Raw genomic sequence first — 216,610 nt, forward strand, 5'->3', positions numbered from 1 at the left:
CTCCTGACCAGTCCTTCGAGCCCACTGCTTGAACTGGTTTAATGCGCTGGCCCTGGGTCTTTCAGCGGGGCTTGAAACAGACTCTGAAACAGCTCTCCGGAGCCTCGCCGGAGGCCTATCTGTCCCCGCTGACCATCACCCTGGGGGATGAGTTTCAGGCGGTCTATGGGGACTTCTCTGCGGTTTTTCCCCATATGCTGGAGATCCTTCAGTTTCTTTCCCCCCACAAGCTTCGTGTGGCCCTGGCCTACGGGGAATTGACCACCGATATCAACCCGAAAGCTGCGTTGGAGATGGACGGTCCCGCCTTCAACCTGGCCCGGGGCTGCATGGAAGGCCTTAAAAAACGGCAAAGCACCGCTCTCCTGATTGACGGCCTGCCGGAGGATCGTCTCCCGCTGATAAACGCCGCGTGCACCCTGCTGGCGAATGCCCTGAACGACTGGAAACCCGCTACCCTTCGGATCGCCCGGGGACTGCAGAAGGGGGAGTCGGCGCAGAGCCTCTCCGAAATGCTCGGGATAACCCCCAGGGCGGTTCACAAGAACATCGCCACCAATTACGTTCGGGACATCCTCGCGGCCATGGACGCCATAAACCGGGAAGTCCGGGGCCTGACGGAAGAGAAGGGCGGAAGATTTACATGACAGCGCCTTATCTCTCCTATGCGCTGCTTGTGACGATTCCCCTTCCGCGCATTCTTATGCATCTTCGCCGGTATCCGGGGCCGGGCCTTAAGGCGCTTGCGGCTGCTCTGGTTTATCCAGTTGTGCTCCTGTTGCCCCTGAAGATTGAGTCTCATACCGGATTGCTGATCATCCTGTCCGCTGCAGTTCCCATATACCATATCCTGCTGATCAGGATGATTCGCAACCAGCATCTGGCGGCCTCCCTGCTCCTGCTGCTGAATCTCGTAACAATACCTGCGGTGTTCGGCAGGCCGGAGCTGGTCTCCGGCTTCTCGGATTTCCTGCTGTCCCGGCTGGACAATCTGGCGGCAGCGAACCTGGCAGTTGCGGCTGTCAGCCCCGGGGAGATAGAAGCCTTTCTGTTCTACGGGATGGGAATAATGCTGGTTTCCGTGGGCCTGAACGATCCCATCGCTCTCTTTCTGAAGCGTTCCCACCTGATGCCAGGGTTCGCGGGGGATTCTTCATCTCCGAATCCTGCTCCCGCTGATCCGGAGCCTGCCAGGGGGCGGATAATCGGCTATCTGGAGCGGGGGATTATTCTCGTCCTCATGCTCAGCGGCAACATCGGCGCCATCGGTTTTGTCCTGGCTGCAAAGGGGATAACCCGCTTCAGGCAGCTGGACGACCGGGATTTCGCGGAATATGTGCTCATCGGCACCCTTCTGTCGGTGGGGGCGACCATGCTGACCGGAGTTGTTCTGTCGGCGTTTGTATGACCGGGAGCAGGGGATCGGCGCTTTGTCCTGTGGCACGTTTAAATGTTTACTGCCAGCCATGAGCAGGAGTCCACTGCATTGAAAAAAGGGATTCATGGGAAAGTGCTGTAACTACCGGTATCAGAAAATCTAATACTACCTGTGCAATTTGTTCGAACGATGCCGGTATATACTCCAGCTTCATTCGCCGTCTAAATGCTGACCACTGGATTTGCTTTTCTGTGATGAACCTATCCTCGGTAACAGGAAGATCTGCTGATACTGTGGTTCCTCGCTGCTTGAATGTTCTTGAAAGTGCTTCAGCAAGAACCGGGCCTTCAAAACTGAATTGCCGCGACAGGAGCCAGATATCGAAAAAATCCTTCATTCTGCTATTCAGGTAGCCATGCTTAACCATTGCTTCCAGTTTTTCCGCAATTGCACTTTCCCGGCTGTAACAGAACATGCTAGGCGCCGGGTGCTCTAACAATGTTGGGAAAGAGGACTTCCGGGGTGCCGGATATACACTATCACCAAAACCAATATCCAGCTGGAAATTGATTCGGGCAGTATCGAGAGTTCCCCTGAAGAAGACACGTACCCCTGAATACTCAGCTTCCTGAGTTATCTCTTCGCTGGAGATTGTCTCTGGATAGAAAAGAACTCCGTCGGAGTCTACCTCTACAGCAAGGATTTCGCGAACCTGTGCTTCGATTTTTTCGGGTGAGTTCTCGGCATGACCCAACAGATCAATATCCATGGTCGGACGATGTTGTGGAGACTGCCATACCCGGAGCATCAGAGCACCTTTGAGAATAAAACGATCTGCATATCTTGACTGTGAAAGACGATACAAAAATCGCTCCATGCCGTAATACTGTAAAACCTCAGTGAAAGGTCTATTCTCTGCTTTTGAGAGGTTTAATAGACGCTGTCGGACCGAGGCTGCTACGTTTTTTGCTTCTTTCACAGGAGAGCCTCCAGATATGGCTGTATACCACGATCTACCCGGCATAGTTCTGCATAGTGCATAATTGCAGTGAAATTGCTATTTTTCTGAGATGTATAGAGTTTGAGTGCTTCAAGGAAAATATCGAGTCCAAGTTTATTGCGAAACTTGAAGCAGTCGACCAGGGTTTTTTCCTTATCATAGATATTCACCAGTACCCCATCAATCAGATGTTCTTCGACTCCGGATTTATATGCCAGATCAGAAAACTTATGCACACTTATTGGCGGAAAATCGATTCGAGGTGCTCTGACGGTATGGGGTAGTGCAATAAACACAGAATGGGGGATTTGCGTTGTCAGGTTGTGATAAGCGAGGGCTGAGACAAGGCAGATTACCGCATTAGGGGTTCGAAGGGCAACTGTTACCAGATCGGGGTTGCTTATGTCTGGCAGGGAGGCAAGCCGGTAGACTCCACGGCTTACCTGTTCAATAATCCCCCTATCGCGAAGCGAATACAGGGTATACCGATTGATACCTAGTTTGATAGCTTGAGACATGCGGAGTTGACCGCCATGTTGAAGAAAGATCTCTTCCGGTGTTTTTTTCATGTATTACTACCCAGACAAAATGATAATATTTGTCTTCAAAATATAGCATTATGTCTGGAGAGTGTATAGGATTACATGCTATTCCTTTGGCAGGCTGGCTGCCCAAGAAGATTCTTTCTCCTCCGCCTGGGGCGTCGGACTGGCACTTTGTCCTGTGGCCAAAGTGATTGGCTACGGCTCGAATCCTCTCGGGTCCCCGAGAAATGTCAGAGGCCCCCAAAAGGGGGCCTCAGCCGTTGCACGCCCAAGAGGATTCGAACCTCTGACCCACGGCTTAGAAGGCCGTTGCTCTATCCAACTGAGCTATGGGCGCATGGTATACATCGGGATGAGAGGATTCTTATCCTTGCCCATGTTCCATGAGCTGCGGACTGGCGTTTCCGATAAACGGAAACACTACGCCGAGGTTTGAATCCTCAGGTTAATCCGTTAATAACAGATCACCCTCTATCTCGAAGTTCATCGGGATGAGAGGATTCGAACCTCCGATCCCCTGGTCCCAAACCAGGTGCCCTAGCCACTGGGCCACATCCCGTACAGGTGGATCAGTATATCGATTCGCCGCTTCAGGGTCAATATTCCCTGAAATCCGATTGACACTGAGGGCGGCATCGGGTTTAGTCATTTCATGGAGTATCCCCGTTCCAGAATTCTGAAGATCTACGATATACTCAACAAACGTTACCCCGATCCCCGTACCCTGCTGCACTTTCGAAATCCCTTTGAGCTGCTCATTTCGGTAATCCTCTCCGCCCAGACAACGGACCGGCAGGTCAACGAGGTCACCCCTGGGCTTTTTGAAGCCTATCCTGACGCCGCATCTTTGAGCAGGGCGGAGCAGGAAAGCGTGGAGAATCTGGTCCGCAGCACAGGGTTTTACCGGCAGAAGGCAAAGAATATTATTGCAACGGCCAGACAGCTGGAGGATGTTCACGGAGGCGCAGTCCCGGCCGGCATGGACGAACTGACCCGTCTGCCGGGGGTGGGCAGAAAAAGCGCCAACGTTGTGCTGGGACATATTTATAATCGTCCTGCCGTAATCGTGGACACCCATTTTTCCCGGGTGGTACGAAGGCTGGGTTTAACCCAGGCAGAACAGCCGGAGAAAATAGAAAAAGAGATTGCCCTGCTGCTGGCCCCGGAGTTTCATACCCGCTTTTCCATGGTGATAAATTATCATGGCAGGGATCTGTGTCTGGCCAGGAGGCCGAAGTGCGGCGAATGTCCCTTGAATACACTGTGTCCCTGGTATTCCGAAAAACCTGCTGTTGTGCTCCGCGAATAATTTAGGGTTTAAGGTAAATTGATTTCCTGCCCTTCATATACGGCAAAACTGTGGGTCGTACCCTGCTTCCTGCTGATTATCTCCCGGCTTACTGCTTCGATTCTCTCTATATCACCGTCACAGTGGTCGGGATCGTGGTGAAAAATACCGTAATTTTTAACCCCGGAATGAAGAGCGAAAAGGGCTGCATCGACGAAAGTGGAGTGGCCCCATCCTTTGGTATGTTTATACTCTTCGGGAGTGTACTGGGCGTCATGCAGCAGCAGGTCCGCATTCTTTGCGAAGTTGATGTATTCGGTATAGGAACGTCTTCCCTCATGATCATGACCCAGTTCGTTGTCCGTCAGGAAGACAAAGGATGCATCCTTGTCCTGTAATCGGAAACCGAAGCCTCCGTTGGGATGGCTGAGGGGAATGGGAATTAATTCAGCCGTTCCTATCCTGCGTACAATGGGCATTCCGTGACTGAAATCGAAGTTTGCCTTGAGGGAACTGAAGCGGGCGGGAAAGTAGGGTGCTTCCATCTGATGTTCCAGATACTTTTTCACTGATTCCTTCGCGATGGGGCCGCCCCGGACGTTTATGGTATAGTTTTCCCTGTAGGCGGGTAAAAAGAAGGGAAAGCCCATCAGGTGGTCCCAGTGGGAGTGGGTAAGAACCAGATACAACTCCCTGCAGCTGTCGTCCCGGACAATCCTTTTTCCCAGCTTTCGCAATCCGGATCCGGCGTCGAAGATTACAACGCTGCCGTCTCTCAGGCTGACCTCGATACAGCTGGTATTGCCGCCGAATTTGATGGTGGATTTACCGGGCGTTGGAATGGATCCGCGGCATCCCCATATCCTGATTTTCATAATACCAGTATAGCATACCTTCCGGGATCCATGACCCGTCGGAGCGATCTGCAAGGCTGATCAGGGTATGTACCGATGAAAATCCTTAAGCGATTCAAGTCCTTCCTCTTTCATATAGGCCTTGATTCCCGCAAGGACCTTTACCGGTGCTGCAGGATCGACGAAGGTGGCCGTACCGATCTGAACGGCCGAGGCCCCCGCCAGCAGGTACTCGATGGCGTCCTCAGCGTTCTGTATGCCTCCGATTCCTATAACGGGAATACCTACTGCCCGTTTAACCCTGTATACGGCGGCTACCCCGACGGGTTTGATCGCCGGGCCGGAGAGCCCGCCTGTTCCAGCCGGGAGGACCGGCTTTTTTTTGTGTATATCGATAACCATACCCACCAGGGTGTTTATGCAGCTTACGGCGTCGGCGCCTCCGGCCTCGGCGGCCTTTGCGATGGAGGCAATGTCCGTCACGTTGGGGGTGAGCTTTATTATCATCGGTTTGGGGCTTAAACCCCGCAGTTTACGGGTCAGGCCCTCCACATACGCGGGGTTGCTTCCAAAGGCCAGACAGCCTTCCTTTACATTGGGACAGCTCAAGTTTATTTCGTAGCCCCAGACCTCATCGAATTCGTCAAGTTCCTCCACAACCCTGCAGTAGTCCTCATCGTTTTTACCCGCCACGTTGACGACTACCGGACAGGGAAAGCGGCGGAAGAGGGGAAGCTTTTCCGAGATAAAGCGCTCGAGTCCCACGTTGGCAAGGCCGATGGAGTTCAGCAGTCCCGCGGGGGTTTCTATTATGCGGGGTATGTCGTTCCCCGGACGCGCTTCCGGGGTTACCGCCTTTGAATAGATTGCGCCTAAACTGGAGAGGTCCACCAGCTCCTCGTATTCACTGCCGTAGCCGAAGGTTCCGGAGGCGACCCCGGTGGGATTGGGGAGCTTTTTAGTTCCGATCTGTACTGTCAGTTCCATTGGATGTCCCTGCTGTCAAAGATTGGTCCGTCGGCGCAGACGCGGGCATAGCGCTCATGCCCTGTGAGCCGGATTACGCAGCCCATACAGGCCCCGACTCCGCAGGCCATGGTCTGTTCCATGGAGACGCTGCAGGGGGCATCGAGTTCAAGAGCCTTCCGGTGGATCGCCATCATCATCGGGTTCGGGCCGCAGGCGTAGAACCGGGGATGTGCGGGATACTGTGAGGGCAGGGCATCCACGACGGTCCCGTGAATACCGATGCTGCCGTCATCCGTGGCAAAAAGGGGTACCAGGTCCTCTGTTATTGAGGAGTCCGGCAGATACTCTCCGCTGCGGGCGCCGATGATCAGGGTAAAATCCCTGCCTGCCTGTTTCAGCCCCCGGGCAAAGTATAGAATCGGCCCCATACCGATTCCGCCGGCAACAAGTACGGGGTGTTCGTTCTTCTCCGGTTCCGGCCAGGAGTTCCCCAGGGGAGCGATTATGTCCAGGGCGTCTCCTTCGCGCATTCCTGCCAGCATATCCGTCCCCGGACCGCGGCGCTGGTAGATCATGCGCGCCTTTCCGTCCCCGTGGCCTGCAAAGGCAAAGGGCCGTCTTAAAAGCGGAGCCGGTCCTTCCCCGATTTTCACTGTAAGGAACTGTCCGGGAAGAGGGATGTTTTTGTCCGAAAAATCACAGGAGAACTCGAGCTCAAAATAGTCCCTGGCTATCTCCCGGTTGTGCGTCAGGTGAACCTTTTCCTGGACCACAGTGCCCTCCGTCTTGATCAGGGGAATTCTGGTACAAATCGGTCCATAGTGCTACTATAGGGCAATATGCTGTCCCATGCAGCGTACGGATACCGTTTCCAGCTGCTTTCAGTATAGACCGGGTTTCCCCTGCTGATAAAGTGCCCGGTTATTTCATTCCGTCTGAAGGGAGGAATATCGGAGAGCCCCCGGCGTTTTTTCTAAGCCCGGCAGGCGGCATGTCGATATTATGGATATATGGCTAATCTCGCGCTAATAAATTGTACGTCCCTTTCTCAGGAGGCCTTTATGCCTCTCTGCGACGGGAAATCGGCTTTCGATCTGGTCATCGAGCTGGCCGGGAAACTGCCGGATATTTCCGGACTCGTCTGCCTTTGCTCCCGGGAAAACGATCTCCATGGAAAGATGGACGGCGTTTCCTGTATTTCCGGAATAGACAGCCCCGGGACACTCTTCGCCGCCCTGCAGAGCCTGTGCGAAAAGCAGCCGGAGTTGAACTCATTATTCTATCTGTACGGGGATACCCCCTTTGTTGATCCCGCTCTTTCGGAGCGGATGTGGAACAACCACCGCCGTTACCATGCAGACTATACCTTTGCCGACGCCTATCCTGCGGGAATAGCCCCGGAGATCATCCGTGCATCCGCCGTCTCCGCCCTGGCACAACTGGCGGAGGGAATGAAGGGGCCGCTAAAACGGGATACGGTGTTCGAGGTGCTTCGCAGGGATATTAATGCCTTCGAGATCGAGACGGAAATTCCACCCCTGGACCTCAGGATGCTCCGGATATGCCTGGCCGCGGAAGACAGGGCCGGGTACATGCTGGTTAAGCGGGTTTGTGAGGCGGGAGTCCGGGGCGCCGAGGCGCTGCTTCGTTATCTTGATGAAAACCAGAGGATCCTCCGGACGCTTCCCGCCTACCTTTCTGTTCAGATCAGTGCCGGATGTCCCCAGGTCTGTACATACTGTCCCTATCCCGGCGTGGCGGGGGATGTGGAAAAGCTTACGGATACCATGCCTGTGGGACGTTTCAGGGAACTTTTGCAGGGCTATTCTGATTTTGCCGGACGGGGATACGTCAATCTTTCGCCCTGGGGCGAGCCGGCACTGCACCCGGAGATATACGATATTCTGGATACGCTGCTGGATTACCCGAATCTGACGGGTGTGCTGGAGACCGCCGGTATCGGTTGGGATCGGGAAGCCCTTAAAAAACTGGCAGACCGAGCCGGGGAACAGCTTATCTGGATCGTCTCCCTCGATGCCCTGACTGAAGAAACCTACCGAAGGCTCAGGGGAAAAGGCTTTCAGGAGGCGGTTGATACCGCTGTGTATCTGCTGGAACTCTTTCCTTCCAGCGCCTGGGTCCAGGCTGTCCGCATGGACAGCAACGAGGAGGAGCTGGAGAAGTTCTATCGCTTCTGGAAGGAGCGTACGGAGAATATTATCATCCAGAAGTACGACCATTTTTCCGGCAGACTTCCCCAGCGCCGGGTGGCGGATATATCTCCCCTCAAGCGGAATCCCTGCTGGCATCTGAAGCGGGACCTGGTGGTGCTGATCAACGGCGATGTTCCCATGTGCCGTGAGGACCTGGACGGTCAATATTCTCTGGGAAACATTTTCAGAGACGGTTTCGAAGCAGTCTGGAAGAGAGGGGAGGAATACTATCTTCAGCATCTTGAGCAGAAATATCCCTCCCTGTGCAGTGAGTGCGATGAGTACTACACCTTCAACTACTGATAATAAAACCAGGGTGCCCTATACCGTTCTCGGCGGTGACAGGGAACGGGAAGGGAATCCTGATCTGCCCCTTACGGTCCTGCTTCTGAACCGGGGTACCCGGGTATACCGCAGCGAGGTTCTGCAGGAGATTGAACGGCTGCGGCCTGCGGAGATCATCTCTCTGGAGGGCTCCCGCAACACCTATGACCTCGAACCCCTGGCACGGAAGTTTCCCCGGGTTCGCTTTATCCGGCTTCACAGGCAGGTCAGCCTGGGCGAGTACCTGAATATCGGAATGGACGAGGCCCGGGGAACCTATGTTCTGGTCATCTGGAACGAGATGCGGATAAGCCAGGTCACGCCCAGGGCCCTGGAGCGGGTGGCTGAACAGCCCGGCGTCTGTACTGTTCCAGTTCTTTTGAATCAGCGGAATGAGACAATTCCCACCATGATGGCCCCGGGCTTTCATAGAAAACGGCTCAAGGTTCTGCCCTTTATCTCCAGGAGCGACGGCATGCTGAGCCTTTTTCCCTATGATCATTGCGGTCTTTATCGTCGCAGTCAGTTCAATCTTCTCGGGGGCTTTGATCCGGAAATCGAGAACCCCTACTGGCAGCTCCTGGATTTCGGTTTCCGGGCTTATCTGTGGGGCGAGCGGATAAGCTCTTCAAACCAGTTTCGTATCGTCATGACCAGTGATCCGCCGACCCAGGATACTACCCCCGATGCCGGGTACCGCCGCTTTTTTCTAAAGAACCTGGCAATCCGTTTTGACAAGGACCGGGGAGTGCTTCCCCGTTCGCGTTTTCTCCCCTTTTATCTGCGTTCAGGCGCAACCTTTGTCGAGGCCCTCAGGGAATTCAGGGAAGCCGCAGCCTGGGTGGGCCTGCATCAGTACCGCTTTGTGCAGGATGCACGGACTATCGCCGATTTGTGGGAGGTCCCCGAAACGTGACAGGGGTTATTCTTCAGGCACGTCTGGATTCCTCCAGACTGCCGGCAAAGGCTCTGCTGGATCTTCAGGGTAAAACCGTTGTAGAGCACGCCATGGCGGCACTCAGGAAGCTTAGCTCCGCCGAGGTTTTTATCCTGGCAACGGACCCGGAGAGTGCGGATTTTTTCCGCCGAAAGGCGGAAGCAGAGGGATTTGAATTATTCATCGGCCCCAAGGAGGATGTCCTCCGGCGTTTTGCCGATGCCGCCCGTCACTACGGTCTCGATCTGATCGTCCGGGCTACCGGGGACAATCCTCTTGTTTCCTGGGAGATTGCCGGGGAGTCCCTTGATCTGCAGAGAGAAGCGGCAGCCGATTATGCCGCATGTACGGATGCTCCCCTGGGAACAGGGGTGGAGGTCATCGCCGCCCGGGCCCTTCTTGAGGCGGACAGGCTGGCCAGGGATCCCTACGAACGGGAACATGTCTGCCCTTATCTCTACCGCAGGCCCGAGGAATATAAAATCAGCGTCTCTCCTGTAAGGGAATCCCGCCGCCTTCCTGAAGCCCGGGTTACGGTGGATACCCTGGAGGATTACCGGCATATTTCCGCTCTCTTCAGAAGTCTGTATAGGGGTACTCCAATAGCCCTGGAGGATGTTCTCGACTACCTGAAAACAGAAGCTTCAGGAAAAGCGGATACCTCCGGGTAAATGGCAGGACTATGGGTAAAGAAGGAAGTAAAAAGATACTGGCTGTTCCGTCGGTACGCAGGGGAAACGGAAGCGGCCATCTTCATCGCATGCTGCACCTTGCCGCCGAGCATCCCCGCAGGGTTTCTCTTTTTCTCGACAGAACCGGAAAACTGACTCCGGGACCGACGATCAATCTGAAACCCTACGAGGAGTTTATCCGGTCCGAGATCGACTTTCGGCAGCTGCAGAAAGAATCCTGGAGTTATATTCTGCTGGACCAGCGGGAGACCCCGGTTTCTCTTCTTGCCGGTCTGAAGGAACTGATTCCCGGCACCCCTGTTGCGGCAGTCGATGAGGGCGGCAAACACCGCAAGTCTCTTGAATACCTTATCGATACCCTGCCGAGTCTTCGCCGGCAGGAATGCAACCTCTTCAAGCCTGACCTGAATCCGCGGCCGCTTCGGCGCAGCTTATACTACAACTGTCCTTTAAAATTCGAGAAGGTACTGATCAGTTTCGGTGGAGAAGATCCCAGGGGACTTACCCTGCCCACCCTCATAGCTCTGGGGAAGATACCTTTTCTGTCCCGAACCTCCATTACCGTGGCCGCCGGCCCTGCCTTTCGGGAGCTCAGCCTGCCGTCGGATATCGAGATCCTGAGGGCTCCGGGGAACCTTCGGGAGTACCTGTCCGACTACGATTGCCTGATCACCTCCTACGGATTGACGGCCCTGGAAGCCCTTGCTGCGGGTATTCCTGTAGTCACGGTGAATCCCTCCCGGTACCACAGCCGTCTGGCAAAAAAGACGGGCCTTTTGGTCTGCGGCACGGGAAAGCCCGATGCAGGAAGACTGAAAAGAGCCCTGGAAAACCCTCGAAAGCTCATCGGCCGCTGCGCCCTGGCGGAGGAAAACCTGAGGGACACTGCTGACGCTGATCCGTCCCCGGCGGAGCTTTCCCCCTCAGCCTCAGTCTGTCCCGGATGCGGTGCGGCTCCCGGGAGGGTTCTGGGACGCTTTCCTGAGCGGACCTTTTATCGATGCGCCTCATGCACCCTGGTTTATCAACAGCGCTGGATTCCGGATTCAACCGTTTACAACCACGCCTATTTTTTCGATGAGTACAAACGACAGTACGGAAAGAGTTACCTCGACGATTTTGCACATATCCGCAGCATGGGAAGGGAGCGGCTCAGGAATATTCGTATCGAAAATTCCGACCCGTCGCTTCTGGATGTGGGCTGTGCCTATGGACCTTTCCTGGAAGCTGCTCGGGAGGCCGGTTTCCGGATCGAAGGCCTCGAACCGTCCAAAGAAGCGGCCCGCTGGGCGGAGGAGCACCTTGGATGCAGGGTTTCCCCCATGGGTCTTGAGGAGTTTGTCCGGAAGAATCCTCAGAAAAAATGGGACGTCGTAACTCTCTGGTATGTAATCGAGCATTTTCCCGATCTGGAGAGTGCCCTGCAACAACTTTCCGGCATGGTAAAACCCGGGGGTATGCTGGCTCTGGGGACCCCCAACGGCGCCGGTATAAGTGCCAGAAGGAATCTGAAGAAATTTCTCGCCGCGAGTCCCGCGGATCACTATACAATTCTCAGTCCGAAATCGGTAAAACGGCTCCTGAAACAAAAGGGTTTCAGGGTGGAAAAAATGAGGATTCCCGGAATGCACAGGGAGCGCTTCCCGGTACTGTTCCGTATACTCTGGCCCTTCACTGCCGGGATAGCCCGCTTGCTGCGTCTGGGAGACACCTTCGAGGTGTACGCCCGCCGTATGGACAGGGAAAGAAAGGATAACTCCCGTGAAGGATAAAATTCGACGCATTTATATTCTGGGAGCGGGGACCATGCAGCTTCCGGCCATCCGTATAGCCAGGGGATTCGGATGGGAGGTAATCTGCGCCGACGGCAATCCTGATGCGCCCGGGAGGGCCGAGGCCCATTATTTTGAGCATATCGATCTGAAGGACAGAGAGGGAATAGCGGAATCCGTAGTCGACTGGAGAAACCGGAGGGGCCTTGACGGGGTATTTACCGCAGGAACGGATTTTTCCGCCGCTGTAGCCTGGGCCGCGGAGAAGGCGGGTCTCCCCGGTATCCCGTATCAGAGCGCTCTGAAGGCCAGTGACAAATTCCTTATGCGCACAGCCTTCGCCGAAGCCGGAGTGCCGTCTCCCCGTTTTGCAGGGATAGAGAATCCCGACCAGTGGCGGGATGCTTTCGAAAAAGCAGGACTCCCCGCGGTGGTGAAGCCGGTGGACAATATGGGCTCCCGGGGAATCCGGCGGGTGGACACCCTCGAGGATGCCCGTTCCGCCGTTGAAGCCGCCTTTGTCTGCTCCGCCTCCGGCAGGGTCATAGTGGAAGAGTATATCGAAGGCCCGGAGTTTTCCCTGGATGCCCTGATTTATCGCGGTGTGTTCAGCCTCTGCGGTATTGCGGACCGGCACATACGCTTTGCCCCCTATTTTATCGAAGTAGGACACACCATGCCGTCAATCTTTCCCGAAGGGGACCGGCAAAGAATTATCGACACCTTCAGGAATGCCGCTTTTGCCCTGGGTATCGACAACGGGGCGGCCAAGGGGGATATCAAGCTGGGCAGATCCGGTCCTGTGGTGGGCGAAGTCGCCGCACGGCTTTCCGGGGGATATATGTCGGGGTGGACCTATCCTCTTTCCTCGGGAGTCGAGGTGACCGCGGGGGCCTTGAGAATTGCCGTGGGAGAGCCTCCCGGAGATCTTGCTCCTGTACAACAGAAAACCTGCGCGGAACGGGCATTTTATTCCATCCCGGGCATTATCGACAGCATCGACGGTTTTTCCGACAGTATGGGAAGCGCCGCCTTTCTTCTGACCTCTCCGGGCAGCAGGGTGGAGTTTCCCCGGAACAATGTGGAAAAATGCGGTAATATAATCTGTGCTGCGGAAACCCGGGAGGATGCCTGCAGCAGGGCGGAAGATCTCTGCCGAAGGGTCATCCTGCGCCTTGCCGCGGGAGGACGGGAGACCCTGGATTTTCTTCGCCGTCGCAGCCATGAATGGGTTCCCGATGCTTTTACCCTGGAGGACCCGGAAAACCGGGATTGGCTGCGGGAACTTGAATATCTCCCGGATTTTGCCAGTCTGCGCAGCACGGGGCCGGTAATCCCCCTGCCGCCGCATCCCGAAAAGGAGACCGCCTGTGACTGGCTGGGCCGCAGTCTGACGGATGCCCTTGAACTGATACAGGCAAAGACCGGTGTACATGCAGCATCTGAACGGGGTAATGTGGGAAGACAGTTCTGGCTCGCTCTTCTTCGGGGAGGCTATCAGGGAGGTCTCTGGTTTCTCGATACCCTCAACGGTTCAGCGGACCAGACCGGATACGGAGAAATTGAGGAGTTTCCTGCAGGATGGTAAGGCCTTTCAGAGCATTTGTGCTTATTTTATCCGGACTGCTCCTGTGCTCAGCGGTATCCTTCGGGGATACCAATATTACGACCCTTATTCAGCGGGTAGGGGGAGAACTCCTGTGGGATCCGGTCCTGGAGCGGGGCATTGTCAACCGGGGCCGGCGGAGCGTTGTCTTCCAGGTGGGGATTCCTTTTCTGCTGAAGGATTTTAACGAAGTTACCGACATCGAAGCCCCCCGTCGAAGGCAGGATGGGAGCGTTGTTGTGAGCGATGAAAGCGCCAAAGCCTTCGTCTCCCTCTTCGCTGTCGACCAGCCTCAGGACTCCTTTACCATCTCCACCATTATTATCGATCCCGGCCACGGCGGAAAGGATCCGGGAACCATCGGGACCCACAACATCGATGGAGAACGGCTCGTCCTGGAAGAAAAGGATCTGGTGCTGAAGGTTTCACAGTCGGTGGTTAATCAGCTGAAAGAGAACTTTCCCGACAAAAATATCATCCTGACCCGCAGTGACGACCGTTACCTTGCCCTGGAAGAACGGACGGCCATAGCCAACGCCGTTGAACTTGCGGAGCAGGAGGCCATGATCTTCATGTCGATTCATGCCAATGCCTCCCTGAACCGGAAGGCCTCTGGTTTCGAGGTCTGGTACCTTCCGCCTGAATACCGGCGGGAAATCGTCGATCCCGAAGATCTGGACCAGGAGCAGAAGACAATCGCGCCCATTCTGAACTCGATTCTGGAAGAGGAATTTACCGTGGAGAGTATTCTGCTGGCAAAGGAGATTCTCGATGGCATGGAAACGACAATCGGAACCGTCAGCGGCAGCAGGGGGCTCAAGGAGGAGTCCTGGTTTGTGGTCAGAAATGCCAAAATGCCTTCGGTCCTGGTGGAAATCGGTTTTGTAACCAATCCCGAAGAGGCGAAGCTTCTGAATACGGAGACACACTTGCAGAAGATCTCTTCGGGCATCTATAATGGGCTTGCCGCCTACATACGGAATTTTGAGAAGAGCGGCGAATAATTCTCTCTTTTGCAAGGATGAGTCTGTGACACTATCAAAAAAGCCGGACACCCTGACCCTTGTCACCGGTCTGGTGCTTCTGATCCTCTTCGTCCTGTCCCTGGTCCTCTATATCATGGATCCCTATAAACAGATACAGCGAAAATTTCTCTTTGTCAGCGAAGCCACCATGTCTCTCGCCGGGGAAGTACGGTCGGTGCCTTTCTCAAACGACAGAGAAAGAAACATTGCAGCATATATAGAAGAGCTTCTTCTGGGACCTGCGGCCCTGAGGCTGCAGAGCATTTTTCCTGAAAATACCAGGCTGAACCAGCTGAAACTGGAAGATAAAGTGCTGTATATTGATTTCTCCCGGGAAATGGTCTTCAATCTCGACAATCATCCCCTTACTCCGGTTGAGATTAAGGACCTGGTGGTCGACAATCTATCTGTAAACTTTCCCGGATTAGAGAAAGTGATCATCACTGTAAACGGTCTCGAGCCTGATTTCGAGATCAAGGAGTAGGGAAAAGGATGGAGGTTTGTTTCGAAAAAGAGAGAAAAAAAGAAAAATCGTTGACAAAAATGTATGGGTACGTATAATTTTAATTGGCTAATGCAATTAATGTGAGAAAGGAGCAATAAATGAAACGGTTTGCAATCCTTCTTTGTCTTCTCATGGTTGTTTCCGGAATGACGATCTCTGCGGAGGAATCTGTATTAATAGATTTTGCATCTCTGACAGCAGACACCGAAACCGGTGAAAACGAAGCGACAATGGTTGATTTCAGTGACAAAGCCGGTACCAGTTTCTCCGATGAAGAGAAGGAGAGGATGAAGACCTCTCTTGCGATCGACAACTGGGATGTCCAGCTTTCCAGTTCCTCCCGGACTGTCGCCAACCAGCGTTATTCCATGACCCGGGAAGCCCCGGTAAAGGATACCGCTCGTCGTTATGCCGGCGAAACAATCATGGGCATAAGGGTTCACTTTCCCCTGGAGTCCTACAACTCCTATGCGGTTGTTAAACCTCCCTTCGAGATTCCGGCGTATTATACCCCGGAAGAACCGGACAAGTTTAACAACTTCGGCGTTCTGAAGAATGTTGGTGTTATCAAGAGTATCTCCATGAACGTTCTCGGAAAGAACTATCCTCACCGGATAGGTCTGATTCTGAAGGACCAGAACAACATGGAACAGACCATCATCATGAACAATCTTGAGTTTGACGGATGGAAGACTCTTACCTGGAATAACCCCAACTACATCGAAGAAGTTCGAAACAGGGAAATCCAGAAATTCCCCCTCTATCCGAAGACCGCCCCTAACTTCAAGCTGATCGGTATCCTCGTATTCCGTGATGCCATGCATGAAGGCGGAGACTTCGTGACCTACGTCAAGGACGTGAGCATGACTTACGACCTCGCGGTTCTCTCTCTGGAATCCGATGTCAACGACGAGGAAATCTGGGGTATTCTCGAGCAGCGTGAAGAAGCCCGGCGTACTGCCGAGTTCGAGCGCCTTGGCAACATTCAGGTTCTGCGTTATCTGGAAGCCCAGAAGATGCACCAGGAACCTGCTGAAGCTGAAGAGTAAGATCCTCTCCCTGCAACAAATCAGTAGCTATCAGAGACCGACCCCTCGGGAAACCGGGGGGGTCTTTTTATACAGGCTGTGTTCATCAGTGTCAGGAGCGTGGACGGACAACGGAGCTTATCCGCTGCTTGGGGCAACGCAGTAATGGCCGTCTTTTTTCTGATTCGGATGATCCATCTGTCGCAAGTGCGCTACTCCCCCACGCTTGATGTCCGATCTGAGCTTCGCGGCCCGGGGGGATCTCTGCAGATCAATCGAGGGAAAACCGGAAACCAGCGGTAAGGGAGAAGAGGTAAACCCCGATTCCCGATTCTGCAAGATCGATGAAGGTATCATTCGCCTCGCCGAAGGAGTAGATATTGCTTTCCAGGTCGAAGAATACATCGAGCCTGTCTGAGCTGCGTACATCGAGGCGTGTTCCGAGGACAAGAGAATTAAGGACATGTTCAACGGTTGCGGCTTCTATAAAGGACAGTGTGCGTGTCTGGTAGGCAAAGGTGAGCTTTACCCGGTAGGGCCTGTTTTTCTGATAGACATCCGTACTGAAGGCGTACTGACGAAAGTGGTTCTCCTTTTCTCCGGAGGAGGTTTTCTCGGTATAGGTTTTATTTTCGAGGGAAACCTCACAGATTGCGTTGGGAATATAGAATCCGACCCCTAGAACACTTTTTTCCTGCAGATAATCCCCGTCCCGTACAATTCTACCGCCTATGCTCGAGTCAGCCCTGAGCCGCGCAAATATGGTTCCCGGAACATCCACCAGGACTTCAGTGGAGATTCCCGGTTTCAGGATTGTATCCCAGTCATTGAGAAATCCAAAAAAGGGACCCGCCTTAAGCTGAAAATAGTCGCTGCGATAATTCAGAAGGGCAGAGACGGAATAACGAAGAACAGGATCATAATAGAGGCCTGTCTCCAGGCTCAGGTTGTCAGCAACCGGGGCGTTCGCAAATACTGATACGCCATACAGGTAATCGGTTCCGCTTATATCGCTGTCATCCTTTTTTCTGTCCGGAGAAAGGTTGAGGCTGCCGGCGTTAAAGGAAGCTCCGATCTCTAAAGCAGAGAGGGATAGTGCAAGGATAAGCAGAAGGCTAATACAGATTCTCTTTTTCATTCAGAACTCCGCGCGTACGCCCAGAAAGGCATAGAACATTTGAGATATATCATTCATCTCCGTCGCAACCCAGCTGAACTTGAGGTTCCATACTGCTCCGGAGGTTATAAAGCTCAGGTAAGGACTGACGACCCCGTCGATATCCGAATCGTCGTTGTAATGGATGGTCCCTTCGATGCCGCCGGCCAGGGGACTGACTTCCGGTTTTCCAAACTGCAGGTTGATATTGGTGTGCATCTCGCCGGTTTCGTCGGTTCCTGAGATCACATATTCCTTATAATAGCTGGGATGGGAAAAGAAGGTGAAGATGAGGCTGCCGCTGCCGAAATGAATCCGGGGCTCGAAGAGAAAATAGAAGAGGCCTATATCCATATCCTCTTCCCCCGGGATGAGCCTGGGGATTCCCACCTGGACAAAGAACTCACCCCTTTCGCTGGCGAAAAGCCCCGCCATAAGGCCCCCATGGTACAATCCGTAATCCCCGTAGGGGTAACTGCCGCCGGCAAAGGCGTCGAGCTTAAAGAACTCCCTGTCCACCGACCATCGCAGATCGCTGGTAAAATGTCCCCGGCCAAGATAGTTGTCCTGATAGGTGTAGACGGACAGCAGCTGCCAGGGGCGGCCGAAATCGGTCTGCAGCTGCAGGCCCGTACCATCCACGGTGTACAGACCATCGTAGACCACGGAGTCGGGAAAGTAGAAGCGTCCCCGGAAGAGAGAAGCCACAGGGTTAGAGCCAAAATAGGAGGGAAAGATTTCACCGTCGCTGAAGGTATCGATTTCACCGGTAAAATAGGAGATATCAAGGGGACCGTAAAAAGCCTCCCGCACAGTTACCTTCGCCGATTTAAGGAACACATAGGAGCTGCTGTTCAAATAACTGATAATTTCCTGGTCTGTATCCCCCGCCTCCAGACTCTCCCTGGGAGGACCGATACTGTCGCTCTCAATTCCGAGGCTCAAGGCTCCGCCGAGCTTATAGCCTCCCTGGATATTGATGTCTATTTCTCCAAAGGTATCCAGCACAAAGCTGTCATCCTCAACTGAACCTGTGGTTGTCAATTCCATTTTAGAGACGGTAAGGTCCGCCGAAATCAGTTTTACCTGCGGAATGAGCAGCAACATGAATACGACGAATCGGAACACATAGCGTTTTTGCATCGGATTACCCCGTTACTTACAATTGTACACCCCATTCGCAGGGTAACTCAATTGCGGCCTTCTTATATTATCGTTGATACCGGGGGAAGACTGTATAGCGGGTATACGAAAGATTTGCCGGCCCCTTTCAGTAAGTCAAATATCTCAAAATCGTGCTTGACTTAACGCTATATATATATAAAGATTAATTCCAAGATGAGCGACTACCTTGATCCAAATAACGAAGAGCTTCTGAAGGATTTCTTCATGGAAGCCAACATGCAGGTAGAGGTTCTCGAGCAGAATATTCTGGTCCTCGAGAACGACCCCACGAACAAGGAGGCGGTGGACGAGATCTTCCGTGCTGCCCATACCCTCAAAGGGGGAGCGGCGACGGTACAGATGAATGATCTGTCCAGCTTTACCCATCTTCTGGAGGACCTGCTTGACGAGATACGGAATGGCTCTGTTCGGGTTAGTGAAGACCTGATCGATGTTCTTCTGGCCTCCATCGATATCATCAAGGGTATTATCGATGCCCGATCCTCCGGCGAGACGTTCACAGGAGATACGGAAGAGACCCGCAGGCGGCTAAAAAGCTTCAGTACTGAGGAATCAGGTGCAAAGACTAAAGAAACAGTGGTTGAGGAAGCCGCTCAACCTTCGACGGTCAGAGATGTATCCGCCGAGGGACCCGGAGGTTCAGATCTTTCCGAGTATGAGATCCTTGAATTGAAGGATGCGGCCAGGGCCGGGGAAAAGATCTACGAAATCGCCGTGGATTTTGACGAAGACAATCCCATGAATACCGTGGGGGGAATACAGCTTTATGCCGCCATCAAGGCAGCAGGTACGGTACTGAAAACAGTACCCGACTTTGAGGAGCTGTATGAGGATCAGTTCCATCCCCGGGTGGTTTACTTTGTCGCCACAGAAGAAACCCTTGACTCCCTGCGTACGCGGGTTGACATCCCGGATGTCGTAAATTCGGTCTCCCTGGCGGAGCTGAGCGGTGAAGCCGCAAAAGAAAAGCCGAAGGCAGAAAAGAAAAAGACAGCGGCTGCTCCTGCTGCTCAATCCAAAAAACCTTCTGCTGCTCCTGCCAGGGAAAAAGTGGAAACTGCCGGTGAAATAGAGTCCCTCTCCGGAGATTTGTCCGGGTCTGCGGAGCCCCAGGCGGCGGCAAAAAAAGGTAAAAAGCTCGGTTCTGTCCTCAGGGTGGACAGTTCCAGAATCGACAACCTTCTGAACCTTGTTTCCGAGGCCGTCATCAATAAGGCGACCTTCAATCAGATCAGCACCCAGTTCTCCGAGACCCAGGAAGAACTTTCCGCAGCTGAAAATCTTTTTCGTGAAAGAATGAAGGAAATCCTGGACCTGGTTCCGAACCTGGCGGAGGAGATGCAGAATGGTTCCTCCGAAAAGGATGTACGGAACCAGCTCAATGAACGCTTCGGCGATCTGATAAATATCTTTGAGCCTTTTGAAAATAAACTTAAAACCGCTGTGAACAAATTCCGCGGTACATCCCAGAACCTGGGAAGGCTGACCAGTGACCTTCATGAGAGGGTTCTTCAGATCCGGATGGTACCGATATCCCAGATTTTTTCCCGCTTTCCCCGGCTCGTACGGGATATTTCAAAATCCCTGAACAAGAAGATCCAGCTTGTGATAGAAGGTGAAGACACGGAGCTCGACAAATCGGTTATCGAGGATCTCCTGGATCCTCTTATCCACTGCGTACGAAATTCCGTGGACCATGGGATTGAGAGCATAGATGACCGCAAGGCCGCCGGAAAAGAAGAAGAGGGTCATATTCTGCTGAGCGCCCGGAACGAAGGCAACATGATTGTCATTGAAATCCAGGACGACGGCAGGGGCATCGACGTCGAATCTGTCCGTTCCAAGGCCATAGAACGGGGTATTATCCATCCCAGTAAAAACCTGTCGGATATTGAAGCCTTCAACCTGATCTTTGAGCCCGGTTTTTCCACCGCGAAATCCGTTACCAGTATCTCGGGCCGGGGAGTCGGACTCGATGTTGTCAGAAAGCAGATCGAGAAGTTGAACGGCAATGTGAGTGTCTGGTCAGAAAAAGGGACCGGTACACGGTTCACTATCAAACTCCCCCTGACTCTTGCCATCATACAGGGACTCCTGGTCCAGGTTGGCGAGGAAATCTATGCCATTCCCATTACATCGGTAATTGACAGTCATCGAATCAGGCCCGAAGAGATCAAGATGATCGACAACTACGAGGTCTTTAATGTCAGGGAGGATGTAATCTCTCTGCTGCGTCTTAACCGGCTTTTCAAGATTCAGACCAGTGAGCAGAGGGAGTATCAGTTCGTTGTCATTGTCGGCAGCGGTGATAAGAAAATGGGATTGATGGTAGATACCCTCATCGGGGAAGAGGACGTGGTTATCAAACCCCTGCGGGATTCTTATACCAATGCTCCCGGAATTGCCGGGGCAACGATACTCGGAGATGGCACAGTCTCGCTGATAATTGACGTAAGCCAGCTGCTTGAACTCGGATTCAGACAGGAGTTGGCGGACCGTCAAAAAAGGGAAGCAACCATTGGCTAGAAATATTGGGGATACAATGGAAACCTTACAGGAACAGCAGCAAGGAACTGAACAGAAAGGCGTAACGGAACAGATCGACTTCAAGATGGTCACCTTCTCTCTGGCGGGCAAGGAATACGGCATCGACATCATGAAGGTAAAGGAGATCTCAAAGGCTGATCGTTTTACCTATGTGCCCAATACAGCACCCTATGTCCGGGGAGTCTACAACCTTCGGGGAGATATTATATCCATAATTGATCTTCGGGTTATGTTTCATCTTCCTGCTCCCAGCAAAGCCGACGGACTGATGGAGGACATGATTATTCTGCGTCTGGATAACTACTTTATCGGGGTTATCGTGGACAGCATCGATAAGGTCGTCGGTATATCCTCCTCGTCCATTCAGCCTCCGCATCCGCTCTTTGGTGATATCAACATCAAGTTCATCAAGGGAATTGTCGAGAACGAAAAAAAGCTCTACATCATTCTGGATGTCGAGAAAATTCTCGGGGATGCTGATGATGAAGAGGATGAAAGCCGGGTAGAGGTCATGGGGATTCCCATGGCCAGCGAAACGGAAGCTGAAGCAGAGTCGGCCTACGGAGGCGACGGAAAAAGTGGTGATCTGGGGCTTGATTTTCTCCAGGATACCCTGAAAACCTTCAGTCGCTTTACCGTAAGCTCTGTGAACCGCGAATGGATCCGGGAGCGATATGCTGAATGGAAGTCTCAGCATGGAGGAAGCGACGAAAAGGCCCAGTTGAAATCCCCCGAGGATGCCCAGAAATTCCTTGAGGATTTTTATTCTCCCTGTACAGGGCGTTTATGGAACAAGGATTACGCCGACGCGATGGCTTCGATTCTCCCGGACGGTAGAAAAGGGAATCTGACTGCCTGGAATCCCGGCTGTGGCAAGGGTTATGAAACCTATTCACTGGCTGCCGCTTTAAGGGCAAAGAATCCGGAAGCGGTTATTAAAATCTGGGCCAACGACAGCGACCTCCTGAGTATTTCAACCGCCCCGAATCTTGTATTTAATGATAACGAAATTCCTGAATATCTCGATGCATATATGCAGGAAACCAAAAACGGCAAGCAGTTAAACGAGGGAATACGAAAGCAGATTCTCTTTGAGTATCATGACGTACTTCATTCCAATCCTTTTCCCGAGGTCGATCTGATAATGGCCCGGGATCTGATCTCTTTTATGTCAAAAAATGATCAGAACCGCCTGATGAGTGAATTCCTGGAAAAACTGAAACCCGGCGGCCTGCTGTTCCTTGGAGCTCATGAGCGGATTAATGATCCTGAATGGGACATGGTTGAAGCTTCAGGACTAGTTGCGTACAGAAAGAAAAATGGATAATATTGTGCCGGGCTTTGATAACAGCCTGGCGGCCAAGGAGAGTATGTATGAGAGTTGAATATATCAATCCCTTTGTTGAATCTGCCTTCAATATCCTTCGCGAGGTACTGAATGCGGAAATAACAAGGGGTGAACTTTATCTTAAATCTGCATCCCAGCCGGTACTCGGTGTCGCAGCCATAGTAGGTCTTGCCGGAGATGTTGAGGGACGCGTTCTTTTCGACATGAGTCGCCCCACCGCTATCGCTATTGCCTCCGCAATGAATGGAGAAGAATTGAGCGAACTGGATGACCTCGGGAAAGCAACAATTACAGAGCTTGCAAACATGATTACTGCCCAGGCGGTAACGAAACTTCATGATCTCGGGTTTAAATTCGACCTGACGCCTCCGGCCATATTCACCGGTGATAATATGGAGGTTACCGATACCGAGGTGGAAGCCCTGATTGTACCTGTTAACCTGGAACAGGGTAAAATCGAAATTAACGTCGCCGTCCGTGAAAGAGCATAAGAGGAGGGGATACAATGAAGACTAAGATGGACTTTCCGAATATAAATGAACGAAAAGCTGAAGGTGTAGGCCCCGATGGAAATGCCTACAGGGTGCTTGTAGTCGATGATTCCATGTTCGTTACAAAACAGATAAGCCAGATTCTTACCTCCGAAGGCTTTGATGTTGTGGGAACTGCAAAGGACGGGCAGGAGGGGCTCGAGAAATACAAGGAACTTTACCCGAACGTTGATCTTGTTACCATGGATATCACCATGCCCAAGATGGATGGTGTAACCAGTCTTGAAAAGATTATTGAATTTGACAAAGATGCACGGGTTATCATGATAAGCGCTCTTGGAAAACAGGACCTTGTTAAAAAATCACTGCTTTTGGGGGCGAAGAATTACATTGTGAAACCCCTGGACCGGAAAAAAGTTCTGGAAAGGGTATTGATGAGCCTGAAATAATATGGTAAAAGTACCCCTGTCATTTCGGGCGGCTAGCTCAGTTGGTTAGAGCACTTGCTCGACACGCAAGGGGTCGTTGGTTCGAATCCAATGCCGCCCAGAAAACAACCGGAGGGGTTAACCTTTCGGTTGTTTTTTTTTGTCTATTATTTGCGCATGTCCGTTTTTTTTACCATACTAGGATTGTTTCCGGGGGAATAATGGTATTGATAATTGTTCATCTTGCTATGTTGCTGACAGGCGTATTTTTTGTAATCAGATATTCAGATCCGGTAATTCTGATAATTCCTTTCCTTTCTCTTGTAACCCTTGGTACTGTGCTTATTCGCCGGCGGGGAGTTAATAAAAACGCTGAGGGAGCAGGGAAGACTCTTCTGAAACAGGAAGTATCTGATTTGAAGGATATGCTTTCTGCGGCTTCTGAAAAAATAAATTCCCTGGAAACTGAACGCGCGAAAAACGAAGATGCACAACAGACAAAAAATATTGTTCTGGCATCCCTTGCCGACTCCCTGCAACTGCTGAATGCCGCAGCCCCCATACTCGAAGCCCTGTCTAAACGGGTTATAGAAAAAACAGAAGCCTCGAATATGTCGGTATCGGACCGTATCTTTTCCATTGCGGAACATTCGAAATATCTGGGCGGCGAGATCCAGAATGTTCTTACAGAGCTCATGGATGGAAGTGGAGGTCTGGAAAGCAGTCTTGCCAGACTCGAGCATGAGACCGGCGGTTACAGGACGCTGATATCCGGTCTGAAAGAGATCAGCGGCACCTACCTCAAGGATATGGATCTGCTGAAACAGGCTGTTCAGAATATCGGTTCCTATACTCAGGGGCTGACGGACCTTGCGGATCAGACCAATCTGCTGTCTATAAATGCATCCATTGAGGCGGCCCGGGCTGGAAGTGCCGGCGGCGGTTTTCGGATTATCGCCTCGGAGGTGCAGGCCCTGGCCCGGCGTTCCAAGGCAATTGCGGATGAGATCAACACCCAGATTGTAGCCGCGGCCAGTAATGTGGAAAGCTCCTTTTCTCACCAGGAGCTTATTCTTGGAGACAGTATATCCCGGATCGAGGAATCCCAGAGCAATCTGGACAAGCTTGTAACGGAACTGCGGCCGCAGCTCGAAAGTATCGGCAATACTGTGGAGGAATCAAAGAAGATTTCCACGGGAGTAACCGCTGATCTGAATCAAATTATTGTATCCATGCAGTATCACGATATGATTCGTCAGATTCTTGAACACTGTAATTCTATATTGAACGAGGTAAGGTCCTCCTGTAACGAACAGACGCTCCTTTCACGGTATGCCGAACAGGACGATGAGCTGGTTAAAAAGCGGGTGCGGGACCTTGCAACGAAATATTTTACCGTGGATGATGAGTGGGAGGTCCTGGGGATTTCAGTTCGGGACTCTACCCGGCATAAAGAGCGGGAGAAAATAAAAAAGGAACACAAGCTCGAAGGGGACATAACCCTCTTTTAAGAGAGAGGAAGAGGAATGAAAATTTTATGTGTAGATGACAGCCCGACCATCAGGATGCTGGTAAAACGTGCGCTGGAGCCGGAAGGATATACGATTGTCGAAGCTGAGAATGGAAAAAAAGCTCTTGATGTGGCTGTCTCCACTTCTGTCGATGCCTGTATTGTTGATGTGAATATGCCTGAACTCGACGGTTTCGGCTTTGTGGAACAGGTACGCCAAAATCCGGAATACAGGGATACCCCGATCATTTTTCTTACCACCGAAAGCTCCCAGGAAAAAAAGAGCAGGGGTGCGGCCCTCGGCGTAAAGGGCTGGATTGTAAAACCCTTTGATCCCCCGTCCCTGGTAAAAGTCATGAATATCCTGATTCCCCGCTAGGAGCAGTGCCAGATGTCTCAACTTGATGATCTGATTGACCGAATCTCTGATTTTATCCCCGGCGACCTGGTGGAAGGAATAGAGATAGAGGAGCACCTGAAAAAGCTCATTCAGGAGTACCCTGAGGACCAGGAGAAAGCAACCCTGCTGAAAGCGCTGACAGATGAGTTTTCGTCGATTATACAGCAGACATCCGCGGGTGACGAAGAGACAATCAAGTCCGGTATTCTGAAGGGATTAAAGAAACTGCAGGCTCCAGGAAAAAACTCCGACGATACCGGTCCCGTCAGGACAGATATTCCGGAAGGAAAGGAGATAGAGGATCTTGACCTGCTGACTTCCTTTATTTCTGAAGCTCAGGAACACCTGGAGAGTATTGAAAAAAAGATCCTGAGCCTTGAAAATCAGAGTGATCATGATACGGTGAACGATATTTTTCGTTCCATGCACACCATAAAGGGGGTTTCCTCTTTTCTGGGTCTTACGGGTGTCAAAACCCTGAGTCATCATATGGAGACTGTTCTGGATTCTGTGAGAAAAGGCTCCGTTGCGGCGAATGCGGAAATGATCGACACCCTTCTTGAAGGGGTGGATCTGCTTGTACGCCTGGTGGATGACCTGGCTAAAAAAACAGAGCAGAAGATCCAATCTCCGGAAACACGAATATTCGAACTCGAGATGGATATACATCCCTACGTTGAGAAGCTGGTTGTCTTTTCCGATGAAACAAAAAGTGTAAAAGAATCGACCGAAACTGGCGGATTCGCAACGGAAGATCTGTTCACCCGGGAGATGGTCGAAAAGTATGTGGCTGAGTCCATGGATCTTCTGGATACGGCGGAAAAGGCCATTCTCGACCTGGAAGACAATTCCCACAAGGCTTCGCTGATTGATGAAGCCTTTCGGGCAGTTCACACGATTAAGGGAAATGCGGGGTTTTTCTGGTACGGATATATAGAAAAGCTCTGCATGGACGTGGAGTCTGTTCTGGATGTTATGCGCAAGGACCCCAGGGCCATTCGAAATACTGTTATCTCCTCACTCCTGACTGCCATTGACGAAATACGATTCGGTCTCCAGAGGATACAGTCCGGAGAGCTCAAGCCCGGTGCCTTCTCTGATGAAGACGGGGCAGAGTATAGTGATGAACGCCTTAAAAGAGGGGAAGCCAAACCTCTCGGAGAGTTGCTGGTCGAAATGGGTGCCGTATCCAGAGAGGCAGTGGAGGAGGCCCTGGATAAACAGGGAATGCGTCTGGGAGAACTCCTGATCCGGGAGGGGATCACCGATTCAGAGAGCATCGAGAAAGCCCTGAAACAGCAGGGTCGACCGTCGGAGCCCGGGGGAGATGCAGGTTCGGGATACAGCTTTAAACGCAAGGATATCCGTGTCGATACCGAAAGGCTGGACCGTCTTTTCGATCTGATGGGAGAACTTATTACCGCAGAAGCCATGGTTTTACACAACCCGGATCTGGTCTCTCTGGACCTTCCGGATTTTCAGAAGGCCGGGACCTATCTCTCCAAGATCACCAGGGAGATGCAGGAAATCACCATGTCCATCCGGATGATTCCCCTGGACGGTCTTTTCAGCAAGATGCGGCGTCTCGTACGGGATCTTTCCCGCAAGTTTTCAAAAGACGTCAATTTTCATGTCAGCGGCGAAGAGACTGAAATGGATCGCAATGTAATGGAAGAGATATCCGATCCTCTGGTCCATATCATTAGAAATGCCATCGACCACGGAATCGAACCTGCCCAAGTGCGTAAGAAAGCCGGTAAACCGACGGCGGGAAATGTATACCTCGATGCAAAGTATGAGGGAAACGAGATCTGGATAAGCATACAGGACGATGGAGGGGGACTCAATACCGAAAGAATTCTGCAGAAATCCAGGGAACGGGGAATAATTGCTGCAGATGTCGAACCGTCGGAAGATGAGATTTATCAGTTGATCTTCGAACCCGGATTCTCAACTGCCCAGCAGGTATCGGAAATTTCCGGCCGCGGGGTGGGTATGGATGTAGTAAAACGGAACCTGGAAAAGCTGCGGGGAAAAATAGACATTCGAAGCGATGCCGGAAAAGGCACGGAATTTATCCTGAGAATACCCCTTACCCTGGCGATTATTGACGGGGTTACCGCAAGGGTCGGAAGCATGCTCTACTCGGTCCCCGTCAACGATGTAACCTCCTTTCAGAAGGTGGAAGCCGGACAGATAACCGAGACAAACCGGTTCCAGGAGGTCTTCAGGTTGCGGGACGATCTTATTCCAGTTGTACGGCTTGCCGATTTTTTCAAGGTCATGGGAGGCGTACGCCACGTGGAGGATGGAATCCTGGTGGTTTCTCAGGCTGGCCGACGCAGCGTCGCTCTTCTTGTGGATGAGATCATCGGATACAGCCAGCTTGTGGTTAAGGCCCTGCCGGAATACATGGGAGAGATGCGGGCCATTTCCGGATGCAGTATAATGGGCGATGGCGAAGTAAGTTTGATTCTGGATATCGGGGCAATCGTCAACGAGGAACTTGATTGAGCACTATGTACGGTCTCCTTGATATCAGCGATAAAGAGTTTCAGGATATTTCCCGGCTCGTGCACAGCCGTTTTGGTATTAATCTGACGGATAAAAAGGTCACCCTGGTCAAGGGTCGCCTTAACAAGCTTATCCGGGAAAGAGGGTATACTTCCTTCAGCCAGTATTACAAGGCTGTCATGGAGGATACCACAGGGGCCGAGCTCCTGGGACTTGTAGATAAAATCTCTACCAATCATACCTATTTTTTTCGTGAGAACGATCATTTTCAGGTGCTCCGGGAGAGGATCCTGCCGGAAACCCTTGCAGGTATACCCGGTGGAGATTTAAAGGAGCTGAAAATCTGGTGCGCCGGCTGTTCCTCCGGCGAGGAGGCCTATACATTAGCTATTGAGCTGCTGGATTTCGCCCGGTCTGTAAACTCCGGCCTGGACAGCAGAATAATCCTGGCTACGGATATTTCCCTTACAGCCCTGGAAGCCGCAGCAAAGGGGGAATATGTTGCTGAGCGGGTGCGCGGTGTTTCCCGGGAACACCTGGCACGGCATTTTGTTCTTACACCCGCCGGTACCTACCGGGTGAAAGACAACCTGCGGTCTCTGATTCTTTTCAAACGTTTGAATCTCATACGGGACAGTTTTCCCTTCAAGGGAAAGTTCCATATGATCTTCTGCAGAAATGTAATGATCTATTTTGATAAACCGACGAAAGACCGTCTGGTTGAACATTTTTCCGACCTGCTTTATCCCGGAGGACACCTGTTTATCGGACATTCTGAGTCCCTGGGGCGTGATCTGTCGACATTTGAGTACAGGCAGCCGGCTCTGTACAGAAAACGGGGGATATGATTTTTTGGCTAAGATTAAGGTATTGATTATTGATGATTCCGCCCTGGCCCGGGAACTTTTAAGCAAGGGTCTGTCCAGAGACCCGGCTATCGAGGTTATCGGGACTGCTCAGGATGTATATGTCGCCCGGGACAAGATAGTCTATTTAAAGCCGGATGTTCTGACCCTGGATGTAGAAATGCCGAAGATGGATGGCGTGGAATTCCTTCGCAAGCTGATGCCCCAGTATCCCCTTCCTGTGGTTATGGTTTCCGCCCTGACGGCTCCGGGAGCACAGGTTACCCTGGAAGCCCTGGAACTCGGCGCCGTGGATTTTGTCCTTAAGCCCTCTTCGAGTTTCGGAAACCGTCTGGATGAGATGTTTCAGGAACTTGCCCAGAAAATCAAGGTCGCGGCCTTCGTGGATGTATCCGAATACAGGAATAACAGAATTGTACAGACCCATGAGAGCCGCAGACATCTGGTTGGCGGAACCGACAAGATTATCGCCATCGGAGCTTCAACGGGCGGTACCGTAGCCTTGCGGAAAATGATCGAGGAGTTTCCGCCGAATTTTCCCGCTACCCTGATTGTTCAGCACATGCCGCCCAAATTTACGAAGATGTTTGCCGATCGTCTGAATGACCATGCCAGGGTGAGTGTTTCCGAGGCAAAAGACGGAGACAGACTGGTAACCGGGCAGGTCCTTATTGCTCCGGGGGGATTTCACATGCGTCTTAAACGGTCCGGAGGTATCTACACAGTGAAATGTGCAGAGGGTCCCCCGGTAAACGGGCACTGTCCCTCGGTGGACGTACTCTTCGAATCCGTAGCTGCAGAGGCTGGGGGAAACGCACTGGGGGTGATTCTGACGGGTATGGGCCGTGACGGTGCCAGGGGACTTCTGCAGATGCGTGAAAGCGGTGCGAAGACCTTCGCACAGGATGAAGCAAGTTCGGTAGTCTTTGGTATGCCGAAGGAAGCCTTCGAAATGGGGGCGGTTGATTCCCTTACACCTCTTTCGTCGATGACTGATGCAGTTTTGCGTCAGCTTGAGGGAGCGAAGGTATAGGAACGGAATATGAGAACAGATGTTGGCATCGGAGATTTTCACGCCAGTGGAAACCCCGGAGAACTGATTAAAACCTACGCTCTCGGCTCCTGTGTAGCGGTTCTGATGTACGATAAAGTGCGCAGAATCGCAGGGATGATTCACGTGGCCCTGCCGGAATCCAGGGTAAACGCCGAAAAAGCTGAGACCCGGCCGGGATACTTTGCCGACACTGGAATCCCCGCACTCCTGAAGGCCTTCTCAGCTGCCGGGGGGGATCAGCGGAAGGCACAGATAAAGATTGCCGGGGGAGCATCTATTCTTGACGAGAACAGGACCTTCGATATCGGCCGACGGAATGTAATCGCGATCAAAAGGGCCCTGTGGAAGTACGGACTTGGAGTGATTGCCGAGGATGTGGGAGGAAAAATAAGCCGTACTGTTTCGATAGAAGTGGATACGGGTACTATTGTTATTCATAATGCAAAAAACAGCTGGACAATCTGATTGTAAGGGAGTGTAAATACTATGGAGTGCAGTAGAATCCTGATAGTCGACGACTCTGCTACTTCCAGAATGATAATCAGACGCTGCTTCCAGATCGCCGGGTACGGAGAAATTCAGTACCTGGAGGCCGAGGATGGACTGGCGGCGCTGTCGTTACTGCAGAAGGAGAGGGTGGATCTTATTGTCAGTGATATTAAGATGCCCAAAATGGACGGAACGACCCTGGTACGGAAGCTCCGTTTAAACAGGGATATCGGCGATATACCCGTGGTTATTATTTCCAGTGTGGGAAACGAAGCTCTGGAAGATCAGTTGCGGGAATCCGCGGTAAAAGCGATTATCAAGAAACCGGTTTCACCGGCAAAAATCCTCTCGTTTATGGAGGAGTGAATGTCCAGGGAAGAGAAGCTTAAACAGAGCATGGATGAAGCAGTTATGCAGACCTTTGCGGAAATGGCCTTTGTAGATGTACTGCCCGCGGATATTCCGAAGGTGGAGCACAGCCAGATCATGATCATCGAGATTACCAGACCATGTCGGGGTGTCATGTATCTGCTGATGCCCAGGGAGTGCAAGCAGTGTGTTGTCGAGAACATCCACGGTGACTCCTGGGACAGTCTTTCGGTCGAGCAGATCGATGACTGTCTGCTGGAACTCCTGAATGTTCTGGGGGGTAATTTCCTCAGCAGATATTACGGAGAAGCGGTGAGCTACAGCGTGAGTTTTCCTCAGGTTATTTTTGATGAGTCCGAGTTACCCGACCTTGAAAAATTTTCGTATTATAGTTACGACGCTGAGGGGATTCCTTTTGCCGTCGCCATTAAGCTGGAGAATCAAGGAGATGCTCCATGAAGATTCTGATTGTTGAAGATGACTTTGCCAGCAGAAAATTGATGCAGAAGTACCTGAGCCCCTATGGTATCTGCGAAGTGGTCGTTGACGGAGAAGAGGCGGTACTGGCTTTTTCCGAATCCCTGGAGAACGACGACCCCTTCGACCTGGTATGTCTAGATATCATGCTGCCGAAAAAAGACGGCCAGCAGGTTCTCAAGTCAATTCGCAACCTGGAGGCCTCGCGGGGTATAGAGGGGAGCGAGGGGGTCAAGGTTATAATGACAACAGCCCTGGGAGATGCGGAGAATATAATGTCTGCATTCCGGTCTCAATGCGAAGGGTATCTTACCAAGCCTGTTACCCGCCAGCGTCTTCTGGAAGAGATCAAAGAGCTGGGTCTGCTTGCGGACGAAGCCTAGATTTTCAGAACATTCAATGAATATCTTCCCAGAGAACTCCCTCGCCGTCGGGAATATGTCTGCAGGCTGTCCGCCCGGGGATGACTTTCATGTACCGCGGATGCAGTCCCGGACGCAGTTTTTTTTCCGTCCGGAGAACGGCGATGTTGGAGGTGTCGAGTACATCGCCGGGCTTTATATCGGCAGTGGCGTGAATGGAACGGTTGGTGCGTCCATAGTTGGCCCTTTCTGACGGTGCCAGAACCTTTTTTCCGTCCCCGAATACCCTTTCCATGCGTTCGGTGCCGTATGTATCCACCAGGAAGGCATAAAGCTCCTCCCGCGGCCGCACTGCCCAATGTCGTACCGCCCGGCTCATAGCGGTGAACTCTCCAGGAGGAAGGGCCACCGGATCGTCCAGACCTCCTCCCTGCCTGTCCAGGGTAAAATGCTTCTCGATACAGGCTCCGCCGAAATAGATGCTTGCCAGGGGCACCAGAAGGGGATCGAGGCTGTGGTCGGAGATTCCGACAGGAACGCCAAAGAGGGCAGACATATGGGGCAGCAGAAAAAGGTTGTACTCTTCCTCCGGAGCCGGATAACTTGTAACACAGTGGAGCAGGGCTGTCCTGTTTTTCTGCACTATAGTCAGGGCCTCTTCAATGTCCGCAAGCCTGCTTACCCCGGTGGAAAGAACAGCCGAGACTTCGTTCTGCGCAATCTTTTCAAGCAGGGGAATATGATTCAGCTCCGGAGAAGCGATCTTGATTATTCTGCATCCCAGCTGGACAAGTTCCCTGAGGCTCCGTTCCCCAAAAGGGGTGCAGAGAAAGCCTATTCCCCGTCCTTCGGCATGACTCTTTGCAGCTTCCAGAAAGGAACTCCCCGTCTCCAGGGAGCGAAAGACCTCATACAGGGGGGTATCTCCCCCGGGGAGGGGAACCATGCCTGTTTCCGGGTGGATGATTTCATCGGCATAGACGTGCTGAAATTTGACACATTCCGCACCGCTCTCCACCGCCGCATCGATCAGTTCCCTGGCCCTTTCGATGCTTCCCCGATGGGAGGTTCCAATCTCTGCAATAATCAGCGGACCCGGTGCGTCTGCATCGGAAGTCCAGATCTTTTCTATCCTTGAATCAGCCACGGTTATATTCGTCAATCATTCTGAACTTTAGGTCTCGCAATGCCCGGGAAAGGGAAATCTTGTATTCGTGGGGATTAATCTGTCGCAGGAAGGTCTCATCCATCCGCTGCAGCTGCGTAATTACACGATCCCGAATTATCTTCAGATCTTCCTGCGGATTCAGTCGTTTCCCTTCCCGCATGACTGGCAGGAGCTGTTCTTCGGCGGAGTGAAAGGCACTGAACATGGTACGCTTGTAGTGAAGGGTCGGGTGATGGAGTTCCATGGGACCCTCCGGTATGGGTTCATCGGCCAACTGGATTACATCCCGCAGGGGTGTTCTGTCTTTATCGTAGAACCGGAAAACCTGTTTAATCCCGGGATTGGTCATTTTGGCAGGATTGTTGGAAACCTTCATGGTGGGAATTATCTGCCTTCCCTGGTAGCGGGCTGAGAGTTTGTAGACCCCCGAAACCGCAGCATCCGGATGTCCCGTGGCCAGCTGGGTACCTACACCCCAGACATCCACCGGGGCCCCTTCCGCGAGAAGCTGGGCTGCGATCTGCTCATTAAGGTCTCCGGAAACGGCGATAAAGGCATACCGGAGTCCTGCGGCATCAAGCCTGGCTCGTACCTGCTTGCTCAGGTACGAGAGGTCTCCGGAATCCAGGCGAACACCTATACGCTTCCCCTGTTTCCGGAGCTTTTTTCCAATGATGATGGCGTTCTCGATCCCCTGGTTCAGGGTGTCGAAGGTGTCGATTAAAAGGATCGAGGTGTCCGGATACAGTTCGGAGTAACGCTCAAAGGATTCGGCTTCAGAATCAAAGGCCATTACCCAGGAGTGGGCCATGGTTCCACTCACGGGAATATTGTACAGTCTGCCCGCCAGTGTGTTGGAGGTGCCGCTGGCACCACCGATATAGGCCGCCCGGGATGCCATAAGGGCCCCGTTGTACCCCTGGGCTCGACGCATGCCGAATTCAAGAATGCTGCCGAACTCTGTTGCCACTAAAACCCTGGCGGCCTTGGTTGCAATAAGGGTCTGGAAATTTACAATGTTCAGCAGCAGGCTTTCAATTATCTGCGCCTCGATAAGGGGGGCTTCGACCCGGATCAGGGGCTCCTCCGGAAAGACAAGGCTTCCTTCGCGAAAAGAGAGGACCGAACCACTGAAACGGAACTCCGAAAGATACTCGAGAAACTCGTCGCCGAAGTATCCAAGGGATCCCAGATAGCTGATGTCGTCGCAGCTGAACTTGAGCCCCTCAAGATCGTCCAGGAGGGTATCAATCCCCGCGAAGATCGCGAAACCGCCTCCATAGGGCTGCCTGCGGAAGAACATGTCAAAGACCACATGGGGATTATGATGATTCAACAGGTATCCCTGGGCCATGGTCAGTTCGTACAGGTCGGTGAACAGGGGAGAGATCGTCATGCCGGATCTTCCGATGCTACTATGCGTGCTCCCGCTTTTTGCATCTCTTCCAGGCGCTCTTGTACGTTTCCCGGGGGAAAATCCACGCCCCGGACGCAGTCGCTGACAAGGTCTACCTTGTAGCCGAGCTTGATGGCATCCATTACGGTATAGAATACGCAGTAATCCGTAGCCAGTCCGCAGACCGCCAGATCATTGATTCCCAGGTTTTTCAGGTAGCCGTCGAGTCCCGTGGGGGTAAGATGGTCGTTTTCGAAGAATCCCGAATAGGAATCGAGTTTCGGGGAGGTCCCCTTGCTGATTATCAGATCAAGCGTGCGCTGGTCCAGGTCGGGATGAAACTCTGCTCCCGGTGTGCCGGGCACGCAATGGTCCGGCCACAGAACCTGTTCAATATCTCCGGTCTTCAGTATCTCCTGAACCTTTTTACCGGGATGGTTAGAGGCAAAGGAGATGTGATTCTTCGGGTGCCAGTCCCGGGTGGCCACAACCTTGTCGAAAGATTTTGCCAGGGAGTTCACTGCAGGTACAATGCTGTCTCCATCCTTTACCGCCAATGCTCCGCCGGGACAGAAATCGCGCTGCAGATCAACAATAATGAGTGCCTTTTTCATGATTCTCCTCCAGCTGTTTATATGTTAAGTATAACCACTAGAAGCCTTTATGTTAAATACCTTTTTCCCGGAGAGGAAAAAACTCTCGACATGGACGCTGAATCCCGCTACTATTATTTTATATTCATGACGCTGCTGAAAACTCAGCCCAGGGCAGAAAGAGTAGTTTTTCGCGGTGTCCTGATATAAATTCCCTGATATAAAGTTTACGAGGAGGCCGTATGACCACTGTTGTGTGCGACGTAACGAAAAAAGCAATTCCCAATGCCCAGCGGGATGTTAATTATGTAACCATGCTGGATAAAACTCTATCTATGCCTGCTGTGGAAGAGTTCGAGAAAAGGGTACGGGAGAAGATGAGGAGCAACAAACAATACTCCTTTGCCGTATACAAGAAGGTGTACCGGGACGTATTGAACCAGATGTGCAAATAGTCCCGGACAGAGTTGATTCAGGCCGGATTATTTCGGCCTGATCGTATCAAAACCAGTATAGGGCACCAGCGCCGACGGAATGCGCACCGATCCGTCGGCCTGCTGGAAGTTCTCCAGTATGGCGATAATGGCCCTGGAGACGGCAACTGCCGTTCCGTTCAGCATATGAACGTAGGAATTCCTGCCCTCGTCCTTGAAGCGTACGCCAAGTCTTCTGGACTGGTAATCCGTACAGTTGGAAGTACTGGTAACCTCGCCCCAGTCTCCCGCCTCTCCCCGGCCCGGCATCCAGGCTTCAAGATCATATTTCCGGTATGCAGGACTCCCAAGATCGCCGGTACAGGTATCAACCACCCGGAAAGGAACTTCGAGGCCTTTAAAGATCTCCTCTTCTATTGCAAGCAGTTCCTGATGTATCTCCTCCGACTGGTCGGGTGTACAGTAGACGAACATCTCCACCTTGGAGAACTGGTGGACCCTGTAGAGTCCCTTGGAAAACTGTCCCGCCGCGCCTGCCTCCCTGCGGAAACAATGGCTGAAACCGGCCATTTTCAAGGGAAGATCTGCGGCATCCAGGATTGAATCGGAATGATATCCCCCCAGGGTTATCTCTGCGGTTCCCACCAGGCAGGTGCCGGTTCCTTCTAGGGAATAGATATTGCTTTCGGATCCCCTGGGGTTGAAACCGATGCCTTCGAGGATTTCCTCCTTGGCAATGTCAGGGGTTATTGTGGGGGTAAAACCCTTTTTCTGCAGGATATCCATGGCATAGCGGATAAGGGCCAGTTCGAGAAAGACGGCTTCATTCTTCAGGTAATAGAACTTGGTTCCCGACACCTTCGCCGCGGTATCGAAATCCACCAGGTCGAGCTCCTGGGCAAGCTGTACGTGGTCCTTTGCCGGAAAGTCAAAGCTGACCGGTTCTCCGAATCTGCGGATTTCCAGGTTGTCCTTATCCTCTTTGCCCACGGGGGCGTCAGGATGCGCCATGTTGGGGATTTTCTCTGCAGCTTCCTTGAGCTCCGCCGAGACAGTTTTGAGCCTCTCCTCAAGACCTGCAATATCCTCCTTGAGGCGTTTCCCCTCTTCCACAAGGGGGGCACGTTCGTCCGGAGGGAGTTTACCCTTCATTTTTGCGGCATTCTCGTTCCGCTGCCGTCGCAGATCGTCCACTTCGTTCAGAAGACGATTGCGTTCCTCGTAGAGGGCAATAACCTTGTCGAGGTCAGCGGTCATGAAGCGGTTGGCAATATTCCGGCGAACCGCATCGGCATTATCCCGGATAAATTTAAGATCAAGCATGTGTGTATCCTTCGCTGATTATGTTGTGGGCACCTTTAAAACTGCCTTGTATTATTCAAGTTCTCTGGCCCGCGACGCGGCCCTTCCGACGGCATCCATCACCGAGGCGGTAAAGCCGCCTTCTTCGAGGGCGGCGACTCCCTGTATAGTGGTTCCTCCGGGGCTGATAACCGTGCTTAACAGGCTGACCGGATGTTCGTTCCCTTCCCGGACAAGGCCGACAGCACCTTCCAGGGTACCGAGGGCAATTTCCAGGGATGTGGAGTAGGGAATGCCTTCGCCGGTCCCTCCCAGTGCGAGGGCGTGGAGAAAGGCAAAGACATAGGCGATCCCTGATCCGCAGAGGCCGGTAAAGGCGGCCATGGATGATTCCGGCAGTTCCACCGTATTTCCAGCGCAGCCGGCAAGGTAGAGTGCTTCCCCGCGAAATTCCGCTGTAACCTTTTCTGCACAGCTCAGGGCCGTAAGGGCCTTTCCCACACGTGCTGCGATATTCGGCATGAAGCGAATTACCTGGTCTGTGGAAAGAAGTTCGGTAAACAGTGATATCGGGGTACCGGCGGCGATGGAGATAATCTTTTTACCTTTGGTATATGGAGCATACGCGCCAAGGACCTTGCGCAGAAGCTGAGGCTTCAGCGCCACAAGTATAATATCCGAGGCTTCGCAGAACTCAGGTACAGGAAGGTTCACCCTGGCTCCGCAGTCATTGACGGCGCACTCCGCTTTCGCCGTATCAGGTTCCTGCACAATAAGCGCGGTTTCAGGGCTCTCCTTATGAAGCCCTGTGGCCAGGGCAGAACCCATGTTACCGTAACCAATAAATCCTATCGATCTGATCACCCGTTCCTCCGGGACTTACCGTACCATGTACGGGAAAAATGTGTCTACTGAAAAGTTGTCAGTCTTTTCCTGATACCTCAGCTCCAGCTGAAGGTCCGCGGGCTTCCTTCCCGCAGAAGCCCCGGAAAATTGTTCTGACGCATCACTTCGAAGGCTGCAATTGCAACTGAATTGGCAAGGTTCATGGATCTGGCTTCTTCCCGCATGGGTATTCGTATGCAGCGCTCAGGATGGGCCTGCAGGAGCTCCTCCGGCAACCCCGCGCTCTCCCGTCCGAATACCAGGGCACAGTCCGCAGGGTAGCTGAGCTCGGTGTATACCTTCGCTCCCTTGGTGCTGAGAAAAAAGAGGGGCGTCCCGGGATTCGCCTCCAGAAAAGCTGAAAAACTCGGATACCGTGCGTAATCAATGAGGTGCCAGTAATCGAGGCCGGCACGTTTGACCATCTTTTCCTCCAGGGAGAATCCTAAAGGTTCTATAAGGTTGAGTTGTGCCCCCAGGGCGGCGCAGGTCCGGCCTATGTTTCCGGTGTTCTGGGGTATTTCCGGTTCCACAAGTACAATTTTCACGGTAGTACCTCAAGCAGACATCCGTTCCCCTTCAATATTTTGAAACGGACCAGATATCCCGGTGGGGGAGATATACGGAACGTTCCCTCATGCATTCCAGGGGATCGATGGAATAGTAATATGCGGAGTCCCGCAAAATGTGCCCGGGGATTTCTTCCCACGTATCGAAGGACGCAGGTCCGTAGCCGGCGTAATGGATATACCCCCAGGGACCGAATTCCTCCTTCCGATAGACGGTAACAAAGTCGCAGGGAAGATCCCCTTCGTAATCCCCTTCGGCTTCCAGGGCAAGAATCTTTGTCTCGCAGCCCAGACGGCGAAGGATATCGTAATAGAAGAGAGCGAACTCCAGGCAGTCCCCTTCGCCTTTCTCGATAAGTTCTTCAGGCAGCAGGAGTGTTTCGTCCTTTTCAAACTGGATAAGACTGCCGACAACGCTGTGAACAGCACTGGAGAGTTCGGTTCCGCTCTGGAGAAGCCGCAGAACAAGTTCCCGCATTTTCCTGCTGTTGGTCAGGTACTCTCTGTAGTTATGTGTTTCGTGGGCGCGTTCGTTTTCTGCCTCCGTCAGGGCATACCCAAGGCCATCCAGGAGGCCCAGGCCGTCGTGAATCCCCCACAGGGGCTGTTCTCTGGAGGCCACCAGGGCGGCGGCAAGAAGCACTTCGGTGTAATCGATCGTTCCCCGGGGATTCAGGAGATCAACTGCCTGGATTACCGTTACAGTGTAATTGTTGGCATACTCTCCGCTGACAATCTCCCGCCAGTAGACGTTTGAATAATAATCACGAATAACCGATTCCAGCTCCGGACCGGGGGGATCAAAACGGTAGACGTTCTCGATATTCCAGTGGGGAAATTCTACACGATAGGTCAGGTGACCAAGACGTTCGACTTTCAGCCCCTGGGTTTCGCCTTTGCCGCTGTTTTTCGTCATATCCTCGAGGTTCCTGATAATCCCGGCTTCCACCAGATACGCCGTCGGTTCAGGGCTTTGCAGGCCTGCAGGCATTCCCCGGGTAAAATCGGCAAGATCAACGGATATGATACTGCTGCGGTCCGGGGCACGGCCAAGCATTTCGGGATCGGCATGGCGGTAAATTCTTACGGACTGTTCCTCTCCGCTGAGAAGAGCTCCGGAACACAAGGCAAGTATGAATAAAACAGATGCAAGAGGTCTCATCAGGAAAGTCCCTCCATAATCGGCCGCATACCGCTGATGAAAAAATAGATTCCAAAGACGGCTATAAAACCGCCGCACAGACCGATCAGGCCACGATACAGACGGTCGCTCAGGAGACGTTTTCCCCGCCAGATGGTGACAGAAACAGCCGTATACCATACCAGGTCTCCCAGTACGTGGCCGCCGAAAAAGCTTGCCACCCCAAAAAATCCGGCATTCCCGGCCCGTAAAAGAAGGCCGAGGCCGATTGTTCCCCACCAGATTGTCCAGTAGGGATTGGAAACCGAAAGCAGCGCGCCGGTGCCTACCAGGGAGCGGTAATCCCGGGCATCCGTCGTATGCTGCGTCAGGGAGAGTTTCGGCAGACTGCGGAACATGGAGAAGGCCATATAGAACATGATACATGAACCTGTCAGCGAGATTGTCACAAATGTCCAGGTTCCGGTCAAAAAAGGACCGAGGCCAAGGAATATCAGGACGACAAGTCCGAGTTCGAGGATTCCGTGGCCCAGGATAAAAAGCGGACCTGCAGAGGGCCCCTTCCTGGCTGCGGCGCCGATGGTCGCGGTCAAAAGAGGTCCCGGCATCATGGCGCCGGAGAAAGCCAGAAAAAATGAACCTGCAAAAAGACGTAGGTACATGCTTAGCTCACTATACTCAGGCTCCGCCCGGGCTTCAATACCCTCAGAATCCAGGGACCGCATATTCCCAGGGCGAGGGGGAGTAAAAATGCAATCGCCTGCCCGACATCCTGGGAAGGCAGTCCAAAGAATCGGGTTACGATCATGATCAATGATGCATCGATACTGACAAGCCATGGAAGAAAAAGAAGAAAATCCCGAATTCGTATCTGCTCCGGGGAATTCTTCTTCCCGGGACGGTAGGGCACGAAGATACTGATCCAGTGCAGGGGATTGAGCAGGAGAAGATTCCAGTTTCCATGGGTAACCGCGTGGTCGGTGAAAAAAGAGAGGAAGAAGAGGACGCTTCCCAGGAGTGCCCCTGATACGAGGATCAGACGGAAGATGACTTCCACCAGTATGCCGGCCTTTCCCCGTAAGAACCTGCCTGCTATCAGAAATCCTGCGGCGAGAATCCCCGCACCAAGGGGGACGGGAAGCGGGTTTCCCGGCACCTCCGGTATGTTCCGTTCATGTTCCGGGAGGTGGACAATCCGGTCGGAGACGACTGCCTGCGTATCGGCATCCTTTCCGTCAGAGAAGCTGATCTTCTCCATATACCCGGGGATCTCGGAGGGAAGAAACATGGCCTCCCAGCCGCTTATTTCCTGATCGATATTACCGCTCATCAGAAACATGAGAAGCCACTCTATGAACCTGTTACGACCGGTAAAACGGCGGGTCTGAAGACGCAGGGTCATGGCGTCCCGGGCCGATGAGACCCTGCGGAGTTCTCCGTCGTAGGCATCATCCAGCAGGTCCCGTATACGGGTCGCGCAGTTGTCGCGGTAGTATTCGTAGAGATACTCACGGTTTTCAGGTAATACCCGCCGTTCCAGTTCCCGTATGAGCTTGAGCTTGTTTCCCGGGGGGAAGCGGAGAACCTGAATGCGGATTCGGCGGTCTTCCTGTATCGTGCGCCGTATGCCCGCTTCTCCGGAACTTCGGTAGCTCATGTACCAGAGCCTGCCGAGGATGAAGTTGCTAAGGAAGTTTTCCGTTTCAAAGGAAAAGACCCCGAAGTCATAGAGGTAATCTCTGCCCAGTGAATGGTCCTCCACAAGCAGGGTAATATGGCCCCACCAGAGGTAGACCTCGCTTCCGGGGCCGCTGGTTACCAGGGAAACGGTATAATCCTCTTCAGCCTCGGCCTGAATAAATGTACCGGAACAGATAACAAGGAGCAGAACAGCCGGGACGGCAAATCTACTCATGCTTCGGCTCCTTCCTGTTCAGGACCGAAAGGATGTGGGAGAAGGTCATGCTCTTGAAAGGTTCCGCCTCCTTCAGGAGTTCGTGCCGGCCTCCCGGGATGCTGTATATCTGCAGCGTATCAAGCTGATCCTGGTAGAATTTCAGGTTGTAGCTGTAATCCACAACCTTGTCCTGGTCTCCCTGAATGATTGTCAGACCCATGGGTGGAAGCCTGGTCTCTTCTATTCTGCTGTTCCAGGAGAACAGGGCCCGGACCCAGTCCGGCTGAATGGCGTCATGCTGCAGGGGATCCCGGTTTTCCTGAAAATCAAGATACTCCAGGTCGGAACTCGTTTTCTGATACATCCGCGGAAGGGTTTTTATTACAGGATTGAAAATGGCAAAACCGAACTGGGAGAGTCCGTACATGGTGGAGCGCACAAGGGGTGCGACAAAGATGTAGTCCCGGATCATCTCTCCTCCCTTCAATCTGTATTCCAGAAGGGCCGCGCAGCCCATGGAGTGGCCGATGCCGATAAACGGGCCGGGCGCTTCCGGGGCGACAGTATCCGCAAGAGCGGCCACGGCGCTTCCGTATTCCGAAAAATCGTCTATGTGGGTGGGAGTACCTGTCGAGAGGCCATGGCCGGGAAGATCGATGCCGGCGACAGCCCAGCCGTCATCGAGGAGCAGGGGAATCAGGTCCTGAAAAAAACCGAAGTGGGAGAGAAATCCGTGAATCAGCAGCACGGTTCCTTTTGCCTGCCCCTCGGGAAGGCTCAGGTGAGAGGCACAGCGGTACTCTCCGACTTTGATGTATCCGAACCAGTACCGGTTCCGGTTGAAAGCCAGTCTGTAGTAATCGAGGTATTCATCGAGTTCCGGAGAAGGTTCCTGCTGCCTGGAAAAAGCGGGTCTGCTCTTACGCAGCCTGATGAAACCTGTTATGTCACGGGATTTTTGCTGACCCATTGAAGCACAGCCTCCAAAAACAAATAAAGGATAGACACAAAGAATCAGAGCCAAAAGGGCCGCAGGAATACCCGTACTCTTTTTCACAGGGGGTATTGTAGATATGTAGCGGGGGAGCATCAAGATCAGGGCCTGGCTGATCCCCCTCTTTTTCTTGACAAGGGGAAAAAGCAGCTTTAGCCTGAAAACAGAGAGGATGGAGGAACCAGTAAATGAGCAGAGACTACATCGGAGCAATAGACCAGGGAACCACGAGCAGCCGTTTTATCCTTTTCGACCGACACGGCAAGGAGGTCGCCTCCAGCCAGAAGGAGCATACCCAGATATATCCGCGGCCCGGCTGGGTAGAGCATGATCCAGGGGAAATATGGACCCGCACCGATGAGGTTATCCGGGATACTCTGAAGAAAAGCGGGATCTCCGGTTCACAAATCGCCGCTGTTGGAATAACGAATCAGCGGGAGACCAGCCTGTTCTGGGACGCTGAGACCGGTAAACCCCTGAACAATGCCATTGTCTGGCAGGATACCCGTACGGCCGGGATTGTGGAGTCCATGAAGGATCATCATCCTTTTCTGACCAGGAAAACCGGTCTTCCCCCGGCCACCTACTTCTCTGCGCCGAAGCTTGTCTGGATGAGGGACAATGTGGCCGCCGCCGCTTCCGCCATCTCCCGGGGCAGCGCCCGCTTCGGTACCATCGATTCCTGGCTGGTCTGGAAGCTCACCGGCGGAAAGTCCCATGTAACGGATCTTACCAATGCGAGCAGAACCATGCTGATGGATATTCAAAGCTGCACCTGGGACCGGGAACTCCTTTCCCTCTGGGGTCTGCCTGAAGAGATCCTGCCGGAGATCCGGTCCTCCATTGCCGCAGAGCCCTACGGTACAACCGAGGCCGACGGTCCCTTCGGGGATGAAATTCCCATTGGCGGTATTCTCGGGGACCAGCAGGCGGCCCTTTTCGGACAGGCCTGCTTTTCAAAGGGAAGTTCGAAGAATACCTATGGAACCGGCTGTTTCCTTCTTCTTAATACGGCGGACGAACTGATCCGTTCAAGCCACGGGCTTCTGTCCACCGTGGCCTACCGCTGGAAGGACGAACCGGTGCAGTACGCCCTGGAGGGCTCTGTCGCAGTAAGCGGGGCCCTTGTTCAGTGGCTCCGGGACAACCTGGGCCTGATAAAGAGCAGCGCCGAGGTGGAGGAACTTGCCCGGAGCGTCGACGACAGCGGCGGGGTCTATTTTGTTCCCGCCTTCTCCGGTCTCTTTGCCCCCCACTGGCGCTCGGATGCCAGGGGAATTGTCGCCGGCCTTACAGGCTATGCACGGAGCGGTCACCTGGCCCGGGCGGTACTGGAGGCTACGGCCTTCCAGACCCGGGAGATGATGGAGGCCATGGAGGGTGATTCGGGAATCAGCATAGGATCCCTACGGGTGGACGGAGGCATGGTCCGCAACGAACTATTAATGCAGTTCCAGGCCGATATTCTCGGCAGGCCGGTTATTCGGCCGGAGATTACCGAAACCACCGCCCTGGGCGCGGCCTATGCTGCAGGGCTTTCCGTCGGTTTCTGGAGATCCCAGGAGGAGATCGGGAAACACTGGCGGGAAGACAAGCGCTGGCTTCCGGTCATGAAACCGGCGGAGCGGGAAGATCGCTTTCATTTCTGGAAAAAGGCCGTGGAGCGAAGCAAGGGCTGGCTGGACTGATTCCCCGGGGCCTCTGTATGTCCCCGGCATCCGTCGGGCATGCCGTTGATCGAAGCAGGTTCCCATGATAAGCTGACTCCGCCTATGAACACAAGAATCAGAGAGGGCGTGTATGCTTAGAAGCCGGAGTATTTTTCCCGCGGCAGTTTTTCTTGCCCTGTTTTTTTTCGTTTTTTCAACTGATGTGAATGCCGAGAAGGGCGGATATGTCGAGCGGGGGGTTCCTGCCGGTGATTCAGGCTGGTACACCCTTATCCGGGAGGGGGGACTCAATTTTTTCGATACCCTCAGCGGCGATATGAGCCCTCTGAGCCAGGGGCTTCCCCGCCGGGTTGTCTATCCTTTTTCCGACGACAAACCCAAAGATCTCAGTGCCGTAAGCATAGATCCGGTAAATTCCAGGCGGCTGGCGGTAACTACCAATGCCCGGCTTTTCTTATCTGACGACAGGGGGAAGTCCTTCAGGGAAATCCCCCTGAATGAGCCCATTGCCTCTACAAATTACCTCACTTCCGTCGCCCTCGGGCGGGATAAGCTTATCTACCTGGGAACATCCTTCAACGGCTTTTTCAGAAGTACCGACGAGGGAAAATCCTGGACGAAGCTCTCTGAAACCCTCCCGGAAATCTACAGGGGGGCGGGTTTTTATGAAGAGATCAGCGGTATTGCCGTGGACAAAGAGGGCCGCATTGCTGTCGGTACGAGCTTCAGCTCCCGGATTTATCTCGCGGAAAGTGATTTAAAAGCCTGGGAAAGCGTCAGGTTCCCCTTCAGTGACGAGATAAAGGGGCTCTGGTTTTCTTCTCCCGCCGTCAAGCAGGATTCCGGAGGTGAATCCACGGACCAGGTACTGCAGGTATGGGGGACAAAAGCCATCTATTCATTCACTGCCGGAAGGTGGACAAAAACTCCTCTGCCGGTGGAGAATACTCTGCCTGAACCGGACCCCGATGCAGAGACCCGCCGGAACAGGGCCGCAGATAAATACGGTATCTATATCAATCCCGCCAACGCCTCGGGAGATAAGCTGACGGCCCTGCTGGATTTCCTCGTTCAGAACGGAATGAACGCGGTGACCGTGGACGTAAAGGATGACTTCGGCTGGATCAGTTACGATTCAAATCTGGAGACTGTCAGAAATGCCGGCGCCCTGCGTCCCCGTTTCAAGCTGGATGAACTGATAGCAGCCTGCCACGCCCGGGATGTGTACGTGGTCGGACGTATGGTGGTATTCAAGGATAAACAGCTCTACGATTACAGGGAGAATCGCTACGCTATATGGGACTCCTCCCGCAACGCTCCCTGGGGCCATTTTGTTCCGGAAAAAAATGAAGAGGATGAAACTGTCTATCGTCAGCGGGAGTTCTGGGTCGATCCGTTCAGTCAGGATGTCTGGGAGTACAACCTGGCCATAGCAGAGGAGCTTCAGGCCAGGGGGGTTGACGAAATTCAGTTCGACTATATCCGTTTCCCCTCCGACGGGAACCTCTCCACAGCCCGGTATCGTCATCGACATGACGGCATGAGCCGCATAGAGGCTCTGGAATCCTTCCTGATCATGGTCCGGGAAAAAATCAGCGTTCCCATAAGCACGGACCTCTACGGTTTTAACTCCTGGTACCGCATGGGCAACTGGATCGGGCAGAACATAGAGCTTGTATCCCATTATGTGGATGTTATCTGTCCCATGTATTACCCCTCCCATTTTCCCCGGAGTTTCATGAAGGATCTGCCCTATCTGGAAAGAGCGGAACGAATCTATCAGGAGGGTTCATCCCGTTCGGCCAGAATCGCCGACGGCAGGAGCATTATCCGTCCCTACGTACAGGCCTTTCTGCTCCCCTTCGAATATTACATGGAGGAACCGGAATATTCGGAGTACCTGGAGCGGCAGCTCAGGGGAACCAAAAATTCTCCCGCTTCGGGGTTTACCCTGTGGAACAACTCAAACCGTTACTACATGGTTACCCGGCCGCTCTATCCTTTTCTCAGCCTTCAGGGGGAGGCTGTCCTTGGAGACAGAGAACAGGCAGAGGTCCCGGAGATCCTGGAATAGATCAGCTCCGCTTTTTCGGATGCAGCAGCCGTGCTTTGACCAGGGCGTCCTCGGTGTGCCTGTCCCGGATCATGACCACCGCCTCTTCCACCCGTTTCTTCCTGTTCTGGGGGTCCTCGAAGAGGTCCCCCTGCCTGGCGGCATGTACGGGTTCTATATTAGAGAGGCCCACACCTATAAGCCGTACCTCCCGGCCCTTTGACCAGCGTTTGGCGAAGAGTTTCAGGACCTCTCCATAGAGCTCCTCCGCCGAAACCACGGGAGATACAAGGGTCGTCTGGGCTGTGGTGGTTGAAAAGTCGGCAAAGCGCAGCTTAAGGACAACCGTTTTACCCGTAAAGCCTTCCCGCATCATCCTGAACATTACCTGGTGACTCAAATCCAAAAGGCCGGCCTTGAGCCCCTCTTCGTCGGCGGTATCCCGGCCGAAGGTCGTTTCGGTACTGAGGGAGCGGGATTTCGGCTCCTGCGAAAAGATACCCGGATCCCTGCCGTGTACCGCGTCCCACAGGAATTCCGCGGCTCCGGCACCAAGCTGACGTTTAAGGATTCCCAGGGGATACATCCTCAGAGAGGGAATGTCCCGGATATTCAGTTCTTCCAGACGCTGACGCCCCTTGGCGCCCAGCCCCCAGAGGTCCTTCAGCGGGAGCTGATCGAGGAAGGCCTCTTCTTCTCCTTTAACAACCTGGTACATTCCGTCGGGTTTCCGGAAATCACTGGCCAGCTTTGCCAGGTATTTGTTCCAGGCAATACCGATGGAGACGCTGAGCCCGGTCTGCCGCCGGACCTCCGCCTTGAGTTTCTCCGCAGCCTGAATGGGAGTGCCGTAGAGCCGACGTGTACCGCTCATGTCAAGGAAGGCTTCGTCCACGGAGATTTGCTGAACAATGGGAGAGAAGTCGGCGAAAATTTCCATTATCCGCAGCGAAACCTCGTGATATCGTTCCATGCGGGGCCGCAGATAGACTCCGTCGGGGCAGCGCCGGTAGGCCTCCGAAATGGGCATGGCGGAGCGCACGCCAAAACGCCGGGCCGCATAGGAGCAGGCGGAGACAACTCCCCGATGACCGGGGAGCGCCCCGATAATAACCGCTTTGTCCTTCAGTTCCGGATTATCATGCTCTTCCACCGAGGCGTAGAAGGCATCGAGATCGACGTGGAAAATAACCGGTTCCATACCGCCTGTCTGTAGTGTCCTATAAACCCCGGGAATAACTCATAAGGAGAGCCTCCAGGACCGTACGTATCTGCTGGTTCTCTTCCCGTTTCAGTCTCCGGTTGATCAGGGGTTCCAGAGTGTCCGGGTCTCCCTCCTCCAAAAAGGGAATCAGGAGTTCGTTGATATCTTCATCCGCTGACAGGTCGAAAAGGACCTCCCAGGCATCGTCGCTGTCGCTTTTTACCAGGGCATAGACAATGTCCCGTTTCAGCTCCCGGCCGGGTTCCTCCTCCAGCAGCGACCTGGCAGCTGATCCGGTTTCCGGGGAAGACATGTCTCCCAGGGCCTTGAGAGCGGCGATACGCACCGGAAGGGAGGCTCCTTCGCCGTTACCGGCGATTTCCGCCAGGGTGTTTTCCACTCCCGGGGATGAAGCCCCGATGCTGTGAAGGGCCTTCACTGCCTCCTCCTTCAGGCTCTGGTCCTGTTCGCCCCTGGCGACAAGAAAAAGAACGGAACGTACCTCGTCGTTGATGGTTCCCAGGGCACCAAGTCCCCGGAGGGCATACAGACGCAGTATTGAGTATTTTGTTCCCCGCATTTTAGCCACAGTAGAGAAGGTCTGCCACAGCAGCATGCTGGGGTGGTCTTCTCCGGCTTTTACCAGTGCCCTGAGGGCATTGATGCGCACCTCAAGGGGTTCAGTCTCGCTGGTAACGAGCTTCTGCAGGGCTGTCTGGACACGGAGGTTTCCGGAGACCCCTATCCGGTAGAGTCCCCAGGTGGCGTTCTTGCGTACCTGAGGAGAAGACGAGGTCAGCAGGCTGAAGAAGGTATTCACCGCCGAAGGGTCGGCGAGCTCAGCGAGCAGCGAGGAGGCCTCCTTCAGGTAGAGTTCATCCTTGGATGCAGCAATTCCCCGGGCCAGTGAGCTTGCGACCACCTGGGCATTCTGCGCGTACAGGACTTTCATTGCATCCCTGGCGCTTTCCCGGGTCTCCCGCTCAGGATCTCCCAGATATTCCTGGATATTTACCGCCCCCCGGACCCCGTCGGGATGCTGCCCCAGGGCCTTGATGACCTCACCGGTCATATCGGGACTGAGGTTCCCTTCCCGAAGCAGTCCCACCATCGTGGGGACCGTGGAGGGATGATTTATATGGTGGGCGGAACGCACGGCAGCCAATACCACCTTCGTATCTCTGTCGTTCTTCATGGCATTGAGTACCTGTACCGAGGATGCCTGATCGGCATAGAAAGAGAGCCCCCGGATGGCAATGGTCCTGAAGGAGGGATCAGGATTTTCCAGATACTCCGTCAACAGGGTTGAAATTCTACGGTCAGTGTATCCTCCGGCGGCCATATCGCTGAGACTTCCCAGGATTTCCTGTTCTTTTTCCGTACTGATTTCAGACTCTTCACTCTTGAGAATATCGAGCAGGGTATCCGCGCTCTCTTTTCCGCCGATCTTTCCCAGTGCCCGTATGCACTCAAGGGCCTCGGCATCGCCGGTCTCTTCACTTTTCAGCTTTTCCAGCAGGATCTGCTGGGCGTCGGGGGTCCCGATATTGCCCAGGGCACGGATCGCTTCCCTGGAAAAGGTGTCCCGCTGCAGCAGGTCGATCAGGTAGGGAACGGCGGCGTCGGATTTCAGTTTTCCCAGGGTCAGGACAGCAATGAGGGAGCGTTCGGGATTATCCGCCCTCTGCGGCATGGTTGCGTTTATCAGGGTGCTTTCGAAAATTGCGTAGTCCTCGGGTAAAAGGTTTTCCGGGAGAGGATAGCCCCTGTCGAGCAGGGTAAAGAGCTCGTCCCTGGCTTCGACAAAATCGGATTCCGCCTGACGCCACTCCTTCTGGTAGGCAAGGTTCAGCCGGGATATAAGGTCTTCCATGGTGTCCAGGGCCTTGCGGCGGGCAGAGGGAGAAAGGTACAGCCCGTCCTCTCCCATGGCTTCCCGCTCCCTGATAAGGGCGCTGATTCGGGTGCGATAGTTTATTGTAAGGATTTCCGGAATCGCGCCCTGGGGATCATCAAGGGCGTCCCGTACAGAGCTCAGTTTAGCAAGAGGGAGATAACGGTAATTCTCAATCAGAAAATCGAAAATCTCCTGGACCTGAAGAATTTCATCCCGCAGCCGGGATTCCGGAACCAGTTCATCCATGTCTTCCAGACGATCCAGACTTCCGTTCTGATTCAGATCGATATAACCCTGGCGCAGTTCCGGAAAAATGGTACCCAGCCGGGAACCCAGGGTATTGTCCACTATTCGGGGAGCTGCAAAGGCGTTCTGGAGTCCCGGAACAAGGATAAAAAGAAAGATTATCTGGAGTATCTTCAGGGTATTTCTCATAGGCTCAATCCTAATTCAGAGATTACGGGGGTGTCAATTCAAATAAATTTATATCCTCCGAGTATTCCCGGGTGTGATGGACGCTGTAATCGCTTCCCATTACCCTGCGGTCTTCGAAGGGGCCGGAAAAAACAGCCCGTACGCGCATGGTCCGGACCGTTCCTGCAAGAAAGATTGTATCCAGTTCAAGGGGGACCGGCGGGTTCCGTCCAATATAAACACGGGCTCGTGTTCCGTCATCCGAGAGGGTATAGGGATACTGGATATCGTATATCAGGAAATCATCGGTACCGTGGAAGGTGATTTCGAGACTGTCCGGTTGTTTTTCGCTGGAAAAGGAGATCCTGAAGCGGTCCCGGTCCAGGAAACGCTCCAGGTTTATGGATGTGGTAAGCAGGGGAGTGTCGTAGCTGCTCTCAAAAACAGCTTTCCGGGTATTGAATACCAGATCCTGACTGCCATCTTCTTCAAAGAGCAGCAGGGAACGGATGGGTGCCGGACTTGAAACGCTGGTTACCCGCAGCATGCTTTCGGCTGAAATCTTTTCCGTTACCCGTACCGGCTGGGGGCTTGAACCGGAGTAGGGGTCGTACCCCAGGATGTAGAGAAAGCTGATAAAGCTTATGGAGAGAGTGATAATGCCGGCGTTAATGAGGATCCTTTTCTGTGTGCTCATGGAAGGATGACGAAAAAGAAAATCCAGACGAATAAGCATCAGGAGATAGGGCAGTATCAGCAGGGAGAGAAACAGGTTTCCCCACAGAGGTGAAAGAAGCAGATATTCAATCACCCTGGTCGCCTGTTCCGCGAAGACGTTATGGAAAACCAGCAGCACCGGAACGGTGGAGAGAACAAGCATCAGGGTCTTAATCAGCCGTGAAGGGACAATGCTGAAGAGAAAGGAGAACCCGAAGGCCCACAGCAGGGGAGCCGTCATGGAGATGTCGAGACTGGTCAGAATCATAATCGAGAACATGAAAAACAGCAGGGCAGAGGATGTATAGAAGGATGAGCTGTGAGAAAAGGGCAGCCGGCGCAGGAGTCCGAAGAGAAGAAAAAAAAGCACCATGGCTACACCGCTTTTGATGAGGAAGGCGGTAAAAGGTGTGTATTGCCATATGGTCGGAAAATCCCGCACAATAAGGAGCCCCTTGAGGGCATAGGTCCCGATGAGCAGAAACAGGAAAATCAGGGACAGCAGAACCGGGATCGCCCATATATTTCGGCGAATTGTCCGTAAATAGCGCTGGAACCGGCGGGTCCGGAAAAACGGGTATCCCAGGGGCAGAATTATTACCCCCAGCAGAAAGGTTATATACTCACCTTCACCAATGGAAAAAGGGGCCCCCAGTACATCAAAGTAGAGGTAGTGCCGATCCCAGACCTGCGAAAATCCTCCGGAGTTTTCCTCCATAAAAAAGAAGAAAAATGAAAAAAAACTGGTGATCCACCGGATGGTATTCTTTGCTTCCGGAGCAGCCTCTCCCTGCAGGGTGATGCCGGGATACCCGGCCTGCAGGTACGGATTGATCCGGGTCGGACTGTGCCACATTCCAAGTCGATGAATCTGGTTTTCATTGTTCTCAAAATGATAGGCTAGCCCGGACCCCTCCAGGGATGCGATAGTCCTCCCGACAAGCCAGTAGGGGGCGACAATGCCCTCTCCTCCCGCCTGGATCAGGATCTCATCGGGAATACCCTTCAGATCCAGATAGAGAAAAGCCTGCGGTTCTTCGGGAAAAAAATCCGAAAGAAAATTTTCGGAACCGAGCTGAACTTCCTTTTCTCCGCTGAACTCGGCCCCCAGAAAGATAATTCTCAAACCGATGGGAAGCTCCCTGTTATAAAATTCCCGCGTCAGGGCAAGTCCCAGGGCCAGGTTGATTGAGCCATCCGCTCCGGGTGTACTGCTTCGAGACTGGTCCACGGGGACCAGGATGTTCAGGGTGTCCGGTTTTTCTCCCGGAATCTCGACAAGCAGGGAAGATGAGAAGGAGTGAGCGTTGTGAAGGTGCGTCAGGGGATTCCGGGTATAGTCGATCCTGTTGTCGTCAAGTACCGACTCTATATAGAAAAAAGCCGCATTTTCGCCTTTGGCCCCTTCCAGTCTTGGGTAGAGGCTGTTAAAATAGGTGAGATCGTTGAGGATCTCCCCCATGGGGGTTCGAATAATGCTTTGACCTGGTAAGGTATATGCCAGTAACAGGAGAAAAACGATCGTTGAAAGAGAACGTTTCATCTGCGAAGTAGCATACGGAAAATTGATTTCAATGGTCAAGAGAGAGGATCCGATATGACCCTGCTTCCCCATATAGAACACCGCGTTACCATCCGGAATTTTACCGGCGAGCCGGTGGTCCAGAAAAGTCTAGACGCAATTCTGGAAGCCGCCCGCCTTTCTCCTTCAGCCAAAAATCGCCAGCCCTGGCGCTTCGTAGTAATACAGGACAGCGAGGTTCTCAGGCAGATTCAGGATGCCGCCTACAATGAACCCCATGTCTCCTCCGCGCCTGTTCTTATAGCGGCCTGTACCACTAACGTAGATTACCGCATGCCCAACGGGCAGGTTTCCTATCCCATAGACATAGCCACTGCTGTGGCCTTCATGATGATCCAGGCGGAGGAGGAGAAGCTGGGAAGTTCAATTGTAACTACCTTCGACGAGACCCTGGTCAAGGAGATCCTTTCGGTACCCCATTCAATGCGGGTCGTGATGCTTCTTGCCCTGGGGCATCCAGAACATCGGCCGCTGCGTCCTCCCAGAAGAGCAGCGGATCAGATAGTCTCCTATAACCACTGGTAGCCCTAGACTGATCCGCCCGGGTTCATGATGGAATAGACGCATCGGCTTCTCTTTTCGAAGCGCTCCCTGCCCAGTTCAATCATTTCCCGAATCAGCTCTGAATAGGGGAGACCTCCGGCCTCGCACATTCGGGGGAACATGCTGATGCTGGTAAATCCCGGTATGGTATTGATCTCGTTCAGGAATATTCCGCCCCTGTCACGATCCACAAAAAAATCGACCCGTGCCATGCCTTCGACTCCGGCGGTCCTGTAGGCTTCCTCGGCAATCCGGCGCACTTCGGCAGCCGTTTCATCGTCAATGTCCGCCGGGAGCAGGAGGGCAGCGCCGTCGGGATCGATGTACTTCGCCTCGTAGTCGTAAAAACTGTGGCTGGGGAGGATCTCCCCCGGCGGAAAGCTGCGGGTATGAAAATTGCCGATTACCGAACACTCGATCTCCCGGCCGTTGACTGCGGGCTCCACCAGGGCGGCGGTGTCATACCGGAGGGCATCCTCGAGGGCCGTATTCAAAGCATCCCAGCCTTCCACCCTGGAAACTCCAACGGAGGAGCCGGCCCGTACAGGTTTTATAAAGAGGGGCGGGGTAAAGCTGTCCTTAAGCTGTTTCAGTTTTTCATCCCAGAGATCGGAGGAGGAGAACGCATCCCCATCAACCCTGATAAAGGGGACAACCGGCAGTCCCCGGGCAGCCCAGATTTCCTTGGCAGCAGCCTTGTCCATGGATAGGGAACTGCCAAGGATCCCGGCACCCACATAGGGCAGATTGCAGATTTCCAGGAGCCCCTGGACGGTGCCGTCTTCTCCGTTTGTACCATGGAGGACCGGAAAGACGACATCTATATCCAGCTGCCGTCCTTTGCAGATGAGGCCGGTTCCGGGAAGGGCGGATACCAGGGCTTCCTCATCTTCTGCAAGGGGCAGAATCTCGGTATCCCCGGGGATGTCTGTTTCAGGCTGCAGGTACCAGCGGCCGTCCCTGCTTATACCAATTAAAAGAGGTACATAGATGCTGCGGTCGATATGATGGTACACCGAACAGGCGGAGCGGAGGGAAACCTCGTGCTCACCGGATTTACCACCGTACAGAATAGCAATAACCTCTTTTTTTGACATTCCAAGTACCTCCTGATGTATGAGAACCTGTAATAAAATGATACATGATCCCGTGAATAAATCCTACCACGGAAGAGAAAGCCGGGTAAACACGGTTTCAGCTGTTCTGCATTTTTCGGGGGTTCCATCGATACGTGAGCATATCTACCCGGCCGGCTGGGGCCGGGACGCCTTCGGCTTCCAGCAGGGAGATCTGTTCCTCCCGGCCATCCCCGGATCTGAGGGCTATGCACCCGTCAACCCTGAGAACCCGGTGCCAGGGAAGGTCGTACTTTCGGCTGGATGAACGCAGAATCCACACAACTCCCCGGGCTCCCCGGGGATTCCCCGCCATTATGGCGATCTGCCCGTAGCTCGCGACACTGCCCCGGGGAATGGAGCGGACAATATCGATGACCGCGGAGCTGAAACTCATCTATAACCCAAACCTTCGAGGGCATCGATCAGGGCCTGTTCTTCGTCCCAGGGGCGGGGACCATCGGCATAGATAATGGAACCTTCGTGACCCTTGCCAAGGCAGACCAGGAGGTCCCCGGACTTCGCCATGGTACAGGCCCGGGAGATCGCCTCCCTGCGGTCGGGAATGAGGAAGAGGTTCTCCCCCCGGGCTTTTCCCTCGCAGCCTGCGGCGATCTCTTCAAGAATGGAGACCGGGTCTTCCCCCCGGGGATCTTCGTCGCAGAGAAAGACCATGTCGCAGTACTGCGAGGCGATGCGTCCCTGAATCGCTCGCTTTTCACGGTCCCGCTCTCCCGCTGAGCCGAAGAGGGCGATCAGGCGTCCCCGGCAGCGTTCCCTGAGCAGGGGAAGGAGCTTTTCAAAGGCTCCGGGACTGTGGGCGTAATCGACCAGAGCGCTAAAGGGCTGACCCCTGCGGACCGCCTGCATCCTACCCCGGACCGCCTGAAGCCCGGGAAGGAGGGGAATGAGCTCTTCCAGGGGTTTTCTCAGCATCTCTCCAGCCGCGATGAGGGCGGCAAGGGCGTTGTCCACGTTAAAGAGTCCCTGGAGCCTGAGAAAGCAGGGCCGGCTTTCTCCCTGATGGTGCAGGCTGAAGCGTATACCTTCTTCGTCTTCATGAATGTCCGCGGCCCTGTAGTCGGCTTCCGGAGTATTGCTTCCATAGAGTACGACCCGGCTTCCTTCGGCGGCTTCCACAAACCTGGGCAGATAGTGTTCCGCCGCGGGAAGTACCGCCGTGGGTCCGACGGAATGACTTTCCGACAGGGAGGCCATAAGCCGGGACTTGTCCTTTACATACTGCTCCATGGTTCCGTGGAACTCCAGGTGTTCGTGACTGATGTTTGTCAGAATCCCCAGGTTGAAATCAACATCCCCCAGGCGGTTATTCCGGGGAGAGAGTCCATGGGACGTGGCTTCCACGACCGCGTAGTCGCAGCCCCGGTCAGCCATTTCCCGGAGCAGACGATGGACCTCCGGCGGTTCCGGGGTGGACTGACGAAAAGCGTTCTTGCTCAGTTCCTCGCCGTTGTGAAACTCAACGGTGGAAAGGAAACCGCAGCGGAAACCGGCGGCGGCAATAAGCTGGCGAAGATACGATACGGTGGAACTTTTGCCGTCCGTCCCGGTAACCCCTGCGACTATCATCTGTCGTGACGGGTGTTCGTAAAAAGCCGCTGCCATGGAGGACATGCTGGTTCTGGAATTCTCCACCCGGAGATAGCAGATTTCCGGGTCATATGAATCAAGGGGGCTGCTGTGAACTATAACCCGGGCACCCATTTCTATGGCCCTGGGAATGTAGCTGTGGCCGTCGGTATGAACCCCGGGGAGGGCGAAAAAGAGGAAGTCCTCTTCCACTTCCCGGGAATCATAGGCCATCCCCCGGACCTCAGGATTTTCCGGGCCCCGGCTGTCGAGGATGTTGTCAGGAGATACGAAGTCTGATACTCTTTTTTTGGCTCTTGCAGTGGGATTTTTCACGACTTTACAGACTCCTTTTTACACGAATCCGACCAGGGAATTTTGTACAGTCTAACCCGGAGATGCGTCGACGGACAAGCGGCGCGAATTAAGAAGCACAGGTGCCACAAATAGAGTTCAGAGGCCAGAAACAGGATGTATCAGTTACGAATCAACGGAGACTTCGCCGCCGCTCATTTCCTGAAAAATTATCACGGAAAATGCGAGAACCTTCACGGCCACAACTACAAGGTCCGGGTATATCTTTCCGGGAGCCGGCTCGATGCCGGTGGAATGCTCATCGACTTCGGTATAGTAAAAGGCCACTTAAAGGAAGTCCTTGCCGGTCTGGACCACAGCAATCTGAACGAGCACCCCTTTTTCAGTTCCGGGAACCCCAGCGCCGAACTTATTGCCCGCTACATCTATGAAGAGATGGCCCCCAGAATACCCTCTGTTCATCTGGACAGGGTGGAAGTATTTGAAACCGAGAACAATGTAGCCTCCTATCTGCCGGACTGATCTGATGCCCGCGGCGGACCTTTCTTCGGACTATCTTAAACGACAGCTGATCGCCTATATAGGAAACAAGAGGCGGCTTCTGCCCTCTCTGCACCGGCTCTTTCTGCGTCTGGAGGACCGGCACCCCATACACGACATGCTGGACCCCTTTGCCGGAAGCGGCGCCGTGTCGCGTCTCGGCCGCGCCATGGGGTACCGGGTTCATGCAAACGACTGGGAGGAGTACAGCAGGATAATAAACCGGGTGTATCTGAGACTCACACCCGCAGGGTCTGCCGGTCTCTTTTCCCGTTACGGAGGTCTCGAGAAGCTCCTTGCCCGGCTGAATACCGATACAGCGGAAGCCGGGGAGACCTGTTTTTCCCTGTACTACGCCCCCCGGTCTACGGAAAACGCGGATTATCGCACCGAGCGGCTCTTCTATACCCGGGAAAATGCCCTGTTCATTGACCGGGTACGGAGCTGGATTGAACGGGAGTATCCGATCGAGGAGATGGATGACGGGAAGAGTCTGGATGAACGGGAACTTCTGATCGCTCTGCTCCTTTACGAGGCGGCAACCCACGCCAATACCTCCGGGGTATTCAAAGCCTTCCACAAGGGCTTCGGCGGTCATGGCTCCGATGCCCTCAAACGTATCATGGCCCCCATGAAACTTGAGTGTCCTGTGCTCATCGAGGGGCCCGAAGGAGAGGTCGGTTCCAGCGATGCGGCCGAATGGGTCCGCGGCAAAAGCGCAGATCTCTGTTACCTGGATCCGCCATATACCATTCACCAGTACGGAAGTAATTATCATATTCTGAATACCCTTGCCCGCTGGGACCGGCCGGAGGTTCCCCTGGAACTGGGAAAAGACGGGCGTCTGAAACGAAAGGCGGGCATCCGTGAAGACTGGGTACGGACCCGGAGCGCCTACTGCATAAAAAAAACAGCTGCGGCTGCTCTCAAGAATCTGCTCGCCGGAACCGACTCCCGCTACATTGTTCTGAGCTATAACAGCGACGGCATAATCTCCTTCGACGAGCTTTGTGATCTTCTATCCGAGAGAGGCCGCCTCTCTGTTTTTGCCGATGATTACGTTCAGTACCGGGGAGGCAGGCAGGGGCTGAACAGAAGGAACCTCACAACCGAGTTTCAGCTCGTGGTGGAGAGTACCGGGAGACACTCTTCCCGGGACACGGAAAAGATCCGCCGGTTTATCAGAATGCAGGAGCTTGGACAGCTGCTGCAGGGAGGATTTCATCCCGGACGACTTGAAGAGACGGGACTCGTAAAGGGGGGAGTACTTCTTCTTGGAAGCGTCGGAAAAGTTGCAGTTCCTGTCAGGGGCGGATTCAAACCGGATTTGTCTGCCCTTGGCCGGAAGGATTTTCATTACCTCGACGATGATGAGCTGGAAACATGCCTGGGGCTCCTTAAATCTGCTTCTTTTACGGACAACCTGGAGGAGGCTGAGGTACTGCTTTCCCTGGTTGACGGATCAGGGGAGAATAACGGAGAACTCCGCTTCCTGGAGGAGCGCTTTTTTCTGCTTCTTAAAAAGCTGGCCCATAAAAAATATCGTGATATTTACAAAGATATTTATTCCCGGGCTTTAAAAATCATGTCAGGCGAAAGGGCTCTTGAAAAACTTCGAGCCCTTAACGAGGTAGCCCTGCGGCGTTTCAGCGGTTGAGCCCATAAGGCCAGCGGTTTATCCCGCCGAAGTCGACGACATTCGTGTACCCCTCTTTATGAAGCAGCCTCGCTGCCTGGGACGATCTGTTGCCGGATCGGCAGTAGAGGATTATCAGGGAATCCCGGGACGTCTCGGGAAGGTTTTCTCCGAGAATCTGAAGCGGCAGGTTTTGTGCTGTGGGGATATATCCGGAAGAATATTCCGATGGGGTACGTACATCCAGCAGCAGATAGGAAGAATCCTGGTCATCGACGAGCTGCTTAAGGTTTTCAGGATCCCTGTAGGGAGAATCCCTGGAACCTTCCCGGGGATATAAGGACAGCAACGTAAAAGAGACGAGTATCGCGAGAGCGATATAAAGTATTATCCGCTTTTTTTCCAGTCTGTATTCCATGGGATAAATATAATAAAAACACTAATATATGTGGAGAAAAAAATACCCGGCAGCCTGACGGCATACCGGGTATCCTTCAATTCAGGGGTTCTATTCTCCGTCCTGATCGTAGAGGTACCTGAAGTATTCCATATCGGTTGTCAGGGTCTTGTTGAACTTGTTCATGGTATTCCGGTAACTCTCCAGGGATCGCCAGAATATGGCGAACTCCTCGTCGGCGCTGTAGGCGTCGGCGTAGATCTGGGCGGCCTGACGGTCGGCGTTACCTTTAACTGTCTCCGCCTCGGTGTAGGCCCGGGAGAGGATTGTACGCTTTTCGTTGTCCAGCTTACCGAGCCAGAAGGCCTTCTGACCTTCTCCCCGGGAGCGGAATTCCTGGGCCTTCTGGTTCCGTTCAGCGATCATTCTGTTGTAGACGCTTTCGGTAAGGTCGTCGGAGTAGCGGATCTGCCGGATAACGATATCGATCAGCTCGATTCCGTACTGGGGGGTTACCTGGGCGGCGGCGTCAAGCATCTCCTCGGAGAGCATGTTTCGTCCCTTGTTTACCGCGGGATAGGTCTTGTTGGCGTCGATGATAGCCGGGCTGTCCTCGTCGGGCAGTTCCTCGGTTTTTTCTCCTTCCGTTTCCGCCGTCACACGGACGACCTCGCTGCGGTCGATCTCGTTGATCACGTTGCTGTTCCGTACCGCTTCAAAAAGGGGATTATCGGCGATAACCGTCCGAATCGAAGAGTCGATAACCTCGTCCAGACGGGCGAAGGCCTGGTTCATGGAGGTTACGGATTCGTAGAAGAGGGTCGGATCAGAGATCTCCCACCTGGCGGTGGCGTCTACCCAGATAAACTGGTTTTCCGCCGTCGGCAGGCGCTGGGCGTCTCCGTCCCAGGAGAGAATCTTCTTGGGGTATTTGACCACCGTATCGATAAGGGGCATCTTGAACTTCAGCCCCGCATCCCTGGCAGTGGAAACAATGGCACCAAAACGGGTTACCACCGCCTGCTCTCCCTCGGTGAGTATATAGAAGGGGCCCAGGGCCACGAAGACCACCAGAAGTACAGCTACTACTATCAGTACAGTTGCAAGTCGTTTCATATCAAAGTCCTCCCTGTCCCTGGAGGTTCTTCAGGGGTAGAAAGTTCTCCAGATTGCGGTCGATAAGATCGGATCCCGGGTCGTTGCCGAAGACGTCCTCGATCATCTCGATGTAGAGCCTGGAACGGGTTACGTCCGGGTTCCGGCGGTACTCCTGCAGTACCGAGCTGAAGCGGGCCACATCTCCCTGGGCCCGGTTGACCTTCTCCGCAGCGTATCCCTGGGCTTCCTGTACGAGCTGCTGTGCCTGTCCCTTGGCCTTGGGGATCTCCTTGTTGTACTGCTCCCGGCCTTCGTTTATAAGACGCTCCATGTCCTGGATGGCCTTGTTGACATCCTCGAAGGCGTCCTGAACCGAACCGGCGGGGGGAACGATGTTCCGCAGCTTGACGGTGGTTATGTTGATGCCGAGGCCGTAGCTTTCCAGTATACTGTTCATGGTTTCCTGGGCCCGGATCTCGATGTTGGTTCGCTCCGATCCGATTACGTCAAAGATGGTCCGGTCTCCCACCAGACGGTTGACGATGGACTGGGAGATGTCCCGAATTGTCCGTTTTGGTTCCTGAACATTAAAGAGCCATGCCCGGGGATCGACAATCCTGTACTGAATAGTCCATTCCACATCCACGATATTGAGGTCCCCGGTGAGCATGATGGACTCCTCGGGAAAATCCGCTTTGGAATAAACTGAGGCGACTCCGGCCCTTTCTGTACGGAAACCGAACTGCTCGGTCTGGATTACCTGGGTGGGAACATTGTAGTTGCGTTCGATGCCGAAGGGCAGCTTGAACTGCAGCCCCGGCCCGGTGATTGTTTTGAAATTTCCCAGAAAGAGAGTCACCGCCTGCTCTGTCTGGTCGACAACGTAGAAACTCGACATGACGGTACCGGCGATTATTAGTACCACAATCGCCAGTATTATCATTTTCGGCCGCACCGGAAAGGGAAAGCCCTTCGGTGTCTGGTCACGGTCCGACATAAGACCTCCTGTTAATCTTACTGAACGCATCGATCCCTGTGTGGATGCGCCGTATCTGGTTAAGGGTACTTCCCTGTGCATCGAGCGTCAAGGGAGATCACCCGGAAGCTTCGGATATCCCCTTTCTCTTGCAACAGCGGCAATTATTCCATATAGTGATGAGCTATGAAGAAGAGACTGATCACCTCGGCACTGCCCTATGTTAACAATATTCCCCATCTCGGCAACCTTATACAGGTTCTGTCGGCGGACGTTTTTGCCCGTTTCTGCCGGCTCAAGGGCTACGAAACCCTCTATGTCTGCGGAACCGATGAGTACGGAACCGCCACCGAGACCAGGGCACTGGAGGAAGGAGTCTCTCCCAAGGAGCTGTGCGACCGCTATTTTGTTATCCACGACGATATCTACAAATGGTTCAACATCGCCTTTGACAAGTTCGGCCGCACTTCCACCCCGGAACAGACCGATATTGTCCAGTCCATCTTCAGGGGCTGCGACCGGCAGGGCTACATAAAAGAAGGCAGCATCGAACAGCTCTACTGTACGAGCTGTCAGCGCTTTCTGGCGGATCGCTTTGTCCGGGGAACCTGTCCCCACTGCGGCTATGATGATGCCCGGGGAGATCAGTGCGAAAACTGCGGCAAACTGCTTGACCCGACGGACCTGGTAAAACCCCGCTGCGGTACCTGCGGCGCGGAACCCGAGGTGAGGGTGACCCATCACCTCTATCTCGATCTTCCCGCCATACTTCCGAAACTCCAGAACTGGATGACCGAGGCTTCGGTCCAGGGTTTCTGGGCCCGCAATGCTGTTCAGATGACCAACTCCTGGATCCGGGACGGCCTCAAGGAACGGGCCATAACCCGGGACCTGAAGTGGGGAATCCCGGTCCCTAAAAAGGGCTATGAAGACAAGGTCTTCTATGTCTGGTTCGACGCCCCCATCGGCTACATATCCATAACCGCGACCCTGACGGCGGAGTGGGAAACGTGGTGGAAAAACCCGGAAAACGTGGAGCTTTTCCAGTTCATCGGCAAGGACAACATCCCCTTTCATACGGTTATTTTTCCTTCATCCCTGCTGGGAAGCGGTGAAAACTGGACCCTCCTGCACCACATGTCATCCACCGAGTATCTGAACTACGAGAGCGGTAAGTTCTCCAAGAGCAAGGGGATCGGCGTTTTCGGTACCGACGCCAAGGAAACGGGAATCCCCGCGGATGTATGGCGCTTCTATATATACTATAATCGCCCCGAAAAGGCGGATGCCCTCTTTACCTGGAAGGATTTTCAGGAGAAGGTGAATGGAGAGTTGATCGGCAACCTGGGCAACCTGGTAAACCGGACCCTCACCTTTGTGAACCGTTTCTATGACGGAAAACTTCCGGAGGCCGAACCGGACGCAGAGTTCTGGAAACAGGTGGCAGTGCATGAAGAGAAGATTACCGCCCATCTTGAGCGGGCGGAGCTGCGGGATGCTTTCCGGGAAATTTTCGCCCTCTCCTCCATGGGAAACAAGGCCTTCCAGGACGGAGAGCCCTGGCGGACCCGCAAGGAGGCTCCGGAAGAGGCTGCCCGGCTTCTCAGGGACCTGACTTTCCTTATCCGCGATCTGGCGGTACTGATTTCCCCCTATATTCCGGAAACCTCGGATAGAATTGCCGGCTGGCTTGGAATGGACGCGATAAGCTGGGATACCCTGGGCCGGGCCGACGGTATAACGGCCATCGCGAAGCCGGAAATCCTTTTTCAGCGTCTTGAGGATGATTTCATCGAAGGCTTACGGGAACGCTTCGCCGGCAGCCAGGCAGAGAGGGAAGCCGCCAGAAAGGAAAATCAGGAGAAGTCCGAAGCTTCGCCGGAGGATTTTTTCCGGGAACGTCTTGACCTGCGGGTTGCACGGATCGAAACAGTCGAGCAGCACCCCGACGCCGACAAGCTCTACGTTCTTCAGCTGAAGCTGGGGGAGGAGGAGCGGCAGATAGTCTCCGGTCTTGTGGACCATTACAGTATCGAGGATCTGACAGGCCGACACATCGTACTTGTCTACAACCTGAAACCTGCAAAACTCCGGGGGATAAAGAGCGAAGGAATGCTCCTGGCCGCCTCTACGGAGGGGGAAAAGGAGCTGGAGGTCCTCTTTCTGCCGGAGGTCGCACCGGGGACCCGTCTTTCCCTGGATGGAGAGGCTGCCGCGGCGGAGGGAGCAAAGCGGATCAGCATCGACGACTTTTTCTCCACCCCCATGCGGGTTGAAGATAACACGGTAATGATCGGTTCCACCGCGGTGGCAGCCGACGGAACACCTGTCCGCACAAAAAATCTCGCCAGGGGGAGCGTAGGCTGATTATGCCCGGGGCGATGATGGAAACGGTTTCTCTTGACGAACTCGACGGGTACGACAACCTGCTGCAGTCAGGCTACTGGGGAAGGGTAAAGGAGAGCTTCGGCTGGACACCCTTTGCCTTCAGTTTTAACGATCAGCCCCTGCTGGTTCTCGTGCGGCGCCTGCCCTTTGGGCAGGGTATAGCCTACGTACCCCATGGTCCCGTCAACGAGGTGGAGCCCCATTTTTTCGCCCTCTTTGCACGGAACATGATTCCCTCCCTGCCGGACTATGTAAGCTTTATCCGTTTTGATCTCCCCTGGCAGATATCTGCTGCAGAGGAGAGAAAAGGCTACCTCAAATCCCCTTTTAAAAAAGCCCCCGTTGATGTGCAGCCTCCCGACACAGTGGTCCTCTCTCTGAAGGAGAGCGAGGAGGATATTCTTGCGGGAATGAAAAAGAAGACCCGCTACAATATACGGCTGGCGGGCAAAAAAGGGGTTTCCGTTCGCAGCGGCAGCATAAAGGACCTGGAAACCTGGTACGACATCTATCGGGAGACCGCCGGGCGGGACGGCATCAGCATCCACTCCCTGGACTATTACCGCAGGGTTTTCCAGGAAGGACTGAAACGCAAGAACCCCTCTGTTCGTCTTCTTCTAGCGGAGCTTGAGGGGGAGGTTATCGCCGGGAACATCGTTGTTCTCCATGGAAAATCATCCACCTACCTCTACGGCGCCTCCCGGTCGGTACACAGGAACTGCATGCCCACCTATCTGCTGCAGTGGGAAGCGATCCGCCTTGCAAAACAGCACGGCTGTGAAAGCTACGATCTCTATGGAATCCCGCCCTATGAAGACGAGGACCATCCCATGAGCGGGCTCTACCGGTTTAAAACGGGATTCGGCGGCCGGATAATAAACCGTGCGGGCTGCTGGGATTTTCCCGTTCGCCCGGGCGCCTATACACTCTACCGAGCAGCGGAGAAGGCCAGAAACTTCTACTATAAACGTCTTCGCCGCTGATCAGAGTCCGCCCGTCCCGGCAAGACTGCGGACATAGTCCCTGAAAAGGTCTCCCCGGTGAAACTCGTTTCTGAACATCCCGAAGGAAGCGCATCCCGGCGAAAGCAGTACCACATCCCCCGGACGGGCCTCTGCCCGCACCTGCATAAGGGCTTCCTCCAGGGATTCAAAGGGTCCCCGATGCCTGATACCGGCTTCTTCCGCCGCAGCTTCAAAACGGGGCGTTGCGTTTCCTTTCAATAAATAAAGCCCCGCCACCCTGCGCAGGGCATCGGAAAAGCCGGTAAAATCCAGTTCCTTGTCCGTACCTCCGGCAATCAGCCGTACGGGAGCATCAAAGCTGGCAATTGCAGCAGCCGCAGCCTCAGGGATTGTGGCGGCGCTGTCGTTTACATACAGTACGCCGTCGATTCGGGCCACCTCTTCCAGACGGTGGGGAATGCCGTGAAAATCCGCAAGTCCGGACTTGATGGTTTCCACCGGAACCCCGGAGGATGCGAGCATTACCGCTGCGGCCAGCAGGTTGAGCCGGTTGTGAGCGCCGGGAACTGCAAGAGTTTCCGGCAGGATTTCCACTTCCTTGCCCTCCCTGCGCAGGAATCCCCTGGTCCCTTTAAGAAAACCACCCTCCAGCGCTGCGGGAAGTTGATTATTGGAAAAGTAGAGGACCCTGGCTCGGGACTCCCCGGCATATTTCCGTCCGTAAGGGTCGTCATAGTTGAAAACCGATACATCGTTACTGTCCTGATTGGAAAATATCAGGGCCTTGTCGGCAACATAATCCTCGAAGCTGTCATAACGGTTCTGGTGATCATGCATTATGTTGGTGATCATGCTGTACCGGGGCTTCAATACCTCCCGGGGAAGACAGTCCGCCAGCTGCCAGGAAGAGAGCTCCAGAACCACCGGTGCATCCTTCTCTTTGAGGCTGCCGTTTATCATATCCCTGAGCAGGAAATTCAGGGGACTGATGGTGATGTTTCCTCCCAGGTCGGTTTCGCTTTTGATTGTCGACAGAACATGGTGCACCGCGCTGGCCGTAGTAGACTTACCCTTGGTCCCGGTTATGGCGAAGACTTCGCGGCCGCTGAGGCCCAGGAAAACAGCGATATCGCTGCTCACGTGGTGTGCGGCCTTCAGGTATTCCGAACCCGAGGGTACCGCCGGGTTCTTTATGACCAGATCGGCTCCGGAAAAGTCCTCCAGGCGATGTTCTCCCAGGCGATATTCGATTTCCAGGTTCTTCAGGTCGCTCAGGGAAGCGGAAAGTTCCTCGGAACTTCTCAGGTCGGTGACCAGCACCCGCGCTCCAAGGCTGGCGAAAAAACGGGCGGCTGCGGCACCGCCGCCGTGGAGTCCCAGACCCATAACGGTTATCCTCATGCCGGGAATATCTTCAAGTTGCAGATTCAAGCACAAACTCCTTCATGTCGTGTTCATTCAGATAGCGTTTAAAACGGATCTCCTTCCATAGGCCGTTCCAGACAGGCGGTATCCGTTCTTTCAGGGAGGTGAAAATCGGAAGCTCCGGACTGAAGGACTCTTTTTTCAGATGATTCTGTATCTCTTCTATCTCCGGCTCTATAAACTCGAGAGCCCTCTTCAGGCGGGGGACCCCCCGGCGTCGTCCTTCAGGATCGGGATCCAGAAGGGCATGACAGAGGGAACGGTATTTACAGGTAAAAGGGTAGTAGGGGTAAAGGCTGGTCTCCCGGGGAATGAACAGACGGGAAAAGAACTTCGTCAATTCATGATCGATCCATATGCCCTGGACAAAATAGCCCCTGCCGGTTTCTCCTATCCAGGTCTGGGAGATAATCTGTCTGACAATAAAACCGGTGACCCTTCGTTCGTCCAGGAGTATTTCATCCAGGGGGATCAGATCACAGTCCAGATAGATATTCCGGGTACGGTAACGAGGGGTACGGTCATTGCCGCCATGATCGATCATTTCGCCGTCATGAGTCCGAAAGCTCAGGTCCAGTCGTCCAAGATACAGAAATGAGAGCTTGTTGAGGCGGAAAACCTGAAAAAAACAGGGACGAAGGACTTCTGAGGCATCAAAATAGTAGCTGGTCTCATGGAAAAACCCGGGAATAAGGGGAAGCAATGCTTCAATTACCTGCCGTACAGGCGCAAGGTACTCCTCTTTCGGGGTGCTGCGGCGAATGTCATGATGGATGGGAATTCCTGGAACCTCGATTTCTTCGGGCAATTTAAGAAAAAATTCCTCGTTCTGGTTGAAATGCTGAGGCAGCACAAGGCTTTCGGATGATAAGGAACGGATCATTTCGTTGATCCGGGAATCAGTATACCGGACCGGTATTGTATTGACGGTGGTATCCACTGTGCACATCATACTGACATCCCGGGCGAAATTCAACAACAATAACAATTCCGGTAAAGCCTTCGGGGGGCCTTGACTTTGGCGTCGAATACCCTGCATACTCCTCATAACTTGTTTAGTATCTTAGGATTATGTATTGCATGATTCTCGAATGAGCGGGAATCCGGATACAAACCCAAACTAAAAGAGAAAGGAGCCGGTTGCTGTGCCTTGCGGACGAAAAAGAAAGCGACATAAGATTGCGACCCATAAGCGGAAAAAAAAGCTTCGGAAGAACCGACACAAGAAGAAATAACAAGGTTGACAAGGGATTGGCCGTCCGCAGGGATGCCAATCCCCGAACCTTGATGGTTCTCCCATATGAGACGTTTGACAGCCCTTCTATCAGCATTAATCCTTTGTACTGCCTTACTTGGTGCTGATAGTCTTGTACCCCCCGATTTCCCCGGCTATCTGAGCGCCGCCGGATCTCTGCAGGTTGGAGATCTGGTGGGGGTAAGAATAGATTCTGAAACTTCCATGACCTATACCTCATCTTTCAGCACCGCCGGAAGCGTTTCTCTTACCTTTACAGGAGGCGAGGGAGATGGACTTTTCAATTTTCTTCCTTCCGGCTCCAGTCAAAACCAGTCCACCGCAGACGGCGAAGAGGAAAGCATTCTGTCTACCCGGCTGGGGGCGCGTATTGTGCAGACCGGACCTTCCGGTGCCGTTTTCCTGCGGGGCAGCAGAGAAACGCGGATAGACCGGGCAGTTCAGCGTGTGGAAATAGAGGGCTGGGCAAATATTCGTGACCTGGACGAGGATGCTACAGTCGACTTCGATAAGCTGGCCGATTCGGTTCTGGTTTTCTCCAGTTTTATCCGCGGAGATGAACAGGTTATTACTGATACAGACCTTCAACGCCCGGAAGAGGCACAGGCTCCACCGGAAGAAGAAGCGGCGGCAGGGCAGGAGCTTCCACTGCTGCCGGAAGGCGAAGAGGTGCCGGAAGCCCTGAACGAAATACCTGCAGAAAATTTACCTGTGGAGACGCAGCAGACAGGAAGTGCGTATACCTTGTCCGAAGATACCCGCCGGAGACTGCTTCTTGAATATATAAATAATATGATATATCTGTTGTTTTCTCCTGCAGAATAGCAGTATCTTACAAAGTATGACTGGAGAAGCTGTATGGATGATTCCCTGTTAAATACAATAAACGGTCCTGAAGATCTTCGTAAGCTGGAAAAGAACAGTCTCCCCCGGCTTGCCCAGGAGATACGGGAACGCATTATAAGCGTTGTAAGCAGAAACGGCGGACATCTGGCCAGTAACCTTGGGGCTGTTGAGTTGAGCATGGCCCTGCACCTGGTTTTTGAATCACCGAAGGACAAGCTGATCTGGGATGTGGGACACCAGTGTTATACACACAAGCTCCTGACCGGCCGAAACAAAAGTTTTGACGGTATCCGTAAAAAAGACGGTATAAGCGGATTTCCAAAAAACAGCGAGAGTCGCCACGATATCGTGGAAACCGGGCATGCATCGACTTCCATCTCCGAGGCCCTGGGGGTTCTGACCGGTCAGGAAGTGGCAGGAGCTGACGGGGCAGTGGTCGCGGTAATAGGCGATGGTGCAATGACCGGAGGCATGGCCTTCGAGGCTTTGAATCATGCCGGCCATCTGAAAAAACAGCTGATAGTCGTACTGAACGACAACACCATGTCCATCAGCAAGAACGTCGGCGCCCTTACGGTCAGCGGTAAATGGCTTTTATCCAGTTATTTGAGCCGGCTCTTCGCTTCCAAGAGGTATCAGAGGCTGCGAGAAAAGTTTGACCAGGGAATAAAGGGACTTCCCCTTATCGGTATGAAGCTCTTTGATCTCAGTGTACGCATACGGAAGGGTTTCAAGGCGGTTCTCTATAAAGAGAGTATTTTTTCGGATCTCGGTTTTGAATACGTCGGACCCATCGACGGTCACAGCATAACAAAGCTGAAAGAGGTTTTTGAAGAGGTCAAAAAGATCGGCCGGCCGACGGTTGTCCATGTGGTAACCCAGAAGGGCAGAGGATACGAGCATGCCGAGGGTAACCCGACGCTTTTCCACGGGATTGCCCCCTTTACCGTCGAAGACGGAAAGCTGACCGAGAGGGCTTCCTACTCCTTCACAGCGGCTTTTTCCGACAGCATCCTGCGGAACGCCGAATCCGACAAGCGAATCACGGCTATAACTGCAGCCATGTCCAAGGGAACAGGTCTGCATGCCTTCCAGGAGCGCTTTCCTGATCGATTCTTTGATGTGGGAATTGCAGAGGAGCACGCAGTAGCTTTCGCGGCTGGACAGGCACGCTCCGGATGCCGTCCGGTTGTGGCCATCTATTCCACCTTTATGCAGCGCACCGTGGACCAGGTTATTCACGACATCGCCCTTCCCGGCCTTCCGGTCGTCATTGCCATGGACAGGGCAGGACTGGTCGGAGATGACGGTGAAACCCATCAGGGTATTTACGATATCGCCCTCTTCAAGGCTGTTCCCAATATGACGATCCTCGCTCCAGGCTGCAGGCAGGAGATGGCAGCCGCCATGGATTATGCTTTCAGACTGAACAGCCCCTGCATGCTCCGCTATCCCAAGGGAAGCGCCCTGGGATGGGAGGATCTTGCCGATCCCTGGGAGACCGGCAGAGGGAAGCTCATAAGTGAAGGACCATCCAATACTCTGCTGATAAGTCCCGGCAGTCTTCTGAAGGAGGCCCGTTCCGCCACGGCAGGACTTCGGGAAGAGGGAATCTACTGTGACATATACAATCTTCGCTTTATCAAGCCCCTGGACGAGGATTATCTTGCAGAGCTGCTTGATTCCTATTCCAACGTAATATGTATCGAAGATGCAGCCCGCATCGGCGGTATCGGTGAGACCCTGGCTTCCATCGTTCAGCAGCGCCAGCTGAACTGCGGTTTCGCATATTACGGTCTTCCGGATACCTTCTATGCCCAGGGGACCCGGGAGGAGCTGCTCGCGGAGTTCGGACTCGACGCGGCCGGGATAATCGGCCATATAAGAAAATCAGAAGAGTCAGAGCTCGCCCTCTACAGTTATAACCGCAAACAGAAAGCCGAGGGAGCCTGAAACGAAAAAAGGGGGCCGTAAGCGGCCCCCTTTGCACATTCCGTCCTCCAGGTACTAATATCGCAGACTCTTCATGGAAGTCATGAATCCCCGCAGTCTGGCGCCCACGGTTTCGACGGGGTGGTTTCTGATTTCCCTGTTTACCCTGATCAGTTCTACATTGTCCACGTCGTTACTGCCGCCTTTAAAACTCTTTCCCGCAACATCGGTATCGATTTTTTTCATGAAGTCCTGCAGCAAAGGAACGCAGTCGTTTGCAAAGAGGTAACAGCCGTACTCAGCGGTGTCGGAGATTACCTTGTTCATTTCATACAGCTTCTTACGGCCGATAAGATTCGCGATCAGCGGTACCTCATGAAGGGATTCATAATAGGCCGATTCCGCCTTTATTCCGGAAGAGGTCATGGTTTCGAAGGCCAGCTCGACTCCGGCTTTTACCATGGCTACCATGAGGACTCCGTGGTCGAAATACTCCTGCTCGCTGATCTCCATGGTCCCGGTAGGGGCTTTTTCAAAACCCGTACTGTTGGTTTCTTCCCTCCAGCGTAGAAGGTCTTTGTCGTCGTTTTTCCAGTCCTCCATCATGGTGGAGCTGAACTTTCCGGACATTATGTCGTCCATATGCTTCTGATAGAGAGGAGTCATAAGCTCCTTCAGCTCCTCGGAAAGTTCGAAGGCCCTGATCTTGGCGGGATTGGAGAGGCGGTCCATCATGTTGGTTATGCCACCGTGCTTCATGGCTTCGGAAACAGTCTCCCATCCGAACTGTACAAGTTTACAGGCGTAATCTTCCTTGATGCCTTTTTCGACCATCTTGTCAAATATAAGAATGGAACCGGTCTGGAGCATGCCGCAGAGAATGGTCTGTTCTCCCATGAGGTCGGATTTTACCTCCGCAATAAAGGAGGACTTGAGTACCCCCGCCCGGTGTCCACCTGTACCGGCGGCATAGGCCTTGGCCAGTTCAAGCCCTTCGCCCTTCGGATCGTTTTCCGGATGAACCGCGATCAGGGTGGGAACGCCGAAACCTCGTTTGTACTCTTCCCTGACTTCTGAACCCGGGGATTTGGGGGCGACCATTATGACCGTGATATCCTCACGGATCTGTTTTCCCTCTTCCACGATATTAAAACCGTGGGAATAGAGGAGGGCAGCTCCCTTTTTCATGAGGGGCATGATGGTGTCTATAACGGCTGAGTGTTGTTTGTCAGGGGTAAGATTGGCCACAAGATCAGCCTGGGGAATCATTTCGTCATGGGTGCCTACGGCAAAACCGTTCTCCGTGGCATTGATAAAAGACTGACGTTTCCGGCTGATTGCCTCCGCCCTCAGGGCGTAGGAGACGTCAAGGCCGGAGTCGCGGAGATTGAGTCCCTGATTCAGCCCCTGGGCACCGCAGCCCACAATCACGATCTTTTTTCCCTTCAGCTTTTCAACTCCGGAAAATTCCGCGGAGTCCATGAAGTCGCAGGTGCCCAGCTGTTCGAGCTGTCTGCGCAGGGGAAGTGAATTAAAATAGTTCATATTTACTACCTTTTTCCGTTCAGAGTTTATATACGTAAACTAGCATAAGCGTATGCAGAGACCCTGTCAATATTGAAAATATTGCAAAAATAACAACGCAACGATGCGTAATATGCAACTAAAACTATTGCAGTATCTTGGCCACATGTGTTCTACTTTTCCCGATGGAAAAGGACGATTTTCTGGTACGGGTGAGGAATGTTTCATTCATTACTCAGGAGCGGGGCGGACAGAACTTTCCCGACTGCGATATTCGCTTCGGCAGATGTACTGTGCTGTACGGACCCAACGGCAGCGGAAAAACCTGGTTCAGCAGGGTACTGGCCGGCGAGATCGAGCCGGCGGTGGGCATACGTACAGAGGCGCCGGAACTGAAGGGCAGGGTGGAGCTCGTCTCCTTTGAAACGGGCTTACGCCTCATAGAGGCTGAGAAACACCGGGATGAGAGCGATCTCAACGGCGGCGCCGCGGATCTGGGACGTCCGGTTAAGGAGTACCTTGGAACAGAAGATAGGATCCCATCCCGGTTCATGGGACTTATTCAGCGTTTTCGTATTGATACCCTGCTCAATCGGGGGCTGCGGGCCCTCTCCTCCGGGGAGCTGAGGAAGGTCCTTATTCTGCATGCTCTCATCGACGAGCCGCTGCTTCTGATTCTCGATGATCCCTTCGACGGCCTGGATATTGACGCCAGGCAGGAACTTACCGATTTTCTTGAGCACCTTCTCGACCAGTGCTCCCTTGTTATTGTAAGCGGACGGCGCCGGGAGGCTCCGGAATATACCGACCAGTTTCTGGAACTCTCCGCACCGTCCGGGGCTGCCTGTTCCTCGTCCCCGGACTTCCGGAGGAACGAGAACAGGAAGCTCTGGGACAAGATTCGCTCCCGCAGTGGCGATAATGGGAATGAAAATAAAAACGCTACCTCCCTTCTGGAAATGAAACAGGTCAGCGTCTCCTACAGGGAAGAAGTCATACTCCGGGATATTAACTGGCGGGTACTCTCCGGCGAAGCTTGGAAGATCTCCGGTCCCAACGGAGCCGGTAAAACCACCCTTATGGAACTGGTCAATGGTGATAATCCCAAGGCCTACGGCCAGGAGATATACCTTTTCGGCAGGCGAAAAGGCTCCGGTGAGAGCGTCTGGGAGATCAAGAAAAGGATCGGGCATGTATCTCCCGCCCTCCATATGCGGCAGCTCATGGGGATCCCGCTTATGGACGTGGTACTCTCAGGTTTTTTCGATACCCTGGGCCTTTACGACAAAGCGAAGGATATTCAGATTGATGAGGCCCGGGAATGGTCCAGGCTGTTCGGCCTGGAGGGCTATCTGAATGCGACGATGCGGCAGGTCTCTTTCGGAATTCAGCGGGTGGCCCTGATTGTACGGGCCCTGATCAAACGACCGGAACTTCTGCTTCTGGACGAACCCTGCCACGGTCTCGACGATCATAATACCGGAATGGTACTGAATGCGGCGCAACTGATTGCCGAGCACAGGATTGCAACCCTTTTATACGTGAGCCATGATCCTGATCATCAGGTCCCCGCAATTACCCATAACCTGGTGCTGAAGACCCATGGAGAGGGCGGCTACACCGCCGAGGTCCGGGAACTCTAGAAACGGAAACCGGCACCGATCATGATGCTGGTGATATCCAGATCCTCCGGTTCCGGAAAGATTTCGTCCGTGGAGAGTTCCGGGACATAGGTATAGTTCATGCGGGCGGAAAGGCACAGATCGCTGAGGTAAAAATCGAGGCCTCCTTCGAAGCTGATGCCGAAGCCCTCCTCCATCCATCCTTCACCGGGGTCCCAGTTGTCTCCCAGGGTAAAAATGACGTAGTTCAACCCGCCGCCGAAAAAGAGGGACGAAAAGCCTCCCACAGGAAGCAGCATGCCGAAGCTCAGTCGCAGATCAAGAACAGAAAAGTCTTCCGCCTCGTAGCCGTCATCTCCCTCAAAATCCTGCCATCCGTAGCCCATACTCGTGGCGAAATAGAAGTTGTTGGTCATGTCGAGAAGGAGATGCATGTCGAATCCGTTGGTCGGCAGATCATAGGAAAATGGATAGGAATAATTATCCTCCACCATATCGATGGCAGTACCGGCAAAGCGGGGCAGCATCCATGAGAATGTCAGGTGGGACCGCCTCGGTTTTTTTACGACTGGCTGCTGAACCGACGGAGAAGCTTGAACCTCCTGCCGCGACTCCTGGGGCTCGGGTTGTTCCTGTCGGGGGGGGGTGGTTTCGCGCCGGGGGCTCTCTTCGGCAAAGACAGTGCCGGTAATTTCTGTCTCCGGCTGATCCCCCCGAAGACTCTGCACCAGCTGTTTGCCCACCCGGCTGGAAAGCTCGAAGATTACGGCCGTTGAGCCCTCCGCTTCGGCGGAGGTCTGGGCGATTATGCGTCCGGTTTCCACGCTGATAATTTTGGCGCTGATGACATAGAACAATTCGATGCGGGTTACCCTGGAAACACAGACATAATCGGCACCCAGAAAATCCCCCGCTTTTTTTACGTCCGCTTCACTAACCAGCCCGGACAACTGGAACTCCTGCTCGTTGAGAATCTGCTCCACGTAGGTACGGTCGAGTATTTCGTAGAGATTCGAGGACACAAGTTCTTCCGCGATTTTGTCGGCTATCGTCACACTGAGGGCGGAATATACGCCTTCACCGGTAACGGCGTTGGGAATTGCCATGGTTTCAGACCAGCCGGCAAGACATACAAACAGAAAAAGGAATGGGGTAAAAAGAAGTTTTCTGAGACCCATCGGCCACCTACCTTACGCCATGATCTAATATATAGAATAGGCCATGAAGGGGGCCAGCACAAGAAATTACTGAAAATAATACTGCATAACTGAGATATCTTTTTACGCGGTGCCCCGTTTTATGAGTTCCGGGTAGAGAAGGGTATGGGAGGGCAAATCCCGGCCAAGAAGAATGTCCGCAATGGCCCTGGCAAGCATGATGCCGGTCATCTCCTCTTTATTATCGATTACCGTCATTGGCGGGTTGGATATCCGGGAGAAGATGGTGTTGTTGAATCCGATTACCTGAACGTCCCGGGGAATTACTCTGCCCATCCGCTCGAGCTCCTGCATTGCCCCAAGGCAGGTAATGTCGTCACAGCCGATAAGGGCCGAATAGTCCACGTTGCGCCGGGAAAGTTCCCTGATTGCAGCGATGCCGCCGTCCAGTCCGCTTTCTGTCTTTACAACCAGGTTTCTGTCATAGCTGATACCGTATTCCTTGAGCTTTTTACGGTATTCGCTGCGTTTCTGTTTTCCAACCAGGGTATCGTAGTCCTGGATATAGGCAATACGGCGGATTTCCTTATCCTGAACAAGGTAATCCATCGCAAGGTCTATGCCATGGGACTCTTCCGACGATATATTGTAGATGTTCGGCCCGGTGAGTATTGTGTTGTGCATAACTATGGGAGTGTCGGATAAATATCGCTTAATGCTTTCCGCCGTTTCATCGGAGGATAAGACAGAACCGACCATTATGACCCCGTCAACCTGCTTTTCCGCAAGAACACGAATGTAATCGAACATCTTTTTTTTGTCGTAGCCGGTGTTGCAGAGAATGGTATTATAGCCGCTGGCGCTCAGTTTCTGTTCGATTGTAAAGGCAATATTCGCATAGTGCAGATGCCGTACATCCACCGCCAGAACAGCGATCACGTTGGTCGATTTGTTGACAAGGCTCTTTGCGACCGCACTGGGAACATAATTGTGTTTCTTTAATACCCCGAGGACCCGTTCCTTGGTGGCCTTTCGTACATTCGGATGATTGTTCAATACCCGGGAAACGGTAGAAATTGAAACTCCCGCTTCCTTTGCCATGTCGTAAATATTCACGTTGCTCCCACAATGATAGACTATTCCACTCTTCAGGACAGCGTACAGTTTTGTGCGACCATGATAAACCTAAGGCGTATGCTTTGACAACCAAAAGGTTCGGCGAAAGGGAATGCCTTACCGGTGACCTTACATGAATCGGGGCAGATCTTTCGTCTGCCCCGATTCCTTAGTCTCAATTACGGGAGATCCTATTTTGCAGCGGAAAGAACCGCATCAATAAGACCGTTCTTGTACTTATCTTCGTACTCGTTCCACAGGGAGCTGGTGGCTTTGCGGAATGCATCAAGGTCCGCAACGTCGTTGAACTCAACGCCTTCCGCCTTGAGGGCATCTATCGCCTTCTGAGTATTTTCCGCCCAGATGCTTCGTTCGTAGGCTACTGCTTTCTGGGCTTCTTCGGTAATGATCTTTTTCTGATCATCAGAAAGCTTTCCCCAGGTTTTTGCGGAAATGGCAAAAAGGTCGGGGGTCATGAAGTGGCGTGTCCAGGAGACGTAATCGGTAACCTCATACAGTTTGAGGGTGTAGAGGGTGATGGGGCTGTTTTCCCATCCGTCGAGAACTCCCTGCTCGAGGGCAGAGTAAACATCAGCCTGACTCATGGGAGTTGCAATGGCTCCCATGCGATTGATTCCTTCCAGGGTGATGTTGGTGGGAATGGTCCTGATCTTGAGTCCGTTCAGGTCAGAGGGCCTGTTAATGGGGCGGACGTTGTTCATCAGACTTCGGGACCCGCCATAGAAGTATCCGAGGGGGACAAATCCTTTTTTCAGCAGGGCCTCTGCAAGAATGTCTCCGGCTTTGCCGTTCAGGGACGCATAGAGGTGGTCTTCGCTCTGAAAGAGAAATGCCAGGGCGAGTACTTCCATTTCAGGAACATAGTTGGCAAAGGCACCGGCAAACTGATTACACATATCGATGGTTCCAAGCTGCACACCTTCAACCATCTCTTCGTTGCCGCCGAGCTGGCTGTTGGGGAAAAGCTCTACTTTTACCTGACCGGCGGTCCGTTCGGCAACACCCTTGGCAAACTGCTGGAGAGCCATGTTCATGGGGTGATCCAGGGGAAGGGTATTTGTTACCCTGAGGGTCATAGCCTTCTGACCGGCGTCCTCTCCCTGTCCGTTGGCGAACACGAATGCTCCGATAAGAAGCACGACAAGAACAATACCTAGTTTCTTCATATATCCTCCGAAGAAAATTTATTTAATATACCCGGTTAATTCGGGTATCCAGAGCGAGAGTGCAGGTATGAAGGTGACAAAAAGAAGGACCAGTACCATGGCGCCCAGATAACGCAGATAGGTACCCATCATGTCGCTTAACTTTGCCCCTGAAATACCTGAGGCTACGAACAGCGCTACTCCGACGGGGGGAGTACACTGTCCTACCGCCATGTTAACGATGGCCATTACGCCGAAATGAATGGGATGGACTCCCAGTTCCTGAACCACGGGCCAGATAATGGGAACAACAATTATGATAATCGCTGAAGGATCCAGAAAGGTTCCCAGAACAAGAAAGAGAATGTTAATCAGAATCAGCAGAATCCAGCGGTTGTCCGTCAGGGATACCAGAAAGTTTGCAATCTGGGATGGAATCTGTTCCGCTGCAAGCACCCAGCCGAAGCTGGCGGCAGCTGCAATGGTAAGAACAACGACACCGGTGGTGAGAGCCGATTTTACCAGAACATGGGGCAGATCCTTGAAGCTGAGCTCCTTGTAGACAAAAAAGCCGATGATGAAAGCATACAGCGCGGCAATTACCGAAGCTTCGGTGGCGGTAAAGATTCCCGCTGTGATTCCTCCGACGATTATTACCACTGTAAAGAGGGCCAGGAATGAATCTGCGAAGGATCTGAGCATCTCCCTGAAACTGGCCCGGGGTTCGGGATCTATCTTGCGGATCTTGGTATAGATAATATTTACAGCCATGAGGGACACACCGATCAGTATTCCGGGAATGATTCCACCCATGAACATTCCGCCGATGGAGATACTGGCGGTTACGCCGAGGATGATCATGGGAATACTGGGAGGAATGACTATTCCGATGGACCCGGCGGTGGCCATAACGCTGGTGGCAATATCCTTTCCGTAGCCCTTGCGCTTCATCGCGGGAATAAGGAGACTTCCAACAGCCGCGGTATCCGCCGCTGCAGCACCGGAAAGTCCTGCAAAAAACATGGCGGCCATTACGCTCGCATTGGCAAGACCTCCACGGATATGACCGATTATATTTGAGGCAAAGGTTACCAGACGTCTGGATATTCCGCCGCTGTCCATGAATCCCCCGGCAAGAATAAAGAAGGGAACGGCTATCAGGCTGAAATTACTGCTGGCTCTGAACATTTTTACCACAATGGCAAAAAGGTCGATGTCGCTGAAAAAGAACATTGATACGACCGTGGAAATGAGCAGTGAAAAGGAAACCGGGGCCTCGAGAATCAACAGAATAATGAAGGTCAGAAACAGTGTTGCAATCATTCCAGGTCCTCCAGTGCTTCAGATTCGATGTTCAGATACACCTCGGTGGTCTTCTCTACACCGTGAATCAGAATAAAAGCCCCGCTGATGGGCATAGACAGGTAGGCCCAGAACATCGAAATGGGAAGAATATTCATGCGCTGAATATGATTCGCGATGGCAAGACGGGTTCCCATGTACAGAAGAAAAACGGCGAACAGGCATATGAGAACCCATATTACAAGACGAACCGTTTTTAACAATTTCTGAGAAAAATGTTTTGTTACAAGATCAACGGAAAAGTGGGAATTGGTATAGATGGCCATACTCGCTCCCATAAAACTTGCCCAGGTAAAGGAGTAGGTGAGCAGTTCCTCTGACCAGCCTATGGGGGCTTTCAGAATAAAACGGGAAAATACCTGGAGAAATCCGAAAATGAGCATTCCCACCATCAGGATTATCAGGCTTGTCTTTTCAATCAGCAGAATTATATGGTTTACCCGTCCCATGATTCGTAAAACGGGGCCATTATCGCCGGATGACATGGGCACCTCCTTATTTTTTTCCTTTAAGGTAGTTGTATATGCCTGAGGGTATGTCGATACCATCAGAGAGGCTGCGTTTCATTGCAGCGGCTTCCAGTTCGCCAGGAACCATTACCTTCTCATGACCGGGAGCTGGGGGCTGAGAATGGAGTTCGTCTATCATAGCCTGCGCTGTAGAGAAGACGGCGGGACCGGTAAAGATGGAAGGATCTATAACAAGGTGAAATCCGGAAAGGTTACGGAAGGATTCAAGGTCACTGTACATCGGCTTCACATGGGGGCCGAAAACCCCGCCGACCAGCAGGCCCGTCAAAGCTTCCACCATCATGTTGATGCCGTAACCCTTGTATCCTCCGAAGGGAAAAAGTGAATAAGCCGCATTGGCGTCGGTAGTGAACTCGCCGTCTTCGGTTACCGCCCATCCTTCCGGTATTTTTATTCCTTTTTCCCGGGCATAGAAGATCTTGCCGAAGGCCACTTCGCTGGTTGCCATGTCAAGAAGAATGGAACCGCTTTCACCCGGAAAACCAAAAGCGAAGGGGTTTGTACCAAAGAAACGTTTTTTCCCGCCGAAGGGAACGACCGCGGAATCGGTGTTCGCTGAAACCATGGAAGCCATCTTTTCTTCCAGCGCCATATTGACGTAATAGGCAAGGGCGCCGCAGTGGCTGCTGTTCTTTACGCCGATGAGGGCGATTCCCTGATCCCTGGCGATTTCAATGGCTTTTTCAGTGGCCATTTTTGCAGCGATATGGCCCATACCCCCGTCTGCATCGATGAGACCAACAACCGGCCTGATCTCTTTCACGGATAAATCGGGTTCAAGGTTGATTCCGCCCTTGATAATTCTTTCGACGTAATGTTCGACCCGCAGAACTCCGTGGGAGTGGGTGCCCCGTAAATCTGCAAAAACAAGGATTCCGGCAACTGTTTCTGCATCGGGGACTGTCATTCCCGCCTCACATAGACGCATAACGGCAAGATTTTTCAGCTCTTCTGCCTGCACTCTGATCATTTCATCTGACATCCTGTACTCCGGTTGAAAATAACTTGGAAGCGCTTTCAATTAAAACTTCGTAGATGTATCATAATACGAGTTCTCTGGTTTTGCAAGGAAAAAGTTGAAATTCGAAAAGAAGCCTTCATAACGAGTTTCCAGGCGTACAAACCTCCGAACATCGGTGGATTATCCATAAAAAACCCGGTTTCATCATTCGGCAGGGAAGGGAAAGCTGTATCGACAACTGTATTTTTCTCTGGTATAGTATAGATGTAAAGCACATCAAGGGCGTAAAATTTGTTACTGTAAAAGCGCTTTCATTTAAGGAGAAGGGTTATGGATGCATATGTTCTTCATGGACCGGGAGATTTACGCAGAGAACAGCGGCAGGAGCGAAAACCCGCCGCCGACGAGGTTCTAATCGATGTAAAACGGGTAGGAATCTGCGGTTCTGATATTCACTATTACCAGCATTTTAAAATAGGGCAGTTTATTCCCCGGGCACCACTGGTCCTTGGCCATGAGTTCGCAGGACTCGTGGTCGAAGTCGGACCGGACGTAAAAAACATCAAGGTCGGAGATCGGGTGACGGCGGAACCTTCCATCGAGTGTGGAAAGTGCAGGTACTGCAGAGCAGGACGATACAACCTATGTACAAATCTTCGATTTTTAGGTACCGCCGCCACTGTGCCGCATATTGATGGAGGATTTGCCGAGAAGGTCCTGGTCCCCGAAAGTCACTGCTATATTCTGGACGATTCACTGGATTATGGTGCAGGAGCAATGATCGAGCCTTTGGCGGTGGGAGCGAATGGAGTTATGCGTGCGGGCACGGTTGCCGGATATCGCGTTCTTATTGTCGGAGGCGGAACAATAGGACAGATGGTCCTGGGGGTTGCAAGTGCCCTTGGCGCCACCGACATTACCCTGGCCGATCCGGCGGAATATCCCCGGGAATTTGCCTTGTCCCATGGCGCCAGCGCGGCAATTGATCCCACCGAAAAGGGGATCGGGGAGAAACTTTTTGCCCAGGGGGGATTCGATGTGGTCTTTGAGGCCTCCGGCGCACCTGCGGGACTCAGTTTCGCATATCAGACAGCAGCCCGGGGAGGCAGGATAGTCCAGATAGGAACCCAGCCTGACAGCGTAGCCTTGCCTGTTAATCTCGTGATGTCCAGGGAGCTTACGGTTTTTGGTTCCATGCGCTACGCCCATGTGTATCCCATGGTGCTGGATCTGATCCGTTCGGGAAAAATCGCAGTTAATGATCTGATCTCCGCGGTTTATCCCTACGATAAGATGCAGGAAGCGATGGACCGGGCGATTTCAAAGGATAAAGTCGTTAAAGTCCAGGTCGAAAGAGCATAGAAGCTATCAGGGAGCATTATTCCAATAATGCTCCCTGCATTCGAAATCACACCGTAAACTCAAGCGTGTAGCGGGTACCTCCGGTGGAATCAACACGTATGGTTCCGTCGATCTGCTTCGTGAGCAGTTTGATCAGTTCAAGACCAAACCCTGATACAAGCTCCAGGTCGTCAGGTGCAGGCAGACCGATTCCGTCATCGGCATAGACGATATTAATTGTTCCATCCTTGCGGAAAGCCTTCAGGGAGATTCTTCCGTCGGTTTTTTCTGTGAAGGCGTATTTCATGGAGTTGGTAAACATTTCACTGATCATAATTCCGATGGAAGAGAGGATTTTCGTGTCCAGTACGATATCTTCAATATCTATCTCCGTTTCAATCGCTTTTCCGGAGGAATATTGTGTTCGAAGGTCATCGATAAGGGAGGGTAGAAAAACCTTGATACTGAGCCTGGTAAAGCTGTCCGAACGGTACAGCTTATCGTAGAGAACCATCATACCCTGAATCCGGTTTGCGGCATCCTGCAGGATTTCCGGGCATGATTTGTCGCTTTTCAGTTTACTTTGAATTGATAATAAACTCCGAATAACACCCATATTGTTCTTTATACGATGATGGGCCTCTTTAAGCAGGATTTCTTTTTCATGGAGAAGAGAAGCTATCTGCTCTTCCGCCTTCTTGCGTTCCGTAATGTCCCGGGCGATACTGAGTATTGCCCGGCGTCCGCCGTAGGTTATAAGGGTGGAACAAATTTCCACCGGAATTGTGTGTCCATGTTTTGATTTATGGCTTGTCTCAAACACCTGAATTTTGTCTTCCGGGGCAGTACGAATGAGCTCGCTTATACTATCTCTGGTCATGGATGCATCAATATCAACGGGACCCATGGCACTCAGCTCTTTGCGGCTATACCCCAATTGACGCACAGCCGTTTCGTTGAAATCAATAAAATTTTCATCAAAGCCGATTACCCATACCGATTCATTCATGGCGTTTATTATGGAACGGTAATTGATCGAATCCTTGCATTCGTCCCTGTCCGCTTTTCGCTGGCTGTGTAAACGAAGAGCAGTCTCAATTGAGACGCTTAAGAGATCTGCTGTGCTGTCTGTCCCGACATAGCCGTAGGTTTGTATATTCCTGGACATGGGAATCAGCGCTGCAGCCTCGGGAGGTACCATAAGGATCAGCGGTGCATCATAATGCCTGGTAAACCGGGATGCAGCGCGGATTCCATCCTTTCCGCCGCCCATGTACAGGTTCAGCAGAATAATATCTATTTTCTTATGCTTTGCGAGGTAGTCTTCAGCCTGGGGCAAGGTATCGGAGGAAAGTACACTGAAGCCGGTACCAAGGAGGGCCTCTCTTGTCATTTCGGCAGAGTGTGCCAGGTCGTCAACCAGGAGAATTGTTATTTTTTCGGCGGGTATCATTCTCATTGGCCCTGTATTAGGATGAATAATGACAGCTTTATCATTATTGAAGTATTCGAAGAATTATAGCATTATTTCGGAAGAAATGTACACAAAAGGTGATAAACTGCACAAAGGAGATAGATGCATCTGACATGCTGCAGCCTAAACAGATTTTTCCGGATGATACTTCCTATTTTCTCCACAGACTGGAGAGTAATGTTTTTCTCTACACCCGTATTTTGTTTATCCTCGGTATCAGCAGTTTCGGGTTTCTCCTGAGAAATGCCCTTTTTTACCTTCCATATTATTATATCGCGAGATTCTATTTTTATATTTATCTGCTCGGATGCATAACATTGCTTCCGATATGGGCTGTTGTCTCCTCTCTGTTTAAAAAACGAAAATATACGGCAGTAAATAATTTGATTGTTATTTCCGCTTGTGCAGTTTATATACTGCTTGTGCTGCTCTCGGTATTGGATTCGGTTCGGATTGTAGTCAATGAACCGTCTAATGATTTCAACTTTACCGGGTATCTTTTAGGTCTTTTTATTATAGGTTTTGTTCTGCGCCTGGACTGGAAGCTTTCCTTTGCCGTCTATACAGCAGGTATCGGTCTTTTTCTGACGCTCTACTATTTCTATTCTCCCCGTGTTCTTTCCATACCATCGGTGTTACCCTTTATTGCAGTGAACATTCTCGTCCTCTATTTTTCCTATTCCCGGGAAAAGTTCTATAAAATTCTCCATGAGGACAAGACTGATTTGTTGAATCAGACATTCAGGGACAGTCTTACACAGAGTTTCAACCGCAGATATATGAAACGGGCTGTACATCAGAGCTTTGCCCATAAGATAGGAGCAAGCGTTCCGTTCTGCTGTATTTTCACAGATATCGATTTATTCAAAGATATAAACGATAAGTATGGACATGATACAGGTGACATGATTCTCATTGAATTCTCAAAGATATTGCAGACCGAAACCAGGAGTATGGACTCAGTGATACGATATGGGGGTGAGGAATTTCTGATTCTTCTTTCGAACACCCGGCTGGAAGAGGCCAGGGGAATTGCTGATCGCATGCGGCGCGGTATCGAGGAAACCAGTTTCTGTGAAAACAGAGTCAATGTAACCGCAAGCTTTGGTGTTACAGAGGCAGATGACAGGGATACGGAAGAAAGCATCATTCAGAGAGCGGATTCCCTGCTTTACAAGGCGAAACGGGAAGGGAGAAACAGGGTCTGTGCAGGATAAGAAAAGAATTTCGATTATTCTGTCGAGGTGGGTCCATATCTGGGTCCACTTTTTTTCTAATAAAAAAACCGGATCGAATGATCCGGATTAATTCTTTATCCTGTAAGGATTTCTCCTTGCGGCGAACTGGACTTGAACCAGCACGGCATTGCTGCCACTAGCCCCTCAAGCTAGCGTGTCTACCAATTTCACCACCGCCGCAAAATGTACGCAGATAGTACCGATTTTGCGGCAGGGTGTCAAGCATATTCAGGCAGGAAATTTCCTTAATCTCCGGTCTTTACTGCAGTTCTCCCAGCTTGTCGACCAGCCCTTCAAAACGCTTCATGGCGTTTCTGACGGGATCCGGCGAGGACATATCCACACCGGCAAGCTGCAGGGATTCCAGAGGATACCGGGAACCTCCGGACTTCAGGAATGACAGGTAGTCCTCCCGTTCACGGTCGCCTCCGGACAGGACCCTGTCGGCGAGGGCGATGGCAGCGGAAAGTCCGGTGGCGTATTTATATACATAGAAAGCACGGTAAAAATGGGGAATCCTCAATCCTTCGATGTCGGAAACCTCTTCCAGCTTCATCTCGGGACCGAAGTATTCTTCCATAAGCCTGCGATAGGTACTTCGCAGAGATTCCAGGGTAAGGGGAGTGCCCTCTTCTCCCATTTTGTGGACCAGATGCTCGAACTCCGCAAACATGGTCTGCCGGAAGATTGTTGCGACTATCTCGTCTATCTGTTTACCCACAAGATAGGACTTCATCTCTTCGCTTTCAGCTCTGTCCATCAGGTATTTGCCCAGAAGCTGTTCGTTGAAGGTGGAGGCAACCTCGGCTTCAAAAATGGTGTAGTCGTAATGCTGAAAAGGGTTGTTCCGTACGCTGTACCAGGAGTGCATTGAGTGGCCGCCCTCATGGGCCAGGGTAAAGACGTCCCTGAATACATCATCCTTGTAATTCATGAGGATGTATGGTTCTCCGTGGTAACTGCCTGCAGAGAAGGCGCCGGAACGTTTTCCCTTGTTTTCGTAACGGTCGACCCAGCGCCCGAGGAGTCCCTGTTTCAGGGTGTCGCAGTACTCATCTCCCAGGGGAGCAAGGGCCGGGATGATGGTATCAACAGCCTCTTCATAGCTGTGCCGGACACGTATTTTCGGCGTAAGGGGAACGTAGACGTCCCAGTGACGCAGCGTATCGATTCCCAGTTTCTCCCTGCGAAGGGAGTAGTACCGGTGCAGTACCGGCAGGTTTTCATGAATCACCGCAATAAGGTTATCGTAGACCTCCTCGTCAACCTTATCGGGAAACAGAGCGGCAGCCCGGGCAGAGGGATAATTCCTTACCTTCGCCCTGTAGATATCCAGATGCACGCTGCCGGAATAAAGGGCTGCCAGGGTGTTTTTATGGGCCTGGTAATGCCCGTAGAACTGACGGTAGGCCTTTTCCCGCAGGTTGCGGTCAGGATCCATCAGAAAAGCCGAAAAGGTGCTCTGGGTAAGAGGTTTCGGTCCCTCCTCCGTTTCAATTTCTCCAAAATCAAGATCCACGTCGGTAAGGGCCTTGAAGCTTTTGGATGCAGTCTGGTTGGCCTCGGACTGCATGGAAAGAAGGCGCTCCTCTTTTTCACCCAGGGTGTGGGGTTTGAAACGGAGCATCTTGCCCAGCATAATGCTATATTCAGCGACCCCGGGATCTTGCAGAAAACCTTCCATGACAGTGTCGGGAAGGGCGAGAATCTCGGGACGGAAATAACTCATGGCACTGTTCGATTCCGTTGCAGCCCGCATAAAGCGGGCAAAACGTGCCTGGTGTTCATCACTGCCTCCGTCCTCCGAAGTCCGCAGATAGGCATAGGAGCCGAGGCGTTCCCCGAGCTCCTCGTGTTGAATCAGTGTTTCCAGGACCCTGGAGAGGTGTTCCGCCGAGTTCCCGAGGCTTCCTTTGAAGGATTCAATTTTTTTTATCTGTCCGGTAAACTCTTCAAGGGATTCTTCCCAGTCCCGGGAAGACGGAAAAAGTCCGCCCAGGTCCCAGGTATATGCTTCATTGATCTCTTCGCGCTTTGGTATGGTATGCGACATACAATTCTCCTTATTTTCTGGCAATGCTTATCAGCCTTTGTGCGTTATGATCATAGGGACGTCCGTCAAATCCCCCTTTAATGCAGACACTTTCAAAACCGCAGTTCAACAGGAGTTCCTTCAGTTCCAGTGCCGAGTAGATACGGTGGGAGAACCGGAAATTGTAATTTTCCTTCGGGCCCTTCAGGCTCCATATATTATTGAGGGTGGAAAAATCATCTTCGATTGTATATTCTCCCCGCACCGTGTAGCCGTCCATTTCATACTCTTCGGCGGCTACAAAGTCCCTGGACAGGATTTCCTTCCCGTTAACATCGATTACAAAAGCTCCTCCGGGCTTTAGAGATTCCCTTATATTCTCTATATAACGAAGCTCTTCCTGCTGATCGGAAAAGAACCCGAAGGATGTAAACAGGTTAAGGGCCAGGTCGTAGTAATCCGGTCTCCGGAAAAACCGTACATCCTGCAGCATAAACTCTATATCCAGCTCTTCTGCAGCCGCGGTTTCCCGGGCTGCTTCAATGTAGCCCCTGGTCCGGTCTATAGCGGTTACCTGGTAACCGCGGCGGGCGAATTCCAGGGAGTGGCGACCCACACCGCAGCAGGAATCGAGGACCCTGCTGCCGGCTTCTGTACAGGTCATGCTTATAATCGATGCAACCTCTCCGGGGGTTTCCGCCCAGCGCTGGGGATCAAACATGACGGGAGCAAAGCGCAGCCAGAATTGATCGTCCTCAAACCACTCCAAGATCATCTCCATAGGACTGCAGGAATTTTCGCAGTGCAGAACCCGCTTTTCCCCGGTGGGAGATCCTGTTCTTCTCCTCTTCAGAAAGCTCCGCCATGGTCCTTCCTGTTTCAGGTATGAAAAAAACGGGATCATAGCCAAAACCGCCGCTGCCCCGGGGAGCCTCGGCGATTATACCCCGGCAGGTTTCCTGAAAAATAAAATACCGTAAATCATCGATGTAAAAAACGAGGGAGCAGACAAAAGCTGCATTTCGGTTTGTCTTTCCCTGAAGATTGCGCAGGAGTAATTCGTACTTTTCCTGTGAAGAGAGGCTCGTTCCCTCATCTTCTCCGTAGCGGGCGGAGCGGATGCCGGGAGCACCGTCCAGGGCTTCCACGCAGAGGCCTGAATCATCGGCAATAACCGGACGACCCTCTGCCCGGGCGTGCAGAAAAGCAGCCTTGATAAGACTGTTTTCACAGAAGCTCGCACCCGTCTCTTCACATTCAAAAGAGGTCCCCAGATCCTCGGGTATCACTATACGGTGCTCAGGCAGGATAGCCTGGAATTCATCCCGTTTGTGCCTGTTGCCTGTTGCCAGTAATAATTCCATGGACCTACTGTACAAAAAAAACAGCGTATCGTGAAGCTTTATTGTGAGGATACCTCTTTATCTCCGGCTTTAATCAAGGCTGTTCGAAGATAATGGAGACCGGAATCAACTGATCCCTTCGGTATGGAAAGTACCCTGGCTATCTCGGAATGGGTCGGGGCCATGGGTACATTGTGCAGTTCCTTCGTTAAGGCTCTCATTCGTCTGCGGGCAGCATGGTAACGCCGGTGGTACTGCTGACGTTCCTCGGTGACAAAGCAGTTGTCGCCGGCATTCTGATACATATGGGCCCGGGCCATATTTTCTTTTCGTAAAAGACTGAGCCGTAAATGACGCCTGCTTCTGGCATGCATACTGTCGCGCAGATGTTCAATCTTTTCATAGAGCCAGTTGTAGCTGACCCCTGTCGCTTCCGCGGTCTTTCTGATGTGGGCTGGAGAACAGAACCAGGCGTTTTTACAGACAAGACAGAGGAGTCTTCGGCGGAGATATTCAAGCTGTATTTTCCGCTTGTCATCGACGGAAAAATACTCTCGGTACTCAGGATCTATTGCTGTATCGCTGTCCGATGGCAGCTTATCGACAGCTTCCGGTTCAAGACCATCGAAGTACATCTTTTCGCTGTAATTCCTCAAGGTCTGTTGTCGTTTACTGTTGTAAAAATAGGTACATGTGGCCCGGCGTATGGACATATGGAGATATACCTCAAAAGGACTGCCGCGGTATACGAAGGAATCGATCATTTTCGGAATGCGTCGATAGATTTCGCAGAAGATCTCGGAGGCGGTGTCCGCTTCCTCCTTGAATTTATTATGCAGAAAATTATAGGAGAAGATGGAGATTTGGTTGATTACATGGGTTCTTGAAACCCGTCCTTCCTGGTACGCGAGAATGATCGGGGTCAATTTTTCTTTCATACACTTTCCTCATTGGATACTGCCCTCCCGGACCAACATAAAAGCAAAGTGCGTGCCAAAGGTTTTAAATGTGGTGTTTAGATTAAAAAAAGGCAGTCTCCCCCCAGAAACGGAAACTGCCTGTTACAATCAGTTACAAAAGAGTGAAGAATTCCCCGGATGAAGCGTTTACATACAGACCGGAGAACCTAAAAATTCTTTATTGCCGTTAATTTATGCTCCCTGAAAATCTTGTTTCCATGTTCAGTATCGTCAACCTTGAAAATTACCACCGCCTTGTTGTTCTTGTTTTCCAGGGATGAATACAAATATTCAATATTGACGCCGGTCTTGTGGAAGAGCTCCATAATCTCGGCAAGTCCTCCCGGCCGGTCCTCCAGTTCAATGGCAAATACGTCGGTAACCTTTGCGGTGAATCCCTTTTTATCCAGGGCGTCCAGGGCTTTGTGGGGATTGTCTACCACTATCCGTAAAATACCGAAGTCAGCGGTATCGGCAATTGTTGCGGCCCTCATATTCACGCCGGCATCACCCAGGGTCTTGGTTACCTCCGCGAGACGGCCGGATTTATTTTCCAGAAATACGGAAATCTGCTGTATTGTCATTTCTTCCTCCTGCAGGCTTATATCTGCCGTTTATCTATTACACGGGTTGCTTTGCCGATGCTTCTCTCCAGGGATTTTGGTTCCACCAGTCTGATAATCGCACCGATTCCCAGACTTGAGCGGATCTCTTCGGAAATCTTGCTGCGGATTCTCTCGAGTCCCTTTGTTTCGTCGCTGAAGAAGCTCTCTTCCACTTCAACACGGATCTCTACCTCATCAAGATGAGTACTCCCGCGGTCGACGACGATCTGATAATGGGGCTGGGTTTCTTCAATCCGGATGAGTACTTCCTCAATCTGGGAGGGGAATATATTGACCCCACGGATTATCAGCATGTCGTCGGTCCGTCCCAGAAGGCGGTGCATCTTTATTGTTGTTCTGCCGCAGGAACAGGTCTCCCGGTACAGATAGGTGATATCCCGGGTGCGGTAGCGCAGTATGGGGGTACCTTCCTTGGTAAGGGTTGTAAAAACCAGCTCTCCCTTTTCTCCCGGGGGAAGGACCTCTCCGGTTTCAGGATTTATTATCTCGGGATAGAAAAAATCTTCATTGATGTGGAGCCCGTCCTGGACTTCGCATTCCGCTGCAACCCCCGGGCCGATAATCTCGGTAAGCCCGTAGATATCATGGGCTGTAAGGCTGAGCTTGTTTTCGATCTCCCGCCGCATGTTGTCGCTCCATGGTTCCGCCCCGAAGCAGCCGGCCTTCAGGGGCAGGGACCTGAAGTCTATGCCTTCCTCTGCCGCGGTCTCTGCAAGAAAAAGCGAATAGGAGGGGGTACAGGTCAGAAGGGTGGTGCCGAAGTCCCGCATGATCATGAGCTGACGCTTGGTATTGCCGGCGGATATGGGAATAACGTTTGCTCCCAGCATCCTGGCCCCATAGTGGACGCCCAGTCCTCCGGTGAAAAGGCCGTAGCCGTAGGCGTTCTGTATAACGTCCCCGGGGCCTGCTCCGGCCATGGCGAGGGTTCTGGCCATGGCGTGGGACCAGGTTTCTATGTCCCGCCGGGTATAGGCTCCGACTACCGGGGTTCCCGTTGTTCCCGAAGAGGTATGAACCTCGACTATTTCCGATTCGTCCACCGCAAGCAGGCCGTAGGGATAGGTTTCCCTGAGCTCCTGCTTGGTGGTAAAGGGTATTTTGCTAATATCCTCGAGACTGTTGATGTCCGAAGGCCGAATCCCCGCCTCGTCAAACTTTCGCCGGTAAAAGGGCACCCGGATATAGAGCCGGGTAACCAGTTCCTGCAGTCGCTGGAGCTGCAGTGCCCGAAGCGATTCCGGATCGCGGTATTCAGCGGATCTGTCCCAAACCATTTTTCCTCCTCTTTGTTACATTCTGGGGCGTTGGTCCAGTACCCGTACTGCCTTGCCCTCGGCAACAGGCAGGAAACCGGGTTCATGAAGCTCCACCGTGGGATTGATACTGATGGAGACCTTCAGGTTTTCTGCAATTCTGGAACTCAGGGCCTTCAGGTCTCTGGTGTCGTCGGTAAAAATGTTTTTTCCGACCTCGGTTTTTACAATCAGTTTGTCCAGAGCGCCCATCTTCTGAACAACAATCTGGTAGTTTGTGCCTATCTCGGGCATGGCCATGATTACCTCCTCGATCTGGGAGGGAAAAACATTCACGCCGTTGATGATCAGCATATCGTCGGTGCGCCCGGTAAAACGCTGAATCCTGCGATGGGTCCGTCCGCAGGGACACTTATCCGGATATACTGCGGTGATGTCCCGGGTGCGGTAGCGGAGGAGGGGGGTGGCCTGACGGCACAGGGTCGTAAGCACCAGTTCGCCGTATTCTCCGTCCTCGACCTGATCGAGGCTCTCGCGGTCGATGATCTCCATGATGTAGTTGTCTTCCCACACGTGCATCCCCTGCTTGAAAACACATTCGAAGGCGACCCCGGGACCGTTCATCTCGCTGAGGCCGTAGGAATTGTACACGTCTATGGAAAAGAGCTCTTCGATCTTCCGGCGGATATCCTCACTGTGGGGTTCCGCACCCACCAGCGCCTTTTTCAGGGCCAGATCCTCAAGCCTGATGCCTTCCGCCTCCATCCGTGAGGCAAGATGCAGCATATAACTGGGGGTTGCATGGACGACGGTTGTGCCGAAGTCCTTCATGAGTTTGAACTGTCGTTTGGTGTTGCCGGAACTGGCGGGAATTACCAGGAGACCTGCAGCCTCCGCGCCGTAATGGAGTCCCAGGCCTCCGGTAAAGAGGCCGTAGGTCATCATGTTCTGAAAAACATCCCTGCGCTGTGCACCGGTACAGAGAATGGAACGGGCCGAAAGGGCGGTCCAGGCATCGAGGTCATGCTGATTATGATAGATGACCGTCGGCGTTCCGGTGGTTCCGGAGGATGCATGCAGACGCACAACATCGTCCAGGGGTATGGAGAGCATCCCGTAGGGAAAGGCGCTTCTGAGGTCATCCTTGCTCGTGTAAGGTATTTTCTTCAGGTCTTCCAGGGATTCGATGTCTTCGGGCCTGCTTATGCCGATTCCACCGAGACGCCGGGAGTAAAAAGGAGTCTTGAGGGCATGTCCCACGGTTTCCCGCAGTCGTGCAAGTTGAAGTTTTTCCAACTCCTCCCTGGGAACGGTTTCGACGGCCGTCATGATCCGGCTCCGCAGGCCTCCGCCAGGCTGAGTTCAAAGGCCCTGCGGTTCGCCTCCTGCACCTTTTCTCCCTTGGATCGGAAGCGTTCGTCGATGGCGGCAATGAAGTTCTCCCTGCTTATGGGTATTGATTCGGAAGCAGCTCCGATCATGACGATGTTAACCGCCTTGAGGCTTCCGGACTCCCGGGCAATGCTGCGGGCATCGACAATCCGTGCCCCGGGCTGGGAAAGTATTTCTTCCCGGATTTTATCCATACCGGGATAGACCGGAATATTCTCCACCCCCTCAGCGGCGCTGATGAGACTCCCCGAAGGGGAGAGGTAACTGATGTGCCGCAGGGCCTCCAGGGGTTCCATGCTCAGGAGCAGATCTCCTCCCGCAAGAGGGATAAGGTCCGAATCTATGGGTCCGTCGGACAGGCGCAGGTGCGAAACCACCGCTCCTCCGCGCTGGGACATCCCGTGAATTTCCGACTGGCGGACCGTCAGCCCCTGCTTCAGGGCGGCGGAAGCTATGATGGCGGCGACGCTCAGGGTTCCCTGTCCGCCGACGCCTGCAAGAATTATGTCGTATTTCATTACGCCTGTCCCTCCTGGGCAGCCTTCTTTTTATCCCGCTTTGCAGTTTCGATGCATTCCCGGATGGATACAATCACCGAAAGTCCGGGGTGATCGATCTCTTCTGCAATTATGCGTCGGTTCTCTTCGGCGTTCTTCTTCAATGGGGTTATGCTGCGAATGTGTGCAGGATCGATCTCCAGTCCCTCTATCATGCGGTGTACCCGCGAGGTGGGAAGAATCGTCTCCTGGCCCCCGGTCATTCCGACGGTTCCGTTGTCAAGAATAACGACCGTCATGGGGGTATCCGCCGCTGCGGCGTCGACAAGGGAGGTTATCCCAGAATGTAAAAAGGTACTGTCTCCGATGGTAGCTACTACCCGTTGTACTCCGGCTTCAGCGGCTCCCTTGGCCATACCTATGGAGGCTCCCATACAGACAATGGTTTCAATGGCCCGATAGGGCGGCAGGGCCCCCAGGGCATAACAGCCGATATCGGAGGTAACAACCGCATGGGAATCATCCCCGATTGCCTCGTTTATAGCCTGGTAGGTATCGATATGGGGGCAGCCCTGGCATAACTGGGGAGGCCGTCCGGGAAGCTCCATTCCGGGCTCGGAACGAAGCTGACGAGCCTCGAGGCCCAGGGCCCTGCGAACCGCATCAGGGGTAAGCTCTCCCGTCCGGGGAAGGGTTCCGTCGAGTTTACCGCTGATTGTTATATCCTGCTCCAGAATCCCCTTGAGCTTCTCTTCTATGAGGGGGTAACCCTCTTCGATTACGATTATCCGTTCACAAGCGGCGGCAAGGGTCCTGATTTTATTCCGGGGAAGGGGGTAAGCACTTATATGCAGCCTGGGAATCTCAGAACTCAGTTCGGGGAGGTTTTCATCGTAGTAATTTCTCCCCAGACCGCTGGTTATGATTCCCAGGGGATATTTTTTCCCTCCCCGGGCATTTTCCAGCGGATTTCTGGCGGAATCCCCGGCCCAGGCGAGCATCTCCTTCTCTTTTTCCAGCAGATCCAGGTAGTTCTGCCTGGCTGTGGCGGGAAGCAGCATCCAGCCCCGTTTTTCCTCCGGTTTGCTCAAGGAGTTTTCATCCCGTTTTGCCCCCACCTTGACAATCGCCCGGGAATGGGCGAGACGGGTAACGAGGCGCAGCATGACGGGAATGTGAAACTTCTCGGAAAGCTCGAAAGCCTCAAGGGTCATTTCGTAGGTTTCCTGCTGGTTTCTCGGCTCGAGGCATATAATCTTGGCGAATTCTGCAAAAAACCGGGAGTCCTGCTCATTCTGGGAACTGTGCATCCCGGGATCATCGGCAACGGCAAGTACGAGACCTCCCCGTATATTCAGCAGTCCTGAATTTACAAAAGGGTCTGCGGCCACATTCAGGCCCACATGTTTCATGGTTACCAGTACACGTTTTCCCACGAAGGAGACCCCCAGGGCGTCCTCATAGGCGGTCTTTTCGTTGGAACACCAGGCAGCATGGGGTGCTCCGTGACGTGTTTTGTAATCAATAAGGAATTCTAAAATTTCGGTGGATGGTGTGCCCGGATACCCGTAGGCGGCGCTGATGCCGGCATGAACGGCACCTAAAGCAACCGCCTCGTCCCCTAAAAGGACGATGTCGCTCATGGTTGACTCCTTCAAGTAAATCCTGTCTGGATAGCTGATCGCCGACCATTGTATGACACATCCTTCCGGGGGGTCAAGAATAGATTTTAACCATGACTGAAGTTACATTACTTTTACTTAAACTGGCGAAGCACCTTTTTGAACCCCTCCGCCGAACCTTCTATCGTGGCATCATCGACGCAGAAGGCGATGCGGAAGAAACCTTCCCGTCCGAAACCGCGGCCCGGTACGGTAAGAATGCGTTCCTGCTGCAGTGCCTGGACAAGCCTTAGATCATCGCCTCCCGGTGCCTTGGGAAAGAGGTAAAAGGTCCCGGCGGGTCTGGTGAACTCGTAACCCGCATCTGCGAGAACATCGCAGATCATGTCGCGTTTTCGTCGGTATACCTCTATGTCGGCACTGACCCCCTGGAGTTCTCCCACGATACGCTGCATAAAGGCCGGGGCATTGACGTAGCCCAGTATCCTGTTGCAGAGGATTGCCGCATTTACCAGGTTTTTCATATCCTCGGCTTCAGGATGTATAGCAAGCCAGCCGATACGTTCCCCGGGTATCGAAAGGTCCTTGGAGTAGGATGTCGCTATCAGGCTGTGGGGATAGGCCTTGAAAACGCTGCCGGGTTCGACCTCCCCGTAGACAATCTTGCGGTAGGGTTCATCGGATATAAGATAGATGGTCCTGTTTATCTCCCGGCTCCTGGCGGTAAGCATTTCGCCCAGGCGGTCCAGATACTCCTGGGTATAGACCGTACCGGTGGGGTTATTGGGAAAATTTATGATAAGTGCCGCAGTTCGGGGACCGATCTCTTCGGCCAGACGTTCGATGTTGGGTAGAAAATCGGGACCCGTGGGGACGGTATTGAGGATTCCCCCATGGTTGTCGCAGTAAAACTGGTACTCCATAAAGTAGGGGCTGGGGCAGAGAATGTAATCCCCATGGTTTATAAGGGATTTGAGGGCGACATTCAGGGCTCCGCCGGCTCCCACGGTCATGATCACGTTACCTGCATCCAGGGGAATTCCGTATTCACCGCTTATATAAGCCGCAACCTTCTCCCGTACAGCAGGGTATCCCGCATTGGGCATATAGGAGTGGAGTCCTGAGGAGGTTTCCGCTGCCTGACGAGACAGGGCTTCCTGAAATTCCCGTGGCGGCTCAAGATTGGGATTGCCGAGACTGAAATCAAAGACATTGTCATTACCATGTTCTGCTTTCAATTTTGCCCCGGCTTCGAACATGCGTCGAATCCAGGATGATTTCTCCATTGTGGACAGGATCTTGCGGGAAATCGCCATATATACTCCTTCTTATCTCCGCTAAAAATACCCGGATAACAGTCATTGAATCAAGCGGGGAAGATGCCAGTTTCTGGAGAAAAAAGAGAAATATTCATTATTTTGTTAATAAATAATCTTGCCCTCCCTGTACAGGCTGGGTAATTTTAAATCGAAATAAAAACTGCTGCAAGGAGAGGTTATGGTCGAAGAAGGCACGATAATGGAGGATTTCAGCCTGCAGGACAGCGAAGGCAAGGATGTATCCCTCTCTGATTTTTCCGGTAAAAAAGTTGTGGTTTATTTTTATCCGAAGGACAACACCCCGGGCTGCACCAGGGAGGCCTGCAGTTTCCGGGACAACTACGACGCCATCCTTGACAGGGGGGCGGTGGTTCTGGGGATCAGCACAGATTCGGTAAAGTCCCATGGAAACTTTAAAAAGAAGTACGATCTTCCTTTCATTCTTCTCAGCGATCCTGATAAAACGGTTCTGAAGCGTTTCGGCGCCTGGGGAGAGAAAAAGATGTACGGAAAGAGCTACGAGGGTATACTCCGGTCGACCTTCATTCTCGATGAGAACCGGAAAGTCCTGAAGGTCTTTCCGAAGGTCAGTCCTGCAGATCACGGCACCGAGATTCTCGAGTACCTGTAGCTCCTATTCCAGGTACTCCTCGGCCATGCGTTCTCCCTCCTGCTGGTCGACCCGGGCAAAGAGGATGCCCCCGGCCAGAAAGAGAAGAATGATGGAAAGAATCCCCAGACGGTTGCTCCCGGTAAGGATGGTAACGCTTCCCATCATGAAGGGGCCCAGGACGGCGGCAAATTTTCCAAGCATGTTAAAGAAACCGTAGAACTCTCCGGCCCTTTTTTCCGGAATAATGCGGGAGTAGAAGCTTCTGCTCAGGGCCTGAATACCGCCCTGAAAAAGTCCCACCAGAGCGGCCAGCATGAAGAAGTGGGCCTCCGTCTTCATGAAATATCCGAGCACCGCGATCATGCAGTAGGCAAAGATGGCTGTTATTATGGCCCGTTTTATTCCCACCTTGCGGGCAAAAAGATTGTAGAGCAGGGCCCCGGGAAAGGCGATAAACTGGACCATAAGGAGGGCGGTTATCAATGCCCCGCCGCTGAAGCCCAGGGAGCTCCCGTAATCCACGGACATGCGGATTATTGTGTCCACTCCGTCTATATAGAACCAGTAGGCCAGCAGGAACAGTCCCACCACCTTCAGGTGGCGTATGTGGTTGATAGTCTCCCTGATCTGCCTCCAGCCTCTGACCACAGCGGATGAAAAACCCTCCCGTTTTCCGGTACGAGGCTCGGGAACAAATAGAAAAAGCGGAAGGGAAAAGAGTGCCCACCAGAGGGCAACGGAGAGAAAGGCGAGGCGTATGGCGGTGTTCCCATCGGGAATACCGAAGAGCTCGGGTCTCTGGAACATGATTACATTTACGAGAAAAAGCAGCCCGCCTCCGATGTAACCCAGGGCAAATCCCAGGGAGGATACGTAATCCACCTTTTTGCGGGATGCCACGCTTACAAGGAGAGCATCGTAAAAAATATTACCCCCGGAAAATCCTACGGTACCCAGAATATAAAGAACAGCGGCAAGCTGCCAGTTGCCCTGCCTGACAAACCAGAGGGCTCCGGTGGACAGAATACCGAGATACGCAAAAGCAAAGAGCATACGTTTTTTCAGGGAACCTTTGTCAGCTATGGCTCCGAGGATCGGAGCCGAGAGGGCCACAATAATGGATGCGATTGACACCGATGAGCCGAGATAAAAGGTGCTGGCCTGGGGATTCGCGGGGTCCGACCAGTAAGCCTTGAAAAAGAGAGGAAAGAATCCTCCCATAACCGTGGTTGCAAAGGCGCTGTTTCCCCAATCATAGAGGGACCAGCTTATAATGCCTTTACGGCTGTCCTGCCCGGCGGGCATACCGGAATTTTTCAATGTCGTCTCCTTCTCTGTCATTATTATAACAGAGAGGGCTAAATACAGGGAGATAAATAAAATAAAGGGCGCCTCTGAAAATTTGAGGATGCCCGACAGTATTTTCCCCCTCCCTTGATTGAAAAAGAATCGCCTCTATGGTAATCAGAAAGGTGGAGGGTCTATGAGCTATTATCAACGCTATCTCGAGGTACATCCCCTCGATGTGTGCCCTGAAATCCTGATTTCTTCCGATGCCGTGTTGCATCTGCAGCGGAAACTTTCCGAAAGTGCCGGGCCTTCCCTTATACTGCTGGATCCCGATACGGAAAAAGCCGTATCCGCCTATCTGAACCCGGGAGACCTGGAAACCCGGGGAGATCCTCTTTACCGGTTGCCGGCAAATCCTCTTCCCAGCCTCGAACTGGTAAAGGAGATTGCCCGGGAAGCTGAGGAAAGAAAGGTAAAGCGTATAGTGGGTATCGGCAGCGGCGTTATCAGCGATTGTGCGAAGCAGGCCGCCTTCGAGGCCGGAATCGACAACTGGTGCCTGATGACAGCCGCCTCCGTGGATGCCTTTACCTCGGGTACTGCCGCCATCCGGGTGGAGGGGTATCATGAGTCCCTTCCCACCAGACCGACGGAGGCCGTATTCTGCGATCTGCGGATTCTTGCGGAGGCGCCCCGGCGTTTGACCCTCTCCGGGCTTGGAGACATGGCGGGAAAGTTCATTGCCGTCCCCGACTGGCGCATGAGTTCCATGGTTACGGGAGAGTTTTTTAACGAAGATGCGGCGAATTTTGCCTCAGGATCCGCCAGTCTGGCCCTCAGGGATATCGACAGCATTCTCTCCGGATCAGAAAGGGGATGTACGAATGCCGCAGATGCCCTGCTGACATCCGGTCTCATAATGCAGAGTCTGAAAAGCTCACGCCCCGCTTCGTCGACGGAACATATTCTGGCACACTTCTGGGAGATGGAGCATCTGGTGAAGAACCGGGAATGGGACCTGCACGGCGTTCTGGTAGCCGCGGCCTCCCGTTTTGTTATTTCCGCCTACCGCGAAATTCTTGCCCTGATTACCGGTTCTGATCCGAACCTGGAACGGGCTCGGCAGCTCTTTGCCGGTGCTGCAGCTCTTCCTGATGCTCCCTGGCTTTCCGAAAAAACCAGGATAAAACTGGCAAGGGAGCTGAAAGAACGGGACAACAGTCCGCAGGGGCATGCAAACAGGGTGGAGAAGCTTGTGCCCCTGAGATATGAGCTGAAGAATATATATACATCCTTCCTCGATACCGCAGAAGAGGGTCTTGAAGGTCTGTATAAAGCCGGACTTCCCCTGGATCTGGGGTCCCTTGGAATCGACAGGGAACGCGGGCGCTTCGGACTCAATAATGTCCGCTTCCTTCGCAACCGCTATACCCTTCTGGACGTCGCCCGGGACCTGGGTTTTGACAGGGAAGCCGAAGAAATTATCAACCGGGCCTACGACTCATCCTTTTAGTCGGCTGTATCCGGATCCTAGGTGAAGGAGTAGTGCAGGGAGCCTTCCACCTTCTCAATCTCGTCCTTTGCCTGAAGAAGCAGCGAGGTCGAATCCCAGCTTCCGTCCAGCATCGCCCTGCGATAGGTTTCCGGCATTGAGGCTTCGACCTGATAGTCCCCTGCTCTGATTGTCATGTTTTCGAGGTCGATCTGTATTTCGATTCCCGGATCTGCGGCCACCAGTTTTTGAAGCTGAAGCGCAGCCTCTTCGGATACCGTGACTGTCGGCATTCCCAGGGCGCTGCAGTTTCCGGCAAATATCTCTGCAAAGGATTCCCCCACAAGAGCGCCGATACCGAAATCCCTCAGGGCCTGGGGGGCGTGTTCCCGGGAAGATCCGCAGCCGAAGTTTTTGTTTACCACCATGATTGATGCACCCGTGTAGCGGGGGCTGTTCATGGGATGATCCTTCGGTTTTCCCTCTTCGTCGTAGCGTTCGTCGTAGAAGGCGTAGGCCCCCAGGCCCGAGAAGGTCACACTCTTCATGTAGCGTGCCGGAATAACACGGTCCGTATCTATATCGTTGCCCTGGATCGGCAGGGCTTTGCCGGAAATGGATGTAATCTTCTTCATCTGTTCAGCTCCCTTGATTAAAGACTCTCACGGATATCTACCACCTGCCCGGCCAGGGCTGCGGCGGCTACCATTGCCGGGCTCATCAGCAGGGTGCGCCCGCTGGGAGATCCCTGGCGGCCGATGAAATTGCGGTTCGAAGAGCTGGCGGAAATCTCCGGACCCCGGAGTTTGTCAGGATTCATGGCAAGACACATCGAACAGCCGGCTCCCCGCCACTCGAATCCAGCCTGGGTAAAAATCCTGTCCAGACCCTCGGCTTCAGCCTGTCGGGCGATGCTCATGGAACCCGGGACAACCATGCCCCGCACCTTTGATGCAATCCTCCTGCCCTTGACAATGGCCGCGGCCTCCCGCAGGTCGCTTATTCGGCCGTTGGTGCAGGAGCCGAGAAATGCCACATCTATGGGGGTACCCTTTATGGCGTTTCCGGGACGAAACCCCATATGCTCATAGGCCCGTGCGGCGACCTCCCGCTCATCCCGGCTCATCCCATCGGGATCGGGAAGGGGGCGGTCAACTTCGAGGGCCTGCCCGGGGTTTATTCCCCAGGTCACCATGGGCGCAATGCTTCCGCCGTCTATCAGGTACTCATCGTCATAGGTGGCATCGGCATCCGAGGCGTAGCTCTGCCAGCGTTGTACAGCTTCGGAGAAATCTTTGGGGGCGTAGGGACGTCCCTTTATATAATCGAAGGTAGTGGCGTCGGGATTCACGTAACCGAAGCGTGCTCCGCCTTCTATGCTCATGTTGCAGATTGTCATCCGCTCTTCCATGCTGAGGGCTTCGATGGCCTCGCCGGCATACTCGTAGGCGTAGCCCAGACCTCCCTTGACGCCCAGGTCACGGATAATGCGGAGGATTATATCCTTGGCATAGACTCCCGGACCGAGTTTTCCGTCGATCCTGATTCGACGGATCTTGGGCTTCGATATGGCCATGGTTCCTGAGGCAAGGATGTCCCGGATCTGGGATGTGCCGATTCCGAAGGCGATGGAACCGAAGGCCCCGTGGGTGGAGGTATGGGAATCACCGCAGGCGATGGTCATCCCCGGCTGGGTCAGTCCCATTTCGGGCCCGACAATGTGAACGATTCCCTGGCGGCCGGATTTGAGGTTGAAAAAGGTGATACCGAACTCATCTGTGTTCTTTTCCAGCTCGGCCATCATCTTCTCGGCCAGTTCATCCTGGAAGGGGCGCTGCTGGTCCCTGGTCGGTACAATATGATCGACGGTTGCAAAGGTTCTTCCGGGAAACTTGACACCCAGCCCCATGGTCCGAAGCATGTCGAAGGCCTGGGGAGATGTTACCTCGTGAATAAGGTGCAGCCCGATCAGCAGCTGATCCTGTCCTGAAGGCAGGGTACGTACAAGATGATGTTCCCAGACCTTGTCCAGCAGGGTTTTTGCCATAGTGCCTCCTTGAATGGTGCATATGTGATGGTTAAAGATTATAAATATTATCAGAAAAGTCCAGAAGATTTTGCCCTTCAGCCGGAGGATTTCATCGCCTTATCCAGAAGTGGAAGAAGTCTGAGTTCAAGCTCTTCCCGTTTCCCGGTAAAGCTGAAGCCTGCTGCTTTCTGATGCCCCCCGCCGCCGAAACCGGAGGCAATTGCCCCGACATCGAGATCGTAAAGCGACCTGAGCCCCGCACTGCAGCGGCCCGGCCCTTCTTCACGTATTACAGCTGCCGCTTCGCAGCCTCTGGTGCCAAGAAGGAGCTGATACAGCATATCGGAATCCCTGGCTGCCGGACCCAGTTCCTCCAGATCCTTCAGGGATTCCCAGGTATAGATAAGCCTTCCTTCCGACAGCGGACGGGCCCGTTCAAGCATCCTTCCCAGGAGTACTCTGGATGAGAATGGACGGTTACCGTACATTCTTGCGAAGGTCTTTTTTGGAGAAGCCCCCGCTTCAATGAGTCTTGATGCGCTCCTGAAGGCGGGTGCGCCGTTTTCGCTGAGGTGGCGGAAAAACCCGGTATCCGTTGCAAGACCGAAAAAGAGCTGTCCTGCGGCACCGGACTCGATGGGTGTTTCAAAGCTTTCTATCAGTCCCTGAATCATCAGGGTGACGGCGGGGCACGAGGAATCCACCCATCGGAGATCGCCGAAGAGAGTCCCCGAGGCATGATGATCGATAACGCAAAGCGGCAGGCCTTCTATGTCATCTTTCAGATCCCCAAGTCTGTCCGGGGTCGAGCAGTCCAGAACAACAACTGCAGTATCTCCCCGGGGATTGTTTTTCTCAGGATCCGGTATTCGTTTCTGGAAGCGCGGAGCCAGGTCTTCAATCTCAGGCCTGGAAAAAGGTCCCGGGGAGTAGAGCTGAGCGGACCAGCCCCTGGAAATAAGAAATTCCGCCAGGGCCAGCTGAGAGCCGAGGCAGTCTCCGTCGGGTTCGGTATGTCCCAGGATCAGGAAATTCCGGTGGCTGCGGAAAAAATCGAGAATCTCTCCTGGGGGTACATAGCCTTTATTATCTGAAGGGTTGATCATAGCTGTCCTTGTGGCTTCTTAAAATAGAACCGTTAGGTTCTGCTGAACCGGACCGCCGGATATTACGGGAACCCCGTTTTTTATGTATACGTTTATCTCGGTCCGCAGCCCGAACTCCTCCAGGTATAATCCAGGCTCCACGGAGAAGCAGGATCCTTCCATAAAGGGCCGTGTATCGGGGAACTCGACGCTGTCAAGGTTGACGCCGTATCCGTGGGGCTCGGTGTCTATTCCATGTCCGGTACGATGACGTATGCCCCTCTGGAAACCCGATTCTATAAGAATCTTTCGCGCGGTCTCGTCCGCCTCCGCGCCGGAAACCCTGCGGCGGGGAAGCTCATTCTTAAGAAAATCGACAACTCCGTCCCTGGCGTTTTTTATTGCGGAAAAAGCGGAAGATATTCCTTCAGGAACTTCCTTCCCGGTAAATAGTACCCAGGAGATGTCCGCGTACACGGCGCCGGGGGTCTTCTCCTTAGCCCAGAGGTCCAGCTGAACAGGCATATCCTTTTCTATTCCGGCCCCGCCGTTTTGCGGCATGTAATGGGGGTCCCTGGAGTTTTTCCCGGCGGCTACAATAGGCGGATGGTTGTATACGAGTCCCCGCTTATTGAACTCCTCCAGAATCCAGCTCTGAATATCCCCTTCGCTGCACCTGTTTCCGCCGGCGAGGGCGGTGGAAAGACGTTCCCGGCAGACGGATACAATTTTGTACAGATGAGCTGCACTCCGCTCGTGGGAGGCTATGTCAGCGTCCTTCAGGAGCCCTTTGACCTTCTGAATGAGGGTTCCCGACGAGGAGATGCTTATACCGGCCTCCTTCAGGAGCAGGGCCGTTCCATGATCAAGAAAGGAGAAAATGGACAGCTCCGGAGAGAACTGGGCTGCCAGGTAGAGGCCATCGTACTTCTTCAGGAGACTCTTCAGTTCGGAAAGGGAAGTATAGACGTGCTCAGTGCCGGGAAGGCCTGAAAGGTAGTTTTTCTCCACGGCATGGGTGATTTTTATGCATCGCTCAGGGTCGGAAAAAAGAATATAAAACCAGCGCCGCGTGTTGACCGCATCCTTCGGGAGTCCGAGAAGGTCCTCCGCCAGGGGGTCGCGGTGCTGGAAACCGTAAAACAGCCAGCCGTCAACATCCTCCGCGCCGACGGCTTCGCGCATTCCTGCCAGGTTGTCAGTCAAAACGGATCAGAATTGCAGGTCGTCAAGAGTCTCAACATCAAAGCGGTCGGCATAGGCTTCCGGATTCCGCATTATCCCCCAGCTCAGATGATTTTTATCTTCCCGCAGATACAGCCGGACATGGCTGAACTCGCCGTTTTTCCAGAAAATGGAAAAATAGGGAAAAGCCGGATTTTCGTCCATGACGAGTTCTCCTTTCCCTCTGTTTCCTGCTCCCGGTTCGTACTGAAACCAATCTACCGGAACATACATATCAGCAAGTTCCATGTTGGTACGCCGATAGATAATTCTGTAACCGTCACGGTGGGCGTATACCCTGGTGATGGGAAGGGATTTAAAGAAGAATTCTGATTCATCCGCCACCGCAGAGACGGCAAACAGCGTCAGGAGTAACACGGCGATAACAAGGACGAGTTGTTTTTTCACAATAGAACCTCCTGTTCTCTCAGTATTATACATAGCCGATATCGTGAAAATCAAGCAATAAAACCGGCTCTTACTCACTGTACTCGGTAAAAAGGATACCCAGGGCCTCCCGGATGGAAGATGCGTACCTCAGTTTCAGTTTACCCGTTACTTCCCGGGGAAGATCCAGGGCATCCTTCCGGTTCCGTTCCGGCAGAAGCACCTCGTTAAGGTCGTTGCGGTAGGCGGCCAGGACTTTTTCCTTGACCCCTCCAATGGGAAGCATGAGTCCGGTAAGGGTTATCTCTCCGGTCATGGCGATCCCTTCCCGTATCAGATGGCCGGTGAAGGCACTCAGCATTGCCGAGGTAAGGGTTATACCGGCGGAAGGACCATCCTTGGGTATGGCCCCTTCGGGCACGTGGATATGAATGTCCCGTTCCTTCGCGAAAGCGGTGTCGAGACCAAGTTCTTCAGCATGGGTCCTCAGGAAGGAGAGGGCAGCACGGGCTGACTCCTTCATGACGTCTCCCAGACTGCCGGTCAGAATCAGTTCCCCCGAGCCTTCAAAAACGCCGACCTCCACGGGAAGCAGGGTGCCGCCCATCTCAGTCCAGGCCAGGCCCAGGGCTATACCGGCCCGCCGCTCCTTGTGAAGGTCATTCCGCTGGTACCTGGGCTGGCCAAGGTAGGAACGTACTTTTTTTGGAGTGATCTGGACGGTAAAATGCTCCTGTTCCCGTTTTTCTTCCCGGGTATAACCGCCTTTTACGGCTTCCCTGGCGGTTTTCCGTATTACCGTGGCGATTTCCCGCTCAAGGTTTCGCACCCCGGATTCCATGGTGTAGGAGTTGATAATCTCCATAAGCGCCTTGTCCTGAAACTTCACATCCGCCCAGGAGAGGCCGTTCTCTTCCAGCTGCTTGGGAACAATGAAACGCTTGGCGATTTCCGCCTTTTCGTAATCCGAATACCCCGGAACCTCGATGATTTCCATGCGGTCAAGCAGGGGATAGGGAATCGAGTGGGTGGAGTTGGCCGTCGTTATGAACATGACCTCCGAAAGGTCATAGGGGACCTCGAGATAATGGTCGACAAAGGAGTTGTTCTGTTCCGGATCAAGAACCTCCAGCATGGCGGAAGCGGGGTCGCCCCGGAAGTCGGAATTGAGCTTGTCAATCTCATCGAGCAGGAAAACCGGGTTTATGTTCTCCGCCCGTTTCATCCCCTGGATGATTTTCCCCGGCAGTGCGCCGACATAGGTTTTGCGGTGGCCCCGGATTTCCGCCTCGTCCCGCACGCCCCCCAGGGATATGCGGATAAACTCACGGTTCAGAGCCCGGGCGACGGATTTGCCAAGAGAGGTTTTACCCGTACCCGGCGGACCGACAAAGCAGAGGATGGGCCCTTTGAGCCGGGGATTCAGCTGCCGGACGGCGATAAAGTCAAGGATACGTTCCTTGGGTTTTTTCATGTTGAAATGATCTTCATCGAGGATTCGCGCAGCCGCTTCTATATCGCGGTTATCCTCCGAACGGGAGCTCCAGGGAAGATCGGCGATCCATTCAAGATATGTACGGAGCACACCGGATTCCGGAGACATGGGCTGCAGCTTGCCAAGGCGGGCTGACTCTTTTTTGGCCTTGTCCAGAACCTCCTGGGGAGGTTGACGTTCTTCGATGCGGGTAAGCAGCTCATTGGTGCCGCTGGAATCCTGGTCGTCCCGCCCGAGTTCGCGGTTGATCTCCTTGAGCTGTTCATTGAGAAAGTATTCGCGCTGGTTTCGTTCAAGCTTTTTCTTGACCTTGGAGGTAATCCTGCTCTGAATCTGAAGAACCTGGTTCTCTCCCTCCAGCGCTACAGCGAGGATTTCCAGGCGCTCCTCCGGATCCGAAGATGAAAGCAGCTCGATCTTCTTTTCAACCCTGAAGGGAACATGGGCGCACACAAGATCCACCAGCTTGTCCGGATGCTCGGCCTTGCGGATGTCTTCCTGGGAGTCCTTGGGAATTTTCTTGTTTATGGTGCCGTAGGCGCCGAAGGCATCCTGAACGGTATTCATCAGGGCCGCGATGGTGGGATTCAGCTCCACAGAGGACTCGATAAGCGAAAAAGAGGCGGTGGGGTAGCCCTTTCTGTCGAAGGTCCGGGTAAGCCGGGCCCGATGTTTGCCCTCGGCAAGGACCCTGACAGTCCCGTCGGGAAGCTTGAGCATCTGAAGGATTTTCGCCACCGTACCGGTTTCGTGATAATCAGTCTCCTCCGGCGGTTCGTTCAGGTTTTTCTGATAGGCGAAAAAGACCATCCTGTCCGAAGCCATCGCGGCCTCAAGGGCCTTGTTTTTGGGGCCCTTTTCGGCAAAGAAGGGAATGACCATGTAGGGAAAAACAACAAGCTCCCTCATGGGTATGAGAGGGAGCTCCTGTTTCGGAGAAAAAATCGGCAGTTTGTTCAGCTTCATGCGCTTTTTCTGTTAAGCAGTATTTCCGGCTTTTCTTCGCCCCTGATTACGTCTCCGGTGATTACGACCTTCTTCTCTCCGCTTATGGAGGGAATATCGTACATGATATCCATCATGATATTCTCGACTATGGAACGAAGTCCCCGGGCACCGGTCTTGCGGTCCAGGGCCTGCTGGGCGATAGCGTCGATTGCTTCGTCGGTAAAAATAAGGTCGACCTCGTCAAGCTTCATGAGGGACTTATACTGCTTGACGATGGAGTTCCTGGGTTCGGTTATGATACGCCGGAGGTCCTCTTTCTCAAGGTTGGTCAGGTTCACGGTTATGGGGAGCCGTCCGATAAACTCGGGGATCAGACCGAACTTTATCAGATCGTCGGGATGCAACTTGGAGTAGAGGTCCGCCAGGTCTTTATCTTCCGATGAACGGACATTGGCACCGAAACCCATGGGATGCTCCAGGGTCCGGGATTCGATTATCTTGTCCAGACCGACGAAGGCGCCTCCGCAGATAAAGAGGATGTTGCTGGTATCGATCTTGAGCATCTCCTGGTTAGGATGCTTTCTGCCTCCCTGAGGGGGCACGGAGGCAACCGTTCCCTCGATAATCTTGAGGAGGGCCTGCTGAACCCCTTCGCCGGAGACGTCCCGGGTAATGGAGGCGTTTTCGCCCTTGCGGGAGATCTTGTCGATTTCGTCGATGTAGATAATACCCCGCTCAGCGGCGGCGATATTGTTCCCGGCGTTCTGGATCAGCTTGAGAAGAATATTTTCGACATCTTCTCCCACATAACCCGCCTCGGTAAGGGTCGTGGCGTCGGCGATGGCAAAGGGCACCTTGAGTTTCTTGGCCAGAGTCTTGGCCAGCAGGGTCTTGCCGGTACCCGTGGGTCCGGTCATGAGGACATTGGCTTTTTCCAGCTCAACCTCGTCGTCAATAATGCCCTTGTGGGTAATGCGGCGGTAGTGGTTGTAGACGGCCACGGAGAGAACCTTTTTCGCCGTTTCCTGACCGATCACATAGTTATCCAGGTAGCTTTTTATATCCTGGGGGGTAGGTACATCATCGATAAACTCGGAGGTAAGGACGTCTTCCTCTTCGTCGAGGATTTTTTTGCATACATTGACGCATTCGTCACATATAAAAACCCCCGGCCCGGCAATGAGCCGTCGGGCGATATCGGCGCTCTTACCGCAGAAGGAGCATACCTTCAGTCCGTCGTTACGTGTTTTTGCCATTTCCACCCCTTATAAGAACGCTGTCCACAAGACCGTAGTCAACAGCTTCCTGAGCTGAGAGAAAATAGTCCCGCTCCAGATCCTTCTCTATTACGGAAACAGGTTTTCCTGTGTGCTGACTGAAGTATTCGATGAGCATACGCTTGAGCCGTACAATCTCCCGGGCCTGAATACCGATATCGGAGGCCTGTCCCTGTACACCGCCCCAGGGCTGGTGAATAAGGATACGGGAGGAGGGCAGGGCAAAACGCTTGCCGGCGGTACCGCAGGTCAGGAGCATTGCCCCCATGGAGGCTGCCTGGCCAAGACAGATGGTCTGAACATCCGCTTTTATATGCTGAATAGTGTCATAGATCGCCAGGCCGGCGGTAACCGATCCGCCTGGAGAGTTGATGTAGAGACTGATATCCCGTTCAGGATCCTGGGATTCGAGGAACAGAAGCTGTGCCACGACGAGGTCGGCGCTGATATCGTTAATCTCTCCATCTATAAAGACAATCCGGTCCTTTAAGAGCCGGGAGAAAATGTCGTAGGAGCGCTCCCCGACGCCCGTCTGTTCAACAACAATCGGAACCAGGGTATTCATCTGTTCATTCATATATCTCATGTATCCTTGACGTTTCGTGTCTTATCAATTTACTTATTTCTGTTCATTACGTCCACATAGGACTCTTTTTTCCCTTTCTTGACCTCAGAGATTTCCAGAAGCCGGTCGAAGAGTTTGCGGTTCAGAAGGTCGGACCTCAGATACTCTTCCATGTTGTTGTTATCAACATACTCCCTGGTCTGTTCAAGGGTCATATCGCTCCGTTCAGCCTGTTCAGCGAGTTCCTTCTCGTAATCCTCGTCGTTTACCTTAATATCTTCGGCTTCAATGAGTTTTCCTATAACTAGTTGTGCCTTCAAAGATTTCTCAGCATCATCCCGCCATTCGGCAAGAAGGGCAGCTTTGTCCTTCCCCTGAATCGAAAGGAGCTGCAGAAGCTGATCCTCGGACATTCGGGACTGCATCTGGAAATTTCTCCAGGAGTTTTCCAGCTCTGCGGCGACCATGGATTCGGGTACATCGATCTCCGATTTTTCAACGATCTGTTCAAGGAGGGAGTCTATTTTGATGGATCTCAGGCGCTGCTCGAGACTGCTCTCGAGTCGTTTCTTTATGTCGTCCTTCAGGTCTTTCAGGGTTTCGAACTTCTCGTTCACGTCCTGGGCCAGTTCATCGTCCAGAGCGGGGAGCTGCTTCTCCTTGACAACCTTGAGGCTGACCTTGATGGTCTTCTCGCTGCCCGCAAGCTCCTGGTACTCGAAATCTTCGGGGAAGCTCTTCTTTATCTCTTTTTCTTCCCCGGTTTTCATGCCGACAAGATCGTCGTCGATCTTGTACATGTTGTAGCCGGAACCCACGGTAAAGACAAAATCCTCCCGCCGGGTACCTTCCACCTCCTGGCCGTTTTCATCCAGTTCGACGTAATCGACGGTAACAATATCGTCCTTCTCGACGGGCTTTTCCTTTTCCATGACAACAGAGTTCTGGTCGCGGATCTTTTCAAGCTCCTCGTCGATCTCCTTCTTTCCGACCTTGACCTCCGGCTCTTCCACGGTCAGGCCCTTGTATTCTCCCAGTGTGATATCGGGAAAAACGTCATATTTAACGGAGAAGGTAAAGTCCTCATCCTCGTTGACGAGAGCCTCGTCCTGAAGTTCCGGGGTGGAGTAGGCAATGGGACGCTCCTCGATTTCTTCAAAAAGCTCCTTGAGGCTCTCTTCAATGACCTTCATGGAGGTTTCATAGCGTATACTTTCACCGTATTTCTGCAGAAGAATGCCTGCAGGGACCTTTCCTTTACGGAATCCCTTGACGTGGGCTGTTTTGCAGTATTTATCCACAAGCCCGTCGAACTCTTTGCGCACGTCTTCTTTGGCCACTGTAACCGTAAGTTTTACAGCGGACTTTTCCAGTTTTTCAATTTCCTTATTCGCAACCATCTTAACCTCACAAACAAGCAGTCATTGTATTCCCGACTTTAACGGGGAATACCCTATTGAGTATAATTAGGGAGTACAAAAAAAGCGATCTGGAGACAACCAGATCGCTTTATCAAATAGAGCGAGAGACGGGACTTGAACCCGCGACATCCACCTTGGCAAGGTGGAGCTCTACCACTGAGCTACTCTCGCGCGAATTGCAGGATCTATTGCGAGAGAAGGGACTTGAACCCTTACACCTTTCGGCACTAGATCCTAAGTCTAGCGTGTCTGCCAATTCCACCACTCTCGCGATGGAGCCCCATTATACACACTAAACTGTTTTCGTCAACCCGGGCTATTTTTGTTTTTTACCCCGGGTTTCCGATATTGAGCCGTGAAGGGATCGAACCTTCGACCCGCAGATTAAGAGTCTGCTGCTCTGCCAGCTGAGCTAACGGCCCAATTGATTACGCCCGGCAGGATTCGAACCTGCGACCTACGGATTCGAAGTCCGGCGCTCTATCCAGCTGAGCTACGGACGCATTCAAAGGCTCCTTCCGGTGCAAAATTCCAACAGGAATAAAGCAAAGGGTGGGCAACGGGATTTGAACCCGCGACACCCAGAACCACAATCTGGTGCTCTACCACTGAACTATGCCCACCGTGAACGTGGTGCAAAGATGCCTAAAAAAGGAAAAAATGTCAATAGAGGCGCTTTCAAAAATCCTCTATTTTTATCTTGCCCGTACCTGCCGGCATGCGGCAGGCAAGCAGCAGGTAGGTCCTCTTCCACGGGACCTTTTTCTCCGCCAGTTGTCTCGATGCAGTCTCCTTGAGGGTTCTCAGTTCCCCGGGAAGGAGGAACTCCCCCAGCCGGGCGCCGAATCCCCCGGATCCCGGATCGAACCAGGAGTGTATCAGCTTTTCCGTCAGGGTCTGTTCGAAGCGGTGTTCCCGTTTTTCCAGAAGATCTGGAACGAATCCGTATTTTTTCAGCTGCTTCCCGATGTCCTCACTGCTCCAGTTGACCAGAGGATTGTCAGGATCCGCGTATATGGCCTCTTCCGCCTGACGGAATTTCGCAAGGATCTCCGGATCCGCCACCCCGCCGGATAGAAGTTCCGAAAGCCTGGATCCTTCCCGGGGCATAATCTCTGCAAGAATCAATCGTCCCCCGGGCTGCAGGCAGGAGGCGCTGTGCCGGAAGAGAAGCTCCCGGTCAGGACTCCTTATGAGGCTGTCCCGTCCCATCAGAACCTCAAAGCGTCTTTCCCCTGGCTTCAGCATGTCCAGGGCATCAGGGAAGGGGGCAGCAAGAAAAAGAGGACGCTCCGGGGCCGGCAGTTCCGACGCCAGGTGTTCAAGGACTTCGCGCCTGGATGTATCCGCGGCGCATACAACGATGCCCCCCTCGGGACATCTGCGCAGGGCTTCGGTCATGAAAAGTCCGTTTCCAGGGGCGATGTCCAGGACCCGCCAGTGGCGCTGCCACTCAAAGAGATCGAAGAGGCCGTCCCTCAAGGCTTTCTGCATGGCCGCGGCTCCGCTTACCGTACGGTTTGCCCAGCGCTCGCGCCGCCGGTCCCCGGGACTGTAGGTAAGAACCTCCGGAGAGTCCTCCAGGGAGGCGGCAATCTGCTCCTCCCTGCGCTGCTGCAGGAGAGGCTTCAGGGCCCCTTCATGGCCCAGGTCTCCCGGCATGTAAAAGACCCTCCCTGTCAGGGCCGCGGGCAGATACTGCTGGGCCACCCAGTGGTCCCGGTAGGCGTGGGGATACTGATAGCCCTGGCCATGACCGAAGGCTTTGGCATCCCGGCCGGGGTCTTTCAGGTGTCTGGGGATATCCCCGATATTCTCCTCTTCCAGGGAATTCAGGGCATCAAAGTAGCCCAGGCAGGAGTTGGATTTCGGCGCGGTCGCCAGGTAGAGTACCGCCTGGGCCAGGTGGTACTGTCCTTCCGGAAGCCCGACCCGGTCAAAGGCCGCTGCGGCGGACTGAACGAAAACAAGGGCCCGGGGATCCGCCAGGCCGATATCCTCTGATGCGGAGATGAGCATTCGCCGGAATATGAATCGGGGATCCTCCCCGGCCTTGACCATTCTGGCCAGCCAGTAGAGGGCCGCATCGGGGTCCGATCCCCGGACCGATTTGATAAAGGCGGATATGGTATCAAAGTGATAATCCCCCTCCTTATCGTAGAGCACCGCCTTGCGCTGGATGCTCTCCTCGGCAACCTCGAGATTTACACGGATTTCCGTCCCTTCCGGGGGAGGAAAGGATTCCGGTGTGGTCTCCACCGCCAGCTCCAGGGCGTTCAGCAGGGTGCGGGCATCGCCGTTGGCCACCTGCACCAGATGATCCAGGGCATCCCGGTCAATGCTGACGCGGAAGCGGCCGTATCCCCGTTCCGGATCCTCAAGAGCCATCTCCGCCACCCGATAGAGGTCCTGATCGCTCAGGGGTTTAAGCTGGAAAATCCGGCTCCGGCTGACCAGGGCGGAATTGACTTCAAAGTAGGGATTCTCCGTGGTCGCACCGATCAGAATCACTGTTCCGTTCTCCACCCAGGGAAGCAGGGCATCCTGCTGGGCCTTGTTCCAGCGGTGGACTTCATCGATAAAGAGGGTTGTCCGGCGACCGTAGTATTCCCGCTTTTCCCTGGCCTCGTCTATGGACTCCCGCAGCTGTTTGACCCCGGAGAGTACGGCGTTCAGGGTAATAAAGTGGCTTTTTGTGGAACCCGCGATCACTCTGGCCAGGGTTGTCTTTCCGGTTCCCGGGGGGCCGTAGAATATGAGGGAGGAGAGCTGGTCCGCCTGGATTACCCTTCGCAGCAGACGCCCGGGGCCGACAATGTGGTCCTGGCCGGCAAACTCGTCCAGGGTCCTCGGGCGCATGCGATCAGCCAGGGGGGCGCTTGATGTATTATCTGAAGAAAAGAGCTCCACAGCCTGAGCCCCCGTATCAGGATACCAGGGACGGGACGGTAACCCCGCCTTCGGGCATTATCCGTATCGCGGCATTCTTCCCGTGACGGCGGAGGGCCCTTTCCAGGGCTTCCCGGGGGCTTTCCGCCTTTTCCGCGAAGAGGCTGGAGGTGACCTGCTCCGATGCCGACGATACCAGGATAACCTGTTTTTCCGCCGCCACCTTGGCGAAACAGTAGGCCTTGTGCCCCCCCATGACAAAGTTCTCTCTGACCTCCTGCATGATGCCTTCGGGGGAGAGTCCCTTCTTCATGAAGTTCTCGAAAACCTCATCCCCGTAGGCTCCGCTGCATTCGGCAAGAAGAATGATGGTTCCCCCCCGCCGGGTGGCCTTGTCTGCATGATCCAGAGCCTTCTGGGCCTGGTAGATATTGATGTCCCGGGGAAAACCGCTTGCCGAAACGACAGTGATGTCCGCAAGTTCCGGGATCTTCGTAATGTAGAGCTCCTCGGATTTTTCCACCGCAGCATACCAGGCTTCCTCCAGGTCACCTGCGTAGACATTGATGACTTCGCCGTCATCGTTGCTTACAGCGTTGAGGATAAAATCAACCTTTGCCATACGGGCGGCCTGAATCATCTCCAGACTGATGGGATTCTCGCGTATGGGGGGAAGGTCGTCCATAAGTTCAACCATCCGGGCATGGTTCAGCTGCACCGTGGATTTGCCTGAAACCCCCGGGAGGATCGATTTTCGTCCCCCGGAATAGCCGGCAAAAAAGTGGGGCATAACCACCCCGATGGTAATAAGAAAGTCCGCCTCGTCGACCGTGCGGTTCAAAAGGAAATCGTATCCCGAGGGGAGCCGTCCTTTGTGCACCAGGTTTGCCTCGTCCTCGGCGTCATGGCAGATTATCCGGTAATTCTCCACCAGATCCTTTCCGTAGGCCTGAAGGTTCTCTTCCGGCGTGTGGGGGCTGTGGATGCCCGTGGCGGTAATCAGGGTAATATTTTCCCGGGGCGTACCGGCATCCTCGATAGTCCGCAGGAGGGGCGGCATAAGAACGGAGTAGGGGGTCGGGCGGGTTATATCGTTGACGACAATAACCAGCCGTTCCGGACTTCTTTTCCGGATCAGGGTTTCCAGGGCTGCGGTACCCAGAGGGTTTCTCAGCACTCTTTCCACCGCTGACGAGGTATCTTCCAGGGGCGGCTGATTTCCAGGATGGATAACATCGAGTATCTGCGTGTCATCTATCTCCAGGGGCAGGGTGCTTTTACCGTATTTGAGGTCAAAGTGCACAGGTTCCTCCTTACTCTCCTCCTGTGTATCTGATCTGATACTAAACGATTCTGCGCCGCCTTTCCATACTATCATGGCAATGCATCGGTCTGCCGATAATCGAAGGGTGATAAGCGCCATCCTCAAGAAAGCTGTGGTCCCCGTTCTTCTTCTCCTGGCATGCATGCAGCTCAGTGCCCAGGAGGATTCGGCTCCGGAGCCTCTTCCCCGGGGATTCGATACCCTTGAACTTGGAATGTCCATGGCGGACATAAAGAATGAACTTCTTTCCAGCGATGATTTTCTCTACCGGGGTGATCCGGATGTGTCCCTGCTGGAGCGGGAAAACCTCAGTCTCATGGAGGTGGAGGGTTTCGGTTTCTTCGCCTCGGCCCAGTTTCAGTTCAGCCAGGATGACCGCCTCTATGCGATGCTGCTGGTTATGGATCCTGAGAATATCGATTATTACTCCGTTTATTCGACCCTGACGGAGAAATACGGAAATCCCGCTGATCTTTCTCCCCAGAGGGCCTACTGGGAAAACGAGAATGTAAGAATCTCCCTTGAGCGGCCGGTAATGCTGCGCTATATTGACAGGGCACTTTTTGACGCCATCAGGCAGGAGGGAGAGACCCTTGAGTCATACGAAAGAATCAGCCGGGAAGAGTTCCTTTCCCGGTTTTAGAAGCCGGGCTGCTCAGGGCTTCACCATGATCATATTTCTGCTGTTTGCCGCCATGGGCAGTTCCTGCGCTGCAGGAGAAGAGACCCTGGAAATCCGAATAAAGGGAAAGACCTTTTACGTCGAAGTGGCTGACTCACGGGAGGAACGAAGCCGGGGTCTGATGTTCCGGGAAACCCTGCCGGATGACAGGGGTATGCTGTTTGTCTTTCCCCATGACCAGACCTTGAGTTTCTGGATGAAAAATACGGAAATCCCCCTCTCCCTGGCCTATATCTCCAAGGACGGCACCATAAAGGAGATCCACAATCTGGTTCCCCACAACGAACAGCCGGTCCAGTCAAGCCACTCCGTACGCTACGCCCTGGAGCTTAAGCGCGGGGCCTTTTCGGAAGCGGGAATAGTTGTGGGCGACAGGATTGAAGGGCTTCCCTGACGAAGGGTCAGGCTTTTATTCCTGATCCTTTCCTGAATTCAGTTCGGGAAACAGCTCCAGTACGGGTTTTTCTTCCTCGGAATCCGCCTGGTTTACAAGGATTTCGATCTTCCTTTCGACCTTTGCCAGGTCAGTCTCCAGAGCCCGGGCCAGTTTTATTCCCTCTTCAAAAAAGGCCATGGCCTCGTCAAGATCGACCTCTTCGTCGTGGATTTTTTCGCTCAGCTCTTCAAGCCTTTTCAGTCGTTCTTCAAATCCCTTCATTCTTTTCCTCTTTGTCCGGGGAAATAAGTGTATCTATGGTTGCCTCCAGACTGCCTCTGAAAAGGCGAACCGAAATTCCGTCTCCCGGTGCCGCCTCTGTACTGTCTGTCAAAATTCTGCCCCCGTGTTTTACCATGGCGTAGCCCTTTTGCATTATGAGTCCGGGAGAGCCTGAACGGAGACGTTCGCTGCTCAGGGCAATCCGATGGGAGTAATCCTTCAGACGCTGCCGCAGGGCGTCGATGATCTCCTCTTTGTCGTCATCCAGGCGCTGAAGTATGGGTTGAATCTTCTGCCTCAGGGTTCTTTCCATGTACTCCGGCGAGAAGCGCTGAACAAGCATGCCGGCCCGGCCTGTCCTTGCCCTGATGCCGCTGAGAAGATGACGCAGGGATGATCGTGCCCGGTTCAGAAGTTCATCCCTGGAGGCTGAGACAATTTCCGCAGCCGCCGAGGGCGTCGGGGCCCGCAGGTCCGCGGCGAAATCGCTCAGGGCCCAGTCAATCTCGTGCCCCACCGCGGAGATTACCGGTATTCCTGACTCGGCGACGGCTCTGACGACGCTCTCCTCGGAAAAGGGCAGCAGGTCTTCCAGGGAACCGCCGCCCCGGCCGATGATCAGCACATCTCCCAGTTCGTGAATATTCGCCGTCCTGATCCCCCTGACAATCTGCTCAGCAGCCCCTTCGCCCTGGACGGCGGCGGGCAGAATGGTAACGGATACCCCGGAATGTCTCCGGCGGAGGACCTGCAGGATGTCCCGGACAGCCGCCCCCGTGGGGGATGTAACCACGGCGATGCGGGCGGGAAAGAGGGGCAGGGGACGTTTTCGCTCCTGGTCGAACAATCCCTCCACGGCAAGGCGTCGCTTGCGTTCCTCCAGCATTGCAAGGATCTCGCCCTCGCCGGCCAGGACCATGCGGCTCACAACGATCTGGTAATTTCCCCGTCTGGCATAGACGGATAGGTCGCCGTTGATCCGTACTTTCTGGCCGTCTCTGGGAGAAAAGGAGAGCCGGGCAGCGGCATTGCGGAACAGAACGCAGGCTATCATGGCATCCTGATCCTTCAGGTTGAAATACACGTGACCGCTGGAGGCGGGCCGATAGTTCGATACCTCACCTTCCACCGAGAGGCCCCGGAAGCCCCCCTCCAGGGTCTCCTTGATGAGTCCGGTAATCTGGCTGACCGAGAGTACCGGAAGCTCCCGGGTGTTCATATCCATCATGCTGTTCCCCTGTTCATCTTTCAGCGTCCCTTTACGGCAGGTTTTCTGACCCGCAGTTCCCAGTGAATCCGCTCCTCAATACTGTCCCACCAGCCGTCCCGGGGCCGGGAACAGCGATACTCCACCAGGACGGCGGAAAATGAGGCCGACCGCAGCTGCCCGTCGGGGGGATAAATATCCGAAAGAAGGGTATCGGATAAAGGAAAAGCCGCACCTCCCCGGCAGAGAAAGAGCCCCGGGAAAAGCGGAAAAAGCAGTTTTTCGTCATCCCGGTACTGAGCATACCCGAGGGGAAGTTTCTCTGTCAAAGTGTTCAGGGCCCTCCTGTTCCCCAGGGGGAGATACCAGTTTTCCCGATACTCCAGGGGGTGCAGAAAGCTCAGAGCCTCATCCAGGCGCAGTTCTTCAGGCGGATCCACAGGCTCGCTGCAGCTGCAGAGGGGAAGAATGGGCAGAACTCCGGAGGCCGAGGGGTTTCCGGTTTCTCTGAAGATACGATCCTGATACTTCTGAACAGAGGCGAGCATGCTTCCCGGCGGGAGGAGCCCCAGTACAATACTTCTGAGCTGCTTCATTACAGGGATTGTGCCACAGCATCTTTCAAGGGTAAAGCCAGTTGTGATACTATACCCCCATGAAAAGACGAGTAGAAAAAATTGCCCGGGACCTGAGCGACCGGCTTGCAGCCTGGGAAGGGGTGGATACCATTACCCTTGCCGAGTTTGCCGAAATGGATCCGACGGACCCTTATTTCTTCATGAGTTTTGACGTTTTTTATCGCGGGTCCCTGCCGGATCTTAACCAGAGAATTCAGACCTTTTCCGATGCCGGGGCCTTTGAATCATCCAATGTTTCGAGCAAGGACAGGTTCATTATCGATTCTGTTCCCGTCAGGGTGGAATACAAGGATATCGACCGTATCGATTCAGACCTTCGGCATGCCGACGAACGGCTCTGGATCTTCCGTCAGTCGGGAACCTACATTTTCTACCGTCTGTCCACCTACCGGGTACTCCATGCAAAAAGCGACTGGATTGAAAAAACCCGGGAAAAACTCAAAAACCTGCCGAAGGAGTTCTGGAAGGCTCTGGAGGAGAGCAGTTTCGCCGCCGCTGAGCATTACCTGTCGGATCTGCAGGCGGCGGTAATCCGGGATGACTGGCTCTTCTATAGTATTTCCATGGCAGGGTACCTGAAAAACCTTTCCTCCGTCATGTTCGTCCTGAACAGACGCTTTGAACCTTCCGGAAGAGATCTTTACCGGCGGGTCCTGGAACTCCCTGATTTACCTGAAAACTTCCGCGGACGTTTTTACAGTATCGTTCACGAAAGTGATGAGTTTCCGCCGTCCCGAAAACAGGAGTTGGCGGAACTCCTTCTGAAGAGTATCTTACCCATGATGTCGGAATGAGTACGAAAGCGAACACCGGTTTCATTATATTTTCCTCTCTCCTGGGCATACTTTTTTTAAGCCTGGTTTTCCCCGGTTGTGTTCACAACAGGGTGGAAGGCTTTTACTTTATCGAGTATTCGGGTCTGAAGCGGGAGCTCGTGGCCGATTCCAAAGCCCCGGATCAGAACGGCAACGATCTGATTTCAGTGAACGGCAGGCTCTCGACCCCGTTTTACAGTCTCAGGCAGGGGCTGGAGATCCGTGAACCCGGTCGTTCCTTTTTTATTGTCTACTGGGCCGATTGTCCCCTGGACCTCCGTTTGAAGATCGACGGAGAGTACGTGCTGGTGGATCTGCCGAATCTCGACGCCCGGGAGGTGGAGTTCCGCTATCCCCTGGACAGGAATGCCCTTTTTGAAGGCTTTCAGCTGGAAACCGATGCACCCCGGGGCTCCCTGAAAATTATCGGAAGCGGCGTCGAGGACAGCTTTACCGGTGCCGATTTTACCGGCAACCCTGCACTCATAGGTCACGGAATCAAGGTCCTCTCCCATACCGGTACCGATCGTGCTGAAGTTCTGGTTTCCACTGAACTTGCGGGTCCCTCCGGGGCGGATATCCTGCAGATTGGAATGAGAACGGATTCTACCGGTCCCCTGCTGCTGGAGCTGAAGGACGGGGATGGAATGACCCGGGAAATGGAGCTTCGCCGGCCTGAAAACTACAGGCAGCTGAGTCTGTATATTCCTGCCCTCGGCTTCATGCCCGGCAGCATTACCCTTCACGGACAAAATACCCGCATCGAGACCTTCGGTCTGCATAAGACACCCTCTGTACCGGATCCCGTTTCCATGGATTTCGCTTCGATTCTGCGTTATCCCCGGGAAAAATGGCGCCGAAGCGAGTTCGAACTTTTCAGGTGGACCGTGGAGCCGAAGGTCCTGGTATTTGATTTTTCCGACTACAGTACCCAGGCTGCTTTTCTCAAGCGGCTGGCCTTTTTCGTGGAAAAAGACGGCTTCCAGGGAAGGCTGCTGACGGACTCCGAGCTTCATGAACTCCACGGATGGAATGCCCACGACTATCGGGCAGAGGACCTGGCACGCTTCTTTACCGCGGCGGAGGAGTCAGGCTTTGTCCTCAACGCCGAGGAACTCGAACTGAGGGAGATACTCCTCTCCGAAGGCATCCTTTCAGGGGATGGCGGCGGAGGGTATCGCTTTCATACAGGTGCCGTAATATCCATAAGCAGGGAATCCGTGGATTACCTGCGGCGCCTTTTTCTGACCCATGAGGGGTTTCACGGCCTCTTTTTTACCGACCCCGGCTACAGGGAACATACCGCCCGACTGTGGGAAGGTTTTTCCCCGGTGGAGAAGGAGTTCTGGCGGGTTTTCCTTCGCTGGCGGGGTTACGATCCGGAAGACAGCTACCTGGTTCAGAACGAGCTGCAGGCATATCTTCTTCAACAGCCGGTCTTCCGGGCAAACACCTATTTTATCGATCACACCCTGCCGCGTATGGCCAGGCTGTACCCTCAGTCTGCCGGGCTGATTGATGAACTGACTGCGAATTTTCCAAATCACTTTGAGAATTCCGCAGCCTTCCTGGAGGAATATGTTTACTCCTCTCTGGGTTTGCGGGGCGGCGATCTGGAAAACCTGAAATATCTCTATTAATACACCCTATATAGCGTCATCTTGTAAAAAAATGCGCCACATATAGCGCATTAACCCTTGCCAGGGGAATGTTTTTTTCGTATCTTGTGAGTTCGCGAGAAAAAAGCGGAGGGGATATGAAGATTACACGACTGTTTACCGGCACGTCCGGTGATCCCTACGAGGGAATAGAATGGAGCTCCCGGGAATCTGAAATCAGGAATCCCGACGGCGGTCTGATTTTTCAGCAGAAGGATGTGGTAGTTCCTTCCGGCTGGTCCCAGATAGCCACGGACATCATGGCCCAGAAATACTTTCGCAGGGCCGGAGTTCCCGATGGCCGGGGCGCAACGGGAGGAGAGAACGACGCCCGGCAGGTCTTCCATCGCCTGGCCGAAGCCTGGCGTAACTGGGGAGAGAAGGCCGGGTATTTCGACACCCCGGAGGACGGTAAAGCCTTCTACGACGAGGTCCGCTACATGCTCGCCCGTCAGATGGGAGCCCCCAATTCACCCCAGTGGTTCAATACAGGGCTTTACGACGCCTACGGAATCGAAGGTCCTCCCCAGGGGCACTACTACGTTGATCCCGATTCGGGTAAGCTGAAAAAATCCTCCAGTGCATATAAACGCCCTCAGCCCCATGCCTGTTTTATTATGGATGTGGAGGACAACCTTGTAAGCGACGAAGGCATTCTTGACCTGGTCACCAGGGAAGCCCGGCTCTTCAAGTACGGATCCGGGACCGGTTCGAACTTTTCGAAAATCCGCGCCGAAGGAGAACCCTTAAGCGGCGGCGGGGTATCCTCCGGACTGCTCTCCTTTCTCAAGATAGCCGATCGTTCCGCCGCGGCAATAAAAAGCGGCGGTACGACCCGCCGGGCGGCAAAAATGGTCATCCTTGATTCGGACCATCCGGATATCGAAAAATTCATCGACTGGAAGATGAAGGAGGAGTACAAGGTCGCCTGCATGACCGCCGGCAGCAGAAAGATTTCCTCCCATGCCGCAGCTCTTTTGAGTGCTGTACGGGACTACAGGGGAAACGAAGCCGACCGGACCGATCCGGACCTCAACCCTGCCCTGAAAACGGCGATAAAGGCCGCCCTTGAAGACGAGATCCCCCAGCCCTTCATCTACCCCCTGGTCAGGATGGCCGATGAAGAGGGGGAACTCCCGGAGTTTGAGCTCTTCGATACCGACTGGCAGGGTGAGGCATATACGACCGTCAGCGGACAGGCATCGAATAATTCGGTCAGAATTACCCAGGAGTTCATGGAGGCGGTTCTTGAGGACCGGGATTATGCCCTTACTGCCCGTACCGGCGGGGAGGCGGTTAAAAACGTTCGGGCACGGATCCTCTGGGACCAGATCGCCAGGGCTGCCTGGAAATGCGCCGATCCGGGACTGCAGTTTCATTCCACCATAAACGAGTGGCACACCTGTCCGGCGGGAGGAGAAATACGGGGCTCCAATCCCTGCAGCGAGTACATGTTTCTGGATAACACCGCCTGCAATCTTGCATCCCTGAACCTGATGCGCTTTTATGATCCCGATTTCGGAACCTTCATGGTGGATGAGTTCCGGCATGCCGTTCGCCTCTGGACCCTGATCCTGGAAATTTCCGTCTACATGGCCCAGTTTCCATCGGAAGAGGTGGCACGCCTGAGCTACGAGTACCGTACCCTCGGTCTGGGCTTTGCCAATCTGGGAACCCTCCTGATGGTAATGGGAAAGGCCTACGACAGCGACGAGGGACGCGCCATCGGCGCCGCCATATCCGCGATCCTCTCCGGCGAGGCCTACGCCTTTTCCGCGGAACTCGCCGCCCAGGCGGGGCCCTTTCCCCGTTTCAAGGATAACCGGGAGGCCATGCTCAGGGTAATCCGCAACCACAGAAGGGCGGCCCTTGACAGTGAGGAAGGGGAATACGAAGGGCTGTCGGTCTATCCCGCGGGAATCGATGAAGAAAAATGCCCGAGCTATCTGCGGGATGCCGCAGTATCCGCCTGGGACCGGGCGCTGGAGCTCGGAGAGGCCCACGGATACCGAAACGCCCAGGTCTCAGCCATTGCTCCCACGGGTACAATCGGACTTCTGATGGACTGCGACACAACCGGTATTGAGCCGGATTTTGCCCTGGTCAAGTTCAAGAAGCTGGCCGGAGGGGGCTATTTCAAGATCATAAACCAGTCCATACGGCCGGCCCTGGCCGCTCTGGGCTACGAGGATGACCGGCAGGAGGATATCATAGACTATTGCCTGGGTCACGGAACGCTTACGGGAGCTCCGGTGATCAACCGGGAGAGTCTGGCGGAAAAGGGCTTCGGCCCGGACGAGCTGGATACGATTGACGGGGCGCTGAAATCCGCGGTCTCTTTAGGCGGCTGTTTTCAGCCCTATCTTCTGGGGGAGGATTTTTACCGGAATGTTCTGAAGATCCCCGCCGCCACCTACAATCTGCCGGGATTTGACCTGCTGGCCCATCTTGGTTTCTCACCCCTTGAGATAGAGGCCGCCGAGGATTATGCCTGCGGAACCATGACCCTCGAGGGAGCCCCCCATCTCCGGGAAGAAGACCTTTCCGTTTTCGATACCGCCTCGCCGGGAGGACGCAGGGGCCGAAGAAGTATTCCCTGGCAGGCTCATGTGGAGATGATGGCGGCAGTTCAGCCCTTTATCTCCGGCGCCATATCCAAAACCATTAATATGCCTGCAGGGGCGACCATCGAGGATGTAAAGGGTGCTCATTTTATGGCCTGGAAGCGGATGCTGAAATCCATCGCCCTGTATCGGGACGGGTCGAAACTCAGTCAGCCCCTCTCATCCCTGAGCCCCGGTGCCGACAAGGTGGCGGATGCAATCCTGAGGATAAGCCGTGAGAAGGGATCGGAACAATCCCGGCATGCCGAGGCACCCGTCAACAGCCAGATCGCACGAGGTCGGAAACTGCTTCCAAATCGAAGGGACGGCTATACCCAGAAGGCCAAGATCGGCGGTCACAGCCTGTTTTTACGCACCGGCAATTACAGTGACGGAAGCCTGGGGGAGATTTTTCTCGACATGCACAAGGAGGGGGCAGCCTTCCGCTCCCTGCTGAACAGCTTTGCCATTGCCGTCTCTCTGGGGCTTCAGTACGGGGTTCCCCTGAAGGAGTATGTGGATGCCTTTACCTTTACCCGCTTCGAGCCCAACGGTATTGTCCAGGGACATGACAACATTAAAATGGCCACCTCGGTTCTGGATTTCATTTTCAGGGACCTGGCCCTGACCTATCTTCATCGGACGGACCTGGCCCAGGTAAAACCTGCGGACCTTGATTCCACCGAAACCACCGACAGCCACATCAGCAATAACGGGGGACACAGCTCGGCGGAAGTTGTTTCTGATTCCGGAAGATTTGCCCGGGAGGCGCGTTTCCGCGGTTACGAGGGGGATCCCTGTCCGTCCTGCGGGCATTTTACCCTGGTACGGAACGGAACCTGCCTGAAATGTGAAACCTGCGGAGGAACAACCGGCTGCAGCTGAGTACTTTACAAAAAAATGCCAATCTGATAGATTGCATTGCACTATTTTTAACTGAATCGAGGTGGAGACAATGGCCCGAAGATGTGATATCTGCGGAAAAGGAACTGTTGCGGGCAACAACGTGAGCCATGCGCACAACAAAACCCGCCGCGTATGGAAGCCGAATATCGTCAAGGTAAAGGCCCTTGTCGGAACAGGTAAGAAGACCCTGCGGGTTTGCACCAGCTGCCTGCGTTCCGGTAAGGTCGTTAAGGCTTAATCGGCAGGCGTCGCCCTGGGACCGTTTCCGGTGCGGGGCGGCTCGCCGCGGGTTTCCTTACTGAACCGCACGACAAGCTAAAACGAGATAGAGAGTCCGTCCCAGGCGGGCTCTATTTTTTTGGGCAGCATTTCAAGAAGTTCCATGTGACTGTGATCATGGCACAAATGAGTCAGCCAGGTCTGTTCAGCGCCGATTTTTTCGGCCTCCGCCACAGCTTCGTCTATCGAGAAATGGGTCGGGTGGGGACGTTTGCGGAGCGCTCCGATAATCAGTTTCCTGAGTCCCTTCAACAGAGGATACGACTCCTCCGGTATTCGTGAACAGTCGGTAATATACGCAAGCTCCCCGATCCTGAAACCATAGATCAGCAGCTCTCCGTGAAAAACCGGCACAGGTACAATCCTGATACCTTTGATTGTGATGCCGTCGGCTGGAAGGGGGTGCAGTTCGATTTTCGGACGTCCTCCGCCTTTCTGTCCCGGCGAGGTGGAGAATATATAATCAAAGCGCTTTTCAATATCCCTTTGTGTGGATTCTCCCGCATATACCGGCATGGGCCTGTCCTTCGTCAAGGGCCGGATATCATCAAGTCCGTGAAGATGGTCCGCATGGGAGTGAGTGTACAGGATCGCATCAAGACATGTGATTCCTTCGCGTATCGCCTGTATCCGGAATTCCGTACTTGTGTCTATCAGTATGTTGACTTCCTTGTCTCGTATAAAAAGAGAGGCCCTGCTGCGTTTGTCCCGGGAGTCATCGGATCGGCAGACCCGACAGGAACATCCAACGACAGGAATCCCGTGGGATGTCCCGGATCCCATAATAATCGCTTCCATGGATCAGGATAGTACCAGAGAAAAGCTTCAAGGCTCAACTCATCTCTTTCAGAATGTTCTTTCGTGACGGTCCCGCGGATAAACGACGGGACAAGCGTTTTCTGTACAGCGCTCCGCAGGACAAAAGACTGCCGACAGCCTCCTGACACCAGTTGTAGTCCCAGGTTCCGAGGATTCCGAAGGAGCTGCTCCTTCCGGCGGCTCCGCCAAGATGTTCCGGCCTGTAGCCTTTGACGATATCCGAAACCTCCTTGCAGCTGAGCATGGAACTGTATTCCCTTACGAGTCCGACTATCTCATCAGATCCCCTGGGGATGAACTCTATCGAACCGGTACAGACATCGCAGATGCCGCAGGCTGCATGCTCTTCATGGGGTGAAAAGAGACTCATCAGGGATTTCCGTCTGCAGCGCTTGTTTGAGAGAAAAGCCTTGACGAGGGTTCCGTACCGCGTATCCCTGGATGATTCAAACTTCATGGCCAGATCGGAGGGTTCGAAAAGGACAACGGCCCGGCAGGGTTTTCCATCCCGCCCGGCACGTCCGGATTCCTGTACATAGGCTTCCACCGAGGGGGGCAGCCCCCTGTGAACGACACTGCGGATCCCCGCGCAGTCAACGCCGAGCCCAAAGGCGCAGGTGGCGCAGAGGATCAGATCTCCCCCCTGCATGAACCAGTTTTCTACCTGCTGTTTCTCCTCCTTCGAAAGTCCGGCATGATAAAATTTAACCCTTTCTGCCGCATCTGAGGAACGGCTTGCCAGGAGCCGTGCGGTATCTTCCGCATCCCTGCGCCGGCGGCAGAAGATTATCATGGGAGTCTTCAGGCAGGATTCTGCAAGATATACAAGGTCGGCCTCCGGGCTGATGCTCGGTATGGCGCTGAAGGCTATGTTCTCCTTCGCCGGAGATCTGGAGTACAGGCTGTAACCCTGGTTTCCAAAAATGAGTCCGGCCATCTGGGGGAGCAGTTCGGGAGAAGCCGTGGCGGTAAAGGCGCTGACCCGCCGGGGATCAAGCTCCCTGACGAAGCTGCAGACCTCAACATAGGCGGGACGGAAGCTCAGGCCCCATTCAGCGCTGGTGTGGGCCTCATCAAAGACAAGGTGCCGGGGAGGACTTTTCCGTAAGGCCTTTTGGATATCCAGGTCCAGAATACTTTCCGGGTTTGCCAGAAGTACCCGGACCTCCCCGTCGGCAGCCTCTGATATGGCGGCCAGCTTCTCCCGTTTTGACGTCCCCCCGACAAGGGGAAAAACGCGGACGCCGGCCTTCCTGAAACGCTGCAGCTGGTCGCTGATAAGGGCGTTCAGCGGATAAATGATAAGGCTGTAGCCGGGTATGACAAGGGCCGGAAGCATGTAACATATACTCTTTCCGGCACCGGTTGGAAGCAGAATAAGACCTCTGGACGGTGCTTCGGAGCCCGCCCCCGTGACGGGTACACCGCAGGCAACACAGATCTCCTCGATTATGGCCCGCTGATAGGAAAAAAGACTCGTAAGGCCGAAATTCTGCAGATAATCTTCAGGATTCGTCGTTTCCGAAAGGCTGTCTTGTTTTATTGAGTCGATCATGCTGTATAAAACTGCAGTAACCGTCGTCTGATTTTTGAACAGGGTAAGGGATAAAATGCTGATACAGGTGAGTATCTTACAAATAATTCAAGAAATCGATGTATGATTAAAAATAATCTTCCTGCTTACTTGAAAAAATTATAATATTTACCTAATCTGAGGCAGAAACTTCTACAAGGAGGGCGCATGGCGGCGGGCCACGAAATTGATGAACTGGACCTGAATATTATTCGCATTCTGCAGCAGGACGCGCGTCGTCCATTTCAGGAGATTGCCAGGGACCTTTCGGTTTCCGGAGGAACAGTCCATGTGCGATACAACAAGTTACGGGAACTTGGCATTATAAAGGGTTCCCGGATTATCGTGGACATGCAGATGCTCGGTTTCGAGGTATGCGCCTTCGTCGGTATCAACCTCCACAACGCCCGGGACTACAATATCGTTGTTCAGAAACTCAAGGACTTTGATGAAATAATCGAGGTTCATTCCACCACCGGGGCGTATAACTTTTTTATTAAAGTCGTTGCCAAGAACACCCGGGGACTTCACAATTTTCTTACCGACCGGCTTCAGGAAATGCCGGAAATCCAGTCCACCGAAACCTTTATCTCCCTCGACCTGCCGGTTGACCGCGAGATACCTATAGACAAGAATCAAATAATAGGGTACGCCTAGAACGGACAGGTTATCCCGAAATCTATCTGACAGGTATCTTATATGAATAATCCGAAGATGTACGAAGCTGCCCGAAATGCACGAAAAGCAGCTGTTGATATGGCTGTTCTGACGGGCGAGCAGAAGAACAGGGCCCTTGCCGGCATCATAGCGGTTCTGCAGGAAAATGCACAGACAATCTTTGACGCCAATACCAGGGATATCGCTCAGGCTCAAAAGGACGGCGTTCCCGCGCCTCTACTGAAACGCCTGGTCTTCGATGCGAAAAAGCTGGATGGGGCGATCCATGGCATCAGGGCACTCATCGGCCTCGATGAACCCGTAGGCCGGCTGCAGCTGGCAACCGAGCTCGATGAAGGGCTCGAGTTGCACCGGATAAGCTGCCCCATCGGTGTCATCGGAATGATTTTTGAGTCCCGCCCCGACGCCCTGGTACAGATTTCCACTCTCTGTCTCAAGAGCGGAAACTCCGTGCTCCTGAAGGGAGGCAGGGAAGCCCTTGAAACCAACCGTGTTCTTGCCTCATGTATTGCCGAAGGGGCCGCCAGGGAAGGACTGCCTGAAGGGTGGATTTACAATATTGAATCCAGGGAGGAGGTTGCCCAGATGCTTTCCATGGACAACGAGATTGACCTCCTTGTCCCCCGGGGATCCAACGAGTTCGTCCGTTATATAATGGATAACAGCCGAATACCCGTCATGGGCCACGCCGACGGAATCTGTCATACCTATATTCATGCCTCTGCGGATCCGGGAATCGCGGTACGGGTTGCGGTGGATGGAAAGGCCCAGTACGTTGCTGTCTGCAATGCCACGGAAACCATCCTAATCGACAGATCCGTTGTAAAAATCATTCTGCCTCTGCTTGTTAACGCCCTGGAGGCGGCGGGCGTCAGGATAAAGGCCTGTGCAGTATGCAGAGAGCTTATACCCGGCCTTGAAGAAGCGGTGGAGGAAGACTGGAGCACCGAGTATCTTGATCTGATCGTATCCGTAAAGGCGGTGGAGGGTCTGGAAGAGGCGGTTGATCATATCAACCGCTACGGTTCCGGGCATACCGATGCAATTGTGGCCAGCGATACGACGGCATCGGATTTTTTTACCTCCCGGGTGGATTCGGCCAATGTCTTTGTAAACTGCAGCACCAGGTTCTCCGACGGTTTTCGCTACGGTTTCGGCGCCGAGGTGGGAATCAGCACCGGAAAGCTCCATGCCCGGGGCCCGGTGGGACTGGAAGGCCTGTTGACCTACAAGTACAAGCTGACAGGCACGGGCCAGATTGTTGCAGATTACGCTTCGGGTAAAAAGCATTTTACCCATCGAAAGCTGGATATTAACTGATGCGTGATTTTTCTTACTGTAAACGGGTTGTCGTCAAGATAGGGACCAATCTGCTCTCATCCCCTGAGGGAGTACGGGAAGACTTTCTCGAAAGAGTTGCCAGGGATATCTGCGTCCTCCGGGAAAAAGGGCTGCAGGTGGTCGTTGTAACCTCCGGAGCCGTAGGAATGGGGGCCAGGGAACTCGGATTAAGCGGCAAGGTCACCAGGATAAATATGCGCCAGGCCTGTGCAGCCATCGGTCAACCCCTTCTGATGCAGTCATACCGCTCGGTATTCGGCAGGCTCGGGGTCAATATCGCCCAGTTGCTTCTTACTCCGGAGGTCCTCAATAACAGGAAAAGCTATCTTACCCTGCGGGATTCCCTGGAAACCCTGTTTTCCCTTCGGGTGCTTCCTGTTGTGAATGAGAACGACAGTGTCTCCACCAGTGAAATAGGCAATGCCTTTGGAGAGAACGATCGCCTGAGTGCTCTTGTGGCCAGTAAGATCGACGCCGATCTTCTGATTCTTATGACCGATATCGACGCTTTATACGATGCCGACCCTCGAAGCAACAGCGAGGCAAAGCCGCTGAGTATAGTGGAGGAGCTTACTCCGGAAATTCTGGCAGCCGCCGGCAGTGCCGGCAGCGCACATTCCACCGGGGGCATGCGCACAAAACTTGATGCTGTCAAGATCGCCCGCCGGGCCGGCTGCAGGGTTGTGCTTGCCCACGGAAACACCGAAAACATGCTGGAAAGAATCATCGCGGGAGAGGCAATCGGAACGCTGTTTCTCGCCCGGCCCAGAATAAAGAACCGCAAACGCTGGATCCTCTACAGCTGGCCGGAAGGTTTCCTGCGGATCGACGAAGGTGCAGCCAGTGCTCTTCGGGAGCACAAGAGCCTGCTGCCCAGGGGACTTACCGCCGTTGAGGGTAATTTTCCAGCCGGCGCCGTGGTCCAGATAAATGATATTGCCAAAATCATTTCAAATTTCTCGTCCACTGAACTGCAGAAGCTTATTGGGCTTCACTCCTCCAGGATCACCGAAATCCTCGGTAAAGAAGCGCCGGTGGTAATAGCCCGCCCGGAGGAGACGGTATTCCTGGATGAAAAGGATGACTGAAGGAGACCCGCAGGTGCCTTGAGGAAGGTCGCCTTTAATAACTACTCTTTTTTCCATATCCTGAGTCGTCAGGATTTTCCGCGATCCTCAACTCTTGTTACGACAAGCGTATGCGGGCACTATAAAAATTTTCCTTCCTGACTATGGAAAAAATACCACGCTTTTAGAGGTGCCCGGATGTTATCCGAGGGAGAGAAGGGCGAGGCTTTCGAGGTGATAGGTCTGGGGGAACATGTCAAAGGCTTCCAGAAGTTCAATCCTGTAACCCGCTCTTTCAAAGGCCTTCAGGTCGCGCATGAGGCTTGCGGGATTGCATGATACGTAGGCTACCAGCGGTATATGAAGTTCCGCCAGCAGGGGAGCCTCTTTTTTCACTCCCTTGCGGGGCGGGTCGAGGATCAGAACATCGGTTGCAGCAGCCTCCCTTCTGAGAGCTCCGTAGACAGACGCGACCTTCCCCCTGGAGTAGTGCAGACGTCTGTTATTTCCTGCCGCTTCCCGGGCGGCTGCGACAGCTTCGGCGGATACGTCCCAGCCGCTGATCGATTCGGCTGCGTCTGACAGAGGCAGGGAGAGGTTACCGTCTCCGCAGAACAGATCAAAAACCCTCGGTTCCGGGTAATACTTGAGAATATGTCCTCGCAGCCGCTTTTTCAGCAGCCTGTTTCCCCCGGTGTTGGTCTGCCTGAAGGCTTCGTCCGTTCCGGCGGTGAGAATGCGGACCCCGCCGTCTTCGTTTCTCAGTTCAAAACGTTCCGGCAGCTTCCCGATCTCCTGTTGTCCCAGGGGAGGGTCCCTCAGCCAGTCCCTTAAGGGCGCTTCGGCAATAAGACAGTCTTTCACCTGAATCAGATCCCTGCTTCCTGCGGCGTAATACCCGATCTTTTGATCCCTGCGGTGCAGGCTTATGCGGCAGCGATACTCCAGTTCAGAGGGGGAAGGAAAGACAGATATTTCCCGGGGAGAATTCGAAAGATCTTTTTCTGCCATGGATGCAAGAATCTCTTTTTTGGCAGTGACCTGGGCCGGATATGTAATATGCTGCCACTGGCATCCGCCGCAGCTGCCGAACCAGGGGCAGGGAGCTTCGCTGCGAAAGGGCGATGCTTCCAGAATGCTGGTTATTTTTCCTCTGCGGTAGGAGGGTTTAAGCTCGATCTCTTCGATTTCCACGAGATCCTGCGGTGCGCTGAAGGGTATGAACCAGACCAGCCCGTCTTCCCGTGCCAGACCGTCCCCGCCGTAGACCAGTTTTTCTATGCGTAGAGGCATTCCTGAATCATGCCTCGTCTTCGTCGGATGGAAAGAGGAACTGATATTCCTCCTGGGAAATAACTTCCCTGGGAGTGGACTGCATATCCGAGGAGAGCAGGGATTTCTGCAGTTCCTCCACGTCTCTCCGGTGGGAATCCGTCATTTCGCTGAATTTCTCCAGGAAGGGAGTAAATGCTTCTCCCATGCCCGAGGAGTTGGATATGATAATGGACAGGAAGTCCGTAAAGCGCTGTTTTACCGTAATGATTCCACGGGTGACGCTTTCTGCCTGAACTATGCGGTAGCTTTCACCCAGGGCTGAATACAGGCGTCCTATGGTGGTGTCGATGAAAAATATGTCTTCGATAATCTTGTCGAAAAAAAAGAGCCGGTCCAGGTTCAGGGCGACGCCGCCGTCGAGGGTGTTCAGAAGTTCATTCAGGAAATATAAATCCTCTTCAAAGTGAATTGTCTGTCCCATGGCTCCTCCTGCCTGTCAGTACAAATATCGTCTGAGTAAGGAGTTGACTTGACAGTTATATTGTCTTGTGGTAGTCTGCCCCGACCTCTTTATCCGGAGATAATATTACTCCGGATCGAATTATTAGTCCATGAGGAGGGACAATTTGAGAGAGTACGAATTTACGGTCATTTTCCGTCCGGAAGATGACGCCTACAAGAACGGCTATGAAAACCTGAAAAAGCTTATGGAAAAATACGGGTTTACCTCGTCCAGGGATGAGGACATGGGCGTTCGTGATCTTGCCTATCCCATTAAAAAAACCGAACGCGGCCACTACCGCTACATGGAGATTTCTGCATCCCCCGAAAAGGTCGCGGATATCGACAAGGAGCTTAAACTCGTCCAGGACGTCCTGAAGTTCCTCTTTGTCAGAAAAGAATCCTAAAATACGGGGAGGACTTCCATGGCGAATTTGAATCATGTAACTTTGATAGGTCGGCTGACCCGGGATTCAGAATTGAAGTACACCAATTCCGGTATGGCTGTTGCCCGTCTGTCCATAGCTGTAAACCGCAGAAAGAGGTCCGGTGATCAGTGGACGGAGGAGGCAAATTTCTTCGATATTACGGTTTTTGGCAAAACCGCGGAGAGCTTGTCTCAATACCTGGTAAAAGGCAAAGAGATTGCCGTGGAAGGAGAGCTGCGGCAGAGCCGATGGGAACAGGATGGTCAGCCGAGAAGCAAGGTTGAGGTTGTTGCAAACAATGTTCAGCTCCTCGGCGGTCCCAGGGGAGGAGAATCCCGGGGATCTTCCCAGTCCTATGGAAATGACCAGGTAGAACGATATACCCCCGGTGGCGGGGACGACGGTTTTGAAGACGATATTCCATTTTAGTCGAAAAACCGGTAAAAAAGCAGAAGATCAAGGAGAATCAAGATATGAGTTCTGAAGATACTCAGGATAGAGAACGAGAAGACGACGGCCGGCAGAATGACGGCCGCGACGACGGCCGGGATGATGGTCGTGACGGAGGCCGCGGTTTTCGCCGGGGCGGTGGAAAGCCTTTTTTCAGGCGGAAGGTCTGCAAATTCTGTACCCAGAATACGCTGCCGGATTACAAGAATCCCGATGCCCTGCGAAGATTCGTAACGGAGCGGGGGAAAATTCTTCCCCGGAGAATTACCGGCACCTGTGCAAAACATCAGCGCGCTCTTTCCCTGGAGATTAAAAAGGCCCGCGTGCTTGCCTATCTTCCCTTTGTGAAGAAATAGGCCCTGGAAAGTCGAGAGGAGAAATAGCAGTATGAAGATTATTCTCAAAGAAGATGTGTATAACCTCGGAGAGGAAGGCGATATTCGCGTGGTAAAACCCGGATATGCCAGGAACTATCTTATCCCCCAGGGGCTGGCAGTTCCTTTTAACAAGGGAAACGCCGCAATGTTCGAGCAGCGCCGGGAGGCGATTGAAAAGCGGAAAGAAGAGAAACGCAACGCCGCCATGGGACTCAAGGAGAGGATTGAAACCCTCGAGCTTACCATCCCCATGCCCGCCGGCGATACGGGTAAACTCTTTGGCTCAGTTACAAATGCTACAGTTTCCGATGCTCTGGCAAAGGAAGGCATCCATGTTGAGCGCAAAAAGATCGACCTTGTTGAACACACCATAAAAATGATTGGCAAACACAAGGCCCGGATAAAGCTCTATGAGAGCAACGTCGCTGAGCTCCAGTTTCTGGTTGTGGACGAGAAAACCGGTGCGGTGGAACCCAAGGGAACCGTAAAAGCTGAAAAGGAGGCCCCTGTACAACAGGATGCCCCCGAGGAAGAGACCTCCTCCGAAGAGGAAGCTCTGGACGAGGCTGCGGCTGAAGAAAGTGAAGACAGCGTAAAGGAAGAAGTCGGCGAGGAAGAGTAGGCAAGCGATGCCTGAACGCCTTAAAGATTCAGTTCCGCCCCATAATGTGGATGCCGAAAAGGCCGTCCTCGGGGCGGTATTTTTAAATCCAGATACCTTCGGTACCGTTCTGGAACAGCTCCGGGGAAAGGACTTTTTTAAAACAGGTCACCGCAAGATTTTTGAAGCCATGGTTTCTCTTTTTAACAAGGGAGAAACCATGGATCTCATTACCGTAACGGACGAACTCCGCAACCAGGGCGACCTGGAATCCGCAGGGGGGCTTGGCTATGTGTCAGGCCTCACCGATGCTACTCCCACCAGCGCCAACGTGAGTTATTATACAGGTATAGTCCGGTCCTTAAGTCTCCGGCGTAATCTGCTCAACGTTGCTCACGAAATGATCTCCGACGCTCAGAATGACACGATCCAGACCCGCCAGATTATTGAAGAGGCGGAGCGACGGATTTTCGATATCGCCGAAGAGAACCCCACGGGTCACTATAAAACCGCAGGGGAGGTAATTGCCAGAACAATAGAGGCAATAGAAAAGCTGTATCATACCAAGGACAGCTTTACCGGGATTCCCTCGGGCTTTGCCGATCTGGACAAAATGACCTCCGGTTTTCAGAAGTCGGAGTTCATTGTAATAGGTGCCCGTCCCTCGGTGGGTAAAACAGCCTTTGCCCTGACCATGGCTTCGAATATGGCTATCCGATATAAGCGTCCCATCGGGTTCTTTACCCTGGAAATGTCCGACATGGCCCTTATGCAGCGTCTTGTGGCTGCGGAAGCCCGCATAGCCTCGGACATTTTGCGGACCGGAATGCTGAAGCCCTCGGACTTTCATAAGCTGACCGAGGCTGCAGGCCGGATCTATGAGGCTCCCCTGTTTATTGATGATTCCCCCAATATCAAGCTCCTGGACCTCCGGGCCCAGGCCAGACGTATGCGTCAGCAGGAGAAGGTGGAGGCAATCTTTGTGGACTATATAGGTCTGGTGGAACCGGAAAACAAATACAACGTTCCTCGCCACGAGCAGGTTGCGGAAACCTCCCGTTCCCTGAAATCCCTGGCCCGGGAACTGGATATTCCGATTATCTGCCTCTCCCAGGTCGGACGGCAGTCGGAGGGAAAAGCCCCGAGCCTCGCGGACCTCCGGGAATCGGGGTCTATTGAACAGGATGCCGACGTGGTAATGTTCCTTCATCGCGACCGGGGCGAGAAGGAGGGGACCCAGGATGTAAACAACGTGGAAACCGAACTAATTGTCGCCAAGCAGAGAAACGGTCCCGTGGGGACCATCAAGGTGGCCTTTATTCCCAAGTATACGAAGTTTGAGGCCTTCAGCTACGAAAAGGTTTAGCGCGCCGGTTTTTCTGAAAATCCGGATGCATAGCTGCTCCGGAATTACAATTGACGGAGCTTGACTGCAATCTGGCGCGGTTATAGTATCTACGTAAAATCAAAAGAGACTTTCCCCGGTTCATCTTTTGTAAGTGCATATCAGGAGGACAGCAATGGCAAAAAAGAGCATGCCCGAGACCAGACCCGCTCCGACGAATAATGAAGAAAAGCAGAAGGCCCTGGAAGCCGCCCGGCTGCAGATAGAAAAGCAGTTTGGAAAAGGCTCCCTCATGCAGCTGGGGAAGGAACGTCAGGACCTGCATATAGAATCGATACCCTCCGGATCCATCCTGCTGGACGCGGCCCTGGGGGTCGGCGGGTATCCCAAGGGCAGGGTTATAGAGATATACGGTCCCGAATCTTCGGGAAAAACCACCCTGGCGCTGCATGCAATCGCGGAGGCTCAGAAAAGGGGTGGAATAGCGGCATTCATCGACGCCGAACATGCCCTGGATCCGGGGTACGCCCGGAATCTCGGGGTAAACATCGACGAGCTGTGGGTATCCCAGCCCGATACGGGAGAACAGGCTCTGGAGATTGCAGAGTCTCTGGTTCGTTCCGGAGCGGTAGATATTATCGTAGTCGACTCTGTAGCTGCTCTTACTCCCCAGGCGGAAATAGAGGGAGATATGGGAGATTCCCACATGGGTCTGCAGGCCCGGCTTATGAGCCAGGCCCTTCGCAAGCTTACCGCCACCATCGCCAAATCTCATTCCTGCCTGATATTTATCAACCAGATCCGCATGAAGATCGGAGTAATGTTCGGCAACCCTGAAACTACAACAGGAGGAAAGGCTCTCAAGTTCTATTCCTCCGTACGGGTGGAGGTTCGAAAGATCGAAACCATCGCCAAGGGAACTGATGACGCCATCGGAAACAGGGTTCGCGTAAAGGTGGTGAAAAACAAGGTGGCTCCGCCATTCAGAAAAGTGGAGCTGGAGATAATGTTCGGAAAGGGGATATCCTCCTCCGGAAGCCTGCTGGATGCTGCGCTGAAATTTGAGCTGATCGAAAAGAGCGGCAGCTGGTACTCCTTCGGCGAGGAACGGATCGGCCAGGGCAGGGAGAATGCCAAACTCTTTCTTGAAAGCAATCCCGACATTGCCGAGGAAATTGAGAAAAAACTCCGAATACTCCTCTTTCCCGCCGCTGCGGTTGAAAAAGAGGATAAAGCAAAGAAGACCGGGGAAACAAAGAAAGCCGATTCTACTGCCGGGACAGTGGAAGATCCGAAGTCGGAACTCTTTTGACGGAACAAAAGGGATCTTTCGAGGGACATCGGGTCTATCTCGGCCTTGGTTCGAATACCGGTGATTCCGAAGGCATCCTTCAGGGGGCTGTCCGGGAACTAAGAGCACACTTCAGGGACCCCCGGGTTTCCCCGTTTTTCCGGACCCGCCCCCGGGACGATTTGCACCAGCCCGATTTTATTAACGCAGTTTTCTCCGGGCTGACGGATATACATCCGTATGAGATTCTGCAGATCACACAGGACCTGGAAAACAGGCATGGACGCCTGAGAGATCCCGATCGACCCAAGGGGCCGAGAACGCTTGATATTGATATCCTTCTCTATGGAAACCTGCAGATTCATGGACCTGATCTTGAAATTCCGCACCCCCGCATGAAGGAACGCAAGTTTGTCCTTGTTCCCCTGCTGGAGCTCGATCCGCTGTTGCGGGAGCCGGAAACCGGCATCTATTACGGGGAGTATGCTGCCGGACTCGAAGATCAGGGTATTTACTACATCTCCCTGAACCACTATAGTACTACCTTGTCGTGGGAGGATCGCGCGGAAGGGTATGGAAGCAAGTACGGTAACCAACGAAAGCAGTAACGATAATTACCGTTTCAAGCTGAATCAGTTTGAGGGGCCTCTGGACCTTCTGCTTTTTCTGATAAAAAAATCAGAGATTAATATATACGATATCCCCATTGCGCAGATTACCGAGCAGTACCTGGAGTATCTGAATATCGTCGAAGCGGTCAATCTGGACAACATTACCGAGTTCTATGTAATGGCGGCAACCCTGCTCTATATTAAATCCCGTATGCTGCTTCCGGTGGAAGTTGATTTCGATGATGAGCTTGAGGACCCCCGTCAGGAGCTTGTGGATCGTCTTATCGAGTACCAGAAGTACAAGAAGATTTCCGAACTGATGATGGACAAGGAAAATGAGAGCGAATGGGCCATCGAAAGGAAAAAAAAGCAGAGGGTGCTGCCCTTCGACGATAAGGATGATTTGTGGGATAAAATAGATGTCTGGGAGCTGTTAAAGACCTTTTCGTCCCTTATTTCCAATATCTCTTCGGAACGGATCCTCAATCTCTACGAAGAGGTTTCCATAAACGAAAAGATCAGCCTGGTGAACGAGCTTCTTGAAGAACGGGAATACTGTCTGTTTACCGATCTGGTGATTAAAGAAAACTCCATCATGGAGATAATCTGCGCCTTTCTCGCGATTCTTGAGCTGGTAAAACTCAAGCGTATATCAATTTATCAGAACCGGATGTTCGGTGATATCCGCATATACAGCCATCCCGACGCGGGAAAAGAAGATGAATATCCGGAGCCTGAGCCGGAATTCCCGGATATGTCAGATGCACCGGAAAACATTGAAGAGGAGCAGGGAGGAGATGACCCTGGAACGTGAAGCTGCAATAATCGAAGCCATATTGTTTCTGGAATCCGAGCCCATAGACGTAAAGACCATCGCAAAGATCAGCCGCCTGGATAAGGATATAGTGGAAGGAGGGCTGAAATTCCTGGAGGAACACTATGCCGAACAGGGGCATGGTCTTGATCTTCGGGAAATCGGTGGAGGTTTTCTCCTGAGCCCCAAGGAAGAGCTCTGGGATGATCTCAAGGAGCGCTATGGAAAGAAAAACGATGCGAAACTCTCCCGGGCAGCCATGGAAACCCTGTCTATTATCGCCTATTCCCAGCCCATAACCAGGGGAGAAATCGAGGGCATTCGGGGCGTAAGCGCCGATGGTATGATCAAACTGCTGTTAGGCAGAAACCTCATAAAAGAGGTCGGTAAAAAAGAGGCCCCCGGAAGGCCGGTACAGTACGGTACGACAAAGGAGTTTCTGAAGGTCTTCCGGCTGCGCAGTATCGCTGATCTTCCGAAGCTTGACGAATTGAATCAGGACAGGTTTGAACTTGATGGCAGATAATAAGGATAACGAAATCCGGCTGCAGGTATTTCTTGCGCGATCGGGTATCGCATCACGAAGGGGTTCCGAGGATCTTATTCGTCAGGGACGGGTACGGGTCAATGGCAGGGTGATAACCCGCATGGGCGAGAAGGTTTCCCTTGGCGATACAGTAGAGGTCGACCATAAGAAAATTTATCCTGACCGCAGATTTGTTTATGTTGCATTATATAAGCCGAAATTTGTCGTCTCTTCCCTGAATGATCCGGAGGGACGGACAACAGTAGCGGATATTATCAAGGGGAAATTCCCGTTCCGGCTTTTTCACGTCGGCAGGCTGGATTACCTCTCGTCGGGACTCATGTTCCTGACAAACGACGGGGAGTTCAGTCGGTTTATCACAAGCCCTGCTGTGGGAATTGAAAAGGAGTACCTGGTGGAGGTGTCCAGGCCCATCAGCAAGGAGCTTCTGGACAGCTTTGTCCGGGGAATCACGATTGATGATGAAGTGCTCTCTGTCAGTTCATACAGGCTTGCGGGGGAAAAGGTTGCCTATCTGATCCTCAAAGAGGGCAAGAATCGCGAGATTCGACGGCTCTTTCATCACAATAAAATACGGGTAAAGAAGCTGCATCGCGTCAGAATCGGCTCCGTAAACATCAAAGGAATGGTTCCCGGGGAATATCGTCTTCTTGCGGCGAGGGATCTGAAGGAACTGGGTTACAGACACGGAGGGGCCTTATGGTCGTAGCAATAGACGGACCGGCGGGGGTTGGGAAGAGCAGTATTTCCGTTGAACTCGCTGGAAAAACGGGATTTCATTATCTGAATTCCGGGAATTTTTATCGAGCCGTGACCTACGCTGCCCTGCGGGAGAACCTCGATCTGGAAACACAGAGTATCGTTGAATCCTTCGCGGCCACCATTCAGTTTGAGTACCGGGACGGAGATATCTATCTGGCGGGAGACAATATAACCGCGGAGCTTCACAGCGACCAGGTTGACGCTCAGGTTGCTCAGGTCTCCTCCTTTCGTGGTGTCCGGGAGTGGGTTAATCAGCGTTTGCGAGAAATTTCCAGCCGACGGGATATTATCGTTGAAGGCCGGGATATAAGCACGGTGGTTTTTCCCGACGCCGAGCTGAAGGTTTTTCTTGACGCCAGTCCGGAGGTTCGCGCCAGACGCCGCTTCGACCAGGGTGTCAGCGGGCTGAGTCTTGATGAGATAGCCGAAGGAATACGAAAGCGGGATGAAATTGACCGGTCCAAGGAGTGGGGACGTCTTGTCCGGGCTGAAGATGCCCTTTATGTTGATACTTCGGGCTTGACCATAGAAGAAGTTTGTGCCAAAGTAGTACGGAAAATTCACGAGATAACGCGTAAAAATATCGAGGAGACCGAGTCGAAGCATGAGTGATCGAGAGCCTAACAACGGAGAGATGATACAATCCGAACTCCAGGAAGAATACCTCAAGAGCCTCGATGAACTGGAAGAGGGCCAGCTTGTTGAAGGTACGGTAATCGAGATTGGTCCGGAACAAGTATTTGTCGATGTAGGATACAAATCAGAAGGAAAAATCCCAACCGAAGAGTTCGAAACGGAACCCTCAATCGGTGACACCGTTTCGGTCGTCCTTGTAAGCAAAGAAGGGAAAGGCGGTCAGGTCGTTGTATCCAAAAAACGTGCCGACATGATCTCCTTCTGGCGGACCCTCAAGGAGGCCTCGGAGACGCAGGAACCAGTGGAGGGTACCTTTTCCAAGGTTATCAAGGGCGGCTTCGAAGTCGATCTCGGTTGCGGTATTACGGCCTTCAACCCCATGAGTCAGACCGATGTGCGCCGTGTGGAAGATCCGGAAACCTTTGTCGGAACAAAATCAAAATTTTTGATTGAGCGTTTTCAGAAAGAAAAACGAGCAAGAATAGTACTTTCCCGCCGTTCATGGCTGGAGCGTGAGATAGAGAACAAGAGGGAAGAATTCTTCAACACCATTAAAGAAGGCGACGAAGTCGAGGGAAGGGTAAAATCCTTTACCTCCTTCGGAGCTTTTATCGACCTTGGCGGGTTTGACGGCCTGCTTCATATAAACGACATGAGCTGGGGACACGCTTCCCGTCCCAAGGATTACGTCAAAAAGGACGAGGATCTGCGGGTCAAGGTCATAAAAATAGACCCGGAATCGAAAAAAATAAATCTTTCCCTCAAACACCTTACGCCGGATCCCTGGACGGTATTCGAATCTAAATACCATGTCGACGATGTCGTTAAGGGTAAGGTAACCAAACTTGCAGATTTCGGTGCTTTCATCGAACTGGAAGATGGAATCGAGGGGCTGGCCCACGTGTCGGAGCTTTCCTGGGTGAGGAGAATCAAACACCCGAAAGAGGTGCTTGCCATCGGCGACGAAGTGGAAGTAAAGATCCTCGATTACGATCTGGAAGCCGGCAGGGTGTCTCTGGGACTCAAACAGGTCCTGCCGAATCCCTGGGACTCAATTGAAGAACAGTATCCGGTGGGCAAACGTATGACCCTGGAGGTCAAAAAGCTTACCAATGCCGGCGCTTTTCTCGAGATAGAGGAAGGTATCGACGGGTTTCTGCATGTCGACGATCTCTCCTGGACCAAGAAAATCCGGCATCCCTCTGCAATGCTGAAGGAAGGCGAAAAGGTTGAGGTTGTCGTAATTGAGCTGGACAAGGAAGCCCGGAGAATTCGTCTTGGCGTAAAACAGCTCTCGGATGACCCCTGGCAGGCCCTGAAATCCGCTTTCCCCAAGGGAAGCAGAATCGAGGGGACGGTCAGCGGAATAACGGATTTTGGTGTCTTTGTCCGGGTGCAGGGCGATATAGAAGGACTCATTCCCAGGGCTCACTGTTTTGGCCCCGGCGAGGAACCCGTGGAAGATCTCGGCACAGTCTTCAAGGAAGGTGAGCCGGTTACTGCGGCTGTAATTGAGATCAATACCAACACCCAGCGTCTTGGGCTCTCCATCCGGGATCTCAAGAAGAAGCAGCAGCGGAAGGAGATGGCAAAGTACATTCATGATGAAGAGGAAGAATCGACCTTTACTCTCGGTGATTTTCTCAAAGACAAAGGTATCGATTCTTAGTTAAATTATGGTATGCTCAGCCAAAATATTGATGCGGGTAAATTCGAAACACTAATTGAGATTAACACCCTCATAAACTCCGATTATTCGGATCCGAAAGCACTGTTAACGCGGATCCTTGAATCGGCGACACGCCTCACCGCTGGTGAGGCGTCTTCGTTATTACTGCTGAACTCTGAAAACAATAAACTGTACTTTGAGATTTCCCTGGGTTCCAAAGGGCCGGATGTGCAGCAGTTCTCGCTGAACCTGGGCGAGGGCATAGCCGGCTGGGTAGCCCAGAACAACCGCAGTCTCATTGTGAATGACGTGGAAAAGGATAAGCGCTTTTTCGCGGATATAAGCGAACAGATCGGTTTTTCAACAAAATCCATACTTGCAGTACCCATGCGCATCAAAGAACAGTGTGTCGGCGTTATTGAGATTATCAACAAGACAGATGGAGCCCTCTTTGAACAGGAGGACCTGGAATGGCTCGAGGTCTTCGCCAACCAGGCCGCCCTTGCCATAGTAAACGCCCGAAGTTTCCAGAAGGTTCAGAACGAGGTCTCCTTTCTGCGCGGACAGATTGATGAAAGGCAGTATTCCACCTTTGTGGGCAGGAGCGAGGCCATACGCAGCTGTCTTTCCATAGCCCATAAAGCGGCCGTCACCGACAGTTCTGTCCTGATAACCGGTGAAAGCGGTGCGGGCAAGGAGCTCGTGGCGGAACAGATCCACATGAACTCCCATCGCAGGGGAGGCCCCTTTATCCGGGTCAACTGTGCGGCATTGCCGGAGAGTCTCATAGAGAGTGAGCTGTTCGGACACGTCAAGGGAGCTTTTACCGATGCAGCCCAGGACAGGCGGGGGCGTTTCGAACTTGCCGACGGGGGCACCATTTTTCTCGACGAAATCGGAGAGGTCCCCCTTAACGTTCAGGCAAAACTGCTCCGGGTTATCCAGAGCAGAGTATTCGAGAGGGTCGGGTCTTCCGAGCCAATGAGTTCAGATGTGCGTATTATTGCAGCCACAAACAGGAACCTGGCGAAGTCAATTGAAAACAACAGTTTTAGAAGGGATTTATATTACCGATTAAACGTGCTCCCCATTACGGTTCCGGCTCTCAGGGAACGCCAGGAGGATGTTCCTTTACTTGCTGAGCATTTTTTAAAACTCTACAGCGCAGAGATGAACAAGAAGATAACCGGCTTTTCCTCTGAAGCCATGGAAATATTAATGCGCTACGAGTGGCCCGGAAATGTTCGGGAACTGCAGAACGTAATTGAACGGGCTGTTGTGCTTGCGGGGAACGAAAAATTGCAGGCAGAGGATCTTATGCTGATGCAGGATGCCACGGAAAGCTCGTCCATTTATCAAGGACGGACCCTGAAGGAAGCCATCAATTTGTTTAAACGTCATTTTGTTACGGACACCCTTAAAAAAAACGGGGGAGTCCAGAAACACGCTGCCCGGGAACTGGGCATACAGAGAACATATTTATCAAGACTCATAAAAGAGCTTAATATTAGTTTGACCAACGAAAACGAGGAGTACTGAAATGGAAAATCAGGAAAAGCTGGGTCTGGGCACACACATTGCCCAATGGATTCAGAAACGGAAAAAGATTCTGCTCTCAACTTTTGCAATTCTTATTGTTGTTCTGGCCGTGCTGGGGATACTCAGCAGTCTTGCTTCGGCGAAAAGCAGGAAGGCGGCAGAAAGTCTGGTGGAGTTTGAAGAACTCTATACCCAGTGGAATAATGCAACAACGGAGGAACGGGAAGGTTTTATCGAAAAGATCGTAACAGCTTTTGATGAAATTGAGACAGAGTATTCCGGCACCTATGCCCATCAAAGAGGTTTATTCATGATGGGAGACTTTTACTTTACCAATGAGGACTGGGAGAATTCACTGGACAAGTACCTGGCCCTTGCCGGGAGCTACAGTGAAAGTTACCTGGCCCCTGTTGCCTTGTACAATGCCGCTGCGGCCTGCGAAGAGCTCGGGGATAATGAAAGGGCCCTTGAAAACTATCGCCGCATATCCGACGAGTATTCTGAATCGGCTCTTGCGCCCCGATCTCTCTTTTCTGTCGGTCGCCTGGAGGAACAGATCTCAGCTGATCAGGCGCTGTCGGCATACAATGAGCTTATTGAAAGCTACCCTCAGAGCAATTGGACAAAGCTGGCACGAAGCCGTATAATTGAGTTGAATATTTCAAAATAACGTATCCCGCAACAAAGGGGCAGAGGGGTGAAGAAAAACACAAAACGAAGACGTAAGATACTGGAGACTAAATACTTTGGTTTTCTTATAGGTCTTTTTCTATTTGGATTCATCCTTCTGCTTAATGAAAACACCAGCATTTTCAGCAACATCGAGGAGCAGATGCTGGATGTTCATTTCGGATTTAAAACAGTTACCGGGAGGGAGAGCATCCAGGAAGGGGTTCTTCAGGAAGAGTTTGATCCGAAAATTTCCGATGATATTCTTATTGTCGCCATTGATTTCAATTCCCTCAGTCAGTTTGGAAAATGGCCTTTTCCAAGGTACCGGGAGGCGGACCTTCTGAACTCCTTTTCCCGCATCCAGAATCAGGATGAGCGGGAACGTTCGGTCTTTCTCGATATATTCTTTATTGAGCCGGATGAAAAAGGCTATGACGATGTCCTGCTCCTGGAAGCCATAGATGACAACGAAAGGGTTTTTCTGGAGACAGTACTGGATGAATTCCCGCCGTCCTCCAGGGAATACGATGAATTTTTCAGCCGGCAGGATGTTTTGATTGAACGCTGGGGAAAAATTACGAATATCCAGGGAGACTGGCATGAGATCCCTGCCTTCTATGGACTCCAGCCGCCCTTGATACCCTTCGCAGAGAAGAGCCGCGGGTATGGGCATGCCAATTTCAACACGGATTCAGACAAGGTGTACCGACGACAGCAGCTGGTTGCAAAATCATCCCGTCTTGTCGAAAGCTTTCGACTCGATGATCTGATTTCAATGAGTTCTGCTCTTCCCGTGGACAGTTCCCGTTTTGAGCGTCTTGAATGGGTCGATAAAAAGGAACGGCCCCATACCATACCCCCCGGTACAACACCGGAGGATTTTGCGCAGATTGTGGAAGAGATAAAAGAAAATGCACCCCTTCGCACCGTGGATACCGACAATGACGGTACTATAGATGAGTCCTACCATGTAATCCGAAAATATCAGGACATCTTTGTCCCTGCCATTACACTGTCTCTTGCTCTGGATTACTTCAATAAAAGCTGCGACGACCTGGAGGTCGTTCTCGGTGAGTATATTCGTATACCCGAACCCATGAAATTCGATGTGGAAAACTCCACCTGGCTGCCCTATGAGATCACTGTGCGGGATGCGGTATACAATGCTGACGAGGTGCTGGAAAAGCCTGCAGAAACCAGAATACTGGAAGAGATAAAGATTCCCATCGATGAATATGGAAATATGCTGATCAATTACATGGGCCCCAAATCCTTCGCCGATCCTCAAGGGAGAAAAACCTTTCCAGTCAGGTCCTTTGCCGGGTATGCTGCGAATCCCCCTGGAACGGATCCTGAAACCTGGCCCCGGACAAAGGCGCTGGGGAATAAAATCATCATGGTAGGTGCCTTTGCCAGAGGCATAGCGGATGACGAAAAACCGACCCCCTTTGGACTGATGTACGGGGTGGAAATTCATGCCAATGCCCTGAATACAATCCTTATGGACAACTTTCTCCACCACGTCCCTGCATGGGTAAACTACCTGGTTCTCTTTGCGGCTGTTATGCTTGTGGCCTTGATCAGTTCACGCATGCCGACTCTCTGGGCTCTGGTATTGCTGCTTGCAGGTCTTCTGGCTCTTTTTCTGACCGTATCTATTGTTTTTGAATCCCGGAACCTGATCATTGATTACAGTCCCTCGGCAATTGCAGCCGTTCTTACCTTTCTCTCCATTATCGCCTACAGGGTCATGACGGAAGAACGGGACAAGCGGATGATCCGCAATATGTTTGGAAAGTACGTATCCCCGGGTGTGGTAGACCATCTTATTGACAATCCCCCTGAACTGGGCGGGGTAGACAAACAGTTGACTGTTTTCTTTTCCGATGTGCGCGGTTTTACAACCCTGTCCGAAAGCATGACTCCCCAGGAACTTCTGAACCATCTCAATGTCTATTTCACGCTTATGACAGATATTATCCTGGATTACAAAGGTACCCTGGACAAGTATGTCGGGGACGAGATAATGTGCTTCTGGGGTGCCCCGCTGCCACAGGAAGAACACGCCCTGCTTGCCTGTCAATGTGCGCTTAAACAGAAGAAGGCCCTGGAAGAGCTTAACGCCTCCTGGCCGCCGGAAAAGCGTATCAATATAGGAATCGGAATCAACTCTGGTATCATGACCGTTGGAAACGTGGGTTCAGAAGGCCGAATGAACTACACCCTGATGGGAGACCCCGTTAACCTGGGGGCACGCCTGGAGGGCACCAATAAACAGTATGGTACGACCATTATCATAAGTGAGTTTACCTACGGTTTTGTAAAAGATAAGGTCACGGCGCGGGAACTCGATAACATCCGTGTAAAGGGAAAGAACAAACCGGTACTGATCTATGAACTTGTGGACTGTCTTGACGACGGGGCATCTGGACCGGCAGCCGGTTAGGGCAGGGGAAGTGTCAAAGTTCCTGGTACCTCTGATTACCTTGATCGTAATGTCCATGGTAATCTCATCATGCGGTATGCCAACCGAGGCATATCTGTATGCGCCTGTCAGAAGGACTGTAGATTTTGACAGCGGAATAATGAATTTCGAGAATTCCACGGAGAACGACGCCGATATTTTTTTAGGATACATGCTTTTCTATCGATTTTATCTTTCGGGTAATTTACCCGCCGGTACAGGTGATACTGATGCCTGGGATGATCTGGGGGAAGCTTTTTTTACCACATCGGTATTGAATACCTACGACAAGGAAAACGAACGGGGTTATTACAGTACGGCAAATAATTATTCTCTTTTCAAGATTCTGGAGATTCCAATGGGGAACAGGGGCGATGCTTTTATTGTTACCCTTGATTTCAGTGATCTTGGGGGAGTAAATACCTTCGGTAATCTTCTGGGCAGCGATTTTGATTTAAGGCGATCCTTCCAACGGGAAGAACTGGGGGATGATAAATGGATCGAAGAAATAACTGTTGGCGGCGAAAGGATATTTTTCTCTGAAATTCTTCAGGACTACGATATAACTGATTCTGACCTTCCTCCCGGTATTACAGAACCCCTGGCAGAAAAAGAGCTGGTCTGCGCGGTGTGGACAGTGGCCTATGGTTTTGATATTTACGATACTTTTCAAAACGTGTACAGTAAGCCCGTCTATCTGGGTAATTTTATGTTTACCATAAATTAATTAAAGGCAGGCATCATATGTTCAGCTACTATTTTAACATTGCCCTGGTGTATATCCTTCTAGGTTTTATTACAGCGGTGTTCTTTTATTTTATACTGAAAAGGGACATCTTCGGCCGTTTCTGGGGCGCCTTGATCGTTGCTCTCATAGGCTCCTTTGCCGGGGGAGTCTTCGGCTATATCCTGGATGATCTTATTACGCGTCTGACGAGGGTCAACGGGACGGTAAATATTTTCCCGCCCCTTATTACGGCATTTATCTGTATCTGGGTATTCTCGAACCTGAGCGAAAAACAGAAAAAGGATGACTGACATTACTTCCGATAATTTATATTCTGTCTACCTGAGTGTTGCCTGGAATAAGAAGGATTTACGGTGTGACCGATAGAAAAGAAACCTTTAATGATCTTTACGCTATAATCTCCCGCTTGAGAGCACCCGACGGATGTCCCTGGGACAGAAAGCAGACCATGGAGGATATGAAAAAATATCTTCTTGAAGAGAGCTATGAAACTGTAACAGCTGTTCAGGAAAATGACAAGGAATCAATAAAAGAAGAAATTGGTGATGTTTTCCTGATACTCTCCATGATGATGCGAATTGCTGAGGAGAACGGTGATTTTTACCCCGGCGATGTATTCAATGAAATATGCCGGAAACTCGTACGCCGTCATCCCCATGTCTTTGGAGAAGAAGAAATTGATGATCCCGAAAAAGTAAAGGAAAAATGGGACGAGATAAAAACCACGCTGGAAGGCAGAAAAAAGAAGAAAGGGGTACATGCCGTCTCTCCAGGCTTCCCTCCCCTGGAACGCTCCTACAAGATTCAAAAAAGAGCGGCTAAAGAAGGATTCGACTGGGAAGATCACAATGGCCCTTTCAGGAAGATCGAAGAAGAACTTGAAGAACTGAAGAATGCCATCGAAAAGAGAAAAAACAGCGATACGGAAGAAGAACTGGGTGATCTGCTTTTCTCCGTAGTCAACATAGCGCGCAAATTGAATGTTGATCCCATGACTGCCCTGCACCGGACAAACCAAAAGTTCCTTGCACGATATTCGGAAGTAGAGCGTCTCATGAAGGAAAATTCATTGGAGATGAAACAGGAGAATCTGGAAATTATGGACCGCTACTGGAACCAGGCAAAGAAACTGGAACAGAATCCGGATGTTCAGACCTGAAATAGGTTTTTATCCGGGTAAGCTCAAATTCTTCAAGATTATCCGTAAAGCTGCTGCGTAAAAGACGGCTGATTCCTTTTACATCCGCTTTTCCGTCGGGGTAAAAAAATCGAAACACATAATTCTCCTCCTGTTCAAGGGGAGTATCTAAATGTGGAGAAAAGAGGTTTTGAATCTCCTGTTCATGTGTTTCTGCAAAATTTCTTCGCACTTTCAATTCGTAATCTGAACCATGGTAATAAGACATTACAGATTTAACACCCTGGGGAAAATCGAAAAAGGTTCCGGAAATAATTCTCATTCCCTCCGGCATCGAGGTGTTACATAAACGGGAGAATTCACGGGGTTCGAAATCTTCATCAAGGAAAATCATGGCAACCTCATGGTATGACGAAACTCCAAGAGACAGGGGATGTGCAAACTCCAGTTTAGGCTTGGGATTGAAACCCTGGGTATACTGAACCGGGATCTCCTGCCGGGTGAAAAGCCGTTGGAAAACAGTAACAAGGTTTTTATGTGAAAGAAACCTGGAGGGACCTTCCTTCGTAAAACTGAAAAGAAACCGTTTGAATTTTCGCGCATTTTCTATAGGCTGCACTTTATTTTCCGGTTTATCATTCAACGCAGGTTGTGCCAGATCAATTCCTTTTTCGTCATCGCAGGCACCGCAGTTGTGGCGGCAGAGCTGCTTACAGGGGTCGGTAAGCTCACCCTTTTCTGCCCGTCTGTATTCAGCCTCGAGGTATGATTTACGTACACCTATATCAATGGAATCCCAGGGGAGAACTTCATCTGCGCTCCGGGGACGGGAGACTTCACTGATGGGATCCCAGCTTTCTTCCTGCAGTATCTTTCGCCACAGGTCACGATTGAGATATTCTTCCCAGGCGTCCAGGCGGGCTCCCGCGTAATAGGCTTTTTCTATAATGCCCCCTACCCGTTCATCCCCCCGCGAGATGAGGCCCTCGAGGATCGAGGCAAAAGGAGAATGGTATCCGAATTTATACAGCTTTCTGTTCAGGCCGTTCCGAATAGAGTGAATTGTATTGAGTGCCTTTTCCTCGCTCAGCTGATAGGATCTCTGAAAAGGAGTATGCGGTTTGGGAATAAAGGTGTTAACCGTAAGATGTATGCGTACTCCGGTCTTTTTACGTATCTCCTCGAGGTAATCGATGATGGCCTGGGGAGTGCTCTCGGAATCCTGGGGAAGCCCGATCATAAAATAGAACTTGGCGCTTCTCCAACCGAATTTCTTCGCGGCATTGAGTATTTCAATGATTCTTTCCGCCGGTACTTCCTTGTTGATGCTCAGTTGTCCTGCAAGTTCCGGAGTCTCAACGGCAAAGGTCAAGCCACTCTTACGGACTTCAGATATTCGATTCAGGATAGGCAGGGTGAAACTGTTGACCCTGAGAGAGGGCAGACTGAAAGAAACCTGACGATCAGAAAATCTTGCTGTAAGCAGGTCTACAAGAGACTGTAATTGTGAATAGTCCCCGGTCGAAAGACTCGACAAGGTTATCTCCCTGTAACCGTATTTATGGAAAAGATACTCCGCTTCTTCCATAATGATATCGATTTCTTTTTCCCTGTGAGGCCTGTAGACGACGCCGGCATGGCAAAATCTGCAGCCGTTTGGGCATCCGCGCATTATCTCGACAACACCATGATCCTGTACCGCGCTCATACCGGGCAAAGGAAATTTTTGAAAGAACGGATTGCAGCCGAAGCCCTGCCATACAGCACGAGAGGTTTTTTCCGATTTTCCCGGGTACCAGATGTTCGGATGCTGATGAACCAGCTCGAGCAGTTCCCTTCGTCCAGCCCCTTTGGTTTTTGCGTCCCGCAGTTGTTCTATCAATTCGCTCCAGACCTGCTCTGCTTCACCTATGAATACGGCATCCAGAAAATTCGATAAAGGAGCAGGATTTGTCAAGGCACTTCCACCGGCAACCACTATGGGATCCCCGGGACCTCTATCGGCGCTGCGGAGGGGCACTCCGCCCATATCGAGAACCGAAAGAATCGACGTAGCGGAGAGCTCATAACCAACGGTAAAGGCCAGAATATCAAAATCCCGGACGGGACGGGCGTTTTCAAGGCTGTATAAGGGAAGGTTTTTTCTGTTCAACAGCTCTTCAAAATCGGGAGCCGGAACAAAGACACGTTCGCAGGCGACATCTTCCAGAGCATTCAGCATGCTATAAAGAATCCTGATGGAATAATTGGACATGCCTATTTCATACAGATCAGGAAATGAAAGAGCTATCCGAAACTTCGTATCCTCGGGCTTTCTGATGATGGCATATTCACCGCCCACATAGCGTGCCGGTTTTTCAACCGACAACAGGCTGTTGCCGAGAGCGTCAAGAATATTGGTACGCATGCTACATCCTTGTACTAGAAATGATATCGCCGTTGATGTATATTCAACAGGATTCCTATGGAAATAAGGGAGTTGAGTATCGATGAGCCGCCGTATGAAACGAACGGCAAAGGTATCCCGGTTATCGGCATAATTCCCATGGTCATACCGATATTAACGACCATATGAAAAAAAAGCATTCCTACTATACCAGCGCCAACGATCTTTCCATATCGGTCTTTCGCTGTCCAAATTATATAAATTCCACGAAGCAGAACAACAGTAAAAAGAAGAAGAATCAGAAAACTCCCGATGAATCCCCACTCTTCGGCAATAATTGAAAAGATAAAGTCAGTACTCTGCATGGGCAGAAATCGATACTGGCTCTGAGTCCCCTGCAAAAAACCCTTGCCGTAGAGTCCTCCGGATCCTACAGCTGTAATCGATTGTATAATATGCCAGCCGGTCCCGCGGGGATCAATTTCCGGATCAAGAAATACAATAAGCCGCATTATCTGATAATCCTTAAGCACTTTTTGCATTAAAAATGCGCCGATAAAGGATAATGCAGAAGAAAAAGCAAAGAAACCGGTCCAGTAAAAATATTTTCTGTGATACGAAATAAAGCCTATAAGCGATAGTATGGTGATCAGTACTGCCACCAGAATCAGGTACGGCCAGAAGGAAGCCTCGGTAAGAATACGAATCAAGAACCCTTCATTGTGAAGGATTGCGCTGTTCCATTCGGGGAGAATTCCGAGAATGATTGTGAGGAACCCGCTGAGGACAAGGAAAAAAAGATACCGTAACGGTACGAGTGCAATAAAGGCCGAAAAAAGATAAATCGGTACAAATACCAGTGCTGTTCCCATATCAGGCTGGAGGAGGATAAGGCCCATGGGAAGGGCAACGATTCCCAGGCTCATGAAAAGGGTGCTGAGCTTCCTGATGGAGTTGCGGTGCTGATCGAAAAAGTATCCGAGGTAGAGTATTGTAAGAATTTTCATTAATTCAGACGGTTGACCCACATGGAATGAACCCAGGGTTATCCATGCTCTGGCTCCGTTGACGACTTTGCCAAAGACAAGGGTATAGACCAGAACCAGAATACCGGCAAGATAAAAATAGAGAGACCATTCGCCAAGGCGTGAATAATTACCAAAACTGAACAGGAGACACAGTACCAGTCCGATTGATATGGAGATTATCTGCTTTATATATTCGTTGGAGTAAACAATACCGCTGGATGAAACACCTGATGAGTATATAAAAAGAACGCCGATAAGCATAAGGGCTATCACGGATAGGAAAATGAAAATATCAAAGCCGAGAAATGATCGAAGTTTCATCAGGGCTTATCCCTGAAAAGATCGGGAAACATCCACTGCCAGCGTAAGGACTTTACTGCCTGTTTGAAATCCTCGTCTGCAAATATCCCCTGGAAAATAATATTTGCCGCCTTTGGTGCCCACCATTCCCAATCATTTACTGCTTCAACATTAATTGCCACTACCACTTGATCTTCAGGAGGTCCGTTGAAGGGTGCGTAGGCTACAAACCATGAACTCCACTGGTCCTCGAATCCCGCCTCTCCGGTTCCGGTCTTGCCGGCCACCTCCACTGCCTGTGTTGTCAACACCACCTTGGCAGTTCCATCGACGATTACACCGCGAAGATATTCCTGAACCTTTTTAAAGACCTCCGGATTAATCGTTGACTGTTGTAGTATTTCCGGTTCCTGTTCTTCAACAACTGATCCTGAAACAGGATCCCGTATTTCCTTTAGAAAATGCGGCCGGTAAATAATACCTTCGTTGACTACCATGGCCATCATGTTCGCCATCTGTACAGGAGTAACAAGCAGGTCGCCCTGCCCTATTGATATATTGGCTGTATCTCCACCCACCCATTTTACATTAAATGTCTCTTCTTTCCATTGCGGGCTCGGCACCCTCCCTGCGGTTTCTCCCGGAAGGTCGACATTCGTCGTCTGTCCAAAACCAAACTGCTGGGAGAAGTTTATTATACGATCAACGCCAAGGTAGCGGAGTCCAACGGTCCAGAAGTAGACATTACAGGATTCAGCGAGTCCTCCTTTCAGATCAAGGGGGCCATGACCTGTCTTTTTGTGACAGTTGAAAACCCGATTTCCGATACGCAGATAGCCGGGGCAATCTATTTTCTGTTCAGGAGGAAACACCTTCTCTTCCAGAATTGCCGTTGTCATAACGGTCTTGAAGGCCGACGCTGGGGCATAGGAGGCCTGGATAGCCCTGTTGAGAAAGGGAAAACGGGGGTCGAGGCTTGTTTTTCTGTACTCGGAAGGATCCCTCTCCGTTCCGAACATGTTTGGATTGAACCAGGGATACGATACCATTGCAAGGATCTCCCCGGTGGATGGTTTTAAAACAACGACAGACCCGACTCTGGGGCCAAGGGCTTCTTCCACCAGTTTCTGAATCCTGCGGTCTATTGTAAGAACGAGGTTGTTGCCGGAAACGGGGGCCTGCACATCCACGCCGGGCTGAAAAACCCTTCTGCCCCTGACATCCACGGTGGAATATCGAATTCCGTCAGTTCCCCTAAGCAGCTTGTCGTATACTTTTTCAATTCCGCTCTTTCCAAGAGTTGAAGACTGGGAGTATCCCTGGTTATACAGAACCTGAAGCTCTTCCCTGGTAATATCACCTACATAGCCGATGATGTGCGACAAAGAACCCGGCACGGTGTAGGAACGAATTGATTTGTTGTTCCAGGTAATACCGGGAAAATCATCTATGTGTTCTGCAAGATAACTGATGGTCCTCAGATCGACACCCGACGCGACCTCTACGGGCTGATACAGGTGATCATAGGAAGGCAGAATTCTTCCTTCAATCTGTTCGACCGTCAGATCAAGGACCTCGGCCAGCCTTGGAAAAATCAGTTTGCGATCCGCCCTGGAAAGCTCCGCAGGTATGACGTTCACCGCGAAGGATGGGATATTAATGGCCAGGGGAAGGTCAAAGTTACGGTCGTAAATCTCCCCCCGCTGGGCAGAGATTATCGAACTCCTTCGGGCGACCTGTTGAGCCCGGCGCTGGAATTCATTAGCCCTGATCACCTGTAAACTGAACAGATACAGAACGAAAATCAGGATGCTTACCACAAAGATACCGCCAATAGTCAAAAGGCGCAGTTTGTTTGATGGGTTATCCCGCTCGCCAAAACCGATACTCATCGGTCCTCACTCCGAATATTGAAAGGCACTATTCCGGTAAGACGTAAAAGTCCAAAACAGATAGGAGAAATAAGGGCGTGAAACAACAGCATCAAAGGAAAGGAACCGGAGAAAGGATGGCTCGATACTGCAATGGAAAAAATGGTAATGAGCAGGGTTCCGGTAAGCAGGTTGATCAGGCCGGCAAAAAACATGAGTACCATGGGCATGAAAATGGGATCAAGAAAGATTTTCCCCCGCAAGGAACCCGCCAGATAACCGACCAGGCTGAAGGAAAAGCTGTGCAGGCCCAGAGGAGCTGCGGACAGAAAATCCACAGCAAGGCCCAGGCAAAAACCAATAAGCACTGCGCGCATCGAACCTTGCGCATGGGCAATGAAAATAAAGAACACCAGATAAATCCCCGGTTCAAGTCCAATTATTCCCAGTTCGCGGACGATTATGGTCTCCAGAAGGAGTAAACCCGTCAGCATAAGTATCTGTACAGCAGGATGGCGAATCATTTGGATGTTTCTCCGGAAGTTGGGGACTGAATATCAAGAACAACGACATACTCCAGACGGGAAAAATCTATAATAGGTTCTATGGAAAGTTCCAGATCCGGTTCCCACTCCTTGGAACCGATTGAGCGTACCCTTCCGATAAAAATATCCGGTGGATATATGGAATCGAGACCCGAGGTCTCAACCAGATCCCCGAACTGGATTTCTTCTCTGGCTGCCTTAACGACATAGCGCATGATTATTGGATGATGTATTCCGCCTCCTCCCTGAACAAGCCCTTCAAAGCGGGAGTTCTGCAGTCTGCTGCTGACATAGCAGTTTGCGGAGATCAGAGGGAGGACTCTGGATGTAAAGGGTCCGGTTTCCAGAATTTTACCTACGACACCCTGGAATCCCTGCTGATAGGCAATAACCGGCATGTCTCTGGAAATCCCGTCCCGGCTCCCTTTATTAATAGTAAAGGAATGGAAGTATGCCGAGGGGTCCTTTGCAATTATTCTTGAAGGAATATGTCGATAATCCAGTTCTTCCGTTAATTCCAGCAGGGTTCTGAGACGTTCATTCTCGCTCCGCAGATTAACCAGATCTCTCTGGATCAGCTGATAATCCTCCATTTTTTCCCGGAGAGCTTCATATTCGCTTTTCAGCATCTTCAATTCCGTGATGGAGTTTGCAGTTTCGCGGAAAAAGTTCTTGACCCCTGCAAATCCGATCTGGAAGGTGGAAAGTACGGAATACCCGAATTGTGCGGGATTTATTGAAAAGGACTTTGTGTCCACCACGAGAATCACCAGGCTTAAAAATAAGGCCGCAAGGAGTGTTAAACCCCTTCGGCGCTTGAAGAGAAAACCATTTTCGTTCATAAGGCTTACGAATTCAGATTATTATAGATTGTCTGGTTGCTCGCCATATCCTTTGTATGCTGAAAATACATCCCCGCTCCGTTGGCCACGCACAGAAGAGGGTCCTCCGCCAGTATAACGGGCACGCCGGTTTCTTTGCTGATGAGCTTGGGCAGACCCTTGAGGAGCGAGCCTCCTCCGGTCATGACGATCCCGCGTTCAACGATATCCGCTGCGAGTTCCGGAGGGGTTTGTCCCAGAGTTCTCTTTATCTCTTCGATTACGGCGTTGATCGGTTCCTGAAGGGCTTCCCGTACCTCTACCGAGTCTATCTCAAGCCGGCGGGGCAGGCCCGTTATTGCATCCGTACCTTTAATCTCCATCTTCTCTATGGTTTTATCAGCAATTGCATTTCCAATCTTGATCTTCAGGTTTTCTGCGGTCTGCTCACCCACAATCAGGTTGTGAACGTTTCTGACGTGTTTGATTATAGCTTCATCAAACTCATCTCCCCCAATACGGATGGCCTTGCTTACGACCATTCCGCCCAGGGAGATAACAGAAATTTCTGTTGTCCCGCCCCCAATATCGCAGATCATGTGCCCTGCGGGTTCAAATATGGGAATCTTGGCTCCAATGGCAGCGGCAAGGGATTCCTCGATGACCTTTACCTCTCTGGCGCCTGCCTTATATGCCGCTTCTTCGACTGCCCGGCGCTCAACTTCGGTGATACAGGTGGGAACACCTATGACCATTCTCGGTTTGACGAACCAACGCCGGGGCAGTACTTTACTGATAAAGTAGCGGATCATTTTTTCGGTGGTCTCAAGGTCCGCGATGACTCCGTCCCGGAGCGGCCGGATCGCAATAATATCCCCGGGAGTCTTCCAGAGCATTCTTTTTGCTTCAACACCGACGGCTACGACTTTTTTTGTTCCCCGTTCAACGGCGACTACGGAGGGTTCACTGATTACAATACCTTTACCCCTGACATAGATAAGGGTATTGCAGGTACCAAGATCTATACCAATTTCAGTGGAAAACGCGTCGGCGATATTAAAAGCTCCCATTAGGAATCCTCCAGCATTAGTTGTAAAGTTTCTGACGCGCTCCATGGTGCGTCGGGTCAATCTCAAGCGCCTTCCGCCACTCAGCGCGCGCTTTGATAGTATCATTCAATTCATCATAAATCGAGCCCAAATAAAAATATGAATCCGCTGAATTCCTGTTGATCGCCAGTATCTCTCGATACTGCTTTTCAGCCTTCAGATATTCCTCACGATTCATGTATATCCTGCCCAGCAGAAACCGGGCCTTTTGCTGCGTAGCCACATCAGTCGTTGCATTCAGGCAGCGCAGGAGGGTTTCTTCAGCCCGGGAAAACTCTTCCATCGAGAAATAGGTCTGTCCAAGAACAAGATATAAAGTATCGGATGGATTTTGATCAAGGGATTTCTCAAAATATTCTACACTCTTGCCGTACTCCCCGAGTTCAGAGTACGCAAGACCAAGGTACTCGTAACTGTCTGCCCCCTGGTACCCCAATTCAAGGGAACTCAGCATATAATCTATCGCAAGATCAGAGTAATAACGACCTTTGTGGTAATATGTTTTTGCCAGAATATAATGGACGCTTCCCTTCAGGGGGTAGTCTTCCGCGAGGTCTGCAAGCCTGAGGTGTTTTATTGCCTGATCAAAAAGGGGGATTTTGTCTTCCAGGGTAAACTTTGCAACCCCGCGGTAAAAAAAGGAAAAACCATTATAGATAAGAGCTTCCGGATTAAGCGGAGATGAATCCAGGATTTCCTCGCAGCGAAGATTTATCTGTTCATAATTCATCTGTTCCCAGAGGAGTTTCAGTTCCTCCCGCATGCTCAGCTCGTTTCCATTGACCTGCATAATCTTGTTTATGGAAAGCGCACCGACAGTTATGGAAAGAACAACAACAATGCCGGAAACAAGCATCTTAAGACCGCTTTTACGCCTTCCGTACCCCTGGGATGCACGCGAAAAGTTGAACCGATCCTTTGGTAGTTGCATCGTTGCCTCGTATATAAAATAAAGAAGCAGACCTGTAAGCCGGATTCTGTCGTGGATAGCCATCTATCTGTGACTGCCGTTACCGGCAGCCTGATGCAGCCTACCCGCAGACTCTGGGCGAACCACCCGTCTGCTGTATGGCTTTGCTCCGGATGAGGTTTACCATGCCCTCCAGGTTACCCTGGAAGCGGTGGGCTCTTACCCCGCCTTTTCACCCTTACCTGACAACCAAACCAAAGGTTCAGTAGTCAGGCGGTATATTTTCTGCGGCACTTTCTGTCTGCATTGTACTTCATCAGAAACACTATGCAGCCCGGGAGTTACCCGGCATCCTGTTCTGCGGAGCCCGGACTTTCCTCCGCAGTTAAAAAACTGCGGCGACTATCTGGTCTGCTTCAGCTATGTAGTTTACCCCTACTCCTCGGAATCGACAAGGTCTGCCAGACTGCCAGTGTCCTCATCCTGGAAATAGTATGCGTCCTCAGCGATTTCTGATTCGCTGTAAAAAAGAATCCTGCTGCAGTAAGGACAAAAAAGAATCTTCTCCCCGTTGCGAACATCATTCACAAATTGCGAAGGAAGCTGCATGTGACATCCGGTACAAACGGATGCTTTTACCGGAACAATACCGACACCGGATTTTGACCGAATAATTCTCTCGAATTTGAAGAGAATGTCCTCGTCCAATCCGGGAATAACATCCTTCTCTTCAGATTCAAGCTGCTTGAGGACCTCTTCCTTCTGGGCGCTCTCATTTTTTATCTTTTCCTGCTCCGCCGAGAGTTCCTCTTCCTGGAGCTGTATCATGCTCTCTTCCCGCTCGAGGGTTGCATTGATCTCTTCAAGTTCCTTCTCTTCCCGCAGAATGTCCTTGCGCAGCTGCTGTTCCTTTTCTGTCGCGTCACGGATTTCTTTATCGAGGGCTTCGTATTCACGCTGAGTGGTAATCTGGTCCATCTGCTTCTCATAGGTCTCACGCTGGGTTTCAGCGTCGGAGAGCTTGATACGCAGAGACTTGATTTTTTCGTTAATCCGCTCTCGTTTGGCATTTTTCTCGATATACGATTTCTTGAGACGGTTCAACAGTTCGGTTTTGGTGGTCAGCGCCTTGGGAATATCATGGATTTCCCGTTCAATTTCGTACTTCTGCGAAAGAATATCCTGCAGGGTACGTAATTTGTCAAAAACCTCGGTCATCATAATGCTTATTGCCCTCGTATAGTAATTTATTTAGTTATCGATATAGTCTTTGAGCCGCCGGCTACGCTTTGGATGGCGTAATCGACGGAGTGCTTTTGCTTCGATCTGGCGTATTCTTTCTCTGGTTACATTAAAGTAGAGACCGACCTCTTCAAGGGTCAGGGAGTATCCGTCCTCAAGGCCGAATCTCATCTTCAGAACCTCCTGTTCCCGGGGAGGAAGGGTGTACAGCACGTCCTGAAGCTGTTCCTGCAGCAGTTTAAAAGCTGTCTGGCTCGCCGGATTCTCTATATCCTTGTCCTCGATGAAATCACCAAGCAGGGAGTCCTCCTCCTCACCAATGGGTGTCTCGAGAGATATAGGTTCCCGGGCAACGTTCTTGACGGATTTTACCCTGGCCACGGACCACCCCAGACGCTCAGCTACTTCTTCGTCGGAGGGTTCCCGGCCAAGAACCTGCATGAGTTGTCTGGATTCCCGTACCACCTTGTTTATCTGTTCAATCATGTGAACAGGAACCCTGATCGTCCTTGCCTGGTCTGAGATCGAACGGGTTATTGCCTGCCTGATCCACCAGGTGGCATAGGTGGAAAACTTGTAGCCCTTGCGGTATTCAAATTTTTCAACCGCCTTTATAAGCCCTATATTGCCTTCCTGAACAAGATCGAAGAAATGCAGTCCCCGGTTGGTGTATTTCTTTGCAATACTTACAACCAGTCGCAGGTTAGCCTGAATCAGCTTATCCTTGGCTCCCTTCATCATATGCTGACCCTTCGATATACGTTCAGCATGTTCGAGGATGGACTCTATATTCTCTTCGAACTCAATCTCAAGGTTCCTCAGTTTCTTTTCGGTAATCTGAATCTGACGGATCTTTTCTTTTATTTCATCGGCGCTGAGCTCGAGATCCGATTCAATTCTCCTGCGTTCATCAGGAATCGCCAGACCGCGGCCCATGGTTCTCAGTTCTCTGGTACTGCTGACCCTCAGGCGCCTCTCGATTCTCTGCTGCTCCTTACGATAGCGTTTTATCTTTTTTTCCGCATTGGAAAATTTATCCGATAAAAGCAGGATCTCTTCCTGGTGGAGGTCGATACCGGCAATCTTCTTTATCAGGCCTGACCGTTTTGCCGCCAGCTCCGAGCTGGTCAGAATGTCTTCTCCAAGAGATACAAGCTTGTTCTTCTGGTCGATGTACTGCCGGATACCGGGAGCAAGAACCCGAAGGGGTTCACGGTAAAACTGGTTCAGCCTCCTCCGCTCAGCCAGCAGTTCGGAAATCTCCTTCTTTGAAAGATCCATCTCTCTGGGATCAACCTTGGAGAAGGTTTTCTGGATAAGGTGAAAAATCTCGGGGATTATAAGCCCGGAGGCTTTTACCACCTGTTTGATGATATTCTCACCATCCTCCATGCGCTTGGAAAGCTCGACTTCCTGCTCGGCGGTCAGAAGGTTTTCCTTTCCTATTTCCCGCAGATAGAGGCGGATGGGATCATCTATGGCGGAATCCTTGTCACCGAGAACAACGCGTTTTTTTGAAGCGGCGACTTTTGTCTTTTCCATATCCTCTTCATGTTCTTCGGTTTCTTCGATGTCCTCTGACTCTTCGTAGTCATCGGATAATTCTTCGGAATCATCCTCAAGGGTGACATCTTCCACTTCGTCTTCTTCAGCGATGGAAGGCATATTCAAATCCAGATTATCCTCCTCAATTTCGACATGATACTGTTCCAGCAGACTGAACACATCCTCGATTTTTTCTGAGTTGACAATCTCTTCGGGTAGAAAGTCGTTAACCTCATCATAGGTGATCTTCTTTTTCTTTTTTGCGTATTCCAAAAGCTTGGTAATAGCTGGATCATTGATCAGCTCTGTCATGCCTGTCTCACCCTTAGTTTCTGCAATTCATCGGTCAGGTACATTTTCTCTGTCAGTAAACTCTTCAGCTCTTCACGGGAGACGCCATTGCGTTCGGCCCTGTCCAGCGCCCGAATAACATCCTTCTGTCTTCGGGCAAGCGCTCCGTACCTGACCCTGCGCAGTGCTTCCTGAAGAACCAGTTTTGGATCGGGTCCAAGTTCGCCCGAAAAAGCTTTATCAAAAATCAAGCCTCGAACTTCTTCATTATCGACATTTTGGGCAATAGCATTCATATCCAGTTCGTCCCGCCTGAAGGCATCTTCCAGAATAATAAACAGCTGTCGTGCGCGGGCATCCTTCAGGTCGTCTGCGTTAACATACTGCCGGATAAAGGGGAAATGCTCGGGGTAAGCAGCTGCACCTAACATGAGGAAAAGATCCGAACCAATTCGCTCCGGATCTTTCTGCTCCCGCGGAACCTCTCGAGACGGCGTAGTTTTTTGCGAAAGATCAGCAGTTAGTGCAGTAACGTTGACCTCCAACATATCGGACAGGCGTCCAAGGTACCCGTCCCGTTTAACAGCTGAGTCCTGCGCCTCTATAAAGGGTGCAAGATCGGAAAGAATGCGGTGCTTTCCTTCCGGGGTGCCTGCGGAAAAACGGGCCATGGCCTTTTCCACAAGATAATCAAGGCTATTTATAGTATATTGTAATAATTTTTGCAACGCCTGACCACCCTCTTTTTCAAGGATATCCGCGGGATCTTTTCCTCCGGCGACAGCGGCTATGGATGTCTCGATACCGGACTTTGCACAGAGAACAATCGATTTGGCTGCGGCGGCCTGACCGGCGTCATCATTGTCGAAAAGAAGGATGCCCCTGTCTGCATAGCGTTTTAAAAGATTCGCCTGGTCCTGGGTGAAGGAAGTACCCAGGGGTGCCAGGGACTCAGGGATTCCGGCCTGGTAAAGGGCCATCACATCCATATACCCTTCGCAGAGAAAGAAACGACCTGAACTGCGAACAGCCTTTACTGCTTTATCAAGACCGAAGAGGGTTCTGCTCTTCCTGAAGATCGGGGTCTCCGGGCTGTTCAGGTATTTGGGTCCCTCCCCCTCCAGCAGTCGTCCTCCGAAGGCTATTACTCTGCCCTGGGTCGAGGCTATGGGGATTATAAGGCGGTTGCGAAAAAGAGGATACCGGGAATCGTTGCGGGAGAAGAGTCCGGATTCCGCCAGAAAGTCAGAGGAGTATCCCTTTTTTTTCAGGAAATCATACAGCCAGTTGGGGTCCTGAGGAGCGTATCCCAGCTGAAAGGTATCGATTATATCATCAGAAAAACCCCGGGCATACAGATAGTCCAGGGCTTTTTTCCCCGTTCCTGTTTCCTTCAGAAGATAGTGAAAACTCCGGGTTACTCCGGCGTAAAGATCAAAGAGCGCTCCCACCCTGCTCTGGTTTTGCCTGTCCTTTTCCTCCAGGATCTCGACCCCTGCCCGCTGTCCGAGGTAATGCACAGCCTCGGAAAAATTCAGGCTCTCCATCTCCATGACGAACTGAAAAAGGTTTCCTCCCTTGTGGCAGCCGAAGCAGTAGAAGAGCTTCTTTTCTTCATTCACCGAAAAGGAGGGGGTTTTTTCCGAATGGAAGGGACATAAACCGCTGTACTGACCGCCGGAAAACCTGAGGCTTGTATACTCGGATACAAGATCCACCATGGAGGTTTTGTCGCTTATCTCATTGATTACCGCGTGGGAAATAGCCATGCCGATTTATCTGCCCTTTATATAAAGCTGCTTGGCCTGGTTGTGTTCCGACAGGGTAGTTGTAAAGCGATGGCGTCCGATCTCGGGGTCCTCCACGAGAAAGTAGAGATAATCCGTATCCGCAGGAGAAAAGGCGGATTGCAGCGCTGTTCTTCCGGGATTACATATGGGCGCGGGAGGCAGTCCGTAGTGCCGGTAGGTATTGAAGTCCGAGGATACTTCAAGGTCCCGGTAGGTCAGGAATTCCGGATGCGGCCTGTCCATTTCCTCTGTCAGGACATACACGACAGTAGCGCATGACTGCAGGGGCATACGGATCTCGAGCCTGTTTTTGAATACCGAAGCTATCAGAGGCGCTTCTTCCGGAAGGCGATATTCCCGTTCCACAATGGAGGCCAGTATGACGGTCTCATGCAGCTCTTCCGGAGCATAGTCTTCGCGCCGGATTCCCGATTCCTCCAGCTTTCCGAAGAAGGTTCCTGCCATGTGGCGCAGAACGGATTCGGGGGCTGTATCAAGGGGCATTCGATAGGTATCCGGATAAAGGTAGCCCTGAAGAGAGTTCCCGGGTATTCCAAGTTCGTCGAGGAGAGACCGGGATTGTGCGGCGGCGATGAAATCATCAGCTTTAACTATACCTTTTTCCTCCAGGATCTGAGCGATCCTCCGCAGAGTCAGGCCCTCGGGAATTGTAACCTGAACAAGAAACTGTTTACCCGTAAGCAGGATATCGTGGACTTCAAACATCGATGCACCTGGTGGCAGACTGTAGTAACCGGTCTGAAGATCATCGTCGGTTTTCATTATCCTGGCATATAATCTCAGAGCAAGAGCTGATCGGATAAATCCGCGGTTCTCCAGCTGTTCGGCGATTATGCCGAGGGAATCGCCGGGACGTACCCGGAAAAAGGCATCCCCCGGCGATGTATCCGGGGCCTTTGTATAGTAAAGCGCGGCTCCGCCGGCTGCCGCCCCTGAAACAGTCAGGACCAGCAGAGCCGCAATCAGAACACGAAGTAGATATCTCATTTCTCGAGTACAAACTCCACTCGCCGGTTTTTCCAGTTGACGCTTCGGTCTCCCGGGTCAGCTATGGTCCTGGTTCCCCCCATACCTGCCACATTCATTCTGGCGGGGTGAATGCCCCGTTCAACGAGAGACTCCCGTACAGTTTTTGCCCGTTCCTCTGATAGGGGTTTCAGCTCCTGTTCTTCCTCCACAGGACCCCGGACGGGATCATTGAAGTAGATCGGGTTGGCGTGTCCCTCGATGGTTATCCGATAATTCCTGTACTTGTTGAGTATCTCGGCAATGCGATCGAGGACAAACATGTTTTTGGCTGCCGTCTCCTCATCCCGTTCGGAATACTGTGCACTGTTCGGCTCAAAAACGATTGAGGCAATCTGTATTTTGAGCTTGTTTCCGTCACGGATAACCAGAACATCCACAGGTATTTTCCCGTTTACCACACTTGTGTTTGCAAGATCATCGTGAATGGTAAAGCGGAAAGGATAATCCTCGGCCGATATGACCAGTTCTCCGCTGTTCGATCGGCCGTCCCAGATCAGTTCCTCCGCGGGCATTCCGGTTCCGGAAAAGCTTGTAAAGAGGTTCATCTCCCGATCGAATATTTCAAATTTCCAGGTTTCGATGGGGCTCAGGTCCTCTACATCGATGCTGAAATGTATTTCGTCATCCACGCCGTCATTATCCGGCGAAAAGGGCAGCGGATCTGCCTGGATGCTCACCACAGGTGATGTAGCATCGACCCGCAGGGCCTTAAGTTCTGCCTGAGGCTGATCCCCTTTCAGATAGTTGACAATAAGCCGCGGTCGGTACAATCCGTCCCGCACTCGCTTCGAATCGCCGGTGCCGTTCCAGAGTATCCTGTCGGGAACCTCGGAACGTCCCTGGAAGCTCGCATAGGACTCTCCCGTAGTTTCATCGACAATTTCGAGTTTCCAGTCAGTAATCCCGTCCCGCAGGTTGACGATGGGGAAGAAGGTGATGGTATCGAATCTGCCATCGTTGTTGGGCGAAACCCTGGACGCGTCGGCGGTAAGATAGGCGCTGGTTTTTCGGGTGTCCATCTCTATTCCATCCAGCTCCACCAGAACCGAGTTTCCGGCGGGATCCGTGGAGCTGAGCCGATACCGGTATTCACCGTCGGGAAGCTGGTTGCCCATCTCATCCCGTCCGTACCATGTCAGGCTGCCGGGCATCTCTTTCCAGCGGTAGCTGCGTACCACGTCTCCCGCCTCGTTGATAATGCTCCCCTGCCACATCTCCTCGGAACTGCCGCTTTGTCGCAGCACAATCTGGTCCCTGCGTCCGTCGCCGTTGGGAGAAAAGAGGGTGTAGGCAGCGCTGAGCTCTGCCCGGGGAGCGATCCGGTCCATAACAAAGCCGGTGGAAACCGATTCGGCGATACTTCCGTTTCTGTCAATCACCCGGATCGCGGCTTTGTAGTTTCCGTCGGGAATTCGGGCCCCGGAGTCTCCGATTCCGTCCCAGCGGTACTGGGCGGCAAGAGAACCGCTTCCGGTATAGGTTTTTACTGTCTGGTTCCCGCTATTGAGAATTGTAATGGTGTAGGATTCAACCCCCTCGGCGACTCTTACATTTGGTTTAATCAGGATTTCATCCTTGATTCCGTCGCCATTGGGCGAGAAGGCATCCGTATCGGTGAAGATGGCGACCACAGTCTCCTTTGTGCTGAGTCGTATGCTGCGGCTCTCTGCGGAAAAGGAGTTGCCAGCTCTGTCTGTGGAGCTCAGAATGTAGCGGTAATCGCCGTCTTCGGTAATTGAACCCTCTTCCGAGGTTCCGTTCCAGATAATCTCCGATTCGGGTTGGTCAATCCACCGGTACTCCCGGATCACCCGGTTGTCAGTGTCGACGATCTGACCGAGCCATTCATGTTCGACACTCGCATCCTGGGTAATGGTAAGGGTGTCCCGATTGCCGTCTCCGTCCGGAGAGAATATCTGGGGCGACGCCGCCACCGTTGCAGCCGGAGCCGTTATATCCAGGGTAAAGACCGGCGAAATTTTGCTCGGTGAATTTCCGTTGCGATATACACCGGATATCCTGGCGGTATAACTTCCCTCCGGCAGAAGAGCACCATTGTTGTTCCGACCGTTAAAACTGTAAGTGGACGGCGGGTCGCTGGTCCCGGATCTGCTCCACTCCACCCTGCCGGCACCGTTAAGGACTTCAAGCTGCCAGCTGACAAGGGATTCCGGGGTCGGGATGTCCAGACCGAAAAGAACAGTATCCTTTACGCCGTCTCCGTTGGGGGAAAACCAGGCGGAATCGATGGAAATGGAAACCGGCCGGGGCTGGGTATCCACTATGATATTTTCAACCGAACGGGAAACCGAGTTACCGGCCCGGTCGGTACTGCTGATGGTATATGTATAGACCCCGTCGGCCACAAGGTTTCCGGAATCATTCGTTCCGCCCCAGACAAGGTCCCCGGGTTCCTGGTCGCGGTATTTTGTTGTGAACACGTTTCTGCCATCGCTTCCGGTTATCTCGATGTCCCACAGCTCTTCCAGGGTCCCGCTCTGGTTGATTCGAATGGTATCCTTGAGCCCGTCGTCGTTGGGAGAAAAAATCAGGTCCAGGGGGGGGATCCCCTGGATATCAACTTCCGGATTCCTGGTATCGATTACCAGGGGATACGGTTCTGTCCGGGACCGGTTGTTATTGTCGTCCCAGGCCTGGAGGGAAAAATAATATACCCCGTCCGGAGCGACGGAACCGTCTTCCGTTGTTCCGTCCCAGCGCAGGGTTTCCGGGATGGGTATTCCGCTCTTTTTTTGAAAGAAGCGGCGGAGAATATCCTTGAAGGTGATTTCCTGGGGTCTCTCTTCCTTGTTTCCGATACTCCTGACAATAGTGCCCTCTTCGTCCCTGATTTCCAGAGCATAACCCTTGATATACCGGGTGTCACGGATAGTAAACGGAAAGGAGAGATCATCCTGCACTCCGTCGTTGTTGGGGGACAGATATACAGCGTCGGGAATTTTATGCAGGACATTTTTTTCTGCAGACTTGTCTTCCTTGGTGTTTTCCTGCTGGACCAGCTGTCGAGACTTGTGGTTCTTGGTTGTATTCTCTTTTCCGCTCAGGCCCTTTATCGACTGCGGGGTCTTCAGGAGACTTATTATGGAGTCCCCGTAGGGCTGCTCGATCAGGGATACGGAATCCTCGGTGTTCTCTTCCGGGCTTTCATCCCGGGATTCCCTGTAGGGAAGATCACCAAGATCGATATCAATTTTCGGGGCTTCCTCATCTATTATACCCAATGGAAGGGTAACGCCCACCCCCGCGCCCCAGGCACCGTTGGAAAGGGGTGCGATTCCAAAATGAGGCTGAATATCTCCACGATCCCATCCGCGCCCGGAGAGATCTATCAGGTCTCCTCCGGAGAGGCTGGTCTGGAAGGAGAACCGCAGTCCGAAGGAGGGAATAAAACGGTACGCTTCAAAATCGCCGTCAAAAATGGAACGGGCATCAAGAGCGGAGGAGACTCCAACCTGCAGGAAATTATCGACATGCGCAAGAAGTCCGAGATTCCAGCGAAGGTTCTGTACGCTGGGCAGAATAAAGTCAGAACTGAGATCCAGGGCAAATCCGTCTTTTTCTACCGGAGTAAAGGCCGCACCGGCTATCAGCGTAAAGGGGGATGGAACGGCAGTATAGTCGTCGGAAGGGTTATACCATATACCGACATCCTTGGCTGTCAGTCCCCAGCGAAAATTGTTGAGTCCTCTGTAGCTGGCGGGAAAATGGATAAAACCGACATCCAGGGTGGTACCCCAGTCAAAGGAATCGCTGGAACCCAGGTATACATTGAGTCCGGTTCCGACATAGAGATCTTCATAGACATCCTTGGCAAAACCAAGATTGAGGGCACCCATGGTTCCGAGATCGATGCCTTCATATTCACTGCTGACAAGGTGTCCCGACCAGCTGAATACTCCCAGCTTGCTGGGAATAGAGTTCCCCAGGTTGACGGCATGGCCGGCTATGCCTTCGTCATATTCAGTATCATAGATGGCAACGTACCCGATATCGAAGGTCATCCTTTGAACGGCGGCTGCAGACGCGGGGTTCCACGTTGCTGCGGCGGGAGCTTCCGTGGAAACCAGGGAGGGGCCTGTCCCCAGGGTCCATGGGGAGAGCATGCGGAAATAACTCTCTTCTCCGGGAGGAGGATTAAAATCACCATACAGCGGACTAAGAGCGGTAACTGCCGCCACTATCATTACAAAGAGATAAAATTTGTACCTGCGCATGTATCCCTCCGATATTGTTGGACCTGTGTAAATTTAGCCTTTTTGTTCCAGAACATCAATCTTTTGGGCGTAGAGTTCCTTCAGGTTCTCCATTTCGTCGATTGACAATCTGTCGTACAGATAATCCGATAGACGCTCATGAAACGAGGAGAGGGCCGGATCAAGTTCCGACTCCCGTGCCCTCAGAAACAGGAAAAGAGAGACAATTTCTCGAGAACTCATGGTAAACGGGAGTTCCGTCATATTTCAAACTCCATACCTTCCACAGCAGAATGGATTTCAAGGCTGCTGTTTTTCTGGTGATCCAGGTACCATCGGGCGGACTGCTCGATGGAATAGATCTTCTTATCGTCGTACTGGGGTTCATGATGAAAAAGGTACAGTCTGCGGATTTTCCAGGCAACCGCAAAATCCACCGCCAGGCTGTAGGATGAGTGTCCCCAGTCGTATTTTTCTATTGCTTCGTCCAGGGTATACTGACTGTCCATTATCAGGGTATCCACATCCGAGTAGAATGAACTGTTTTCCGGATTTACCTTGAAATCTTCTTCAACTAGTTCCGTATCGGATGAAAAAATGAAGGAGGATCCGCCTTCTTGAATCTTGTAGGAATACGAACTTCCGGGGTGTTTCATTTTTCTCCAGGAAACAGACGACTGTCCCAGATCCATGGTGTTTCCCTTCAGATGGTGAAAAAAGAGTACAGCCTTCATGCTCTCCATGCTGACAGGAAAATAGGGTTCCCGCATCTGATTCCCGAGGATTTCCCGCAGATTCGGAAAGGGACTGTAAAAATGGATCTCGCATCGGGGGTCATAAACCTGGGGGGCAAAAAAGGGAAGTCCCTGCAGATGGTCCCAGTGAAAATGGGTAAAGAAAACATGGTATACCCGAATGTGTTCTCCCCTCTTTTTAAGGAATGCGCCGAGCTCCCGGATACCGGAGCCGGCGTCGATGATGATCATGGTATCATCGCTGAGACGTACTTCAAGACAGGTTGTATTTCCGCCCGCGGTTCCCATTATGTAAGGGGGCAGATCGTGGAGAAACCTCTCTCGGCTCTCCTGGCTTTCAAGATGGTGGGCTTCTATCCGCTGGACTACCGCGGCAATGCGGCTTTGTATCTGCTGGTAGCTCAGAGGGGTCGGAATGGAACCCCGGACTCCCCAGAAGCGTACCTTCATGCATCATCTCCAGAGAGCAGAGCTTCGGAACGCCGGGCTTCCAGAAGACGATCTATCTCTTTTTGAGAATAGAGTCGCCCCCGGTTCACTCCCGGACATTCTCCTGACATGGCCTCCCAGTCTTCTCTGCTGTTTAAAAAGGGTTCCCAGAAAGGATAGGTTCTGCACTGAAGCGGACGTGACTCATAAACACTGCAGCCTCCGTCTTTCCAGAAGATGCAGTCATAGTTATCTTTTTCCCGGAGACTGAGGCGGGAAAAACCGTGGATATTTACACTTCGGCAGTATTTTTCCAGGAATTCCGCGCGGCTGAGTTCTTTAGCGGCACAGAGGCGGGAAAGATCATTGTCTGAAAGAAACACATACCCCGGTTCATGGCGGCAGCAGCGGGAACAGCCGGTACATTCAAAGCGGAGCCCCCTGGAATAAAATGGTGTATTCATTATTAATCGTCCTTTTTTACCGGGATACTAGCCACATCTAAAGGATATACCATTTAACGCAAAAAATAAAAAAGGCTCTCTTGATCGTCAAGAGAGCCTTTCAGGCTGATGGGGAGAGAAGGATTCGAACCTTCGAAGGCTGAGCCAACAGATTTACAGTCTGCCCCCTTTGACCGCTCGGGAACCTCCCCAGGCAGGCAGCAACATACCATAGAGAAAAAAACGTGTCAATAGATTCCACAAAAAACGGCATGTTACGAAAAAGATCCGGAGGCTTCGGCGTTGCTGATTTTGATGAAATCCAGGGGCGACATTTCTATCTGGAGTCCCCGTTTTCCTCCGCTGAAAAGTATGGTTTCATAGTCGAGTGCCCGGGAATCGACAAAAACCGGAATCCTTCGTTTTTGTCCAAGAGGGCTTATTCCTCCCAGAATATATCCTGTTACCCGTTCCGCTTCACCCGGATCGGCAAGTTCCATCTTTTTTTCCCCCGCGAGCCTGGCGGCTTTTTTCAGATCGAGCTGCCGGTCCACCGGGAGCATCCAGGAGGAGTATTCCCCTCCGGCGGATCGGAGAACCAGGGTTTTGAAAACCCTGCCGGGTTCGACCTTCAGTTTTTCTGCGGCCTCCGGACCAAAGGCGGAAGCCCGGGGATCATGGTCGTATTCCCGGATTGTGAAGATGACACCTGTTTTCTTCAGGCCTTGCAGAGCGGGCGTCATTGTTCGAGTTCTCCCAGGTCGGGAAGATTGAGTTCTTCTTTGAACTCTCCTTCGATGGGAAGAATACTCTCTGCCTGACTCTTATTCTCAAAAAAATCAGTATCCACCGGAACATAGGTGTCCACCGGCGTAATCTTACGTGTTTTTTTGTCGAACTCCCAGATTTCCATGATTATTTCGTTTCCGGCAATATGCTTTATTCTGTACAGAGGAACCTTTCGACCGCTGTAGCGTGGAGCATACCATCTTCCTGTTCCAATTTTCATACTGTTTATACTATACTCCATAGCCATGATTAAAGCAGTTCCTTTTTTGCTCATATTTCTTGGTACCCTGTTTTCCTGTCTGGGAGACGACCCGGTGACAGTATCCTTTGACGGAACGGAAATTGATCCGGAACTGTTTACCCTTCCGGAGGGCTTTGTTTTTCACAGAAACAACAGCCCTTCATACCCCGATCTTCGGTTGTCGGTGCGGGAGACTGTCGGCTCCGAACAGCCGAGATTCTCCCTCTCCAAAGAATACCTTGTACCCCTGAAGGACAGAAATGATTACCGGGAATCGATGAATCCTGATGAAATTCACAAGGAGGGGCTTCCTCTTGTTCCGCTTTCCAGTTGGGAATATGCGGGAAGGGGCGTCATGGTAAAGGGACTCAGTCCGGCGGACAGGGAATATCCTCTCGTAAAATGGAGGCATCTTGTTCTTGACTGGAATAATCCCCCTGATCCTGTCCTCAGCGATAGAATCGAAAAAGCTTTAACCGAGTACCTTGGAGCCGCCGGACCGGATACTTCCCCCGCAATCGTCTGGCTTGGAGCCGTTGGGGACATGATGCTCCAGCGGGGTATAGAGGATATGCTCATCAATCGACCCGACGGGAAGGAGAAGACTTTTTCAGACCTTCTGCCCCAGCTGTCCGCTTTTGATCTCCTCATGGGTAACCTGGAGGGAGCTGTAACCCGCAGGGGCAGCAAAACTCCCAAGAGTTATAACTTCCGGTTTCGTCCCGAGGTTCTGGCGCCTTTAGGTCAGGCTGGATTTGATTACCTTTCCCTTACCAACAATCACTGTTATGACTACGGTGAGGAAGGCTTTCTCGATACCCTTGAGTATCTGGAGGAGTATGGGATCAGAACTTCCGGCGCGGCGGAATCCCCTGAGGAAGCCCTTGAGCCGGCGCTTTTTACCCTGCGGGGCCTGACAGTCCGCATTCTCTCCGTTGGTGCCTATCCGCGGGAGAGAAACGGATTTAACGGCGAAAGCGAGGCCCGGGTTACAGCCGACCGTGCCGGAATACTCTGGTACGGTAAAGAGGCGCTGTCGGCAATATCCGGATTTTCCGATGATGAGGGAATAGATATTGTCATGGTGCATGGAGGTCATGAGTGGCAGCGCGTTCCCGATGACGAACAGCGGAGCCGCTACAGATCCATCATCGATGCCGGAGCTGACATTGTGTTCGGATCCCACCCGCACGTACTTCAGGGGGCCGAGTCGTACAAGGGAGGAGTCATCTATTACTCCCTGGGGAACTTCCTGTTTAACGGAATGGAAGAGATGCCCTATGCGGAGGACTCTCTTGTCGCTTCCCTGGGAGTCTGTGGCGGAAAAATACTGTATCGGCGGGATATCCCTGTCCGGATAAACGGACCCTCTGTACGGATCGACAAAAGCGGTCGTATAACAGCTCAGTTCCGGGACCTTTCTGAAGGACTCAGTCTTCCCTAGTTACTTTACTCTTCCCTGGCCCGGCGATTACGCATCGCTGCAATCCGTTCGGTTATCGTGGGATGGCTGTAGTGAAAAAAACTGTACAGCCGATGGGGAACGGGGTTCGATTTATTGTTCCAGTGCAGCTTCATCAATCCTTCCGCCAGGGGATGATAATCTCCGCAGTACTTCTGGGCAAAGGCATCAGCGGCATACTCTCTGCGGCGGGAAAACACGGAAATAACAGGAGACAACCAGAACGTAAGGGGTGAGCTGAAAAAGAGTGCAATCACCAGCAGGGCGTGAACCGATGAGCTTTGAAAACCAAAAGTCATAAAGAGTTCATTCCAGTTCAGCAGGCAGGCAAACAGTAAGAAGGTGCAGAACAGAAAAAAAACTGAACCGAGAAGCTGTCGCAGCGTATGGCCCAGTCTGGCATGTCCCAGCTCATGGGCAACTACGGCTTCGATCTGTTCGTCCGAGAGGCTATCCATAAGGGTATCGAACAGGGCTATACGTTTTGAGGAACCAAATCCGGTAAAGAAGGCATTGGAGTGGGCACTTCGTCGGCTCCCGTCAATGACCTGGATAGATCTGAAGGTAAAGCCCGTTTTTTCCGCCATGGTCTGTAAACGTTCCTTCAAGGGCCCTTCCTCCAGCGGGCTGAAACGGAAAAAAAGGGGTGCGATAAGCACGGGAAAGAGAAATGCGATCAGCAGCTGAAAAAAGGCGACAAGAAGAAAACTGTAAACCCACCAGGCTGAACCAAGATTCTGCACCAGCCAGATCAGGGACAGAGCGAGGGGCAATCCCAGGACAGCAGAGAGGAGAAGGCCTTTCAGGATATCCTGCAAAAAAATCCCCGCCGTCATCCTGTTGAAACCGTGCCGTTCTTCGATGATAAAATGTGAACAGGCGCTGACTACCGTGGCGGGAATAGAAAAAACGAGGGCCGTTCCGAACAGTGTTCCAATACCCCTCAGATACAGGTTTCCGCTGATGCCGATGAAGATGGATTCGATTTTCCCGGGGATTTTCAGGAAAACCAGAAGAAGGATCAGAAGGAAATCCAAGGTCAGGGTCGAGATTGCGAAGCGTGTGCGATCTTTCGTATATACGAGGGCCTGAGACAGGGCTTCCGGATTCTGCCCTTCCGGTAAGGGTCCTTTTTCAGGGCCGGAGCTTTCCGCCATGCGTAGATTTCGGAGATTCAGGAATTCAAGAAATACAGAAAAAAGAAACTCAGCAGAAAGAAGACAGAGGTATATACTCAGGATTGTATGGGTTTGCATCATTTCAGGATAAAAAAACAGCATCCCGAAAATCAGGATGCCGCAGTTTTGACGGGTTGAAAATCAGAGAGCCGCTACAGCGTCCTGAAGCTTATCATGAGCCAGAGCCGCCTTGCACTGTTTGCAGACCATATATTTTTTCTCTTTAAGTTCGACTTCGCTGGTTACCTTGATTCCGGTCCGCTTACACAGAGGGCAGGTACCCCTACCGCTTTTTACCTTGTCACGAATACCGCTTCCTCTATTAGCCTTAGACATAATCGCTCCTCTTGCCTTGTTTCCTTATTTGAAGTATCCCGTTCCCGGGGCTTTATCCAGATATCAGTGTCCGAATACAGCTGTAGAGTATAGTTTTCCCCGGGAAAAAAGTCAATCTGCGGCATCCTCGGCCGTGTCGAGTTTGAAGACCTTGTAGATCCACGTATTATGTTCGTTTATTGCCTCATACAGGCCGTCTCTGTCGCGGTTTTTCAGGGCTGTAAGCATCTTGTCGTGAAAATAGTAGGTGTCCTGGGTATAATCTCTGGACTGCAGATAACTGCCGGGAATATTCTTGATGATCTGACTGACAAGATCATGAATATGGTAGATGACCGTATTATGAACCGATTCGTACAGAATTTTGTGGAACAGGTGATCCGCCGCCAGAGCCTTTTCCGGATTATCGACGTTCTCCTTGAGTTCCTGCACCGCCGCCTCCGCTTCGCGGATTTCTTCATCAGTAATTCTTTGAATAATTTTATCCACCAGGGCTGACTCGAATATGGTTCTGGCCTCGATTATTTCAAACAGGGGTTGAGTGTCGTGGGACAGTACAAGTTCGATGGGTCCCCGTATAAGGTTTCCTGCTTTCTTTGTTACGTAGTAGCCCGAGCCCCGGTGAACCTCCAGGAGTCCCATGGCTTCGATAGATCGAAGGGCTTCCCGTATTGAGCTTCTCCCAACCTGCAGCTGGTCGGAAAGTTCCTTTTCGGTTGGTAATTTATCACCGTCCTCAAGATCGTTCCAGATATACCGGGTAAGCTGTTTCATCAGAGCCTTTTTTAAAGGCTCCTTGGCAATTGGTTCAAGACCATTTTTTTTCATCATAAAATACAATCCTGGTTTGTCGCGATAATCCTACTACTATTACTATATGTAATCTTATTTTGCAAGAAACAAATATTGACATTCAACATTATCCATATTAGTCTGATAGCAGACATCAAGCAAGCTTTTTTTCATAATATATGGAGTTATATATGCCTCGAACAGTAATTATCAGCGGAGCATCCAAGGGAATAGGAAAAGAGACAGCCAGGGTGTTCGCCGCTGCGGGAGACCAGGTAGTAGTCTTCGATGTAGACAGGGAAAAGGGCGAAGGGTTCTGCCGGGAAGAAAAAGCCGCCGGCAGGAAGGTCGATTTTTCTGCCGTCGACATTACCAACACCGAGAATGTCCGCAGTGCTGTAGAAAAAGCGGCAAATCAGTACGGAGGGGTCGATGTACTGGTCAACTGTGCCGGTATTCTTGATCTCCACTCCTTTTCCGAGACCACCGAGGAGGTCTGGGACAGGGTGATGGGTATAAACCTTAAGGGGGCCTTCCTTCTGAGTCAGGCTGTTTTACCCTTTATGTCAAAGAACAAATCAGGAAGAATTATCAATATTGCTTCTTCTGCGGGAAGAACCGGAGGGGTCAAGACGGGGGTCTCCTACTCTGTTTCAAAAGCAGGTATTATAGGACTGACAAAAACCCTGGCACGCATGGCTGCACCGGACAAGGTTACAGTGAACTGTATAGCCCCCGGAACAACCAACACCGATATGGCAAGACAGTTCTCCAGCGAAGATACCGAGGCTATTCTCAGGCAGGTACCCCTGCATAGCCTGGTGGAGCCGGAGGATATTGCCCGGGCGGTCTACTTTCTGGCTTCTGATTCTGCAAAGATGATTACCGGTATCTGTCTGGATATTAATGGCGGCATTTACATGGGCTGAGCCCCGTATAAGAATAAATACTTTTATTTTCAGGAGTTTTTATGGCAAATAATCCCTATCTTAAATGGATGGCAGACAACACCCCTACCCAGTGGTGTAATGACTCTGCAATACTGTCGGATCTTCAATCCGCCCTCGAAGACGGTGCCGTCGGCTGCACCACAAATCCGCCCCTCTCCTTTGAAACCCTGAGTACCCGTCCCGGGGACTTTGAAAAAGAGTACAAAAATCTCGATGAATCGGCGAAGTGCAATGACCGGGCTGTCGAAATGATTGGCGTGGTAGTGCGAACCATCGGTTCTATACTCAAGGATAAGGGTCCCTGGAAGGACGAACAGTTCGGATATGTGAGGGCGCAGGTTCAGCCTGCCCTGGGTAGAGACAAGGACGCCATGCTGGAGATGGGAAAGAAACTTCGCTCCTTCGGCGACAACGTCATGGTCAAGATACCCTGCACCACTGCCGGAATCTGGACCCTGGAGGAGCTGGCGGCTCTTGGTATTCCCACAACGCCGACAGTCTGCCTGACGGTTTCCCAGTTTATCGCTGTTGGCGAGGCCCATGATCGTGGACGGGCCCGGGCTGAAAAGGCGGGAATCAAACCTGCACCCTCCACGGCTGCCCTGGTTATGGGGCGGCTTCAGGACTATCTAACTGCGCTGAACGAAATTCGCGGAACCGGGCTCTCCTTCTATGATCTTGAATGTGCAGCACTGGCTGTCACCAAACGCTGCTACCAGGAGAACGTAAAACGGGGGTTCAATCAGAAACTCATGCCTGCAGCTTTCAGAAGCCCCCGCCAGGTTGAACAGATGGTTGGCAGTGATGTTGTCATGACCATCCATCCCAAGGTTCAGAAAGCCCTTCTGGAGGCCGAAGGCAAGGGAGAGATAAAACGGGGCAACTTCATTGATGACCCGGTTGATCAGGCTGCCCTGGACAGGGTTGCAAAGGCACTGCCTGAGTTTACTCTGGCATTAGAACCCGGTGCAATTCCTGTCGGTGAGTTCGATTTCCACGGAGGGACTGTAATGACCCTGCAGGGATTCGATCTGACGGGCTGGCAGAAGCTCCTTACGCTGTAGTAATGGGTATTCCGTATTTGAGTCTTGCCGTCTCCGAGGAAAAACTCGGAGACAGTGCTCCCGTTCTGTTTCAGGACGGCATAGTGAATGGTATGCGCTCAGCAAAGGATCTCGGATTCACGGGGGTGGAGATACATATACGCAACCCCGGAAGCCTGGATGTCGATGCACTGCTTGAGGCGGAAAAGGAGCTTGGAATCAAAATATGCGCGGTAGGAACCGGCCTTGAATATTCCCTGAACAAGCTGTGCTTTACCTCCGAAGATGCAGGGGTACGCCGGAAAACCGCAGAGCGCTTCAAAGAGCATATCGACCTGGCCCGGAAGTTGAAAGCATCGGTGTTCATGGGTCTTTGCCGGGGCACCGCGCCGGATTATGGATCGAGACAGACATATCTGGAACGATTCGCAGAGGAAATTCTCCCGGTTCAGAAATATGCGGATGAGAAACAGGTTATCCTTACACTGGAACCGATCGCTTACTACATGACGAACCTGCTGAATACGGTGGACGAGTGTCTCGAGTTTATGGACCGCCCGGGATTCGAGAATCTTGAACTCCTGCTGGACTCCCACCATATGTATCTGGAAGACAAGGATATGTACGGCGAGGCCTTTGACAAGTGCGCAGGAAAAATCGGGCATTTTCATGTATCCGACAGTAATCGCCGTCATCCCGGCGCAGGGAATGTCGATTTCGACCGGATAGCTGTCAAGCTGAAGGAGATGGGCTATGACCGCCCCGTATCCCTTGAAGTGCTGCCCCAGCCCTCCGGAACAGAGGCTTCACAACGCTGCATGGATTGGATGAAGCGACACTGGTAAAACAGACCTATGAAAAAAAGGGGCTGCCCGAGAGAAATCTCCCGGCAGCCCTTTTTTATCAGGTCGAGGCCTTGTCGATAGGCCATGGGGTGCAGGCGGATAATCCGCCGTCGATGTAAACAGTCTGTCCGGTAATGAAGGAAGAGGCCTCGGAAGCGAGGAACACCACGGTTCCAATCATATCTTCCACCTCGCCGAACCGCCGTAAAGGAGTATGTTCCATGGCCCAGTCCTTCATGACCGGTTGTGACCAGAGGGAGCGGTTGAAATCGGTAAGGATGAAACCGGGCCCGATTCCGTTTACCCGTATCCCGTATTCACCCCATTCCGATGCAAGGGCTTTGATCATTCCGTGCATCCCGAATTTGCTGATCACATAGGGCATTACCCTGGTCAGGGGCGCAAAGGTGTTGTAGGACTCCACGTGAACCTGGGACCCGCTCTTCTGGGCTATCATCACCTTGCCGACCTCCTGGGCCATGAAAAAGGCACCGCGGATGTCGACATTCGTGACATAATCGAACTCATCCGGAGTGTAATCTTCCGCCGGCTTTCTGATTGTCAATCCGGCCACATTCAGGAGAATATCAATTCTGCCATATTTTTCTTTTATTGCAGCTACAGTTTCCCGTATGTTTTCAACATTGGCCACATCGCACACATAGGTATCCGCCCGGGCTCCTGTTTCCCCGGTTATTTTGTCCGCGGCTTCCTTGAGGGTATCCCCTTTCCGACCGGTGATAATCACCTTTGCCCCTCGTTGCGCGAATCCTTTTGCCAGCTCGAAGCCGATGCCGCGGCTGGCACCGGAAACAAGGGTTACCTTCCCGTCCACGGAAAAAAGCTTGTCCTTCATTGCCTGAATCTCCTTGAAAGAATGCACTGAAATGCATAATGGATTATTTGTTTTTACTTCGGCTATCTGCGATAGATCAGCTCGGTATAATCTTCCGGTATCCTCTCCAGAATCTCAGAATCGATAACGAAGAGTCCGTCCCGGGCATCGGACGAGGCATATACCATTCCCCCGCCTTCATCGATCCACACATCAAGGCTGCCCTGGTTCTTCCCCTCGGAGTCACGCACTTTTATGCGGTAATCCGGTTTTTCAGAAGAAAGGCCTCTTGTGGCGGATTCATCTGCTGAGAGCTTCCGGGTGTAAACCAGTTTTTCCAGGGCAAAAACAAGGCCCCATGACTTCGGCGAATCTGCGGCGCTGCGCTCAGGTTCCGTGAGCAGCCAGTCGGAACCGGATTTTTCAAGGATTATGGTTTCGTTCTTCCCCAGAATCTCTAAGGAACCGACAGTTCGGGATTCAAAGGAGAGCAGGTGCCGGTCTTCGAAGTAATCCGCATCGATCTGAAAACCCTCGAGAAAATCAGCGGAAACCGCAAAAGGTCTGTTCCTGAAGGAGGAAAACCCGGGAAGAACTTCGCCTTTCACAGCTTTTTTGCCGAGTTCTACCCAGTGCTGAGTTCCATCATCCTCTGTAAGAGTTACCTGCAGCTGTATTGCTGTATTGTTCTTCTGTACATCAAGGTCTGCCGGAAGCTCTTCAACATCAGTCAGGGTAAGCAGATTGATAAGCTGCCTGACAGCTGCATCATCCGCAGGAATGTCCTGTTCATTCGAAAGGTACCAGCCGCTTTGCTCTTTTTTCAGCCCGATGTCCCCGGACTCTGTGCTGATAATAATTTCCTGAATAGCATCGGGGTCAAACCTCAGGACTGCCCTTGAACGGAGCTGATCATAGCTGATGGGCAGATTGCTCACTAGCCCCCGGGGAATACCCAGGGCGTAGGGTATGCGGTCGGTTGTAATATACTGAAGGTCCTCTCCGTAGGAGTCGAAAAAGGATACGGCCTCTGTGCTGCCGTCGCTGATGGTAAACTCAACTCTGAGTTGGGGCTCTGCCTGTAGCGCAGCTTCCCGGGAATCGGGAAAATCGCTGGCCCGAAGAGAGAGAATCCCCTCAAGCAGTTTCCTGACTTCTCCGTTGTTGCCGGGTGCCGCTTTCGGGGAGCTAAGCTCCCACCAGGGGGGCTGTTTTTCTACGATTACGGGACTCGTATTTCCGGTTAAAGCACCGCTCAGTCTGATTTTCTCGATACTACTGATGGAAAGGTCCAGAACTGTCCTGTCCCGGTACTCTTCCAGGGGAAGGGTAAATACTTCTCTGGCGTCTCTATAGGCTTTATAGTAATTGCCGCTGGACGGTACGTAGGTATATACATACCCCACATCCAGGGGAATCTGTCTTCCCAGGGAGAAGCTCTCTGTCTGACCGTCCCGGGACGACACCGTAACGCTGATAACTTCGCTGCCTTCGAGACCGAACTCTTCAAGAGGCAGACTTGTGTCAATCTCCATGGGGACGCCCACCAGTTTGTCCACGGTTTCGATAACGGACTGCATGGTTTCGGCCGAGGCCAGGCTGTAGAGGGGCTCTTCCATGACCCACCCGTCCTCTGTTCTGGAGAACTTCAGAGCCGGTCGATCTGCGGTTTCGATACTCAGCGTACTGATTGAATCCGCCTCCATGGTAACGAGGGGATCGACCCTGCGCTCCTCCTCCCCGTCCGCGCCACCGGTAACAAGGAGGAGAATCAGCAAAAGCGCAAATATAGCGCTCAAGATCAGTACAGGCTTTATTTTTTCCATCGGGATACCAGCCATACACCTGCTCCGGCGATCAGCGCCATGGCGGGAAGCAGAACAATAAGCAGCCAGAAGACGGCCCGGGTTTGTCCCTCCGTAAGAATTATGGGGGTGTGGCTTGGATCCCTGGACCTGATGCCAATAAGACTCGGATCGCTGGTCAACCAGGCAAAGGTATTCATGATGAGGTCTTTATTTCCGGAGACATCAATGTAATCGTCGTCCGCAAAATCCGAATCTCCGTAGATGACCATTCTGCCGCCGCCTTTCCCGTCGGAATCCTCCCTGCTCAGGGCTACACCGAGGGTCAGGGGTCCGGGTACATCAAGCTCCGGGTCAAAGCGCGTCTGGCCCTCTCCCAGGGCCTCATAATCCATCTCTGCCCAGGTATCGGCGCCGGTCCTTGCAAGAACACTTATTTCCGTCCCTTCCGGTTTTTCTTCGGCCACAGTAATCGAGCGGGCTATGGGAAAAAAGGTAATCAGATCAATGGATTCGGTTATACTGTGACGACCGTAGTCGGAGACGATGGGGAACAGATAATCCCCGCCCATCACCTGGCTTCTCTCGTCCACGATCGTGTCGATTCCCAGAAGGATCCCGTTTTCTGCGAGGTACTCCTCAAGACCTGTACGCCTGTAGGGATCGGCCATGAAAAGTATGTTTCCCCCGGTTTCAAAATATTCTGTAATCAGTCCGATTTCGTGGTCCGAGAGGGCCTCCCGAAGTCCGGCTATGACAATAGCGTCTGCATCATCGGGTATGCTGTCTTCCCTCAGCAGAAGAAGTTCCCGTGTCTCGTAGTGCTCGTCCTGAAGTGCGCCTGCGAGTTCTCTGAAACCTTCTTCCGGAGTCTTCTCACCGTGACCGGATAAAAAGTAGAGAACGCTTGTGGAGTCAACGGCAAGACGGTGTATTGCGTTGGTGATGGATTCTTCTTCCTGACTTACCACCTTGGTTTCCCGTCCCTGATACTCCAGTACAATGGTACCGTTACTGCCGACCTCGTATTTTTCAACAAGACGGGGATTCTTGGACGGATCGACCAGCTCGAACTCGAAGCCGGTATAACTCTGTCGGTACTGATCCAGGAGGTCCCGGGTGCTTTCCCGGTTGTAGTCATCGGTCAGAAAAAAGGCCGTTGCCTTCAGGGGGGAGCCGTCAAGCTCCCTGAGCACATTGAGGCTCTTCTCCGACAGACTGTAAAGCTTTCGATCAGTCAGATCTGAGCGCAGGGTAAAGCGATACGAAAGGACCTGGACAATGACCAGAATCGCCAATAATAGAAGGGGAATAACCAGTAAAGAATAATCAAAAGAACGTTTAGTCGCCATAATTCAACTCTTCCATGTACGTCGCTGCAGATTTATCAGGGTTAATCCGGCGAAGAAAACTGTAATGTTCAGAAAGAAAATCGCATCATTGGAGTTGATTACTCCGCGATTAAAGTCACGAAAGTGGTTATAGACGGACATCTCTGAAAGGACTCTTCCGAAAACGCCGGGAACAAACGAGGCGGTCCATTCAATTGCCCACAGGAGCAGGATTATTCCGAAGGACAACACCGCTGCGATTATCTGGTTTTCCGTGAGGGAGGAAAAGAAGGTACCTATGGAAATAAACGCAAGTCCGACAAAGAAGAGTCCCAGGTACGAGGTCAGTACCGGAATTATCTCGATCCGTCCGAAAAACGATACAACCAGAGGAAACAGAAGCGTGAGCCCCAGGGTGATGGCCAGTACGGCAAAGGCGGAAAAAACCTTCGCCAGGACCACGTCCATATATCGCACCGGAAAGCTGATGAGGAGCTCAAGGGTTCCGGTCTTTTTTTCCTCGGAAAAAACCCTCATGGTAATCAGGGGTACCAGGATCAGCATGACAAAGAGGTAATTTGAATGCACGGGGGCAAAGACCGCTTCGGTAATATTGAGGACCATGGATCCGGAGGAACCGTAGGATCCCTGCATGCTCAGCATGGAAAAATAGATAAAATTACGATAGAAAAAATACCCGCAAACCAGGGTGAACATGGCTATGTAGACATAGACAACGGGTGAGCTGAAATAGGATTTGAGTTCGCGCTTTGTAATTGCCAGAAAACCGTTCATACAGCGCCGCCCTCCTCTGTAACAAGGTTCAGGAATACATCTTCCAGACCCGCAGTCACCACCGACAACTCCAGAAGGCGGTGATTCTTTTCCAGGATCTTTCGGACCATCCGATCCCGGGGATCGTTTTCCAGATCCGCGACCACGCGGAACTGTACTCCGCCGGAGACCGGATGATGCACTGTTCTTATGTCCCGTATTCCCTGAAGGGATTCGAGGTCAGCGGTAATCTCCTGTTCAGGTCCGTCGACGGTGAGGAGGAACTCCGAGTGGGACTGAAGCCGCTGAGCCAGGGCTTCAGGTGAGTCCTGGGCCAGGATTTTTCCCTTTGAAATGATCACAACCCTGTCACAGATCATACTGACCTCCGGCAGGATGTGGCTGCTGAGAATGACGGTGCGGTTTCCCTTCAGACCCTGAATGAGTTTACGGAACTCGAAGGTCTGGGTCGGATCGAGACCGACAGTCGGTTCATCGAGAATGATAACGGGAGGATCCCCCACAAGGGCCTGGGCAAGACCGAGACGCTGTCGATAACCCTTCGACAGTTTTCGTGCCGTCCGGGTTCTGACAGATTCCAGGCCGCATTCTGCAACGACCTTGTCGATCTGCTCTGATCGCTGCCGGGGAGGAACCTTTTTTATTTCACAGACGAAACGAAGGTATCCCTCTACGGTCATATCCAGATAAACCGGAGCACTTTCCGGCAGATAGCCGATACGCTGCTTTACCTCCAGGGGATTACTGAGAATGGAATATCCATCCACCTTGATGTCCCCTGAACTCGGCGTAAACAGACCGGTCATAATCCGCATGGTTGTGGTTTTCCCAGCGCCGTTGGGACCGAGGAAACCGACTGTCTCCCCTGCCTGGACGCTGAAGCTTGCATTATCTACGGCCCTTACCGGGCCGTAGTTTTTCGTTAATTCTTCTACTGAGATCATATGTGGTATCAATTAATAACCAAAAATGCTGTATCTTACAAGTAACCGAAAACCTTCGGAGCAAAAAGTACCAGGTCCGGCATAAAGGATATCATTCCGATAACCAGAAGGTGGATAACAAAGAAGGGAAACACCGCCTTTGCCACCCGTTCCATACTGATTTTTGCGATATCCGCACTGATGAACAGGCACAAACCCACGGGAGGTGTAATCAGCCCCAGGGCGAGGGCGGTAATCATCAGCATACCGAACTGGATTTCATGCAGGCCCGCCTGAGCTGCCAGAGGTGCAAGTGCCGGTGCAAGCATGATGATTGCAGCGCCGGGGTCCATTACCGTACCGACTAAAAGGAGGATAAGGTCGATGAGCAGAATAATTACCACGGGACTTTCGCTTATGGAAAGAATCGTGCGGGTAATCATGGCCGGAACCTGGTAGGTACTGAGAACCCAGGAGAAGAGGTTCGCCGCTGCCAGGAGCAGGAAAACCGAACCCGTGCTCAATGCAGAGTTAAGGATTATCTTCGGAAGGTCCCGGTACTTGACAGTCTTGAGAACGTACAGGGATATAAAGAAGGCATAACCTACAGCGACGCCCGCTGCTTCGGTGGGTGTAAAGACGCCGCTCAGGATTCCTCCAAGGATAATCAGCGGCATTATGAGGGCCACTATGGCCTGTCCGATTATGGAAAGTTTCTCCTTTGTGGTAAGGTTCAGCACTTTCTTGGGGAAGTTCAGTTTCTTCGCAAGAAAGATAACCACCGCCATGTCGGATAAACCGAAGAGGACACCCAGGGGGATACCGGCAGCAAAGAGGGCTCCGATGGACTGCCCCATGGTGGCCCCGTAGATTACCGCCAGGATACTTGGAGGAATGATCGGCCCCTGCAGGGATGACGATGCGGTTACCGCCGCACTGAAATCAGGGGTATAACCGTCTTTCTCCATGGCCGGGATGAGCATGGACCCAAGGGCCGAAACGTCAGCTGCTGCCGAACCGGTTATACCGCCGAAGAACATGCTGGCTATGATATTTGCGTGGGCGAGAGCACCCCTCATTCTTCCGACAAGCATATCCGCGAACTTGATCAGGCGTTCGGTGATCCTGCCGCTGTTCATCAGGTCCCCCGCCAGGATAAAGAAGGGAATACACATCAGCGGAAAGGAATCAAGTCCGGTAAATATGCGCTGGGCGACTACTTCCATGGGCACCGTTCCCATGAAAGCGACCCCCACGAGTCCCATGAGGCCGAGAGACACCCCGACGGGAACACCCACGAAGAGGGTGAAAACAAATGTTAATACTGCTAAAAAGAGTCCCATTTAACAATGACCTCCGATCCTAAAGCTATAAGAATGTACGACCACCCCGGTTTGCATTAAGACCGGACCAGTTTGCGCAACATGAGAATAAAAGATTCCAGAGAAAGAAAAACTCCTCCCACTGGAATTGAGAGATAGGGAATCCACATCGGCCAGTTCATGCTCGGCGAACGCTGATTGACAACAAAAATTGCCATCTTGAAGCCTGTATAGCTTATGGTGGCAAAGAAAGCGAACATGAACACATCGGCAATAAAAAATGCGACGGGGGTGTATTTACCCCACACCCTTTCAACCAGCGATGAAAGGCCTATGTGGCGTCCCTCCCTGAGAGCGATGGCCATGGAAAGGAGGGCTGTCCAGACCATGATGTACCTGGACATCTCTTCGGACCATGAGGGAGCGGAATTCAGGACGTAGCGCATAAAAACCGCGTATAGAATGATGACAGTCAGTATGCTGTAAAAAAAGACCAGCACAGGTCTCATGATCTTCTGATACAGCTCACTGAATTTGTCTAATCCTGCAAGCAATGATTTAACCATATATACCCACTCACGTAAAATTAGAATAATGAAGGATGCCCCGTTTTCGCGGGGCATCCATTGATGTTTGAACTTTGTGTAAAAGACTACTGCTGGATTACAAAACCGTTTCCGGGTTCTGTTCCAGAAGGAGCTACGAGGCCTTTCTTGACGGTGTCGATGGTTTTCATGAAGTCATTAACCCACTTGGGGTCGATTTCGTTCTTGATCCACTCCATAACCGGGCCCTGGGTCGCCTGCTGGAACTGAGCGATCTCTTCGGCAGAGGGGGTATAAACTTCCATACCCTCTTCGATCAGAGCGCCAACGGCGGTTACGTTGGAAACATAGGTTTCCAGAGACTTGTGAATGGTACCGGAGATATCAGCGCCTTCGTAAACGATCTGACGCAGATCTGCGGGCAGACTGTTGTAGAATTTGTTGTTGATGAAGGTGAAGTCGATACTGTAGATGTGTCCGTCCAGGGTGTAGTACTTCTGTACTTCATAGAACTTCATGGCCTGTACGAGGCTCGGGGGATTCTCCTGTCCGTCTACAACCTTCTGCTGCAGAGCGCTGTAGAGCTCGCCCCAGGCGATGGGTACTGCGTTGGCGCCGAGTTCATTGACCATTGCCATGTGTCCGCGGTGTTCCATGGTCCGGATCTTGAGACCCTTCATGTCAGCGGGAGTACGAACGGGGCGTACGTTGTTGGAGAAGTTACGGAAACCGTTCTGGTTAACGTCCAGATTGCGGATACCGGTATCCTTCACCATTTTGCCCATCAGGTTCTTCATGTAGGGGCTGTCGGCAACTGCCCAGGCTTCAGTGTAGGTGCGGAATGCATAGGGAACGGAAAGAGCCAGAATCTCCGGGAAGAAGATACCTACGGTTCCTTCACTTACGTTACACATCTGAATACTGCCGAGCTGAACGCCTTCCAGCTGTTCCCGTTCGGAACCAAGTTCGTTGGCGGGATAGATCTCTACCTTGATCCGTCCGCCGGACCGGGCTTCAACGTAATTCTTGAACATTACGGCATCCGCATGGGCGGAAGCGGTCAGTACATCAGGCGGATCTCCGGTGGCATACTTGATGGTGTACTGGGCCTTGCTGGTGTCCGCAGCTTCTCCTTCGCCGGCGGCAAAGAGAGAGAGGGAGAAGAGGGCGACCAGTAGAACAACTAACAATTTTCGCATACAAAACCTCCTTAGGTTACTGTGAATCGTACACAATTTACCGTATCATAGGTCTGATATCATGTCAAATAAAAAGATCTGGGGTTCAAAAAAATCATTAAAATATTTGACAATGTCTATTCAGCCCCCTAGGATTCATGGTAGTAGATTCGAAGGTACATCGCAAGGAGATTTCGAATATGGCGGAGCAGCAGGAAATTCTGGTTACCATGGCAACAAATTTACGGGACATCCTGTATGATCATATGGAAAAAAGGATTTCCTCCGCAGGTTTCAAATTGAATGCTGTTTTCAGCGATACCCCCCTTGAAGACGCAAAGCTCAAAGAGAAGATAAAAAATGCCGCCGGGTTCATTGTAAGCCTGGAAAAGGTCAATGACGATCTGCTGAAGGGGGCAAAAAATCTGAAGGTCGTCTCGAAATACGGTGTAGGTACTGACAACATCGATCTTGCAGCCGCCGAAAGTCACGGCGTAGAAATAGCCAACTGTCCGGGTTCCAACAGTAATGCCGTAGCGGAACTCGTGATCGGACTGATGATTACCATGTCCCGGAACACTCAGAATCTCTGTGACAGACTCAGGGAAGGCAGGTGGACCACGGAAGTAGGATTTGAACTTGCCGGCAAACGGGTGGGCATCCTGGGATTCGGTAATATCGGACGCAGGGTCGCAAAATATCTGAAGCCCTTTACAGGGGATATTCTTGTCTACGATGTCTTTGTGGACAGAAAAGCTGAAGGTGAGTACGGAGTGCGGTACACGTCCGTGGATGAGATCATCGAAACATCCGACTACATTACGCTGCATCTGCCCCTGCTTCCTGAAACACGGCACCTGATTGACAAGGACAGCCTTGCAAGGATGAAAAAAGGTGTATATCTGATCAACGCGGCCCGCGGAGGAGTGGTCGATGAGGATGCCCTCTTCGACGCCGTAGTCAGCGGAAGGGTTGCCGGCGCGGGAGTCGATGCCTTTGAGTTTGAACCGCCCACAGCTTCCAGAATGCTGAAGGATGAGCGTTTTATTGTATTACCCCACATCGGGGCCGCCACCGTTGAAGCCAGTTTCAATATGGTGAACATGGCGATAGACAATGTTCTCTCCGTTCTCGCAGGAAAAGGGAATCCCCATCCGGTCAGGATGGTTTAAATTGACATGACATCAGACCCATGATAGGCTTGAATGTCACGTATTCGTACTTAGGAGGTACATGAATGAAAAAATTTTTAGCGGTGTTACTGATCCTCGGGCTCTCCCTGGTGGTGTTTGCCGAAGGACAGGGAGAAGCCAAGAAGATCGACTACCCGACTAAACCGATCCATATGGTTGTTCCATGGGCAGCGGGTGGCGGAACTGACGCTGTAGCCCGGGTGCTCGCAAAAGAGGCAGAACCCTTCCTCGGAACCACCATCGTTGTGGAAAACCGGACAGGCGGCGGCGGAGCTGTCGGCCACAGTGCTGTTTCTCAGGCAAAACCCGATGGATACCTTATCGGTCTCACAACGGTAGAGCTGATTATTCAGCCCCATATTCAGGAAGTTCCCTACAGCCATGAAGAGATGGCTCCCATCATTCAGGTTAACTCTGATCCTGCGGCAATTACTGTTCCCGCTGACTCCGAATGGGACACCCTGGAAGAGTTTCTGGATTACGCCAGGGCACATCCCGGCGAACTGCAGTGCAGCGGTACCGGTTATGCCGGTATCTGGCATATCGCCCTGCTCGATCTCTCCCAGAAAAGCGGAACCGAGTTTACCTTTGTTCCTTCCCAGGGAGCAGCTCCTGCAGTTACCGAGCTTCTCGGCGGTCATATCGACTTTGTAAGCTGCAGTCCTCCCGAAGTAGCAGCCCAGGTAGAGGCCGGACAGCTGAAGATGCTGGCGGTTTCCGGCAATGAACGCCACCCCAACTTCCCCGATGTCCCCACCATGGCGGAACTCGGCTACGACGTACAGACGACTGTATGGCGGGGTGTTCAGGCTCCCAAGGGTACTCCCCAGGAAATCATCGACATTCTCCACGACGCCTTCAAAAAGGCTTATGAATCCGAAAACTTCAAAAAGACCATGAATAACGTGGGGCTTGGTATGGTTTATCGGAACGGCGAGGATTTCAAAAAAATGATTGCCGAAAGTTACGACACCTTCGGCGAGATTGTTTCCGCCTTCGATCTTTAGGTTTTTCTAAAAACTGAATCCCGGCACATAGGTGCCGGGATTTTATTGTATGGGAAATTCTAAAAACGTGGTATTTTTTCCATAGTCAAGGATGCAGGATTTGTTAGCCCCCGGAAACCCTTGTGATAACAAGAGTCGGGGGCCGTGGAAAATCTTGACGAAGCAGAATATGTGGAAAAGAGCAGATTTTAGAAATGCCCTATAATGACACCAGCTCAAACAGAAAAGAGGGAGCAGTACAGTGTTCAAGAAAGCTGAAATAGTATTTGGAGGAGCTGCCATCCTGTTCGCCCTCCTGTTTTTCATTCTGGCAGGCGATTTCCCTGGCGCCAGAGGCCATGATGTAGGTATGGCCTTTTATCCCAGGGTACTCAGTGTCCTCATTATCGTTCTCTCCTTTATTGTAATTTTTCAGGGAATAACAAGAAAGGAGACAGAAACAGAAAGCACGGGGACTCTTTTTTATACGGAGGACAATGGTGTACGGCGGGTTGTACTGCTGATACTGGCAACCTTGATTTATCCGTTCCTTCTTCAATATGCCGGGTTCCTTATCCTTACACCGGTGTATCTCGGATTCCTGATGTGGGTTATCGGCGCCGGCAAAATACCCAGGATATTGCTGCTTTCCGTTCTTACCACTGTCTTAATCTATGTCATTTTTCAGCGTATGTTGAAAATCCCCCTGCCTACGGGTCTCTTCTACAACTGACCTGTGAGCGGAGAGTGAGGAAAATATGGAAGCTATACTAAGCGGTCTGGAACTACTCTTACAGCCCCTTCCTTTGCTGATGCTCTTTTCCGGTGTAATAGGCGGTATTGTCGTGGGAGCACTCCCCGGGCTGACCGCCACCATGGGGGTTGCCATTCTTGTCCCCTTTTCCTTTGGAATGGAACCGGTTCCGGGGCTTTTGATGCTCCTTGGACTCTACGCAGGAGCCATATACGGCGGTTCTGTGGCAGCCATTCTGATAAACACACCGGGAACCCCCTCGGCGGCTGCTACAATTCTGGACGGAACTCCTCTGTTTAACAAGGGCGAGGCCGGACGGGCAATCGGCATGGCGACCTTTGCATCGGTTTTCGGCGGTATAGGAAGCGCGATTTTTCTGGTAACCCTGGCTCCCCTTCTTTCGAGGTTCGCCCTTGCCTTCAGCGCACCGGAATATTTTGCCCTGGCGGTACTGGGAATAACGATCATCGGCAGTATATCCAGCGGTTCCCTTGCAAAAGGACTCCTGAGCGGGTGTATCGGTCTTATAATAGCCACCATCGGTATGGATCCTATTCAGGGATACACCCGATACACCTTCGGCACCGTCAACCTTATGGGAGGAGTTCCCTTCATACCCGCCCTGATCGGGCTCTTTGCCGTTTCCGAGGCCATAACGCAGTTTGAACGGCTCATTGAACCGATAAAGGAAGAAGTCAACCTGAAGAAACTTATTCCGAGTTTTTCCGATATAAAACGGGTTATGCGGACCATGCTGAAGAGTACGGTTATCGGGACCTTCGTAGGGGCACTGCCCGGAGCAGGCGGCGATATCGCCTCCTTCGTCTGCTACAACGAAGCCCAGAGAAGCTCCAAACATCCGGAAACCTTCGGTACCGGAGAGATCGAAGGTGTCGCCGCGGCGGAAACGGGAAACAACGCATCCACCGGCGGAGCGCTTATTCCGACCCTGAGCCTTGGAGTTCCCGGAGACTCGGTTACAGCCATCATTATCGGCGCCCTGATGGTTCAGGGACTGCGGCCGGGTCCCCTGCTTTTCAGGGATCACCTGGATATCGTAAACGCCCTATTTATCGGCTTTATTGCGGCGAATGTATTTTTCGGCATCTTCGGCCTGATGATGGCAGGATTTCTCTCAAAACTGATTATGATTTCCAAAAGGTCCCTGATCCCGATCATCATGGTCCTGGCGATAGTCGGTTCCTTTGCCATGCAGAACAACATTTTCGACATCTTTCTGATGCTGCTCCTGGGAATCTTCGGTTATCTTGTACGCAAGATAAATGTCCCCCTGGGCCCGATCGTACTGGCCCTGATCCTCGGTCCCATGGTGGAGGAAAACTTCCGCAAGTCTCTGGTGATGTCCTACGGGGATTACTCGGTCTTTTTCGTACGCCCCATTTCTGCGGTGCTCCTTCTTCTCGCCCTGATTTCGGTGATCACCACCATCGTCAGGGAACGAAAGGGAAAACACCTGCCCGGAACAGAATAGGGCCTTTCCCATCTTTCAGGGAATTCGCCTGAGGAGATGGGAAAGAACACCGACCAGGTGAGTTGACGCGACGGCAAGGAACTCCTGAAAATTTTTGGGAGCCCTGCCGTCCGCTGCGTCGGAAACAAAGCGAAGCACAAGAACCGGTACATTGTAGACCCTGGCTGTAAGGGCAACGGAAGCGCCTTCCATTTCCACAACAGCGCCATCCAGTTCACTGAAGAGTTTCTGCCTCAGGGGCGAGTCCCTGTCGGTCACGAAGGTGTCACCCGTGAGGACCCGTCCGAAGTGGACAGCATAATCCTCTCCCCGGTAGGACTCCATGATTCTCAGGAGCTCCGGGTCTCCCGGAATCTCCCTGTAGGGAGTAAACGGGATGGCCCCCACGGGATACCCGAGACCTCTGACATCCATGTCGTACTGCAGGCAGTCGGTGCCGACCACAAGATCACCGATATTCAGCCCCTCCTTTATGCCCCCGGCAATGCCGGCAAAAATCAGACGTTCCGGTCTGTAGCGCATGATCAGTTCCGCAGCGCTGAGGGCGGAAAGGACCTTTCCTACCCCTGATTTGGCGATCACTACATCCTTTCCTTCAATCCGTCCCAGATGGTACTCCGTCAGGCTCCCCTTCTCTCTCCTGTCGCCCCCTGACGCTTCAACGAGGGCTTCAACTTCTTCGCGCATTGCACCGAGTATACCTGTCATGGAAATATCTCTCCTTCAGCATGCTGATTGAAACTGAAATCATTGTCCGCTATACTTGTGGCTGAATCCAAACAACTTCAGGAAACAATATGATTACAGTAAACGAGCATTATAGCAAGCTTCAAGCCTCATATCTTTTTGTTACCATCGCCCGCAAAATCAAGGATTTTCAGGAACAGCACCCGGACGTCGACCTTATCAAGCTGGGCATCGGTGATGTGACAAAACCCCTGCCGTCGGCCTGTATCGATGCCTTTAAAAAAGGGGTCGAGGAGATGGCGGATGAAAAGAGCTTTCGCGGATACGGCCCGGAACAGGGATACTCCTTTCTGCGGGAGGCCATAGCCCGGAACGATTTCAGGGACCTTGGAATCGAGGCGGAGGACATCTTCATTTCCGACGGAGCCAAGTGCGATACAGGAAACTTTCAGGAACTCTTTTCCACGAATTCCAGAGTAGCCATACCAGATCCGGTCTATCCGGTTTACGTCGATACCAATGTAATGGCCGGACGCAGCGGGGTCTGGAAGGACGGGCGCTACGAGGGCCTCCATTACCTGGAAGCAAACTCGGAAAACGCCTTTATACCCGCTCCCCTGAATGAGAAGGTCGACCTGATCTATCTCTGTTTTCCCAACAATCCCACCGGTCAGGTCGCCAGCCATGATCAGCTGGCCCGGTGGGTCGAGTATGCCAGGGAAAACAAGGCCCTGATTCTTTTCGATGCGGCTTATGAAACCTTTATCCGCGACGACAGTCTCCCCAGGTCAATCTATGAAATACCCGGCGCACGGGAAGTGGCAGTTGAGTTCCGGAGTTTCTCGAAAACCGCGGGCTTTACCGGTACCCGCTGTGCCTTTACCGTCGTTCCCCGGGAGTGCCGGGCCTACACGAGCGACGGAGAAGCTGTCAATCTTCAGCCCATGTGGAACCGCAGACATTCCACCAAGTTCAACGGCGTATCCTATCCCGTTCAGCGGGCTGCCGAGGCGGTCTACTCTCCGGAAGGAAAAAAGCAGGTACGGGAACTCTCGGACTACTACCTCGGAAATGCCGCCATAATCCGGAAAAACATGGAAGCCCTCGGATTTACCTGTATCGGCGGAGAGAACTCCCCCTACATATGGGTAGACGGCAGAAGGGATTCCTGGGATTTCTTCGACCTGCTCCTGTCGGCAGGGGTGGTCGTTACCCCGGGGAGCGGTTTCGGACGCTGCGGCGAAGGCTATATCCGCATAAGTGCCTTTAACGATCGGGAAAAGGTGCTGGCGGCCATGGAACGGATTAAATCCTCTCTGGCATGATAAAATGAAGATACTGGATCCCCGTTTCGGTCTGTTCGTTGGTGACAGTGACTCCTGTGCCCTGGAGAGACTGAAATACGGCGAAAAGCTTCCCGGGAAAGGTTTCAGTCCTGAGGATTTGTCTCTTATCCTCTCCCCTTCGGGTTGGCGCGGGGTCTTTGCATCATCGGAAGACGATGATTCCGGCGAACCGGCGGAGCGGATGCTCTGGGCGGCCCTGTCTATGGCAGGAGCCGCGGCGGAGTATTTTTCCGCCTTCAGCGGTAAACCCACAATTCTGGTGGGCTGCGATGCACGTCCCACGGGACCTGCAATCTGCGAGATATTCTTAAGGGTCTTTCTGGCCCTGGGGATTCCCTGCGAATACCTCTTTATAACTCCGGCCCCGGAAATAATGGCCGCAGCACGAAACAGGCGGGAGTGCGGCGGATTCTGTTACATCAGCGCGAGCCATAACCCCATCGGTCACAACGGGGTAAAACTCGGCAGACAGGACGGCGGGGTACTTCCCGGAATCGAGGCGGCGCCGATTATCCAGCGAGTTAAGGATATCCTCGCTTCCCCGGAGGAACTCGACAGACTGCGTGAATCAGCCGATGGAGCGGATTCGCGCAATCTGGAAGCCCTCTTTCAGCAGGTCTCGGACGCCCAGAACAGGGCGTCCCGGATCTATTCCGCGTTTTCCGGCAGCGTTGTGTTCGATACATATCCGGATAAAAAATCTGCCCTGCAGGAATCCCTCAAAAAGATGCCCCTTGGAGTCGTGGGAGAGCTGAACGGCAGCGCCCGGGGAGTCTCCATCGACCGGGAATTTATGGAAGACCTGGGTCTGCGGGTCCGCCTTTATAACAGCAGACCCGGGGAAATCCTTCATGCCATCCTGCCGGAGGGAGAATCCCTCGAGCCATGCAGCATGCTCCTGCAGGAATCCTGGCGGGAGGATCCCGCCTTTCTGCTGGGGTATGTTCCCGACAACGACGGTGATCGTGGGAATATTGTCTACATCGATCCCGATGGTGGACGCGGCCATATCCTGCAGGCCCAGGAGGTCTTTGCCCTTACCTGTCTTTCCGAGCTGGCCTGCGCCAGAATGTTCGGAAAAGGCGGGAATACGCCGCAGGCTGTGGTGGTAAACGGTCCCAGCTCGCTCCGTATCAATGAGATAGCGGAATCCTTCGGGGCGAAACTTTTCCGGGCGGAAGTCGGTGAAGCGAATGTGGTTTCCCTGGCACGGCGGCTCAGGAATGAAGGATTTACTGTTCGCATACTGGGGGAAGGCTCCAACGGCGGAACCATAACCCATCCCTCTGCCGTGAGGGATCCCCTTAACACCATCATGGCTCTGGTAAAACTCCTCCGTCTACAGGATGCCGATGGGAAAACCCCCGGGCACCTCTGGTTTGAGCTGCGGGGAGATACTCCTCCTGTTTCCGGTTCCCTGGCCCTGTCTCATATTCTGGAATCTCTGCCGAAATATCAGACCACCCCCACCGGAGAAGCCCGGGCAAAATACCGGGTGCCCGCAGGGAGTCATAACCTGCTGAAGAGCCGTTACGAGTCGGTTTTTACCGAAAGGTGGGGAGCACGACCGGACATCCTGAACTCCCTGGGAATCAGCGCGTACCGCTTCGTCAATTACGAAGGAACAGAGCGCAGGGAAGGACCGGGAAACAGAAGTGGAGAGGGCCGCGGAGGCTTCAGCGTTGAATTCCTGAACGATAAGGGTCAGGCAAAAGCCTTTGTATGGATGCGCGGCTCGGGTACAGAGCCGGTTTTCAGGCTCATGGCCGATGTTCCCGGGGACAGAGAGGATACTGAAGTCACCCTCCTTGAGTGGCACCGGGGAATCCTCGACGCGGCCATAGAATCCGGCGCTTAGGCAATCCCGATTGCCCGCCGTAGACGGGATATGGTACCGGCTGCGATCTCCCTCGCTTTTTCTGCTCCCCGGGCGAGGATAGCGTCAATCTGATCGGTATTATTGATGTACTCTTCGTAGCGTTCACGGTAAGGAGCGATTTCCCTTTCCATGCACTCATACAGGGCCTGTTTGGCCTCTCCCCAGCCCATGCCTCCGGCGAGGTAGCGTTGACGCAGGGCGTCCTGCTCCTGTTCAGTGGCAAAAAGCCGGTAGAGATTAAAAACATTGCAGTTTTCAGGGTTCTTCGGCTCTTCTATTCCCTGGGAGTTGGTAACAATCTTCATAATCAGCTTGCGCAGCTGTTTTGAGGGAAGAAAAAGAGGAATGGTATTGTTGTAGCTTTTACTCATTTTTCTTCCGTCCATTCCGGGAATTATCTGGGTCAACTCGTTGATAAGGGGTTCGGGAACGGTAAGCAGTTCTTCCCGGTAATTCCTGTTTATGGCCTGGGCAATATCTGCGGTCATCTCTATGTGCTGTTTCTGGTCCCTGCCAACGGGAACGACGTTGGAGTTGAAAAGAAGGATATCCGCTGCCATCAGTACGGGATAAGTATAGAGCCCCATGTTGATTCCGTTGTCCGGGTCTTTCCCGGCGGAACGGTTTTCTTCGCTCACTGCCTTGTAGGCATGGGCCCGGTTCATGAGCCCCTTGGGGGTAAAGGCCATGAGGATTGTCGTCAATTCAAAGGTTTCCGGTACCGCTGACTGCTTGTAGACCAGGGATTTTTCGGGATCCAGGCCGCAGGCCAGCCACGTCGCGGCAACCTGATGAGTCTGTTCCTTGAGCCGCTGCGGATCGCGTTCGCTGTTCAGGGCATGATAATCGGCAATAAAAAAACGGGTTTCGTAATCTCTGGCAAGTTCCAGTGCCGGCTTTATTGCACCAAAGTAGTTTCCAATGTGGGGTGTTCCTGTCGGCTTTATACCGGTTAAAGCAATTCGTTTCTCCATACCGGCACACTATACCCGGGTCACCCCCTTTTCTCAAGTACCTGTTTTTGATTCCGGGCTGCCAAGCATCACCTGCGAGGTGTTCGGCGGATTGTGACTGTCCTGACCGGAACCCATCAAAATGGCTATGGGACGCAGGGCCGGTATGTTCTCGCAGACTATCTTGATTATCGCCATAATGGGGACGGCCAGAAACATTCCCACCACACCCCAGAGCCAGCCCCAGACCAGCAGGCTGACCAGGATAAGAAAGGGGCTGAGGTTGAGCCGCCGCCCCTGAAGGCGCGGATCCAGAATATTTCCAAGGGCGACCTGGGTAGCAATTACCGACAGAGAGACGGCCAGAATAGGCTCCATTTCGGGATAAAACTGAATGAACGACATGATTATTATAATGATAACGATAAATGCGGAGCCGATATTGGGAATAAAATTGAGAAAAAAAGCCAGAGCGCCCCAGATAATCGGAAAATCCAGCCCAATCAGCATCAGGCTCAGATAAATCAGCATACCCGTTGCGAGGCTGATGATGAATTTTATCGACAGATAACGCCCGATCTGATCGTTGATATGCTTCATGATCAGGTATATCCGGTCTGACATGGATATATGAAAGGCCTTGCGAACCTTGACCTGAAAGCGGTTCTGTTCCAGGAGAAGGAATATCAGGAAGAGGGTAATCATTATAAGATTTCCAACCAGTTCCATCAGCGATCCGGATAAAGAGAGAAGAGAGTTCTGCAGGGTCCTTCCCCAGTTTATGTCCGCAATAACCGTCGGGCTCACATTGAAGCGTTCGAAAAGCTCCTTCGATATCTCCATTAGAAGCGAGGTAAACCGGGCCTGGTATTTTGGGAGCTGTACCACAAAGGACTTTATTGAAGCATAGATAAATAAACCGAAAAGATAGAAAAAACCGAAGAATATGACGATGACAACTGTTATGGAAATGATTCGCGGAATACGAAGCTTTTCCATGAAGGACAGCAGTGGCGTGAAAACGAAAAAGAGAATAATCGCTATTGCCAGGGGAACCATTGCGGCCTGGGCGAATTTAAGCACTGCTCCAACAATAATAACTGTCAGTATCCCCAGACAGACAGCTGTCACTTTTTCTGCACTCATGGAAAAAGTATAACAGATCATAATCTTAATTTCGAGTACTTGTCCCCGGGGACGAAAACCTGTAGTTTCACTGGTACAGCAGTATAATGGAGTTGTATATATGAGTATTCGTGAAAAAGCCGCTTTTATCGCAGAGAACGCAGCTGTTACCGGGGATGTCACCATGGGAAAGGATGCATCAGTCTGGTACGGAGCATCAGTCCGGGGAGATTATGCTCCTATAGTCATTGGGGATTCCTCCAACATACAGGATAATGCCAGTGTTCACGTAGATCATGACGCCCCCGTCAAGATCGGCAAAGGGGTTACCATCGGCCACAACGCTGTTATTCACGGCTGCACCGTGGAGGATGACTGTCTTATAGGCATGGGTGCAATCATTCTGAACCGGGCTGTAATCGGTAAGGGTGCCATCATCGGGGCCGGCGCTCTGGTAACCGAAGGCAAGGTAATACCCCCGGGATCCCTGGCGGTGGGCTCCCCCGCCAAGGTCATGAGAAAGGTCTCCGACGAAGAGTTGAAGCGTGTTCGTCAGAACGCCTCATCCTATGTTGAGATGGCCCGGAGGCATAACGCGGGAGAGTTCTAGGAACTTCCCGCACTCCTTTTTTCCCAGCGCTCCATGCCCCTGCGCACTGCATCGATCAGATAGGGCCTCATCTGCGAGGCCTTTACAATATGATCGATGGATCCGACCTCCCGGGCCCGTTCAACGCTGTGTATACCGTCAAACTCTGCCCCCAGAGCTGTCTGGTATTCGTTATATACCGTCTGATACAGGTTATCAAACTCCTTGTAACCCCATTCACCGGATTTCAAACGTTCCCGGGCTTCCATGACCCGCGTATCATCTTCGGTGCGCTTTCTGACGGTTTTCGGAAATACCACCGCAGCAGCCGGGGCCCCTCCGATTACCGATGCGAAGGAGCCTTCAAGAGCTGCGACCTCGAGTTCCGGGTTCAGCCTCTTGGAGAAGACTACATAGGCCCCGCCGTGATAGCGGGCGGTGACCAGAAAAACAAGGGGGCCTCTGAAGTTTACAACTGCCCTTCCTATCTCAGCTCCATATTCGAGCTGGAGTCTGCGCAGCGATTCCGGTGATCCGTCGAATCCCGAGAGATTCGCAATGATGACAGCCGGTACCCTTCCGGAGAAGGCATTCAGCCCCCGGGCCAGCTTTTTTGAAGACTGGGGATAGAGGGTCCCTCCGCTCCAGGTATCCGGACCGTCGGAAGGCAGGGCACCGATACGGGGAAAGCTGCGGCTTTCGATACCGATCATACCCACAGACAAACCGCCGAGACGGGTCTCCCAGACCAGAGAGGTATCCCCGTCTTCGAGCCCTCTCCATCGCTCGAGGATTTCCGCGTCCTGGTCCACAAGGGCACGCATAACCTGGCGCATGTCGAAGGGCTTTTTTCTGTCGGGATTCAAATCCATGCTGAAGATATCTCCGATGCTGGTGAATCCCTGACCAAGACTGTCCCGATAGGGCACGGTGGTTACATCCCGCTCATCGGGGTCGGAGCATTCCACAGGTTCAGGAAAAGAGCTGCCAGGCTTAACATAGCAGGTACGATAATGCTGAAAGAGTACGCCGTAGGCCTCGGCAACGGAAGCGACCCGTATCTGGGCCTGGCCGTTGGGGACCATGATTTTCTCTGCACCGCCGATATCCACATTTGTTTCCCCCGACACGCTGCCGGAGAAGTCCAGGGCCCGTTTCCCGGTAAGAAGCATGGAAGCCTCATCGGTCATGATCAGAAGTCCCCGGGTATGCATCAGCATGGTGGCTTCGGCATTCCAGTAGGACTGGGCGCCCACATTTATAGACTGGACGATTATATTTATTTCGCCCCCGGCCTGGGTGAATTCTATTATCCTTTTCAGGGTTGCAGCGGTCCAGTCCAGGTTTTCGGTACCCGAATCCATGGTGATTCTGGCTCCGGAGGATACCGGAACCCATTCCACGGGAATTGAATCCTCTTCGGCCATATCGATGGCGCATATAATCCTGCGGCATTCCTCTTCCGCCAGGCTGCCGAGATCTCCGGTGGGATCCGAGAGAATCAGCATGCGATGAAAAACCGTTCCGCTCACAGGATCGGTATTGCTGATCCTGCCGAATATTATATTGCTGCCGTTGTTTCCGGGTTCACGTCCCTTTACCGAAACAGCCCTGCCGGACCCGTCTGCGGCGACCTCGATATCGAATTCTTCAAACTCACCTCGTGGCAAACCCTCATGCAGGGGAAATCCGGCGTGGGTAATCATCTTTATGAGTTCGTAGGGATAAATCTCGTTACGCTGACGCGCCCGGACCACCTTGAGGGCATAACTGTCCAGGGTCGTCAGGGGCACCGATGAGGGGCGCCGGCTGCGCAGGGTAAACTGGTCCGCCGTAAGATTGTGGAAGATCAGTTCATGTTCACGGATGGTTTCTTCCCTCCATCGTTTGCGTCGTGAATAGACGACCATCTTTTCCAGGCCAAGACCGATGGTTCTGGGAACCAGGTTGTAACCGAAATCCCGGAGCTGCATCAGGCGCAGTCCCAGAAGAGATCTGTTGTAGATGATAATCCGGTTCCACTGAAGCCTGAAACGGTAGTTCTGCTGGGCGGCGCGTATGCCGGAAACCGCCTCGTTGAAGACCCGCTCAAATCGAAGCATCCTGGTAAGGTCCTGCCGCGAGGAGAGTTCGGGATCCGTCTCGGAGGTTGAAGCAAGGGCGAAAAGGCGCATGTCCTTTTCGTTCTCCTTTGCCCGGCCTTCCAGAACAGTGACATTTTCGCTGCGCAGTATCAGTTTGAGATGAAAATTCTTCAGTCTTTCCACCCGGAGCTCCCGATATTCCAGGGGCGAAAAGGTGAACGCACCGTCGTTGATACTCCATTTTCCGGTATCACCATACTGGTAGGTAGTAAACTGCGGTTCATCCTGCTCCGGGTAGACTCCCAGAGCGCAGAATTTACAGGGAAAAGGGGCAAGAGAATCGATATAATCCCCGGGGCTGCCCTGCCCCGAAATAAGTATCGTGACTTCAACTGATTCACAGTCCGGGAAATTCCGGACTATGCCTGGTATTCTCTCAAGAGCCTCGGGAGAAAAGGCAGCAAAAAGAAGTCCGCCCTTCCGGTCCTTTTCATTCTCCTCATCCTCAGTGAAATCGATCCTGGCCCGGAAAAGATCCTTCCCATCAGAGGATGTCTTGAGAGAATGAATTTTCCTGTCCCGGTTAAAATACCGGGCCGCCAGCTCCGAGAGAAGTTCCGAACTCCCTGTTCGGGTCGATTTTATTATACGCATCATGTCCGTCATGGCCGAAGGCGGAAGGTCCATAAAGGACTGCGTACACTCATCGAAACTTCCTGAATTGCCGCTGCAGCTCTCCGAAACCAGGGATTCAACGAATTTGCGCTGTCTTCCCCGCTGTTCCTGGAGTTGCTGCTGGTCGATCAGAACATAGCGCGCATGCAGGGCGGCGTCCGCCAGTTTGGGAGATCCAAGGTTACTCAGACGTACAATCTCGTTCACCAGAAGGGGAAAACCCTCTCCCAGCATTTCTGCTGCGGACCGTTCTTCCAGAAGCTGCAGCAAATCCCGCAGGATCTGACCTTTCAGGGCTGAAGCCGCATGGGAACGGTAAAAATGGTACAGAAGTCTGTCGATTTCATCACTGACTCCTGCATCGCGATATGCCGCCAGGGCACGGTCTATGGACTGGATAAATCCTTGAGGAAGCCCCTTTTCACGGTCTTTCCTGCGCAGAGCATAGTGGGTCAGGAGTTCAGTATAGGTGTGCGGCCTGCTGCCGCTCTCATCTTCAATGCTTCGGTTTGAAAAGAGAAGCTCCAGAGCGCAGAATGCCTCCATGCTGCGCAATACCAGCCGGGTAAAAGCATCGGTACGGTCAGGGTTCTGGGTAATAAAGGCCTCGATCCGGTTAACAAGATCGGAAGAATCCTCCCCTGCATCAAAGCCGAGAAAAATTGCCTGGACTTCATTGGCAATGCGTTCCCAACGCTCCTGGAGCCCGGGTTCAATATGGGGAAAATCGATTTTAACCGCAGCCGGCTCTTTCGTATCAGTATTGTCCCCGGCCTCCTCCAGCCGGATAAGGGACTGTCCTGCCGCCACCTGGGTTCCGGGGTTCGCAAGAATCTCAGCGACCTGACCATCCGCAGGCGATTCAATGAGCATCTCCATCTTCATGGCTTCAAGAACCATAAGGACGCTGCCTTTTCTGACCTCCTCGCCGGCCTTCACGGGAACAGAAAGCACAATAGCCGGGGATGGGGATTTGACGAAGCCCCTGGACTCCTGCTCAAGAAGAAAGGGTGTTCCGTTGATTTCACACTGAAGGGAATCTCCCCTGGGGACAAGGATAAAGCGGTAACGCTGGCCGTTAAACTCCAGGACGCCCTCATGGTCAGTGCTGCGATACCTGCATATTACGAAGGCATCGTCCACTATTACGTGAAAGCTGTCTCCGCCTGTATGCAGCACCTTTGCACAATAGGCTGCGCCTTCAATGGAAAGATTGACCTCCTGCCCGTCCCGGCCCGGAAGGGTTCTCGGTTTTCCCAGACTGGCTAATTCATTGATAAAATTAACCTTCTCTTCCGCTGAGCGCGACAATGCAATGGTAATCGCCCCGGTCACAAGGGCCGCCCGGAATGTTTCGTCCGGTGCGCGGCGGATTCCCTTTTTGAGGAGCTCTCCCACGTAGGCGGTGGAAACCCCGCCCGCCTTTACCTCAGGCTGATCCAGAAGCTGCCGCAGGAACGCACGGTTGGTTGTTCCGTTTTCAATGCGGATAGTACACTCGTCAAGGGCCCTTTTCAGCCGGGAGGCCGCCTCGTCCCGGTCCCGTCCCCGGGCTATGATCTTGGCGACCATGGAATCGAACTCCGGGGGAATCTCCGCACCGCTCTCTATTCCCGAATCGACCCTGATGCCGGGACCTGCGGGGGGCCGGAAAAGGTCCACCCGGCCCGGGGCGGGGGAAAATTCCATTCCCGGATCTTCGGCATTGAGGCGGGCCTCCATTACATGACCCCGGGGTGCCGCGAAACTCACGTCCACTTTTCTCCCGAAGGCCACCTCTATCTGTCCGGTTACAAGATCGATCCCGTAGAGTTCTTCCGTAATCGGATGTTCGACCTGAAGCCGGGTATTGACTTCCATAAAATAGAAGCGTCGGGAATCCAGATCGAACAGGTATTCCACGGTACCCGCGCCCTCGTAGGAGGCAGCCTTGATGAGCCGTGCCGCGGAGGCCTCCATCTCCTCGATGGTCTCCGGCGGCAGTCCCGCTGGAGGGGTCTCCTCTATTATCTTCTGGTTCCGGCGCTGCAGGGAACAGTCCCTTACGCCGAAGGTATTTACCGTACCATGACGATCCGCCAGGACCTGAACCTCCAGGTGCCTTCCCCGCCGGACAAGGTGTTCGATAAAGACAGTCCGGGTACCCGTAACCCGCAGAGTCTCTTCCACGGCGGAGTTATACTGGGATTCCAGCTCCTCGGGACGCAGAACAAAACGTATTCCCCGTCCGCCTCCGGCATTGGAAGCCTTGACGATAACAGGATACCCGATCTTCTCTGATACTTTTCGGGCTTCTTCGATATTCGATACCGGACCGCGGCTCCAGGGAAGAATGGGAACATCCGCTTTTTCCGCCAGATCCTTCGCCGCTATCTTGTCTCCCAGCAGGGCCATGGCTCTGCTGTTGGGACCGAGAAAGGTATAACCTTCCTTTTCGACCGCCTCGGCAAAAACCGAGTCCTCCGACACAAAACCCCATCCGACCCACAGGGCGTCGCAGCCGCCCGCCTTGAGAGCCTCGAGGATAAGGGCATGGTCAAGATAGGGAGAACTTGCCGTACCGGGATACCCCGGAAGGTCTTCGAAACAGACCCGGTAATCGGCATTCTTGACAAAGGGTGCCTGTTCCTCCCGGGCCGTATAGATAGCCAGAGTCCTGAGTTCTGTTTCAAAACGGGAGTTATATTCACTGACTCCCCGAATAAAACGCAAAGCAGCTTCGCCGCGGTTTACGATTCCAATCCGTGAATGTTTGTGTAATACTGGTGTTGCAGTTTGGGGTGCCAAAGGGTCGCCTCCTCATGCAGTTTTTGTCGGCCGGTGGCCGCCTTAAAGTCAAGGGAGTATACTCATTCTACACCTGCGCGTCGAGGGCCGGCAACACACTTATGGAATGTTTTTCGGCCGATGGCTGATATTTTCTGGATATATTGGACATTCAGGACACTGATAGCCCTGGTACGCCTTGACTTTGTTCGGGGATAGTGAGTAAACACTGTATTCAGTCGGCCAATGACCGATATCAGGAGGATTGATGAACGCGACCATCCGGTCGGCAGGTGCATACCTGCCGCCTAAACGAGTAAGCAACCAGGATCTGGCACAGATTATAGACACCTCCGATGAATGGATACGCAGTCATACCGGAATCGGTTCCCGTCATCTGGCAGAGAGTGAGACAACTTCCGAAATGGCAACAGAGGCGGCCCGGGAGGCTCTTTCCAGATGCGGTATTTCTGCAGAGGAACTGGATATGATAATAGTGGCCACCAGCACACCGGATTACATCGGATTCCCCGCCACGGCCAGTATTGTACAGAATAACATCGGTGCCCTGCGCAGCGGGGCCTTCGACCTTGCTGCAGCGTGTACGGGTTTTGTCTATGCCATGGAGTGCGGCAGAGGGCTCATTTCTTCCGGTGTGGCCCGAAACGTTCTTGTCATCGGCGCTGAAAAACTATCCAGTCTGGTAAACTGGAAGGACCGCTCAACCTGCGTTCTGTTCGGAGACGGAGCCGGTGCGGTAGTGCTGAGCGCCTGTGACGACGACAGGGGATTCCTGGCATCCCGTATGCGTTCCGACGGAAGCGGAGCCGACGCCCTTATCGTACGGGCGGGGGGGATAAAAAATCCCATACGAGGTCAGAATATTCCGGAGGAGGATCTCTATATCGCCATGGACGGACGCAGGGTTTACAACTTTGCCGTTCAGGTCAATACGGAGCTCTTTGAGGTCCTCCCCGCCGAGGCGGGAATCTCCATTGACGAGATAAAATACATAGTCCCCCATCAGGCCAACGTACGAATTATCAAGGCCGCAGCAAAGCGAGCCGGGATTCCCATGGAAAAGTTTTACCTTAACATAGAGGAATACGCAAACACCTCGGCCGCTTCCATTCCTATTGCGCTCAACGATTTATGGAAGGATGGGAGACTGAATCCCGGGGATGTCATCATGACTCTGGGCTTCGGCTCCGGTCTCACCTACGGCGGCCAGCTGATTCGGCTGTAAAGCGTGGGGTGTCATTTCTGTCGGTCCTTGACCGACAAAATCAGTGCGTGGTAAGGTCTCACACAATGAAATCAGATATAAAGAGGAACTGTTTCTTATTTCCCGGTCAGGGCGCTCAATTCCCCGGCATGGGCAAGGATTTATGGGAAACCTCTTCAGTGGTAAAAAAGCTCTTTGCAGAGGCTTCGGAATGGACGGAAACGGACATTCCAAAACTGCTCTTTGAATCGGGAGAGGATGAACTCAAGAGGACTGAAAACACCCAGATAGCCATCACAGCGGTAAATCTGGCATCCCTGATCATGCTGAAGGACGAGGGAATCACTCCGGATGCCGTCGCGGGTTTCAGTCTCGGAGAGTTCTCCGCCCTGGCTGCAGCGGAGGTACTGAACTTTGAAGAGCTTTTTCCCCTGGTAAAAAAACGGGGGGAGATAATGGCTGCAGCTGCGGAACGACTCTCCGCCGGAGAAAACGGCCCGGGCATGGCCGCTGTCATGGGTCTGGCTCCGGAAGCTGTGCAGGAACTCTGTGAAAAATCGGGTCTTGAACTCTACGCGGCCAATTTCAACAGTCCCGAGCAGACTGTCGTTGGCGGGACCCACGAGGCTCTGCTGAAAGGTAAAGAGTACTTCAGCACCAGGGGTGCCAGACGCTGGATTCCTTTGAAGGTATCAGCCCCCTTTCATACCCCCCTCATGGAGGAGGCACGGCAGGAGTTCGCAGAACATGTGCGGAAGCTTGTATTCAGGGATCCGAAAATTACCCTGATCTCGAATGTCTCGGGAAAAACAGTCTCCAGCGGCACGGAGGCGCAGGAACTGTGCCTTGCCCAGGTAATATCCCCGGTTCGCTGGACGACGGAAGAGGAGACAATCCTCACATTAAAAACGGATATCTGCATCGAAGCAGGCCCGGGGAAGGTTCTTTCCGGGCTCTGGAAAAAGACAGGAAGTGAAGTTCCCTGCCTCAATGCGGGGACCCTTGAAGAAATCGAAAACATCAGGAAGAGTTACAGTTCATAGGAGGACACAATGTTACTGGAAGGAAAAAAAGCCCTGGTCACCGGCGGGGCCCAGGGAATAGGAAAAGAGATTGTCATGAAGTTTCTGGCCGAAGGAGCATCGGTACACTACTGCGACCTTGCGGAAGGTCCGTTCAAGGCGGAAATGGATGCAGCAGCCAAAGGCGATGCAACGGTTACATTTCACAAGGCCAATATTACCGATGAGAACGAGGTCAAGGCCCTGATAAAGGAGATTACCGCCGACGGCAAGCTCGATATACTCGTCAATAATGCCGGAATTACCCGGGACGGAATGGTATTCCGCATGTCCCTTGACCAGTGGGAGTCTGTACTCAAGGTAAACCTTACCGGTGCCTTTCTGGTAGCCAGAGAAGTATCCGCCTTTATGGCCATGAAGCAGAAATCCGGCAGCATTATCAATATGGCTTCGGTGGTCGGCCAGATGGGCAATGCCGGGCAGACCAACTACTCCGCTTCCAAGGCAGGGCTGATCGGTTTTACCAAGAGCCTGGCAAAAGAGACGGCAAAACGGAATGTCCGGGTCAATGCCGTAGCCCCGGGCTTTATTGAAACAGCCATGACCGACAAGCTGACCGAGGATGTCAAGGCAGACTATGCCCGGGCTATTCCCCTGGGAAGAATGGGAAGCCCCGAAGACATCGCCAACACCGTTCTCTACCTGGCCAGTGACCTGTCGTCCTATATAACCGGCCAGGTTATCAGGGTCGACGGCGGCCTTGTAATGTAGAGATACAGATAAAGACGAAGGGAGATAGATATGGAACGCCGACGAGTCGTCGTGACCGGCATGGGGACGGTAAACGCCCTTGCCCATGACATAGAAAACACCTGGCAGGCAATCAAGGCCGGGAAAAGCGGGATTGCACCCATAAGCCTGTTTGACACCACCGATTTTGCCTGTACCGTAGCCGGCGAAGTCAAAAACTTCGACCCGAGTCTCTGGATGGATAAAAAGGAGGCTCGAAAACTTGCCCGTTTCAGTCAGTTTGCCATGGCCGCGGCGGCCCAGGCGCTGGAAGACTCGGGACTGGATAAAGGCTGCGGCGATCCCGAACGGGTCGGCGTTATCCTCGGGAACGGTATCGGGGGATACGAGGTAACCGAAGAGGGAGTACGAAACCTGGCGGAACGGGGTCCCAAGGGGGTCGCACCCATGACTATCCCCAAGCTTATCAGTAACGAGGGGCCCGCAAACGTCGCTATCAAGTACGGATTTTACGGCCCCTGTTACTGCGTGGTTACCGCCTGTGCCTCCGCTACCGATGCCATCGGCGCGGCGCTGAACTCCATCAGGATCGGGCAGAGCGATGTGGTGGTTACCGGAGGCATGGAAGCAGCTATAACCCCCTTCGGAATCGCCGGATTCCTGCGCCTGACGGCCCTTTCCACCAAATACAATGATACTCCCACCGCCGCCAGCCGGCCCTTCGACAGGGACCGGGACGGTTTTGTAATGGGAGAAGGTGCGGGGATTCTCGTTCTCGAAGAGCTCGAACACGCCCTCAAACGGGGAGCTCCCATATATGCGGAAGTGGCGGGTTACGGTATCAGCTGTGATGCCTTCCATCTGACAAGTCCCGATGCAACTGGAGAAGGTCCCGCCCGCTCCATGCGACTGGCCCTCCAGGACGCGGGTATGGAACCGTCTCAGATCGATTACCTCAATGCCCATGGCACATCCACACCGACCAACGATCCCCTGGAAACCATGGCAATAAAAAAGGCCTTTGGGGATCATGCGTATAAAATGCCGATCTCCTCAACCAAATCCATGACGGCCCATATGATCGGCGGTGCAGGAGGCATGGAGGCCATTCTGAGCATTCTTGCCATGAAGAACGGTTTTATTCCTCCCACCATCAATCTTGAGAATCCCGATGAAGCCTGCGATCTGGACTATGTTCCCAATACAGGGCGAAAAGCCGAGCTGAAAGCCGTCATGTCTGACAATCTTGGTTTCGGCGGACACAACGGAACAGTAATTTTTAGAAAATACGAGGAGTAAACTATGAAAGATATACAAGAACTGCTGCCCCACAGAAAGCCCTTCCTGTTCGTGGATGAACTTTTGGAAGTCTCGGAGGAAAAGATAATCGGAAAGCGTACTTATACGCCGGAGGAGTTCTTTTTCCCCGGTCATTTTCCCGAGTATCCGGTTGTTCCCGGGGTGATCCTGGTGGAGACCATGGCCCAGTGCGGCGGTGCGGGGGTTCGTCAGCTCGGCAGCCTGGGAGACGATACCCTCTTTTTTCTTGCCGCCATCGAAAAGGCCAAGTTTCGCCGGCAGGTCCGCCCCAACGAGACTATCCGGATGGAGATAAGCAACGACCGAATCTCTGCAAGAATGATCAAACAGAGCGGCAAGTGCTATGTCGATGACGAACTGGCCTGTGAGGCTTCATGGCTTTGCCTGGTGGGGGATAAAGCATGATAATTACCCCCAAAATTCGCAACAATATCTGCATGAATGCCCATCCGGTGGGCTGCGAACGGGAGACCCTGAACCAGATCGAATATGTCAGGAATAAAGGGAAATTCGCAGGGCCAAAGACTGCTCTTGTTGTGGGCTCCTCGACGGGCTACGGTCTGGCCTCAAGAATTTCCCTGGCCTTTGGCGCCGGTGCAGACACCATCGGCGTCTTTTTCGAAAAAGAGGGCAGCGACAAACGTCCCGGAACTCCCGGTTACTACAACAACAGGGCCCTCGAGAAGGCCGCCCGGGAAGCAGGGCTCAAGGCGGACAGCGTAAACGGCGACGCCTTTTCCCACGGGGTAAAAAAACAGGTTATCGATCTTATTAAAGAAAAATACGGAAGCATTGACCTGGTGATCTACAGCCTCGCCTCCCCCGTGAGGGTGGATCCTGATACGGGCGAGATGTATCGGTCCGTGCTGAAACCCCTCAAGGGGACATATACAGCCAAATCCGTCAATGCCATGACTGGTGAGGTAAGCGAAGCCTCCATCGAACCTGCCAATCAGGAGGAACTTGAGGCTACCGTAAAGGTGATGGGAGGAGAAGACTGGCAGCTCTGGATACGGGCACTCAAGGATGCCGGTGTTCTCTCCGAAGGTGCCATGAGCGTAGCCTACTCCTATATCGGTCCTGAGGTCACCTATGCCGTATACCGGGAGGGAACCATCGGCAAGGCAAAGGAGCACCTGGAAAGGAGCGCATCGGAAATCAGTAAAATTCTTGATCCGCTGAAAGGGAAAGCCTTCGTTTCCGTGAACAAGGCCCTGGTTACCCGGGCAAGCGCAGTCATCCCCGTGGTCCCCCTCTACATGTCCATCCTCTACAAGGTCATGAAAAACAAGGGGATTCACGAAGGATGCATTGAACAGATGTACCGTCTGTTTACACAGCGGCTCTATACACAGGGGGAAATCCCCGTGGACGATGAGGGCCGTATCCGGGTAGACGACTGGGAGATGCGACCGGATGTACAGGAGGAGATCACGAAACTCTGGGAACAGGTCGATTCCGGCAACATCGAAGAGATCGGCGACATGGACGGTTACAGGGAAGATTTTCTGCGCCTGAACGGTTTCAACGTACCCGGTGTCGACTATGATGCCGAAGTAAACGATTTTTGACACTTCTGTAATCAGCAAGCCCGGTTTTATGCCGGGCTTTATTATAGGTGCCTAGAGATATCTCTCCCGAATCCGTTTTGCCCAGTATATAAAGGGTGTATCCGCTACCGCCACCAGCCACTTGAAAAGATACGTGGTAATAAGAATGTCGATGAGAACACGTACCTCGTAGATACCCCAGAAAGCGATCAGGACAAAAATAACTGAGTCTATTAACTGACTCACCATGGTACTCAGATTGTTGCGGATCCAGATATGCCTGTCTTCGGGAAATCGGCTGCGCCAGAAACTGTAGGCCCATACATCGTGGCGCTGAGAAAGAATATATGCCACGAGACTGGCTCCCGCCACCCGGGGCATAACGAGAAATATCGTTGCCAGCGCTCCCTGGGCAAAATCGGAGGGTGCCGGTATGAACCAGAGGGCGATATTCATGAAAAGGGTCATAACAAGAACAGCGAAGAACCCTACCCACACAGCCTTTTTTGCCTCCTCTTTTCCATGATTCTCCGAAAGAATATCGGTAACCAGAAAGGATGTGGCATAGACAATATTGCCCAGGGTTGCCGCAAGGCCAAAGATATGTACGGTTTTGAGGACCTGTATGTTCGCAATAATTACAGAGATCGGAATCCAGACAAAAAGTCCGGTTTTTCCCATTATGCGATATAATGCGATGATCGTAAAAAAATTGATAAACAGAAACGCCACCCACAGGGCTTCGTTCTGAAAAGGAAAAACCAGGTCTGCCATCTGCCCTCCGTAAAATCGGATAGTTTAGCAAACTACCGGATGGGTAAGTTTTTTTCAAGTACCCCGAAACAGGAACCGCGATATATCAGCGGGAAGACTCTCGGGAAATCCGTATGGGCAGAGCTTCGATGAGTCCCGGCAGATAATCCTGTTCTTCTGCAAGTTTCTGAAAGAGCTTTTTGATAGTGCGCTCATGGGCCTGGCTGATGGTGAGACCACCGTCCTTCATATCCGCGCTCTGGTAGGTATGCAGTATCTGCCCCTGATACTCAACCTGGATTATCAGCCGCGCCTGGGAGATCTCCAGAGTGTTGTCCCGGTATCGGGGAAAATCCTCCAGTAGCAGTTTGCAGCGAAGGGTATATTCGGTATCGCTTTGTTCATCCGCCAGGGAAAAGGGCAGTCCTGATGTAAAAAAGAGTGCGGAAGCCATCTCAGGTATTCCCCTTGCAGTAATATCAGCATCATACTCCATTACAAAACGGAGAGGCAGAGGCAGAACATGAACCGCTATCTCCGTCTGTACGGAGGGGAGATTCAGGTAATAATCGCTTCGATCTATCCCCAGGGCTTCAAGCTGAAGATCAACTGATATACTCCCGCGTCCCAGGGGTATCCTGGATAAATCAATCTGAAATTCATACAGCCCCTCCTCGCGGGTAGTACCGCTTTTCAGGACTTCGTCACCCAGGCTGACAAGCAGGGGAATACTTCCGGAGGGAATATCCCCCTGGACTCTGGCAGCGGCTTCCGCTGTCTCCCCGGCACGTCCCGCGAGGCTGTCGGGCTGAACGGTAATACTGAGAAGACTGAGAATATTCGCCGTCTTTCTTTCAATCAGGTCCAGAAGATTTCCCCGGGTGTCGCCAAGTTCTCCTGCCAGGCCTGCGAAATACGGTGAATCCAGGAGCAATTCGTGGCCCTTCTGAAGCAGTGAGAGGGCTTCGGACGCAGTGAGGTCCTCTTCGGTATAAACGGGAACGAGCAGCTCTTCGATTCTTCGGGCCAGCTCCTTCTTTTGCTTCTCCAGTTGATCCCTGGAAATCCTCATATAGATCCAGTAGCCCTGCCGGAGGGAATAGTAACTGTCCACAACCTCGGCCCCCTCAAGGGTCTGATAAACCCTCTCTTCGATTCTGCGTTTGAAGGACTGAAAATGATCCCCCTCCGCGGATTCGGATATCTCGGTTGCAGTTTCTGCGATTATTGAGGTTGAAATGGAAGCGGCCAGATTGCTCAGGGCGTCCTGACGGGCCTTCGCCGCAGCTACCGACTGGACGGGATCATCGGATGAGCCGATACCTATATAGTATTTATCTTCCGAGGGGTGACGCTCAATCCATTTCGGCTGTTCCGGAGCGCTGAGACAGGAGAACATAATGAACAGCACTGAAGTATACACGCATGCCCTGAAGATTGATTTTTTTCCCGTCATTCCATACCTCTGAGTTTTTGGACCATCGATTTATCTCCGCGGCAGCACAGCAAGGGAATAAAAATAGGAACCCTCCGGACTCCGCCAGCGGGATACAATCCGGAAACCTTTTACTGTGGCACTTGAATACTGATATACATCCTCCTGAAAGGATGAACCCCTGCCTTCCGTTGATCTCACATCATAGCTGGCTTCAACTCCTGCTGCCAGCTGCAGCAGTATTTCAGCCAGGGCCGCCTTGTCGGCTTCAGCGATGGAATCGGCAAAACGAAGCCTGGGACGGGATATGCCGAGCCCCAGGTAATACCCTTCAATCTCCGGTACCCGGCCGATCCACCCGGGTTCGCTGATACCCGACAGTATATCTATGTCCGGATATTCTTCAGGGGATGCGACAGCGGTCAGGGACGGAAATCGCACCAGCGCGTAGCTCCCGGTTTCGTCCTGATGCAGTGTGCGTACTTCAGCCTCCTCCACAAAGAGCGGGACGAGATCCTGATTGTAATACAATCGAAGGTCCTCCGCGTATCCTGTACCTTCGCGAAAAGTTCCCCGAAAGGATGAGACCTGAGCGGCGATACCCGCATACCGTGCGGCCTGATCAGCGGCATTTCTGATACACTGCCTGAGTTCCTCTGTGCGGGAAACCCTGGGGAAGGATGTACCCAGAAACAGAGGCCTCTCCCTGGCATTTTCCGGAAGCCATACCCACCAGGGTAAGCGGACAGGCAGCCAGGAGGGTCCAGGCTCAGGAGGCGGCACAACCTCCTCGGCACGGGGCAGATCAAGATCCCCGGTGATCGGCATACGCAGATCCTGCCAGGTTGAATATGCCCTGCCCGTCTCCATGGCGGGATCAGCCGGCACATCCGCAGACTCCGGGGTACTGGTACAGGAAGCAAGGGACAGCATAACTGGAAGAAAAAAAAGCAGCCGGAACAGACTATTACCTGCCATGCCTCTATTCTATTCTAAAAAAAGACGGTACGAAACTGATCGCACCGTCTTTTTTGGTAAATAATTATAAGCTTATCGAGCTGTTATTTTGCCAGTTCAGCGTCGAGCCACTTCATTGCTTCGTCGGCTTTAAACTCCGCGAATGCGGCATCTTCGTTCCGTACAAAGAGCTCCTTTTCAGCAGCCTCCCGGAGGGCGCTTTTTTCGTACATAACCATAACATATACCGTACCGTCATCGTCCCGGTAGGTCTCGACAACCTTGGAACCGTTAAGGGTGGCGGAAGCGACCTGTTTCGTCACGGTTTCCAGGAATTCGATGACCTGACGGTTACCGTCAACCCCGGCTTCCTGAGCATACTGCTTGACGGCACTGTCAACCTGGACCTCTACCTGGGCGGCAATTTCAGCCCGGGCGTTGGCTGTAGCCGCGGTGCGTGCGGTGGATAGATTTGCCGATTTGTAGTTTCCGACTCCATAGTAGGCATCGTCCGCTACGGGAGGTGCAAGAACCCAGTCAGGAAGATCACTGGAGGGGGCAGCAGCCGGTTCCGGTGCGGAAGAACAGGAAATTACCAGTCCGATCAGGGACAGAGATACCAGTATCAAAAATACTCTTTTCATTTTTTTCTCCTTTGCCAAAGAAAGCCTTTGAAGTATAGCCTACTCCTTTCCATGGTCCTTTTCAAGTTTTCTTTGCTAAAATTATACCACAGGTAAATTGATTTTTACGTATCTTCATGTAATTATGAGCCATGGCCCGTGCAAAATCATACTATTTCATCATAGACAGACTTACCCCGGAAAAAGCCCTCCTTCTTAAACGCGGTTTGCTGGAACTTTCGGCGGTAACGGACGTAAAAGTGGATACAAGAACCAGCCTTGCTGAAGTGAAAGCCACACGAAAGATCGAGGAGGATGTAAAGACGGCATGCTCCCTGGCCGGACTTGAACTTCGTACCCGGATAGACAGAAAGGATTTTTAGCTCCTCACCCGGTGATTGAAGAGGAACGATGGCACCTCTACTTGAACAATCCCGCGATTCATGTTAACCGTAATGAATCTTATGGTTAACGAGAACTCCGTATCGCGAAGCACCTTGCTCAATCACCTCCGTAAAAACAGTGATCCCCTTTCGGGAACGGATCTGGGCGGAATTCTTGGCATATCCCGGGTTGCGGTACGAAAACATATACTCAGGCTGGCAAAGGAAGGTTTTGTTATCGAGTCAGGCAGGAAGGGATATCGTCTGCTGTCCGAGCCCGAATTCCCCTCTCCTTCGGAATACGACTCCGGCACAATCCATATACAGAACGAGGTTGAATCCACCATGGAAGAGGCCTCACGAAACTCTCTCCGTAATTGTGAAGATATACAGTTTTACCTCGCCCGCAGGCAGAAAGCAGGCCGGGGAAGAAACAGAAAATCCTGGGTTTCCCCTGACGGCGGCCTGTATCTGACTGCTGCCTTTCGTCCCCGGCTTCCGGCAGCTTATATCTCCCTCTACATAATAGAAACCGGCCTGGCCCTGGTCGATTCCTTACGGGAACACTATGGCGTGGATTGCCGGTTCCGCTGGCCCAACGATCTATTCGTGAACGAAAAGAAGCTTGGAGGACTGCTGCTTGAAGTATCCGGTCCGGCGGAATCCCCTGATCATGCTTTTCTCGGTTTAGGCCTGAACGTACTTTCCTCGGTCCATTTTTCGGAAACGGGCGATCGCCGGGTCACCTGCCTTCAGAACGAGATTCCCGGCGGCGGCCGGGACCTCCCGGATTTAAAAACACTGTTCGAAACCTTGAAACCGGTTATAGAGTCTTCCCTCGGAATGATCGAAGCGGACAAGGTCCGGAAGCACTGGAGGGCCAGGACCTCTACTCAGGGAAAGGTTATGAGGATTGATGATACCGATTATACCGTCCGGAATCTCGCCCTTAACGGGTCCCTGATTGTCGCTGACAAGGACGGGACATTGTACGAAATCGCACCGGGTCCGCGAATAATGGGGCCCAGGTGACAACAGACTTTCATCGGGAGTACGGATGAATCAGAAACAGCTTTCCATGGCCATTCACTCAGCAGTATTTTCCTCTCTTATTATTCTGGGGACCTTCATCCGGATACCCCTTGGACCGGTTCCCATTGTTCTGGCTAATTTCTTTGTTATTCTCTCCGGACTTTTTCTCGGTCCCCTCTGGGGCAGCCTTTCTGTACTGATCTATCTTCTTCTCGGCGCCCTCGGTCTTCCCGTTTTCAGCGCCGGCGGCGGATTCGCTGTCTTTTTGGGCCCAACTGGAGGGTATCTTCTGGGGTATCCCGCGGGTTCCTTCCTGGCAGGACTTATCAGCCGGATAAATCCGAAAAGACTCACCGTTCTGCTGCTCTCCGCCGGTCTCGGAACGGCTGTCATCTACCTGCTTGGAGTCCCGTGGCTCATATGGAGGATTTCCGCCGCCACGGGAGAGGGTGTTTCTCTTGCCAGGGGGCTACTGATCGGTATGGTTCCCTTTATACCCGGGGATGTACTCAAAATCACTGCCGCCGCCATTGTCGCCCGTTCCCTGAACAGACTTGTCAGTCACCAATGAATGAACCTGTTCTGAGCTTCCAGGATGTGGGATACCGTTTTTCCGACGGGTTCTGGGGTCTGAAACATGTTAATCTTGAACTCTTTGCCGGAGAACTCCTGCTTCTGGCGGGATCCAACGGGGCGGGTAAAACCCTCCTCATGCGTCATGCCAACGGTCTGGCCAGGCCGACGGAAGGAAGAGTCCTGTATCGGGGGGAGGAAGTACACAAGGCAGGCAGGAAGATCAGACAGAGAATAGGCCTGGTTTTCCAGCATCCCGAGGAACAGATAATAGAAGAAAGCGTGGCCGCGGAGATTGCCTTTGGTCCCGGGAACCTGGGAATCCGGGGGGAACGACTGAAAAGCCTGGTTGAATCCAACCTGGAGCTTTTCGGACTCGCCCCGTATGCGGAACGACATCCAATGACCCTCTCCGGTGGAGAACGCCGGCGCCTGGCCCTCGCCTCGGTACTGGCCATGGAACCGGATATCCTGCTTCTGGATGAACCCTTTATGGAGCTCGATTATCCCGGGGTCCGTTCGCTGCTCTCTGTGCTGCTGAAACTCCATGCCGCCGGGCAGGGAATCTGCGTAATCACCCACGATGTGGGGAAAATCCTGGCCCACTGTGACCGACTGGCCCTTATGAAGGACGGAACACTCAGCGCAGCGGGAAAACCGGAAGATCTGGTGGGACAGCTGGAGGAACACGGAGTGCGGAATCCCTGCCGGGGTGGAATGCTCCTGGAGCATGCGTCGTGGAGATGAGTTTTCCCCTTACCCCGGGGAAGTCACTGCTTCACCGTTACGACCCGCGGCTCAAGCTTGTCGTGCTGCTTGCCGCAGCAATGGGGGTACATCGGGCATCCGTGGCGGAACTTTCCGTTATGGCCCTGGGGCTGAGCATCGCACTTCCGGTTTTCCTTTCCCCCCGGCGTATTGCCCTGAGACAGATATGCTCCGCCTTTCGATTTGCCCTGGTACTCCTGATTCTGTCCATCGCAGCGGCGGGGGCATCTTCCTTTTCCATACTTCTCGCGTTTTCCACGCGCCTGTATACCTGGGTTGTTCTGGGCTTTCTTTACATCGGGACCACCAGTGTTTCTCAAATCCGCGGAACCTTCTACGCCCTCAGCCGATGGATCCCCGGTTTTCCGGCAGCCTCGTTTGCCCTTATGATATCCATAACCTTGAGTTTTCTGCCCCGTTTTGACCGTGCCCTGACAAGCGGGCGGGAAGCCCTGGCATCAAGGGGGGGCGTTCCATGGTACCGGCCTGTAAGGAAAATAAAGGCTATAAGTATCCCTCTGCTTCTGCGTACTGTCAGACAGTCAGTTCAGTTAAGCGAGGCCCTGTATGCAAGGGGATTCCACGAAAACCGGTCATTTCCCCTTGGAAAAATACCCCGGCTGCAATTGCTTGTCACCGCCGCAATTATCGCGACACACCTCTGGTTTACGGTTTTTTTTCGTATACCTTGAAGGCTATCTCAGGTTATACTCCTTGTAAGATGAAATTTCTGTTTCCTGATCATCAAAGCAGATGGCTTCTATGGTTAATGGATGCCGATGCCAAAGAAGAAAACGATTTTAAGGTAATTCTCGGTGTTCTCCGACGCTTTGCGAGTTTTACCGTCCCTATCCGCGAAATCACCCGTCAGGGGATAGATTTTCGAAGCAGCAGCATAATCAAGAAGATGCTCAAGGAGGGCTACCTCCGCTTAAGTAAAAGTGAGTTCGAGATCCATCAGCGCTATCTGAACAACCGGGCGGAAATAGAGAAGGAGCTGCATGAGACCTACACAGCCTTCAGTAAGGCAGCAGTTCCCGTGTCCACCCGTTTTCCTTCCAGCGTTTTCAGCATTCTTCCCGAGGACGCGGAGCACATTTCGCCCGAGGAACTTGACAGCCTGAAGCGGAGGGGAGAAGCAAAGGCCAGAGGAGTTTTGGAGATTCTGTTCGACAAGAATCAGCTTCCTCCCATACTGCTTCACGGAGAGTTCCTCGAAGAATTTCCTCTTATCTGCTGGCGAAAGATACGATATCACCTGGCCCTCCTGGCGGGGGAAAATGCGGATGTCTTTTCCGACAAGATCAGCACCTACAAGAACCTTATACTCGGGCGTCCGCGGGAGCTTCTGGAAAACGGCCTCTCCAGAGTCCAGCACCGAACGGAAAAGGAGTTCAGGGAGGAGGCGACCAGGCTTGTCATGGACAGGATTATCGCTTCCGGCGATGCCAGTCGTCAGGTTCTGTCGGATCTGGTGTCTCCGGATAACAGTTACATATTGACACGGTACAGTTATGACAACCCGGAGGACTTTGATTTTCTCCAGAGTCTCACGGTTCTGGAGAAAATGCAGACAGCGAAAGAAAAGCGCCGCATTGTAACGCCGGAGGATTATTTACATATTCTCCGGGACACGATCAATCTGTGCATATCCGCGGCGGATCTCGTGCAGACTGCTGAAAACACTTTTCCTGAAATTCCACCGGAGGAGCTTAAGAAAACCTTCCAGCTTTTCCAGAAAAACCATGTGGGTATGGGATCGGAAATGCCGGAAGCCCTGAGTTTTACCCCTCCCGGTGGGACCCTCATGCTGATTCACCGGGACAACCTGGAAGCCTATCTTGATGCCAGAGGCGCACGATTGAACTCGGGGATCCGTGACAAGCTCCATATACGCTGGAATGAACTCATGGAGCGACACCGCTTCGAAGACGCCATGCTTACAGACAAGGCCTTTCGCGATCTGATACAAAAGACCGCCGCCCAGCTCCAGCCCGATACGGCCGCTCTTCTACGGAGTACTTCCCTCTACGAGTTTCTATCAAAGAGGAAGAGCAGGAGCGATTTTATCCGCCGTCTTCAGGAGTATCCCTGGGGCCAGACGGATCGTATTTTTCATATCAACCGCGAAGAACTCTATAACGAAATTTATCGTTCCATCTATTCCCGCTATTCCTGGCTCGGTTCCATCCTGTACCGTTTTTTACACTGGATTGCCAGGTCCGTGTTCCTGAATCAACCGGAGAACGGGGAGGATAAGGGAAAGACCTCTGTATCAGCTGAAAAAGAGGAGAGCAGCGAAACTGACATCCTGAAGCAGGTCGGACTCTCCGACAAGCGGGAAGCCGCAGATACCCTCTCCGCCCTGTGGGAGAAGCTTCCGGCGGACATTCTTCCCCGGGAGGAGATCGACCGGAACATTCTTACCGAGTTGAACGCTTTTTATAACGAACGTTCCGAGGTGGTTTTCGGTGCTTTATCGGTAATAACAGAACGGAACCTCCGAAGGGTACTGCAGCAGGCAAGCCACCTTGAAGGTTACTCCCAGGCCTTGAGGGAGTACATGGAATGCAAGATGATTACAATAATCGCCTCCCGCTCGGACCTGAGGGCAAAAACGAGACCGTGAAGGCAGGCTCAGGCTCTCCGGCCCTGAACGGGTTCTCTCCTCTGGTATCAGACTGGTTTTTTCAGCGTTTCGATTTTCCCACAGAAGCGCAGAAACTCGTCTGGCCGGTCGCCCGCCGGGGGGAGAATCTGCTTCTGACCTCTCCCACCGGTACAGGGAAAACCCTGGCAGCTTTTTTATCATCCCTGGATTCTCTTATACGGGGAGACTGGGACCCCGGCGTTCTTTCGGTTCTGTATGTCTCGCCCCTGAAGGCCCTTAACCGGGATATCAGGTTAAACCTGGAAGAGCCTCTGGAAGAGCTGCGCAACCTGGCACGGGAGAAGAGCCTGCAGTTTCCGGATATCCGGATAGAGACCCGCAGCGGTGACACCGATAACTACAGACGCCGCCGCATGCTGGATAAGCCGCCGGCGATTCTTATAACGACCCCGGAGAGCCTCAATATTCTGCTGGCAACTCAAAGGGGGCGCGCAATATTTTCCAGTCTGCGCTGTGTAATTCTCGACGAGATTCATGCGCTTGCCGGGAACAAGCGGGGAACCCAGCTTGTAAGCGCCCTGGAACGTCTTGCTCTTCTGCTTCCTGAAAGGCGGGAGTTTCAGCGGATCGCCCTTTCCGCCACCCTGGCGGATCCCGGAATTGTCGCAGCCTTTGCGGCGGGTTTTCGGGCCGATGGGCTGCCGAGAAAGATGCAGGTACTGGAATCCGGGGACCGGAAAAAATACGATCTTCGGATCGAAGCCATTCCGGATTTCGAACCGGAAAGCCGTGAAAACTCGGACACCCCCTGGAAGCGTCTGGCTGAACAGCTGAAGCCGGAAATACAGTCCGGCGGATCGAGCCTTGTCTTTGTCAATTCCAGGCGCCTGGCGGAGAAAATAGCCTTTCTTCTTAACCGCGATGAGGAGGAACCCCTGGCTTATGCCCATCACGGTTCCCTCTCAAAAGAGATCCGGACCCTGGTCGAAGAGCGCCTCAAGAGCGGTAAACTGCGCTGTATTGTAGCCACCAACTCCCTCGAGCTCGGCATCGACATAGGAGAACTGGATCGTATTATTCTGGTACAGACCCCCTTCTCTCTCTCTTCTGCGGTCCAGAAGATCGGCAGGGCCGGTCACTCGGTGGGGGGAATAAGCCGCGGAAAACTGTTCTGCAGCCACGGAAGGGATTTTCTCAGCGCCCTCAGCCTCGCCCGGGGACTCAGAGAGGGTATTCTGGAAAAGATTGTCCCCCCCCGTCTCTGTCTGGATGTTCTTGCCCAGATCGTTATCGGTGAGGCCCTGGCGGGCGAAAAAAATGCGGAAAAAATCTACAAAACCTTGCAGCAGAGCTATCCTTACCGTGACCTTGACCGGGAGAGTTTTTACGGGGTTCTGGAAATGCTTCAGGGTTTTTACCATGGAATCCGGGTCAACCAGCTGCCGGGAAGAATACGGCTGAAGGACGGACAGATTGAGGTTCTTCCCTCCGGCCGCAGCGCCCTCTTCTCTTCCGGCGGCACGATACCCGACCGGGGATACTATATTCTCAAGGAAGCTGACAGGAGTTCCGGTTCATCCGTCATCGGAGAACTGGACGAAGAGTTCGTGTGGGAACGCAGGACAGGTGATGTCTTTACCTTCGGAACCAGGAACTGGCGCATTGTCGGGATCAGCCCGCGGACTGTGGAGGTTCGCCCGACGGCATCACCCGTCAATTCAAGCACTTTTTACCGTGCCGAGCCGCTTTACAGGGATTACGCTGCCCAGAGGCTCTGTGGAGAGATCCTTGGTGAGTACTTTTCCCGCAGACTCCTCCCGGATTCCCTGGAAAGCAGATTCAATGTATCCCGGGAGGGCGGCGAAAAGCTCAGGGACTATCTGCACCGGCTGGAAAATCAGGGTGTCACACCCCATGGGCAGAGGATTATCGCAGAGTATACCCGGGGATCGCGGGGGGCGGAATCCCCGTATCTGGTTTTCATTCACACCCTCTGGGGTGGACGCTGTAATGCCCCCCTGGCACTCGCTCTGGAGGAGCTGCTGCGAAAAAAGGATTCCCCCGCAAGTGTAAGCTGGGATAATGATTCCATACTGATCACTTCTCCCCAGGCACTGGAAGAAGGGCTTCTTTTTCAGTGCAGGACCGGGGAAATCACCGGGATGATTGAGTCCGGCCTGGTAAAGAGCGGGATCTTCGGTGCCCGCTTTCGGGAGGCCGCCGCGCGAAGCCTTGTCATCGCCCGGACACGTTACGGTGAGCGGACCCCGCTGTGGCTCAGCCGTCTGCGGGCGAAGCGGCTGCTTTCGGCAGTCGCGGACAAACAGGGCTTTCCCCTTCTTCAGGAAGCTCTCAGAGAGTGCCTTGAGGAACTCTTCGACATACCCCTTCTAATATCTCTCCTGAACTCTGTGGAACGTGGTGATATCGAATACCGGGAGGTCACTACCGGGAAGCCCTCGCCCCTCTGCTCCGGTTCCTTCTGGGAGCAGATGAACGCCCAGATCTACAGCGATGATGTCCCGGAGATCTCCATCCGGACACGAGGAGAATGGGCGTACAGGATAGCTGCAGGAGAAGTCCTGCGACCTCGGATTGACGATCAGATAGTCAGGGATTTTACTGCCCGCCTTCGACGTCTTGCCAGGGGGTATCGGCCGGAAAACATACAGGAACTCGAAGACATTCTGAAGGAACGGCAGGTCATACCTGCCGCTGAACTCGAAGGATTCACGGCAGAACTTGATCTGCCGGCGGATACGGATTTTCCCTGGAAAATAGTGGGAGAAGCCCGACGCTGGGCCGTTCATAAGGAAAGAATAAAAACCCTTCAGCGCTATCTGGGACCGGAAGGCAGAGGAGACGAAGAGTTTCGGGAGATTTTTCTCTCCTGGCTCTACTACGAAGGGCCCTGCTACCCGGAGGATCTTATCCTGAACTCTCCCTTCAATACCGACCTTGTACGGGAATTTCTCCAGGTAGAGACGGAAGAAGAGAGTCTGGTCAATGATTACATCAGCAGCGGCGCTGAAGGGCTACAGCTGATCCATCGTGAAGGATATGAGTTTCTCCTGGGTTTTTCCAGAAGCCGCGGAAAAGTTTCCGCCTGGCGGCCGCTTCCATTGAACCGCTATTACGAATTTCTTTCCCGCCACCAGGGGGTGGATTCCCCGGGTACGGCGGAAGACGTAGTCTTTACCCTCGAGGGTTTCAGGCTGGTACCGGAGATATGGGAGAACGCCGTGTTTCCCCGGCGCATGAAAGCCTATTCCAGAGAGAAGATAGACTCGCTTCTGGAAGACCGGGAAATCGTCTGGATCGGCGCTCCCAGAGGAGAGATTTCTTTCTTCAGGAGGGAAAATATTGATTGTGCAACCCGGGCCCGGCAGGGCGGTGATCAGGTTCTACCCTCCACTGGAGGATTTACCTTCTGGGAGATCGTCGATATGTGGGGAAAAAGCTCACGGGAAACACTCCAGCTGCTGTGGAAGGAGCTCCGCAGGGGGAGAATCAGCTGCGACAGCTGGACAACTCTTTTAAAGGGGCCCCCGAATCTGCCCGAAGAACCCCGGACCGGACGCTCCGGTTTTGCCCGCTGGAAATCCCGGCTTCCCCTTAAGGGGAACTGGTTTTCCGTACCACGACCCGCGGAAGAACCGGATGAACTGGAAAAGCTGGATAGCGCCAGGGCTGCAGTTCGCCTCCTGTTCGGCAGATATCCTGTTCTGTTCCGGGAAGAGCTTCACCGGGAGGTTTTTCCCTTCCGATGGAGGGATATTTTTACGGCCCTTCGTCTGATGGAGTTCTCCGGTGAAATTATCAGCGGGGCTTTTATAGAGGATGTCCCGGGGATCCAGTTTACCCTGCCGGATTATCTTCCCCGTCTTGCCGGGGTAATCGATGATTCTGAATATCCGGATCGCCTGACAGTCCTTCATGTCAACGATCCGGCCTCTCCGGCAGGAGTCCCCCTGGAAAATCCGCCGGACTCGGCACCTCCCCGGCGGGGAGACCATTGGGCAGTCTACCGTAACGGAAGGACCGTGCTGGTCTACGGGAAGAAATCAGGGCGCCTGGAAGTACAGGACAGGGCTGCTTTCCCCGAAGCCATGGAGAAGCTCGTAAACATTCTGAAGGACCTGCCCTCCCATGGGGGAAAAATCAGCCTTCGAAGCGTAAACAACACCCCGGTCCACAGCTCCGATATTACGGAGGATCTTAGATCCCTCGGATTTGTTGCAGGCCTCAGGGATTTTTCCCTCTACTCCTGACTTTTGGACACCTCTTAAAAACTGATATGATGTGACCTTTGTCAAGGTTTATTTTTCTTTCACGAAACAAAA

The 216,610-nt window shown here is 52.6% G+C and carries 191 protein-coding genes, 10 tRNA genes and 1 other RNA gene; 91 read left to right on the plus strand and 111 right to left on the minus strand.

Translation table 11 applies throughout. The features are described from left to right. The first annotated feature begins 71 nt into the window (after nt 1-71). Together B4O97_RS05210 and B4O97_RS05215 are read left to right on the plus strand one after the other, a co-directional pair. The gene (locus B4O97_RS05210) at nt 72-647 is read left to right on the plus strand and encodes a SatD family protein (RefSeq protein WP_158084166.1); all 576 of its coding nucleotides are present in this window, start codon (nt 72-74) and stop codon (nt 645-647) included. Next, entirely contained in the window at nt 644-1,408 is a 765-nt protein-coding gene (locus B4O97_RS05215) for a hypothetical protein (RefSeq protein ID WP_083048954.1), read from the plus strand. The genes B4O97_RS05210 and B4O97_RS05215 overlap by 4 nt, the downstream gene beginning before the upstream one ends. A 46-nt stretch (nt 1,409-1,454) precedes the next feature. On the opposite strand, the gene B4O97_RS05220 is transcribed toward B4O97_RS05215, so the two are convergent. The 4 genes from B4O97_RS05220 to B4O97_RS05235 form a co-directional block, all read right to left on the minus strand. Next, on the minus strand, nt 1,455-2,357 hold the full coding sequence (locus B4O97_RS05220) for a nucleotidyl transferase AbiEii/AbiGii toxin family protein (protein WP_198947021.1): 903 nt from the start codon (nt 2,355-2,357) through the stop codon (nt 1,455-1,457). Next, complete coding sequence (locus B4O97_RS05225; RefSeq protein WP_083048958.1) at nt 2,354-2,947, minus strand: type IV toxin-antitoxin system AbiEi family antitoxin domain-containing protein; 594 nt, start codon at nt 2,945-2,947, stop codon at nt 2,354-2,356. The genes B4O97_RS05220 and B4O97_RS05225 overlap by 4 nt, the downstream gene beginning before the upstream one ends. 239 nt (nt 2,948-3,186) lie before the next feature. Beyond that, a tRNA-Arg gene (locus B4O97_RS05230) sits at nt 3,187-3,260 on the minus strand. 149 nt (nt 3,261-3,409) lie between these two features. Beyond that, a tRNA-Pro gene (locus B4O97_RS05235) sits at nt 3,410-3,482 on the minus strand. Between the two features lie 93 nt (nt 3,483-3,575). On the opposite strand from B4O97_RS05235, the gene nth reads away from it, so the two are divergent. Continuing rightward, nucleotides 3,576-4,232, plus strand: coding sequence for an endonuclease III (gene nth, locus B4O97_RS05240; protein ID WP_083048959.1), 657 nt, complete (start codon nt 3,576-3,578; stop codon nt 4,230-4,232). 8 nt (nt 4,233-4,240) lie between these two features. On the opposite strand, the gene B4O97_RS05245 is transcribed toward nth, so the two are convergent. The 3 genes from B4O97_RS05245 to B4O97_RS05255 are packed head-to-tail and all read right to left on the minus strand — an operon-like array spanning nt 4,241 to nt 6,807. Beyond that, nucleotides 4,241-5,086, minus strand: a complete 846-nt coding sequence (locus tag B4O97_RS05245) for an MBL fold metallo-hydrolase (RefSeq protein WP_083048961.1) — start codon at nt 5,084-5,086, stop codon at nt 4,241-4,243. Nucleotides 5,087-5,146: 60 nt separating this feature from the next. Next, nucleotides 5,147-6,052: a dihydroorotate dehydrogenase gene (locus tag B4O97_RS05250; protein WP_083048962.1), complete on the minus strand. Its 906-nt coding sequence runs from the start codon at nt 6,050-6,052 to the stop codon at nt 5,147-5,149. Beyond that, nucleotides 6,043-6,807 carry a dihydroorotate dehydrogenase electron transfer subunit gene (locus B4O97_RS05255; RefSeq protein WP_233142936.1) on the minus strand — a complete coding sequence of 255 codons (765 nt, stop codon included), beginning with the start codon at nt 6,805-6,807 and terminating at the stop codon, nt 6,043-6,045. The genes B4O97_RS05250 and B4O97_RS05255 overlap by 10 nt, the downstream gene beginning before the upstream one ends. Nucleotides 6,808-7,095: 288 nt before the next feature. Between B4O97_RS05255 and B4O97_RS05260 the strand changes: the two genes are divergently transcribed. From B4O97_RS05260 to B4O97_RS05295, 8 genes are all read left to right on the plus strand, one after another. Beyond that, complete coding sequence (locus tag B4O97_RS05260) at nt 7,096-8,550, plus strand: spiro-SPASM protein (protein WP_158084167.1); 1,455 nt, start codon at nt 7,096-7,098, stop codon at nt 8,548-8,550. After that, nucleotides 8,525-9,487, plus strand: coding sequence for a glycosyltransferase family protein (locus tag B4O97_RS05265; RefSeq protein ID WP_143305549.1), 963 nt, complete (start codon nt 8,525-8,527; stop codon nt 9,485-9,487). The genes B4O97_RS05260 and B4O97_RS05265 overlap by 26 nt, the downstream gene beginning before the upstream one ends. Beyond that, entirely contained in the window at nt 9,484-10,179 is a 696-nt protein-coding gene (locus tag B4O97_RS05270) for a cytidylyltransferase domain-containing protein (RefSeq protein WP_233142938.1), read from the plus strand. Before B4O97_RS05265 ends, B4O97_RS05270 begins: the two co-directional genes overlap by 4 nt. 11 nt (nt 10,180-10,190) lie before the next feature. Continuing rightward, nucleotides 10,191-11,972 (plus strand): methyltransferase domain-containing protein, encoded by a 1,782-nt coding sequence (locus tag B4O97_RS05275; protein ID WP_083048970.1) that lies wholly within the window; start codon nt 10,191-10,193, stop codon nt 11,970-11,972. Further along, nucleotides 11,962-13,560: an ATP-grasp domain-containing protein gene (locus B4O97_RS05280; RefSeq protein WP_233142940.1), complete on the plus strand. Its 1,599-nt coding sequence runs from the start codon at nt 11,962-11,964 to the stop codon at nt 13,558-13,560. Before B4O97_RS05275 ends, B4O97_RS05280 begins: the two co-directional genes overlap by 11 nt. A 17-nt stretch (nt 13,561-13,577) precedes the next feature. Continuing rightward, a complete protein-coding gene (locus B4O97_RS05285; RefSeq protein ID WP_158084168.1) occupies nt 13,578-14,582 on the plus strand; it encodes an N-acetylmuramoyl-L-alanine amidase family protein in 1,005 nt (334 codons plus the stop codon). Nucleotides 14,583-14,607: 25 nt separating this feature from the next. After that, nucleotides 14,608-15,087, plus strand: coding sequence for a GerMN domain-containing protein (locus tag B4O97_RS05290; RefSeq protein ID WP_158084169.1), 480 nt, complete (start codon nt 14,608-14,610; stop codon nt 15,085-15,087). Nucleotides 15,088-15,206: 119 nt separating this feature from the next. Beyond that, on the plus strand, nt 15,207-16,157 hold the full coding sequence (locus tag B4O97_RS05295) for a flagellar filament outer layer protein FlaA (RefSeq protein ID WP_083048975.1): 951 nt from the start codon (nt 15,207-15,209) through the stop codon (nt 16,155-16,157). 250 nt (nt 16,158-16,407) lie between these two features. Here the strand turns inward: B4O97_RS05295 and B4O97_RS05300 are convergent, their stop codons facing one another. Together B4O97_RS05300 and B4O97_RS05305 are read right to left on the minus strand one after the other, a co-directional pair. Further along, nucleotides 16,408-17,274, minus strand: coding sequence for a hypothetical protein (locus B4O97_RS05300; protein ID WP_083048976.1), 867 nt, complete (start codon nt 17,272-17,274; stop codon nt 16,408-16,410). Continuing rightward, nucleotides 17,275-18,435 (minus strand): hypothetical protein, encoded by a 1,161-nt coding sequence (locus B4O97_RS05305; RefSeq protein WP_083048978.1) that lies wholly within the window; start codon nt 18,433-18,435, stop codon nt 17,275-17,277. It lies immediately after the preceding gene. Between the two features lie 195 nt (nt 18,436-18,630). Between B4O97_RS05305 and B4O97_RS05310 the strand changes: the two genes are divergently transcribed. The 14 genes from B4O97_RS05310 to B4O97_RS05375 all read left to right on the plus strand — a co-directional run bounded on the left by B4O97_RS05310 (nt 18,631) and on the right by B4O97_RS05375 (nt 31,353). Beyond that, complete coding sequence (locus B4O97_RS05310) at nt 18,631-21,003, plus strand: chemotaxis protein CheA (protein WP_083048979.1); 2,373 nt, start codon at nt 18,631-18,633, stop codon at nt 21,001-21,003. Nucleotides 21,004-21,019: 16 nt separating this feature from the next. Beyond that, nucleotides 21,020-22,351 carry a CheR family methyltransferase gene (locus B4O97_RS05315; RefSeq protein ID WP_083048981.1) on the plus strand — a complete coding sequence of 444 codons (1,332 nt, stop codon included), beginning with the start codon at nt 21,020-21,022 and terminating at the stop codon, nt 22,349-22,351. A 47-nt stretch (nt 22,352-22,398) separates the two neighbouring features. Continuing rightward, complete coding sequence (locus B4O97_RS05320) at nt 22,399-22,863, plus strand: chemotaxis protein CheX (protein ID WP_083048982.1); 465 nt, start codon at nt 22,399-22,401, stop codon at nt 22,861-22,863. Between the two features lie 14 nt (nt 22,864-22,877). Then, the gene (locus B4O97_RS05325; RefSeq protein ID WP_083048984.1) at nt 22,878-23,312 is read left to right on the plus strand and encodes a response regulator; all 435 of its coding nucleotides are present in this window, start codon (nt 22,878-22,880) and stop codon (nt 23,310-23,312) included. A 26-nt stretch (nt 23,313-23,338) separates the two neighbouring features. Then, a tRNA-Val gene (locus B4O97_RS05330) sits at nt 23,339-23,412 on the plus strand. Between the two features lie 304 nt (nt 23,413-23,716). Next, nucleotides 23,717-24,802, plus strand: coding sequence for a methyl-accepting chemotaxis protein (locus tag B4O97_RS05335; protein ID WP_233142958.1), 1,086 nt, complete (start codon nt 23,717-23,719; stop codon nt 24,800-24,802). 15 nt (nt 24,803-24,817) lie between these two features. Then, on the plus strand, nt 24,818-25,180 hold the full coding sequence (locus tag B4O97_RS05340) for a response regulator (protein WP_083048986.1): 363 nt from the start codon (nt 24,818-24,820) through the stop codon (nt 25,178-25,180). Nucleotides 25,181-25,192: 12 nt separating this feature from the next. Further along, nucleotides 25,193-27,715: a chemotaxis protein CheA gene (locus tag B4O97_RS05345; protein ID WP_083048988.1), complete on the plus strand. Its 2,523-nt coding sequence runs from the start codon at nt 25,193-25,195 to the stop codon at nt 27,713-27,715. 5 nt (nt 27,716-27,720) lie between these two features. Continuing rightward, nucleotides 27,721-28,563, plus strand: a complete 843-nt coding sequence (locus B4O97_RS05350; RefSeq protein WP_083048989.1) for a CheR family methyltransferase — start codon at nt 27,721-27,723, stop codon at nt 28,561-28,563. Nucleotides 28,564-28,567: 4 nt separating this feature from the next. After that, a complete protein-coding gene (locus B4O97_RS05355) occupies nt 28,568-29,614 on the plus strand; it encodes a protein-glutamate methylesterase/protein-glutamine glutaminase (protein WP_083048990.1) in 1,047 nt (348 codons plus the stop codon). Nucleotides 29,615-29,623: 9 nt separating this feature from the next. Then, nucleotides 29,624-30,100 carry a chemotaxis protein CheD gene (locus tag B4O97_RS05360; protein WP_083048991.1) on the plus strand — a complete coding sequence of 159 codons (477 nt, stop codon included), beginning with the start codon at nt 29,624-29,626 and terminating at the stop codon, nt 30,098-30,100. Between the two features lie 21 nt (nt 30,101-30,121). Then, nucleotides 30,122-30,490, plus strand: a complete 369-nt coding sequence (locus B4O97_RS05365) for a response regulator (RefSeq protein WP_083048992.1) — start codon at nt 30,122-30,124, stop codon at nt 30,488-30,490. Further along, on the plus strand, nt 30,491-30,952 hold the full coding sequence (locus tag B4O97_RS05370; RefSeq protein ID WP_083048993.1) for a chemotaxis protein CheX: 462 nt from the start codon (nt 30,491-30,493) through the stop codon (nt 30,950-30,952). Then, a complete protein-coding gene (locus tag B4O97_RS05375) occupies nt 30,949-31,353 on the plus strand; it encodes a response regulator (protein ID WP_083048994.1) in 405 nt (134 codons plus the stop codon). The genes B4O97_RS05370 and B4O97_RS05375 overlap by 4 nt, the downstream gene beginning before the upstream one ends. Nucleotides 31,354-31,366: 13 nt before the next feature. Here the strand turns inward: B4O97_RS05375 and B4O97_RS05380 are convergent, their stop codons facing one another. From B4O97_RS05380 to pncA, 3 genes are read right to left on the minus strand one after another with little or no spacing between them, the layout of a single operon-like run. Next, a complete protein-coding gene (locus B4O97_RS05380) occupies nt 31,367-32,479 on the minus strand; it encodes an N-acetylneuraminate synthase family protein (protein WP_233142941.1) in 1,113 nt (370 codons plus the stop codon). After that, nucleotides 32,472-33,896: a nicotinate phosphoribosyltransferase gene (locus B4O97_RS05385; RefSeq protein ID WP_083048995.1), complete on the minus strand. Its 1,425-nt coding sequence runs from the start codon at nt 33,894-33,896 to the stop codon at nt 32,472-32,474. The genes B4O97_RS05380 and B4O97_RS05385 overlap by 8 nt, the downstream gene beginning before the upstream one ends. Further along, nucleotides 33,893-34,510: a bifunctional nicotinamidase/pyrazinamidase gene (pncA, locus tag B4O97_RS05390; protein ID WP_083048997.1), complete on the minus strand. Its 618-nt coding sequence runs from the start codon at nt 34,508-34,510 to the stop codon at nt 33,893-33,895. The genes B4O97_RS05385 and pncA overlap by 4 nt, the downstream gene beginning before the upstream one ends. A 221-nt stretch (nt 34,511-34,731) precedes the next feature. On the opposite strand from pncA, the gene B4O97_RS05395 reads away from it, so the two are divergent. After that, on the plus strand, nt 34,732-34,944 hold the full coding sequence (locus tag B4O97_RS05395; protein ID WP_083048999.1) for a hypothetical protein: 213 nt from the start codon (nt 34,732-34,734) through the stop codon (nt 34,942-34,944). Between the two features lie 27 nt (nt 34,945-34,971). On the opposite strand, the gene serS is transcribed toward B4O97_RS05395, so the two are convergent. The 7 genes from serS to B4O97_RS05430 form a co-directional block, all read right to left on the minus strand. Then, nucleotides 34,972-36,246, minus strand: coding sequence for a serine--tRNA ligase (gene serS / locus B4O97_RS05400; protein ID WP_083049000.1), 1,275 nt, complete (start codon nt 36,244-36,246; stop codon nt 34,972-34,974). Between the two features lie 51 nt (nt 36,247-36,297). Beyond that, complete coding sequence (proC, locus tag B4O97_RS05405; protein ID WP_083049002.1) at nt 36,298-37,089, minus strand: pyrroline-5-carboxylate reductase; 792 nt, start codon at nt 37,087-37,089, stop codon at nt 36,298-36,300. Nucleotides 37,090-37,166: 77 nt separating this feature from the next. Further along, nucleotides 37,167-37,658, minus strand: coding sequence for a tRNA (cytidine(34)-2'-O)-methyltransferase (locus B4O97_RS05410; protein WP_083049003.1), 492 nt, complete (start codon nt 37,656-37,658; stop codon nt 37,167-37,169). 31 nt (nt 37,659-37,689) lie between these two features. Then, entirely contained in the window at nt 37,690-38,841 is a 1,152-nt protein-coding gene (locus tag B4O97_RS05415; RefSeq protein WP_083049005.1) for a hypothetical protein, read from the minus strand. After that, nucleotides 38,841-39,482 (minus strand): LysE family transporter, encoded by a 642-nt coding sequence (locus B4O97_RS05420; RefSeq protein ID WP_198947022.1) that lies wholly within the window; start codon nt 39,480-39,482, stop codon nt 38,841-38,843. Before B4O97_RS05420 ends, B4O97_RS05415 begins: the two co-directional genes overlap by 1 nt. A gap of 2 nt (nt 39,483-39,484) precedes the next feature. Beyond that, complete coding sequence (locus tag B4O97_RS05425) at nt 39,485-40,735, minus strand: lipoprotein N-acyltransferase Lnb domain-containing protein (protein WP_083049008.1); 1,251 nt, start codon at nt 40,733-40,735, stop codon at nt 39,485-39,487. After that, nucleotides 40,728-41,687, minus strand: a complete 960-nt coding sequence (locus B4O97_RS05430; RefSeq protein WP_158084171.1) for an alpha/beta hydrolase — start codon at nt 41,685-41,687, stop codon at nt 40,728-40,730. Before B4O97_RS05430 ends, B4O97_RS05425 begins: the two co-directional genes overlap by 8 nt. Before the next feature lie 212 nt (nt 41,688-41,899). Here B4O97_RS05430 and glpK point away from each other — a divergent pair, with 212 nt between their 5' ends. Next, nucleotides 41,900-43,399 (plus strand): glycerol kinase GlpK, encoded by a 1,500-nt coding sequence (glpK, locus tag B4O97_RS05435; RefSeq protein WP_083049011.1) that lies wholly within the window; start codon nt 41,900-41,902, stop codon nt 43,397-43,399. Nucleotides 43,400-43,511: 112 nt separating this feature from the next. After that, nucleotides 43,512-45,455, plus strand: a complete 1,944-nt coding sequence (locus B4O97_RS05440; protein WP_083049013.1) for a putative glycoside hydrolase — start codon at nt 43,512-43,514, stop codon at nt 45,453-45,455. A 1-nt stretch (nt 45,456) separates the two neighbouring features. Here B4O97_RS05440 and dinB read toward each other — a convergent pair whose 3' ends face one another. Genes dinB through B4O97_RS05455 form a run of 3 tightly spaced genes read right to left on the minus strand, consistent with a single transcriptional unit; the run spans nt 45,457 to nt 51,209 of the window. Then, nucleotides 45,457-46,635: a DNA polymerase IV gene (gene dinB / locus B4O97_RS05445; protein ID WP_083049015.1), complete on the minus strand. Its 1,179-nt coding sequence runs from the start codon at nt 46,633-46,635 to the stop codon at nt 45,457-45,459. A gap of 19 nt (nt 46,636-46,654) precedes the next feature. Continuing rightward, a complete protein-coding gene (locus B4O97_RS05450; RefSeq protein ID WP_083049017.1) occupies nt 46,655-48,970 on the minus strand; it encodes a HEAT repeat domain-containing protein in 2,316 nt (771 codons plus the stop codon). A 22-nt stretch (nt 48,971-48,992) separates the two neighbouring features. Continuing rightward, on the minus strand, nt 48,993-51,209 hold the full coding sequence (locus tag B4O97_RS05455; protein ID WP_143305553.1) for a hypothetical protein: 2,217 nt from the start codon (nt 51,207-51,209) through the stop codon (nt 48,993-48,995). A gap of 54 nt (nt 51,210-51,263) precedes the next feature. Between B4O97_RS05455 and B4O97_RS05460 the strand changes: the two genes are divergently transcribed. After that, entirely contained in the window at nt 51,264-51,773 is a 510-nt protein-coding gene (locus B4O97_RS05460; protein WP_083049020.1) for a nitroreductase family protein, read from the plus strand. Between the two features lie 2 nt (nt 51,774-51,775). Here B4O97_RS05460 and B4O97_RS05465 read toward each other — a convergent pair whose 3' ends face one another. The 3 genes from B4O97_RS05465 to B4O97_RS05475 form a co-directional block, all read right to left on the minus strand. Then, nucleotides 51,776-52,888, minus strand: coding sequence for a D-alanine--D-alanine ligase family protein (locus tag B4O97_RS05465; RefSeq protein ID WP_083049022.1), 1,113 nt, complete (start codon nt 52,886-52,888; stop codon nt 51,776-51,778). A 97-nt stretch (nt 52,889-52,985) separates the two neighbouring features. Beyond that, nucleotides 52,986-53,303, minus strand: a complete 318-nt coding sequence (locus tag B4O97_RS05470; RefSeq protein WP_083049024.1) for an MGMT family protein — start codon at nt 53,301-53,303, stop codon at nt 52,986-52,988. Further along, nucleotides 53,300-54,832 carry a UDP-N-acetylmuramoyl-L-alanyl-D-glutamate--2,6-diaminopimelate ligase gene (locus B4O97_RS05475; RefSeq protein ID WP_233142943.1) on the minus strand — a complete coding sequence of 511 codons (1,533 nt, stop codon included), beginning with the start codon at nt 54,830-54,832 and terminating at the stop codon, nt 53,300-53,302. The genes B4O97_RS05470 and B4O97_RS05475 overlap by 4 nt, the downstream gene beginning before the upstream one ends. Nucleotides 54,833-54,967: 135 nt before the next feature. Here B4O97_RS05475 and queD point away from each other — a divergent pair, with 135 nt between their 5' ends. Both queD and B4O97_RS05485 read left to right on the plus strand, forming a co-directional pair. Further along, complete coding sequence (gene queD, locus B4O97_RS05480) at nt 54,968-55,333, plus strand: 6-carboxytetrahydropterin synthase QueD (RefSeq protein WP_083049025.1); 366 nt, start codon at nt 54,968-54,970, stop codon at nt 55,331-55,333. Nucleotides 55,334-55,337: 4 nt separating this feature from the next. Then, nucleotides 55,338-57,008: a DNA adenine methylase gene (locus B4O97_RS05485; RefSeq protein ID WP_083049027.1), complete on the plus strand. Its 1,671-nt coding sequence runs from the start codon at nt 55,338-55,340 to the stop codon at nt 57,006-57,008. Here the strand turns inward: B4O97_RS05485 and B4O97_RS05490 are convergent. The 3 genes from B4O97_RS05490 to hflK form a co-directional block, all read right to left on the minus strand. After that, complete coding sequence (locus B4O97_RS05490; RefSeq protein ID WP_083049028.1) at nt 56,998-57,405, minus strand: rhodanese-like domain-containing protein; 408 nt, start codon at nt 57,403-57,405, stop codon at nt 56,998-57,000. The two genes, B4O97_RS05485 and B4O97_RS05490, sit on opposite strands and share 11 nt — an antisense overlap. A 90-nt stretch (nt 57,406-57,495) precedes the next feature. Further along, nucleotides 57,496-58,500 carry a protease modulator HflC gene (gene hflC / locus B4O97_RS05495; protein ID WP_083049030.1) on the minus strand — a complete coding sequence of 335 codons (1,005 nt, stop codon included), beginning with the start codon at nt 58,498-58,500 and terminating at the stop codon, nt 57,496-57,498. Nucleotide 58,501: 1 nt separating this feature from the next. Beyond that, nucleotides 58,502-59,479: an FtsH protease activity modulator HflK gene (gene hflK / locus B4O97_RS05500; RefSeq protein WP_083049031.1), complete on the minus strand. Its 978-nt coding sequence runs from the start codon at nt 59,477-59,479 to the stop codon at nt 58,502-58,504. Nucleotides 59,480-59,644: 165 nt separating this feature from the next. On the opposite strand from hflK, the gene metG reads away from it, so the two are divergent. Beyond that, nucleotides 59,645-61,825, plus strand: coding sequence for a methionine--tRNA ligase (gene metG, locus B4O97_RS05505; protein ID WP_083049033.1), 2,181 nt, complete (start codon nt 59,645-59,647; stop codon nt 61,823-61,825). A gap of 2 nt (nt 61,826-61,827) precedes the next feature. Next, on the plus strand, nt 61,828-62,829 hold the full coding sequence (locus B4O97_RS05510; RefSeq protein ID WP_233142945.1) for a lipid II:glycine glycyltransferase FemX: 1,002 nt from the start codon (nt 61,828-61,830) through the stop codon (nt 62,827-62,829). Here the strand turns inward: B4O97_RS05510 and murD are convergent, their stop codons facing one another. Further along, nucleotides 62,830-64,242, minus strand: coding sequence for a UDP-N-acetylmuramoyl-L-alanine--D-glutamate ligase (murD, locus tag B4O97_RS05515; RefSeq protein ID WP_233142948.1), 1,413 nt, complete (start codon nt 64,240-64,242; stop codon nt 62,830-62,832). Further along, nucleotides 64,226-65,188 (minus strand): hypothetical protein, encoded by a 963-nt coding sequence (locus B4O97_RS05520; RefSeq protein ID WP_143305555.1) that lies wholly within the window; start codon nt 65,186-65,188, stop codon nt 64,226-64,228. Before B4O97_RS05520 ends, murD begins: the two co-directional genes overlap by 17 nt. Nucleotides 65,189-65,536: 348 nt before the next feature. Between B4O97_RS05520 and B4O97_RS05525 the strand changes: the two genes are divergently transcribed. Both B4O97_RS05525 and dxs read left to right on the plus strand, forming a co-directional pair. Next, nucleotides 65,537-66,316: a flagellar basal body L-ring protein FlgH gene (locus B4O97_RS05525; protein WP_083049037.1), complete on the plus strand. Its 780-nt coding sequence runs from the start codon at nt 65,537-65,539 to the stop codon at nt 66,314-66,316. A gap of 33 nt (nt 66,317-66,349) precedes the next feature. Next, nucleotides 66,350-68,290, plus strand: a complete 1,941-nt coding sequence (dxs, locus tag B4O97_RS05530) for a 1-deoxy-D-xylulose-5-phosphate synthase (protein WP_083049040.1) — start codon at nt 66,350-66,352, stop codon at nt 68,288-68,290. Nucleotides 68,291-68,344: 54 nt separating this feature from the next. Here the strand turns inward: dxs and ilvC are convergent, their stop codons facing one another. Beyond that, a complete protein-coding gene (gene ilvC / locus B4O97_RS05535; protein WP_083049042.1) occupies nt 68,345-69,814 on the minus strand; it encodes a ketol-acid reductoisomerase in 1,470 nt (489 codons plus the stop codon). A gap of 164 nt (nt 69,815-69,978) precedes the next feature. Here ilvC and B4O97_RS05540 point away from each other — a divergent pair, with 164 nt between their 5' ends. Continuing rightward, on the plus strand, nt 69,979-71,436 hold the full coding sequence (locus B4O97_RS05540) for an ATP-binding cassette domain-containing protein (RefSeq protein ID WP_083049044.1): 1,458 nt from the start codon (nt 69,979-69,981) through the stop codon (nt 71,434-71,436). Here B4O97_RS05540 and B4O97_RS05545 read toward each other — a convergent pair. The 6 genes from B4O97_RS05545 to B4O97_RS05570 all read right to left on the minus strand — a co-directional run bounded on the left by B4O97_RS05545 (nt 71,433) and on the right by B4O97_RS05570 (nt 77,728). Further along, a complete protein-coding gene (locus B4O97_RS05545; protein WP_083049045.1) occupies nt 71,433-72,593 on the minus strand; it encodes a CsgG/HfaB family protein in 1,161 nt (386 codons plus the stop codon). The two genes, B4O97_RS05540 and B4O97_RS05545, sit on opposite strands and share 4 nt — an antisense overlap. Before the next feature lie 102 nt (nt 72,594-72,695). Then, the gene (locus B4O97_RS05550; RefSeq protein ID WP_083049047.1) at nt 72,696-73,688 is read right to left on the minus strand and encodes a LacI family DNA-binding transcriptional regulator; all 993 of its coding nucleotides are present in this window, start codon (nt 73,686-73,688) and stop codon (nt 72,696-72,698) included. A 191-nt stretch (nt 73,689-73,879) separates the two neighbouring features. After that, entirely contained in the window at nt 73,880-74,875 is a 996-nt protein-coding gene (locus tag B4O97_RS05555) for a TRAP transporter substrate-binding protein (protein ID WP_083049048.1), read from the minus strand. Nucleotides 74,876-74,893: 18 nt separating this feature from the next. Then, nucleotides 74,894-76,177 (minus strand): TRAP transporter large permease, encoded by a 1,284-nt coding sequence (locus tag B4O97_RS05560; protein WP_083049050.1) that lies wholly within the window; start codon nt 76,175-76,177, stop codon nt 74,894-74,896. Continuing rightward, the gene (locus B4O97_RS05565; RefSeq protein ID WP_158084172.1) at nt 76,174-76,701 is read right to left on the minus strand and encodes a TRAP transporter small permease; all 528 of its coding nucleotides are present in this window, start codon (nt 76,699-76,701) and stop codon (nt 76,174-76,176) included. The genes B4O97_RS05560 and B4O97_RS05565 overlap by 4 nt, the downstream gene beginning before the upstream one ends. 10 nt (nt 76,702-76,711) lie before the next feature. Further along, nucleotides 76,712-77,728, minus strand: a complete 1,017-nt coding sequence (locus B4O97_RS05570) for an Ldh family oxidoreductase (protein WP_083049053.1) — start codon at nt 77,726-77,728, stop codon at nt 76,712-76,714. A gap of 309 nt (nt 77,729-78,037) precedes the next feature. Here B4O97_RS05570 and B4O97_RS05575 point away from each other — a divergent pair, with 309 nt between their 5' ends. Then, entirely contained in the window at nt 78,038-79,069 is a 1,032-nt protein-coding gene (locus B4O97_RS05575; protein WP_083049055.1) for a zinc-dependent alcohol dehydrogenase, read from the plus strand. A gap of 46 nt (nt 79,070-79,115) precedes the next feature. Here B4O97_RS05575 and B4O97_RS05580 read toward each other — a convergent pair whose 3' ends face one another. Further along, nucleotides 79,116-80,501, minus strand: a complete 1,386-nt coding sequence (locus tag B4O97_RS05580) for a sensor histidine kinase (protein ID WP_158084173.1) — start codon at nt 80,499-80,501, stop codon at nt 79,116-79,118. A 404-nt stretch (nt 80,502-80,905) separates the two neighbouring features. Between B4O97_RS05580 and B4O97_RS05585 the strand changes: the two genes are divergently transcribed. After that, nucleotides 80,906-81,739 carry a GGDEF domain-containing protein gene (locus B4O97_RS05585; RefSeq protein WP_158084174.1) on the plus strand — a complete coding sequence of 278 codons (834 nt, stop codon included), beginning with the start codon at nt 80,906-80,908 and terminating at the stop codon, nt 81,737-81,739. Nucleotides 81,740-81,856: 117 nt separating this feature from the next. Here the strand turns inward: B4O97_RS05585 and B4O97_RS05590 are convergent. From B4O97_RS05590 to B4O97_RS05640, 11 genes are all read right to left on the minus strand, one after another. Then, nucleotides 81,857-81,940 (minus strand) — tRNA-Leu (locus B4O97_RS05590). 79 nt (nt 81,941-82,019) lie between these two features. Next, the gene (pepF, locus tag B4O97_RS05595) at nt 82,020-83,813 is read right to left on the minus strand and encodes an oligoendopeptidase F (protein WP_083049060.1); all 1,794 of its coding nucleotides are present in this window, start codon (nt 83,811-83,813) and stop codon (nt 82,020-82,022) included. A gap of 10 nt (nt 83,814-83,823) precedes the next feature. Beyond that, a complete protein-coding gene (locus B4O97_RS05600; protein WP_158084175.1) occupies nt 83,824-84,561 on the minus strand; it encodes a class I SAM-dependent methyltransferase in 738 nt (245 codons plus the stop codon). Then, nucleotides 84,548-85,156, minus strand: a complete 609-nt coding sequence (rdgB, locus tag B4O97_RS05605) for an RdgB/HAM1 family non-canonical purine NTP pyrophosphatase (RefSeq protein ID WP_083049063.1) — start codon at nt 85,154-85,156, stop codon at nt 84,548-84,550. Before rdgB ends, B4O97_RS05600 begins: the two co-directional genes overlap by 14 nt. 38 nt (nt 85,157-85,194) lie before the next feature. Next, nucleotides 85,195-86,073: a hypothetical protein gene (locus tag B4O97_RS05610; protein ID WP_083049065.1), complete on the minus strand. Its 879-nt coding sequence runs from the start codon at nt 86,071-86,073 to the stop codon at nt 85,195-85,197. Nucleotides 86,074-86,261: 188 nt separating this feature from the next. Further along, nucleotides 86,262-86,678, minus strand: coding sequence for an ACT domain-containing protein (locus B4O97_RS05615; RefSeq protein WP_083049067.1), 417 nt, complete (start codon nt 86,676-86,678; stop codon nt 86,262-86,264). 17 nt (nt 86,679-86,695) lie between these two features. After that, nucleotides 86,696-87,997, minus strand: coding sequence for a phenylacetate--CoA ligase family protein (locus B4O97_RS05620; protein ID WP_083049068.1), 1,302 nt, complete (start codon nt 87,995-87,997; stop codon nt 86,696-86,698). Between the two features lie 15 nt (nt 87,998-88,012). Continuing rightward, the gene (locus B4O97_RS05625) at nt 88,013-89,305 is read right to left on the minus strand and encodes a phenylacetate--CoA ligase family protein (protein ID WP_083049070.1); all 1,293 of its coding nucleotides are present in this window, start codon (nt 89,303-89,305) and stop codon (nt 88,013-88,015) included. After that, the gene (locus tag B4O97_RS05630; RefSeq protein WP_083049072.1) at nt 89,302-89,886 is read right to left on the minus strand and encodes an indolepyruvate oxidoreductase subunit beta; all 585 of its coding nucleotides are present in this window, start codon (nt 89,884-89,886) and stop codon (nt 89,302-89,304) included. Before B4O97_RS05630 ends, B4O97_RS05625 begins: the two co-directional genes overlap by 4 nt. Beyond that, entirely contained in the window at nt 89,886-91,508 is a 1,623-nt protein-coding gene (locus B4O97_RS05635; RefSeq protein ID WP_083049073.1) for a thiamine pyrophosphate-dependent enzyme, read from the minus strand. The genes B4O97_RS05630 and B4O97_RS05635 overlap by 1 nt, the downstream gene beginning before the upstream one ends. Before the next feature lie 113 nt (nt 91,509-91,621). After that, on the minus strand, nt 91,622-92,803 hold the full coding sequence (locus B4O97_RS05640; RefSeq protein WP_083049075.1) for a pyridoxal phosphate-dependent aminotransferase: 1,182 nt from the start codon (nt 92,801-92,803) through the stop codon (nt 91,622-91,624). Between the two features lie 181 nt (nt 92,804-92,984). On the opposite strand from B4O97_RS05640, the gene bcp reads away from it, so the two are divergent. Further along, nucleotides 92,985-93,437 (plus strand): thioredoxin-dependent thiol peroxidase, encoded by a 453-nt coding sequence (gene bcp / locus B4O97_RS05645; protein WP_083049076.1) that lies wholly within the window; start codon nt 92,985-92,987, stop codon nt 93,435-93,437. A 3-nt stretch (nt 93,438-93,440) separates the two neighbouring features. Here the strand turns inward: bcp and B4O97_RS05650 are convergent, their stop codons facing one another. Then, the gene (locus tag B4O97_RS05650; protein ID WP_233142949.1) at nt 93,441-94,739 is read right to left on the minus strand and encodes an MFS transporter; all 1,299 of its coding nucleotides are present in this window, start codon (nt 94,737-94,739) and stop codon (nt 93,441-93,443) included. A 163-nt stretch (nt 94,740-94,902) separates the two neighbouring features. Here B4O97_RS05650 and B4O97_RS05655 point away from each other — a divergent pair, with 163 nt between their 5' ends. Further along, nucleotides 94,903-96,222 carry an iron-containing alcohol dehydrogenase gene (locus B4O97_RS05655; protein ID WP_083049078.1) on the plus strand — a complete coding sequence of 440 codons (1,320 nt, stop codon included), beginning with the start codon at nt 94,903-94,905 and terminating at the stop codon, nt 96,220-96,222. Nucleotides 96,223-96,239: 17 nt separating this feature from the next. On the opposite strand, the gene leuD is transcribed toward B4O97_RS05655, so the two are convergent. From leuD to B4O97_RS05735, 16 genes are all read right to left on the minus strand, one after another. Then, nucleotides 96,240-96,836: a 3-isopropylmalate dehydratase small subunit gene (gene leuD / locus B4O97_RS05660; RefSeq protein ID WP_083049080.1), complete on the minus strand. Its 597-nt coding sequence runs from the start codon at nt 96,834-96,836 to the stop codon at nt 96,240-96,242. A 17-nt stretch (nt 96,837-96,853) separates the two neighbouring features. Next, nucleotides 96,854-98,248 (minus strand): 3-isopropylmalate dehydratase large subunit, encoded by a 1,395-nt coding sequence (gene leuC / locus B4O97_RS05665; protein WP_083049081.1) that lies wholly within the window; start codon nt 98,246-98,248, stop codon nt 96,854-96,856. Nucleotides 98,249-98,325: 77 nt separating this feature from the next. Then, complete coding sequence (locus B4O97_RS05670) at nt 98,326-99,336, minus strand: DHH family phosphoesterase (RefSeq protein ID WP_083049083.1); 1,011 nt, start codon at nt 99,334-99,336, stop codon at nt 98,326-98,328. Nucleotides 99,337-99,354: 18 nt separating this feature from the next. Beyond that, on the minus strand, nt 99,355-100,521 hold the full coding sequence (locus B4O97_RS05675; RefSeq protein ID WP_143305559.1) for a M24 family metallopeptidase: 1,167 nt from the start codon (nt 100,519-100,521) through the stop codon (nt 99,355-99,357). A 6-nt stretch (nt 100,522-100,527) separates the two neighbouring features. Further along, nucleotides 100,528-100,947, minus strand: a complete 420-nt coding sequence (locus tag B4O97_RS05680) for a hypothetical protein (RefSeq protein WP_083049086.1) — start codon at nt 100,945-100,947, stop codon at nt 100,528-100,530. 70 nt (nt 100,948-101,017) lie between these two features. Further along, nucleotides 101,018-103,387, minus strand: coding sequence for an endopeptidase La (gene lon / locus B4O97_RS05685; protein WP_083049088.1), 2,370 nt, complete (start codon nt 103,385-103,387; stop codon nt 101,018-101,020). Continuing rightward, on the minus strand, nt 103,384-104,625 hold the full coding sequence (gene clpX, locus B4O97_RS05690) for an ATP-dependent Clp protease ATP-binding subunit ClpX (RefSeq protein ID WP_083049089.1): 1,242 nt from the start codon (nt 104,623-104,625) through the stop codon (nt 103,384-103,386). Before clpX ends, lon begins: the two co-directional genes overlap by 4 nt. Further along, nucleotides 104,609-105,223, minus strand: a complete 615-nt coding sequence (clpP, locus tag B4O97_RS05695; protein ID WP_083049091.1) for an ATP-dependent Clp endopeptidase proteolytic subunit ClpP — start codon at nt 105,221-105,223, stop codon at nt 104,609-104,611. Before clpP ends, clpX begins: the two co-directional genes overlap by 17 nt. A 38-nt stretch (nt 105,224-105,261) precedes the next feature. Next, nucleotides 105,262-106,611: a trigger factor gene (gene tig / locus B4O97_RS05700; protein WP_083049092.1), complete on the minus strand. Its 1,350-nt coding sequence runs from the start codon at nt 106,609-106,611 to the stop codon at nt 105,262-105,264. A gap of 120 nt (nt 106,612-106,731) precedes the next feature. Beyond that, nucleotides 106,732-106,803, minus strand: a tRNA-Gly gene (locus B4O97_RS05705). A gap of 18 nt (nt 106,804-106,821) precedes the next feature. After that, a tRNA-Leu gene (locus B4O97_RS05710) sits at nt 106,822-106,903 on the minus strand. 78 nt (nt 106,904-106,981) lie between these two features. Next, a tRNA-Lys gene (locus B4O97_RS05715) sits at nt 106,982-107,054 on the minus strand. A 7-nt stretch (nt 107,055-107,061) separates the two neighbouring features. Then, nucleotides 107,062-107,135 (minus strand) — tRNA-Arg (locus tag B4O97_RS05720). A 48-nt stretch (nt 107,136-107,183) separates the two neighbouring features. After that, nucleotides 107,184-107,255, minus strand: a tRNA-His gene (locus tag B4O97_RS05725). A 55-nt stretch (nt 107,256-107,310) separates the two neighbouring features. Continuing rightward, nucleotides 107,311-109,542 (minus strand): AAA family ATPase, encoded by a 2,232-nt coding sequence (locus B4O97_RS05730; protein WP_083049094.1) that lies wholly within the window; start codon nt 109,540-109,542, stop codon nt 107,311-107,313. A gap of 16 nt (nt 109,543-109,558) precedes the next feature. Next, nucleotides 109,559-110,824 (minus strand): nickel-dependent lactate racemase family protein, encoded by a 1,266-nt coding sequence (locus B4O97_RS05735; RefSeq protein ID WP_096348846.1) that lies wholly within the window; start codon nt 110,822-110,824, stop codon nt 109,559-109,561. A 73-nt stretch (nt 110,825-110,897) separates the two neighbouring features. Between B4O97_RS05735 and B4O97_RS05740 the strand changes: the two genes are divergently transcribed. Continuing rightward, a complete protein-coding gene (locus B4O97_RS05740) occupies nt 110,898-111,488 on the plus strand; it encodes a hypothetical protein (RefSeq protein WP_143305561.1) in 591 nt (196 codons plus the stop codon). 25 nt (nt 111,489-111,513) lie between these two features. Then, a complete protein-coding gene (locus tag B4O97_RS05745) occupies nt 111,514-111,921 on the plus strand; it encodes a DUF192 domain-containing protein (RefSeq protein ID WP_083049097.1) in 408 nt (135 codons plus the stop codon). Between the two features lie 15 nt (nt 111,922-111,936). Here the strand turns inward: B4O97_RS05745 and xseB are convergent, their stop codons facing one another. The 3 genes from xseB to B4O97_RS05760 are packed head-to-tail and all read right to left on the minus strand — an operon-like array spanning nt 111,937 to nt 113,988. After that, on the minus strand, nt 111,937-112,185 hold the full coding sequence (gene xseB / locus B4O97_RS05750; RefSeq protein WP_083049099.1) for an exodeoxyribonuclease VII small subunit: 249 nt from the start codon (nt 112,183-112,185) through the stop codon (nt 111,937-111,939). Continuing rightward, a complete protein-coding gene (xseA, locus tag B4O97_RS05755; RefSeq protein WP_332889540.1) occupies nt 112,172-113,413 on the minus strand; it encodes an exodeoxyribonuclease VII large subunit in 1,242 nt (413 codons plus the stop codon). The genes xseB and xseA overlap by 14 nt, the downstream gene beginning before the upstream one ends. A 20-nt stretch (nt 113,414-113,433) precedes the next feature. Further along, a complete protein-coding gene (locus B4O97_RS05760) occupies nt 113,434-113,988 on the minus strand; it encodes a hypothetical protein (RefSeq protein WP_083049101.1) in 555 nt (184 codons plus the stop codon). A gap of 59 nt (nt 113,989-114,047) precedes the next feature. On the opposite strand from B4O97_RS05760, the gene B4O97_RS05765 reads away from it, so the two are divergent. From B4O97_RS05765 to rpmB, 4 genes are all read left to right on the plus strand, one after another. Beyond that, on the plus strand, nt 114,048-114,824 hold the full coding sequence (locus B4O97_RS05765) for a DUF4037 domain-containing protein (protein ID WP_083049103.1): 777 nt from the start codon (nt 114,048-114,050) through the stop codon (nt 114,822-114,824). Next, nucleotides 114,821-116,485: a hypothetical protein gene (locus tag B4O97_RS05770; protein ID WP_083049105.1), complete on the plus strand. Its 1,665-nt coding sequence runs from the start codon at nt 114,821-114,823 to the stop codon at nt 116,483-116,485. Before B4O97_RS05765 ends, B4O97_RS05770 begins: the two co-directional genes overlap by 4 nt. Before the next feature lie 116 nt (nt 116,486-116,601). Further along, nucleotides 116,602-119,991, plus strand: a complete 3,390-nt coding sequence (locus B4O97_RS05775; RefSeq protein ID WP_083049265.1) for an adenosylcobalamin-dependent ribonucleoside-diphosphate reductase — start codon at nt 116,602-116,604, stop codon at nt 119,989-119,991. Nucleotides 119,992-120,061: 70 nt separating this feature from the next. Then, complete coding sequence (gene rpmB / locus B4O97_RS05780) at nt 120,062-120,250, plus strand: 50S ribosomal protein L28 (protein WP_083049106.1); 189 nt, start codon at nt 120,062-120,064, stop codon at nt 120,248-120,250. Between the two features lie 77 nt (nt 120,251-120,327). Here the strand turns inward: rpmB and B4O97_RS05785 are convergent, their stop codons facing one another. Continuing rightward, nucleotides 120,328-121,074, minus strand: coding sequence for an MBL fold metallo-hydrolase (locus B4O97_RS05785; protein ID WP_233142953.1), 747 nt, complete (start codon nt 121,072-121,074; stop codon nt 120,328-120,330). Between the two features lie 49 nt (nt 121,075-121,123). Further along, entirely contained in the window at nt 121,124-122,665 is a 1,542-nt protein-coding gene (locus B4O97_RS05790; RefSeq protein WP_083049110.1) for a DEAD/DEAH box helicase, read from the minus strand. Between the two features lie 186 nt (nt 122,666-122,851). On the opposite strand from B4O97_RS05790, the gene B4O97_RS05795 reads away from it, so the two are divergent. From B4O97_RS05795 to proB, 3 genes are read left to right on the plus strand one after another with little or no spacing between them, the layout of a single operon-like run. Continuing rightward, nucleotides 122,852-123,340, plus strand: a complete 489-nt coding sequence (locus tag B4O97_RS05795; RefSeq protein ID WP_083049111.1) for an Lrp/AsnC ligand binding domain-containing protein — start codon at nt 122,852-122,854, stop codon at nt 123,338-123,340. Nucleotides 123,341-123,382: 42 nt separating this feature from the next. Continuing rightward, nucleotides 123,383-124,681 carry a glutamate-5-semialdehyde dehydrogenase gene (locus B4O97_RS05800; RefSeq protein WP_198947023.1) on the plus strand — a complete coding sequence of 433 codons (1,299 nt, stop codon included), beginning with the start codon at nt 123,383-123,385 and terminating at the stop codon, nt 124,679-124,681. Continuing rightward, on the plus strand, nt 124,681-125,790 hold the full coding sequence (gene proB / locus B4O97_RS05805; protein WP_083049113.1) for a glutamate 5-kinase: 1,110 nt from the start codon (nt 124,681-124,683) through the stop codon (nt 125,788-125,790). Before B4O97_RS05800 ends, proB begins: the two co-directional genes overlap by 1 nt. 180 nt (nt 125,791-125,970) lie before the next feature. On the opposite strand, the gene B4O97_RS05810 is transcribed toward proB, so the two are convergent. Continuing rightward, on the minus strand, nt 125,971-127,062 hold the full coding sequence (locus B4O97_RS05810; protein WP_083049115.1) for a class I SAM-dependent RNA methyltransferase: 1,092 nt from the start codon (nt 127,060-127,062) through the stop codon (nt 125,971-125,973). Nucleotides 127,063-127,069: 7 nt separating this feature from the next. Then, nucleotides 127,070-127,525: a hypothetical protein gene (locus B4O97_RS05815; RefSeq protein WP_083049116.1), complete on the minus strand. Its 456-nt coding sequence runs from the start codon at nt 127,523-127,525 to the stop codon at nt 127,070-127,072. Nucleotides 127,526-127,670: 145 nt separating this feature from the next. Between B4O97_RS05815 and rpsF the strand changes: the two genes are divergently transcribed. From rpsF to mazG, 18 genes are all read left to right on the plus strand, one after another. Further along, nucleotides 127,671-127,952: a 30S ribosomal protein S6 gene (gene rpsF, locus B4O97_RS05820; protein WP_158084176.1), complete on the plus strand. Its 282-nt coding sequence runs from the start codon at nt 127,671-127,673 to the stop codon at nt 127,950-127,952. Between the two features lie 18 nt (nt 127,953-127,970). Then, nucleotides 127,971-128,402: a single-stranded DNA-binding protein gene (locus B4O97_RS05825; protein WP_083049119.1), complete on the plus strand. Its 432-nt coding sequence runs from the start codon at nt 127,971-127,973 to the stop codon at nt 128,400-128,402. Between the two features lie 44 nt (nt 128,403-128,446). After that, complete coding sequence (gene rpsR / locus B4O97_RS05830; protein WP_083049121.1) at nt 128,447-128,779, plus strand: 30S ribosomal protein S18; 333 nt, start codon at nt 128,447-128,449, stop codon at nt 128,777-128,779. Nucleotides 128,780-128,810: 31 nt separating this feature from the next. Next, the gene (gene rplI, locus B4O97_RS05835; RefSeq protein WP_083049123.1) at nt 128,811-129,422 is read left to right on the plus strand and encodes a 50S ribosomal protein L9; all 612 of its coding nucleotides are present in this window, start codon (nt 128,811-128,813) and stop codon (nt 129,420-129,422) included. A 7-nt stretch (nt 129,423-129,429) separates the two neighbouring features. Continuing rightward, nucleotides 129,430-130,767 carry a replicative DNA helicase gene (dnaB, locus tag B4O97_RS05840; protein WP_083049124.1) on the plus strand — a complete coding sequence of 446 codons (1,338 nt, stop codon included), beginning with the start codon at nt 129,430-129,432 and terminating at the stop codon, nt 130,765-130,767. Between the two features lie 154 nt (nt 130,768-130,921). Continuing rightward, nucleotides 130,922-132,058 carry a recombinase RecA gene (gene recA / locus B4O97_RS05845; protein WP_083049126.1) on the plus strand — a complete coding sequence of 379 codons (1,137 nt, stop codon included), beginning with the start codon at nt 130,922-130,924 and terminating at the stop codon, nt 132,056-132,058. Then, nucleotides 132,055-132,645, plus strand: a complete 591-nt coding sequence (gene folK / locus B4O97_RS05850; RefSeq protein WP_083049128.1) for a 2-amino-4-hydroxy-6-hydroxymethyldihydropteridine diphosphokinase — start codon at nt 132,055-132,057, stop codon at nt 132,643-132,645. The genes recA and folK overlap by 4 nt, the downstream gene beginning before the upstream one ends. Then, nucleotides 132,611-133,462: a segregation and condensation protein A gene (locus B4O97_RS05855; RefSeq protein WP_083049130.1), complete on the plus strand. Its 852-nt coding sequence runs from the start codon at nt 132,611-132,613 to the stop codon at nt 133,460-133,462. Before folK ends, B4O97_RS05855 begins: the two co-directional genes overlap by 35 nt. Continuing rightward, a complete protein-coding gene (scpB, locus tag B4O97_RS05860) occupies nt 133,446-133,988 on the plus strand; it encodes an SMC-Scp complex subunit ScpB (protein WP_083049131.1) in 543 nt (180 codons plus the stop codon). The genes B4O97_RS05855 and scpB overlap by 17 nt, the downstream gene beginning before the upstream one ends. Next, nucleotides 133,978-134,718, plus strand: coding sequence for a pseudouridine synthase (locus B4O97_RS05865; RefSeq protein ID WP_083049133.1), 741 nt, complete (start codon nt 133,978-133,980; stop codon nt 134,716-134,718). Before scpB ends, B4O97_RS05865 begins: the two co-directional genes overlap by 11 nt. Next, on the plus strand, nt 134,709-135,383 hold the full coding sequence (gene cmk / locus B4O97_RS05870) for a (d)CMP kinase (RefSeq protein WP_083049134.1): 675 nt from the start codon (nt 134,709-134,711) through the stop codon (nt 135,381-135,383). Before B4O97_RS05865 ends, cmk begins: the two co-directional genes overlap by 10 nt. Continuing rightward, nucleotides 135,376-137,076: a 30S ribosomal protein S1 gene (gene rpsA / locus B4O97_RS05875; RefSeq protein WP_083049136.1), complete on the plus strand. Its 1,701-nt coding sequence runs from the start codon at nt 135,376-135,378 to the stop codon at nt 137,074-137,076. Before cmk ends, rpsA begins: the two co-directional genes overlap by 8 nt. Before the next feature lie 12 nt (nt 137,077-137,088). Beyond that, complete coding sequence (locus tag B4O97_RS05880; protein WP_083049137.1) at nt 137,089-138,615, plus strand: sigma-54-dependent Fis family transcriptional regulator; 1,527 nt, start codon at nt 137,089-137,091, stop codon at nt 138,613-138,615. A gap of 1 nt (nt 138,616) precedes the next feature. Then, nucleotides 138,617-139,285: a tetratricopeptide repeat protein gene (locus B4O97_RS05885; RefSeq protein ID WP_083049139.1), complete on the plus strand. Its 669-nt coding sequence runs from the start codon at nt 138,617-138,619 to the stop codon at nt 139,283-139,285. 27 nt (nt 139,286-139,312) lie between these two features. Beyond that, nucleotides 139,313-141,733, plus strand: a complete 2,421-nt coding sequence (locus B4O97_RS05890) for an adenylate/guanylate cyclase domain-containing protein (RefSeq protein ID WP_083049140.1) — start codon at nt 139,313-139,315, stop codon at nt 141,731-141,733. Nucleotides 141,734-141,872: 139 nt separating this feature from the next. After that, nucleotides 141,873-142,478, plus strand: coding sequence for a hypothetical protein (locus B4O97_RS05895; protein ID WP_143305563.1), 606 nt, complete (start codon nt 141,873-141,875; stop codon nt 142,476-142,478). Nucleotides 142,479-142,495: 17 nt separating this feature from the next. Then, entirely contained in the window at nt 142,496-142,789 is a 294-nt protein-coding gene (locus tag B4O97_RS05900; protein WP_083049143.1) for a hypothetical protein, read from the plus strand. A 65-nt stretch (nt 142,790-142,854) separates the two neighbouring features. After that, the gene (gene mazG / locus B4O97_RS05905) at nt 142,855-143,658 is read left to right on the plus strand and encodes a nucleoside triphosphate pyrophosphohydrolase (RefSeq protein WP_083049145.1); all 804 of its coding nucleotides are present in this window, start codon (nt 142,855-142,857) and stop codon (nt 143,656-143,658) included. On the opposite strand, the gene B4O97_RS05910 is transcribed toward mazG, so the two are convergent. The 19 genes from B4O97_RS05910 to B4O97_RS06000 all read right to left on the minus strand — a co-directional run bounded on the left by B4O97_RS05910 (nt 143,597) and on the right by B4O97_RS06000 (nt 165,375). Beyond that, the gene (locus B4O97_RS05910; protein WP_083049146.1) at nt 143,597-146,044 is read right to left on the minus strand and encodes a TIGR03936 family radical SAM-associated protein; all 2,448 of its coding nucleotides are present in this window, start codon (nt 146,042-146,044) and stop codon (nt 143,597-143,599) included. The genes mazG and B4O97_RS05910 overlap by 62 nt on opposite strands. Before the next feature lie 14 nt (nt 146,045-146,058). Beyond that, complete coding sequence (gene rodA, locus B4O97_RS05915; protein WP_083049148.1) at nt 146,059-147,372, minus strand: rod shape-determining protein RodA; 1,314 nt, start codon at nt 147,370-147,372, stop codon at nt 146,059-146,061. Beyond that, nucleotides 147,372-149,243, minus strand: a complete 1,872-nt coding sequence (gene mrdA / locus B4O97_RS05920) for a penicillin-binding protein 2 (RefSeq protein WP_083049149.1) — start codon at nt 149,241-149,243, stop codon at nt 147,372-147,374. Before mrdA ends, rodA begins: the two co-directional genes overlap by 1 nt. Further along, the gene (mreD, locus tag B4O97_RS05925; protein WP_083049151.1) at nt 149,240-149,746 is read right to left on the minus strand and encodes a rod shape-determining protein MreD; all 507 of its coding nucleotides are present in this window, start codon (nt 149,744-149,746) and stop codon (nt 149,240-149,242) included. Before mreD ends, mrdA begins: the two co-directional genes overlap by 4 nt. Beyond that, on the minus strand, nt 149,743-150,609 hold the full coding sequence (gene mreC, locus B4O97_RS05930) for a rod shape-determining protein MreC (protein ID WP_083049153.1): 867 nt from the start codon (nt 150,607-150,609) through the stop codon (nt 149,743-149,745). The genes mreD and mreC overlap by 4 nt, the downstream gene beginning before the upstream one ends. Nucleotides 150,610-150,614: 5 nt before the next feature. Then, on the minus strand, nt 150,615-151,658 hold the full coding sequence (locus B4O97_RS05935; RefSeq protein WP_083049154.1) for a rod shape-determining protein: 1,044 nt from the start codon (nt 151,656-151,658) through the stop codon (nt 150,615-150,617). Nucleotides 151,659-151,674: 16 nt separating this feature from the next. Beyond that, nucleotides 151,675-152,628 carry a tetratricopeptide repeat protein gene (locus B4O97_RS05940; protein ID WP_083049156.1) on the minus strand — a complete coding sequence of 318 codons (954 nt, stop codon included), beginning with the start codon at nt 152,626-152,628 and terminating at the stop codon, nt 151,675-151,677. Nucleotides 152,629-152,647: 19 nt separating this feature from the next. Continuing rightward, nucleotides 152,648-153,025: RNase P RNA component class A (gene rnpB / locus B4O97_RS05945), an RNA gene on the minus strand. Nucleotides 153,026-153,042: 17 nt separating this feature from the next. After that, a complete protein-coding gene (locus tag B4O97_RS05950) occupies nt 153,043-153,828 on the minus strand; it encodes a zinc ribbon domain-containing protein (RefSeq protein WP_083049158.1) in 786 nt (261 codons plus the stop codon). 30 nt (nt 153,829-153,858) lie between these two features. Next, nucleotides 153,859-155,706: an RNA polymerase sigma factor RpoD gene (gene rpoD, locus B4O97_RS05955; RefSeq protein ID WP_083049159.1), complete on the minus strand. Its 1,848-nt coding sequence runs from the start codon at nt 155,704-155,706 to the stop codon at nt 153,859-153,861. Continuing rightward, complete coding sequence (gene dnaG, locus B4O97_RS05960) at nt 155,703-157,454, minus strand: DNA primase (RefSeq protein ID WP_083049161.1); 1,752 nt, start codon at nt 157,452-157,454, stop codon at nt 155,703-155,705. The genes rpoD and dnaG overlap by 4 nt, the downstream gene beginning before the upstream one ends. A gap of 6 nt (nt 157,455-157,460) precedes the next feature. Further along, the gene (gene mltG / locus B4O97_RS05965; RefSeq protein ID WP_083049163.1) at nt 157,461-158,483 is read right to left on the minus strand and encodes an endolytic transglycosylase MltG; all 1,023 of its coding nucleotides are present in this window, start codon (nt 158,481-158,483) and stop codon (nt 157,461-157,463) included. Next, complete coding sequence (locus B4O97_RS05970) at nt 158,480-162,760, minus strand: T9SS type B sorting domain-containing protein (protein ID WP_083049165.1); 4,281 nt, start codon at nt 162,758-162,760, stop codon at nt 158,480-158,482. The genes mltG and B4O97_RS05970 overlap by 4 nt, the downstream gene beginning before the upstream one ends. Nucleotides 162,761-162,793: 33 nt before the next feature. Further along, a complete protein-coding gene (locus B4O97_RS05975) occupies nt 162,794-163,003 on the minus strand; it encodes a hypothetical protein (protein WP_083049166.1) in 210 nt (69 codons plus the stop codon). After that, on the minus strand, nt 163,000-163,944 hold the full coding sequence (locus tag B4O97_RS05980; protein ID WP_083049168.1) for an MBL fold metallo-hydrolase: 945 nt from the start codon (nt 163,942-163,944) through the stop codon (nt 163,000-163,002). The genes B4O97_RS05975 and B4O97_RS05980 overlap by 4 nt, the downstream gene beginning before the upstream one ends. Next, on the minus strand, nt 163,941-164,387 hold the full coding sequence (locus B4O97_RS05985) for a YkgJ family cysteine cluster protein (RefSeq protein ID WP_083049170.1): 447 nt from the start codon (nt 164,385-164,387) through the stop codon (nt 163,941-163,943). Before B4O97_RS05985 ends, B4O97_RS05980 begins: the two co-directional genes overlap by 4 nt. 109 nt (nt 164,388-164,496) lie before the next feature. Continuing rightward, nucleotides 164,497-164,578 (minus strand) — tRNA-Tyr (locus B4O97_RS05990). Between the two features lie 63 nt (nt 164,579-164,641). After that, nucleotides 164,642-165,109, minus strand: coding sequence for a Cys-tRNA(Pro) deacylase (ybaK, locus tag B4O97_RS05995; RefSeq protein ID WP_083049172.1), 468 nt, complete (start codon nt 165,107-165,109; stop codon nt 164,642-164,644). Beyond that, a complete protein-coding gene (locus tag B4O97_RS06000; protein WP_143305565.1) occupies nt 165,106-165,375 on the minus strand; it encodes a hypothetical protein in 270 nt (89 codons plus the stop codon). The genes ybaK and B4O97_RS06000 overlap by 4 nt, the downstream gene beginning before the upstream one ends. A 94-nt stretch (nt 165,376-165,469) precedes the next feature. On the opposite strand from B4O97_RS06000, the gene B4O97_RS06005 reads away from it, so the two are divergent. Then, entirely contained in the window at nt 165,470-166,840 is a 1,371-nt protein-coding gene (locus tag B4O97_RS06005; RefSeq protein ID WP_158084177.1) for a CapA family protein, read from the plus strand. Between the two features lie 5 nt (nt 166,841-166,845). Here B4O97_RS06005 and B4O97_RS06010 read toward each other — a convergent pair whose 3' ends face one another. The 3 genes from B4O97_RS06010 to B4O97_RS06020 all read right to left on the minus strand — a co-directional run bounded on the left by B4O97_RS06010 (nt 166,846) and on the right by B4O97_RS06020 (nt 169,203). Beyond that, the gene (locus B4O97_RS06010) at nt 166,846-168,015 is read right to left on the minus strand and encodes a M48 family metallopeptidase (RefSeq protein WP_158084178.1); all 1,170 of its coding nucleotides are present in this window, start codon (nt 168,013-168,015) and stop codon (nt 166,846-166,848) included. Between the two features lie 162 nt (nt 168,016-168,177). Further along, nucleotides 168,178-168,372: a hypothetical protein gene (locus B4O97_RS06015; RefSeq protein ID WP_083049179.1), complete on the minus strand. Its 195-nt coding sequence runs from the start codon at nt 168,370-168,372 to the stop codon at nt 168,178-168,180. Nucleotides 168,373-168,483: 111 nt separating this feature from the next. Continuing rightward, nucleotides 168,484-169,203 carry a FadR/GntR family transcriptional regulator gene (locus tag B4O97_RS06020; protein WP_083049180.1) on the minus strand — a complete coding sequence of 240 codons (720 nt, stop codon included), beginning with the start codon at nt 169,201-169,203 and terminating at the stop codon, nt 168,484-168,486. Between the two features lie 152 nt (nt 169,204-169,355). Here B4O97_RS06020 and B4O97_RS06025 point away from each other — a divergent pair, with 152 nt between their 5' ends. Genes B4O97_RS06025 through B4O97_RS06035 form a run of 3 tightly spaced genes read left to right on the plus strand, consistent with a single transcriptional unit; the run spans nt 169,356 to nt 172,002 of the window. Next, on the plus strand, nt 169,356-170,093 hold the full coding sequence (locus B4O97_RS06025; RefSeq protein ID WP_158084179.1) for an SDR family NAD(P)-dependent oxidoreductase: 738 nt from the start codon (nt 169,356-169,358) through the stop codon (nt 170,091-170,093). Between the two features lie 41 nt (nt 170,094-170,134). After that, on the plus strand, nt 170,135-171,178 hold the full coding sequence (locus tag B4O97_RS06030) for a transaldolase family protein (RefSeq protein WP_083049184.1): 1,044 nt from the start codon (nt 170,135-170,137) through the stop codon (nt 171,176-171,178). A gap of 2 nt (nt 171,179-171,180) precedes the next feature. Then, a complete protein-coding gene (locus tag B4O97_RS06035; RefSeq protein WP_083049186.1) occupies nt 171,181-172,002 on the plus strand; it encodes a sugar phosphate isomerase/epimerase family protein in 822 nt (273 codons plus the stop codon). Between the two features lie 58 nt (nt 172,003-172,060). Here the strand turns inward: B4O97_RS06035 and B4O97_RS06040 are convergent, their stop codons facing one another. The 8 genes from B4O97_RS06040 to B4O97_RS06075 form a co-directional block, all read right to left on the minus strand. Further along, complete coding sequence (locus B4O97_RS06040) at nt 172,061-172,858, minus strand: SDR family NAD(P)-dependent oxidoreductase (protein WP_083049187.1); 798 nt, start codon at nt 172,856-172,858, stop codon at nt 172,061-172,063. A 62-nt stretch (nt 172,859-172,920) separates the two neighbouring features. Beyond that, nucleotides 172,921-174,678: a DUF4340 domain-containing protein gene (locus B4O97_RS06045; RefSeq protein ID WP_083049189.1), complete on the minus strand. Its 1,758-nt coding sequence runs from the start codon at nt 174,676-174,678 to the stop codon at nt 172,921-172,923. After that, nucleotides 174,651-175,994, minus strand: a complete 1,344-nt coding sequence (locus B4O97_RS06050; protein WP_083049190.1) for a GldG family protein — start codon at nt 175,992-175,994, stop codon at nt 174,651-174,653. Before B4O97_RS06050 ends, B4O97_RS06045 begins: the two co-directional genes overlap by 28 nt. A gap of 3 nt (nt 175,995-175,997) precedes the next feature. Next, complete coding sequence (locus B4O97_RS06055) at nt 175,998-176,768, minus strand: ABC transporter permease (RefSeq protein WP_083049192.1); 771 nt, start codon at nt 176,766-176,768, stop codon at nt 175,998-176,000. Further along, nucleotides 176,765-177,712 carry an ABC transporter ATP-binding protein gene (locus B4O97_RS06060; protein ID WP_083049193.1) on the minus strand — a complete coding sequence of 316 codons (948 nt, stop codon included), beginning with the start codon at nt 177,710-177,712 and terminating at the stop codon, nt 176,765-176,767. Before B4O97_RS06060 ends, B4O97_RS06055 begins: the two co-directional genes overlap by 4 nt. 35 nt (nt 177,713-177,747) lie before the next feature. Then, on the minus strand, nt 177,748-179,034 hold the full coding sequence (locus B4O97_RS06065) for a TRAP transporter large permease (RefSeq protein WP_083049195.1): 1,287 nt from the start codon (nt 179,032-179,034) through the stop codon (nt 177,748-177,750). 56 nt (nt 179,035-179,090) lie between these two features. After that, a complete protein-coding gene (locus tag B4O97_RS06070) occupies nt 179,091-179,579 on the minus strand; it encodes a TRAP transporter small permease (protein WP_158084180.1) in 489 nt (162 codons plus the stop codon). 86 nt (nt 179,580-179,665) lie between these two features. After that, nucleotides 179,666-180,757 carry a DctP family TRAP transporter solute-binding subunit gene (locus B4O97_RS06075; protein WP_083049198.1) on the minus strand — a complete coding sequence of 364 codons (1,092 nt, stop codon included), beginning with the start codon at nt 180,755-180,757 and terminating at the stop codon, nt 179,666-179,668. Between the two features lie 179 nt (nt 180,758-180,936). Here B4O97_RS06075 and B4O97_RS06080 point away from each other — a divergent pair, with 179 nt between their 5' ends. The 4 genes from B4O97_RS06080 to B4O97_RS06095 all read left to right on the plus strand — a co-directional run bounded on the left by B4O97_RS06080 (nt 180,937) and on the right by B4O97_RS06095 (nt 185,161). Next, entirely contained in the window at nt 180,937-181,908 is a 972-nt protein-coding gene (locus tag B4O97_RS06080; RefSeq protein ID WP_158084181.1) for a phosphoglycerate dehydrogenase, read from the plus strand. Between the two features lie 65 nt (nt 181,909-181,973). Then, complete coding sequence (locus B4O97_RS06085) at nt 181,974-182,936, plus strand: tripartite tricarboxylate transporter substrate binding protein (protein ID WP_083049202.1); 963 nt, start codon at nt 181,974-181,976, stop codon at nt 182,934-182,936. Between the two features lie 241 nt (nt 182,937-183,177). Continuing rightward, nucleotides 183,178-183,648 carry a tripartite tricarboxylate transporter TctB family protein gene (locus tag B4O97_RS06090; protein WP_083049204.1) on the plus strand — a complete coding sequence of 157 codons (471 nt, stop codon included), beginning with the start codon at nt 183,178-183,180 and terminating at the stop codon, nt 183,646-183,648. 25 nt (nt 183,649-183,673) lie between these two features. After that, complete coding sequence (locus tag B4O97_RS06095; RefSeq protein ID WP_083049205.1) at nt 183,674-185,161, plus strand: tripartite tricarboxylate transporter permease; 1,488 nt, start codon at nt 183,674-183,676, stop codon at nt 185,159-185,161. Between the two features lie 15 nt (nt 185,162-185,176). On the opposite strand, the gene B4O97_RS06100 is transcribed toward B4O97_RS06095, so the two are convergent. Beyond that, nucleotides 185,177-185,869 (minus strand): 5'-methylthioadenosine/adenosylhomocysteine nucleosidase, encoded by a 693-nt coding sequence (locus tag B4O97_RS06100; protein ID WP_083049207.1) that lies wholly within the window; start codon nt 185,867-185,869, stop codon nt 185,177-185,179. An 89-nt stretch (nt 185,870-185,958) separates the two neighbouring features. Between B4O97_RS06100 and B4O97_RS06105 the strand changes: the two genes are divergently transcribed. Both B4O97_RS06105 and B4O97_RS06110 read left to right on the plus strand, forming a co-directional pair. Next, on the plus strand, nt 185,959-187,173 hold the full coding sequence (locus B4O97_RS06105; RefSeq protein ID WP_083049209.1) for an LL-diaminopimelate aminotransferase: 1,215 nt from the start codon (nt 185,959-185,961) through the stop codon (nt 187,171-187,173). 4 nt (nt 187,174-187,177) lie between these two features. Continuing rightward, a complete protein-coding gene (locus tag B4O97_RS06110) occupies nt 187,178-189,052 on the plus strand; it encodes a phosphohexomutase domain-containing protein (RefSeq protein WP_083049210.1) in 1,875 nt (624 codons plus the stop codon). On the opposite strand, the gene B4O97_RS06115 is transcribed toward B4O97_RS06110, so the two are convergent. Beyond that, complete coding sequence (locus tag B4O97_RS06115; RefSeq protein WP_083049216.1) at nt 189,049-190,047, minus strand: tryptophan--tRNA ligase; 999 nt, start codon at nt 190,045-190,047, stop codon at nt 189,049-189,051. The two genes, B4O97_RS06110 and B4O97_RS06115, sit on opposite strands and share 4 nt — an antisense overlap. 33 nt (nt 190,048-190,080) lie before the next feature. Continuing rightward, a complete protein-coding gene (locus B4O97_RS06120; protein WP_158084182.1) occupies nt 190,081-191,157 on the minus strand; it encodes an AI-2E family transporter in 1,077 nt (358 codons plus the stop codon). A gap of 115 nt (nt 191,158-191,272) precedes the next feature. Between B4O97_RS06120 and B4O97_RS06125 the strand changes: the two genes are divergently transcribed. After that, complete coding sequence (locus B4O97_RS06125; RefSeq protein WP_083049220.1) at nt 191,273-191,761, plus strand: gamma carbonic anhydrase family protein; 489 nt, start codon at nt 191,273-191,275, stop codon at nt 191,759-191,761. On the opposite strand, the gene B4O97_RS06130 is transcribed toward B4O97_RS06125, so the two are convergent. Then, a complete protein-coding gene (locus B4O97_RS06130; protein ID WP_083049221.1) occupies nt 191,758-197,286 on the minus strand; it encodes an ATP-binding protein in 5,529 nt (1,842 codons plus the stop codon). The two genes, B4O97_RS06125 and B4O97_RS06130, sit on opposite strands and share 4 nt — an antisense overlap. Nucleotides 197,287-197,533: 247 nt before the next feature. Here B4O97_RS06130 and B4O97_RS06135 point away from each other — a divergent pair, with 247 nt between their 5' ends. From B4O97_RS06135 to fabV, 6 genes are all read left to right on the plus strand, one after another. Then, nucleotides 197,534-198,511 (plus strand): beta-ketoacyl-ACP synthase III, encoded by a 978-nt coding sequence (locus tag B4O97_RS06135; RefSeq protein ID WP_083049223.1) that lies wholly within the window; start codon nt 197,534-197,536, stop codon nt 198,509-198,511. Between the two features lie 65 nt (nt 198,512-198,576). Continuing rightward, a complete protein-coding gene (gene fabD / locus B4O97_RS06140; protein ID WP_083049224.1) occupies nt 198,577-199,533 on the plus strand; it encodes an ACP S-malonyltransferase in 957 nt (318 codons plus the stop codon). Between the two features lie 9 nt (nt 199,534-199,542). Then, on the plus strand, nt 199,543-200,283 hold the full coding sequence (fabG, locus tag B4O97_RS06145) for a 3-oxoacyl-[acyl-carrier-protein] reductase (RefSeq protein ID WP_083049226.1): 741 nt from the start codon (nt 199,543-199,545) through the stop codon (nt 200,281-200,283). Between the two features lie 30 nt (nt 200,284-200,313). Beyond that, a complete protein-coding gene (gene fabF / locus B4O97_RS06150; protein WP_083049227.1) occupies nt 200,314-201,561 on the plus strand; it encodes a beta-ketoacyl-ACP synthase II in 1,248 nt (415 codons plus the stop codon). A gap of 3 nt (nt 201,562-201,564) precedes the next feature. Beyond that, entirely contained in the window at nt 201,565-201,987 is a 423-nt protein-coding gene (gene fabZ, locus B4O97_RS06155) for a 3-hydroxyacyl-ACP dehydratase FabZ (RefSeq protein WP_083049229.1), read from the plus strand. Beyond that, nucleotides 201,984-203,153, plus strand: coding sequence for an enoyl-ACP reductase FabV (gene fabV, locus B4O97_RS06160; protein ID WP_083049231.1), 1,170 nt, complete (start codon nt 201,984-201,986; stop codon nt 203,151-203,153). Before fabZ ends, fabV begins: the two co-directional genes overlap by 4 nt. A gap of 51 nt (nt 203,154-203,204) precedes the next feature. On the opposite strand, the gene B4O97_RS06165 is transcribed toward fabV, so the two are convergent. The 4 genes from B4O97_RS06165 to B4O97_RS06180 all read right to left on the minus strand — a co-directional run bounded on the left by B4O97_RS06165 (nt 203,205) and on the right by B4O97_RS06180 (nt 206,921). Beyond that, entirely contained in the window at nt 203,205-203,906 is a 702-nt protein-coding gene (locus B4O97_RS06165) for a queuosine precursor transporter (RefSeq protein ID WP_083049233.1), read from the minus strand. Nucleotides 203,907-203,991: 85 nt separating this feature from the next. Beyond that, nucleotides 203,992-205,296 (minus strand): LPP20 family lipoprotein, encoded by a 1,305-nt coding sequence (locus tag B4O97_RS06170; RefSeq protein ID WP_158084183.1) that lies wholly within the window; start codon nt 205,294-205,296, stop codon nt 203,992-203,994. A 75-nt stretch (nt 205,297-205,371) separates the two neighbouring features. Further along, on the minus strand, nt 205,372-206,298 hold the full coding sequence (locus B4O97_RS06175) for an LPP20 family lipoprotein (RefSeq protein ID WP_083049236.1): 927 nt from the start codon (nt 206,296-206,298) through the stop codon (nt 205,372-205,374). A gap of 83 nt (nt 206,299-206,381) precedes the next feature. Continuing rightward, a complete protein-coding gene (locus B4O97_RS06180; protein ID WP_083049238.1) occupies nt 206,382-206,921 on the minus strand; it encodes an LPP20 family lipoprotein in 540 nt (179 codons plus the stop codon). A gap of 131 nt (nt 206,922-207,052) precedes the next feature. On the opposite strand from B4O97_RS06180, the gene B4O97_RS06185 reads away from it, so the two are divergent. From B4O97_RS06185 to B4O97_RS06215, 7 genes are all read left to right on the plus strand, one after another. Beyond that, a complete protein-coding gene (locus tag B4O97_RS06185) occupies nt 207,053-207,283 on the plus strand; it encodes a hypothetical protein (protein WP_083049240.1) in 231 nt (76 codons plus the stop codon). Between the two features lie 72 nt (nt 207,284-207,355). Then, a complete protein-coding gene (locus B4O97_RS06190) occupies nt 207,356-208,315 on the plus strand; it encodes a biotin--[acetyl-CoA-carboxylase] ligase (RefSeq protein ID WP_158084184.1) in 960 nt (319 codons plus the stop codon). Between the two features lie 25 nt (nt 208,316-208,340). Next, complete coding sequence (locus B4O97_RS06195) at nt 208,341-208,886, plus strand: biotin transporter BioY (RefSeq protein WP_083049243.1); 546 nt, start codon at nt 208,341-208,343, stop codon at nt 208,884-208,886. Then, nucleotides 208,883-209,635, plus strand: a complete 753-nt coding sequence (locus B4O97_RS06200) for an energy-coupling factor ABC transporter ATP-binding protein (RefSeq protein ID WP_083049245.1) — start codon at nt 208,883-208,885, stop codon at nt 209,633-209,635. Before B4O97_RS06195 ends, B4O97_RS06200 begins: the two co-directional genes overlap by 4 nt. After that, nucleotides 209,632-210,348, plus strand: coding sequence for an energy-coupling factor transporter transmembrane component T family protein (locus B4O97_RS06205; RefSeq protein ID WP_083049246.1), 717 nt, complete (start codon nt 209,632-209,634; stop codon nt 210,346-210,348). Before B4O97_RS06200 ends, B4O97_RS06205 begins: the two co-directional genes overlap by 4 nt. A 29-nt stretch (nt 210,349-210,377) precedes the next feature. Further along, entirely contained in the window at nt 210,378-212,285 is a 1,908-nt protein-coding gene (locus tag B4O97_RS06210) for a hypothetical protein (protein ID WP_143305567.1), read from the plus strand. Beyond that, the gene (locus B4O97_RS06215; RefSeq protein WP_083049250.1) at nt 212,225-216,538 is read left to right on the plus strand and encodes a DEAD/DEAH box helicase; all 4,314 of its coding nucleotides are present in this window, start codon (nt 212,225-212,227) and stop codon (nt 216,536-216,538) included. The genes B4O97_RS06210 and B4O97_RS06215 overlap by 61 nt, the downstream gene beginning before the upstream one ends. Nucleotides 216,539-216,610: the final 72 nt, after the last annotated feature.

The sequence above is a fragment of the Marispirochaeta aestuarii genome (assembly GCF_002087085.1).
Taxonomy (GTDB): domain Bacteria; phylum Spirochaetota; class Spirochaetia; order JC444; family Marispirochaetaceae; genus Marispirochaeta; species Marispirochaeta aestuarii.

Excerpts from the sequence above, each read along its gene's own strand:
- B4O97_RS05215 (WP_083048954.1), top strand. The coding sequence starts at position 644 with ATGACAGCGCCTTATCTCTCCTATGCGCTGCTTGTGACGATTCCCCTT.
- B4O97_RS05225 (WP_083048958.1), bottom strand. The coding sequence starts at position 2,947 with ATGAAAAAAACACCGGAAGAGATCTTTCTTCAACATGGCGGTCAACTC.
- nth (WP_083048959.1), top strand. The coding sequence starts at position 3,576 with ATGGAGTATCCCCGTTCCAGAATTCTGAAGATCTACGATATACTCAAC.
- B4O97_RS05245 (WP_083048961.1), bottom strand. The coding sequence starts at position 5,086 with ATGAAAATCAGGATATGGGGATGCCGCGGATCCATTCCAACGCCCGGT.
- B4O97_RS05250 (WP_083048962.1), bottom strand. The coding sequence starts at position 6,052 with ATGGAACTGACAGTACAGATCGGAACTAAAAAGCTCCCCAATCCCACC.
- B4O97_RS05260 (WP_158084167.1), top strand. The coding sequence starts at position 7,096 with ATGCCTCTCTGCGACGGGAAATCGGCTTTCGATCTGGTCATCGAGCTG.
- B4O97_RS05265 (WP_143305549.1), top strand. The coding sequence starts at position 8,525 with ATGAGTACTACACCTTCAACTACTGATAATAAAACCAGGGTGCCCTAT.
- B4O97_RS05275 (WP_083048970.1), top strand. The coding sequence starts at position 10,191 with ATGGGTAAAGAAGGAAGTAAAAAGATACTGGCTGTTCCGTCGGTACGC.
- B4O97_RS05295 (WP_083048975.1), top strand. The coding sequence starts at position 15,207 with ATGAAACGGTTTGCAATCCTTCTTTGTCTTCTCATGGTTGTTTCCGGA.
- B4O97_RS05300 (WP_083048976.1), bottom strand. The coding sequence starts at position 17,274 with ATGAAAAAGAGAATCTGTATTAGCCTTCTGCTTATCCTTGCACTATCC.
- B4O97_RS05305 (WP_083048978.1), bottom strand. The coding sequence starts at position 18,435 with ATGCAAAAACGCTATGTGTTCCGATTCGTCGTATTCATGTTGCTGCTC.
- B4O97_RS05310 (WP_083048979.1), top strand. The coding sequence starts at position 18,631 with ATGAGCGACTACCTTGATCCAAATAACGAAGAGCTTCTGAAGGATTTC.
- B4O97_RS05315 (WP_083048981.1), top strand. The coding sequence starts at position 21,020 with ATGGAAACCTTACAGGAACAGCAGCAAGGAACTGAACAGAAAGGCGTA.
- B4O97_RS05320 (WP_083048982.1), top strand. The coding sequence starts at position 22,399 with ATGAGAGTTGAATATATCAATCCCTTTGTTGAATCTGCCTTCAATATC.
- B4O97_RS05325 (WP_083048984.1), top strand. The coding sequence starts at position 22,878 with ATGAAGACTAAGATGGACTTTCCGAATATAAATGAACGAAAAGCTGAA.
- B4O97_RS05335 (WP_233142958.1), top strand. The coding sequence starts at position 23,717 with ATGCTTTCTGCGGCTTCTGAAAAAATAAATTCCCTGGAAACTGAACGC.
- B4O97_RS05340 (WP_083048986.1), top strand. The coding sequence starts at position 24,818 with ATGAAAATTTTATGTGTAGATGACAGCCCGACCATCAGGATGCTGGTA.
- B4O97_RS05345 (WP_083048988.1), top strand. The coding sequence starts at position 25,193 with ATGTCTCAACTTGATGATCTGATTGACCGAATCTCTGATTTTATCCCC.
- B4O97_RS05350 (WP_083048989.1), top strand. The coding sequence starts at position 27,721 with ATGTACGGTCTCCTTGATATCAGCGATAAAGAGTTTCAGGATATTTCC.
- B4O97_RS05360 (WP_083048991.1), top strand. The coding sequence starts at position 29,624 with ATGAGAACAGATGTTGGCATCGGAGATTTTCACGCCAGTGGAAACCCC.
- B4O97_RS05365 (WP_083048992.1), top strand. The coding sequence starts at position 30,122 with ATGGAGTGCAGTAGAATCCTGATAGTCGACGACTCTGCTACTTCCAGA.
- B4O97_RS05370 (WP_083048993.1), top strand. The coding sequence starts at position 30,491 with ATGTCCAGGGAAGAGAAGCTTAAACAGAGCATGGATGAAGCAGTTATG.
- B4O97_RS05375 (WP_083048994.1), top strand. The coding sequence starts at position 30,949 with ATGAAGATTCTGATTGTTGAAGATGACTTTGCCAGCAGAAAATTGATG.
- B4O97_RS05385 (WP_083048995.1), bottom strand. The coding sequence starts at position 33,896 with ATGACGATCTCTCCCCTGTTCACCGACCTGTACGAACTGACCATGGCC.
- pncA (WP_083048997.1), bottom strand. The coding sequence starts at position 34,510 with ATGAAAAAGGCACTCATTATTGTTGATCTGCAGCGCGATTTCTGTCCC.
- B4O97_RS05395 (WP_083048999.1), top strand. The coding sequence starts at position 34,732 with ATGACCACTGTTGTGTGCGACGTAACGAAAAAAGCAATTCCCAATGCC.
- serS (WP_083049000.1), bottom strand. The coding sequence starts at position 36,246 with ATGCTTGATCTTAAATTTATCCGGGATAATGCCGATGCGGTTCGCCGG.
- B4O97_RS05415 (WP_083049005.1), bottom strand. The coding sequence starts at position 38,841 with ATGAGACCTCTTGCATCTGTTTTATTCATACTTGCCTTGTGTTCCGGA.
- B4O97_RS05420 (WP_198947022.1), bottom strand. The coding sequence starts at position 39,482 with ATGTACCTACGTCTTTTTGCAGGTTCATTTTTTCTGGCTTTCTCCGGC.
- B4O97_RS05425 (WP_083049008.1), bottom strand. The coding sequence starts at position 40,735 with ATGAGTAGATTTGCCGTCCCGGCTGTTCTGCTCCTTGTTATCTGTTCC.
- B4O97_RS05430 (WP_158084171.1), bottom strand. The coding sequence starts at position 41,687 with ATGGGTCAGCAAAAATCCCGTGACATAACAGGTTTCATCAGGCTGCGT.
- glpK (WP_083049011.1), top strand. The coding sequence starts at position 41,900 with ATGAGCAGAGACTACATCGGAGCAATAGACCAGGGAACCACGAGCAGC.
- B4O97_RS05440 (WP_083049013.1), top strand. The coding sequence starts at position 43,512 with ATGCTTAGAAGCCGGAGTATTTTTCCCGCGGCAGTTTTTCTTGCCCTG.
- dinB (WP_083049015.1), bottom strand. The coding sequence starts at position 46,635 with ATGGAACCGGTTATTTTCCACGTCGATCTCGATGCCTTCTACGCCTCG.
- B4O97_RS05450 (WP_083049017.1), bottom strand. The coding sequence starts at position 48,970 with ATGAGAAATACCCTGAAGATACTCCAGATAATCTTTCTTTTTATCCTT.
- B4O97_RS05455 (WP_143305553.1), bottom strand. The coding sequence starts at position 51,209 with ATGAAACGTTCTCTTTCAACGATCGTTTTTCTCCTGTTACTGGCATAT.
- B4O97_RS05460 (WP_083049020.1), top strand. The coding sequence starts at position 51,264 with ATGACCCTGCTTCCCCATATAGAACACCGCGTTACCATCCGGAATTTT.
- B4O97_RS05465 (WP_083049022.1), bottom strand. The coding sequence starts at position 52,888 with ATGTCAAAAAAAGAGGTTATTGCTATTCTGTACGGTGGTAAATCCGGT.
- B4O97_RS05470 (WP_083049024.1), bottom strand. The coding sequence starts at position 53,303 with ATGAGTTTCAGCTCCGCGGTCATCGATATTGTCCGCTCCATTCCCCGG.
- queD (WP_083049025.1), top strand. The coding sequence starts at position 54,968 with ATGTATCAGTTACGAATCAACGGAGACTTCGCCGCCGCTCATTTCCTG.
- B4O97_RS05485 (WP_083049027.1), top strand. The coding sequence starts at position 55,338 with ATGCCCGCGGCGGACCTTTCTTCGGACTATCTTAAACGACAGCTGATC.
- B4O97_RS05490 (WP_083049028.1), bottom strand. The coding sequence starts at position 57,405 with ATGGAATACAGACTGGAAAAAAAGCGGATAATACTTTATATCGCTCTC.
- hflC (WP_083049030.1), bottom strand. The coding sequence starts at position 58,500 with ATGAAACGACTTGCAACTGTACTGATAGTAGTAGCTGTACTTCTGGTG.
- hflK (WP_083049031.1), bottom strand. The coding sequence starts at position 59,479 with ATGTCGGACCGTGACCAGACACCGAAGGGCTTTCCCTTTCCGGTGCGG.
- metG (WP_083049033.1), top strand. The coding sequence starts at position 59,645 with ATGAAGAAGAGACTGATCACCTCGGCACTGCCCTATGTTAACAATATT.
- B4O97_RS05510 (WP_233142945.1), top strand. The coding sequence starts at position 61,828 with ATGCCCGGGGCGATGATGGAAACGGTTTCTCTTGACGAACTCGACGGG.
- B4O97_RS05520 (WP_143305555.1), bottom strand. The coding sequence starts at position 65,188 with ATGATGTGCACAGTGGATACCACCGTCAATACAATACCGGTCCGGTAT.
- B4O97_RS05525 (WP_083049037.1), top strand. The coding sequence starts at position 65,537 with ATGAGACGTTTGACAGCCCTTCTATCAGCATTAATCCTTTGTACTGCC.
- dxs (WP_083049040.1), top strand. The coding sequence starts at position 66,350 with ATGGATGATTCCCTGTTAAATACAATAAACGGTCCTGAAGATCTTCGT.
- ilvC (WP_083049042.1), bottom strand. The coding sequence starts at position 69,814 with ATGAACTATTTTAATTCACTTCCCCTGCGCAGACAGCTCGAACAGCTG.
- B4O97_RS05540 (WP_083049044.1), top strand. The coding sequence starts at position 69,979 with ATGGAAAAGGACGATTTTCTGGTACGGGTGAGGAATGTTTCATTCATT.
- B4O97_RS05545 (WP_083049045.1), bottom strand. The coding sequence starts at position 72,593 with ATGGGTCTCAGAAAACTTCTTTTTACCCCATTCCTTTTTCTGTTTGTA.
- B4O97_RS05555 (WP_083049048.1), bottom strand. The coding sequence starts at position 74,875 with ATGAAGAAACTAGGTATTGTTCTTGTCGTGCTTCTTATCGGAGCATTC.
- B4O97_RS05560 (WP_083049050.1), bottom strand. The coding sequence starts at position 76,177 with ATGATTGCAACACTGTTTCTGACCTTCATTATTCTGTTGATTCTCGAG.
- B4O97_RS05565 (WP_158084172.1), bottom strand. The coding sequence starts at position 76,701 with ATGTCATCCGGCGATAATGGCCCCGTTTTACGAATCATGGGACGGGTA.
- B4O97_RS05570 (WP_083049053.1), bottom strand. The coding sequence starts at position 77,728 with ATGTCAGATGAAATGATCAGAGTGCAGGCAGAAGAGCTGAAAAATCTT.
- B4O97_RS05575 (WP_083049055.1), top strand. The coding sequence starts at position 78,038 with ATGGATGCATATGTTCTTCATGGACCGGGAGATTTACGCAGAGAACAG.
- B4O97_RS05580 (WP_158084173.1), bottom strand. The coding sequence starts at position 80,501 with ATGATACCCGCCGAAAAAATAACAATTCTCCTGGTTGACGACCTGGCA.
- pepF (WP_083049060.1), bottom strand. The coding sequence starts at position 83,813 with ATGTCGCATACCATACCAAAGCGCGAAGAGATCAATGAAGCATATACC.
- rdgB (WP_083049063.1), bottom strand. The coding sequence starts at position 85,156 with ATGGAATTATTACTGGCAACAGGCAACAGGCACAAACGGGATGAATTC.
- B4O97_RS05610 (WP_083049065.1), bottom strand. The coding sequence starts at position 86,073 with ATGAAAGAAAAATTGACCCCGATCATTCTCGCGTACCAGGAAGGACGG.
- B4O97_RS05615 (WP_083049067.1), bottom strand. The coding sequence starts at position 86,678 with ATGACAATACAGCAGATTTCCGTATTTCTGGAAAATAAATCCGGCCGT.
- B4O97_RS05620 (WP_083049068.1), bottom strand. The coding sequence starts at position 87,997 with ATGGTTTGGGACAGATCCGCTGAATACCGCGATCCGGAATCGCTTCGG.
- B4O97_RS05625 (WP_083049070.1), bottom strand. The coding sequence starts at position 89,305 with ATGACGGCCGTCGAAACCGTTCCCAGGGAGGAGTTGGAAAAACTTCAA.
- B4O97_RS05630 (WP_083049072.1), bottom strand. The coding sequence starts at position 89,886 with ATGAAATACGACATAATTCTTGCAGGCGTCGGCGGACAGGGAACCCTG.
- B4O97_RS05635 (WP_083049073.1), bottom strand. The coding sequence starts at position 91,508 with ATGAGCGACATCGTCCTTTTAGGGGACGAGGCGGTTGCTTTAGGTGCC.
- B4O97_RS05640 (WP_083049075.1), bottom strand. The coding sequence starts at position 92,803 with ATGGCGATTTCCCGCAAGATCCTGTCCACAATGGAGAAATCATCCTGG.
- bcp (WP_083049076.1), top strand. The coding sequence starts at position 92,985 with ATGGTCGAAGAAGGCACGATAATGGAGGATTTCAGCCTGCAGGACAGC.
- B4O97_RS05655 (WP_083049078.1), top strand. The coding sequence starts at position 94,903 with ATGAGCTATTATCAACGCTATCTCGAGGTACATCCCCTCGATGTGTGC.
- leuD (WP_083049080.1), bottom strand. The coding sequence starts at position 96,836 with ATGAAGAAGATTACATCCATTTCCGGCAAAGCCCTGCCGATCCAGGGC.
- leuC (WP_083049081.1), bottom strand. The coding sequence starts at position 98,248 with ATGGCAAAAACCCTGCTGGACAAGGTCTGGGAACATCATCTTGTACGT.
- B4O97_RS05670 (WP_083049083.1), bottom strand. The coding sequence starts at position 99,336 with ATGATCAACCCTTCAGATAATAAAGGCTATGTACCCCCAGGAGAGATT.
- lon (WP_083049088.1), bottom strand. The coding sequence starts at position 103,387 with ATGAAGCTGAACAAACTGCCGATTTTTTCTCCGAAACAGGAGCTCCCT.
- clpX (WP_083049089.1), bottom strand. The coding sequence starts at position 104,625 with ATGGCAAAAACACGTAACGACGGACTGAAGGTATGCTCCTTCTGCGGT.
- clpP (WP_083049091.1), bottom strand. The coding sequence starts at position 105,223 with ATGAATGAACAGATGAATACCCTGGTTCCGATTGTTGTTGAACAGACG.
- tig (WP_083049092.1), bottom strand. The coding sequence starts at position 106,611 with ATGGTTGCGAATAAGGAAATTGAAAAACTGGAAAAGTCCGCTGTAAAA.
- B4O97_RS05740 (WP_143305561.1), top strand. The coding sequence starts at position 110,898 with ATGGCAATGCATCGGTCTGCCGATAATCGAAGGGTGATAAGCGCCATC.
- B4O97_RS05745 (WP_083049097.1), top strand. The coding sequence starts at position 111,514 with ATGATCATATTTCTGCTGTTTGCCGCCATGGGCAGTTCCTGCGCTGCA.
- xseB (WP_083049099.1), bottom strand. The coding sequence starts at position 112,185 with ATGAAGGGATTTGAAGAACGACTGAAAAGGCTTGAAGAGCTGAGCGAA.
- xseA (WP_332889540.1), bottom strand. The coding sequence starts at position 113,413 with ATGATGGATATGAACACCCGGGAGCTTCCGGTACTCTCGGTCAGCCAG.
- B4O97_RS05760 (WP_083049101.1), bottom strand. The coding sequence starts at position 113,988 with ATGAAGCAGCTCAGAAGTATTGTACTGGGGCTCCTCCCGCCGGGAAGC.
- B4O97_RS05765 (WP_083049103.1), top strand. The coding sequence starts at position 114,048 with ATGAAAAGACGAGTAGAAAAAATTGCCCGGGACCTGAGCGACCGGCTT.
- B4O97_RS05770 (WP_083049105.1), top strand. The coding sequence starts at position 114,821 with ATGAGTACGAAAGCGAACACCGGTTTCATTATATTTTCCTCTCTCCTG.
- B4O97_RS05775 (WP_083049265.1), top strand. The coding sequence starts at position 116,602 with ATGAAGATTACACGACTGTTTACCGGCACGTCCGGTGATCCCTACGAG.
- rpmB (WP_083049106.1), top strand. The coding sequence starts at position 120,062 with ATGGCCCGAAGATGTGATATCTGCGGAAAAGGAACTGTTGCGGGCAAC.
- B4O97_RS05785 (WP_233142953.1), bottom strand. The coding sequence starts at position 121,074 with ATGGGATCCGGGACATCCCACGGGATTCCTGTCGTTGGATGTTCCTGT.
- B4O97_RS05790 (WP_083049110.1), bottom strand. The coding sequence starts at position 122,665 with ATGATCGACTCAATAAAACAAGACAGCCTTTCGGAAACGACGAATCCT.
- B4O97_RS05795 (WP_083049111.1), top strand. The coding sequence starts at position 122,852 with ATGGCGGCGGGCCACGAAATTGATGAACTGGACCTGAATATTATTCGC.
- B4O97_RS05800 (WP_198947023.1), top strand. The coding sequence starts at position 123,383 with ATGAATAATCCGAAGATGTACGAAGCTGCCCGAAATGCACGAAAAGCA.
- proB (WP_083049113.1), top strand. The coding sequence starts at position 124,681 with ATGCGTGATTTTTCTTACTGTAAACGGGTTGTCGTCAAGATAGGGACC.
- B4O97_RS05810 (WP_083049115.1), bottom strand. The coding sequence starts at position 127,062 with ATGCCTCTACGCATAGAAAAACTGGTCTACGGCGGGGACGGTCTGGCA.
- B4O97_RS05815 (WP_083049116.1), bottom strand. The coding sequence starts at position 127,525 with ATGGGACAGACAATTCACTTTGAAGAGGATTTATATTTCCTGAATGAA.
- B4O97_RS05825 (WP_083049119.1), top strand. The coding sequence starts at position 127,971 with ATGGCGAATTTGAATCATGTAACTTTGATAGGTCGGCTGACCCGGGAT.
- rpsR (WP_083049121.1), top strand. The coding sequence starts at position 128,447 with ATGAGTTCTGAAGATACTCAGGATAGAGAACGAGAAGACGACGGCCGG.
- rplI (WP_083049123.1), top strand. The coding sequence starts at position 128,811 with ATGAAGATTATTCTCAAAGAAGATGTGTATAACCTCGGAGAGGAAGGC.
- dnaB (WP_083049124.1), top strand. The coding sequence starts at position 129,430 with ATGCCTGAACGCCTTAAAGATTCAGTTCCGCCCCATAATGTGGATGCC.
- recA (WP_083049126.1), top strand. The coding sequence starts at position 130,922 with ATGGCAAAAAAGAGCATGCCCGAGACCAGACCCGCTCCGACGAATAAT.
- B4O97_RS05855 (WP_083049130.1), top strand. The coding sequence starts at position 132,611 with ATGGAAGCAAGTACGGTAACCAACGAAAGCAGTAACGATAATTACCGT.
- scpB (WP_083049131.1), top strand. The coding sequence starts at position 133,446 with ATGACCCTGGAACGTGAAGCTGCAATAATCGAAGCCATATTGTTTCTG.
- B4O97_RS05865 (WP_083049133.1), top strand. The coding sequence starts at position 133,978 with ATGGCAGATAATAAGGATAACGAAATCCGGCTGCAGGTATTTCTTGCG.
- cmk (WP_083049134.1), top strand. The coding sequence starts at position 134,709 with ATGGTCGTAGCAATAGACGGACCGGCGGGGGTTGGGAAGAGCAGTATT.
- rpsA (WP_083049136.1), top strand. The coding sequence starts at position 135,376 with ATGAGTGATCGAGAGCCTAACAACGGAGAGATGATACAATCCGAACTC.
- B4O97_RS05880 (WP_083049137.1), top strand. The coding sequence starts at position 137,089 with ATGCTCAGCCAAAATATTGATGCGGGTAAATTCGAAACACTAATTGAG.
- B4O97_RS05885 (WP_083049139.1), top strand. The coding sequence starts at position 138,617 with ATGGAAAATCAGGAAAAGCTGGGTCTGGGCACACACATTGCCCAATGG.
- B4O97_RS05895 (WP_143305563.1), top strand. The coding sequence starts at position 141,873 with ATGAATTTCGAGAATTCCACGGAGAACGACGCCGATATTTTTTTAGGA.
- B4O97_RS05900 (WP_083049143.1), top strand. The coding sequence starts at position 142,496 with ATGTTCAGCTACTATTTTAACATTGCCCTGGTGTATATCCTTCTAGGT.
- B4O97_RS05910 (WP_083049146.1), bottom strand. The coding sequence starts at position 146,044 with ATGCGTACCAATATTCTTGACGCTCTCGGCAACAGCCTGTTGTCGGTT.
- rodA (WP_083049148.1), bottom strand. The coding sequence starts at position 147,372 with ATGAAACTTCGATCATTTCTCGGCTTTGATATTTTCATTTTCCTATCC.
- mrdA (WP_083049149.1), bottom strand. The coding sequence starts at position 149,243 with ATGAGTATCGGTTTTGGCGAGCGGGATAACCCATCAAACAAACTGCGC.
- mreD (WP_083049151.1), bottom strand. The coding sequence starts at position 149,746 with ATGATTCGCCATCCTGCTGTACAGATACTTATGCTGACGGGTTTACTC.
- mreC (WP_083049153.1), bottom strand. The coding sequence starts at position 150,609 with ATGAACGAAAATGGTTTTCTCTTCAAGCGCCGAAGGGGTTTAACACTC.
- B4O97_RS05935 (WP_083049154.1), bottom strand. The coding sequence starts at position 151,658 with ATGGGAGCTTTTAATATCGCCGACGCGTTTTCCACTGAAATTGGTATA.
- B4O97_RS05940 (WP_083049156.1), bottom strand. The coding sequence starts at position 152,628 with ATGCAACTACCAAAGGATCGGTTCAACTTTTCGCGTGCATCCCAGGGG.
- B4O97_RS05950 (WP_083049158.1), bottom strand. The coding sequence starts at position 153,828 with ATGATGACCGAGGTTTTTGACAAATTACGTACCCTGCAGGATATTCTT.
- rpoD (WP_083049159.1), bottom strand. The coding sequence starts at position 155,706 with ATGACAGAGCTGATCAATGATCCAGCTATTACCAAGCTTTTGGAATAC.
- dnaG (WP_083049161.1), bottom strand. The coding sequence starts at position 157,454 with ATGGCTATTTCCCACGCGGTAATCAATGAGATAAGCGACAAAACCTCC.
- mltG (WP_083049163.1), bottom strand. The coding sequence starts at position 158,483 with ATGAGATATCTACTTCGTGTTCTGATTGCGGCTCTGCTGGTCCTGACT.
- B4O97_RS05970 (WP_083049165.1), bottom strand. The coding sequence starts at position 162,760 with ATGCGCAGGTACAAATTTTATCTCTTTGTAATGATAGTGGCGGCAGTT.
- B4O97_RS05975 (WP_083049166.1), bottom strand. The coding sequence starts at position 163,003 with ATGACGGAACTCCCGTTTACCATGAGTTCTCGAGAAATTGTCTCTCTT.
- B4O97_RS05980 (WP_083049168.1), bottom strand. The coding sequence starts at position 163,944 with ATGAAGGTACGCTTCTGGGGAGTCCGGGGTTCCATTCCGACCCCTCTG.
- B4O97_RS05985 (WP_083049170.1), bottom strand. The coding sequence starts at position 164,387 with ATGAATACACCATTTTATTCCAGGGGGCTCCGCTTTGAATGTACCGGC.
- ybaK (WP_083049172.1), bottom strand. The coding sequence starts at position 165,109 with ATGACGCCCGCTCTGCAAGGCCTGAAGAAAACAGGTGTCATCTTCACA.
- B4O97_RS06000 (WP_143305565.1), bottom strand. The coding sequence starts at position 165,375 with ATGAAAATTGGAACAGGAAGATGGTATGCTCCACGCTACAGCGGTCGA.
- B4O97_RS06010 (WP_158084178.1), bottom strand. The coding sequence starts at position 168,015 with ATGGCGGAAAGCTCCGGCCCTGAAAAAGGACCCTTACCGGAAGGGCAG.
- B4O97_RS06015 (WP_083049179.1), bottom strand. The coding sequence starts at position 168,372 with ATGTCTAAGGCTAATAGAGGAAGCGGTATTCGTGACAAGGTAAAAAGC.
- B4O97_RS06020 (WP_083049180.1), bottom strand. The coding sequence starts at position 169,203 with ATGATGAAAAAAAATGGTCTTGAACCAATTGCCAAGGAGCCTTTAAAA.
- B4O97_RS06025 (WP_158084179.1), top strand. The coding sequence starts at position 169,356 with ATGCCTCGAACAGTAATTATCAGCGGAGCATCCAAGGGAATAGGAAAA.
- B4O97_RS06030 (WP_083049184.1), top strand. The coding sequence starts at position 170,135 with ATGGCAAATAATCCCTATCTTAAATGGATGGCAGACAACACCCCTACC.
- B4O97_RS06035 (WP_083049186.1), top strand. The coding sequence starts at position 171,181 with ATGGGTATTCCGTATTTGAGTCTTGCCGTCTCCGAGGAAAAACTCGGA.
- B4O97_RS06040 (WP_083049187.1), bottom strand. The coding sequence starts at position 172,858 with ATGAAGGACAAGCTTTTTTCCGTGGACGGGAAGGTAACCCTTGTTTCC.
- B4O97_RS06045 (WP_083049189.1), bottom strand. The coding sequence starts at position 174,678 with ATGGCTGGTATCCCGATGGAAAAAATAAAGCCTGTACTGATCTTGAGC.
- B4O97_RS06050 (WP_083049190.1), bottom strand. The coding sequence starts at position 175,994 with ATGGCGACTAAACGTTCTTTTGATTATTCTTTACTGGTTATTCCCCTT.
- B4O97_RS06055 (WP_083049192.1), bottom strand. The coding sequence starts at position 176,768 with ATGAACGGTTTTCTGGCAATTACAAAGCGCGAACTCAAATCCTATTTC.
- B4O97_RS06060 (WP_083049193.1), bottom strand. The coding sequence starts at position 177,712 with ATGATCTCAGTAGAAGAATTAACGAAAAACTACGGCCCGGTAAGGGCC.
- B4O97_RS06065 (WP_083049195.1), bottom strand. The coding sequence starts at position 179,034 with ATGGGACTCTTTTTAGCAGTATTAACATTTGTTTTCACCCTCTTCGTG.
- B4O97_RS06070 (WP_158084180.1), bottom strand. The coding sequence starts at position 179,579 with ATGGTTAAATCATTGCTTGCAGGATTAGACAAATTCAGTGAGCTGTAT.
- B4O97_RS06075 (WP_083049198.1), bottom strand. The coding sequence starts at position 180,757 with ATGCGAAAATTGTTAGTTGTTCTACTGGTCGCCCTCTTCTCCCTCTCT.
- B4O97_RS06080 (WP_158084181.1), top strand. The coding sequence starts at position 180,937 with ATGGCGGAGCAGCAGGAAATTCTGGTTACCATGGCAACAAATTTACGG.
- B4O97_RS06085 (WP_083049202.1), top strand. The coding sequence starts at position 181,974 with ATGAAAAAATTTTTAGCGGTGTTACTGATCCTCGGGCTCTCCCTGGTG.
- B4O97_RS06095 (WP_083049205.1), top strand. The coding sequence starts at position 183,674 with ATGGAAGCTATACTAAGCGGTCTGGAACTACTCTTACAGCCCCTTCCT.
- B4O97_RS06100 (WP_083049207.1), bottom strand. The coding sequence starts at position 185,869 with ATGACAGGTATACTCGGTGCAATGCGCGAAGAAGTTGAAGCCCTCGTT.
- B4O97_RS06105 (WP_083049209.1), top strand. The coding sequence starts at position 185,959 with ATGATTACAGTAAACGAGCATTATAGCAAGCTTCAAGCCTCATATCTT.
- B4O97_RS06110 (WP_083049210.1), top strand. The coding sequence starts at position 187,178 with ATGAAGATACTGGATCCCCGTTTCGGTCTGTTCGTTGGTGACAGTGAC.
- B4O97_RS06115 (WP_083049216.1), bottom strand. The coding sequence starts at position 190,047 with ATGGAGAAACGAATTGCTTTAACCGGTATAAAGCCGACAGGAACACCC.
- B4O97_RS06125 (WP_083049220.1), top strand. The coding sequence starts at position 191,273 with ATGAGTATTCGTGAAAAAGCCGCTTTTATCGCAGAGAACGCAGCTGTT.
- B4O97_RS06135 (WP_083049223.1), top strand. The coding sequence starts at position 197,534 with ATGAACGCGACCATCCGGTCGGCAGGTGCATACCTGCCGCCTAAACGA.
- fabD (WP_083049224.1), top strand. The coding sequence starts at position 198,577 with ATGAAATCAGATATAAAGAGGAACTGTTTCTTATTTCCCGGTCAGGGC.
- fabG (WP_083049226.1), top strand. The coding sequence starts at position 199,543 with ATGTTACTGGAAGGAAAAAAAGCCCTGGTCACCGGCGGGGCCCAGGGA.
- fabF (WP_083049227.1), top strand. The coding sequence starts at position 200,314 with ATGGAACGCCGACGAGTCGTCGTGACCGGCATGGGGACGGTAAACGCC.
- fabZ (WP_083049229.1), top strand. The coding sequence starts at position 201,565 with ATGAAAGATATACAAGAACTGCTGCCCCACAGAAAGCCCTTCCTGTTC.
- fabV (WP_083049231.1), top strand. The coding sequence starts at position 201,984 with ATGATAATTACCCCCAAAATTCGCAACAATATCTGCATGAATGCCCAT.
- B4O97_RS06165 (WP_083049233.1), bottom strand. The coding sequence starts at position 203,906 with ATGGCAGACCTGGTTTTTCCTTTTCAGAACGAAGCCCTGTGGGTGGCG.
- B4O97_RS06175 (WP_083049236.1), bottom strand. The coding sequence starts at position 206,298 with ATGGCAGGTAATAGTCTGTTCCGGCTGCTTTTTTTTCTTCCAGTTATG.
- B4O97_RS06180 (WP_083049238.1), bottom strand. The coding sequence starts at position 206,921 with ATGAAAAGAGTATTTTTGATACTGGTATCTCTGTCCCTGATCGGACTG.
- B4O97_RS06185 (WP_083049240.1), top strand. The coding sequence starts at position 207,053 with ATGGCCCGTGCAAAATCATACTATTTCATCATAGACAGACTTACCCCG.
- B4O97_RS06190 (WP_158084184.1), top strand. The coding sequence starts at position 207,356 with ATGAATCTTATGGTTAACGAGAACTCCGTATCGCGAAGCACCTTGCTC.
- B4O97_RS06195 (WP_083049243.1), top strand. The coding sequence starts at position 208,341 with ATGAATCAGAAACAGCTTTCCATGGCCATTCACTCAGCAGTATTTTCC.
- B4O97_RS06200 (WP_083049245.1), top strand. The coding sequence starts at position 208,883 with ATGAATGAACCTGTTCTGAGCTTCCAGGATGTGGGATACCGTTTTTCC.
- B4O97_RS06205 (WP_083049246.1), top strand. The coding sequence starts at position 209,632 with ATGAGTTTTCCCCTTACCCCGGGGAAGTCACTGCTTCACCGTTACGAC.
- B4O97_RS06210 (WP_143305567.1), top strand. The coding sequence starts at position 210,378 with ATGAAATTTCTGTTTCCTGATCATCAAAGCAGATGGCTTCTATGGTTA.
- B4O97_RS06215 (WP_083049250.1), top strand. The coding sequence starts at position 212,225 with ATGCAAGATGATTACAATAATCGCCTCCCGCTCGGACCTGAGGGCAAA.